Origin of the sequence: Achromobacter kerstersii (genome assembly GCF_902859595.1) — a bacterium.
Taxonomy (GTDB): Bacteria; Pseudomonadota; Gammaproteobacteria; order Burkholderiales; family Burkholderiaceae_B; genus Achromobacter; species Achromobacter kerstersii.
This window is the reverse complement of sequence record NZ_CADIJQ010000008.1, coordinates 115,344-339,720: the sequence shown is the minus strand read 5'-3', so window position 1 is coordinate 339,720 and position 224,377 is coordinate 115,344. Positions and strand designations below refer to the sequence as shown.

Genomic DNA, 224,377 nt, shown 5'->3' with positions numbered 1-224,377 from the left:
GCGGAGAGCGTACAGCCGTTCATGCGACGGGTGGCGGCGGTAGAAGGTGGGGCCGTGGCCAGGGCGATTGGGATGGGGAAGACGCTGATCAAGGCAGGGGGAGTGATAGCGGCGTTGGGAGGGGTGGCGGATGGGGTGGGGAGTTTTGCGGCGGCGAATCGAGCTAAAGGCGTGGGTGATGAACGTGCTGACGAGAAGCACAGTATTAGCGGTTCAATCTCCATTGTTGGAGCGATATTCAGTGTTCACGGTGCGATGACTGGGGGCGCATTGTTGGGGACGCTGGGGATTGGAATAGTGTTGGGACTAATCGCTTTTGCCATAGGGAAGATAGCCAGAGATCTGGAATCAGACAGCCTGGAACTGTGGGCGCGGCGTTCTTACTTCGGGCGGGGTGCCGGAGATGTCCGTTGGGGGAGCCCCGATCAAATGGACGCGGCGATGTCAGCGTTGAACGCCGCAGTGCTCGGCATGGACGCAAACGTCGGGTTTCGTACCGCTAAACGCGTCATGGATGCCGACCAACTATTAACGGCGGACATTTTGGACATTAAGGCAACAGGTGGCGTTGAGTCGGGCACTGAGCTAGGGTATCGAATTGTGCTTCCTGGTTTCGATCCCACGTTGTCGCGCTTTGAATTCAAGCTGCTTGTACAGCGATTTGGCGTCGAAAGAAGTGGACGGCGTACTCCATTATTGACTGACGACGTGCTTGCGGCGATGAATCACAACAGTCATGACAGGGCTCCCCCGTTGGGTGATTTCAGACATCTGACTGCGAACGGTCAGCGTTTACCAACCCAGGAGCTTCCCGTCCTGAGCTGCCGATATTGGCTCGGCCCCTTACACAGCATTAAAAGCGCGACCATCGAAATCACCTTCTGGCCAGATAGGGAAGACCTTTCCGGATATGCCCGCATCAGCATGACCGAGGAAGCCTAATGGCCCAAGCCAAACTCATGCCGCGTTGTCCTGGGTGGCAACGAGATTTGCCTGGGCCAGACGATCCTCCCGAGGCTCTGCCTAGCCTGCGGGAAGATGCGCCGAATCACATAGATGGTATTTACATGGAGCTGTCTCGACGCTCATCCAGCATACGTGGGGTTCTACTGTTCGGCATTGTCTTTACCGTTTATTGGGCGGTGATCGGCGGGCCTAGGATTATTGTTTCCGTTCTGAATCGGGACGTTGTCGCATTCAATTTTGATGACTTGACCACGGTCTTGCTTTCCCTATTTACCATTGCCCTTTGCGCATGGACCACCGTGCTCCTGTACCGGCTTGAGATTACCCAGCCCCGCGACCTCCCCATCCGCTTCAACCGCGCCCGTCGCCGCATCTACGTCTACGGCTTCCACATGGTCCGGTGGAATCCCTTCACCCGCTGGTATGTCACCACAGCCAGCTACCCCTGGGACGATGTCCGTGCAGAAGTCTGGGAGCAATGGGGCGTGACCTCGGGCGGCGGTTTGATTATCAAGTGGGGCGTTTCGATCGCCATCGTCAAACCCGGCACGAATGACGTCATCGAACGCTTCCACCTCAGCACCTACAACCACGATCTTGACAACCTCTGGGCCTACGTCTGCACCTACATGCAACAAGGCCCGCAGGCCTTGCCGCCTTGCGACATCGAACCACGGGATGCGAACGATGTGCCCGCGTACAACCTGGCGTTGCGCTGGGCGCCTCGGGTGGAGTGGCCGGAAGAGATGGATTGGGAGTCGCGATCCAGCGGAGATTCGGGAGCGTTGGAGGGCAGGGGGCAAGGATGGTGATGAGAGCAGCCACTATTGCGCCTGCCAAGGACGGTCTTACCGGCGAAGCCCGCATCAGCATGACCGAGGAAGCGTAATGGCCAGATCAAAACTCAATCCGCCCTGCGCAGGATGGCAACGCGATCTACCGGGACCTAATGATCCGACCGAAGTTGCGGCAACGCTGCGGGAGGACGCGCCCAATCATGTTGATGAAATATATATGGAACTATCGAGGCGTTCGTCCAATATTCGCGGTTTGCTGCTCTTGTTTGTGCCACTTTGCGCATATTTTCTAGCAAGGCGACCACTTATTCTCTTGAGTCGAGGAGGGGTTGAACTCAGCTTTGACTCCATAGTGACAGAGCTGCTGTTCTTCGGAATACTCTCCACGACGGCCTATCTTGCTTATCGCTTCGACGTCTCCCCACCCCGCGATCTCCCCATCCGCTTCAACCGAGCCCGCCGCCGCATCTACGTCTACGGCTTCCACATGGTCTGGTGGAACCCCTTCACTCGCTGGTACGTCACCACAGCCAGCTACCCCTGGGACGACGTCCGCGCGGAAGTCTGGGAACAATGGGGTGCCACCTCTGGCGGTGGTTTGATGATCAAGTGGGGCGTATCGATTGCCATCGTGAAACCCAACACCAATGACGTCATCGAACGCTTCCACCTCAGCACCTACAACCACGACCTCGACAACGTCTGGGCCTACGTCTGCACCTACATGCAGCAAGGCCCGCAAGCCTTGCCGCCTTGCAACATCGAACCGCGCAATGCGAACGATGTGCCGGCGTACAACTTGGCATTACGCTGGGCGCCTCGGGTGGAGTGGCCGAAAGCGATGGATTGGGAGTCGAGGTCTAGCGAAGGATCACGAGTGCTGGAGGGGCCGGGGCAATGACGCTGACGAGGGAATTGTTGTTTGTCACTGACAAGGGCGACCTTGTCCGCTGCGGCCACGTCTCGGCGTGACGGAGGACGCGTCATGATCAAGCCCCAGCTCAATCCGCCATGCGCCGGTTGGAAGCGTGATCTTCCGGGTCCGAACGCGCCGCCGGAAGTGGCTCCGGCACTGCATGAATGCGCCCCAAACTATCTGGACGACACGTATCTGGAACTTTCTCGACGATCCTCGGCGGTGCGAGGCCTGCTCGTGCTGACGCCGGTTTTCTTGTGCCCTCCGCTGTTTGGTCTCGTTTTCCGTATACCTGATGCAATAGGACACGCAATCACTTCGGGACCTAGTCAGTCTTGGATAGGTTTAATAATTTGGATGTGCGCGACTTTTTTGATCGGATGCTATTCGGTCTTTCTCTTTGTGAAGGCTGATGTCCTGCCTCCACGCGACCTCCCCATCCGCTTCAACCGCGCCCGCCGCCGCATCTACGTCTACGGCTTCCACATGGTCTGGTGGAACCCCTTCACTCGCTGGTACGTCACCACGGCCAGCTACCCCTGGGACGATGTCCGCGCAGAAGTCTGGGAACAATGGGGCGCTACCACTGGCGGCGGTTTGATGATCAAGTGGGGCGTATCGATTGCCATCGTCAAACCCGGCACGAATGACGTCATCGAACGCTTCCACCTCAGCACCTACAACCACGATCTTGACAACCTCTGGGCCTACGTCTGCACCTATATGCAGCAAGGCCCGCAAGCCTTGCCGCCTTGCGACATCGAACCACGGGACGCGAACGATGTGCCCGCGTACAACCTGGCGTTGCGCTGGGCGCCTCGGGTCATATGGCCCGAGGCAATGGACCTTGAATCCCGCAGCGCGCCCTGACTTCAACCCAGGGTTACACCCGTCACGTTGAAGCGATATCATGTCGCCCATCAGCAATCACCACGGGAAAGGCGATGAGCCAGGGGTTCGATGGGGTCAGGCCCGCGTCGGAATCGTCGATCGAGATCGGCTTCTTTTTTGAAGGCCGGCACTGCGTCGAGCGCATCCGCGTCAAACCCACGGCCGCCAACCTCAAGCGCGCTGCGGATCGGCGCGCAGCCATTCTGGAAGCCATTGCCCGCGGCGATTTCGACTACGACGCCGAATTTCCGAAACGCGGCGCTTCGCCCAAGCCATCACAGGGTTCCGCATGACAAGCAACAAGCAATTGGAAGTCAATGTTCTGACACCCGACGCCTTTACCGCGTACGGCTGGATGCTGGGCAAGCCGATGCCGGACGGCAACGGCGTACCGTTGTTCTCGAACCCTGCCACCGATTTTTGGCAGGAGCATGTGTTCAACACGGGCGCGGGCGGTGATGCCGAACTGTTGTGGGTGAACTATCGCAGCCCGTCCACGGAAATCACGAATCTGGAAAAGCACTTGCTGACGCAGCAGGCCATCGTGCCGCTGACCGGCGAGATCATTCAAGTGGTGGCGCAGAGCGCCGCGGATGGCAGCCCCGATCTGGCCACGCTTGCCGCGTTTCGCGTGCCGCAAGGGCAGGGCATCTGCATGCGGCCGGGGTGCTGGCATGCGACGCGCGTTATCGATGGCGAGGTCACCTGCCTGATGCTGACGCGCCGCTCGACCACGGTGGATCTGATCCAGCATCTGACGACCGACGCGAGCGCCTCGGAAAGCGCCATCGTCGCCATTCCGTTGCATCACCTGGAAAACCTGACGGAGCAAGCGCAGGAAGTCGACGCGTAAGCATGGGATGCGTTAGCGGCGGCCGATTGCCGCCGCCAGACGCGCCAGCAATCATTCCCCCTCGCTGCACGCCACGCCCAGCCGTTTGAACAACGGCCACTTATTCCGATAGCCGTCTGTCCAGATCATGCGGGCGTAGCCATCGAACGGCGCGTCAACGGTGTGCACGGTGATCTGCGCGGCGGCGGCATCGTCCTTCGGGCAAAAGGGCTGACCCGGGGTCGGGTACAGCCCGCCTTCCCACACCGCGCTGCCGCAATGCTCGCAGAAGTTGGTCCATTGTTCTTGTTGCGTGGCATCCTGACGCAATGCTGGCGCCAGACTTTGCAAGGTCAATGCGACATCCGCCGATAGCATGTAGACCTGGGAAAGCAAGGCCGGGCCGGGTATCGTCTGCCATGCCTCAGGGCGGAACAGCCAGTCGTGAAAATCCCCCGGCGCCAGGCCAAGGCTGTCTTCGTTTTCGTCCAGCTCGCTGTCGGCTTCGGTGCTTTCATAGCCGGGCGGCACGGCTAGCGCGAACACCGGCGTGGCCTGCCCACATTGCTTGCACACGTGCTGCGCCTGCAATACGTAGTAGGAAGACGCCCGCACATTGGTGTCCGGGACGGTGGGGCGGGCGGAGTCGTCGTCTTGCATGATGTACCTGAGGGATTGCAATGCGGGGCTGCAAAGCGGGATTGCAAAGCGGGGTCGCAACGTGGGGTTGTACCGCGCGCGGACGCCCTGCCGGACGTTTCAGTGCGCTGATGCGGCGCGCGCGCCACACCCTTTCTTCTTCATTGCCGGGAAATATGCCAGAATCGTCCCCGGAAATTCTGCCTTGCCTGCGACGCTGCCGCCACCTGGGCGTTGCCAACATCTTGACCGTGTTGGAGCAAACCATGCGCGACCGCCAGAGTATCACTGGATTTTCCTGCCTTGCACGACGCGCGCCTGCGCGTTGGCTCACCGCCACCGTGGTTGCCGCCGGCCTGACGGCAGGGCTGGCCGGGTGCAGCTTCACGTCGCCCGACGAGGCCACGGGGTCGCAGTCGGTCGGTATCCATGGCGTCACGGCGCAACAAGCGCGCAGCATCGCCAGCGAAGCCTATCTGTATGGCACGCCCATGGTCGCCAGCTACCAGACCATGTATGCGTTCAGCATCGACAAGAGCAACCCGCAGTACAAGGGGCCGTTCAACACGGTCAACAACATTGCGCGCGTGTTCACGCCGGAAGACACGGCCTTTGTCACGCCGAATTCCGACACGCCGTATTCATTCGCCGTGCTGGATCTGCGGGCGGAGCCCGTCGTCATCAGCGTGCCGCCGATGGAAAAGCGGCGCTACTTTGTTCTGCAATTGATGGATCTGTATACGTACAATTTTGCGTATATCGGCAGCCGCAGCACGGGTAACGGCGGTGGCAATTTCCTGATCGCGGGTCCGCGCTGGAACGGTAAGGTACCGGCAGGCATTACCAAGGTGATCAAGTCCGAAACGGAACTCGTCAACATGGTGGGCCGCACGCAGCTGTTCAACGCGGCCGACCTTGAAAACGTCAAACGCATCCAGTCGCGCTACAAGATTCAGCCGCTATCGACCTTTGCCCAGCGGCCCGCGCCGCCAGCGCCTGCGGCCGTTGAGTGGATACCTCCGGTGCCGCCTGGTGAGATGCGCACGTCGCTGGAGTTCTATAACCAGCTGGCCTTTCTGATGCAATTTGCGCCCACGCATCCTACCGAGAAATGGCTGCGCGAACGCTTTGCCAGCATCGGCATCCGGCCGGGCGAGCCTTACAAGGCGGAAAGCCTGGACCCCCGGCTGCGCCGCGCGCTGCGGGAAGGCATGCATACGGCGCAAAACGATATCGACAAGAACCGCACGGCGCTCGGCGGCAAAACCGACACGCTGTTTGGCGACCGCAGCACGTTGAAAAACAACTACCTGGCGCGCGCGACCGGTACGCAAGTGGGCATCGGCGCCAACTCGCGCGAAGAGGCGCTATACCCCGTGCTGGAGAAAGACAGCCGCGGTCAGGAGCTGGATGGCAAGTACGCGTACACATTGCGTTTTGCGCCACGCAGCCTGCCGCCCGTCAACGCGTTCTGGTCCATGACGATGTATCGCTTGCCCGAACAGTTGCTGGCGCCGAACGCCATCAATCGATATCTGATCAATTCGCCCATGCTGCCGTCGCTGAAGAAAGACCCGGACGGCGGGTTGACGCTTTACATCCAGGCGCAATCGCCGGGCAAGGGCAAGGAATCCAATTGGCTGCCCGCGCCCGATGGCCCATTCATGGTGACGATGCGGTATTACTGGCCGAAGCCGGATTTGCTGAGCGGAAAGTGGGTGTCGCCAGAAATTGAACGCGTGGCGAAGTAGGGGTATGAAGCGCAATTTCAATATCCACGATCTGCGCATCTTCTATACGGTCGTCATGACCGGTTCGACGCGTCAGGCCGCGCAGGTGATGAGCCTGACACAGCCCGCGATCAGCCATGCCGTGTCGCGGCTGGAAAGCGCCACGGGCGTGCAGTTGTTTGACCGCTCGCACAAGACCCTGCGGCCCACGGAAGCCGGGCAATATCTCTACACCGAAGCGAAGTTCGTGCTGGACGAGCTGGTGCGTATCGACGAAGCGCTGCACAGCATCGAGCAGTTTGGCGGGCGCGGTTTGCGTATTGCGTCCTCGCCTGCGCTGGCCCTGGTGTATGCGCCCGAGGCCGTGAAGCGCTATGTGGATGAACATGGCAAGCGGCCCTTCTCGGTGGACGTGGAATCGTCGGTGCAGGTGATCAGCGCAGTCGAAACCATGCGGGCTGACTTTGGCCTGGGCGCGGTCGGGCGCGACAGCCCGCGTCTGAACTTCACGCCTTTTCTGCGCACCGACGTCATGGCTATCGTGCACCGCGAGCATCCCCTGGCGCAGCGCGGGGCGATTGCGGTAGCGGATATTTCACCGGAGTCGTTCGTGAAGCCGCTGTGGTCCGATTACGTGGTCGCGCAGGGCGACATTGGTGATACCGCAGCGTTGGATTCCAGCATGCAAGCGCACATGACCTTGGTGCCGGGAACGGTGCGCGCCGTGAAAGGCATCAGCCTGGTCAATGCGTTGTCGGCGTCGGATATTGCGTCCGTCTATCCCGACATCGTCGCGCTGCCGCTCACCTCGCGGCAGTGGTTCGAGTTCGTGTTGATCACCCGCAGAGAGGCGCAAAACCAGGAACTGGCTGAGCGTTTGTTGGGCGCGCTGCACGCCACCGCGCAAGCGCGCCGGGCGGGCGTTTTTGCGGACACGATCCAGCTGATCGGGTAGCACGCCGCGCGTCAGTCCGCCGGCGGCTGCCACGGCAGCGATTGCAGATCGCCGTCGATGCTGATGGCTTGCCCGCTGATCATCGCGCCAAATGGGCTGGCCAGGAACAGGGCCATGTTCGCGATATCGGCGGCGCTTACGAATTGCCGAAGGCTGACGCCCGCCAATTCCAGCTTGGTTTCTTCTTCCACCGTGAGCCCCATGGTGCGCGCCCGGGCGGCGATGACGCGGTCGATGCGCGGGCCAGCCACCAAGCCCGGCAGCAGGGCGTTAACGCGGATGCCGTAGGTGCCCAGCTCCACGGCCAACGACCGCGTCAGCCCCACCACGCCCCATTTGGACGCGGCATAGGGCGTGCGCATGGGCAACCCCATGCGGCCCGCCACGGAACTGATGTTGATGATGGAGCCGCCACCGGCTTCGCGCAGCGCGGGCACGGCGTGGCGCACGGTGTGAAACTGCGACGCCAGGTTGATGTCGAGCGTGGCGCTCAGGTCGGCCGGTTCAATGTCGGTGACGCTGGCGGTGGGGCCGGCAATGCCGGCGTTGTTCACCAGCACGTCCAGCCCGCCCAGGTGCGCTAGCGCGGTCTGCATGTAGCGGTCGATGTCGTCGCGGCGGCTGACGTCGGCGCGGCTCCAGGCGTGGCGGCAGTGGGCCAAGGCGCCGTCGTCCACATCACACAGATGCACGCGCGCGCCGCGGTCGGCAAAGGCATCGGCTAGCGCCGCGCCGATGCCTGATGCGCCGGCGGTGATGATGACGCGGCGGCCGCTCAGGTCCACCGGCAGGGCGGTCAAGTCTTGCGAGGTCATGGGTGTTCCTAGAGGTGTGTCGGGCGCGGCAGGGGCAGCGTGCGAAGCGGGTGTGGAGGGCGCGGAGGGCGCACCCGGCTCAGGGCGTCATCAAGCGGCACTTGGATTCCTGTGGCGACGTGTAGATGTCGCCACCCGGAATCTTCGCGATCAGCTTGTAGTAGTCCCACGGCCCCTTGGATTCCGCGGGCTTCTTCACCTGCATCAGATACATGTCGTGCACCAGTAGGCCGTCTGCGCGGACCGTCGCGTTCTGAACGAAGAAGTCATTCACGGGGTTGCTCTTTACCCACTTCATGATCGTGTCGCCATCGGTCGTGCCGGTGGCTTTCACCGCATTCAGATAGGTAGTGGTGACCGAATAATCGCCCGCTTGCAGCATCGACGGCTTCTTCTTCATGCGCTCTTCAAAGCGCGCCGCCCACTTGCGCGACGCGTCGTCCTGGTCCCAGTACCAGGCCGTGGTCAGGTACATGTCTTGCGCGGCGGCCAGGCCCAGCGCGTGGATGTCGGTGATCAGCACCAGCAGGCCGGCGATCTTCATCTTGGGCGTCAACCCGAATTCTGCGGCGGCCTTCACGGCGTTGCTGGTGTCGTTGGCGGAGTTCGCCAAACCCAATACGGTTGCGCCCGACGCCTGCGCCTGCAAGATGTATGACGAGAAGTCTGCCGTGTTCAGTGGGTGCCGCACGCGGCCCTTCACCTGACCGCCATTGGCTTGCACCACGGCGGACGCGTCGCGCTCCAGCGCATGGCCGAAGGCGTGGTCCACCGTCAGGAAGTACCAGTCCTTATTGCCTTCCTTGAGCATGGCGCGGGCCGTGCCGCGCGACAGCGATACCGTGTCGTACACGTAGTGCACCGTGTAGGGCGTGCACTGCGCGTTCGTCAATTCCGACGCACCCGCGCTGACCACGAAGAACGGCGTCTTCTTTTCTTCGGCCACCTTCGCCATGGCCAGTGCGGCGGCCGAGTTCGCGCCCGCGATCAGCATGTCTACGCCTTTCTGGTCCAGCCATTCGCGCGCTCGCGACGACGCGATGTCGGCGCGGTTCTGGTGGTCGGCCACCAGCACTTCAATCTTTTTGCCGTCGATGGCGCCGCCCATGTCCGCCACCGCCATCTTGATGGCTTCGGCGCCACCGGGGCCATCGGCGTCTGCCGACAAGCCCGACATATCGGTGATGAAGCCGATGCGGATCACGCTGTCGTCGGCGTGGGCGGCCGCGCCCAGGCTCAGCAATGCGGCGGCCACGGCCGCGTTCAAGGTGTTCTTCATGATGTTGTCTCCCCGCTAGGGTATGAATCGTTGTCGGTGCGCGGTCAAAACGCCACGTTGTTCCGGCCTTTCAGTTGCAAGATCTCGCGCGCGTCGTCGGGCGTGGCGATGCGCAGCGACAGGTCTTCAAGAATGCGGCGGATGCGCCGTACCTGGTCCGCGTTCGAGCGCGCCAATTCGCCCGGCCCGTCCCACAGCGAATCCTCCAGCCCCACGCGCACATTGCCGCCCATCGTGGCCGACATCGTGGCAAGCGGCGTTTGCTTGCGGCCAGCGGCCAGCACTGACCACACGTAGTCGTCACCAAACAGCCGGTCGGCCGTGCGGCGCATCGTCATTACATCTTCGGGGTGGGTGCCGATACCGCCGCGGATTCCGAATACCGACTGGATCAGGAACGGCGGCTTCAGCAAGCCCTTGTCCACAAAGTGCGCGGCCGTATATAGATGGCCAACGTCGTAGCATTCGATCTCAAAACGCGTGCCGTTGTCGTTGCAGGACGCCAGGATGTGCTCGATGTCCTTGAACGTGTTCCGAAAGATCAAGTCGTTGCTGGACTCCAGATACGGGCGTTCCCAGTCGTGCTTGAATTCCTGGAAGCGTTCCAGCAATTCATACATGCCGAAGTTCATCGACCCCATGTTCAACGAGGCCACTTCGGGCTTGAATTGGGTGGCGGGCAGCATGCGTTCGCTGACCGGCAGCACGGGCGAACCGCCCGTCGTGATGTTGATGACGACATCGCTGGCAGCCTTGATGCGCGGCAAGAATTGCGCGTACAGCGCGGGGTCTTGCGTGGGCTTGCCGGTTTGCGGGTCGCGCGCGTGCAGATGCACGATGGCTGCGCCGGCCTCGGCGGCGTCCAGCGCCGACTGCGCGATGTCGTCCGGCGTCACCGGCAGATACGGGGACATCGACGGCGTATGAACCGACCCCGTAATGGCGCAGGTGATGATCACATTGCTCTTGGTTTTTTTCATGGGCCTTGGACGTGTGATGTTATTTTTGGGCCCCGGCTGTCTCCTCCGGGTGCGGCCCATTCTGTCGTACGGTCTTGCCCTTGTCACCTGAACAGAAATTATCAACTGATAGGGTTTCCGGTGCTGCGGCGCAACGACGGCCGCAGCAGCGATACCACGCCGGCCGTCAGCCCGGCATCGCCTCGGCATCGTCTCGACGCCACCCCGGCCGTCGGCTCGGCATCGCCCCAACATCGTCTCGATGCCACCCCAACGCCACCTCGACATCCACGCTGCCAGTCCGCCCTGAAATACAATTCCCGGCTATGTCCGCCCCATCGATCGTCTCCACGGCTTCTTCCGAATCGTCCTCTTCCGGCTCCGGCTCCGGCTCCGGCTCTGGCTATGTGCTGGCCGTGGACCTAGGCGGCACGCGCTTTCGGGCGGCGCTGGTCGATGAGGCAGGCGGCATCGCGCATTCCTGCTTCATCGACAGCCCGGCGGGCGCGGGCGGCCCGCCCGGCTGGGACGAGATCGACGCCGACGCGTGGTGGCGCGGCCTGCAAACCCTATCCAACACCTTGGCCGAGCAAGCGGGCGCGGCGTTCGATGCCGTTGCCGCCATCGCCATCTGCGGCGTCACGCGCACGCAGGTGTTCGTTGATGCGCAGGGCGCCGCCATCCGCCCGGCCATCACATGGCGCGACACGCGTACGGCGGCGGACGTGGGCGAATGGCTGGCGGCCATCCCTGCCGATCACCCCGAACGCAAACAGATCAACGCCTTTCACCCCTGGGCGCGCCTGGCGTGGTTGCTGCGCACCGAGCCGCAACACGCCGCCCGCGTGCGCGTCGTGCTGGAACCCAAGGACTATCTGAACTTCCGGCTGACGGGCCGTGCCGCCAGCGACACCGTGTCGATGGCGCGGCTGGCAGCGGCCGCGCAGCCGCACGCGGGCGGGCCTGACCTGTTGACCGCGCTAGGCGCCGACCCTGCCTGGGTGCCGCCGCTGCTGGACCCGTTGGCGGTCGTCGCCGCCGTCCAGCCCGGCTTGCCCGGGGCATTGGCGCGGCTGGCCGGTCGCAGCGTCGTCGCGTGTTCCAACGACACCTGGGCGGCCGTGGCCGGCTTGGGCGCACTGCGCGCGGGCTATGCCTACAACATCTCGGGTACCACCGAAGTGTTTGGCGCGGTGGGCGCTGAACCGGTGCAGGCGCAAGGGCTGATGACGGTTGACTGGGGCAACGGCAATCACCAGATTGGCGGACCGGGCCAGAACGGCGCGGACACCATCGCATGGCTGCTGCCCTTGCTTGGGCGCTTGGGTGAAGACGGCATGGCGGGCGTCGGCCACGCCATGAACGCGCTGTTGAATGCGGCGCGAGATCCGCAGCCCGCGCTGTTCCTGCCTTATCTGCAAGGCGAGCGCGTGCCGTACTGGGACCCACATCTGCGTGGCGCTTTCGTTGGCCTGAACCGGCGCCATGGTCCGGGCGACTTGGCGTGGGCAGTGCTTGAGGGCGTGGCCTTCCTGAATCGCACCGTGCTGGAACGCGCCGAAGCCGCGCTGGGCAGCGCGGTCGGGGAAATTCGTTTCGGTGGCGGCGCGGCGTCCAACCCGCAGTGGTGCCAGGTCAAGGCCGACATCTGCGAACGCGCCGTCGTCGTGGGCCAGGCCGAACAGCCGGGCGTGGTGGGTGCGGCGGTTGCCGCCTGGACCGCGCTGGGCCGCTACGGCAGCTTTGCCGCCGCGCAGGATGCACTCGTGCGGCCCGCCCATCGCTACGAACCGCAGGCCGCGCGCAGGGACGCCTATCGCGCGTTGTACGCCCAGTTCCGCGCTGCTGAGGCGGCGTTGACCCCGGTGTCGCACGCCTTGGCCGGGTTGCGATTGCCGTAAAAACCCTAAGTCCACGCAGTGGCAACGCGCCCCTGCCGGCCGCCGCCCGGGTATAAACTGCTACGCCATCAGGGCGCCAACGCCCGGCAGGTGGTGGATAACCCTTGCACGACAACGAAAATCAACGCAGCAAGGGTCAAGTCGATGCGCGGCATCCTGGAAAAGTACGGCACGGCAATCGCAGGATTGGTCCTGGTGGGCTTCTTCGCAATCGCCGCGCAAAATTTCGCGGCGCCGAACAATCTACTGAACATCGCCAAGGAAACCAGCTTCCTGGCCATCATCGCCATCGGCTTCACGCTGGCGCTGGTCACCGCTGAACTGGATTTATCCGTGGCCGACGTGGCGAGCCTTGCCGCCGTCGTCACCGGCGCGCTGGTGCATACCGGCCAGCCCGTGTTGATGGCGGTTGCAGCGGGCTTGGGCGTCGGGTTGCTCTGCGGCCTGGTCAACGGCATTGCCGTGACCCGACTGCGCGTCCCTTCACTGATTGCGACGCTAGGCATGGCGGCCATGGCGCGCGGCTTCGCCTTCATGTTGACCGACGGCGTGTCTTACGTGGGCCGCTGGCCCGCCACCTTCACCGATCTGGCGCGCGCCAAACCGTTCGGCATCCCCGCACTGGTGCTCTGGATGCTGGGCACCGTGCTGGCCGCCTACTTCCTGATCAAGTGGACGCGCACCGGCGCGCGCATGACGGCCACGGGCGAAGCGGGGGAATCCGCGCGCCTGGCCGGCATCAACATCCGCGCCATGAAAAGCATCGGCCTGGCGCTGTCCGGCGTGTGCGCCGGCCTGGCCGCGGTGCTGCTCACGTCCAGCCTGTCGTCCGCCGCGCCCAACATGGCGGGCGACTACTTCCTGTACGCCATCGCCGCCGTCCTGCTGGGCATGACCATGTTCAACCCCGGCCACGCCAACATCCCCGGCACGCTTGTTGCCGCGCTGATCTTGAAGGTGCTGGGCAACGGCCTCGTGCTGATGGGCGCGCCGTACTACGTGCAGGACATCGTGCTGGGCTTCATCATGATCGCGTCCGTCGCGGTGTCATCGGCCGTGCTGAAGAAAGCGGCTTTCAAATTCTGATCCGAAGGGGAAACCACCATGAAGACATTGCTTAAGCGCACGTTGCTTGTCAGCGCGTTTGCTGTCCAGGCCCTGGCCGCCAGCGCCGCTCACGCCTTTGACGTGGGCATCGTCGCGTTCCAGATGTCGTCCGAAACGCACGCCCGTGTCGCCAACGCCGCGGCCGAAGCCGCCCGCGCCAAAGGCTGGACCGTGACGCAACTGAACGCCGAAGGCTCACTGCCCAAGCTGGCCGAACAGCTGGATACGCTCGTCAACAAGAAGGTCGACGCCATCGTCATCGCCATGGGCAAGCCCGTGGAAACCGATGCCCAGCTGCAAGCCGCCAAAGAGAAAGGCATCCCCGTTGTCGGCGTGATGTCCGGCGCCAGCCCGCACATGCTGTTCGACGTGGAAGTCAACGAATACGCCACCGGCGCGCAGTCGGTGCTGTATCTGCTGGGCAAGATGGGCTACCAGGGCAACATCCTGTCCGCGCGCTTTGATGGCAACTCCGGCACCCGCATTCGCGGCAAGATGCTCGACGCCGTCCTCACGGAAAACACCGCCGTCAAAGACCTGGCCAAGTTCAGCATGGCCCGCACTCAAAGCTGGCGCGACGACGTGCGCAACGGCATGCAGGCGCTGTTTCTGCGCCATCAAGGCCAGTTCAAAGGCGTGTGGGCATCGTTTGACGGGCAAGCCTATGTCATCGACGACCTGCTGCAATCCCAAGGCATGAAGAAGGGCGACATCACCTTGGTATCGGTGGACGGCGGCCCTGAAACCTATCGCCGCATCGCCGACCCCAACAGCCTGATCACGGCCACGATGATGATCCCGTTCGAGCAGTTGGGCGCCAGCGCCATCGACTCAATCGACCGCATCGTGGTGAAGAAGGAACCCAAAGAGAAGGTGGCGTCAGGCCCGTACCTGTTCATGGATTCCGTGCTGGTCGATGCCAGCAACGTCCAGAAATTCCTGCAACCCGCCGCCAAGTAACCCTGACAAAACCGTGACCACCATGACCGCCGCGTTGTCGCTTCGCCAGATTCGGAAGTCCTATGGGGCTGTTGAGGCCCTGAAGGGCGTGGACCTGGACGTGCCCGAAGGCAAGGTGATGGCCATCTGCGGCGACAACGGCGCGGGCAAATCCACGCTGATCCGCATCATCTCCGGGGCGCAAGCGCCAACGGGCGGGAACTTGAGCCTGAACGGCAAGCCGGTCGCGTTCCGCTCGCCGCACGACGCGCTGGTGCAGGGCATTGCGACGATCTACCAGGATTTGGCGCTGGCGCCGCGCCTGTCCATCTGGGAAAACGTCTTCATGGGCGCGGAACGCGTGCGCCGCGTGGGACCGTTCCAAGTGCTGGACAAGCGCCGCATGGCCGAAGAAGCGCGCGGCTATTTGCAGCGCCTGTCGGTACCCATCGAAGACATGGACCGCCCCGTCGAACGCATGTCAGGCGGCCAACGCCAAGCCGTCGCCATCGCCCGCGCCCTACGCTGGGACGCGCGCGTCGTCATCATGGACGAACCCACCGCCGCCCTGGGCGTCAAGGAAACCGCGCTGGTGTTGAACCTGGTGCGCAAACTGCGCGAAGAAGGACGCACAGTGATCCTGATCAGCCACAACATGGCGGATGTGGTGGCGCTGGCGGATCGTGTGGCGATCCTGAAGGGCGGCGTCAAGGTCATCGAACGGGATATCGCCGGGCTGGACGCAGATGCCTTGGCGCATCGGGTGATGACGGGCAAGGACGGATAGCGCCGGAGACGTTGGCGCGAGGATTGCAAGCGCGGGCAGCAATCGCAAACAGCAATCGCAAACAGTGATCGCAAACAGTGATCGCAAACACAATAAAAAACCGCCGCCGGGTCACCCCAGGCGGCGGTTTTTTTGCGTGCAGCGGCGGGACTTAGTCCTGGCGGCTGGTCACTTCAACCAGGTGATAACCAAACTGGGTCTTCACCGGACCCTGGACCACGCCAACCGGGGCGCTGAACACGACGGTATCGAATTCCTTGACCATTTGGCCCGGGCCAAACGTACCCAGATTGCCACCGTCACGGCTCGACGGGCAGCTGGAGTTTTCCTTGGCGACTTGAGCGAAGTCAGCGCCGTTTTCAATGGAGGTCTTGAGTTCGTTGCACTTGGCTTCGGTGGAAACGAGGATGTGACGGGCGGAGGCTTGTGCCATGTGGGGCTCCTGGAGGGGGGAGTGATTGGGGAGGGGAGAGTAACGCATTTGAGCGTGCTCACTACCCCGTAATGATAAACGGGAGCGGGACGAGGCTCGGAGTCCGGGGGGCTACGACAGGCGCGAAGATCTTACAAAAGATAACAACACCTACTCCACCAACCACTCCCGAAACGCCTCCAGATCCATCCCGCTCGGCACGTACCAGACCTTTCTCGTCTTATCCCACTGCGCGCCCAGCGCCTTCACTACATCCCGATTCGCATACGCGACCCGCAAATCCCGATGGCCCACCGCCTGCACTGGTGCCGCCATGTTCCGGCGCACGGCGGTATCTGCCCGCCTTTGGATTCCCGCCAGCTGCATCTGCCCGATAAACACGCTGCGCTGTGCCGCATCTTCCGTGGACACCAGCGTCAACCGTGCTTTCGTACGCGTCGCGGCGACGTAGAACAGGTTTTCTTCCTCGCTCACTTTCCGCAGCGGGTTCGGGAACTCTCCGGCGTCCATGAACGGCAGGATGACGTGGTCGAATTCCTTGCCTTTGACGTTCGCGATGCAGTCCAGCTGCACCGTGTTCTTTCCGGGCCGGGCGCCCGCGAAGGCTTCGGCGGCGCCGATCCATTCTGAGAATTCGCGCAGCGTTTTGCCGGAGCTTTTTGCGGAAGCGATGAAGCCGGTGACGGACTTGGTGACGACGGAGGCTTCGTACGGATGCACGTACAGACGCGTTGCCAGCTTATCCATGTCCACCAGCTCGCGGACTTTTTCCAGCGCGGCAAAGGCGGGGGAGTCGGCGGAGACTTCACGCAAGTGCGCCACCGCGTCAGAAATCCGGCCGCGCGCCGCCGGGCTGCCGACGCGTTGGATCTGGCCGGTGAAAAAGTGCTTGAGCGCGGACGGCTCCTTGGCCAGCGTGGTTTGGGCCTCGCGCAATTCCTGCGGCGTTAGCGGCACTTCGGCAAAGGTGGTCAGCGCGTCGACGATGGCTTCGCGCGTGGCGGGCGTGGCGACGTGGTGGAAGTCGTCAAGCGCGATGGCGATCATGCCGCGCAGGAACAGGATTTCTTCGCGCAGCAGGTAACTCTTCATCGTCAGGGTGCGGTATTGCACACCGGCGTTCATCAGCGCGTTTTCGATTTCGATGGATTGGTGCGCATCGCGCAGCAGAATGCAGCAGCCGTCCAGCGGTTTACGGTCTTGCTTCCACTGAAGCACGGCGCGCACGACCTCGGCGCCGCACGCGCCCGGGGTCTGCGCGTAGGGGCGTTCGTGTATATCCGTGCGCAACGGCAGGTTTGAATCGACGGGTTTACGTTTGAAGGCTTCCATCGCGTAGGCCAGGTGCGGGCCGTGGCGGTAGGTCATCGTCAGCGGGAAGCTTACGCAGTCGGGGAAGCTGGACGCGATGCGGTGTTGCAGGAACGATTCGTCGGCGCCCAAGTGCGAATAGATCACCTGGTCTTTGTCGCCGACGCCGACGAAGTACGTGATGCCCACGCTTAGCAGCGCTTCGATAATGCAGAACGAGGCCTCGTTGATGTCGTGCAGCTCGTCGCACAAGACCAGCCGGTACGCGGGCAGCACGTCGCGCGCGTCGGCGCCGTTGCGTATCAGGCAGGCCAGGTCGTACGTGGCGTCGAAGAAGCCACGCGCGTCGATGAAGCCGAAGACGTCGATGCGCTGCTTTTCATATTCGATGGCCCACAGAAAATCCGTCAGCGGAATGCCCAGGCTGTTGGCGGTGTATTCGGGGTCGGCGATATTGTCGGGCGACAACATCATCGTGGCTTTCAGTTTCAGCAGATTATCCAGAAACTGGCTGACCGCGGTGTTGTGGGTGCGAATGTCGAGTTCGTCCGCATACTGCGCGTGATTGATGGCGACGTTTTCCAGCGCATACAAGGCATAGCTTTGTTGTTCGCGCGTGGTCGGCAGGCTCTCGGGTTTGCCGTCTTCGATTTTCGACAACACGCGCTGCGCAAATTCTTCAACGGTCAGCACATTGACGCGCCGCGCCGTGTTGTAGGCGATGCCGACTTCCACCAGACGCGTTTGCAGAACCTGCCGGGCTTCGTCCGTGAAGGTCAGCGCCAGAATGTCTTCGGGCGGCAAGCCGCGTGTCAGAGCCTCGCCGACGCGCAGCGCCAAGGTGGTGGTTTTGGCGGCGCCTGCGTTGGCGATGACAAGGCTGGTCCGGCTCCGCGAGGTTTGGATCTTGGTCTGTTCCTCGGTGGGCACGAATCCGGCGGGGAAGAACTGGGCGGAGGGGGAGGTTGTCGTCATCTAGGCGGGGCAGGCGCGAACAGAATGGTCGCAGGAGGTGAACCGCCAGTGTAACGACTCCCGGGCTCTGGTTTTTCCGGGCGATTCTGCTGCGCGGCTTCCGAATCGGTGCCTACGCAGACCCATCCGGCCCAACCCGGCTCGGCATATCCTGCCACCCGCTACCCCAAACGCAAAACGGCCGGCGAGCGCGTTGAGCGTTCGCCGGCCGTTCAGGAGCCGCGTTCTACGCGCGTTTAGCGCACCGGCCACCCATACATCAGCCCGCCATCGCGGTACGACGCGTTCAATCCGCGCGACAGCTTCAACGGGCTGCTGGGGCCCAGGTTCTTCTCAAAGCTCTCACCGTAATTGCCGATGTGCTTGATGATGTTGTAGGCCCACTTATCGTCCACGCCCAGGTTCTTGCCCATGCCCGGCGTCACGCCCAGCAGGCGCTGCACGTTGGGATTCGTGCTTTTGAGCATTTCATCCACGTTCTTCGACGTGATGCCGTATTCCTCGGCTTCCAGCATGGCGAACATCGTCCAGCGCACGACGTTGAACCATTGCTCGTCGCCCTGGCGCACCATCGGGCCCAGCGGTTCCTTCGAGAAGTTCTCGGGAAGAATGTCGTACTGGCCCGGGTTCTCCAAGTTGCTGCGCGCGGCGGCCAGTTGGGATTTGTCGCCAGTGAAGGCATCGCAGCGGCCCACTGCAAACGCGCGGATGATCTCGTCCAGACGCTCGACCACAACGGGCTTGAAGACGATGTTCTGCGAACGGAACCAGTCCGCCAGGTTCAGTTCCGTGGTGGTGCCGGGCTGCACGCAGACGGTTGCGCCGTCCAGTTCCTTGGCGCTTTTCACGTTCAAGGATTTGTTCACCATGATGCCCTGGCTGTCGTAGTAGTTCACGCCGACGCCGATCAGGCCCAAGGTGGTGTCACGCGTGAGCGACAGCGTGGTGTTGCGCGGCAGGACGTCCACTTCGCCGGATTGCAGGGCGGTGAAACGTTGCACGGCGCTGACCGCCATGATCTTGGATTTGGCGGGGTCGCCAAACATGGTGATGGCAAGCGCGCGGCACAGGTCGACGTCCAGGCCGATCCAGCCGCCCTTGCTGTCATTGACCGAGAAGCCAGCCACGCCCGTGGACACGCCGCATTGGACGAAGCCCTTATTCTTGACGCTATCGAAAGTCACGCCGGCGGTGGCCGCCCAGGACGAAAGGAATAATGCGGTGCCTGCCGCGACGTGTTTAAGTGCTTTCATGGTGTCTCCGCGCGTTGAGCGCATGGGTATTCTGTCGGCCGGTGGCCGAGTGCGCGGAATGGTAGCCAGCGGGCCGGGGCGGGAATATCAGGGAATTCCCGTTAAATCCACTGGACGGAATTTGCGGAGGATAATCTTCGCCATGCCGACGAGGGGCCAGGGATGAAACAAGACGACGACAACAGGGATGCACGCGAAAGCCACGGGTTATGGCGGCCGATTGGCTTCGTCAAGGAGCAGGTGCGGGATGCGTGGCGTGAACTGATCCGCGTCAACACCAGCGACCGCCGTTGGGAAATGCCGCTGGCGGCGGCGTTGTCGTCGGGCCTGCCGCTGATGGTGGGCGCGTATTTCGGGCGCATGGATTATGGCTTGATGTCCAGCCTGGGCGGCATGGTGTTCCTGAGCCTGCCCAATTCTTCCTTGCAGCACCGCATGATGATGTTGCTGGCCGCGTCGTTCGGCATGGTGGCCTGCTTTGCGGTGGGCGCGCTGACGCAGTTCTGGCCCACGGCGATGGTTGCCGCGCTGACGATCATCGCCATCCTGGTCAATATGGTGTGCCGCTGCTACCGGCTAGGCCCGCCGGGCAGCTTGTTTTTCATTATGGCGACAGCCATTGCGGCCTACACGCCGGGGCGTATTGACGATGTGCCGATGCGCGTAGGCATGGTGGCGCTGGGGTGTTTGGTTGCCTGCCTGGTGGCGTTTGCCTATTCCCTGCACATGACGCGCGTGGCGCCGCCTCCTGTTGAAACCCCGCTGCCCAAGCCGACTTTTGATTTTGTCGTGTATGACTCCATCATCATCGGGCTGTTCGTAGGAATTTCCTTGCTGGTGGCCGAACTGCTGCAATTGCCGCGGCCCTATTGGGTGCCCGTCAGCTGCCTGGCGATTATCCAGGGGGCCAGCTTGTGGGCGGCCTGGAACCGCCAGCTGCATCGGATTTTTGGTACGGCGCTGGGCTTATGCGTGGCGTGGGCATTATTGAGCCTGCCGCTGAATGTGTGGACGTTGAGCCTGGTGATGATGGCGCTGTCGTTCGGGATAGAAACCTTGGTGGTGCGGCACTACGCCAGCGCGGTGGCGCTGATCACGCCGCTGACGATCTTCCTTGCCGAGGCGCCGCATCTGGGCCAGGGCTATCCGTCGGCGGTGATACAGGCGCGGTTCGTGGATACGGTGATTGGCGCGTTCATTGGCGTGCTAGGCGCGGTGCTTCTGCACAATCAGCGCATCCGGCCGCTGCTGTCACGCTGGATGCGGGCTGTGCTGCCCAAGCGGATCAGCTGATTCACTGGCGTCGCAGTAAGGGCAGTCTGCCGCAGCCGGCCCTGACGCGCCATGCAAACACTCATGCGATAGCCACTGGCTCAGCCGGTCGTAGCTTTCCATATTGCTGCGCCAGTTGGGCGCGCAAAGATAATAGCCAAGCGGGCTTTCAAACGTGCGGTCGAATATGTCCACCAATTGCCCCGTGGCCAATTCCTTTTCGATCAGGCAGTGCGGCATCAGCGCCACGCCAAAGCCTGACGACGCGGCTTGGATAATCATCGAAAACAAATTGAATCCCGGCCCGAAACGCGCGCGGTCATAATCGCCGAGGTAAGTAGAAAACCAGTATTCCCACGACAGCGGAATCTCAATGTGCTGCAACAGCGTGCATTGCTTGATGTCTTCCAGGCTGCTGATGGGATGCTGGTCCAGGTACTCGCGCGAGCACACCAGCCGGGTTTCCCGGCCCGTCAGGTACTTGGCATCACCGTCGTGCCAATCCCCGTAGCCATATTGAATGGACGCATCGAAATCCAGTTCGGTGCTTTTGTAATCCGCCACGCTGTAGCGGACGAAGTTGATGGAGATGTCGGGATTGAATTCGCGAAAGGTCTTCAGGCGGGGGAACAGCCATTGTGCGGCAAACGTGGGCGCGGCCGATACGTTCAGCGATTTGGCCGATTGTTGGGTCGCCATGACCTGCGACGTGGCGCTTTCCAGCGTGTGCAGCGCGGGGCGGATCAGGCTCAGGTAGGTAGCGCCCATGCGGGTCAGCTGCAGGCCGTTGGTGGCGCGAATGAACAGCGCGTGGCCCAGGTAGCTTTCCAGCGTGGCGATGTGCCGGCTGATGGCGCTTTGCGTAACGAACAGCTCTTTGCCCGCCTTGGAGAACGACAGATGGCGCGCCGCTGCGGTGAACGCATTCAATTCAGAGAGGGTGGGGCAGCGGCGTCTCATGGGGCAGTTAAACCATGCGTGAGCGAATACATCGGTCGGCGAATACCGGGGCGGCAATCACCCAGCCGGAAAAGACAGGGTATGAGTATTACTCATAAGGCTGTTCAAATTTGTGTCGATTCCCTAAGGGGAGACCCGGTATCGGACGTTTGGATTGTACCGGTAGAGTTCGCCATGCTGAATTTCCTGCATGTTGAACAGATAGCGTGATTTATTTATGAAGCCGGTTGTTGTTAAGAATTGCAAGATCTTGAATACCCGATCACTGGTCCTCGAAGAGGCAACCAACGTGCTGATCGAGGACGGGATGATCACCCGCATCAGCGCCGACGAATTGACGGCGCCGGATGCGCAGGTGCTGGATGCCAAGGGCATGACCCTGATGCCGGGCATGATCGATTGCCACGTGCACGTGGTGGCGTCGTCGTTCAACCTGGGCCGCGTGGCGTCCTTGCCGAATGCGCTGGCCCTGCTGCGCGCGCTGCCCATCATGCAGGGCATGCTGGACCGCGGCTTCACGTCGGTGCGTGACGCGGGCGGCGCCGACTGGGCGCTGGCGCAAGCCGTGCTGGACGGAACGGTCGATGGGCCGCGCCTGTTCTGCTCGGGCAAGGCCCTGTCGCAGACGGGCGGCCATGGCGACTTCCGCCAGCGCAACGACGAACTCGACCCCTGCCCGTGCTCGGTCAAGATTGGCAACATCGGCCGCGTGGTGGATGGCGTGGACAACTGCCGCCTGGCGGTGCGCGAAGAAATCCTGAAGGGCGCCACCCAGATCAAGGTCATGGCCTCGGGCGGCGTGGCCTCGCCCAATGACCCGATTCAGAACCTGGGCTTCTCGGAAGCCGAGCTGATCGCCATTGTGGAAGAAGCCAGCAACGCCAACACCTATGTGATGGCCCATGCCTACACGCCGCGCGCGATTACGCGCGCCGTGCGCTGCGGCGTTCGCACCATCGAACACGGCAACCTGGTCGACCGCGAGGCCGCGCAGGTGATGAAAGAGCACGGCGCCTACATGGTGCCCACGCTGATCACCTATGAAGGCCTGGCCAATGACGGCGAGCGTTATGGCTTGCCGCTGGACTCGGTGAAGAAGATTGCCACCGTGCGCACGCAAGGGCTGACCGCGCTTGAAATCCTGGACGAAGTCGGCGTGAAGATGGGTTACGGCAGCGACCTGCTGGGCGAAACCCACTACATGCAAGCCGATGAACTGACGCTGCGCGCCCGCGTGCTGGGCAACGCCAAGGTGATTCAGCAGGCGACGCTGATCGGCGCCGAGATCCTGAATCAGGAAGGCCTGCTCGGTGAAGTGTGCGAGGGCGCCCATGCCGACCTGTTGCTGGTGGATGGCAATCCGCTGGATGACATCGCGCTGTTGACCAAGCCCGATTCGCTCAAGCTGATCATGAACCGCGGCTTGCAGCACAAGAACGCGCTGAACTAAGCACTGAACCCAGCCCTGTCGGGCCAGGCACGCGTGCGCTCAATGCCCGCGCGCCCCGCCCGCTTTCACATTTCTACCGGAACTATCGTCATCATGTATTCCGTATCGGACCGCCTAGAGCGGCTGCCGTTCTCCAGCTTTCATTTCCGGCTGCTGATGATCGGCGGCCTGGGCCTCGCTTTTGAAGCGCTGGACGCCGGCATCATTGCCTTCATCATTCCGTCGTTGCGCGTGCAATGGGGGCTTTCCACCGGCCAGATCGGCTGGATCGCCAGCAGCACCTACGTGGGCTTCCTGGTGGGCGCGCTGTTCTCCGGCATTCTGGGCGACCGCTACGGCCGCAAGAAAATCATGATGTGGGCCTTGCTGCTGTTCTGCGTGGCCACCTTTATCAATGCGTTTGCCCGCAACTATCACGAGTTCTACATCTTGCGCATGATCGCGGGCATTGGGATGGGCGCGGAAGGCGCCATCATCGCGCCGTACCTGGCGGAGTTCGTCAGCAGCAAGTATCGCGGCCGCTTCACCGGCGCGCTGGCCGGCTTCTTCTCGTTCGGCTTCGTGATGTCGGCGCTGCTGGGCTACTTCATTGTGCCGTTGAGCGACGATGGCTGGCGCTGGATCATGATCATTGCGTCCGTGCCGGTGGTGTTCCTGCTGTGGTGGCGCAAGTCGTTGTTTGAGTCGCCGCGTTGGCTGGAACACACGGGCCAAACCGCCGAAGCCAACCGCATTTGCTCGGCCATCGAAGCCGAGGTGGAGCAAAAGCTGGGCCGTCCGCTGCCCACGCCCGTGTCCACGCGCAAGGCCAACTCCAAGCCTGCTGCGCAACAGACCGCCATGGCCAAGCTGGCCTCGCTGTTCTCCAAACAGTATCTGGGCACGACCGCGCTGGTGTGGGTGTTCTGGATCACCGTGCTGTTCTGCTACTACGCCTTCCTGGTGTGGATTCCCAGCCTGCTGGTTGAACGCGGCTTCACGATCACCAAGAGCTTCTCGTACACGATCCTGATTTATCTATCGCAGATTCCGGGCTACTTCTCGGCCGCGTACTTCAACGACAAGATCGGCCGCAAGTACACGATTCTGATCTACATGCTGCTGTCGTGCCTGTCGGCATTGGGCTTGGCGCTGGCCAGTGGCGAGCAGCAAATCATCATGCTGAGCATGCTGCTGTCTTTCGGCATGAACGGCGTGATCGCGGGCCAGTACACCTACACCGCCGAAATCTACCCGACCTCTATCCGGGCAACCGGCATGGGCGCGGCGTCGGCCTTTGCGCGGATCGGCTCGATTGCGTCGCCCACCATCGTGGGCGTGGCGTACCCGGTGCTGGGCTTTGCGGGCGTGTTCGCCATGATGACGGCCATTTTGCTGGTGGGCGGCCTGGGCATTCTGTTCTTCGGCAAGAACACGCGTGGCGTGGTGCTTGAGGAGATCAACTGATGACATCCGCATCGGCATTCGAACCGTGGGCCAGGCATGCGCGGGCCTTGGGGCTGGCAAGCAGCCGCGAGGCGCAGTGGAACGTGATCTCTGGCCTGCTTGAGGAAGCCTTCGGGCACAAGCTCTTCACGGCGCTGCTGTATCTGGAGTCGCATCAGCTGATGAAGCGTCTGTACACGTCAGACGAAAGCATCAGCCCGCTGGGCGGTTTCAAGGCCACCGGCAGCGGCCCCTGGTCGCGCCATGTGCTGGAGCAAGGGCGGCTGTATGTGGCCAGCAATGAAGACGATGTGCGCACGGTGTTCTCTGAAGCGCCGATGCTGATTGATCGCGGGTTGCAATCGGCGTTCAACATTCCGGTGCGTCACGAGGGCCGGGTGATCGGGTCGTTGAACATGCTGAGCGGCCGCCATGCCTATGACAAGGCGGATCACGATCTGGCGGCGCTGATCGCTGGCGTGTGCGCGCCGGTCTTCATCGAGGAAATGCTCGCCGCGCAATCGGCCGCCGCCGAGGTGGACCGCTCCAGCCTGGACAGCGTCTAAGGACGTCTAAGGGCGTCTAAGGGTGTCGAAGGGCGTTCCAGGGCAAGCCGTTCCTTGCCCTGGGCCACGCGTTCCCACGTGTCTTGTGCCGCGCCATTCTTCGCGGCCACCACCTCCGCCATGATCGATAACGCGATCTCGGCGGGGGTTTTGCTGCCAATGAAAATGCCGGCCGGGCCGTGCAGCTTGTTCAGCGCGGCCTCATCCAGATCGAAGTACTCGCGCAGCCGCGACCGCCGCTGAAAACTGTTCTTGCGCGAGCCGATTGCGCCGACGTAGAACGCGTCCGATTGCAGCGCATCGATCAGCGCCAGGTCATCAAGCTTCGGATCATGGGTTAGCGCAATGACGGCCGTGCGCCTGTCGGGCCGCAGCCGCAAGATGACGTCGTCGGGCATTTCACGCGTGAACGTCATGCCCGCCTGCGTCCAGTCGTGCGGATGCGCGTCGCGCGGGTCGCAGACGATGATGTCAAAGCCCAGCGTCAGGGCGATCTGGCACAGATAGCGGCTGGTGTCCCCCGCGCCGATCACGATCAGCCGGGCGGTAGGGCCGAAGTGGCTGGTGAAGGTGGTGGCGGCCAAGCTCGGTGCGCGGTCGGGCGGGCCGGCTTGCAGCGTGGCCTGCCCCGACGCCAAATCCAGCGTGCGCGCCACGCAACGCCGCTGGATGCAGGCGTTCAATAGTTCGGGCAACAGGCTTTGCGGGCCGACGCGTTCCATCACCAATTCCACCGTACCGCCGCAGGGGATGCCGAAGCGCCGCGCGTCATCGGCCAGCACGCCATAGCGCAGCACGGCGGGCGGCTGTGGCGCCGCGTCCATTTCCTGCACGCGCGCCGCCAGATCATCTTCGATGCAACCGCCCGACACGGACCCAGCCACCGCGCCTTGCGCGTTCATCGCCATGATCGATCCGGGTGGCCGGGGGGATGAGCCCCACGTTCGCGCCACCGTGAACAGCCACACGGGAATGCCGGCGTGTGCCCATTCGACGGCGTGGCGCAATACCAATAGGTTGATGTCGGTCATGCGTGGGTTTCCCGTCAAACGCTCAGCCCGCCAGCGCGGCGCGCACCGCCTCGGGCGTGAACGGGGCTTCATAGAAGCGTCGCCCGGTCGCATCGAAAAGCGCGTTGGCAATCGCGGCGGGGCCAGGCACCGAAGCCGATTCGCCCGCGCCCATGGGCGGTTCGTCTTGGCGCGGCATCTGCAAGACGTCGATAGCGGGCAGATCCTTGAAGCCAATGATGGGGTAGCCGCCCCATTCGCGGCTGGATACGCCGGCCTGGTCGAAGTCCACTTTTTCAAGCAGGCAGCGGCTGAGCGTTTGCACGACGTTGCCGTGGATTTGATGGCGCACGCCGTCTGGGTTGATCACCATGCCGGTGTCTTGCCCGACGACGATGCGTTGCACGCGGAGGCGGCCGGTGGCGGCGTCGACGCTTAGGTCGATAACCCAGGCGGCCCAGGCCGCGCCAAAGCCGGGAAACTTGCTGTGCACGTAGCGGGCATAGGCCACGCCCCGGCCATGCAGCACGCCGTCGCCATCCGGCTTTCCCCGGCTGCCCGGCGTGCGTGGCTGCCATCCGGCGTGTTTTGCGGTGGCGTCGATCAGTGCAACGGCGCGCGCGTCATCCAGGTTGCGCAAGCGGTAGTCGACCGGGTCGGCGCCTGCCGCTTCGGCCAGTTCGTCGATCATGCAGTCATGCGCGAAGGAATTCGGCAGCGCCGACACGCCGCGCAGCCAGGACGAGCGCACGATGGGCGGCATGTCGTGGCAGACGACGCGGCGGTTCGCGTAACGGTAGGGCGGCGCGGCGGTGCGGTCGCCCATTTCCAACGTGCGCGGTTCGCCCGGTATGGCGCCCGTCAGCAGCAGCGCCAGCAGTGGCGCGTCGTTGGACGGGTAGCGCACGGCGAAGTCATAAGCCAGCAGCTCGCCTTGCGCATCAATGGCCGCGCCCACGTCCATCAATTGCCCGGTGCCTTTGGGCTCCCACTGATGCTCTTGTTCGCGCGTGAGTTGCACGCGCACGGGCGCGCCCACGGCCCGCGACAGCAAGGCCGCGTCGGCGCAGACGTCGTCGGCGCAATTGCGGCCATAACAACCGGCGGCCTCCAGGCGGATCAGCTCAATCTGGCCTTCGCCCAGTTTCAAGAGGCGGTCGAGATCGGTGCGCAGCATGTGCGGGTTCTGCGTGCCGGTCCAGACGGTAAGCCGGCCGTCGCAAAAATCCGCCACGGCGCAAGACGGGCCGATGGATGCATGCATCTGATATGGCCAGACGTAGGTGCGGCGCAGATGCGTGGCGGCTTGGGCACAGACGGCATCCACGTCGCCGTCTTCAATCAAGGGCCGTGCCTTCGACGGATTCGTGCGGATGGCGGCAGCCAGATCGTCCAGTTGCGGCGCGGGCGGAACCGGCTTCCAGCGCACCTTCAGCGTGCGCATCGCGGCAATAGCCTGCTCTTCGCGATCCGCCACCACGCCGATGAAATCGCCTTGCGCCACCACCTGCACGTTGCCGGGCAGATGCGCAACGGAATCCTGGTCTACATCGATCAGGCAATGGCCAATGAAGTCTCCGGCGTCGCGCCCGGGATGCGGCGGACGAATCACGCGGCCATGACGCATGCCCGGCACGCGCACGTCATGCACAAAGCTGAGTTCGCCCGTGGCCTTGGCGGGAATGTCCACGCGCGCCACACCTTGCCCGACGATGCGGTAGTCGCTGGCGGGCTTTAAGCGGACGGGTTGATCGGGCGGGGCCAGTGTCAGCCGAATGTGCTGGCCGGCTAGCAGTTCACCGTAGTCCAACTGGCGCGGGTCATCGTTGCTACGGGGGCGCACCACGCCGTCGCGTACGCGCAGCGCGTCACGCGGCAGGTTCCATCGTTCGGCGGCCAGCTGCATCAAGTGTTCGCGCGCCTGGGCGGCGGCGCGGCGCAGTGGAACGGCCGAGATCTGAATGCTGGCGCTGGCAATGGTTGGCCCTTGATTGGGCGCGGCGTTGGTGTGGCCCAGCACCATGTCCAGCCGCGCCATCGGCACGTCGATTTCTTCAGCGACAATTTGCGCAAGCGACGTGCGGATGCCGGTGCCCAGGTCTACGTGGCCATTGAAGGCCAGCACACGCCAGCCTGCGCCGCCTTCCGACACCCGGCTGCCATCGGCCACCACCGCGACGAAGATCTCGGGGGTGGCCTGAACATAATCCGTCGCGGTGCCGGGTTGCCCCGGCGCCGGCTTGGGCGGCGCGGTGGGCTCGCGCACAACGAGCAAGGCATCGGGGTGAGCGAGCAGCGCGGGGGACAAATGGTGAGGCTGGGGCAGGGGCATTGGGGCAGGTCCAGGCCGGACGATGATTATGCCGGGTTCAGCGAGCCGCCGGCATTAGGGAGTCCACCATGGCGTTAGTCTCTGACAGCGCTTGCTCCCACGGCATGACGGCGGCGTACTTCTGCGCCATGTCGAAGAGGTTGGCGTCATGCGGACCCAGGGCGCGGTCACCGCAGCAGTCGGCTACGACCAGCGGCCGGAAGCCCGCCTGCATGGCGTCCACCACGCTTGCGCGCACGCAGCCGCTGGTGACGCAGCCGGCCACCAGCAAGGTCTGCACGCCGCGCTGCGCAAGCCACGGTGCAAGCATCGTGCCGAAGAAGGCGGACGGCGTGCTTTTGCGCACCACGTATTCGCCGGGCGCGGGGGCCAGCTCAGGCACGATGGCGCTGTTGGGGCTGTGTTCTTTCAGGGCCAGCATGGCGGGCACTTTCAGGCAGAAGATGTTGCTGTCGGCATCGTCGTCAGAGAACACGATGCGGCTGTGCGCGACGGGCCAGCCGCGCGCGCGGGCATGGGCCAGCAGGTGGCGCGTCTGCGCGATGGCTTCGGGGATGTTGCCGCCGCCCAGCACGGCCGGGTCGGCAAAGCCATTGACGAAGTCGACGATCAACAAGCCGAAGGGCGCTTTAAGCGGCAGCGGCGTGCCGAAGCCCTGGCGGGAATAGGCAGAGATGTCGCCGGGCACGGCATCGGCGGGAATCGTTTGGGTGGATGCGTTCATGGGGTGTCCTTGCGGCGGGCGGCGCGCGCCAGTCCGGGTTCGTCTTGCACCACGCCACGAATCACGACGGGCTGGCCGTCGAGTGCGACGCTGCAATGGCGCATCGGGATGTCGATATGGCAGGCGGTATTGCGGCTGCCGCCTGCTTCGTTATTGGGGCCCATGGACCACAGGAAGTTGCCTTCGAAGGCGCGGGCGTCCATGCCGATATGCGCTTCCTTGTTGTAGTGCGCCAGCATTGACCACTGCGCGCGCGGCTGCAAGCCCCAGCCGATGTGCGACACGGCATAGGCTTCCGGGTCGTCGTAGGCCGCCATGTATTCCTTCAGGATGTCGGCCTGCAAGCCGCCGTTGATGCGCGTGACGTAGCCGCTTTCAATGACGAGTTCGATGGGGTCGGTCACGTAGTCTTTCATGGGCAACAGGATGTCGCCGCGGTCCAGCACCACGCGGCCGTTGCTCTGGCCTTCGTTGGGCCACGTCAGCACGAAGCCGCTGGGCCAGTGGTCCCAGCGGCCGGGCTGGTCGACAAAACCATATTCGGAAATGGCCGGGAAGTCGCCCAGCGCGCAGCGCAGGTCGGTGCCGGCGTCTGACGTGATGTGCATCTGCTTGGACGCTTCGATGCGGCGCGCGGCGGCTTGCACACGCGTGCGGTCGGCGTCGGTGGGCACCAGCCGGCACAGCACTTCGGGCGGTTCGATGGCCAGCAGGATCTTGGTGCCGGTCTTCAGGATCTCGTGCTGCTCGGGTGAGAACAGCAGCGTCATCAAGTCCAGAACCAGGTCGCTGGCCGTCAGCGCCGCGATGGCGGCCGGGTTGCCGGTGAGCGGCGTGGTGCCCAGATACGCCAGGGCATCGCGGCTGATGGATTTATCGGCGTTGACGGGCGGCAGGTCCAGGCGGTTGACGCGCGCGCCCATGTCGGTGGCGGCGGCAATCGCGCAGCGCAAGGTTTGCGGATGCGTGTCGGCGCCGGTCAACACGGTGACGATCTGGCCGGCTTCCAAGTGGGACAGCGTTAGCACCTGCTTCCAGGCGTGGATCAAATCGATATCGCTGACGGACATGGCGAATTCCTTAAGGCGGCAAAGTGATTGGTAGAGGGCGCGTCAGTCCACCCGAGCCCCAAGGAAATCGCCGAAGGCGGCGTAGAAGCCGGCTTCGTTGTCCCAGGGGATCATGTGGCCCGCACCGGGCACGCGCACATGCTGCGTCTGCGGCGCCAAGCCCTGCCATTCCGCCACGTCGTCGTCACCGACCACGCCGCCTTTTTCGGCCGTCATCAACAGCAGCGGCACGGTGATGCGGGGCAGGTCGGCGTGGATGTCGTCGCGGCCAAAGTCTTCAAAGCTCTGCACGATGGCGGGCTCATGGCAGGTGTGCAGCCACTGCGCGCGCAACTGGCGTTGGGCCTCGGTCCAGGTCGGGCAAAACGCCTTCATGTCTTCGGCGGTCATGCCGTGGGTGGCTTGCCGGATGGAGTCCACGTACCAGGCCAGATTGGCGGGGTAGGCGCGGCGGCCGGGGCCGGACACGGGCGGGTCAACGATGACCAGACTTGCCAGCCCCTGCGGTTGCTTGCTGGCTGCGCGCACGGCAATGCGGCCGCCCATCGAATGGCCGACGAGCGTGTAGCGTTCCAGCCCCAAGGCTTGCGCGAAAGCGGTGACGTCGGCGGCTTGCGCGTCCAGGCCGTAGTCCAGCCCGGGGCCGGAGGCCGACAGGCCGCGACCGCGCACGTCGAGCACATAGGTGTCGAATTGGCGGCCCAGGTGTTCGGCGACAAAGCCCCAGGTGACGGCGGGGCTGGTGATGCCGGGAATCAGGATGACGGCGGCGCGGCTGGCTCGGTTATCGGCCGTGCCGCCATAGCGCAGATAGTGTTGGCGGATGCCGTTGGCATGTACCTGGCCGCCGTAGAGATAGGTGCTGGGGGTCATTGTGCGCTCCGGGAATAGGGGTACGCGCCCGAGAGCAGGGCGCCGGCGCCCGGCACCACCGGGTCCAGCCCCAATTCCTTCAGGATGGCGTAGGTGGTGGCGATGGACGCGGTGAGCACGGGCTTGCCCGTTTCGGCTTCGACTTGCGACACGGCCGGCAGCGACGGCATTTGCACGCAGGCCGACAGCACGATCACATCGGCATCGGCCACGTTCATGCCCGCGACGATGCCCGGCAGCTTGGCGGGGTCATGGCGGCCCACCTCCAGGTTGTCGGGAATTTCCAGCGCGCGCCAATCCACAATTTCAAAACCCTCGGCGGCGATGTAGTCCATGACCAGTTCGGTCAGCGGCACCATATAGGGCGCGACCAGCGCAATCTTTTTTGCGCCCATGACGTGCAGCGCTTCCACCAGTGCACCGGCGCTGGTGATGACCGGGGCGGATGCGCCATTTTCGGCGGTGCGTTCGGTCAGGCGCTTTTGCGAGACGCGGTGATAGCCGCGCCCCATCGCCATGATGGCGACCAGGCAGGCGTAGCCCAGCACATCGACCCGCGCATCGCTGAGTTCCAGCGCGCAGCGGTCGCTCTCGGCGTCCATGGCGGCCAGCTCTTCCTTCTGCACTTTCTTCATGCGCATGCGGCTGGAGTGGAACGTAAAGCGGTCGGCGGGGCGCAGCGACGAATGCGCCTGCAGCATGGCGGGCACTTCAGTTTCCATCGTCGTGTTCGAGCTGGGGACGATCTGGCCAATTCGGAATGTCTTCGTCATGTAGGAAGCCTTGAAAAAGTGTCGGTCCTAGGGTTTTCGATAAATTCAAAAGAAGCGTATACGCTCTATTCTTGCAAAGAGCGAGACAGATGACCAGCCTGCATTCCGTAGTGGTTTTCACCTAATCATGTGAAATATAGGCACTATTTTGGTGCTCTGTCTTGGGGTTTACGCTTGATCTGAAAATTTTGGTACCAAAAATTAAAGCGTGTACTTCATAATTTTCAAGCGTTCGCTTTTCTGGATTTTCAAAAAACAGCAAGGAGAAGTTCCGTGTCTACATCCCCTCGTATCGCCATCGTCGGCGCGGGTCTCGGCGGCGCCGCCACCGCAGCGCTGTTGCTCAAGGAAGGGCTGAATGTCCGCGTCTACGAGCAGGCGCCGGGTTTTTCGCGGCTAGGGGCCGGCATCCACGTGGGGCCGAACGTCATGAAGATCCTGCGCCGCATCGGGGTCGAAGACGCGCTTAACGCTCAGGGGTCGCACCCGGATTACTGGTACAGCCGCCACTGGGAAACGGGCGACATCCTGGCGCAGATTCCGCTGGGTGATTACGCCGTGAAGGAATACGGCGCGTCGTACCTGACCGTGCACCGCGGCGACTTCCATGCCTTGCTGATCGACGCCCTGCCCAAGAGCGCTGTTGTCTACGACAAGAGCCTGACGCGCGTGGAAGACAAGGGCGATGTGGTGGTGATGCACTTTGCCGATGGCACGTCGGAAGAGGCCGACATCGTGATCGGCGCCGACGGCGTGAACTCCCGCATCCGCGAAGAACTGCTGGGGCCGGAACTGCCCAAGTACGCAGGCTATCTGGCGCACCGCGCGGTGTTTCCCACGCCGCAGGTCAAGGCCGGCATGCTGCCGTTCGACGCTTGCGTGAAATGGTGGAGCGACGACCGCCACATGATGGTGTACTTCGTGACCGGCAAGGCGGACGAGCTCTACTACGTGACGGGCGTACCCGTCGAACACTGGGACCTGAATGACCGTTGGCTGCCCAGCAGCAAGGACGAAATGCGCGAGGCGTTCAGCGGCTGGCACCCCACGGTGCAGGCGCTGATTGACGCCACGGTGGACGTGACCAAGTGGTCATTGCTGGAACGTGATCCGCTGCCGCTGTGGAGCCGGGGCCGCCTGGTGCTGTTGGGCGACGCCTGCCACCCGATGAAGCCGCACATGGCGCAAGGCGCCGCCATGGCCATTGAAGATGGCGCCATGCTGGCGCGTTGCTTCAAGGAAGTTGGCGTGAACAACCACGAGCTGGCGTTCGCGCTGTACGAAGCCAACCGCGCCGAACGCGCCAGCAAGGTGCAACGCATTTCGCACGACAACACCTGGCTGCGCACTAACGAGGACCCGTCCTGGTGCTTTGGTTACGACGTGTTCAGCGCGCCGCTTGTGGACCCCAAGTCCCGCGCCGCTGCCTGACGCCGTGTCCGCCGCGCGGGCAAAGGGGCTTGATCCCCAGCCCGCGTCGCGGCAACCTTCGTACCTTCCGAACTGCCGACATGCGTCACGCCCCATGGGATCTTCAGCCAATTCAAGCAGCGTCACCCCTCCGATCCGCTTGACCGTCAACGGACGCGAATGCGCCGTGCCGGCCGCGCCCGGGACGGCGCTGCTGCATGTGTTGCGTAACGATCTTGAGCTCAACAGCCCCAAGTACGGCTGCGGCCTGGGCGAATGCGGCGCGTGCACGGTGCTGATCGATGGGGTGGCGGCGCGGTCATGCGTCATCCCGGTCAAGGCGGCGCAGGGGCGGGCGGTGACCACGCTGGAAGGGCTGGGCACGCGCGAGCACCCCGGCCCCACGCAGCAAGCCTTCATCGACTGCCAGGCGGCGCAATGCGGCTACTGCTTGAACGGCATGATCATGACGGTGGAAGCGCTGCTGCGGCGCAATCCCAACCCCACTGAAGACGCGATACGCAGCGAGCTGCATCACAACCTGTGCCGCTGCGGCACGCATGTCGAGATCATGCAGGCGGCGATGCGGGCGGTGCAGCTGCGGGCGGTGAAGGGCGAGCCCACGCGATGAGCGCAATTCCTTTCGACGCACCCTCGCGTGCCGCCAGCCTGCCGGCCGCGCTGCCCGATGATCTGTTGCACGGCTTGGCGCTGCGTCCGCCCGAGGTGTTGTGGGACGGCGCGCGCTACCGGGGCAGCGTATTGCAACGGGTGCAGCTGGCAGAGGTTCGCGCGCAGGCGGGTGTGGTGGCGGCGGTGCAGCGCACGCATTTCGCGGGCGTGGTGGCGGTGACGCCGCTATACGCGCGGCAAGCGGCGGCGGCCTTGGCGCCGGTGTGGCAGCGCTTGACGCCTGATGCATCCTCGCCGGCGTCCGAGGACGATGCTGATGCACTTCAATACGCACTGCGGCCGTCACAATCCGAACCGCCTGTGGGCGCACGTGTGGTGGCATGGAGCTTGAACGGGCACACCCGCGTGTGGTTGCCGGCTTGCGCGGCGGCAACGCTGGCGTTGATCCGGCGCGAGCTTGCGGTGCTGCTACAGCAGCAAGACGCAGCGATCACGGTAACGGCGGAAGGCGATGGCGCGCGTGCCATCGCAACAGACGCCTTGCATCCCCTGGACCTGTTGGACGCGGCAGCCGATGCCGCGCTGCTGTCGCAGGCCGTGGGCCGGCCGGTGTGCGTGCCTTGCCAGTCGGGGGCGGCCGATGAACTCGTGCTGCGCGTGTCGAAGGCGAACGGTTCGCTGGCTGCCGATGTGGGCTCTCATTTGGGCTCTCATTTGGGCTCTGATATGGGCTCTGATATGAGCTCCGCTGTGGGCACTGATGTGGCCGCTGATTTGGCCCCTGATGTGGCCTCCGATTTGGCCTCCGATTTGGCCTCCGATCGCGCCGCGATATCGCCATCCGCGCATTCAGCTGATGCGTTGAACCACGTGTTTGCATCGGATGCGCCCTGGGCCGTGCGTCCCAGTCTGGCGCGCATGTTGAGCCAGCCTGGGCAGGCCGGTGCCTCGGCGCAGCCCACTGCGCGCAGCGATGCGCCCATCGCGTTCGGCAAGCGCGCTGCCGTGCCGCTGCACGCAAGTGTTGATGCCTTGAATGCCGCGCAGGTGTTTGCGCAGGAAAGCTTGTGGCATGAGCAGGCCTTGGCCTTGAACGAAGACCCCGTGCAATGGCGGCTGCGGCACTTGCCCGAGGGCAGGGCGCGCAACTTGGCGCGCCAAGTCGTTGAACAGGCGGGTCTGCCCGCGGCTGACGCCCCGCCCGCGCGGGCGGGCGTGCTGCGCGGAACCGGCTTCGCCACTGCGCAGGTGCAATGCACGGACGAATCCGGCGCGGCCCGCACGGTGTGGAGCGCCTGGGTCGCCGAGGTGACCGTGCAGCCGCAGACCGGCCACGTCGATGTAACCCGCGTGGTTGCCGGGCATGATAGCCAGCATCTGCACCCCGCGCACCCCGCGCACGCCGCGCACCGCGCGCCGGTGCGCGCTGAAATAGAAAGCCAATCTCCGTGGTTGTTGGAGAACGCCCGCCGCTTGCTGGCCGCGCCACCCGCCTTCGACGATTGGTCCAGCCCGGCATTGCAGGGCGCGGATGACTCGTCTGGCGCATTGTCCCGATACGAAACTGCGCATGAACTGAGCCGCCGCGAGCCGGCGGGCGATGTCGTCACGCAAGGCCAGTTGGACGTGGACGGCGTGGTGACCTTGCCCGCAGCGGCGGCCATCGCCAACGCCATCCACAACGCAACCGGCGTGCGCCTGCGGCAAGCGCCGTTCGAGGCCGAGTCATTGCGCGTGGCGCTGGCGGGACGCCGCCCCGCGCGCACTGCCTTGTCGCGCGCCAGGATGTGGCTGGCTGCGGGCGCGGCGGGGCTTGCAGGTCTGGCGGGTCTGGCCGTGACGCTCTGGCCGATGAAGCCGGCGCTGCCGCTTACGGCGGGGCCGGATGTGTCGCTGTATTCAATGCGTGCGATTGAACGCGGGCGATTGGTGGCGGCCGCGGGCGATTGCATGGTCTGCCACACGGCGCCTGGCGGCAAAACCAATGCGGGCGGCCTGGCGCTGGACACCCCCTTCGGCACGATCTACACCACCAACATCACGCCCGACAACGACACCGGTATCGGCCGCTGGTCGTACACGGCGTTCGAACGCGCCATGCGCCAAGGCGTGCATCAGGATGGCCGGCAACTGTATCCCGCATTCCCGTACACGGCCTACGCCAAGCTGAGCGATGCGGACATGCAGGCGCTGTACGGCTACTTGATGTCGCAGCCTGCCGTGAAGTCGGAACCGCCCAAGACACAGCTGGCGTTCCCGTTCAACATGCGTCCGCTGCTGGCGGGCTGGAACGCGTTGTTTCACGACGCCACGCCGTTCACGCCCGACCCGTCGCGCAGCGCGCAGTGGTTGCGGGGCGCGTATCTGGTGGAAGGCGCCGGCCATTGCGCCGCATGCCATTCCCCGCGCAACCAATTCGGTGCGGAGAAAACCGGCGTGCATTATCTGGCGGGCGGCGAGGCCGAAGGCTGGACCGCGCCCGCGCTGAACCAGTTGGCCAGCGGCCCGCGCGCCTGGGGCAGCGATGAGCTGTTTCAGTATCTGCGCACGGGCTATTCAACGCGGCATGGCGTGGCGGCGGGGCCGATGGCGCCGGTCATTCATGGCCTGGCCGAATTGCCCGATAGCGACGTGCGCGCCATCACGACGTATCTGTTGGACTTGCCGAAGGGGGCGGGCGCGGCGGCTCCGGCGGCGGTGGGCGATCTGACCGCTTCCGCCGATATGCCCGCTGCGCCGTCGCCTGACGCCGCCGCTACCGGGCCATCGCCTTACGCAGTGACCCCCGCGCCGTCGCCCATCACGGCCACCCCCGCGCCCGCCCCGACGATTCACGCCCTTCAGGGCCGTCGCGCCAATGGCGAACGCATCTATCAGAACGCCTGCGCAGCCTGTCATGACGCAGGCAGCGGCCCCACGCTGTTTGGCGCAAGGCCGTTGCTAAGCGCAAACACCAACGTGCATGCGGCCACGCCCGACAACCTGATCCAGGTGATCTTGAATGGCATCCAGGAACCCGCCGACGACGCGCTGGGATACATGCCGGGATTCAAGGACAGCCTTAACGACCAGCAGGTCGCGGACTTGGTCGGCTATTTGCGGGAACGCCATGCGCCACAAGCGCCGCCTTGGCCTGATCCCACGGCAACGATTAAGCGGCTACGCGAGCATGCGGCGCTGCATTAAGGAAACGCGGACATAACGCGTGCGGTTTTAGCGATGATCACATCAAGGGGTTTCATTTATGTCAGCTTCATTGGTTTCAGTGGACAAAGCCATTCAGGTGGCGGGCGTCGGCAAGTTCCAGTACCGGCTCTTCGTGATATTCGGATTGGTCTGGATGGCCGACGCCATGCAAGTGCTGTCCATCGGATTCTCCGCGCCGTCCATCGCGAAGACCTTCGGCATCACCGTGCCGCAAGCGCTTCAGAGCGGCACGTTCTTTTTTATCGGCATGCTGATTGGCGCCTTCGTGTTCGGCCGGATGGCCGACCGCATCGGGCGGCGTCCGGTCCTGATGATTGCCGTGGTCATCGACGCCTGCGCGGGCGTGGCGTCGGCCTTTGCGCCGGAATTCACGTGGCTGCTGTTCCTGCGTTTCCTGACAGGCATCGGCGTGGGCGGCACGCTGCCGGTGGACTACACGATGATGGCGGAATTCTTGCCCAGCGATCGCCGCGGCCGCTGGCTCGTGCTGCTGGAATCGTTCTGGGCCGTGGGCACCATCTTCCTGGCGCTGCTGGCGCTGGTCGCCGTGTCGTGGGGCGATGACGCCTGGCGCGTGATTTTCTTCGTGACCGGCCTGCCTGCCTTGATCGGTGTGGTGCTGCGCTTCTACATCCCTGAATCGCCGATGTACCTGAATCGGAACGGCAAGTCAGATCAGGCGCGCAAGGTGCTGGAGCGTGTCGCGCGCGTCAACCGCCGTGACGTCGAAGTGCCTGCGCTGCAACCGGAAGCGCCCGTGCACAAATCCATGTTCGCGCTGTTCTCGTCCAGTTATCGCCGCCGCAGTATTGGGCTGTTGCTGGCATGGGCGCTGATCTCCATCGCGTACTACGGCGTCTTCGTCTACCTGCCGGTCAAGCTCAGCACCGAAGGCTTCGCCTTCATGCGCGGGCAGGAATTCTTGGTGCTGCTGGCGCTGGTGCAGCTGCCCGGCTTCGCGCTGTCGGCCTATGGCGTTGAACGCTGGGGCCGCAAGCCCACGCTGATCGGCTTCCTGATCCTGAGCGCGGTGGGATGCATGCTGTACAGCCTGGGCACGTCGCCTGCCGTTGTGATCGGCTCGACCTTGTTGATGAGCTTCTCGCTGTTGGGCACGTGGGGTGCGCTGTACGCGTTCACGCCCGAGGTCTACCCGACAGACCTGCGCGCAAGCGGCATGGGCATGGCGGGAGCAGTGGCGCGTTTTGGCGGGTTGTTCGCACCGGCCATCATCGCACCCATCATGACCAGCCACTTCACGTTGTCGCTGGTGGTGCTGTCGAGCATGCTGGTGGCGGGCGCCGTCGCGATCTGGTCCGTGGATGTGGAGTCGAGGAACCGGGCGCTGGATTGATCTTGGCTTGATCAATCGTCATATGCCGCGATAGACCGCGGTGTGTGGCGCTGAATGGCTACGAGCCGTAGCCCGAAGCGATGAGCGTGCTTGCGGAACGCGATGAGCAGGCTTGCGGAACGGCGACGGACACAACTGAACAGCGGCGATGAACGGGTTATTCCTGTTCGTCGCCGTTCAGCATTTTGGTCAGCAGAAAATCCAGCGCCAGACGTTCGGCGGGGTTCAGTGTGCCGTAGGTGCTTTCGGTGATCTGCTTGGCGAACGGTTCCATTTCCTGAACCAGCGCCTGCCCGATGGGCGTCAGGTTGATGACGACTTTGCGGCGGTCGACCGGGTCGTGATCCACCTGCACCAATTCACGCTGCTTGAGCCGGTCCACCACGCCGCGCACCGTGGCCTGATCAATGACCGTGGCCTTGACCAGATCAGCCAACGAGCTCGCGCCATTGTCCCGCACCGAACACAGCACCACGAATTGCGCGGCGGTGAGTTGGGAATCGGGAATGTATTGCTGAAACAGCGCGGTGTGCCGTTGGTAAACACGCCGCAGCAGGTGACCTATCTGATCAGAAAACAAATAGCCATCCGTGGTGGACGAGGACTTGCCTTTTACGTTGCGCATAAGCCTATCCGAAGCGATGCAAGAGTCATGATGATTTTTGTCAACGGTACACGCTTTGAGGGGTGTGCGCCCGTAGCCAGAGAGTATGGTTTCTTAACGGTTCTTTGAAGTAAGCGATGCCACTTTCGTTCACTCTGCCGCGCACCACGATTTCCTTTTCTCCCATAGCGACATCCTCGCCGTCTGAAGAGTGGAATTTGACTTCGATGCAGTCGCCATGCCGATAGCCTGTCGTTCTGACGACCACGTTCAAATCCACGTAGTGATCGACTTCGTCAGTCGTCACGCGCGCGCCATCCGTACCGTTAGTCCAGTAGATTTCAATCGTCTTGGCGCCGGGCCGGACAGTTTTGGCGCGGCAGGGCGCGGATGGGGCGTAGATCTGGATGGGCGCTGGGGATGAAGCGGCGATGCCCGCTGGCGCCTTATGAGGGGCCTCTTGCGGCGATGCACGTTGTATGGCGTCCAGCTCACCAGGAGCGGAGGGTTCCGTGGCCATACTCGAAGACGCCATGACGCTGAGGGCCACTGCCCATAGGTGATGTGAGAACTTCATGATCTTCCGATGTGACTCCCGGCGCTCTTGACGGTATCTGACGATGAGTCGGGGTGTGACGCCTTCTGGGGCAATCATGCCTATGCGTTGCCGCTTGCATTCCCCGCGTCTAGCGATGCTGACGCGTCGACCTTCGCGGCGACAGCCTTGCATGCCCTGAGCGTTTCAGACCTTCAAATTCCCTGGGGTCGGGAGGCTCGGGCTTCAGTGGTTTTCCCGGGCCGCTGAGCGTTTCAAATGGGGAGGTCACCGTCTCCTCCTATGATCCAGATCTTGGGCTGCGCCAGCACTTGGGTCAGAAAAGACTCTTGCGCCTTCACCCGTTTGGTGAATTCCTTGTGCGTCAGTATGGTCGGATTCACCGGCCTGCCAAGCGTATTACCCGCAACCTCCAGTGCCGCGAATACATCGCCGTAGCTGATGTCGTCACTAAGCAGCATCAGATCAATGTCGCTGCGAGCGGTGTCGGTGTTTTTTGCAACCGAGCCGTAGACGAAAGCCGCCTGGATCTTCGGTGTCATCGGGGCAAGCGCCTCGCGTAGCGGTTCCGCCAAGCCGATCGTTTTTTGCACGATGGCGCAGAGTTCCGCGAAGATGGGCGAGTCGGGATTGGCTTGGTAGTGCTTCTGATTGCCGACCGCCTTCACCGTCACCAAGCCGGTCTGCGCGAGATTGGCCAACTCGCGCTGCACAGCTCCCGATCCACTGGCGACAAGCCCGATCACTTCGGTGGCATAGAAGCTGCGATCCGGCTGGCCGAACAACAACCCCAGCACGCGTTGTTTGGTGCCAGGAAAGAGCGCATCGGCAAGGCTGCTGTGCGGGAGGGGGGCTTTGGCTGCTATACCCATATTGGGTGTGATTGTACCCAAATTGGGAATGCTGGGACGCTGCCCATCGTTAGTGGCTCAACGTGCGGCTGGGTTTGCCCCCGTGCCAAACTCCGCAACGAAAAAAAAGCCTCTGCTTGTGCAGAGGCTTTTGAATCTTCTGTCGTGCATTCTTGGTTCGTGCAACGAACTCGTCGCGCCCGAGCACATCGTTCTACGCCGGCTAAAGGCGGAACGTATGGCGGAATCAATGCAGAGGAATTTGCGTTGCGCGGTTTCGATATAACCGGCGAATGCTTGAGAGCTTTCTGGTGCCCGGGGCCGGAATCGAACCGGCACGCCTTGCGGCGGGGGATTTTGAGTCCCCTGCGTCTACCAATTTCACCACCCGGGCAAGGGGGTCGCGAACACGTCCAGATGACGGCTGCGGGAGAACGAAGACAGCGATTATATGCGGACTTTTGAAAATTGTCAGGCGGCCTGATTTTTGGGCGGTCTGACAGGGGGGGATCAGGGCGTCATCAGCAGGAAAATCCACTGGCAACGCCCATCCACCCATCCCGCAATTACTTCTTTTCCGGCAGGAACCAATTCATCACCAGCGCGCAAATGCCGCCGGTAGCCACGCCCGATTCCAGCACGCTTTTCACGGCGTGCGGCAGGTGCGACAGGATTTCCGGCACTTGCGACACGCCCAGGCCCAAGGCCAGCGACACGGCGATGATCAGCAGCGCGCGGCGGTCCAGCTGAATGCCGGCCAGGATGTTGATGCCGGATGCGGCGACCGCGCCGAACATCACCATGGCGGCGCCGCCCAGTACGGGCTCGGGCACGGCTTGCAGCACGCCCGCCACGCCCGGGAACAGGCCCAGCAGGATCAGCATGCCGGCGATCCACACGCCGACGTGGCGGCTGGCGATGCCGGTCAGCTGGATCACGCCGTTGTTCTGCGCGAAGACCGAGCTCGGGAAGGTGTTGAAGACTCCGGCCAACAGCGAATTCGCGCCGTTGACGAGCACGCCGCCCTTGATGCGCTGCATCCACAGCGGGCCTTCAACGGGCTGCTTGGACACCTTGCTGGTGGCGGTGACGTCGCCGATGGCTTCGAGCGACGTGACCAGATAAATGATCAGCATCGGCACGAACAGCGCCCACGAGAAGCCCAGGCCGAAGTGCAGCGGCACGGGAATCTGGAACAGGGCGGCTTCGCGCGCGCCGGTGAAGTCCAGGCGGCCCATGGCGGCGGCGGCGATGTAGCCGATGGCCAGCGCCAGGACCAGCGCCGTGCTGCGAATCCACACGACCGGCACGCGGTTCAGCAGGATGATCGTGCCCAGCACCAGGCCGGACAGCGTCAGGTTTTCCGCGCTGGCGAAGGTGCCGTTGGCCATGGCGCCGAAGCCGCCGCCCATGCTGATCAGGCCGACCTTGATCAGGGTCAGGCCGATCAACAGCACCACGATGCCGGTGACAAGCGGGGTGATCAGGCGTTTGACGAACGGCAGGATGCGGCTGATGCCCATCTCGACGAACGAGCCGGCGATGACGACGCCAAAGATCGCGGCCATCACGGCTTCGACCGGCGTGCCTTGCTTGACCATGACCGAGCCGCCAGCGATCAGCGGTCCCACGAAGTTGAAGCTCGTGCCTTGCACGATGAGCAGCCCGGCGCCCAGGGGGCCGAAGCGCTTGCACTGCACGTAGGTGGCGATGCCGGAGATGACCAGCGACATCGACACGATCAGCGTCGTGTCGCGGCTGCTGACGCCGAGCGCCTGGCAGATCAAGAGGCCGGGGGTGACGATGGGAACCAGGATGGCCAGCAGGTGCTGCAACGCGGCGACGAAGGCGACGGGCGGCGCGGGGCGGTCGTCGGGGCCATAGACCAGATCATGGCTGGGCGCGTCGTCGGCGGCGCTGTGGGGGGCGGGTTGGGAAAGGGAGGCGGGTTGCATGGGCGGAGGGCCGGCCAGGTGGAGGGGGTAGGAGGGGAAAGTGCGGGATTTTAGCGGGGAAGGCCCGGGCTTGCCTGGGGAGTTAATCGCGGTCGGCAATGGCGGTATGGGCTTGTTAGAATTTTGGGCCGCCACTGTGAATGCAAAAAGGCCGAATGCTGAATCGCAAGAGATGGATCGGAATTATCCTGGCCTTGGTCATCGCCGGTTTGCCGATGACCCTGTTGTTGCTGGTGCTGGACAACGATGATTACGCCGCCGCTGATGACGGGGAATCGTATAAGGGCAGCATCTACAAGCGTTATGAAGGCGCGATTTACGCCGCCGTGCCCAGCAATGGCTATTACCGGATGGACGAGGCGGACCGGGCCAGTTTCAAGGCGTTTGACACGCCCACCTATGATGGCCGCCAGGCCGCCAGGGACAGCCGCCATGTGTATTGCGGCAATCTGATCCTGCCAGGCCTGAAACCCGCGTCGACGCAGTTTCTGGGCAATAGCTATTTCAGCGACGGCAACACCACGTATTACTGCGCGCTGTTCACCACCATCAATCGCCAGCTGGGCGCCGTGCGCGAGGTCTGGCAGACGATACGGTTCAGGACCGGGCATGGCCCCAAGCCGCAGACGTATCTGCATCCGTTTACCGCCTTGCCCGCCAGCTCGCAACCCTATCGGGCGCTGCTGGATCGGGATTTGGCAACGGATGGGTCGCGGGTTTTTTACGAAGGCCGCGAGATGCCGCAGGCACAGCCGGCCACGCTGCGCCGTTTACCGGCCACGCGGAATAGCCGCGAGCAGACCAGCGATGATTTCTTTGCGGATGGGCGCCGCGTGTATTTTCATGACACCTTGCTGCCGCTGTCGGATGACCCGGCGCTCAATACCTTCAAGGTGGGCGACCTGGACCGCGAAGCCTATTTGCACGACCCGCGCGACGGCATGATTTACGTGGGCGCGCAGCCCTTTGATGCGGCGCATGCGCCGTACCGGCTCTTGAGCGAGCGCGGCGAGCATATCTATCAAGTGCTGTTTGCGGGCAAGGACGGCATTTATTTCTTCAATAACCAAAAGCGGCGCATGGAGCGGGCGGGCGATGATCCGTTCGCGTCCGGGCGGTTTTCGGCGATGTCGCCGTTTGTGTTTACGGACGGCAAGCAGGTGCTGTATTTAAAGGGCGAAGAGTCCTGGGGTTCTTCGCGGGGCGGCCGGGGCGGGTTGATTTCCCGGTCTACGCTGATCATGCGGCTGAACGACGCGCCCGTGGGCGAGTGGAAAAAACGGGGTGACGTTTATCACCGCTTCGGTTCGGTCTGGCAGAACGGTGAGCGGCTTTATTATTTTGACGAGACGGGCAACAGCCAATTGGTGTCCAGCCCCATCTATCGGATTATGGACAGCGAGACGGCAGATTTTCTGTTGCGGTCGCAGCAGACGCTGGACATCAGGATGGACGATATCCGCAAGCTGATTCGCAGCGGAAAGCTCCAGGCGCCTGCCGGCGAGGAAGTGCTTCACGCCAAGACGCGATATCGCGGCTTTCTGTCACTGTTTTGAGGAACCCTTGAAAAGGGCGTGATAGCCCCCACTACAGTAGGGTTTCCCGGCTGCCGGGCAGCGCAACCGCAAGCGCCGTTGCGCCCGGGCATTCCGCCATTATTTGTCCCTAATTTTTTCGACCTTCTCGTAAAACTATGAGCCAAACCGCCACGTCTTCCACGTCCGAAACCCTGGGGTTCCAGGCCGAGGTGAAGCAACTGCTGCACCTGATGATTCATTCGCTGTACAGCAACAAGGAAATTTTCCTGCGCGAGCTGGTGTCGAACGCATCGGACGCTTGCGACAAGCTGCGCTTTGAAGCCATCGACCAGCCCGAGCTGCTGGAAGGCAATGGCGAACTGGCCATCACGGTCAGCTATGACAAGGCCGCCCGCACCATCACGATTTCCGACAACGGCATCGGCCTGTCGCGTGAAGAAGCCGTGGCTAACCTGGGCACGATCGCGCGTTCCGGCACGCGGGAATTCTTCTCGCAACTGACGGGCGACAAGCAAAAAGACGCGCAACTGATCGGCCAGTTTGGCGTGGGCTTTTATTCGTCGTTCATCGTGGCGGACAAGGTCACGGTGGTGAGCCGCCGCGCCGGCGCCACCGACGCCATCCAGTGGGAATCCGACGGCCAGGGCGAGTTCACGATTGCCGCCGCCGAGAAGGCCACGCGCGGTACCGACGTGACGCTGCATCTGCGCGCTGATGAAGACGAACTCTTGAACGGCTGGAAGTTGCGCGAGATTCTGCGCCGCTACTCCGACCACATTTCCTTGCCGATCCGCATGGCCAAGGAAGAGTGGGACCAAGAGAAGGGCGAGCAGGTCAAGACCGAAGAACTGGAAACGGTGAACCAGGCAAGCGCCCTGTGGGCCCGCAGCAAGTCTGACGTCACGGACGAGCAGTACCGCGAGTTCTACAAGACCGTCTCGCACGACTACGACGACCCGCTCGCCTGGACGCATAACCGCGTCGAAGGCCGCAGCGAATACACGCAACTGCTGTATGTGCCCAAGCACGCACCCATGGACATGTGGGACCGCGACGGCCGCCACGGCGTGAAGCTGTACGTCAAGCGCGTGTTCATCATGGACGACGCCGACCAGCTGCTGCCGTCGTACCTGCGCTTTGTGCGCGGCGTGATTGATTCGGCCGACCTGCCGTTGAACGTGTCGCGCGAAATCTTGCAGGAAAGCCGTGATGTGCGCGCGATTCGCGAAGGCTCGGCCAAGCGCATCCTGTCGCTCTTGGAAGACCTGGCTGAGAACAAGCCGGAAGACTACGCCACGTTCTGGTCGGAATTCGGCCAGGTGCTGAAGGAAGGCGCGGGCGAAGATTCGGCCAACCTGGAACGCATCGCCAAGCTGATGCGCTTTGCGTCCACGCAGTCGGGCGACCAGGCGCAGACGGTGTCGTTCGCCGACTACGTGTCGCGCATGAAGGAAGGCCAGGACAAGATCTACTACGTCACGGCAGACACGTTCGCCGCGGCCAGCAACAGCCCGCATCTGGAAATCTTCCGCAAGAAGGGCATCGAAGTGCTGCTGCTGTCGGATCGCGTGGACGAATGGATGCTGTCCTACCTGCGTGAGTTCGACGGCAAGTCGCTGGTGTCGGTGGCCAAGGGCGGTCTGGACTTGGCCGAACTGGCTGACGACGAAGAAAAGAAGCATCAGGCCGAAGTGGCTGAAGACTTCAAGCCGCTGGTCGAGCGCCTGCAAAAGACGCTGGAAGAGCAGGTCAAGGAAGTGCGCGTCACGCTGCGTCTGGTGGATTCGCCGGCGTGCGTGGTGGTGGGCCAGAACGAACTCAGCCCGCACCTGCTGCGCATGCTGAAGGCCGCCGGCCAGGAAGCGCCCAACGTGAAGCCGGTGCTTGAAATCAACCCGGAACACCCGCTGCTGGCCCGCATCCGCGCGGCAGATGACAGCGAGTTCGACCAGTGGGCACGTCTGCTGCTGGACCAAGCCCTGCTGGCCGAAGGCGCGCAAATCGCTGACCCGGCCGCGTTCGTGAAGCGCTTGAATGCGTTGTTGCTGAAGTAAGCGGCAGGGGTTGAAGGGAAGGGCGCCTGAGGGCGCCCTTTTTTTTGGGTGGGGGGATGCGGATTAATCAATATTCCCGATCGGTAATTTTCTGCCGATTTTCAACGACAAACGTTCGTAAACTTACCGATCGGTAATTTCGGAGAGTCTCGTGTTAACTAAGCCCGCAACCACTCCCTTGCAAGTGACGATACAGACCGCCGCAGAGCTTGGATTGGAAGTGCAAGTCGTCCCTAAGCGTCCGCGCTTCTCACGATGACGCCGAACGCCCGCAAGCACGCGCAGCGTTGGGAATAAGCACGGCGTCTAACGCCAGCGCGCCCTGGCCTTCGGGTAGCGCCAGCAGCGGGTTGATCTCGATTGAACTGAAATCGTCCCGATGCGCATGCGCGAATTGCGATAGCGCGGCCAAGGCATCGGCAAGCGCCCCGATGTCGCAGGGAGGCGTGCCGCGTGCGCCTTGCAGCAGCGCATAGCCTTTGATTTCACGGATCATCGCCATTGCTTGGGTGCGGTCAAAGGGGGCAAGGCGGAAGCTGACGTCTTTCAATACTTCGACGAACACGCCGCCCAAACCGAACATGACGACGGGGCCGAAGACCGGGTCGCCGTGCACGCCCACGATGCACTCCACGCCCTTGGGCGCCATGGGGGCGACCAGCACGCCGTCGATGCGGGCATCGGGGCAGTGGGATCGCACGCTGTCCAGGATGGCTGCGTGGCCGCGACGCACGGCGTCTTCACCGTGCAGGTTCAGCTTCACGCCGCCGACATCGCTTTTATGCAGGATGTCGGGCGAGACCACTTTCAAAACCACGGGGCCTGATGCGCGCGCTGCGGCAGCGACGGCGGTGTCGGCGTCGGTGGCAAGCGTGCAGTCTGGCACGGGAATGCCCGCTAGGCGCAGAACTTCCATCGCTTGCACTTCGTTGTAGGTGTCGAAGATTTTCGTGATGGATGTGGCGGCAGGGGCGGCGTCCGAAGGGTCTGCGGCCGTCTGCCCAGCGACGTTCTTGTCGGCCAGATTCGCCACTGCGCCGATGGTCCGGATTGCCGCGCTCGGGTCGACGAACACCAGCGTGCCCAGGCGTTCGAGTTCGCGGCGGCGGTCGGGCGGGAACAGAGCGCAGATGGCGAGCGGCACGTTGGGATGGTGGCTGCGCATTTCGCGGGCGAAGGTTTCGAACGTGGGCCACAAGGTGTCTGATGACCCCGCGGCCGCCAGGAACACGGCCAGTGCGTCGTAGCGGCCATCGGCCAGCATGTCGTCGGCAGTGGCTAGCAGCAGGCCGGGTTCGGATACCACCTGGCCGGTGACATCGATGGGGTTTCGCGGCCCGGCGAACGGCACGCGTTCCAGCAGCCGGGCTTGCGCCAAGGCGTCGGGTTCGGGCAGCGACAAGCCGGCGTCTTCGGCGTCGTCCGCCATCAGTGCGCCGACGCCGCCCGAGATCGTGAAGATGCCCAGGCGCTTGCCCTGTGGACGCTGCTTCCAGGTATCCAGCGCGTATCCCAGGTTGAAAAATTCTTCGATGGTTCGGGCGCGCAGCGCGCCGTATTGGCGAAAGAGTGCGTCGTAGACGGCGTCGTCGCCAGCAAGTGCCGCGGTGTGCGAGGCAGCGGCTTGCGCGCCAGCCTGCGTGCGGCCGATCTTCGTCACGACGACGGGCTTGCCGGCGTCGCGCGCGGCGGCTAGTGCGCGGCGCAGCTTGGCGCCGTCGCGGCAGCCTTCCATGTACGCCATGATGACGCGCGTATCGGCGTCGCGGGCCAGCCATTCGATGCAATCGGCCACGTCGATGTCGGCCTCGTTGCCGGTGCTGATCCAGTGCGACAGCCCCAAGCCACGGTCGCGCGCCATGCAATAGGCGTAGGCGCCGAACGCGCCGCTTTGCGACACCATGCCGATGCCGCCCGCTGCCACGGCACCGTTGGCGGGGGCGGGGGAAAACGTGGCGTAGACGTTGCGCCGCACATTCATGAAGCCCAGGCAGTTGGGGCCTAGCAAGCGGATGCCGCGTTCGCGCGCGATGGCGCACAACTGTTCCTGCATGTGCACGCCGGACGCGCCCGTTTCCGAGAAGCCTGACGTGAAGACGACGGCGCCGCCCACTTGTCCGGGCCGCGCGCGTTCCAGCGCCTGGGCCGCGTGCGCTGCCGGCACGGCCAGGATGACCAGATCAACGTCGCCGTCCAGCGCGGACAGGTCGGGCGCGGCGGGCAAGCCCTGAATGACATCGGCGCGTGGGTTGATGGGCAGGATGCGGCCGTCATAGCCGTGCTGGCGCAGCAGACTGACCGGCATCGCGCCGATCTTGCCCGCCGTGGCGGAAGCGCCCACGACGGCGATGCTGCCGGGATTGAACAGGCGGGACAGGGAAGCGTCGGAAGGCGTGGTCATGGTCTGGGCGGGAAAGAGTCCGCAGAAGCGGATCGATAGAAGCGGATCGATAGAAGCGAATCAAGACAAGCGAATCAGGAGAAACCAATCAAGACAAGCGAATCAAGACAAGCGAATCAGGAGAAACCAATCAAGAGAAGCGCACGACGCTGCGGCCGGTGCTGCTGCGTTCAAGCAGGGCGGCCAGCGCTTGCGGCAAATCCTGGGGTTCGATGACACGGGCGATAAGGTCCAGCCGCGACGGGCGGTATTCGCCCGCGAGTTTTTGCCATAGCGCGCGGCGCAGCGGCATCGGGCTGTTGGCATTGATGCCCAGCAGCTTCACACCACGCAGAATGAAGGGAATGACCGTGGTGGGCAGTTCCGCGCCGCCCGCATTGCCGAACGCGGCGGCCACGCCATCCGGGCGCAGGCTGGCCAGCGCATGGGCCAGCAGGCTGCCGCCTACGGAGTCGATGACACCGGCCCAGCGCGCACTCATCAACGGCTTGATCGGGGCGGACAGGTCGGGCGGGGCGATGACCTCGGCCGCGCCCAACGACCGCAGATAATCTTCGGCGCCGGGTTTGCCAGACATGGCGCATACGCGGTAGCCGCGTTGGCTCAGGATGTCGATGGCGATGCCCGCCACGCCGCCCGTTGCACCCGTGACCAGCACGTCGCCCTGATCGGGGGTCAGCCCGCAATGCTCCATCCAATGCAAGGACAGCGCGGCTGTGTAGCCCGCGGCGCCCAGCACGGCGGCGTCGCGCAGGCTGATGCCCGCAGGCAAGGGCAGCACCCATTCATGCGGCACGCGCGCAAGCTCCGCATAGCCGCCATCGCAATCCACGCCGATGCCAAAGCCGTGCACCACCACGGGCTGCCCCGGCGTAAGCGCGGGGTCGGCGGAGCGCACGACGGTGCCGCTCAAGTCGATGCCGCCGATGCGGGGGTACGCACGGACGATGTTGCCGCGCCCCGCTTGGGCCAGCGCGTCTTTGTAGTTCAGGCCGGCGTACGCAACCTTGATCACCGTGTCACCGGCGGATAATTCGTCGACGGACAAGGTGTCGAAGCGGCCTTGCGGGGGGGCGCCATTGGCGCCGCCATGCAAGCGATAGGCTTTGAATTGAAGATCAGACATCACAGTTCCAAAGAGGTCAGGCGTGCTTCAACAACCGCCGCGCCAGCGTGGCGCGATGCAGTTCGTTGGCGCCGTCGTAGATGCGGAACGGGCGCATTTCCTGCCAGATCATGGCGACGGGCGTGTCGTCCGATAGCCCCAACGCGCCCATCATCTGCACCGCGCGATCCGCCACGCGGTTCACGGCTTCGGACACGAACACTTTGGTCATGGCGCTGTGCTGCTTGACCGGCAACCCGGCATCCATGCGGCTTGCGCAATCCAGCGTCATCAGCCGGCTTGCGTGCAGATCGATATGCGAATCGGCCACCATCGCCTGAATCTGTTGCAGGTCGGCCAGCCGCGCGCCGAAGGATTCGCGCTGGGCCACATAGGCTTGTGCGGTTTCCAATGCGCGGCGGGCGCGTCCGATGTAGCGCATGCAGTGCGACAAGCGCGCGGGTTCCAACCGCAGTTGCGCGTATTCCAGGCCGCGCCCGGGTTCGCCCAGCACGGCGTCAGGGCCGACTTCGCAGCCATCCAGTTCAATCTCGGCGTGGCCGCCAATCTGATAACCGGTGACCATCCCGATGTCGCGCACGACGCGGTAGCCGGGTGTGTCAGCAGGCACCAAGAACAGCGTCGCACCGACGTCGGTCTGCGCCAGCACCAGCGCAAAGTTTGCGCCCACGCCGCCGCTGATGAATTGCTTGTGACCGTTCAGCACCCAACGCTGGCCGTGTTGCGTGGCGCGGGTGCGCAGCATGGACGGGTCGGAACCGGCGCCGGGTGCGGGTTCAGTCATGGCGAAGCAGGCGCGTTGTTCGGCACGCACCAGTGACCGCAGATAACTTTCTTGCTGGGCGGCCGTGCCTAAGCGCAACAAGGTCAGCATGTTGGGCTGATCGGGCGCGGCGCAGTTCAGTGCGGCCGGCCCCAGAAAGCCGCGCCCGGCGGCTTCCAGCACCTGAGCCAACGCGCGCCAGCCCAACCCCAGCCCGCCCCATTCCTTCGGCAACTGCGGCGCATACAGGCCGGCTTCGCGGGCTTGTATGCGCAAGCGCGCCACGCAGGCGTCCAGCGCGCTGACGTCGCGAGCGATGGCGGGGGACTCGGCGGGAATAGCAACGTCATCGACGAAGCGGCGCACGCGTTCGCACAGTTCCGCAATGGCGTCGTCGTCGGGGTGATGAGCGGTCATGTGAGCCTCGGCTGACGGTGTAGGCATTACTGAATGCGGGTGCCGGTGGACTGCACCAGCTTGCCCCACCACACGGTTTCATCCGCGATCTGCTTGGCGAACTCCGCAGGCGTGCTGCCCAACGGTTCAGCGCCCAGTTCCTGGAAACGAGCGCGCAGTTGCGGGTCTTGCAGCGCCTTGACCACGGCGGCATGCAGACGGTCAACCACCGCAGGCGGCGTGTTGGCGGGCGACATCAGCCCTTTCCAGGCCATGACTTCGAAGCCGGGCATACCCGCTTCGCTGAACGTGGGGATGTCGGGCGAGGCCGTTGCGCGCGCATCGCTGGGCACCGCCAGCGCGCGCAGGCTGCCTGCTTTGACTTGCGGCAGCAGCGCCGGCATGTTGTCGATCATGAAATCAATATGGCCGGCGACCAGGTCGGTGATGGCGGGGCCGGTGCCTTTGTACGGCACGTGCTCGGCTTGCAGGCCGGCCTTTTGCTTGAGCAGTTCGCCGGCCAGTTGCGCGGGCGAACCATTGCCGGGCGAACCGAACGACAGCTTGCCCGGGTGATTGCGTGCGTAGACCAGAAATTCCTGTAGCGTTTTCACGGGCATCGATTTCGTCACGACCATCAGGTTGTGTTCGCGTTCGATGCAGGTGATGGCGGTCAAGTCCTTGGCCGGATTGAACGGCATGTTGGCGTACAGGCTGGGGTTGATGACCGTTGGCCCGGCTGCCGCCAGCAGCAGCGTGTAGCCGTCGGGCGCGGCGCGCGCAACGAAGTCGCCGCCGATGTTGCCGCCTGCGCCCGGCTTGTTTTCCACGATGACGGGCTGCCCCAGGATGGGGTGCAAGGCCTCGGCCAGCAAGCGGCCCAGGATGTCGGTAGACCCGCCAGGGGCAAACGGAATGATCAGCCGGATCGGCTTGTCGGGGTAGGCGGCCGCGGCCTGGGGCGGCAGCGCGGCGCAGGCAAACGCGGCAGCCATGGCGCCGATCCACTTCGGCAAGTGCTTGTGCAGCATGTCAGTCTCCTTTGGTTTGAAGGGCCGCCGGCTTCTTGTGGCTGCGGTCCCCGGGGTGTCGTCCAGGCCTAACGGCTGGGCGTGTAGCCAGCTTGGGCCAGTGTGTGGCGGGCGATGGTCAATTGATGAATCTGGCTGGTGCCTTCATACAGGCGGAACAGGCGCACGTCGCGGTAGAAGCGTTCAATGCCTTGCTCGGCGATGTAGCCATAGCCGCCATGCATCTGCACGCAGCGGTCTGCCACGCGGCCGCACATTTCCGAGGCGAAGTATTTGCAGATCGACGCGTTTAACGTCACGTCCTGGCCGGTATCGCGTTCGCGCGCCGTTTGCAAGACCAGCGCCAACGCGGCTTGAATTTCTGTCTGGCAGTCGGCCAGCATCGCCTGGATCAGCTGGAAGTCCATCAACGGTTTGCCGAACTGTTCACGCTCGGCGACGAAGCGCATGGTGTCGTCCAGCATGCGAATGGCGGGGCCGATGCACAACGCCGCCAAGTGGATGCGCTGCTTGTTCAGCACTTTCATGGCCGTCTTGAAGCCCATGCCTTCCTGGCCGCCGATGAGGTTGGCGGCGGGCACGCGGCAGTTGTCAAAATGCACGGACGACACGGGTGAGCCGGCCTGGCCCATCTTGTCGTAGGGCTTGCCCGTGGACAGGCCCGGCATGCCCCGTTCAACGATGAAGGCCGAGATGCCCTTGGCGCCGGGCGCGTCGGGGTCCGTGCGGGCCATGACGGTGAACAGACCCGCAAGCGGGGCGTTAGTGATGAAGCACTTTTCGCCATTCAAGACATAGCTGTCGCCGTCGCGCACCGCCGTCGTGCGCAAGGCGGTGGCATCCGAACCCGCTTGCGGTTCGGTCAAGGCAAAGCAGCCGGTGAGTTCGCCCGAGGCAAGCCGGGGCAGATAGTGTTCCTTTTGCCGCTCGGTGCCGTCAGCGACCAGCGCTTCGGAGCCGATGCCGGTGTTGGTGCCCACCCGGGCGCGGAACGCCACCGAGCATTGCGATAGTTCGATAGCCGCCCGGATCAATTCTTCCGTGGTCATGCCCGCGCCACCGTAGGCCTCGGGGATGGAATAGCCGAACATGCCTTGCTCGGCCATGGCGCGCACCAAGTCATCCGGCACCGCATCCAGACGGGCCACTTCGGCTTCGCGCGGTACCAGCTGTTCGCGGACGAAGCGGCGCAGCGAATCGAGAAAGGCGGGGAAGCCGTCGGGGTCCCGGATCATGAGGTGTCTCCATTTTTTCTAGATGTCGTAGCCGCCTGGGAAGGCAAATCCGTACCGGGCCGACTGAGAATCCAGGCTAGCAAAGCGGCGCCGAATGCGAGACAAGTGTTTCGATATCTTGAACGAGTTGATGCTGTGGACGGGTGGCGTTGCTCTATGATCGTCGCCATGACCACGCCCCAAGGCAGCCGCCATCCTGATCCCGCTTTCGCCACGACGCTGGCGCATGGCCTATCGGTGCTGCAAACTTTTCGGCACGGCGAGCCCGCGCTCAGCAATCGCGAACTTGCTGACCGCACGGGCCTGTCCAAAGCCACGATCTCGCGGCTGACCGACACGCTGGTTCAGCGCGGCCTGCTGCGTTACGACGCCAGTCTGCGCCGGTACCGGCTGGGCACGGCGCTGCTGTCATTGAGTTACCCCTTGCTGGCCAGCATCAAGCTGCGGCAACTGGCGCGCCCGTTGATGACGCGGCTGGCGAATGCGGCGGGCGGGTCGGCGTCGCTGGGCATGCATCACGGCGCGCACATGGTGTACGTGGAAACGTGCCGGGGCCACGACGCGGTGGCGTTTCGGCCGGATATCGGCGCCATGTTGCCGCTGCTGGCCAGCGCCATGGGCCGGGCGTGGCTGGCGCAGGCCGATGCAGGCGAAGCCGAGGCGTTGATTGCGTCGTTGCGCCGGCAAGACCCCGAGGCCTGGCAGCGTCATGCGGCGGGTTGGGAAGCGGCGCGGCGCGACTATGCCGCGCATGGATTCTGCGTGGCCGAAGGCGAGTGGCACGCCGATGTGCATGCCGTGGCAGTGCCGATGCGCCGGCGTGTGGATGGGCAGGTGTTTGTGTTCAATTGCGGCGTGCCTGTGCGGCGGTTGCGAGCGGGCGAGCTGCGTCAGCGCATTGCGCCGCGGCTGCTCACCCTGGTTGCGCGCGTGGAGAAAATGCTGGAGCGCCAGGATGCCGATTGAATCTCCGCCACCCCGCGCACCGTCCGGCGAGCGCGATTTCGCCACCACGCTCGCGCATGGCATCGATATCCTGGCCTGCTTCCGGGCAGACCGGCCAGAGCTAGCCAATAAAGATTTTGCGCAGCAGACGGGCTTGTCGAAAAGCGCCGTGGCGCGCTTGACGCATACGCTTGTCGAGCTGGGCTTTCTGCTGCGTTCGGGGCCGCCGGCGCGTTACCGGCTGGGCGCCTCGGTGCTGGCGCTGAGCTACCCCTTGCTTGCCAGCATGCAGATTCGACAGCTGGCGCGGCCGCTGATGAAACAGCTGGCGGATCACGCGTGCGGCGCGGTGTCGCTGGTGGTGCGCGACCGCCTGCAAATGGTCTATGTGGAAACCGCCCGGTCCAACGACGCCTTGCAGACCCGCCCGGACATCGGCGCGGCGTTGCCGCTGTTGTCCAGCGCAGCCGGCAAGGCCTGGCTATGCCGGGCGCCAGAGGCCGAGCGGGCGGCCGTCTTGAACCAGCTGCGCGTGGCCGATCCGCGCCACTACGCGGAGCACTTCCCCAGCCTGGAGCCGGCCAGCCGCGATCTGGAGCAGAAGGGGTACTGCGGCAATAACGTGCAATGGCGTCCGGATGCGTACGGTTTCGCGGCGCCGTTGTGCCGGCCGTATCAGTCGCTGTTGTACGTTTTCAACTGCGGCGTGCCGTCGGGCGACGGCCCGTATCGTGCGCGGGCGGCAGATCTGGGGCCGCGGCTGGTGGGGTTGGCGCGCGAGACGGAGCGGTTGCTGGGGCTGTCGTAGGGGCCTGCGATAGGGGACGCCATATCGGCTGTCGTCGCGAATGTGCCGGCGGGGATGGTGCGGGGGACGGATGCGCCATCCCGCCGATTCGTGACTCCAAGTCAAAAGTGTTTGGCTGTCAGACGGCTTTTTCCGCAAAGGTGCTGCCGTCATACTGCAGGCCTGTCTCCCCGATGCGCCCGCCATTCTGGCCGGCAACGCCCCAGGAACATCCTGCCGGCGCCGTCGAACCCAAGGAACCTGCATGAACCCGCAAGATACTCAACCGGTGAAAGCCGGCCTGCCGTTGTTGGCGCTCGCCGTCGGTGCGTTTGGCATCGGCGTGACCGAGTTTTCTCCCATGGGCCTGTTGCCCGTCATTGCCGAGGGGGTTGGCGTGTCCATTCCCAGCGCCGGCATGCTGATCAGCGCGTACGCGATCGGCGTGATGGTGGGCGCGCCGCTGATGACGCTGGCGTTTTCGCGCTGGTCGCGGCGCAAGGCCTTGATTCTGCTGATGGCAATTTTCACCATCGGCAACGTGCTGTCCGCGCTGTCGCCCAACTACACGACGCTGCTGCTGGCCCGTCTGGTCACAAGCTTGAACCACGGCGCGTTCTTTGGCCTGGGTTCGCTGGTGGCGGCCAGCGTGGTGCCGCGCCACAAACAGGCCAGTGCGGTGGCCACCATGTTCATGGGCCTGACCATCGCCAACGTGGGCGGCGTGCCCGCGGCCACGTGGCTGGGGCAGGTTATCGGCTGGCGCATGTCGTTTGCCGCTACCGCCGTGCTGGGCTTGATTGCGATGCTGTCGCTGTGGTTCGCGTTGCCTGCTGGTGAAGCCGGCCGCCGTCCAAACGTGCGCCACGAACTGGCGGTGCTGAAGAGCCCCGTCGTGCTGTTGGCGTTGCTGACGACGGTGCTGGGCGCGGGCGCCATGTTCACGCTGTACACCTACATTGCGCCCACGTTGGCGGACATTACCGGCGCATCGCCCGCCTTCATTACCGGCATGCTGGTGCTGATCGGCCTGGGTTTCACGCTGGGTAACGGCATGGGTGGCCGCATGGCCGACCGCTCGCTGGACGGCACGCTGATCACGTTCCTGGTGATCGTCATCATCGACCTGCTGGCGTTCCCGTGGATCGCTTCCACGCAAGTCGGCGCGGCGATCTCGCTGCTGATCTTCGGCGTGGCGACCTTCGCGGTGGTGCCGCCCTTGCAGATGGGCGTGATGCGCGCCGCCACCGATGCGCCGGGGCTGGCGTCGTCGGTGAACGTGGGCGCATTCAACCTGGGCAACGCGGTTGGCGCCGCAGCGGGTGGCGCGGTGATCTCGGCGGGCATGGGCTACGCCGCGGTCCCCATCGCTGGCGCCGTGATCGCCGTCGCAGGCTTGGCGCTGGTGCTGGTGCAGCGGGCAAGCAATGTGCGCCGCCGGAAGCTGGCCGTGCAGGGCTGCTGATTTGGGGTAGTGGAAGAAAAAGGCCGCGCTGGGTAGCGCGGCCTTTTTTTGTGGCGGGTGTCTCTCCCGCCCCGGCATCAAGCCTCGATCCGCTCCACCTTGCCTACCAGCAGGATGTACGACAGCGCGCCCAGCAAGGCCAGGGACGATACGTACACGATGGCGGGGGCGAAGCTGTCTTTCGACACCAGCAGGCCGATCACGATCGGGGTGCAGATCGATGACAGGTTGCCGACGAAGTTGAACACGCCGCCCGTCAGGCCCAAGAGGCGCACGGGCGCAAGCGTTGACACCAGCGACCAGGTGATCGACGCCAGGCCGTTGCCGAAGAACGCGACGGCCAGGAAGAAGATGACCCACGGCGTGGAGTCGGTGAAGTTGGCGCCGATCATTGATGTCGAGATCAAGAGGCCCAGAATGATGGGCAGCTTGCGCGCCAGGCCGACGGTGGCGCCGCGGCGGATCAGGAAGTCAGACAGCACGCCTGAGCACAGCACGCCGACAAACGCGGCCAGGAACGGCACCGACGCCAGAAAGCCGGACTTGATGAAGTCCATGCCGCGGTACTTCACCAGGTAGGTCGGGAACCAGGTCAGGAAGAACCACAGCGTGGACGTCAGGCAGAACTGGCCCAGGTACACGCCCCAGAGCTTGCGCTTGGACATCACCAGCCCCAAGTCATTCCAGTTGAAGGGCGTTTTTTTAGCTTTGACGCTGCGGTCCAGATCGACCACGCCGCCGCCTTGCTGGATCAGTTCGATCTCGGCCGCGTTCGCGCCTTTGAACTGGCGCGGTTCACGGTAGATCAGGTACCACAGCACGCCCCACACGATGCCCAGCAGGCCCGTGCTGACAAACACCATGTGCCAGCCGTAGTGGTGTTGCAGCCAGGCCAGCACCGGCGTCAGGAACGCCAGGCCGACGAACTGGCCCGACGTGTAGAAGCCGATGGCGGTGGCGCGTTCCTTTTCCGGGAACCAGGTCGTGACGACGCGGTTGTTGATCGGGTAGGCGGGCGCTTCCAGCGCGCCGACGGCTAGGCGCAGCACGAACAGAATGATGAAGCTGCTGGCAAAGCCCATGAAGAACGTCGCCGCCGACCACAGGATCAGCGCGGCGGCGTACAGCACGCGGGGCGACACGCGGTCGACCAGCCAGCCGCCGGGGATCTGCATCGCGGCGTAGGTCCAGCCGAAGGCCGACAGGATCAACCCTTCATGCCAGGTGTCCAGGCCGAACTCGTCCTTCAGTGCGGGCGCGGCGATGGACAGGTTGCTGCGGTCCAGGTAGTTGATGACGACGGTGATGAACAGCATCACCATGATGATGTAGCGGCTGCGCGTGGGCCGCTGGGCGGCTTGCAGGCCCGCGTGGGTGGCGGTGGACAAGGGGGTCTCCTCTCTCTTTTATCGGCTTACCACTCGGCGAAGCTGCCGTCGGCGTGACGCCAGATCGGGTTGCGCCAGCGGTGGCCCACGGCGGCGCGTTCCTTGACGTATTCCTCGTTGACCTCGATGCCCAGGCCCGGGCCTTGGGGAATGGCGACCATGCCGTCTTCGTACTTGAAGACTTCGCGGTTGCTGACGTAGTCCAGCAGGTCGTTGGCCGCGTTGTAGTGGATGCCCAGGCTTTGTTCCTGGATGAAGGCGTTGTAGCAGCCGGCGTCGATCTGCAAGCAGGTGGCCAGCGCAATCGGGCCCAGCGGGCAATGCAGCGCCAGCGCCACGTCATACGCTTCGGCCATCGCTGCGATCTTGCGGGTTTCGGTGATGCCGCCCGCGTGTGACGGGTCGGGCTGGATGATGTCGACATAGCCTTCGGACAGCACGCGCTTGAAGTCCCAGCGCGAGAACAGCCGTTCGCCCAGAGCGATGGGGGTCGACGTCAGCGGCGCCAGTTCCTTCAACGCTTCGTAGTGTTCGCTTAGCACGGGCTCTTCGATGAACATCAGCTTGAACGGGTCCAGCTCTTTCATCAGCACCTTGGCCATGGGCTTGTGAACGCGGCCGTGGAAGTCCACGCCGATGCCCACGTTCGGGCCGACGGCGTCGCGAACCGCAGCCACGTTCTCCAGGCACTTCTCGACCTTGTCGAAGGAATCGATGTACTGAAGTTCTTCGGTGCCGTTCATCTTCACGGCGGTGAAGCCGCGGTCGACGGCGCTCTTGGCGGCGGCTGCGGTGTCGGCCGGGCGGTCGCCGCCAATCCACGAATACACACGGATGCGGTCGCGCACATTGCCGCCCAACAGCTGCGACACCGGCACGCCCAGATGCTTGCCCTTGATGTCCCACAGCGCCTGGTCGATGCCGGCCAGCGCGCTCATGTGGATGGCGCCGCCGCGATAGAAACCGCCGCGGTACAGCACCGTCCAGTGGTCTTCGATGTTGCGCGGGTCTTTGCCGATCAGGTAGTCAGACAGTTCTTCAACGGCGGCGGCGACCGAGTGCGCGCGGCCTTCAACGACGGGTTCACCCCAGCCGACGATGCCTTCGTCCGTTTCGATTTTCAGGAAGCACCACCGGGGCGGCACGATGTAGGTAGTGAGCTTGGTGATCTTCATGCTTGAGTCTCCTGGACGGAATAGGCGCGTTGCCAGGCCGCGACGAATGCGCGCGCGTTCTGGCCGACGTCTTTGGCCGACAGGCCGGGTTTGTACAAAGCGGAGCCCAGGCCGAAGCCGCTGGCGCCCGCCTGGGCGTAAACGGAAATGTTGTCGGGCGTGATGCCGCCCACGGGCACCAGCGCAATCGGCGGGCGCATCACCGCGCGCCAGGCTTTCAGCACGACGGGGCCGAGTTGTTCGGCGGGGAACATCTTCAGCACGTCGGCGCCGGCGGCCAGCGCGGCGAAGGCTTCGGTGGGCGTGGCGACGCCGGGGCAGGACGCCATGCCCAGCGCTTTGGCGGCGCGGATCACGGCGGGGTCGCTGTGCGGCATCACAATCAGTTCACCGCCCGCGTCCTGAATGCGGGCGCAGTCGTCGGGGTTCAGCACGGTGCCGGCGCCGATCAGGCAGTCGGTGGGCAGCGCGGCGCGCATGGCGCGGATGCTGTCCAAGGGGTCGGGCGAATTCAGCGGCACTTCAATCAGGCGAAAGCCTGCTTCGTAGAGCTCGTGGCCGATGGCTTCGGCTTCCGTGGGTTGGATGCCGCGCAGGATGGCGATCAGGCCGCAGTGGGCCATGGCGGTTTGCAGACCGGGATGGTTCATGTGGGGTTCCTAGACGGGGCCGAAGAAGAGGGTGAAGCCGAAGCGGAAGGTGATGTCGAAGCCGAGGCCGAAGCGGGAGACGATGTCGCAGCCGATGCGAGGGCCAATGCCGGCGCGGCGGCATCGGCCGTGATCAGCCCGGCGCAGAGGGCCAGGTGCCACAGGCCGCGCTCGGTGGCGTTCTGCGCTTGCTCAGGCGTGCCCAGGCCGTAGTGCTGTATTGCCAGGATGTAGCGCTGGCACAGCGCGGGTTCGCCGCAAAGCACGATGCGGGGCAGTTCGCCCTGTTGGCGCAGCATCTCGGCAAGCGCGGCGATTTCGTGGCCAATCAACAGGCCCGACAAATAATCCGCTTGGGATGCGCTGGCCAGTTCACCCGTCAGCCCAAGCGCGCGCGTGCTGAAGATGGTGGACAGCACACCGGCGCGGCCGGCCGGGGCGCCGGCCACTTTCACGCCGCGCTCAAAAGCCGCCATGTCGGCGGCGGGCGCGTCGCTCATCGTGCGGCCCAGGATGGTGTGGCCGCGCAAGGCGGCGTAGACCTCGCCGGTCATGAAGGTGTCGAAGTGCGTGACGCGGCCTCGGCGCGCGTTGACCCACTTGGAATGCGTGCCGGGCAGGCCGATCAGCACGCTGTCGGCGGGGTGGGTGTCGGATGCGCCGGGCTGGTCGAACATCACGCCGAACACTTGGGTCTCTTCCCCGCGCATCACGTTGGGCAGGCCGTGGCGCTGGATCAGGCCGGGCACGATGTGCAGCGGGGTGGCGTTGGGGCCGGCGCCCGTGCGTTCGACCACGGTCAGCAAGGTGCCGATGCGTTCCAGGTCGACCGGCACGTCCAGGTAGGCTGCTTCCTTCCAGCCCTGCGCGCTGCCGACCATGCCGCAGGCGATCACGGGCAAGGCGGGTTCGGCGCGCAGCCAGTCGCCGCAAGCTTGTTCGAAGGCCAAGTCAAAGCCAGACAATGCCGTGCTGGCGGCGCCGTCTTGCAAGGGCTGTGGCAGGCGCATGATGCCCCAGGGCAAGTGGCGGGTGTCCAGCGTGCGGCCGGTGGCGTCCAGCCGGTACGCGCGCAACGATGAGGTGCCCCAATCCAGCGCGATAAGCGCCGCGCGGGCAGGCGATCCGGTAGTCATCTGATCTGTCTCGTCTCTGGCTGCGATGCCCGTTTCCCTGAGCGCCTGAGCGCAGGCGTGGGTGGGCGGGCATGGCTGGCCTTGTTGTCTGAGGCGCGCCGGGCGCAAGAAATGCGTCGGGCGTGCGTTGCGAAAAATTCTAGATCAGCGCTTGAAAAATCTCAAAATATAGAATTTAATCCCACATATAGGGAATAAAAGCTGGGCTTATCCCACTCGGGAGCTGCCCTCTGGCACCCCGCATCACGGCGCCCGGCTATGCTTGCCGTCGTTGTTGTCCTTCGTTTTTGCTGTGTAGCCTTGTTTCATGACCGCCATCCTCACTTCCGCTAGCCCCCCGTCCCTGGACCCCGATGCCGCCGCGCCCGCTGGCACGCAAACGTTGATGCGCGGGCTGGCCGTGGTGCAAGCCGTGGCCGACGGGGCGCGCGACTTGAAGGAAATCTGCGCGCGCATTGGCGTGGCGCGCAGCACCACCCACCGGTTGGCCAGCTGCCTGGTGCAAGAGCGCTATCTGCGCGCCTTGCCGGGCGTGGGCTATGTGCTGGGGCCGAAGCTGATTGAACTGGGTTTTCAGGCGCGTGAAGCGTTTCCGATGGCGACCTTGGCGCGCCCGTATCTGGACAGCCTGTCTGAACTGACGGGCGACACCATTCACCTGGCCGTGCGCGACAACGACGAAGTGCTGTATCTGGAGAAGATCCCCGGCAAGAAGGGCCTGGAGATGCGTTCGCGCGTGGGCCACCGCATGCCGCTGGCCGCGACCGGCGTGGGCAAGGCGCTATTGCTGGATACCGAAGAGCCGCAATGGAAGGCGCTGCATCGCATCGGCGCGCCAGTGTCGTCGCGTGCGCCGGGCGGGCAGCAGACCTGGGAAGCGTTCCGCGACCGTATGCGCGAATACGCGGCGCAAGGCTATGCGTTTGATCTGGAAGACAACGAGCCGTCGATCCGCTGCGTGGCGGCGCCCGTGCGCGACGCGTCCAGCGGCATCGTGGCGGCGATCAGCGTGTCCAGCACCGTGCCCTATATGTCGCTGGAACGGATGCGCGAAATGGTCGCCGTCGTGCAGGGCGCGGCGGCGGGCATTTCGGCGGAGATGGGCTGGAAGGTCGACCGCGGCTGAGTTATTCCAGCGGCAAGGTCAGCACGCCCTGCGGCGCGGGGCGCATCATCACGCGGCGATACCAGGCGGACAGCGCCGGCGTGTCGGGGCGTTCCATCGGCAGGGCCAGCCAGCGGTGGGCGGAACAGACCAGCGCAATATCACCCATCGTCAGATGGCGGCCAGCAATGAATTCGCGGCCTTGCAGCGCCTGGTCCAGAATCAGGGCGCGGGCGTTCGAACGCTTCACCGAATGTTCAATTGCGGCGTGATCGCGCTTGTCTTCCGGCGTGCGGATCAGGCCCAGGAACGCGGGGCCCATGGCGCCTTGCCATTCGGTTGCCTGCCAATCCATCCAGCGGTCGGCGTCGGCGCGCATGCACGCGTCTTCCGGCCACAGCGTACCCGCGCCGTAGCGCGCGGCCAGATAACGCACGATGGCGTTGGATTCCCACAGCACAAAGCCGCCATCGTCGATGACGGGCACGGTGCGGTTGGGATTGAGCTTGGCGTATTCCGGCGTGTCCACCACGCCGAACGGCCCGCCGGCGGGCGTAAAGGTGTGCGGCAGGGCCAATTCGCGCACGGCCAGCATCACTTTCTGCACGTTGACGGAAGTCAGGCGTCCCCAGATCTTCAACATATCCAGTCCTTGAGTCGTGTCAGGCGGGCGGCAATTGCCGCCGCGCAAAGCCACTGTCGCGCGAAAAACGCGTCCAGTTGAAAGCAGGCCCGGGGTCCGTTTTGCGGCCCGGGGCAATGTGTTCGTGCCCCCAGGCCGCAGCCAGGGGATAGCGTGCGCGCAGCACCGGCGTCAGCTTGCGTAGCGCCGCGTATTGTTCGTCGGCATAGGCAAGGGTATCCGTGCCTTCGAGTTCGATGCCGATGGAAAAGTCATTGCAGCGTTCGCGGCCGCCAAAGCGCGACACGCCAGCATGCCAGGCGCGCTGGTCGGTGGATACGAACTGAATGATGCGCCCATCGCGGCGGATGAAGAAGTGCGCCGACACGCGCAAGCCGCGCAGCCGTTCCAGCCAGGGGTGCGAGGAATAGTCCAGCGTGTTCAGGAACAGCCCGGCCACTTCGGGGCCGCCAAACTGCCCGGGGGGCAGGCTGATGTTGTGCAGGACCAAGAGCGACACTTGCGCGCCAGCAGGACGCGCGTCGCGGTTGGGCGAGGGCAAACGGGTAACACCGGGGGCGGGCGCCAGCCAGCCATGTCGATCCAGAAGCAGAGCCATGGGAGAGAACTTGCGTGGTGAATCCAACAGGCATTATGCCGTGGTCCCCGCTGCCTCCCAAATCTGGAGTGGGGACTTACTTTTTGCCCAAGGCCGCGTGCTCGGTGCTGCACCAGGTCAGCCCGTTCTGCAGCACCGCTTCGGAGCGTGGCAGATGGATGCCGCAATGCGCACACCGCACCATCGACTCTGGCGCCGCCGGGGCAGGCGCGCTGCGGCGGGTCTTGGGTTGCTCGTCCGCCTGCCGTGCCGCCGCCATGCGGGCCGCGATGCGGGCAACGAACAGCACCGCGATGATCAGAACCACCCAGAACAACAACTTGCCCACGTCAGCCTCGATGCAGAATCATTTCCAGCACGAACCGGCTGCCGGTATAGGCCAGAATCAGAAAACCAAAACCCGTCAGCGTCCAGCGTAGCGCCACCCGGCCACGCCATCCCCGGATGTGGCGGCCCACCAGCAGCACGCCGAACGTCAGCCACGACAGCAGGGTGAAAACGGTTTTGTGGTCAAACGGCAGGATCTTGCCCGTCAGCTTCATCGACGCGATCGACCCCGAGCCCACCGCCAATGTCAGCACGATGAAACCGATCCAGATAATACGGAACAGCAGTTGCTCTTGCACCAGCAGCGGCGGCTGAGAGTCCAGCACGCGGCCGATGATGCTGCGTTGGGCGGGGGCGTCGAGTGGCCGGTGCAGGTGGCGGTCAAGCAGCGCCATCATCATGGCGTGCAGAGCGGCGATGGTGATGAGGCCATAGGCGGCAAGCGCGATCAGCAGGTGCACGCGCAGCCAGGCGTCATTGGCGTGGGGCACGAATTGCCCCTGCGGAAACACGGCGGCCAGGGCGCTGGCGATGGCGGCGGCAGGCAACAGCAGCAATTGCAGGCCGTCAATGCGTACCAGCAGGCTCTCCAGCCAGAACACCACCATGCCCAGCCAGATGGCCGCAGACAGGGCCAGTGCCCACCCAATGAACAGATGCTGGGCGCCCAGCATCGATTGTTGCAGCCCGATTCCATGGAGAACCAGGGCCCCCAGCAGGCACAGACGGGCGATTTTGCCCGTCTGCTCCACTTCCCCGGCGCCGGCCAGGCGGGCCCAAAGTGACCCCCCGAGCACTGCGTACGCCAAGGCAGCCGCTGTGTGAAATACAATGCCTAGTGACATAGAAACCGTTGTCTGGATGGGGCCTTGGGGTGCATGTCACCCGAAAGCGCAGAATCCGCGCCTGCGGCCACCGTTCAATCAACTAGTTTAAGCGGAAACGCCTCTCATGCTCGATAACCTAACTCAACGCCTTTCGCGCGTCGTCAAGACGCTGCGCGGTGAAGCCCGCCTGACCGAGGCCAACACCCAGGAGATGCTGCGCGAAGTGCGCATGGCTCTGCTGGAAGCCGACGTGGCCCTGCCCGTCGTGCGTGAATTCGTCGCCCGCGTAAAGGAAAAGGCGCTGGGCGAAGAAGTGGCCGCCAGCCTCAGCCCGGGCCAAGCCCTGGTCGGCGTCGTCCACAAGGAACTGACTGCCCTGATGGGCGGCGACCTGGGCGCCGATTCCAACGAATTGTCGCTGGCGGTGCAACCGCCCGCGGTCATCCTGATGGCCGGCCTGCAAGGCGCCGGTAAAACCACCACCACCGGTAAGCTCGCCCGCTGGCTGTCCGAAGGCCAGCACACCCAGCACGGCCGCAAGACCGGCAAGAAGAAAGTGCTGGTGGTGTCCGCCGACGTGTATCGTCCGGCCGCTATTGACCAGTTGAAGAGCGTGGCCGCACAGGTCGGCGTCGACTTCCTGCCGTCAGACCCCAGCCAGAAGCCCGAAGACATTGCGCGCGGCGCGGTGGACCATGCTCGCCGTCACCACTACGACGTGCTGATCCTGGATACGGCCGGCCGCTTGGGCATTGACGAGGCCATGATGCGCGAAATTCGCGCGCTGCATGATCTGGTCAAGCCGGTGGAAACGCTGTTCGTCGTGGACGCCATGCAGGGCCAGGATGCGGTCAACACCGCGCGCGCCTTCGCAGACGCGCTGCCGCTGACGGGCGTTGTGCTGACCAAGCTGGACGGCGACGCCCGCGGCGGCGCGGCCCTGTCCGTGCGCCACGTCACCGGCAAGCCGCTGAAGTTTGTCGGCGTGTCGGAAAAGCTGGACGGTCTTGAGCCCTTCTACCCTGACCGCATGGCCCAACGCGTGCTGGGCATGGGCGATATCGTTTCGCTTGTTGAACAGGCGCAAAAGAACATCGACATCGCCGAAGCGCAGAAGCTGGCGGCGAAGATCAAGTCGGGCAACAAGTTCGACCTGAACGATTTCCGCGACCAGCTCGGCCAGGTGAAGAAACTGGGCGACATGGGTTCGCTGCTTGAAAAGCTGCCGGCTCAGTTCCAGCAGGCCGCGGGCCAGCTGCAAGGCGGCCAGGCGGAAAAGCAGTTGCGCCGCACGGAAGGCATCCTGAACTCCATGACGGCCGCCGAACGCGCCAAGCCCGAACTCATCAAGGCCTCGCGCAAGCGCCGCATCGCAACGGGTTCCGGCGTGCCGGTGCAAGAGGTCAACCGCCTGCTGGCTCAGTTCGAGCAGATGCAAGGCATGATGAAGCAGATGAAGAAGGGCGGCATGGCAAAGATGATGCGCGCCATGGGCGGCATGAAAGGCTTGGGCCGCTTCGGCATGAAGTAAGGCCCCCACGGCGCGCGCACTGCGTGCGCTTCCTGCCCCCCAAGGGGGCGCTTTTCCCTTGGGGCGGCCCGGCGGGAAATAGAGCCCCCACGGCGCGCGCACTGCGTGCGCTTCCTGCCCCCCAGGGGGGCGCTTTTCCCTTGGGGCGGCCCGGCGGGAAAAGAGGCCTCGCAGCGCGTGTGCTTCCTGCCAAAAAAATGGCCAGACATTGCGTCTGGCCAAGCAATCGCGGCAGGCAGGGGGCGCCGCGCCGCGACACAATCCGGAAAACGCATGGGTGTTCTCCGGGTTGTTTGGGTTCAGTTGCCGCTTACGACAGCGGCGGAATGCGCAGCACCTGGCCCGGGTAGATCTTGTCGGGGCTGGTCAACATCGGCTTGTTGGCTTCAAAGATCAGCGTGTTCTTCGCGCCCTGGCCCTTGCCGTATTGCGCTTCGGCGATCTTCCACAGGTTGTCGCCCTTTTGCACCGTGTACATCTTGGCTTCGGGCGTGGCCTGCTTCACCTTCAACTGGTTATCCACCGCCGCAACGCCGACGGTGTTGCCCAGCGCCAGGGAAATCTTCTCGGCGGCTTCGGTGCTTAGCGCCTCGCCGGCCACCGTGACCTTGTCGCCGTCCACGGTAATTTGCAGGCCATCCGCGTTCAGGCCGTGCTTATCCAGCTCTTTCTTCAACTCGTCTGCGGTCGCGGCCTTGGCCTCGCTGGCGCCGAAGAGTTTTTCCCCTACGTCCTTGATGAAATTGAGCAGACCCATAGTGTTTCCTTTATCGATGTAGCGGTGAGAAAACGATTGTCTTCAGGGCGCGCGGCCCACGAACATCTTGCGTACGATTCCGGCGATCAAGGTCAGCACGGCGCCACCAATGCCGCCGCCCACCACGTCCCCCGCAATCGCTGAAAGATCCAATCCTGCATTGCCCGCCGTTGCCGCTGCCCCCGCGCCGGCCGTGATCATGGGCGCCAGCCATGAACCGCCCGCCAAGCCACCAATCGCGCCGGCGATGGTATTGCCCAACGGGCCAAGGTTGAACTGCTGGAGCATTTTTCCCAATCCGTTGCCGGCGGCGGCGCCTGCGACAAGCTGGATGAGAAGATTGATGATGACCGCGGTGTTCATGATGCCTCCTTGCCCCGTGGGGCGATGTGCAACGCTAGAACAACAACACGACAACGTACGACGCCAGCAGCAACGATTATTACTCGCGTAAACGCCGCGAGACGAGGGGTTAACGTGTAACAGGTTGCTAGTCGCTTGCCAGACTACGCAACATTGCTCGTCACTTTGCAGGTGGCGTCACGCGCGCGCCGCAATCCTCATCGTGCACATGGTGCCGTGCGTCATGAACCCTGCTGAAAATGCATAAGCAAAGGGCCGCTGAATCAGCGGCCCTTCGTGTTTGCGGCGCGTATTTGCGGCGCAATAAAACCGTGCGAAGTGCGGCTCCAAGAAGAGCCGCGCAACCGTCAGGGCAATCAGCCTCCGCCCACCGCCACGACGATCTCGATCTGGTCGCCATCCGTCAGCGTGGTCTGCTCGTGCTGGCTCTTCGGCACGATCTCGCCGTTGCGTTCCACGGCCACGCGTTTGCCCGCATAACCGAGCGTTTGCAGCAGTTCGATGACAGTGGTGTCCAACGGAAATTCGCGCGCGTCGCCGTTCAACGTAATGTGCATATCAGGTCTCCTCACTGTTTTGCGTAGGCGTCGGTGGCGGCAATCAGGCGCGCCAAGGTGCCGGGTTCATCAAAGGCATGGCCCGCGTCCGGCACCAGATGGAATTCGGCTTCGGGCCAGGCGCGGTGCAGATCCCACGCGGTGCGCGCGGGTGTGCAGACGTCGTAGCGTCCCTGGACGATGGTGCCGGGAATGCCGCGCAGCTTGTGCGCGTCGCGGATCAGCTGGCCTTCTTCCATGAAGCCGGCGTTCACAAAGTAGTGGTTCTCGATGCGCGCAAACGCCAGCGCAGCGCGATCTGCCGCATGGCTTTGCTGATGGCGCGGGCTGGGCAGCAGCGTGATGGTGCTGTCTTCCCACTTGCTCCAGGCCTTGGCGGCGCGCAATTGCTCGGCCGCGTCATTGCCCGTCAGGCGCTTGTGATACGCCGCCACCAGGTCGCCGCGTTCCGCTTCCGGAATGGGCGCCAGATATTCTTCCCAGCGGTCGGGGAACAGCCACGACGCGCCTTCCTGATAGAACCATTGGATCTCGGCGCGGCGCAGCCCGAAGATGCCCCGCACAACCATCTCGCTGACGTGCGAAGGGTGCGTTTCGGCATAGGCCAGCGCCAACGTCGATCCCCACGAACCACCGAACACCAGCCACTTGTCCGCACCCATGATCTCGGTGCGCAGGCGTTCAATGTCCGACACCAGATGCCAGGTCGTGTTGTTGTCCAGGCTGGCGTGCGGCGTCGACCGCCCGCAACCGCGCTGATCGAACAACAGCACGTTGTAGCGCTGCGGATCAAACAGCTGGCGATGCACCGGCGAACAACCGCTGCCCGGGCCGCCATGCAGGAACACGGCGGGCTTGCCATTCGGATTGCCCGACATTTCCCAATAGATCTGGTGACCGTCGCCGGTATCCAGCGTGCCGTGGCGGTAGGGTTCGATCGGCGGATAGAGCATCAGGCGACTCGCTTGAAGATCAGGTCCCAGACGCCGTGGCCCAGGCGCAGGCCGCGTGTCTCGAATTTGGTCAGGGGGCGGTAATCGGGGCGGGGCGCGTAGCCGTCCGCCGTATTGGCCAGCAACGGTTCGCCGCTAAGCACTTCCAGCATCTGCACCGCGTAGTCTTCCCAGTCGGTGGCGCAATGGATGTAGCCACCCGGCGCAATGCGGCTGGCCAAGAGCGACACGAACGCGGGCTGCAACAGGCGGCGCTTGTGATGGCGCTTCTTGGGCCACGGGTCCGGAAAGTACACGTGCACGCCCGCCAGCGAGTCCGGCGCGATCATGTCGCGCACGACTTCGACCGCATCGTGCTGGATGATGCGCAGGTTCTGAATCTTGGAATCTTCAATGCGGCGCAGCAGCGAGCCGACACCGGCGTTGAACACTTCCACACCCAGGAAGTTGTCGTCCGGACGGGCCAGCGCGATCTTCTCGGTGGTCTCGCCCATGCCGAAACCAATCTCCAGCACCGTGGGCGCCTGCCGGCCAAACGCGGCGGCGGGGTCCAGGCGGCGGGGGGCGTACGGAATGGACCATTCGCCCATCAGACGTTCCAGCGCGGCCAACTGGCCCTGGGTGATGTGGCCGCGGCGATGCACGAAGCTGCGGATATGCGTCGCGCCCGGGCTGTTCGGCGCATGGGCGGTGCTGGCCAGCGCGGCCTGCGTCTCGGGGGAAACGGGGGCGGCGGCAGGCGCCGCTGCCGAAGAGCCGGCGGTGGTGTCAGAGGTGTTCACGGAAGGCGTCGCGGGTGTGTCCGCGGAGGAGTTCGCGGGGTGGTTCGCGGAGTTAGGCGTATTCATAGCCCCGAATTGTAGTAGCAGCCGCGCCGGGGCGGAGTCGGCCGGATGGACTAAATTAGGGACGTATTTAATTCCGGGGATGGGGACCACAGGATCGGGACCACGGGAAGGGGAAGTAAAAGAGGAAGCAAAAATCATCCGAAGATTCGAAAAATCCCGCGCTATAATCCTCGGCTCTGCCCCGGCCCTGCGTCGTGGCACGACACCCGAGCGGGTGTAGTTCAATGGTAGAACGGCAGCTTCCCAAGCTTCATACGAGGGTTCGATTCCCTTCACCCGCTCCACAATCCTTTTCAGATTTCTCCGCCGCTTTTGGCTGGTTGCGCTGAGCCTGTCTGCACACTCCCCATACCGTACCTTCCTAGCCGCTTATGGTTTACCTGCCATGGAGCTGAACGATCTTCGTCAGAGTTGATCAAATATGACTTATATAACGATTTAAAAAGTCATATATGAATGGTTATTTCTGAATCGTTCTGTTGATCAAAGTTTGACCATATGCTCAAATATGAACGCCTAACGGCTATTTTTATTCATATCTGAGCAGGTGCGCGTATGCCAACTTCCACGCAGAAAACTCCCGGCCCACGCGTTGCAATGCCACGCCCTGTAGACCGCGCGTTGCACCGCCTGGGGCAAGACATCTCGGCCGCGCGCCGGGTGCGCCGCTTAAGTCAGGAAGATCTGGCGCAGCGCATTGGCACATCGCTGAGCACGGTAAGGCGCATGGAAGATGGCTATCCTGGCACTGCCTTCCATACTTTCCTCCGCGCCTTGCATGTGCTTGGCCGTCTTGAGGACTTGGTGAAGGTGATGGCTACCGAGAATGACTCCCTGGGGATGGAACTGGTGCGGGAGCAACTGCCCCAACGGGTGCGCAGCTCTCGACGTGGCAGCGCGCAGACAGCGCATTCCGCGACAGCCAAAAAGAGCGATGTGGATGACACCGATGAGTTGGAGGGCTTTTGATGGCTACCAAAACATCACGGCGTCAGGATCTCGAGGTACATCTAGGTTCCAAAGGCCAGGTGGTGGGGCGACTTCATCTGGGCAGCGGCAAGCGCAGCGCGTTCAGTTACGACGAGCGTTGGCTGCGGGATTCTCGATTTTTTGCGCTATCGCCCGACCTGTTGCCGGTTTTAAGTGTTCAACATCCACAAGAGGTTTTTTTTCGCGCGCTCGAGGACACGGGGCCGGACTCCTGGGGCGAACGCGTGATCAGGCGCGCCCATGCTCGGTTGAGGCAGCAAGACCGAGATACGCCTGCGCTTGAACCTGTCGATTTCTTGATGTGGGTCGATGACGAGGCCCGTGTCGGCGCGTTGCGTCTGTTTGATCCTCAAGCCAACGTCTATTTGCGATCGGGTGGAACGCATTGGCATATTCCCCCGTTGGTGGAGCTGGGCAGGGTCGTGAACGCGGCCCGCGCGTTAGAAGCCGGCACAGAAAGCGAGCAAGACCTGCAATATCTGCTGGGGCAAGGCACCTCGCTGGGCGGGGCCCGCCCCAAGTCGACCGTTCGAGATACGGATGGCCGCCTGGCTTTGGGAAAATTTCCCAGCCAGTCTGACCAGCGCGACGTGATTCGAGGCGAGGTGCTGGCCATGCATCTCGCCGCCAAGGCGGGCATCAACGCGGCCGCAGCGCGTGTAGAACTGATCAATGGAACAGCCGTCGCCATCATTCGGCGATTCGACCGCACCGTTGATGGCGGTCGTATTCCCTACGTGTCGGCCGCGACGATGCTTCAGTCTACTGGCCGAGATGCCGTGCACGCGTATACGGAACTGGTGGACGTCCTGTTGCAGGAGGGCGCCAATCCTATTGCCGACATCCATGAGTTGTGGCGCAGGCTGGTCTTCAATTTTTTGATCTGCAACACCGACGATCATTTGCGTAATAGTGGGTTTCTGTATGACGCGCGTCAACATGGATGGCGTCTGTCGCCCGCATTCGACCTCAATCCAATGCCCGGAGACCGACGCGAAAGCAAGACATGGCTGACTGAAGATTCCGGCCCCATTGACAGTCGGGACGTGCTGATGGAAGGGGCGCCTTACTTCAGATTGACTGCGGAGGAAGCCAATGCAATGTGGGCCGAGGTGGCGCGAGCCGTCGACAGCTGGCGCGTGATGGCCAAGGGTTTAGGCATGCAGCCTACCGACCTTGTGGATTTCGACCGCGCATTTGCCTGACCTGATCTCACCCCGCATGGCTTTGGAAGTTGAAGACTTTCCACTGATCGTCCTGGGTGCGCCGGATTTCGAACGACATCATGCATCCCGATGCCGAGTCATGGAATTCCACCCAGACCTGGTCTTGATCCAGCGGCACGCCGTTTATCCAGCGGCGCAGCCGGTTGCCGTGGGTTTGCAGCGGACTCCAATACTTCAGCACGGACACGCGTCCGCAGAATTGGCGAGCCGCAACGGCGCGAAATTCATCGATTGTGCGGCCGGTGTTGCCATTCTTGAAGGTCAGGTCATAAGCGCGTTGCCAGTCATCTGCGTAGATGTCACGGATAAACGCCGACGCCGCCGACGTGGCGCCCTTGGGTTCATAGGGCGACTTCAGAAACATCCAGCCCGCCGCCGGCAGCAAGAGACAGGCCAGTACAAGGAACAACCAGGCAAGGGGCAGCCAAGTCCGGCGCCCCTGAGTGATATTGCGGCTCACTGTCCAAAACCCTTCATCCATTGATCAACGCGCGCCTGTACAGCGCATCCTTATCCAGAATCGTCATTCCGCCGTAGTGCGTCTGTAGCACTCCCGCGCGCGCCAGCCGCGTCAGCGCCGCGTTGCAGCGTTGGCGGGACACGCCGCACAAGCTGGCGATCTCTTCCTGGGATATCTTCAATCGCCCCTGCGTATCCGCATGGCGTTCGGCATCGAATTGCGCCGCCACGGCGCGGGCCACGGTGGTGTCCACATCCAGCAGCACGTTGCCGGTGTAGCTGGCCATCAGCCAGTTGACCCGCTGCGCCAGATGCATCGTCAATGCCTTCGTGAATTCGATGTTGTGGTTCCACAGCCGTTCGCAGGTGTCGCGCGGCAGGATGACGATGCGGCTCGGGCGCAGCGCAATCACCTCGTATTCAAAGCGCTCGCGGCGCAGCATGGTGGCTTCGCCAAACCAGCTGCCGATGCTGAAGCCGGCCAGCGACAGGGACTTGCCATCCGCGCCCGGCGACGTCCATTTCACCAGGCCTTCCACCACGCCATACCAGCCCAGCGATTTCGAACCCGCGCGAAACAGGTATTCGCCCGTGGCGAGCGACACCGTGCGCAGTTCGGAGCGGACCAGGTTGCGCTCAAGCGCCGGCAAGCCGTTGTACCAGGGGACGACGCTCAACATTTTGTCTACCGGGCATAGGGCAGGCTTGCGCTTTGCGCCGGTAGTCTGGCTGCCTACGCTGTCAGGCGGTCCGCGCATGTTTTCTCCGTTCAGCAGGGGTGACGGCGCTCAGGTAAACCCTAGGGCGCTTTGTCACCATGGTGACTGTTCGCGCCAGGGGCCAGTCCCAGAATAGTTGAGGCCCAAAGCGTCAAGACCTATTCAAGACGCACAAGAGCCAAAAAACATAAGAGGAGACAGGTATGTTGTCAATGCCACGCATCAAGTCCGGCACCGCGCTCGCCTTCGGCGTCGCCGCTTCGCTATTGAACGCCACGGCCGCCCACGCGCAGATTTCGGACGATGTTATTCGAATCGGTTTCATCACGGACCTGTCTGGCGTGTACTCGGGCCCCGATGGCCCGGGCGGGGCGGAAGCCATCAAGATGGCCATCGAGGAAATGGGTGGCGAGATCAACGGCAAGAAGATCGAACTCTTGACGGCAGACCACCAGAACAAGGCCGACATCGCGTCAGCCAAGGCGCGCGAATGGTTCGACCAGCGCGGCCTGGACATGCTGATTGGCGGCACCAACTCCAGCACCGCGCTGGCCATGTCGAAGGTAGCGGCCGACAAGAAGAAGCCCATCATCGTGGTGGGCGCGGGCGCCCCGGCGCTGACCAACGAACAATGCACGCCCTACACCTTGAACTACGCGTACGACACGGTCGCGTTGGCGCGCGGCACGGGCGCGGCGGTGGTCAAGGCGGGCGGTAAAAGCTGGTACTTCCTGACGGCCGATTACGCATTCGGCCACGCGTTGCAAGCGGATACGACGAAGGTGGTTGAAGCGGGCGGCGGCAAGGTGGTGGGGTCCGTCAAGCATCCCTTGTCGGCGAACGATTTTTCATCGTTCCTGTTGCAGGCGCAAAGCAGCAAGGCGGACATTCTTGCCTTGGCCAATGCCGGCGCCGACGCCACGAACGCCATCAAGGCCGCCAACGAATTCGGCGTGACCAAGACCATGCGGCTGGCGGGCATGATCATGTTCATCAACGACATCCACGCCATGGGCCTGCCCGCCACGCAGGGCATGTACCTGACCGACAGCTGGTACTGGAACGCATCGGAACCCACGCGCGCCTGGAGCCAGAAGTTCTACGAGCGCCGCAAGGCCATGCCGTCGTCGCTGCAGGCGGCCGATTATTCCGCGGCGTTGCAATACCTGCGCGCGGTCAAGGCCACGGGCACCGATGATGCCGACCGCGTGCTGGCGTATCTGCGCGAAAACAAGCTGAATGACATGTACATCAAGGATGGCGTCGTGCGTCCGGATGGCCGTGTCGTGCATGACATGTACCTGTTGCAGGTGAAGACGCCGGACGAATCGAAAGAACCGTGGGACTACTTCAAGGTGCTGCAGACGATTGACGGCAACGAGGCCTTTACCAAGCAAGCCGAAACCCGCTGCGCGCTCTGGAAGTGAATGGGAGACCAACATGGCAAAACGCAAAGTCATTGTGACCATCGCCCCGACCGGGGGCATGGCATTCAAAACCCAGAACCCGCATCTGCCCACGCAACCGGCTGAAATCGCAGACGACGTTTACCGTTGCTATAACGCGGGCGCCAGCGTGGTGGCGCTGCATGCGCGCCGGCCCGACGACCAGGCGACCTGCAACGCGGCGATCTATCGCGACATGAACCAGCGCATCCGCGAGCGCTGCGACATCATTCTGAATAACTCCACCGGTGGCGGCGTGCATGGCGACATGGTGAAAGAAACCTCGCCCGGCACGTGGGAAATTCTGTGGGAAGAGCGGTTGAAAGGAATGGATGCCGGCGCCGAGATGTGCACGCTGGACGCGACAACGCTGAACCTGGCGTTTGGCGACCGCGAATACCTGATGAACACGCCGCTGACCAAAGCGCGCGAGCTTGCCGCCGGCATGAAGGCGCGCGGCATCAAGCCCGAGTGGGAAGTCTTCAGCCCTACGCATATCCTGCAAGACGCCACCACGCTGATCGAAGAAGGGCTGGATGAAGGGCCGCACTTCATCAATCTGGTCATGAATGTGCACCGTAATTTTCAGAACGCGATGCCGTTCTCGCCCCGGCATTTGCAGATGATGGTGGACCTGCTGCCGAAGAACAGCATTTTCTGCGTCAGCGGCATCGGGCCGTCGCAACTCGAGGCCAACATCAGCGCCTTGCTGTTGGGCGGCCATGCGCGCGTGGGCCTGGAAGACAACCTGTATTACCGGCACGGGGAACTGGCCACCAATGTTCAGCTGACTGAGCGCATCGTGCGCATCATCCGCGAAATGGACATGGAGCCGGCTACGCCTGCGGAAGCGCGCGAAATCATGGGCCTGCCGTTGAAAAGCGGTATCCGCCCCGAGTTCGCGCTGTGATCGCTACTTTCTTGACGAGACAACATGATTGAATCTTTGAATGGCAAGCGCGTCCTGATCACTGCGGGCGCGCAAGGCATCGGCTTGGCAATCGCGAAGAAATTCCTGGCCTCTGGCGCGCAAGTGCATGTGTGCGATGTCGACACCGCCGCCTGCGATGCCGCGCGCACGGCGAACCCGCGTTTGAGCGTCAGCGTGACCGATGTGTCCAGCGAAGCGCAGGTGGCGGAGTTGTTCAGCGGCTTGGCCGCCAGGTGGGGCAAGCTGGATGCGCTGATCAACAACGCGGGCGTGTCCGGCCCCACCAGCCGGCTGGAAGACACCACACTGGACGCCTGGCAGCACACGCTGGACGTCAACCTGACCGGCACGTTCCTGTGCGCGCGCAGCGCCGTGCCCTTGCTGCGGGCAGCGGGCGGCGGCGCCATCATCAATATTTCTTCGGTGGCGGGCCGGCTTGGCTTTTCGCTGCGCAGCCCTTACAGCGCCAGCAAGTTCGGCTTGGCGGGGCTGACGCAGACGTGGGCCATGGAACTGGGCCCGTCCAACATTCGCGTCAACTCGGTTCTGCCGGGCGTGGTGTCGGGCGACCGTGTCGAGCGCGTCATCGCGGCGCGCGCAGAAGCCGGCGGCGTCAGCAACGATGCGATGCGTGAACAGCTGGTGGAGAAGGTTTCGCTGCGCCGCATGACTCGCCCTGAAGATGTGGCGAATCAAGTGGCCTTTCTGTGCTCCGACGAAGGCGCGGTCATCAGCGGGCAAAGCATCTCGGTTTGCGGCAACGTGGAGTACCTGGGCTAAGCGTTTCGGTTTGCGGCAACGTGGACTACCTGGGCTAAGCGTTTCGGTGCGGATAGAATGGCCTGCTTTGATTGATTCAATCTTATCCATCAGGCAGACCGCATGGCCAAGGCTTTTGAACTGGACACGCTGAAGATCCGGCTGAACGACGCCGATCTTCAGCCGTTGGATCTGCATCAGCGCATCCAGCGGGCGCTGCGCGCGCTGATCCTGGATGGCGCGCTGGATGCGGGCATCAAATTGCCCGCCACCCGCACGCTGGCCACGTCGCTGGGTGTTGCACGCGACACCGTTGAAAACGCATACGTACAGCTGCATCGCGACGGCTATATCGTGCGGCGCGGGGGTTCAGGCAGCTATGTGTCTGACACGGTAGGCGCCCAGCTGCGCGGCGCTGCCGGCCGCCGCGCCAAGCTTCAGGATGACAAGCGCGGCGTGCCGGCGCCGGCAGCCGGGTTGAGCCGCCGGGGCCGGATGATTTTCGATAGCGGCGGGGTGGCGGACCAGCAAGCGGTCAAGGCGTTTGCCACCGGGCTGCCCGAGACACGCACGTTTCCCACCGATGTCTGGGAACGCTTGCAGCGGCAGGCGCTGAAGGACTATCGGGACCACGTGCTGCTGCATGGCGACCCGCAAGGGGCTGCGCCGCTGCGCAAGGCCATTGCCGCCTATCTGAATCTGGAGCGGGGCGCCAAGGTATCTGCGGATCAGATTCTGGTGTTGAGCAGCACGCGGCAGGCGTTGTTTCTGTGCGCGCAATTGCTGGTGGACACGGGCAAGCCCATCCTGCTTGAGAACCCGGGATACTTCGGCGCCAAGAAGGCGTTTGAAGCGGCCGAAGCGAAAATCGTGCCGATCGATGTGGACGAGGACGGCATCCGCATGGATCTGCTGCGGGCGGATCGCAGCGGTGCGAACTGCGTGTACGTGACGCCGTCGCATCAGTACCCCACCGGCGCCACCTTGTCGTTGGCGCGCCGCCTGGAGCTGACCCGTTGGGCGGCCGAGCAGGGAAAGTGGATCATCGAGGACGACTACGACAGCGAGTTCCATTACGACGGCCTGCCAAACGCGTGCGTGCAGGGCGTGGACAAACATCAGCGCACGCTCTACGTCGGCACCTTCAGCAAGACGCTCTACCCGGGCCTGCGTATGGGCTATATGGCGTTGCCGCACGAGCTGGTTGGCGCCTTCACGCGCGCGCGCAGCATCATGGACGGGCATACGCCGCAGATTCTGCAATTGACGCTGGCGCGCTTCATGGAAGACGGGCATTACGCGGCCCACGTGCGCGCCATGCGCAAGCTGTATGCGTCGCGCCGCGACGCCATGCTGCAAGCGCTGAACACGCATCTGCCAGACATCGCCACCGCCTTGCGTCCAGAAGGCGGATTGCAGATTCCTTGCCTGCTTGCGCGGGGGTGGTCAGAGGCCAAGACGATCCGGCTGGCAGCAGCCGCTGGCCTGCAACTGCCGGGCTTGAGCCGCCTGTATGCCGGCGCGGAAAAGCGGCAAGGGTGGATATTGGGCTATTCCTCGTTGACGGCGCATGAGATTGATACGTCCGTGAAGCGCTTGTCACAGGCGCTAAGAAAGAAGTAGCTGCCCCAAAATAGCCCAATAGCACCCCTCGCATGGTTAGGGCTTGGCCGGGCTGCCAAGCAGCGCGCGGCTGCCGCCGTGTATCAGCAGGTGCGCAGTCAGCCCGGCGGCTAGCCCCCAGAATGCGCCACCCACGCCCAACAACGTAACGTTGGCCGCCGTCGCCAGGAACGTGATGAGCGCCGTTTCGCGCGTGCGCGCATCAGCCATGGCATTGGCCAGGCTGCCGCCAATGGCGCCCAGCAATGCCAGCCCGGCAAGCGTGGTGATGAAGGTCTTGGGCAGCACCATGAAAAGCGTCGCCAGGGTGACGCCGAAGGTGCCCACCAGAACGTAGAAGACGCCGCAGGCCAGCCCCGCGATGTAGCGCTTGCGCGGGTCAGGGTGCGCGTCGGGGCCGGTGCAGATGGCTGCCGTGATGGCCGCAAGGTTGAACGCGTGCGCGCCAAAGGGCGCCATCAGCAACGAGCCCAGGCCGGTGACGGTCAAAATCGGGCTGGCGCTGGTTTTGTATCCGTCATTGCGCAGCACCAGCATGCCCGGCATGTATTGCCCGGTCAGCGTGATGATGAACAGCGGCAACGCGACGCCCAACAGCGCATGCAACGAGAAGCGCGGCGTTTCGAACACGGGCGTGGCAAGGCTGAGGTGGATGGCCGAGACGTCGATACGTTGTTGCGCCAGCAGCATCGTGACGCCAATCACCAAGATGCCAACCACGGCAAAGCGTGAGGTATACCGCTTGAGCAATGCATAGCAAATCACCAGCACGATCACCAGCAAGGGGTCGGCGCTGGCGCCGCCAAATGCGTTGACGCCGAATTGCAGCAGGATGCCCGCCAAGAGGCCGGCGGCGATACCCGCGGGGATCATGCGGACCAGCTTTTCGAACGCACCGGACAGCCCCAATATGATGAAGCCCAGTGCCGACAGCATGTACGCACCGATGACTTCGCCATAGGGTGTGAAGGGCATCACCGTGGCCAGGAACGCCACGCCCGGCGTGGACCAGGCGGTGATGATGGGAGCCTTGTACCGGAAGCTGAGGAACGCGCCCGTGACGCCGACGCCGATGGACACGGCCCATACCCAGGACGTGGTCTGGGCGGGCGTCAGTTGCGCCAGTTCGGCAGCCTGGAAGACCAGGACAAAGGTGCCGCCGTAGTTCACCAGAACAGAAATCAGGGCGGCGACGGTCGGGGCGAAGAAGTCGGCGGGTTGCAGGCGGGCCGGCGTTAAATGCATGAATCACTCCACAGTGCGTAACGGCTGCAATGCGCGCAGCCTTATTCAACGCAAAGTGTAGAATTCAAGTGGACTGTTTATTCATGCCACTTTATGAATATCAATCAGACCACTTATCCGGCCACTTTTTGCCCCCCAACGGCTTGTTTCCTTCCCTTCAGTTTTCCGGCTTGCCCGTCGCAGGCCAGTAGTGGCTGTCGGGCAGCGCGCGCGATCCGTAAATCGCCTGGCCTACGCGCACGACTGTTGCGCCTTCTTCAATGGCCAGTTCGAAGTCACCCGACATGCCCATCGACAACTCGGCCAGGTCGATGCCTGCCGGCGCGGTCTGGCGTAGTGTGTCGCGCAGCTCGCGCAGGCGCACGAAGCATGGCCGCACGCGCGCGGCATCGCTTGCGAAGAGCGCCAGCGTCATCAACCCCTTCACGCGCAGCGATTGAAATGCGGGCAAGGCCTGCACGAAGGCGGCGGCGTCTTCCGGCGCCAGCCCGTACTTGCTGGCTTCGCCCGACGTATTGATCTGCACGAACACATCCAGCGCACGCCCTTCGGCCTGCAACCGGCGGTCGAGCTCTTCAGCCACGCGCAGGCTGTCCAGCGCCTGGAATTCTGACGCGAAGCGCGCAACCAGTTTGGCCTTGTTGGTTTGCAGATGGCCGATGACGGACCAACGCAGGTCGGGCAGGTCGCTCAAGGCTTCCCATTTGGAATACGCTTCCTGCACCTTGTTTTCGCCCAGATAGCGGATGCCTGCTTCGTACGACAGCCGCACGCGCGCCGCGTCCACGGTCTTGCTGACGGGCAATAGCCGCACGCTGCCGGCATCGCGGCCGGCGCGTTCGCAGGCTTGGGCGATGCGGTGTTGCACGGCGGCAAGGTTCGCAGTGAAGTCTTCGACCGTTTGGGCGGGCGGGTAATCCGCGTGAGCCAAGGCGTTGGTCGGTTGGGTCAAGATGAGTCTCCCGGTGCTGCTGAATGAATCCCGCCCGCGCGCGGGCGCGCGCAGTGCGTGCTGGAATTCTAGAAGCAAAGCGGCCTGACGGACCCGGCCACTTTTTGGCATCCCGCCATACCGCTATGAGATGCACGACGAACTGGGGCGCATCAGGAATCGGGGCGCCTGGCTAACTCTCGTTCCCGCTCAGCGTCAGCGGCGTCGCCCCGCAATTTTTTTGCGCTGCGTCATCGCGTCAGGAACTATTCAGCCTGGAGGACTCTTGTTACGCATTCGCGGGATATCCGTGTAATACCCGGTTTTCGGGCCGGGGGCTTTTCCATAAACTAGCCAACCGCCCTGGAGTCGGCTTCCCTATCGATCCCCCTATCGGCTTCGATGTCGACCGCCACAAGCACCCCAAAAACAATTCCCATAACGAGAACGCCATGAGACAGTTTCTTCCCACCCTGGGCGCCGCCCTGGTCTTGTCGCTGAGCACGCATGCCGCGCTGGCCCAAGCGGCGCCCGCGACGGCACCCGCCAACGCGCCCGCCGCTGCCGCGCCTGCCGCCACCGCCGTGCCGCGCGACCCCTTCTTCTGGCTGGGAGAAATCAACAAGGCCACCGCCGTCATCAACACCGATGAAGGGCTGCTGGACAAGTCCATGGCGCCGCGCCTGGCCGCAGGCGTGGCCAAGGTCATCAACGACGGCAACCAGCCCGGCGCCAAGCGCCCGGCAAGCGTCATCACCTTTGAACCCTTGCTGATCAAGGCGGCCGGCGAAGACGTGACCCTGCTGCATGCGGGCCGCTCCAGCCAGGACATGCACGCCACCTACCGCAGCGCCATCTTGCGCGACAAGCTGCTGGAACTGGCCGACCAGTTGAACAAGACGTCCACTACGCTGGTGGAACTGGCCGCCAAGCACGCCGGCACCGTCGTGCCGAACTACACCAATGGCGTGGCCGCGCAGCCCAACAGCTACGGACACTATCTGCTGGGCCAGGCGGCAGGCTTGGCGCGCGACGCGCAGCGCATCCGCGAAGCCTATGTGCGCATCGACCGTTCGCCCATGGGCACCACCGTGTTGAACGGCACCAGCTGGCCGCTGGACCGCAAGCGTATGGCGCAATACCTGGGCTTTGAAGCCTTGGTGGATAACGCCTACGATGCCTCGCAGATTTCGTCGATGGACCAGCCGGTGGAAGTGGCGTCGATCGTCACCAGCATCGCGCTGCGTACCGGCAACTTTGTTGAAGACGTCATGACCCAGTACGCGCAGTCGCGCCCGTGGATTCTGCTGGAAGAGGGCGGCGGCAATACCTATGTGTCCAGCGCCATGCCGCAAAAGCGCAACCCCGGTCTACTGAATGACACCCGCAGCGACGCGTCCACCGCCATCACCTTGGCGATGGGCCCCGTCATTCAGACGCACAACATCACGCCGGGCATGAGCGACCCCAAAGACGTGAAGCAGAATTCCGCCATGGTCGACAGCGGTATCTCGGCGCTCAAGCGCTGGGACCGCGTGCTCAAAGCCATGGTCATCAGCCCGGACCGCGCGCTGGAAGAACTGAACAGCGACTGGACCGCATCGCAGGAACTGGCCGACGTGCTGATGCGCAAGTACAAGCTGCCGTTCCGCGATGGCCATCACTTCGCCTCCGAAGTGGTCACCTACGCCAAGACCAATAACATCAAGCCCTTGGACTTCCCGTATGAACAGGCCCGCCGCATCTACGCCGATGCGATGAAGGATTCCAAGTACGGCAATGAACTGCCGATGAGCGAAGCCGAGTTTCGTTCCACGCTGGACCCGGTCGCCATCGTGAAGAACCGCGCCACCAGCGGCGGCCCGCAGCCGGCCGAGATGGATCGCATGCTGAAAGAAGCGCGCGAGCAACTGGCCTCGCAAGGCAAGTGGATCAAAGACCGCCGCGATCACATCAACCAGTCGCTCGCCGAACTGGATAAGAAGTTTGATGCGCTGGCGGCCACCGCGGCCAGTGCAGCCAAGTAAGCAGGAAAATAAGCGGCCAAATAACCCGCGTCGCGTCAGCGCGCGGGCAACTGCTGGACCGCTTCCAGCACGCACCCGCGCAGCCAGCGATGCGCGGCGTCCCCGTCCATGCGGGGATGCCACAGCATCGACACCGTGAACGCGGGCATCGGGAAGGGCAGCGGGAAGCTGTGCATCCCGGTGCGCAGATTGCCCGTGTGCCGCTCGGGCACCGTGGCGATCAGGTCCGAGTGCCGGGCCAGCGCCAGCGCGGCGGAAAATCCGCCGACGTTGGTGGCGATATGACGCTTGCGTCCCGTGGCGGCCAAGGCGTCGTCGACCGGGCCGGTCTCACGATTGCGCCGTGACATCAGAATGTGGTGTGCGTTGGCGTAGCGGGCAAGCGTTACCTTGCCGCCGCTTAGTGGATGGCCGGCGCGCACGACGCCGATGAATCTATCTTGGAAGAGTGCGCGGGTGCGCAGTTCGGGGCTGGCGGCGTCACTGACCACGCCCGTATCCAAATCGACTTCGCCCTCGCGCAGCGGCGCGCTGTCTTTGTCCGCTTTCTGCATGAAGCGCAGCCGCACGCCCGGGGCTTCCCGGCCGATGCGGTTGAGCAGAATCGGCCCGACATTTTCCACAAACCCGTCGCTGGTTCGCAACGTGAAGGTGCGCTCCAGGCGCATCAGATCCAGCTGTTCGGCAGGGCGCAACACCGCTTCAACGTCTTGCACCAGCGTATGCACCCGGCCGCGCAGCTCAAGCGCCCGAGGGGTAGGAACGAGGCCACGTCCGGCGCGCACCAGCAGCGGGTCGCCCGTGGTCTCCCGTAAGCGAGCCAGTGCGCGGCTCATGGCTGATGGGCTCAAGCGCAGCCGGCGCGCCGCGCGCGCGACGCTGCCTTCGTCCAGCAGCACGTCCAGGGTGATCAGCAGATTAAGGTCGGGGGAAGCCATGCCGCAAACGTAGCATGGCGGCGCGCAGATGTGCACGTCATGACATGGCGTTCCGTGCAGGTATTTAATGCAAATGCTGCGTCTTCCGCCTAATGACGCACAAGTCTAGGATGGTTTCAGCGCGCCATGTTGGCAAGCCATTCTTCTAGGCCTGATCGTGCAATCTTCTCATCCCGCTATGCCTGCTTCCCGGCCATTGTTGGCCAGCCTGTCCTTGGCGATGCTGTTGCCCGCGCTTGGCACCAGCATTGCGAACGTGGCGTTGCCGACGCTCGCGCAAACCTTTGATGCGGGCTTCGCCTCGGTGCAATGGGTGGTGCTGGCGTATCTGCTGGCCATCACCACGGTGATCGTCAGCGCAGGGCGCTTGGGCGATGTGATGGGCCGCCGGCGGCTGATGCTGCTGGGCATCGGCCTATTCACGGCGGGGTCGCTGTTGTGCGGCGTGTCGCCGTGGCTGGGCGGATTGATCGCCGCGCGTGCCGTGCAAGGGGTGGGGGCCGCCATCATGATGGCGCTGACGATGGCGTTCGCCAGCGTGGCCGTACCCAAGGAGAAGACGGGCAGCGTGATGGGGCTGCTGGGCACGATGTCGGCCATCGGCACCGCGCTCGGTCCGACGCTGGGCGGCGCGCTCATCAGCGGATTCGGCTGGCCGTCGATTTTCCTGATCAATCTGCCCTTGGGCGCCGCGCTGTTTGGCTTGGCGTGGCGGCATTTGCCTCAGGACACTGCGCATGCCGCTCAACCCGGGGCGCGCTTTGACGCCACGGGTTCGGTGCTGCTGGCGGTGGGTGTCGCCGCCTACGCGTTGGCGATGACGGCGGGCGGCGGCCTCGGCGTAACCACCCTGGCGCTACTGGCGGTCGCGGCAATCGCCGCCGCAATGTTCGTGCGGGTGCAGGCAAGGTCGGCATCGCCGTTGATCCGGCTGGCGCTGTTTCGCGAACCGATCTTGAGCGCCGGTGTGGCGACGAACGCACTTGTTTCAACCGTGATGATGACGACGTTGGTGGTTGGCCCGTTCTATCTGGCGGGCGCGTTGGGCCTGGACACGGCGAGAGTGGGGCTGGTGATGTCTTGCGGACCCGCCGTGGCCGCGTTGGCCGGTGTGCCGGCGGGCCGCAGTGTGGACCGTTACGGCGCGCAACGCGTGATGCTGGCCGGGCTCGTCGCGATGACGATAGGCGCAACGCTGTTGCCGCTGGCGCCGTTGACGTTTGGCCCAGTGGGCTACGTGGCGCCGCTGGTGGTCATCACCAGCGGCTATGCGCTGTTTCAGGCGGCCAACAGCAGCGCCATCATGGCGAGCGCCGGGGCGGATCAGCGCGGTGCGGTCTCGGGCCTGTTGAACCTGTCGCGCAATCTGGGGTTTATTACCGGCGCATCGTTGATGGGCGCGGTATTCGCGTGGGCGTCCGGCGCGGGCGACGTGCGGATGGCGCCGCCCGCCGCGTTGGCGGCAGGCATGCGTGGCACCTATGCGTTGGCGGCGGCGTTGCTGGTGCTGGCCGTGGCCATTGCCGCCATGGGCCAGCGCCGGGCGCGCGTGCCGGCTTAGAACGACACCATGTCGGCGGGGTTGATCAAGCCCCTGACGCCCAGCGCGCCCTTGATCAGCGGAATCGCAACGGGCGACAGATGACGGCCCAGCGGAATGCCGGCGTGATCAAAGCGCGTCAGCATGGCGTAGTCATTGTTGCGGCCGGTCAGGTCGTCGCTGATGGCGCGGCCAATGCGCACCGTCTGCGCCACGCCGTGCCCGCTCCAGCCGTGCACCATGTACACCGGCACGTCGCCCGCGCTTTTGCGGCTGTCGGTTGCGCCGTTCAAGGTCAGGTCGCTGATGCCGCTCCAGGAATATTCCAGCTCGGGATTTTCCAGTTGCGGGAACACGGTCTTGATGCGGTCGAGCAGGTAGTTGTTGACGTCACGCGGTGACCACGAGTTGCCCGTGCCTTGCCCGCCAAACAGCAGGCGGTTGTCGCGCACGGGGCGGTAGTAATCGATTTGCAGTTGCGTGTCGTAGACCGGCAGGCCGGATGGGATGAGCGCGTCCAGCGTATTGCCCAGCGGCGGCGTGACGGCCACATAGGTGAAGAATGGCACGGTGGTGGCGCTGCCCGGCATGAACTGGAACGTGGCGCTGTGCACGGCCAAGACCACGGCCTTGGTGGCCTTGAGCGCGCCCTGCGCCGTCTTCACCAGCGTGCTGCCCGGTGATTCTTCGATGGCTTGCGCGGCCGTGCCGTCATACACCCTGCCGCCCAGTTTGACGAAGGCGTGAATCAGGCCGCGCAGCAAGGCCAGCGGCTGCACCTGGCCGCCGCCGCTGTCGATGGCGGCGCCGAAGTAGATGTCGGACTTCACGTGCTGCTCGTTCAACTGATGGCGGCCAATGATCTTGACGCTGTCATCGCCCAGGCGGCGGCGCGCATCGGCGTTGTCGACCAGCGCGCCCATGTGGCCTGCGTGCACCGCTGCCGTGATGTGGCCGTATTGGCGGTCGCAATCGAAGCCGTGGCGGTGGCGCAAACCGTCCACGGTTTCCATGGCTTCGGCCGAGGCAAAGCGCCACAGCCGCTGGGCTTCATCGGGCGACAGGTTTTCCAGCATGGTGCCGGCTTCCCAACGCGCCAGCCCCGGCGTCATCTGGCCACCGTTGCGGCCGGACGCGCCCGAGCCGATGTGGTCTTTTTCGATCAGCACGACATCCACCCCCGCTTCGGCCAGGTGCAACGCCGTGGATGCGCCAAGCAGGCCGCCACCGATGACGACAACTTCGCAATGCAGGTCGCCCGGCAAGCCGCCGAAGGCGGGCCAGTCCGACAACGATGCTTCGTAGTAGTTGGCGGGCATGGGATCGGACGCGCTGGCGTCGCTGCGCCAGTTCCAGATGCGGGGGTCGATGCCCAGCCGCGTGGGCACCTTGCGTGCGTCTTGCAGCAGTTCTGATGGCGGCAGCATCGAGGCCGAGGGCGAAACGCCCGCGGGCGCCAAGGTCAGTGCGGCGGAATGCTTGGGCCATAGGCCCAGCGCACCCACGGCGCTTGCCGCGGTGGTCGCAACCGCGGTTTTGAGGATGAAATCGCGTCGGTTCAGTGTCATGTCTAAGGTCCTGGATTCAAGGGCTTTCGGCTTACGCCATCACCGGCGCGGGGGCAGGGCCGTAGCGGTTTCGTCCGCGCGCGCTGGCGGGCAGCATGAATGCCTGCAAGAGCAGCGTGCCGGCGACAGGCACGGCGTGCAGCAAGCCCCACCAGCCGCTGCGGCCGGTGTCGTGCAAGCGGCGGATCGTGACGGCCAGCGCGGGCAGCAAGGTCAGCAGCAGAAAGCCCGCGGTGTACCAGCCGAACAGAATCTCGGGGTTGGCGACGGCGGCCGCGCGTTCGGCGGCGGAAATCGCCAGCACGGCCAGGATTTGAATCAGCACGAAGATCCAGTACTCCTTGCGCGACGCGCGGCCGTTGAAGACGGCGTAGTGTTTCAGGGCTTGCAGATACCACTTCATGGGGTTCTCCAGTTTGCAAAAGATGTGCGCCGGCCGCGCCAGCAAGGGCGCGGAGCGTACGAAGTCAAGGGGAGTGGGGCGTGGCCCCGGCGCGTCAGCCGGGGTGGCGCAGCGGATGCGCGCTGGCGGGATGGCCGCGCGGCGTGCGGGACGGCGGCGTTGGCAGTACGGCCAGGCGCAGCGCGTTGGGAGCGCCAATCAGGCGGTCGCCGTCTTTGGCTTGCCACAGGGTGCCGGGGCGGACACCGCGCGCGGTAGAGGTCACGACGCGTGAGTCTGCGTTCAGAACGAGCGCCGGCGTGCCGATGTTGCGCAAGGCGGGCAGCAGCATGCGGTCCAGGGTGGAGACCAGTACGTCTACGGCCGCCACACCGGCGAACGCATCGCCGACCAGCACCGGATGCGCAGCGGTGATGGTGTAGGCGCCGTTGCAGATGTAGTCCACATACGGGCCTTCAATGATGGGGCGGTGGCGGCGGGCGGGCTCATCGAACCAGGCGAAGGCACGGAAGTCCAGCCGGCGGCGCGTTTCCTGATTGCGTTCCAGCTGCGCTTGCTGCAAGGATCGCCCCTCTTGGTGCCACCACTCCAGCGTCCAATAGCCGTCTTCGGGGCCTTCGGGCGCGGCATAGCTGGCAAAGCCCGCGCCGTTGCACCAGGGGTTCAGGCGCAGCGCCACCTGGATGTGGGTCTGCAACGCGCGCCGCTGTTCGGCCGACAGCCGCAGGCCGCTGTCCGGGGCCGGCGTTTGGTCCGAAAAAATCTGGGCCGTGGCGTCCGCCAGTGCGCTTGCGGTGTTCTGCGCATCGTTCAAGACGCATTCCAGAATGCCGTTGGCGCGATCGATGTTTGCGTCTTCGTTCATCTGCCGTCTCCTCTGTGCCTGGGGGGGCTGCTGTTTTCAGCAGCCTGTTTCAGCAGCCTACCCAGCGGCTTTTTCCAGCCGTCTTGTTCAGCGGGCGTTGTCAGTCACTGTTGTCAGCGGGTTGGTGGCGGGCTTGCTGTCGGCTGGGGGGTCGGTTGACCCCCCAGCGCATCCAGCCGCAGTTTGTGTTCCAGCAGGCAATCCGTCATTGCGCCGATCATGTCTTGCGCCCGTTCACCGCTGGCGGCTTCGTCGCCTTGGGTCAACGCCTCTTGCAAGCGCCGGTACGCCGCCACAGCGTCGGCATGCAGCGAGTCGTCTTGATACAGCGATGCCGCAAGCGGCGCCCATTCCGCCTGCACTTCCAGTTCCTGGTTCGCCAGCCGGGCCGACTGCGCATGGCTGGCCAGCATCAGCAGGCAGCGCATGTCGGCCTGCGCGCGCGCTTGCGGGTCAGCCGCTGCTTCGAACAGGTCGATCTGCTGCGCCAGCCGCTGGTGCTCATCCGGTGTGGACCGCTGCGAGGCAAGCCTTGCGCTGTGGCTGATCAGGGCGCAATGCAATTCGCCCAGATCAGCCAGATCGCCCGAAGTGGCCAGGCGCAGCGGATGGCGGTCACGCAGCATGTCCGCCGGCACGGGGCAGACAAAGCTGCCGCCGTTGCGCCCGCGCCGGGTGTCGATCAGTTGCCGCGCACGCAGCGTGTTCAAGGCTTCGCGTACGGTCACGGGCGACACCCCCATCAGGCGCGACAGCTCGTTCTCGTTGGGCAGTTGCTCGTCGGCATGAAGCAGCCCCGCAACGATGGCGTTGCTGAGCCGTTCAACAACCTGATCCGAGCGCGTGCCTTGGCCGATGGGGGCATAGACGATGGCGTGGGCGGTCATGGGCGGACTCCGGGGCGGAAAAGAGAAACGTGCATCATGCCATGGGCGCCGTCAGAAGATGCCGTGAGCGTGCGCCGCCTGCCGGTCGTCCGGCACCGGCATGATGGCGTCCCAGAGTTCAGCGACCTTGCCGTCTTGGACGCGCCACAGTTCGAAGTACGCGTGGCGCGTGCCGGCGATGCTGCCTTCCGAATGCGTCAGCACGAAATCGCCTTCGGCCACGCTGCGGTGGGTGCGGCTGTACTTCAGTTCCTGGCCGTCTTTGCGCAGCTGGTTCAGAAAGTCGATGACGGCCGTTGTGCCGTCGGCGATATCCGGGCTGTGTTGATGGAAGCCTTCGCCGTTGCCGTAGTCGCTGAATGCGGTGTAGTCGCCTTCAATCAGCGCGCGCTTGAAGAAGGCCGTGACCAGGGCGCGGTTGGCGTCGGTGTCTTGGCCCGTACGGGGTTCCGTCGGGCCGTCCAGCTGCGTGCGGCCGCTGGCGTTGGGTGCGGCTTCGGGCACCAGCCCGTCCCAGTGTTCGACGATCAAGCCGTCGGCCACGCGGTAGATGTCGAAGCCCACCAAGGGCTCGGCGTCCAGACCGGTGTAGCGGCCGTGCAAGGCGACGAGATCGCCATCCACCAGGACGCGATGCGCGTCGTACTGAATGGCGGGGTGGTCGTGCAGCAGCTTGAACAAGCCGTCGATGCCGTCCTTGACCAGCGCGGAGTGTTCGATGAAGGCCGGCGAGAACAGGCGTTCCAGCGCACCCGTGTTGTGCAGGTTGAAAAGTTCATGGTGCGCGCGAGTGACGAGCTCGCGCGTGCGATCGGCTTGCGTGTGGATGGATGTCATGGCCGGTCCTTAGTCGTGAGCGCTCATCACGTGCTTCACGCGCGTGTATTCCTCGAAGCCATAGGCGGACAAGTCCTTGCCGTAGCCGCTGCGCTTGAACCCGCCATGCGGCGCTTCCGCGACCAGCGGGATGTGGGTGTTGATCCACACGGTGCCGAAGTCCAGCTCGCGCGACAGGCGTTGGGCGCGGCCGTGGTCGCGCGTCCAGACGCTGGAGGCCAGGCCGTATTCCACGTCGTTGGCTTTGCTGATGGCGTCTTGTTCGTCTTTGAACTTCTGCACGGTGATGACCGGGCCGAAGACTTCCGTCTGGATGGCTTCGTCTTGCTGTTGCAGGCCGGTGATGACGGTGGGTTCGAAGTAGTAGCCGGGGCGCGCAGCTTGGCGGCCCCCGGTTTCGACGCGGGCATGGGCGGGCAGGCGCTGGATGAAGCCTTGCACGCGTTCCAGTTGGGCGGCGTTGTTCAGCGGGCCGTAGAGCGCGTCTTGGTCGTCCGGCTCGCCAAAGCGGGTGTCGCGCGCGGCGGCGACGAGTTTCGAGACGAACGCGTCATGCACGGATTCGGCCACGATCACGCGGGTGGCGGCGGTGCAATCTTGGCCGGCGTTGAAGTAGCCGGTCATGGCGATGTGCTGCGCGGCGCGGTCCAGGTCGGCGTCTTCGAAGATGACGACGGGCGCCTTGCCGCCCAGCTCAAGGTGGGCGCGGGTCAGGTTGGCGGCGGCGGAGGCGGCCACTTGCAGCCCGGCGCGCACCGAGCCGGTGATGGACACCAGCGCGGGCGTCTTGTGCGACACCACCTTGGCGCCGGTGGCGGCGTTGCCCAGCACCACGTTAAAGGCGCCGGCGGGGAAGAAGGGGGCGGCAATCTCGGCCAGCAGCAGCGTGCTTTCGGGGGTGCTGTCGCTGGGCTTGAGCACGACGGTGTTGCCCGCCGCAAGTGCCGGCGCGATCTTCCACACGGCCATCATCAACGGGTAGTTCCACGGCGTGACTTGCCCGACCACGCCCAAGGGTTCGCGGCGGATGCTGGAGGTCAGGCCTTCCATGTATTCGCCCGTGGCCTTGCCTTCCAGGAAGCGGGCGGCGCCGGCGAAGAAGCGGATCTGGTCGACGCACACGGCGACTTCTTCAGAGGCGATCAGGTGTTTGAGCTGGCCGGTGTTGCGGCTTTGGGCGTCGACCAGGCGGCTGCTGTTTTCGGCGACTGCGTCGGCCAGTTTCAGCAGCGCCTGCTGGCGCGCGGAGGGCGTGCTGCGGCCCCAGGTTTTGAACGCGTGGCGGGCGGCGGCGTAGGCGGCGTCAACGTCGGCATCGTTGGCGTTGGGAGAGCGGGCGATCGGCTTGCCGGTGACGGGGCTGATCAAATCAAAATACTCGGAGCCCGAGGACTCCGCGTATTGGCCGTTGATGAAATGCTTGAGGGTGGGCATTGCCATGGTCTTCTCCCGGAATTAGGGATGGGTGGGGTGGTGTCTCCAATAAATATATTCTCTGATGTTATAGGTATTAATTCTGCTGGGGTTAACCCGGTAACTCGGTAACTCGGTAACTCGGTCACGCGGTAGGCAGTAGCCAGTAGCGAGGAGCCAGTAGCCAGGAGCGAGGAGCCAGTAGCGAGGAGCGAGGAGCCAGTAGCCAGGAGCCGGTAGCCCGGCGCCGCCCCATGAAAAAGCCCAGGCGCAAGGCCTGGGCTCGTTCTATGCCGGGTGAAGCGAAAGACGCTATTCCGCTTTCAGCCCCGCCTGAACAATCAGCGGCTGCCACTTCAGACGTTCGCTGCGGGCAAAGGCGGCCAGTTCGCCCGGCGTGCCGCCGCCCGGTTCATGGCCTAACTCCAACAGACGTTGCTGCACTTCGGGGCGCGCCAGAATCTTTGTCAGTTCGGCGTTCAACTTCTGCACGACGGCGGGCGGCGTGCCTTTGGGGGCGTACAAGCCATTCCACGCAATCACCTGAAAGTCTGGCAAGCCTTGGGCCGATACGGGCTTGACCCCGGGCAGCAGCGCCGATTCCTTCAATGACGTTACCGCCAGCGCGCGCAGCTTGCCGCCCGTGATGAACGAGCGCGCGGCGCTGACGGTGTCGATGCCGATCTGCACCTGGCCGCCCATCAGGTCGGTGGTGGCGGTGGCTGAGCCCTTGTAGGGAATGCCGCGCAGGCTGGACACGCCTTGCTGCTTGAGCAGTTCAAACACCAGCCGCGCGGTGGTGCTGGGCATGCCGACGTTGACGCTGTCGGTCTTGGCCTTGGCGGCGTCGCGCAAGTCGGCAAGGCTCGTGTAGGACGACGCGGGCGTGGTCAGCAGCACCATCGGAAACGAGCTGACCAGCATGATGGGTTCGAAATCTTTTTCAGGATCGAAGTTGGTGGACGCGTACATGTACTGGTTCAGCACATGCGTGCCGTTCGTGCCCATCAACAGCGTGTAGCCGTCGGGCGTGGCGCGCGCCGCTTCGGACGCGCCGATGTTGCCGCCCGCGCCGGGCCGGTTTTCGACAATGACGGCTTGCCCTAGCGCCTTGGCCAGGTACTCGCCCAGGTAGCGGCCGGCCACGTCGGTGCCTTGCCCGGCTTGATAGGGAACGATGATGCGTATGGGTTTCGAGGGGTAGCTGTCGGCTGCGGCCGCAGGCTGCGTGAACAGCAAGGACGCCGCTAGCGCGGCGATCAAGCGTAGTGTCTTCATGGTGGTCTCCTGGATTTTTTTATGGGCGGTCGGTTGTGTTGCTACGGCTTCGAAGGAGGCCTGCGTGGCAAGACGCCCAGTTCGCGCAGGGCCGCGATGTGGGTGTCGCCGAGGCCGGCCTCCCGGAGGACCTCGTCGGTGTGCTGCGCATAAGCAGGGGGCAGGCGGCGCAGGCGCACGGGCGCGTCCGACAGGCGAGTGGCCGCGCCGATGCCGTGATAGCCGTCGCGGTCGATGCGCATGCCGCGGTGGCGCGTGTGCGCGTGTTCGAACGCTTCCGGCACCGTATGGACGGGGCCGACGGGTACGCCCAGTTGCATCAGGTCGTGGCAGACGGTGTCGCGCGCGCGATGGGCAAGCGCTTCGTCGATGGCGGTGCGCAGCGCATCGCGGTGTTCCAGGCGCTGGCGGTTGGTGGCAAAGCGTTCGTCTTCCAGCAAGGGCGCCAGGCCGATGTAGTCGCAGAACTTGCGGAACTGGCGGTCGTTGACGATGCCCAGGAAGATGTCGCCATCGCGGCAGGTATAGCGGTCATACGGTGCGATGTTGGGGTGCGCGCTGCCCAGCAGGCCCGGCGTGCGCTGCGTGTGCATCCAGTTGGCGGCGTGCGGCACCAGCAGGCTGAGCGCGGTGTCGTACAGCGTGGCCTCAACGCGCTGGCCGCGTCCGGTGCGTGCGCGGTGGTACAGCGCCAGCAAGATGCCAGCCTGCGCGGTGTAGCCCGTCAGGTGGTCCACGATGGGGATGCCGATGCGCGTGGGGCCGCTGGCGGCGTCGCCGTTCACGCTCATCAAGCCGCACATCGCTTGCAAGATGGCGTCGTAGCCCGGCAGGCCGCCCAGCGGGCCGTCTTCGCCGAAGCCGGAAATGGCGCAATAGATCAGTTGGGGAAAGCGGGCCTTCAAATCCGTTTCGTAGTCCAGCCCCCACTTGGCCATCGTGCCGGGAATGAAGTTCTCGACCAGCACGTCGGCATCTTCCAACAGGCGCAACAACACGTCGCGCCCTTCTGCGCGTGACAGGTCCAGGCCGATCGCGCGCTTGCCGCGGTTGACGGCGGTGAAGTAGGCGGCGTCGCCGTCGGCATTGACGGGCGGGCCCAACATGCGTGTTTCGTCGCCGCCCGGCGGCTCGACCTTGATCACGCTTGCGCCCTGGTCCGCCAGCATCTGAGTGCACAGCGGCCCCGCCAGCACGCGGGAAAGATCAATGACCCGTAAGCCTGCCAACGCGCCCGGCGCGCGGGCGTTGGGGGCGTCGGGGGCGTGTGCAGCATGCTCCGATGAACCAGACATCATTGACCTCGTTATGGTCATGTCCGACGCGCGGGCGGCAAGCGCACGCGCGCGATCATGGCAAGCAGCGGCGGCTGGTCAGCCGTCGGGAAAACAAGCCGCGCCGCGCGCGATGTGCGCCGGGCGGCCCGATTACGTCACGCTTGAATCACGCTGACATCACGCGCGGGTGGGCAATTCAACCACGCCGGAACCCAGCACGGACAATTCGTCGTCCTGATTGCGGGCTTCCTGTTCGATTTCGACCAGATGGCGGCCGTCTTCAACGTACTTGCGCGTGACGCGGCCTTTGAAGAACAGCATGTCGCCTTCCGGGTTGTGGCGGCGGATCTTGCACGTGGACTTGCGCAGGAAGCCGGCGTCGCCCATCCAGTTGGTCAGGTGATGCGTCAGCCAGGAATTGCGTTCGGGGCCGTAGTCATAGGCGCCCGGCGCGCCGACTTCCAGCGCGAATTCTTCTTCCCAGTGCACGCGTTCCGGCACGTCAGGAATGCCGAAGCGGTTGGTGATGCCCACGCCCGGGTGCGCGTCGATCAGTTGCCACGCCAATTTGTTGGCGCGGATGTACAGGCCGCCCCAGCCCTGCGCATAGGCGATGAAGCCGGTCACCGTCATCGGGCCTTTGAACATCACGGGAAGCGCTTCGCCTTCCTTCACGTCTTCCCAGTAGCGGGGCGTGGCGCCGCGCACTTCTTCCTGCGCGTAGAGCTTGTAGGCTTCCTTGATTTCTTCGGGGCTGTAGCGGCGCGGTTCGCGGGCGCGCACTTCCTTGTACTTGCTGCCTTGCTCGCGGGCGTGGTCGCGTTCGGTGCGAAAGCACCAGCTGTCGGCCTCGGCCACCTTGTCGCCATCCTGGTTGAAGAAGTCCACGTGATAGATCTGTTGGATCGCGCGGCCGGCAAAGCGGGTCTGGTGTTCGATCAGGTTCTTCAGGTGCGCCTCAGTAGAGATGGTGTCGTTGCGCTTGACGGTCTTGTGCCACGTCCAATCTGCGCCCGACCACATCGCATGCACGCCCGGCAGCCCGCCGACGTAGCCCGACACGATACGGCTCGTGGAAAACAGGAAGCTGGGCAGCGCGATGATGCCGCCGTGCTGGGTCTTGGCCGCGTACTCCGGGTCAGACCACAAGGGGTTGTCGTCGCCAATGCCATGGGCGTAGTGGCGGATGTTGTCGCGCGTGGCTTCGTAGCACCACGGTTCGGCGGTGGCGCCGATCTTCACGCCGATGCGGGCGCGCAGTTCGTCCAGGCCTTGCTCGGTGATGGTCGGGAAGCTACGTTCGATTTTGGTCTTGGTCAGCATGATGTCTCCTGGGGGGATGGTCAGACGTGCGCGGCGGGCGCGGCGTTTACGGTTGATGCATCAGCGGTTGCAAGTTCTTGCTCCCGCAGTTTTCGGCGATGGATCTTTCCGGCCGGCGTCTTGGGCAGTTCAGGCACGAACACCACCTGACGCGGGTACTCGTGCTGCGCCAGCTGGCTGCGCACGGCGTTCTGAATTTCTTCCACGAAGGCGTCGTCGCCCGGGCGGGCGGACACCACGAAGGCTTTGACGACCTGGCCGCGCAGCGCGTCCGGCACGCCGATGGCGGCGGCTTCGGACACGTCGCGATGTTTGAGGATGGCGTCTTCGATTTCGACGGCGCTCATGGTCCAGCCGGCCGAGATGATGACGTCGTCGGCGCGGCCGCCATGCCAGAAATAGCCGTCTTCATCGACACGCCCAAGGTCTTTGGTGGCCACCCAATCGTCGCGCCGCCACAGCTTCAATTCGCCGGTGACGCCGGGCGGGCAGGGCGCGCCGTTGGCGTCCTGCACTTCAACGCGCAGGCCAGGCACGGGTTTGCCGAGTGATCCGGGCTTGACCGTGAAGTCCGTCGCGCCGGGGTAGTTCACCAGGCACACGCCGATTTCGGTGGTGCCGTACATGCTGCAAACGGGCCGGCCGAAGGTGGCTTCCACGAACGCGGACGTTTCGCTGTCGATGGGTTCGCCGGTGAAGGACACCTTGTCCAGCTGATAGCGGTAGCGGCCTGCCGCGCCGGAATTGCGCATCATCCGGTAGTGCGTGGCGGCGGCCGAGATGTTGTTGAACGCGTGATCCTGCAAGGCTTGCAGCAAGCGTTCGGCGTTGAACTTGCCGGCGTAGGCGCCAATGGTCACGCCAAGCGCCAACGGGGCCAGCGTGCCATGCCACAAGCCATGGCCCCAAGCGGGCGATGACGGGCACATGAAGCGGTCACCGGGGCGCACGCCGGTGCCGTACAACGCGGCCAGCATCAGCGTGACGAGTGCGCGGTGCGTGTGCTTGACGGCGTCCGGCAGTTCGCGGGTGGTGCCCGAGGTGTACTGAAAGATGGCCAGATCGTCGGCCCGCGTATTGCAGGTGTAGTGCGTGGGGTAGCTGGCCAGTTTGCCCAGAAACGTGTCGTCGGCAATGACGACGCGCATGTCGTCCCCTGCCGCCACCATGGGCGCTTTTTCAGCGTTGGTGACCAGCATGCGCGGCTTGCAGTCCTGCACACGCAGGCGGATGCCGTCGGGGCCGAACAAGGTGAACAGCGGTACGGCGATGGCGCCCATTTTCATCGCGCCAAACATCGCCACGTAGAACGCCAGCGACGGTTCCAGCATCACCGCCACGCGGTCGCCGGGGCGGATGCCTTGCTCAACCAGTCCGTGCGCAAATTGCGACGACAGCTCGGCGATCTGGCGAAACGAGTAGATCTCATCACCGCCTGCCGCGCGCACCAGGATGATCGCGGGATCGTCCTTGCCCGCATGCCGGTCGATGCACTCGTGGGCAATGTTCATCTGCTCGCGGTTGCCGTCGAACAGCTCCCAGAGCTTGTCCGAGGAGCAGAGCGCCTGGGCGTCCGCGTAAGAAGTGGTCTGGGTCAGCGTCGTCATGTCGTCGTACCTGTGTGGGTTTGGCAATCCGTTGGGCAGACTATGCGCGCCAGCTTTTAAATTGTCAATGACGTCTATTTATTGTATATAGACAATTACGGGCATCCTAAAACGGCGACGCCGCAGGCCCGGCAAGGTATGCTTGCCGCAGTAAAAATCGGAGATGCAGATGAGCGAAGCCAGTTCCCAGGAATCCCCCGCAGCCGCAGGGCCACGCGTGCGGCCCGTGCCGGCCGTGACGCGGTCAATCGCCATCCTGCGATTGCTGGGCCGGGGCGGCGCGCCGATGACCTTGAAGGCGATCTCGCAGGAACTGGACATGGTGACCAGCACCTGCCTGCACATTCTTCGTGTGCTGGTGGAAGAGGGCCTGGTGAAAGTGGATGCCGCCACCAAGCGCTACAGCCTGGGCGTGGGCATGCTGACGCTGGCGCGCAGCGTGATCGAAAGCAGTCCTTTTCCGGCGTTGGTGCAGCCGGTGTTGGACAAGCTTTCCAGTGCCGCGAACGTCACCGCGATCGGTGTGGAAGTGGCGGGCAGCGAACACATGGTGGTGTTGGCGCTATCGCGTTCGACCGCGCCGTTCCGTTTGCATGTGGACGTGGGTAGCCGTTTCCCCGCGTTGATCAGCGCAACGGGCCGCCTGGTGGCCGCGTTTTCCGAGCTATCGGATAAAGAAATGGAACGCCGCTTCAAGGCCTTGCGCTGGGATCAGGCGCCGCCATACGCCGAGTGGAAGGCGGACGTGGACGCCGTGCGCCGTGATGGCTATAGCCTGGATCGCAACCACTACATCAACGGCGTCGTTGTGATTGCGGTGCCGGTATTGGACAAGCACGAGCGCATGACGCATTCGTTGGTGGCCGCGGGCTTGGCCGAGCAATTGGACGACGCACGCGCCCATGCGCTGGCCAAGGAATTGCAGGCCGAAGCGCAGACCTTGTCGCAACTGTTGTCCGCCCGGAGCTGATGCCATGCATGCGCCGCCCACCGCCGAATCGCTGGCTGCCGATGGCTGGCATCAGAAGACCTTGCCGGGATTCGCGGGGCTGATCGGCCCCTTGTGGGTGCGCAAGGAAGCGCAAGCGTGGGCGTATGGATTGCTGGCGACAGCAGACCATTTGAATCCCGCAGGCGTGGTGCATGGCGGCCTGCTGACCGCCATGCTGGATCACGGCTTGAGCGCCATCGCCTGGCAAGCGCTGGACCGCCGCCCGTGTGTGACGGTGCAACTGGACACGCACTTTCTGACGGCGGCGCGCGCCGGCCAATTCCTGGAAGTGCGCGGCCACGTCATGCGCACCACCGCCAGCCTGGTATTCATGCGCGGCGAATTAAGCGTGGCCGGCCATGTCGTGGCAACGGGTGCGGCGGTGTTGAAGGTGCTGGCGGCCGCGTCAGATCATTGACTTGCCGCTTTGCTTCGCCGCGCGGATATCTTTCCACAGCGTCACGCACAAGATCGCCAGAATGGCCGCGGATATCGCCGGCCAGATCAGAAAATAGGCGGTCAACCACATATCAATCTCCTTGTTGTTGATGGCTGGGGTTTCATTGCGCGGCGTCGGCGGAAAGCTTGCCTGAAGGCGCTTTCATCATGACCTCTTGCTCGTGATGAAACGACGTCACGCGGTCTGCCAGCAGCGAGAAATCAAAGCGTTCGCGGTTGCGCAGGCTAAGCGCCACGCACACGATGGCGCTGGCGCCGTAAGCGGTCAGCGATGCCAGCAGCACGATGTAGTCGCGCAGGTTGCCGATGAAGGCGGGCAGCATGACGATGACGCCCAATGTGCCCACCGCAATCGCAGCGGTGCGGCCGAAGAAGCCGAACGTCATCAAGCCCAACACGACGCCGCCGCCCACGGCCGCGCAGATTTCAAAGAACACGGCGATCACGCCCGTCATGGGCAGCAGTTCAAAACGCACGATCGTGAACAGCGCCACGGCGGACAGCACCGAGCACACGAATGCGCGGTTGTTGACGCGGTCCCAGTAGAAGCTGGCGATCACCGGAAAGACGATCGCGCCCCACAACGCACCCACGAACACCAGCATGACCAGGATGTCCAGGCGCAGGCTGGCGAAGATCACGCCAATCATCGTGGCGATGATCATGGTGGCGCGGCCCCACCACAGCATGCGGCGCGGGTCCGGGCGGCCGCGCGCCAGGTTCTTGGCGTAAACGTCCGTCATGACGATGGCCGACAGCGCAGCCAGGTCGGAGTCCGCCGTGGACGACAGCGAGCCCACCACCAGCAGAAAGAACAGCGCGATGCCAAACGGCGGCAAGTAGGTCGACGCCATCTGCGGAATGATGTTGTTCATGTCGCCGTTGGCGGGCTCAAGCCCGACGAACAACGCCAGCAGGCCCAGCATGCCCAGCCCGATCACCACCGCGCCGTACCCGATGGTGGCCGTCAGGAACGTGGGCTTGATCAAGTCTTCACGCACGGCGAAGAGCCGTTGCGCGATGGTCTGGTTGCCGATGGCGTAGGCCAGCACCGCCACGAAGTAGGGCGCGCCTTGTTCCAGGATGGCTTTGGTCGAATAGAAGTCGGCCTGGTCGCTGTCCAAGCGCCACATGTTGGCTTGCAGCAAGTCTGGCCCGCCCGCGTTGAAGAAGATCAGCGGGATGATGATGACGGCGGCGATGATCATCGCCGCCAGTTGCGCGAAGTCGGTCATGACAGATGTGCGAAAGCCCGACCACAGCGTGTAAGACAGCACGCCAAGCCCGGCGATCAGCACGCCCTGGATGAACGTCAGCGGGCTCAGTATCGACACCAGCGCGCCTGCCGCTGTGAAGTTCACCATCAAGCTGATGCAGCTGCCCACAATGTTCGACACCGCCATGATCATCTGGCTGGACGTGCCGTGGCGCGCATGGATCACTTCGGCCAGCGTGTGCGCCTTGGGCGCCAGCTGTCTGAAGCGTTTGCCGAAGGGGTAGATGAACAGAATCATCAACGCGCCCCAGAAGCCGTAATGCAGCGGGCCGGACAAGCCGTATTTGAATCCGGACGTGGCGCTGGCGTAGAAGGACGCCGCCCAGATCCAGGTCGCGATCATGCTGGCGGCCGACAGGCCGAAACCGACCGCGTTGTTCGACACCATGAAGCCATCCACGTTCTCGTGCTTTTCGCCGATGAATAGCGACATGAGAAACGTGGCGCCGTAGAAGCCGGCCAGCAACAAAATGGCCGTGGTGGCCGATAACTGGAAGAAAACACTCTCTTGCATCGTGTAGGTCCTTGCTCGTAGACGGCCAGGCACGAAACACCATTGATCGCGGCGCAGGGGTTGCACGTTTCGCGCGCGCGATCACATGCCTGCCCGCCCGGGCAGGGGATGGCAGCCCGGGGTGGACAAGACACAAGACACACCGTGATGGTGTCTTGCTGCGGCATCGGGCCGGCGCATCATGGAAACGAAGACGTCGTTCGAGCGCGTAGTCAGAACGCGTAATTCGACGCCATAGCTCGAAGCCCTAGATGCAGGCGCAGCTCAATGCGGTGAGCAATGGTCCTGCTGGGTAAGCAGGTTTTTGTTCCGCAGCCGCCGGTATAAGCCTGGCGGCTGGGTGGTGGTGTTTCGGCGCTGGCGCCGGGCCGCTGTGCGCGGCCGTGTGACGGTTGCCCTGGGATGACGATGCATCGTCAGGGTCCGGTGATGAGTAACAACAGGCCAAGAGTATAGGGATAGACGACGGCGGCGTCTACCCTTCAGGCCTAAAAAACCCGGTAAAAATGGGGGTTGCGAGTGTTTGCTCGCAACCTGAGACGATCAATTCCGGCTCAGAATCCGACGTTTGGCACGTGAACCCGACCTTCCATCAACACCCGCGCGCTGCGGCTCATGATGGCTTTCGTGACCTTCCATTCGCCGTCCACCAACTGCGCCTGCGCGCCCACGCGCAGCGTGCCGGAGGGGTGGCCGAAGCACACCTGATCGCGTTCGCCGCCGCCTGCCGCCAGGTTTACCAGCGTGCCGGGCACGGCCGCGGCGGTGGCGATGGCGACCGACGCCGTGCCCATCATGGCGTGGTGCAGCTTGCCCATGGACAGCGCGCGCACCAGCACGTCGACGTCGCCTTCGCCAATGGCCTTGCCGGCGGAAGATTCATACGCCTTGGGCGGCGCCACGAACGCCACCTTGGGCGTGTGCTGGCGGGCGGCGGCTTCTGCGATGTTCTTGATCAAGCCCATGCGCAGCGCACCGTGCGCGCGGATGGTCTCGAAGCGGGCCAGCGCCGCGGCGTCGCCGTTGATGTCGTCCTGCAATTCCGTGCCGGTGTAACCCAGCGCGGACGCGTCCAGGAAGATGGTTGGAATGCCCGAGTTGATCATCGTGGCCTTGAACGTACCCACGCCCGGCACTTCCAGGTTGTCCACCAGATTGCCGGTGGGGAACATCGAGCCGCCGTCGCCGTCTTCGGCCGGGTCCATGAATTCCAGCTGCAATTCGGCGGCGGGGAAGGTCACGCCGTCCAGTTCGAAGTCGCCAGTTTCCTGCACCGCGCCGTCAGTCATCGGCACGTGGGCGATGATGGTCTTCTTGATGTTGGCCTGCCAGATGCGCACTACCGCGATGCCGTTGGCAGGCACGCGGGCGGGGTCGATCAGGCCGTTGGTGATGGCAAATGGGCCGACGGCGGCCGACAGGTTGCCGCAGTTGCCGCTCCAGTCCACGAACGGCTGGTCGATGGAGACCTGGCCGAACAGGTAGTCCACGTCATGATCGGGCTGCGTGCTTTTGCCGACGATAACGGTCTTGCTGGTGCTGGACGTTGCCGCGCCCATGCCGTCGATCTGCTTGCCGTAGGGGTCGGGGCTGCCGATCACGCGCATCAGCAGCGCGTCGCGCGCGGCGCCGGGTACGCGGGCGGATTCGGGAAGATCGTCCAGCTTGAAGAACACGCCTTTGCTGGTGCCGCCGCGCATGTAGGTGGCGGCAATCTTGGTCTGGGGAGCATGGGCCATGGGTTGTCCTGATATCTCGGTGCGAATGTGCGGATTCGGTGTGAAAGCCTGGCGGGCGTGCGGGCACCCGCCAGTGGGAGTCATACTCAGCCGGCCTGCTTGGCGCCGGTGGCGGATTCGGCTTCCAGGAAGTCTTGTGCAAAGCGTTGCAGCACGCCGCCCGCGTCGTAGATCGACACTTCTTCCGCCGTGTCCAGACGGCAGGTGACGGGCACTTGCACGGTCTCGCCGTTGCGGCGGTGGATCACCAGCGTCAGGTCTGCGCGCGGCTTGCGTTCGCCGATGACGTCATAGCTTTCGGTGCCATCCAGCGCCAGCGTCTTGCGGTTCACGCCCGGCTTGAATTCCAGCGGCAGCACGCCCATGCCGATCAGGTTGGTGCGGTGGATGCGCTCAAAGCCTTCGGCCACGATGGCTTCCACGCCCGCCAGCCGCACGCCCTTGGCGGCCCAGTCGCGCGACGAGCCCTGGCCGTAGTCGGCACCGGCCACGATGATCAGGGGCTGCTTGCGGTCCATATAGGTTTCGATGGCTTCCCACATGCGCATGACCTGGCCTTCGGGCTCCACGCGCGCCAGCGAGCCTTGCTTCACGCTGCCGTCGTCGTTGGTCACCATCTCGTTAAAGAGCTTGGGGTTGGCGAAGGTGGCGCGTTGCGCGGTCAGGTGGTCGCCGCGGTGGGTCGCGTACGAGTTGAAGTCTTCTTCGGGCAGGCCCATCTTGTCCAGGTATTCACCCGCCGCGCTATCCAGCAGGATGGCGTTGGACGGCGACAGGTGGTCGGTGGTGATGTTGTCGCCCAGCACGGCCAGCGGCAGCATGCCGCGCAACGTGCGCTCGCCGGCCAACGCGCCTTCCCAGTACGGCGGACGGCGAATGTAGGTGCTTTGCGGGCGCCAGGCGTACAGCGGGCTGACGCCGGCTTTACGGTCATCCTGAATGCCGAACATCGGCGCGTACACCTTGCGGAATTGTTCCGGCTTGACGGCGGACTTGACCACGGCGTCGATCTCTTCGTCGCTGGGCCAGATGTCTTTCAGGCGGATCTCCTGGCCATTCTGGTCCCGGCCCAGCACGTCGCGTTCGATGTCAAAGCGGATGGTGCCGGCGATGGCGTAGGCCACCACCAGCGGGGGCGACGCCAGGAAGGCCTGCTTGGCGTAGGGATGGATGCGGCCGTCGAAGTTGCGGTTGCCGGACAGCACGGCGGTGGAATAGAGGTCGCGGTCGATGATCTCTTGCTGGATCTTCGGGTCCAGCGCGCCCGACATGCCGTTGCACGTGGTACAGGCAAACGCGACCACGCCAAAGCCCAGCGCTTCCAGGTCGGGCAGCAGGCCGGCTTCTTCCAGATACAGCTGCACGGCCTTGGAGCCCGGCGCAAGCGAACTCTTCACCCAGGGCTTGCGCGTCAGACCGCGGGCCTTGGCGTTGCGCGCCAACAGGCCGGCGGCAATCACGTTGCGCGGGTTGCTGGTGTTGGTGCAGCTGGTGATGGCGGCGATGATGACCGCGCCATCCGGCATCAGGCCGGGTTCGTTTTCCACCACGCCGGAAATACCGCGCGCGGCCAGATCCGACACGGGCAGGCGGCGATGCGGGTTCGACGGGCCGGCCAGCGTGCGCACGACGGTCGACAAATCAAAACGCAGCACGCGTTCGTACTCGGCGGTCTTCAAGCTGTCGGACCACAGACCCGCCGTCTTGGCATAGGTTTCCACCAGCGCAATCTGGTCGTCTTCGCGGCCGGTCAGGCGCAGGTAGTCGATGGTCTGCTGGTCAATCGAGAACATCGCGGCGGTGGCGCCGTACTCGGGCGCCATGTTCGAAATGGTGGCGCGGTCGCCCAAGGTCAGGCTGGCGGCGCCTTCGCCGTAGAACTCCAGGTACGCGCCCACCACCTTTTCCTTACGCAGGAATTCGGTCAGCGTCAGCACCACGTCGGTGGCGGTGATGCCGGGTTGCGCGCGGCCGGTGAGTTCAACGCCGATGATGTCCGGCAGGCGCATCCACGACGCGCGGCCCAGCATCACGTTTTCTGCTTCCAGGCCGCCCACGCCGATGGCGATGACGCCCAGCGCGTCCACGTGCGGGGTGTGGCTGTCGGTGCCGACAAGCGTATCGGGGAACGCCACACCGTCTTGCGTGTAGATGACGGGCGACATCCGCTCCAGGTTGATCTGGTGCATGATGCCGTTGCCCGGCGGCACGACTTCGATGTTGCGAAACGCCTGCTTGGTCCAGTCGATGAAGTGGAAGCGGTCTTCGTTGCGGCGGTCTTCCACCGCGCGGTTGCGCGCGAAGGCGTCGGGGTCGGTGCCGTCAAATTCCACGGCCAGCGAATGGTCCACGATCAACTGCACCGGCACCACCGGATTCACCTTGGCGGGGTCGCCACCCTTTTCGGCGATGGCGTCACGCAGGCCTGCCAGGTCCACCAGCGCGGTCTGGCCCAGGATGTCATGACAGACCACGCGCGCCGGAAACCACGGAAAGTCCAGGTCGCGGCGGCGTTCGATCAGCTGCTTCAACGCATCGGTCAGCATGGCCGGGTCGCAGCGGCGCACCAGGTTCTCAGCCAGCACGCGCGACGTATAGGGCAGGCCGGCGTAAGCGCCCGGCGCAATGGCTTCGACGGCGGCGCGCGCATCGAAATAATCCAGGCGGGTGCCGGGCAGGGTCTTGCGGTACGAGTGATTCATCATGCCTCCGTGCGCTGCTGCTTGCTCTGCGCGATCTGTTGTTCGATGTTGATGCGCGATACACGGATGTGCCGCCGCATCAGGATTTCAGCCAGCTCGCCATCGCGGTCGGCAATGGCGTCAAGAATGCGGTGGTGTTCAGCGTAGGCCTGGCGCGGCCGGTTGGGCGTGGTCGAGTACTGGATGCGGTACATGCGCGCCAATTGATAGAGCTCGTCGCACAGCATGCGAAACAGCATCTGGTTGCCGCTGCCCTTGACGATGCGGTAGTGGAAATCGTAATCGCCTTCCTGCTGGTAATAGCCCAGCCCGGCTTGAAAGGCCGCGTCGCGCTCGTGCGCTTCCAGCACGCCGCGCAGTTCAGCGATTTCAGACGGCGGCATGCGTTCGGCAGCCAGCCGGCACGCCATGCCTTCCAGCGATTCGCGGATTTCGTAGAGTTCGGACAGCTCTTGCTGCGACAGCGACACGACACGCGCGCCCGCATGCGGCACGCGCACCAGCAGCTTCTGGCCTTCCAGCCGATGCAGCGCCTCGCGCAGCGGCCCGCGGCTCACGCCATGAATGCGCGCCAGCTCGGGCTCGGAAATCTTGCTGCCCGGGGCGATCTCGCCTTTGACGATAGCGGCCTGGATCTTCTTGAAGATGTGATCCGACAGCGTTTCACCATCGCCCGGCACGGTGCCCGGCAGGGTCAGCACTTTGCTCATTGTGTCAACAATCTATCCGGTTTCAGGGGTAAAAATCGGGATAAGGCGTGCTTGGACGCCAGATTGTCAACAATTTAGCTTGGGATGGGGCAAGGTGCAAGCGGCGGAGGGGCTTGCGGGGAGCGCGCGTCCCCTACTGGATTTTGAGGCTCTGTATGACTTGGTATTGCCAGCGCGTATTCGAAAATAGCTCGGCTGAGCGGGCATCCACTAAGGAGCAGAGCGAATACCGAACGCCAAAAGTGGTGCCGTAGGCCACGCCGTCCCAGCAATCGTATTGCTCTTTGACGGACTCTATTTCTGAAGAACCCGGTGTTTCCCTTAGGTAGTCGACCTCCAGGCGCGTAATTATTACGGTGTTCTGTTTGTTTTTATGCGGGAACGAATAGTGTCGTCTCTTAATAATGGTCTGTCTCGTGTCGCGCGCTCCATCGTAGTAGTCGTTTCTTAAGGAATGTAATCGGCCATTCACATACTTAAGATGCGTTAGGTCAACATAAAACTTCTCGCTTGACTTGAAAGAGTTAATGCTCCCGTAGAACGCAGGACTGTTAACTTTATCTTCATAAAACAGTCTGCAGCCAGTGGCTTGAATATCTAATGGTCGAGATGACTCGACCGAATATCCGCACACAGAAGATAAGTCAAAGGCAGTCACCCGGTCTGAAGCTCGGGAATCGAAAAATACAGTGCTGATGCAGATGAGTATTCCGCCTAACGTCATTTTCCTTTTCATGATCGAATGTTGCCGCCAGGAAGGGTAATCAAAATATCGTCTGATACCGCTTGATATGCGTGGGAAAAATACATCACTCTCTTGTTCAAGTGCAGCGCTGCGCGATTTACTTGAAGAGTCACATTTAATACGTCGGCGGTAATGTGTGAGCCGGCATTCAAGTCTTGAAAGTTCTGTATATCCGCTCTTGTGTTTATGTTGGTGAGGCCATCTAATCGCCACCGATATTTGTTGGCGCTGTCCGGGGGGTTTAGTGTCCTATCTCGAGTTCGTTCCGCGACCCAATAGAAGCCGGACGCGTCACAAGCTGAATATGCATCTTGCTCAAGCAAAAGTTGATGAGGTTCAAGGGTTACGTTGATTCGGCGATATTCTTCATATCTTCTATAGTTGGCTCGCCCCGTTAGCTGAATGACACCTCTCCCTCGAAAGCGAGGCCCGTCCCCTGGAAGCGTATTTCCGAGATCCGGACGTTCGTCGTAGGCTGCACCACTTGCATACTCTCTAACAGTTTGAAAGCCATCTGTCTCTTGCACGATCTGCCCCCAGAAATGGGCGGTGCGTAGCGGATTTTCCAGATAGTATTTTCTGCGGATGAGATTAAGAGCCTTGTGCATTCCGGCCGGGACGACATATTTGTCGTTTCGATGTTGACCCTCGGTAATAATGGACATGGCATTTTCGTATGTAAGTCCCAATCCGGTTGCTGGGAGCATTTGAACCATTTCCTTTGCGCTAAGCCACCCGCACTTCTTAAACTCTTCAATAAACTGCAACGGATGAAAGTGATAATGCACCTTATCCAGTTCCAGCCCCTTCCCCTGCGCCTCCTCCCAAAACGCCAGCGCCAGGTGGTGCCGCTTCAGCCTGCCATACGCCTCGTCGCTCAGACACTCACTTGTCCTCAACACATTCGCCGGACGTTGATCAAGGTCGTCGACCTTCAACCAACGCCATCGCTGATCAAAATCATCACGCGACCATTCCGTAGGTATCTTCACCACACAGCGGCGCAGCATCTTGGATACCTGCGCGGTGCGAATCTTGGCGGTCGCGCGTGCCAGACGGTCCTGGTACTGCATCATGGCGTGCACGCCCTCGGCCACCTTGTGGATCAAGTCGCCAAAATCGCCTAGTTGCGGCGCTGGATGCGCGGTGGGTTTCAACGGCTCAATCAGGTTCAGCAGCGTGCCTGAATCACACCGGCTATTCCCATCCAGGTCGTCATCAATAAATGTCCAGCCTTGCCAATGCGGAAAATCCGCATCGCTACAGACGCGTACGCCTGCCGCATTCAGATCAACATGGAAAATGCTGCCATCCGAGAGCCTGATTCTGCGGATATGTGGCAGCCGGCCGTTATACAAATCGCTTTGCGCCGGCGCATCCGGGCCCAGCACACGGCCAAAGCGCAGCATTTCAAACCCTGCGCTGGGGCAGCCCGGATACGTGTTGACGGCCGTTTTGTAAAGCTCGTAGGAACTCTCGCTTTTCTCGGCGGCGCCTTGCAGGATGCCGACGACCTTGCCGTGCATGTTGCGGGCCGTCACGGTAAAAGCACCCCGCTGTTCGCTGATGCTGATCACCAGTTCCGATTGTGTTGTGGCAGCGACCGGGACGTGCCAAGTGGCCCAGTGTTCCGGATTGGACCCGGCGGGCACGATATGGGTAAGTGCGCCGTACACGCCGGGCACGTAGATGGTGCGTTCCATCGCGGTAGGTTCTGGCTTGTTGTGCACTTTCTGATGAACGCCGATCACCCGGTCAAACCAGTCTTTTTCCCCGCCGAGCCGGTTGGCGCCGCTCAGAGATTTGCGGTTCATCTCCCACAGCCGTTTGGGTGTGGTGTCAAACAGCGACGCGATGAACTCGGGGCTGTCAGCGTTGCGGGGTTGTGTGGAGTCGAACAGGCGAGTGAGATAGGTGTTCCGATGTTCCCGCGGATTCACTTCATACAGCGGGGTATTGGCGGGGAGCACAAAATGAATATCGCCCCACACGCAGTTGCGGCGGCCTTCGTTAGTTTTCAGCTTGCCCGTGCTGCGGCCCAAGAGCCTATCGACGTTGGCCTGATCGGCCACGATCTCGAAGTGGATACGGTCTCGTTCGCCGTAGATATACCCGGCTTTCGCGATAGCCTCTTTGCGGTAGACGGCGTCGCCTGTTTTCAGCGGCAGGTTTGTGCCCGGTTTGTTTCCCAGCGCATGCAGGTGCTGATAGATCGAGTAGAACGTGACGCTGACGCCTTCACCGATTTCGGTGTCGTGCTTCAAGACCAAGACGCCGTTGCTGGTCCAGCCCTTGTAGTACATCAAGGGATCATTGGCGGGGGCTGTTGACGGGCTGCTTTGCGGCGGCGGGTTGCTTTCCCTGGCATAGACCACCACGCCATCGGCAATGGCGCGGACCGGCTCGGGATTCTGTGGAGACCCCGGCGCCACGAGATGCACGCCGCCATGCCATCCGAACTGGTGGCTGACGGGAAACGCGCCTTTTCCGGTTCTCTCGCCCAGGCTCCAATAGGCGTTGCTTTCGGCATCTTCGGCTTGCAGCACGGCGCGCAGGAAGGGTGCACTGATCAGCATGTCGGCCTCACTCCCAAATTTGGACGCCCACCGGGCGCCGTTACTCGGACAATGGAATATCTGCGGCGTCGGCTTCGCGCGATAGGGCCGGGATTCCAGGAATCTGGAACGCGCTGCCGCCTCCGCCTGCGCTGTGACTCAACGGGCCGTTGATCTTTATTTCGACCCCATCCAGCGTGATGCCCGAGCCGTCGATGGTGATCGTTCCTCCCGGGCCTTTGAACACCACCTTCTCGCCAGTCTGCAGTTCGTACACCGTGGTTTTGCGGTGGATCTTTTGACCCGCCTCAAGCAAGTCGTAGCCTTCAACCTTGGTTTCGGCGTAACCGCCGATTTCGGTCCAGTGGTTGGCGGTGGTTTTATCGCGGCGGCTATTGCCGACTTCTTCAGTACGGTCTTTGGCGGTATGGATGGTGTGGTTGCGGCCCACGTTCAGAAAGTCATCCTGACCGGTGCGGTGACGGCGGTCTTGGCCGATGTCGACCTGTTCATCATTGGAGACGGTTTCTTTGCGGTTGCGGCCGATGACGATCGTTTCGTCGTTCTCCACCTTTTCGCTACGGTCGTGCCCGACGAAGGTGGTCTCGTCGTGATTGACGTGGATGTTCTGGTCGCGCTGCGCATGGACGAAGATCTCTTCCTGGTCACGCTCGTCTTCGAAGCGCAGCTCGTTGTAGCCTTCGCCTTTATGGGTCTGGCTTTTGATGGTCATGCGCGTCTTGTGGCGCGGCAGTTCATACGGGGGCAGTTGCAGCGCCATGTGGGTGCGGCCGGTGATGACCGCCTGGTCGACGTCGCCATCCAGAAAATTCACGATCACTTCTTGCCCGATGCGGGGAATGGCCATGTGCCCCCACATTGCGCCGGCCCAGTTTTGCGACACCCTGATCCAGCACGAGCTGTGCTCGTCGTGTTGGCCCAGGCGGTCCCAGGGGAATTGCACTTTGACTCTGCCGTAGCTGTCGCAATAAATTTCTTCGCCTTTAGGCCCCGTCACCGTCGCAATTTGAGGGCCATCGATACGCGGCTTGGGCAAGGGTTCTGCGCGCCATTCCGTATGTTTGGAGACGAGTTCCGCGGTGTAGCCGTAGCGGGTGCCTTGCTGAGCATCGGCGCCGTCTTCTTGTTGACTTGCGTGCTGCACGCCGTGATGACGGATGCGGATCGGGCGCCAGCCTTGGTTGAGGTCGTCGCGGGGGTGGCCTTGTAGTTCAAACGACAATCCCGGAACCAGACGCGGGTCGTCGCCCTCGACGGTGGCAATGCGCGCATCACGCCGCAGGCCGCGCAAACGGTTTTCGGTAAAGGGTTTACCGGCTTCGTCACGTTTGTAGCGGCCTGGGTAGTCGTAACGTTCGTAATGACGATGCTGATGATCCAGGTCGACGCCATCGCGGCTGTGTTCCTGGCTGTAGCGAGGGTGGGTGTAGGTGTAATCGCGTTGGGTTTGGCGGGCGGTGCGGACTTGTTCAGCGTAGGAGAAGCGGCGCAGCGCGGGTTCGGGTTGGTCGCCACCGGGCGCGGGCTGGTAGCGCACCGGGTCGCCGTCGATGGTTCCATGGATGTGCAAGCGGTCGCTGTGGACCATCCGGTGGCCTTTGACGTGATGATGAAAGGCATAGAAGAAGCCTTCTTCACGGGCCAGGCGTTCCATAAAGTACAGATCGGTATCGCCCGCTTGCACGCAGTATTCGCGGGGCAGATGTGCGTGGGTGACGGTTTGCTCGTAGTCCAGGATGCCATGCTCTTTGAGCACGGCTTGCAGGATTTCGGGTACGGACAGTTGCTGAAAAATACGCCAGTCGGAACACAAGCCCGCGCGGGCCAGCAAGGGTTCGACGGTGGCACGGTAGCGGGTGCGGCGAAATCCGGTCGTGCCTTGCTCGAAGCGGGAAATCACGCCGTGCACATATCGTACGGGTGCGTCGTGATGCCAGATGGTCAGTAAAGCAGGTTGGTCCAGCACCCGCCCGAAGTCCACCGAGGCGTCGTGGCTGCCCAGTTCGAGTTCAAGGCGGAAAGGCTCGGACAAGCCCTCGTCCAGGGTGAACTCGACCACTTCGAAGTCCATGCCGCCAACGATGCCAAAGCTGAATCGAAAGCTATGTTTCTGACTCACGTTGCCCCCACTAAGTGCGTCAATTCGCACATAGTGGACAGCTATGCCGGTACTGCCTATAGGAGGGCTATGAAATTAGCAGCCTATCCAGCGGTGTCGCTGTCCATGGACCGCAGCGCCTTGGGAATCCGATAACGCTTGCCGTCAAAGCGCAGCGTGTGGCGCGTCTTGCCCTGGCTGACGGTTTTTTCAGAACAGCCGCCGTCTTGCTGCACCACCGCACGGCTGGCGGAGTGCGAGTCGGTGGCCACCATGTCGCGGTAGCCCTTGGTTTGCGCCGATCCCATGGCCAGGCTGACCGCGCTTTCCCTAAATTCGCCCGCGCAGGTGGTGTCCCATTCGCCGGAGGAACGCTGGACGCTCAGGCCGTCGAGCACCAGGCGCAATTCGTTGTCTTCCACGGTGAAGAGCCGCAAGCTGGTTTCGTCAAAAGGGTTGGCGCGCGAAGCGCCTTGGCGTTCGATGCGGATACCGAAGGCGCGGCGGTCAGCGGTGACGTCGTAGCGCGCCGTATCGAACGACAGGCCGTCGATGCGCACGGCGTCATCCGACATCAGATCCACCAGCGTGCGGCGCTGCCGCACTTGCAGCGTCTGGCGGTCCAGCACCAGCACTTCCAGGTTGCCTTCGTGGCCGTTTTCGGGGTCGGGCGTGTCCTGCATCAACGGCACCGCCACCAGCAGCAAGTCCGGATTGGCCGGCCAGGCCTTGCACGCCACCGCGAAGGGCGCGCCCACGTCCGCGTCAGAAATCGTCACGATGGCGTGGCCTTGCTTCAAACGGATGCGGCCTTCGTGGTCGGGCTTATCTTGGTTTTGATAGACGGTGCGCACGATGTCGGCCGCCTGGGGGCAGGGGCCGCCTGCGGCTTGCGCCATGCCGGTCAACAAGGCGGACAAGGTCAGGGCGCCGGTCAAGCAGGAAAGGGGGCGGGGCATCGTGGGCGGGCAGGGACGAAGAAGACCGAATTCTAATCACGCAGCCTGCCGGCGTAAGCCCCCTTTCGCTACGGGCCGCTACAGATCGCTACAAGTCCACCCGCACCTTGCCCGCCTGTACCAGCCCGGCCACGTCGCGGATTTCGGACAGCAACGCCTGTTGCAACTGCGCGGGCGTGCCGCCGGTGGGCTGGAACCCTTGTTCGGCCAGCTTGGCGTGGACGGCGTCGGTTTGCAGCGCGCGGTTGATGCCTTGGTTCAGTGCGGCAATCGTCGCGTCCGGCGTGCCCGCCGCGCAGTAAGTGCCGAATTGAATTTGCGCATCGAAACCGGCGTAACCGCTTTCGGCGACGGTGGGAATGTTGGGGTATTTCGTCAGGCGTTCGCGGCTGGTCACGGCCAGCACGCGCAGCCGGCCGCTTTTCAGATACGGTTCGACGGCGGCAACGGTGGCCACCACCAGTTGAATCTGGCCGCCCAGCAGGTCCGTCATCATGGGACCGGTGCCGCGATACGGCACATGCAGCATGTCGATGCCGCAGGCGGCTTGCAGCAGCTCGGTCGCCAGATGCTGCGGTGTGGCGTTGCCGGGCGAACCGAAGGTCAGCCCCTTGGGCTCGCGCTTGGCCTGGGCGACCAGTTCGGCCAGCGTCTTGGCGGGCAGCTCGCTGTTCACGGCCACCATATACGGCGAACGCGCAATCGGGCAGACGGGCGCCAGCTGTTTCAACACCTCTTCTGGCGGACGCGCGTAGTAGCGCACCGATGGCACCAGCCCCGCGAACAACAGCACGCTGCCGTCCTTGGCGCCGTTGGCGGTGTAGTCGGCGCCCAGCATGCCGCTGGCGCCGGGTTTGTTTTCCACGACCACGGAGCGGTCCAGCGCGCTTTCCAACGTCGCGGCGATGACGCGGCCCAGCACGTCGGTGCCGCCACCGGGCGGGAAGGGCACGATCACGCGCAACGGCGCGTCGCGTGCGGCGGCGTAGCGGCTTAGCGATAAGGCCAGGGGCGCCGTCGCGGCCAGGGCCAGGTGCTTCAAAACAGTTCTGCGATGCATGCGGTTGTCTCCATCTCCGCCCGTGGGGGCGCGTGCCGATCGTCTCTATCAGGCGGACGATTCAGCGGTGGCCGGCTGCCGGGCCGGCAATAAAAAAGCGTGCAGCGCTGCGGCGACGACGGTGGGGTCCTCTACCGGCAGCATATGCCGTTGGCCGTCGATGACGCGCGCGCGGCTGTCGGGCAGCGCCCGCGCCAGGCCGCGCGTCATGCGCGGGGTGGACCCGACGTCGTGCTCGCCCGTCATCGCGAGCGTGGGGCAGGCAATGTCGGGCGCGGCGTGCGCCAGGATCTGATCGCCTTCGGCGAACAAGCGGTAGGCGGCCAGGAAATTGGCGCGGTCGTTCTGCACCAGCCGTTGGCCGATGGCGGCCACCCGCTCGGGCCGCGCCGCCTGGAACGCGGGCGTGAACCAGCGTTGCAACGAGACCGCGGCAGCGGCTTGCACATCCTGCGTGGCGGCGGCGTCCAGGCGCGCCATCACCGCTTGCACCTCTTCCGGTGTGCGCTGGAATACCGTGCTCAGCAGCACCAGCCGCTTCACGCGCTGCGGCCGGGCGGCGGCATAGGCGCCTGCGATCAGGCCGCCCATGGAATAGCCCAGCACGTTGGCGTGCTTCCAGCCCGCCTGATCCAGCTCTGCATCCAGCTGCGAGATGAAGTCCTGGATGTCGGCCGTGCCAGTGATGCCGGGCGCAGCCCCGTGCCCAAGCAGGTCATAGCGCAGCACGTCGAAGTCGGCTTCGAGCCGCGGCGCAAGATCATCCCAGAGCGTGTGGTCCAGCCCCACGCCGTGCAGCAGCACTAATGGCGCGCCGCGGCCAGAGCGGCGACGGGGCGCGCTCATTTCGATTGCGCCTCTTGCGCCAGTTCCTGCAAGTCGGAATAGCGGTTGCCAATGCGGTGATGCGGCCGGCCCGAGGTGGCGGCGCCCAGCGCGATGACGATTTCGTCCGGAGCCGGCGCGTCGGCAATGTTGGTCTGCACGGTCAGGTAGTGCGAGCGCAGGCCTTCGTCCTGCTTGTGCATCAGTGGCACCGAAATCACGCAGCCAGGGCCGCCGCGCATGTTGGTGAAGCTGAGGTAGCTGGTGCCGCCCACGGCATTGCGATACGCATTGCCAAAGCGCAGCGTGTGGATCAGCGCGGACGCGTGTTCGACTTCGCCCGCCGTGCCCACCACCGCGGCCTTGCCATAGGCTTCGATCTGATCGGCGGACCCTGCCTGCCGCAAGATCTCTTCCACCAGCAGCTCGCCCAGCGGCGGCGCGTTTTCCAGAATCTGCGGGCGCAGGTCTTCCTGGAAGGGCAGGCCGGCCCACGGGTTACGAATCACGGCGGCGGCCACGATCATGATCAGCGGGCGTTCAGCCGCCTTGCCGCCTTCGATAAGGGTCTTCTCGACATAACTGACAATCTTGCGGACTTGCAAAGCCATTCCATAGCTCCCGTGCATGTGGATAACGATGGAGCCATTGTTGAAGCGGTGGCCAAATTTTGACAATCCAAATTAACGTAAGTTAATTTCAGAAAATCTGAATTCAACCTTGGCCGCGTCATGCCTGCTCCGCTGAAGATCCAACACCTGCGCCAGTTTCTGCTGGCGGCCGACCATGGCAGTTTCCGGCTGGCGGCCGAAGGCACGCACCGGTCGCAAGCGGCGGTGTCCGCCGCCATGCAAGACCTGGAACAACAACTGGGCGCGCCGCTCTTCGAAGCGGGCAAGCGCGCGCAGCTGACGCCGCTGGGGCAAGCCGTGGCGCCCTTGTTTCGTGAGCTGCTGTCCACGCACGACCGCGTGCTGGATGCGGCGCGCCAATTGGGCATGGGCAACACGGGCCCGGTGTCGCTGGCGGTGATGCCGTCGCTGGCGGATGAGTGGTTGCCGAAGCTGCTGGAGCGGTACGCCCGCAATCATCCAGACATCCGAATCCGGGCGGTGGATGAGTCGTCGCAGGATGTGCATCGCTTGGTGCTGAATGGCGAGGTGCAAGTCGGCGTGGCGGGCCAGGTGCCGCGCACGGCCGAGGTCGCGTTCACGCCGGTGGCGCGCGATGCGTTCGGGCTGGTCTGCCGCAAGGGGCATGCGCTGGCGCGCCGGCGCGGGCCGGTGCCGTGGTCGGCGCTGGAAGACGAACGGCTGATCGGCAACGCCACCTTCGACACGCTGAAGAACCGGCAACTGGGCTGCGGCATTGATGACCCCGCCATGATCGTGTCCAACCGCGCCTCGCTGCTGGCCAGCGTGGTGAGCGGCCTGGGCGTGACGGTGCTGCCGGTGCTGGCGCGCCCTTCAGTGGGGTCCGGCTTGGCGTTCGTGCCATTGGCCGAACCCACGGTGGAACGCATCGTCGGCGTGCTGACCCGCAAGGAAGAAACGCTGCTGCCGTCGGTGGCCGCCATGCACGCGCTGGCGTTGCGGTCACTGGCGCAGTTCACGCGGCGCAAGGGGGCAGACCTGGTGTGAATGCGCTTACCGCTAAGGGTTCCTACTGTTAACGGTTCCTACTGTTAAGGGTTCCGACTCCTAAGAGTTCCGACGACTAAGGGTTCCGGCTTCTAAGGGTTCCTACCCGTTCACGGGCCGCGAAGCCCAGCTTAATAAAACCTTAATTGGCAGCCCCTCGGCGCTGCGTCAGAGTGCGCTTCAGAGAAAACGGCCGTCAGATGCCGTCTCGGCCGGTGAGTCCACCGGCCGCGCAGTCAGCCCCGCACAGCAGACCCTATCGAAAGAAACCCGGGACACACCGGGTGGCTTGCTATCGGCCGTCGCCCTCGGGTGGCGGCTCCCCCGTTGGTCCGAGGAGACAACAATGAGCAAGAGCTGGAAGACGTTTGCAGGTGCGGTGGGCGTATCCGTGTTGATGGCGGCCGGGGCGCAAGCCGCTGACCCGCCGCCCGACATCAAGCTGATGCAGTTATCGGTTGGCAAGATCGAACTGGACAAGGGCTTCATGACCGCCATGGTGGACGTGGGCACGAAGATCAAGATTCCGGTGCCGGCGTATGTGATCCAGCACCCGCGCGGGCTGGTGCTGTTCGACACCGGCATGAACCAGGCCACGGCCGATGGCAACTGCGCCAATTATTGGGGCCAGGGCCTGTGCGGCGCGTTCAACTCCATTCAGGGCCGCGACGAAGTGGTCGACCGCCAGTTGAAGGCCGCGGGCTTTGACGTCAGCGACGTGAAGTACGTCGTGTACTCGCACTTCCATCTGGACCACGCCGGCAACATCAAGATGTTCCCCAAGGCCAAGCACGTTGTTCAAAAGGCTGAGCTACGCGCCGCCTGGTGGCCCGAAAAATTCCAGCGCGCCGCCTATGTCATGAAAGACTTCGACACCACGCGCGACTACGACTTCATCCAGGTCGAAGGCGACTTCGACCTCTTTGGCGACGGCACCATCGTGCTGCTGGACACCAAGGGCCACACGCAAGGGCACCAGTCTTTGCAGGTGAAGCTGAAGAACACCGGCACGGTGCTGCTGGCGGCCGACGCCATCTATACCGGCGAGAACGAAGCGGGCGTGATCCCGGGCATCACCTGGAATACGGCGGCGTCGATGCTGGCGATTGACCGGCTCAAGCAGATCCGCGATGCGCGCCAGGGCCAGCTTTGGTATAGCCATGATGCGGAGCAGCATGCGCAGAACGCCAAGACGAAAGTCTTCGACTGACGCCGGCCACCGCTGACCCACGCCACCCCCCCCCGCAACCCCGACCCAAGGCGCCCCATGCAGCCGGCTGTTGTTTTGCACGAGGTCTGCAAGTCGTTCGGACCGCGGCAGGTCCTGCATTCCCTGAGCCTGTCCGTCAGGCCCGGGGAAATTGTGGGCCTGCTTGGGCCGAACGGCAGCGGCAAGACGACGACCCTGCGCCTGATGGCCGGGTTCTACACGCCTGATAGCGGCCGCATCACGATCCGGGGGCGCGAGCCGGCTCCCGGCCGTGGCAATGCCGACATCGGCTATCTGCCGGAACGCGCGCCGCTGTATGACGCGCTGACGGTGACGCAGTACCTGGAGTTCGGCGCGGGCGTGAAGGTGGCGGGCGGGGCGCGTGCGCGCCGCCAGGCCATCGAGCGCGCGATCGACGGCTTCGATCTGCAAGGCGTGGCGGGCTCCGCCATCGGCCGCTTGTCCAAAGGCCAGCGCCAGCGCGTGGGGCTGGCGCAAGCCGTGTTGAATGATCCGCCCGTGCTGCTGCTGGACGAGGCCACCAACGGCCTGGACCCGGTGCAGATTGTGGAGGCGCGCGCGATGATCCGGCGTTGCGCCGAAGGGCGCGCCGTGGTGTTCAGCAGTCACCTGATGCAAGAGGTGGAAGCGCTGTGCACGCGCATCGCCATCCTGCGCCACGGCCGGCTGGTGGAAGACGCCGCGCTGGGCCAGGCGCAGGCCGCCCTGCAATTGCAGCTGGCGCTGCCGCTTGCGCGCCACGCGGCGTTGCAGGCGGCGTTGTCGGCCTGCCCGGGCGTGCGTGGCGTGGACGCCATCGAAGGTGACGGCGGTGTGAGCAAGTGGCGGATCAGTTGGGAGACGGCTGATGGCGCAACCGGCGCCGCTTCCACGACCGCTTCCGACACCGCAGCTAGCCAAGCCACCTGCGACGCCGTGCTGCGCATCGTGCTCGCGCATGCCGAAGTGCGCGCCGTGCTGTCGCTACACGACGCCGTCGAAACCCGGCTGCTGGCGGCCCTGGCGCCCAACGATCCCTTGATGCGGAGGCGGGCATGAAAGGCTTTGCCGCGTTGTACCGGAAAGAACTGCGCACCGACTTCGGCTCGCCCGTGGCGCTGGTGGTGGTGGCCGTGTTCTGGGCGTTGTCTGGGTACCTGTTCAGCTTCAACCTGTTCTTCGTCAGCACCGGCCAGATGGTGACGGCGTTTCACAACATGACGATCCTGCTGATTCTGGTGATGCCGCTGGTCAGCATGCGCGCGTTCGCGGAAGAGGCGCGACAAGGCACGCTGGAATTGCTGCTGACCTTGCCGTTGTCCGACGCCACGCTGGTGGCCGCCAAGTACGCGGCCGGCTTGACGATGCTGGCCCTGATGCTGGCGGGCACGACCGCCGCCGTGTTGCCGCTGGCCTGGTACGGCCAGCCCGATTACGGCCCCATCGTGGGCGGCTACATCGGCGTGTTCCTGTACGGCGCGTTGTTCCTGGCGATTGGCATTGCCGTGTCCAGCGCCTGCACCAATCAGATTGTCGCGGCCAGCGCTACCTGGGGCATTCTGGTGCTGCTGTGGTTCATCGACTATCCGGCGGCGCTGGATGCGTTTCCCGCGTTGTCGCCGTTCTTTCAAGCGCTGTCGTTGTCGGCGCAGCATGTGGACTTCATCCGTGGCGTGTTGCCCGGCCCGGCCACGGTCACGCTGGCTAGCGTGGCCGTGCTGGCGCTGATGATCGCCGCCGTCAACCTGAAGCGCTGGAGGCTGCGATGAGCGCGCATTCCTCTTCGCGCGTGCGCCGCGCGGGCAAGCGGCTGCTGCTGTGGCTGCCGGTGCTGGCGGTTGCCGCGTTGTTGCTGGCGCTGAACCTGTGGACATCCCGCCATCTGGGCCGCGTGGACCTGACGGCGCAGCGGCTCTACAGCCTGGCGCCGGAAAGTGTCGAGGTGGCGCGGCAGATCAAGCAGCCGGTGAACGTGACGTGGTTCTACGACCTGCGCAACAAAAGCATGGTCGACGCGCTGGAGCTGCTGCGCCAGTACGAACACGCCAACCCGCTGATCCGCGTGCGCGGCGTGGACCCGGCCTTGCGTCCGGCCGAGGCGCGCGAAGCCGGCATCCAGTTTGCGGGCAGCGCAGTGCTGGCCTCGGATGATCGCAAGATGACGATCAACGGCGGCACCGAAACCGACTTCACCAATGCGCTGATCCGCATCAGCCAGCGCGGCGCGCAAACGGTCTGCTTCACGCAAGGCCATCGCGAAGCCATGCTCAACAGCCTGACGTCGCTGGACGATCTGGAAGACCATGGCGACGACGAAAACCTGGTCGCACGCGTGGAGGTTCACGAGCAGCACGGCATGGCGATGGCGCGCAACGCCTTGCAGACCCTGGGCTTCGGCACGCGCAGCGTCAACGCGGGCAACTTGGCGCAGGCCTTGCCGAGTTGCTCGGTGGTCGTGGCGGCCGGGCCGCGCACGCCCTTTGGTGATGACGATGCCCAGGCGCTGCGCCGCTGGACCAATGCCGGCGGCAAGACCTTGCTGCTGCTGGAGCCGGACACGCGCCATGGGCTGGACGCGTTACTGGGCGACTTTGGCATCGCGCGCCCGGCGGGGGCGCTGGCAGATCCGGGCAGCCACTATCGCAACGACCCGGGCAGCCCGGCCGTCAGCGACTACACCCGTCACAAGATGACGCGTGGCTTGCCGCTAAGTTTCTTTCCCGGTGCGGCAGGGCTGGAACCCGCGGGCGATGGCTTGCCGCCGGGCGTCGTCGTGACGCCTTTGGCGCAGACGTCCAGCCAGGCGCATCTGCCGGGCCAGCCGCCGTCGCGCTACACCCTGATGGCGCTGGCGACGCGTAACGCGCAGGCGGCCAGCAGTGACGGATCGGCGCGGCCCACGCTCTTGGTGGCGGGCGATAGCGACTTCGCCACCAACCGCCATTTCGCCACGCTGGGCAATGGCGCGCTGTTCACCAGCGCGGTGACGCTGCTGGCGGGCGAAGATGCCCTGCTGACGATCCGGCCCCGTCATTACGAAAACCGCCGCGTCGAACTTACGAACAATCAGATGCGCACCGTGTTCTGGACCAGCACGGTTGCCTTGCCGCTGCTGGCGTTGTTCACGGGATTGCTGCTGTGGTGGAGGCGGCGGTGAACGCGACGAAGACGGCTGCCACGTCGACAGTGGCGACAGCGGCGACTACGGCGACCGCGGCGGCCGCGGCGACCGCGGCGACTGCCGCCACATCTACCGGGACGACGCCCGCCGCACGCCTTCCCGCACGCCTCGTCTGGCCGCTGTTGCTTGCGGCCGGCGTCGCGCTGTCGGCGTGGCAATGGCGCGAAGCCACGGAGTCGCCCGCTGCGCATGGCGGCCATTCCCATCTGCATGACGACACCGGCAAGCCCGCGCGCCTGTATGCGTGGAACGCGGATCAGGCCGCGCGCATCACCTTGTCCACACCCGCATCCACGCTGGCCCTGACGCGAGGGGCAAGCGGATGGGCCGCCACGCCCGCGCACATCGGCAAAGCCTTTGACGCCGCCGACTTCGTCTCGCTGTTTTCCCAAGCGCGCAGCGACCGCATCCTGAGCCCGCATCCCGGCGAATCCTACGGCCTGGACCCGGCCGCAATGCACATCGCCATCGACGACGCCCAGGGCGTTCCCCTGGCGCGAATGGCAGTCGGCGCGTTGGCGCCAGATGGACTAGGCCGTTATGTGCAATTGCCCGGCGAAGCGCAGATCCGCATCATCCCTGACTACCAGACGCGTGCGCCGCTGGCCGCAGTGATTCAGGTAAACCCGTAGTCTCAGGTTGTGATTCAAGACGACTCTATCGCTTGTGAAACCCGGCTTGCACAAAGATAAATAGGCGCTGAAAAGGGGCCTCCCTATACTTCGTTTCCACTATCGGACGAGTGCGAAAAGCGGCGGCAGCCAACCTTCGGACTCCTCCACATAAACGCCTTCCGGCCCGTTACGCAGCGCATCGCGAACAGGCACGGCAAGGTCCATAACGAGACAAGGGCGCGCCATGCGCGTCCTGGGCGACACGCCCGCACCGCCAAGCAGGACGCGATGTTGCCGCGGCAATGCGCGAGCCTGGTGGCAGGTGCTTAGCGTATTGGGAGAAGACGCTTGACCTTGGATCTATTGCCTCTCGCCTTGGTGGATGGCGTGGCATACGCCAGTCTGCTGTTCCTGGTGTCGATGGGGTTAACCCTGGTGTTCGGCGTGATGGGCATCTTGAATGTCGCCCATGGCGCGTTCTACGCCTTCGGGGGTTACGCCGCCGCCAGCCTCGTCATGTTTCTGGCGCCCAAGACAGACTCCCCCTTCCTGCTGTTCGCCGCTTTGTTCGTGGCAGCCATCGCTGTGGGTTTGGCGCTGGGCAGCATCATGGAATTCGTGCTGATTCGCCGGGCGCAAAACTACGACCCCATTCTTAAATTGCTGATCACGTTTGGTGGCTTTCTGATGCTGGAAGACATCCAGCGCCTGCTCTGGGGCGCGCAGCCCTACAGCGCCAGCGAAGTCGTGAACCGGCTGGGCAATATCGAAATTGGCGACATCACCTACACCACCTATCAGCTGGTCGTGGTGCCGGTGGTGGCGGTGCTGGCCTACGTGTGCCTGGAATTCTTCCTGCGCCACACCAAGCTGGGCAAGCAGACGGTGGCCACCACGCACAACCGCGAAGTCGCGACGTCGTTGGGCATCAACGCCAAGAAGATCGGCTACGTCACCTTTGTGATCGCCACCATCCTTGGCGCGCTGGGCGGCGCGTTGGCCGCGCCCACCACGTCGCTGGTGCCGGGCGCAGGCACCGACATGACGGTGCTGTCGTTCGCCGTCGTCGCCACCGCTGGTTTGGGGCAGATCACAGGCGCGCTGATTGCCGCGCTGTTGATCGGCATCATTCGCGCCATCGCCGTGTACGCCGCGCCCGAGCTCGAAGTGGCGGTGCCGTACATCATCATGGTGCTGGTGCTGATCATTCGGCCGCACGGCCTGTTCACCGTCGCCCAGGCCCGGAGGATCTGATGAAAGTTGCCGTACTCAGCCTTGTGGCCGCCGTTGCCACGCTTATTCTTGGCTACACCTTGTCTTGGACCATCACGCCGATCGTCATCGGCCTGACCTACGCGATTGCTGCGCTGGGCGTGTCGGTGATGGCGCGCGCGGGCCAGATTTCGTTTGGCCATGCGATGTATTCCTGCATCTCGGCCTACACCGTCGCCTTCCTGGCGCGCGCCATGCCGGGCGCCGATGCGCTGGTGCTGATCCTGGCAGGCGTCGTCGCCAGCTTCCTGGCTGCCATCGTCATTGGTCTTTTCGTCGTGCGGTATCGCGGCATCTTCTTCGGCATGCTGAACCTGGCGCTGAGCATGGTGCTGTTCGCACTGCTGGGCAAGCTCTACACCTTGACGGGCGGCTCCGACGGCCTGCGCATCGTGCGTCCGACCATGGCCGGCATCGTGATGGAGCGCGAGTCGTTTGAACGCGCGCTGCTGGTGGTGACGCTGGTGTTGTCGATGGTGCTGGCCTGGTGGGTGCAGCGCTACTTCCGGTCGGGCAGCGGGCAAGCCCTGTCGGCCATCAAGACGAACGAAACGCGCATCGAATACCTGGGCTTTTCCGCGTACTTCATCATGTGGAAGGGTTACTTGCTGTCGGCTGTGGTGGTGGGCTTTTCGGGCGCCATCCTGGCGCTGATGCAGGGCCTGGTCACGCCGGAAATCGGCTCGTGGCTGCGCTCGGGTGAATTCGTTTTCATCACCATTCTGGGCGGCGCCGGCCACGCGGCGGGCGCGTTCCTGGGCGCGGTGGGGTTTGAATCGGTGAAGCTGGTGTCGGCGGCGTACTTCCCCGGCCTGTGGCAGTTCCTGCTGGGCCTCACGCTGATCCTGGTGATCTTCATGTTCCCCACCGGCTTTGTGGGCCAGATCATGAAGCGCATCGCCACGCAGAAGCGTGACCGCGCACGCGCTCAGGCGCGCGCCAACGCCACGCTGCAATCCCGCGTGCCGGTAAGGAACTGAAGATGAAACCTCTGATTCAAACGACTGACCTGTATCTGGCGTTCGGCGGCGTGGTGGCGGCGGACAACATCAATTTCGAATTGCACGAAGGCGAACGGCTGGCCGTCATTGGCCAGAACGGCGCGGGCAAGACCACCTTCATCAACATCTGCACAGGCTACCTGGCGCCGTCCAAGGGCAAGGTGTACTTCGACGGGCGCGACGTCACGGCCATGGCGCCGCGCAAGATCGTGCGCCTGGGGCTGGGCCGTTCGTTCCAGTTGCCGCAGTTGTTCACCGAACACACCGTGCGCGAATGCGTGCAGATTGCCGCCGCGCGCCGCAACAAGGAACTGAGCTGGTTCCGCTCGCTGGAAAGCACCATCGACGAACGCGAAGTGGACGCCACGCTGGACCTGGTGGGCCTGTTGCCCGAAGCCGATGAAGCGTCCATCGAACTGCCCGAAGGCAAGCGCAAGCTGCTGGATGTGGCGATGGCGCTGGCCTTGCGGCCCAAGCTGCTGATCATGGACGAGCCCACCAGCGGCGTGGCGTCCGAAGACAAATTCGCGCTGATGGAAACCGTGATGCACGCGCTGGATGAACGCCGCGTGACGAGCTGGTTCGTTGAGCACGATGTGGACATTGTGTCGCGCTACGCCACGCGGGTAGCGGCCTGGATTGCGGGCAAGGTGGCCGCCGACGGCTCGCCCAGCGAAGTCTTGAATAACCCGCAGATCAAAAGCGAAGTGCTGGGGGCCTGAACCATGTTGAATCTATCGGCCATCAACGTCGACCTGGCGGGAAACCGCATCCTGCGCGACGTCAGCGCAAGTTTCGAATCCTCAAAAACCATCGGCATCGTCGGCCGCAACGGCGCGGGCAAGACCACGCTGTTGCGCACCATCATGGGCCTGACCAAGATCAAGTCGGGCAAGATCGCCTTTGACGGGGCCGACCTGACCGCCATGCCCGGCCACAAGCGCGCCGCGCTGAAAGTGGGCTACGCGCCCGAAGACCGCGTCATCTTCCCGACCATGACCGTGGAAGAAAACCTGAACCTGCCTTGCGAAGTGCAGGGCCAGTCCAAGGCCGACATCGCCGCCCGCATCGCCACGGTGCTGAAGGTGGTGCCGCAGCTGGAGCCCATGCTGGGCCGCTCGGGTTCGGCGCTGTCGGGCGGCCAGGGAAAGATGGTGGCGCTGGCGCGCGCCATCATGGTGGGCACCCGCCTGCTGATGCTGGACGAACCCTTCCAGGGCCTGGCCCCCAAGCTTGCGCGTGACTACACCGAAGCGCTTGGGCGGCTGAAAGAACTGCAACCCGAGCTGTGCGTCGTGATCACCGAATCCAACGTGAAGCTATTGGGCGACATCCCTGACCAGATCTGGACGATTGAGCGCGGCTCGATCACCTTGAATTGAATTCCCGGAGACATTCCATGACGCAGATGATTATCGATGGCCGCAAGGTCGACGCCCAAGACGGCCGCAGCATTGACGTGGTGTCGCCCGTCAACGGCGACGTGTTCACCACCATTCCGCGCGGCCAGGAGGCCGACGTGAACGCCGCCGTCAAAGCCGCGCGCGCCGCGCTGGAAGGCGACTGGGGCCGCATGACGGCGCTGGACCGCGGCCGCCTGCTGCTGCGTCTGGGTGAATCCGTGCTGGCGCACCACGAAGAGCTGGCGCAACTGGAATCGCGCGACACCGGCAAGCCCATGTCCACCGCACGCGCCGACATCACCGTGCTGGCGCGCTACTTCGAGTTCTACGGCGGCGCAGCCGACAAGGTGCATGGCCAGACCATTCCGTTCCAGAAAGACTATTCGGTTCAGCTGATCCGCGAACCGCTGGGCGTTACCGCCCACATCATTCCGTGGAACTACCCGGCGCAAATGTTTGGCCGCAGCGTGGCGCCGGCCTTGGCCATGGGCAACGCCAGCGTCGTCAAACCCGCCGAAGACGCGTGCCTGTCGATCATCCGCGTGGCGGAACTGGCGCTGGAAGTGGGCTTTCCTGCGGGCGCATTGAACATCGTGACGGGCCTGGGCGAAGAGGCGGGCGCCAGCCTGTCGCGCCATTCGGATATCAACTTCATCACCTTCACCGGGTCGAACGAAGTGGGCGTGCTGATCCAGCAAGCGGCCGCTGTCAACGCGGTCAAGTGCGTGCTGGAGCTGGGCGGCAAGTCGGCGCACATTGTGTTCGACGACGCCAAGTTCAAGCTGGCCATTCCCGCCATTGTGAAGGGCATCGTGCACAACGCCGGCCAGACCTGCACGGCGGGCAGCCGCCTGCTGGTGCAAAAGGGCATCTATGCCGAGTTCATGAACGCGCTGGCCGAGGAATTCTCGAAGGTGCGCGCCGGCACGCCGGACATGGACCTGACCTGCGGCCCCGTCGTCAACAAGGCGCAGTTTGACCGCGTCAACCGCTACATCGCCAAGGGTCTGGCTGACGGCTTGAAGGTCGCAGCCGAGGGCACGATTGCCGATGGCGTGCCCGCGGGCGGCTACTTCGTCAAACCGACGCTGTTTGCCGCGCCGTCGCATGACAGCACCTTGCTGACCGAAGAGATCTTCGGGCCGGTGCTGGTGGCGCTGCCGTTTGACACCGAAGCCGACGCCATCCGGCTGGCCAACGCCACCGACTACGGCCTGCTCGGCGCGGTCTGGACCGAGAACGGCGGACGCCAGCAGCGTGTTGCGCGCGGCATCAAATGCGGCCAGGTCTACATCAACGGCTTTGGCGCGGGCGGCGGCGTGGAACTGCCGTTTGGCGGCGTGAAGAAAAGCGGCCACGGGCGCGAGAAGGGCTTCATCGCCCTGGAAGAAATGAGCACGACCAAAACGTTGATCCAATTCTATGGTGAGTGATCGCCGCGCAATTTCCGGAGTCCAGTCATGAGTCAGTTGCAAGGTAAGGTCGCCATCGTCACGGGCGGCGGCAGCGGTTTCGGCGAAGGCATCGTCAAGCTGTACGCGAAGGAAGGCGCGAAGGTCGTCATCGCCGACATCAACAAGGAAGCCGCCGACCGCGTGGCGGCCGAAGTAGGCGCTGCGGCCGTGGCCGTGAAGGCCGACGTGTCCAGCCGCGCCGACATCGACAACGTCGTGCGCGTTTGCCAGGACACGTTCGGTTCGGTCGACATCGTCGTCAACAACGCCGCCATCACCCACAAGAACCAGCCGATGCTGGACGTGGACGAGGCCATGTTCGATCGCATGTTCGACATCAACGTGAAGTCGATCTATCACATGGCGCAAGCCGTGGTGCCCGTGATGCGCAAGCAGAAGCGCGGCGTGATTCTGAACATCGGGTCCACCGCCGGCATCCGTCCGCGCCCCGGCCTCAGCTGGTACAACGCGTCCAAAGGCGCTGTGAACGTGCTGTCGAAATCCATGGCGGTGGAACTGGGCCCGGACGGCATCCGCGTGAACGCCATCTGCCCCGTGATGGGCATTACCGGCATGTTCGAGCTGTTCATGGGTCTGCCGGATACGCCGGAGAACCGCGCCAAGTTCGTCTCCACGATTCCGCTGGGCCGCTTCTGCCAGCCGTCGGATGTGGCGGCGGCAGCGTTGTTCCTGGCGAGCGACGCGGCGGAATTCATCACCGGCGTTGAGTTCCCGGTGGACGGCGGGCGCACCGTCTGATTGATTCGGATCGGCCGGCGCGCGCCGGCCGTCTTTGACCTACCAGGATGTCAGGCGCATGAAAATCAAAGCGGCGTTGTTGCGCAACGTAGGGGTGGAAGGCCCGTACGCCCAGACCCGGCCATTGACCATCACCGAGATCGAACTCGACCCGCCCGGTACGGGCGAGGTGCTGGTGCGGATCAAGGCGGCAGGCCTGTGCCATTCGGACTTGTCAGTCATCAACGGCGACCGCCCGCGTGGCGTGCCGATCGTGCTGGGGCATGAGTCGTCCGGCGAGGTCGTGGAAACGGGCCCTGGCGTCACCGACCTGAAACCCGGTGACCATGTGGCGATGGTGTTCGTGCCAAGCTGCGGCTGCTGCAACCCCTGCATGGAAGGCCGGCCCGCGCTGTGCGAGCCAGGCGCCGCCGCCAACACCCAAGGCACGCTGCTGGGCGGCGACCGCCGTCTGCACATCGGCGACGAATATATCAACCACCACACGGGCGTGTCCTGCTTCGCGGAATACGCGGTGGTGTCGCGCCGCTCTTGCGTCAGGGTCAACGTTGAACTCAGCCATCGCGAAGCCGCGTTGTTCGGCTGCGCGGTGCTGACCGGCGCGGGCGCCGTGCTGAATCGTGCGCGCATCAAAGCGGGTGACACCGCCGCCATCGTGGGCCTGGGCGGCGTGGGCTTGTCCGCCTTGCTGGCCGCCGTGGCCGCCGGCGCGCGCCGCGTCGTCGCCGTTGATCTCAGCGACGAGAAGCTGGCGCTGGCCCGCGAACTGGGCGCCACGCACGTCGTGAACCCCAAGCAGATCAAATCCGACGACGATCTCTTCGACCTGGCAGGCGGCCGCGTGGACTACGGCTTTGACATGGCGGGCGCTGTGCCTGCGTTCGAGACCGCCTACAAACTCACCCGCCGCGGCGGCGCCACCGTCACGTCGGGTTTGCCCAACCCGAAGCTCAGCTTCCCGTTGTCGCTGTCGCAAATGGTGGGCGAAGAGCGCGACATACGCGGCAGCTACTTGGGCTCGGGCGTGCCGGCCATCGACATCACCCGCTACATCGACCTGTACAAAGCCGGCCAGTTGCCGGTGGATCGGATGATGGGCAAATCGTTTTCGCTGGACCAGATCAACGAGGGGTTCGATCACCTCGCCACCGGCGGCAGCCTGCGCGACGCCATCGTTTTCTAAGGGCATAGACCCGACTACAACACTGGAGACAAGACCATGAAAACTTCAAGACTGGCTGCCCTGTTAGGCGCCACCCTGCTGTCAGGCTTCACGGCGCTGGCCAGCGCCGCCGACAAGCCCAAAGAACTGAACATTGGCATCTCGACGTTCCTGTCGGGCTCGGCCTCGGTGTTCGGCGTACCCGCCCGCGACGCGGCCGAGATCCTGATTCAGGACATCAATGCCGCAGGCGGCATCGACGGCGTCAAGCTCGTGCCCAGCTACATCGACGAAGGCGGCGGCGGCGAAAAGCTGCTGTCCGAATATCGCCGCTTGGCCGAAGGCGGCACGCGCGTGATGCTGTCGGCCATCTCCAGCGGCCACTGCAACATCGTGGCCCCCGTCGCCGAAGACCTGAAGGTGCTGAACGTGCTGTGGGACTGCGGCACGGAAAAGGCCCTGGAAGGCAAGAAGTACAAATACGTCGTCCGCACACAGGCCAACGCCACCACTGAAATGGTCGCGCAGGTGCTGTACCTGATGAAGGTCAAACCCGACTTCAAGACGATTGCCATCGTCAACCAGGACTACGCCTGGGGCCGCGATTCGCGCGACATCTTCCTGGCCGCGCTGAAGAAGTTCAAGCCCGACGTCAAGGTCGTGGCCGAGATGTTCCCCAAGTTCGGCGCCGCCGACTTCTCCACCGAAATCAGCCGTCTGCAAGCGCTGCGCCCGGACGTCATCGTATCCACGTCGTGGGGCGGCGACCTGGACAACTTCGTGCGCCAGGCCTCGCAACGCAACCTGTTCAAGAACTCCACCTTCGTGCTGTCGCTGGCCGAAAGCTCGCTGGAACGCTTGGGCAATGCCTTGCCCGAAGGCGTCTACGTCGGCGCGCGCGGCGACCACTACTTCCTGCACCCGGAAACCAAGGACGATCCGCAGCACCAGGCTTTCGTGAAGAAATTCCACGACAAGACGGGCGCCTATCCGATCTACTCGGTCTACCACATGGTGCAAGCCATCCAGGGGTTGAAAGCCGGCTACGAGAAAGCCATCAAAGACAACAACGGCGCCTGGCCCACCCCGGAACAAGTGGCCGCCGCCATGCATGACGTGACCTTCAAAGGCTACGGCCGCGAAGTCAAAATGCACCGCGCCGACGGCCAAGGCCTGGAAGCGCAGTTGTTCGGCGTGACGAAAAAGAGCGACAAGTACCCGTTCAAGGTGCTGGCCGACATCACCATCGTGCCGGCGGAGCTGGTCACCCCGGGCGTGGCGGACACGTCGATGGAGTGGATCGACAAGAGCCTGACGCCGGATGTGCTGAAGAGCGATCAGATCAAGGTGTACGCGAACTGAGTAAACGGTGTTGTGTGTGCAGGGACTCCCCGACGAGAGATCGTCGGGGTTTTTTTTGGGTTTTTTTGGAGTCTGACACCTTAAAGCACGGCTCAGGCCCGCCCCACAGGAAGTTCCGCCAACGCAGCTTTGAAATCAGGATAGTCTTTCATGTACAGAGGGTGTTGTTCGACGCGCTTCGCCATCCGTTCATCCACCGTCAAATTCAACACCGTCGCCCCATCCCAAACCCTTGGCCGTTTCTTCACATGAATAAGCACCTTCTCCGTGAACTCCCTATACGAATCGTGCGGTTCGCATTGGTCGTAGTCGGTCGCTATCCTCTGCACAACCCCCGCCTCTAACCCCACCTGCCGCGCCTTTTCCTGCAACCAAGCCGCAGGCAAGGTCTGCAAGCTCCCGTCCCGATACCCGCCACCGATATCCGAGTGCGCGCCAATAAACCAGCGCTGCTCAACGGGCCTGTCCGCCGGGCGCGGTTCCGACGTGGCAAGCCTTGTCCACAACGTCGGAAAGTACGGTTCGCGATATTCGTTCGTAGCAATCGCGTGATAGGCGTGATGCACGTGATTACTCAGCTCGGTGTCGTGAAAGTTATAGAACTTCGAGAATCCGGGAAACGAAATCCCGCCGACGGGAATGCCTAAGCTGCCTACGGTGTCCCATACGCCGACAAAGTGCAGGTCGGTCTCGCGCGAGAATTGCGCGCGAAACGAGAGGGCGTCGATGGACGAGGGCAGGCAGTCGTCGCGGTATAGCGCGTAGGCTTCGGCGACGTTGTCTTCAGTGGGGTTTTTGAGCAGCCCGCATTTGCGGACCATGCCGGCCAGGCTGCGAGCGGAGTACGCGCCGCGGCTGAAACCGAATAGAAATATGTGGTCGCCGGGTTCCTGGCGTTGGCAAAGCCATTGATAGCCGTGGCGGATGTTGGCGGATAGCCCTGCGCCGAATGCGCCGCCCAAGAACTTGTCGACGGCGGTCCACAGGCCGTGGCCTTGTGTGCCGACGCCTTCGATGTATAGGGTTTCCTGCGTGCTGGTTTCGGGTGCGGCTTTGTAAAGCTCGTAGGCGTTCGTGCGGTCGTTGGGTTCGTTCCACGTGCCGTCAAAGAAGATGGCCAGATTCTTCACCATGTTCAGCTCCCCACAGATCGAGTCTTGCGATACATCTGCTGCTGGCTGGGATGATGCCCGCGTGAGGCACGCTATCACGGTGCTCGTGCGTTTGCCGTCCAAGTGGTTTCCCTGCTGATGGGATGTACACCGCTTTTTGTACTAGTCGGAGGACGGCGTTAAGGTCATCGCCGCCGCGCGATGGGCGTGAGGTTAACTAGTGGATGAGACAACAGAACTAGATAAAACGTCGCCATCCGATTCTGTATGGATGGTATCCACGCAGGATCGGATGGCGGCTGGTTAAAAAGCGGAACCTTGGAACTTCAAAGCTCCAACACCACCTTTCCACCCCCGCACGCACGAGAACAGCACGCCATCATCTTGTTGTTCGCATCCCGCTCTGCGCGTGTCAGCACCACGTCCCGATGATCAATCTGACCTTCCAGCACTCGCACTTCGCACGACCCGCAAAGCCCTTCTTCGCAATCGCTTTGCACGTCGATATTTGCGCCGCGCAGCGCCGTCAGTAATGTCTGATCCGCGGGCACGTTCAAAACGATGCCGGAATCCTTCAGCACCACTTCAAACGCTTGTTCCTTCGACGGGTCCAACGTGCCCAGGGTGGAATGGAAGTGCTCGACTCGCAACGCATCCTCTGGCCACGACGCGCAACATCCGGCCAGCGCATCCAGCAACCCCTGCGGCCCGCACGCGTAAATCTGCGTGCTGGCGTCGGGCTGGGACAGCAGCGCCGCATAGTCGGCGCGCGTGCCTTCGTCTTTTACGTGGGCATGCATGCGGTCCCTGTGCAGGGCCGTTAACTCGTCCAGCATCGCCATGCAGACGCGCGACCGGCCGCTGTAGTGCAGCTGGTAATCCAAGCCCAGCTCCTTCGCGCGCCGCGCCATGGCGCTGATGGGGGTGATGCCGATGCCACCGGCAATCAGGATCAGCTTGCCGGCGGCTTCGTTCATCCGGAAGTGATTGCGCGGACCTCGGATGCGCAGGCGCGCACCGGCAACCGCGTTGGCGTGCATCCATGCAGAGCCGCCTCGGCCTTCTGTTTCCTTCAGCACCGCAATTTCAAATGCGCCGGCGTCCGCCGGATCGCCGCACAGTGAGTACTGCCGTGACAAGCCCGTATCACCGCATTCCACATCGATATGCGAACCCGGCGTCCAGCGGGGCAGGGGCTTTCCATCGGGCGATACCAAGCGCAAGCGCACGATGCCGTCAGCGGCTTCGACCGCGCTTTGCACGATCACGGGCCGCGTGATGGCGTGCGATGAGGGCTCGCCGATACGTACCGGGTGTTGATCGTTCAGCAGTTCGGGCGACGCCAGTTCAGGGTTTTGCGTGGCATCCCATTCCACCCACAAATGCTCCGGCCCGCGAAACGACGTGTTCGGCACATACGTAAATGCCTGTTCCGACAGCTTCAGATGCGGCAGCCGGCGCGTGAGTTCTTCCAGGAAGATCTGCATTTCCATGCGGGCCAGGTTCTTGCCCATGCATTGGTGCGAACCATAGCCAAAGGTGAGCTGGTCGCTGGCGTTTTCACGGCGGATGTCGAAGAGGTCGGCGTCGGCAAATTGGCCCTCGTCGTGGTTGGCGGATGAGGTGACGATCAGCAGTTTTGACCCCGCCGGAATCGGCACGCCGGCGATCTCGACGTCGCGCGTGGCCAGGCGGCGCCAGGCGGCGACCGAGCCGTTGTGGCGCAGGCATTCTTCGACGGCGTTGGGGATCAGGTCAGGGTCTTCGCAGATTTCGCGCCAGGCGTAGGGGTGTTGCAGCAGCAGCTTGATGGCGTTGGCCGAGGCGTTGGCGGTGGTTTCGTGGGCGGCGACGATGCCGGCCATCATCATGGAATGCAGGTAGGAATCGGTGACGACATCCGGGTGCGTCTGTTGTTTGCGCAGGCCGTACTGCATCCAGCCGGGGCCGGACGGGTCCTGGCGCATCTTGTCCAGGATCTTGCCGGCCAGCTGCCAGAAGTTGCCGACGGCATGCGCCACCGCAACCTGTTCTTCGGGCTGCGGGCGGCCCCAGGTGTTGACCGTGTGCGCGATGGAATATTGGCGCAGCAGGTCCATGTCTTCTTCCGGCACGCCCAGGAAATGCAGCGCCACGGTCAGCGGCACTTCCCACAGCATCTGGTCGACAAGGTCGGCGCGGCCGTCGTTGATGAAGCGGTCGACGTACTCGCGGGTCAGGCGGCGCACCATGGGTTCGTGGTGCTTCAATTCTTCGGGAGTGAACGGGTCCATCAGCACGCGGCGGCGCGGCATGTGGGCGGGTTCGTCTTCGTTCACCAGCGTGCGGTTCATGGCGTAGCCATAAGACGCCAGCACGGCGTTGGCTTCGGGGCCGGTGGGCGTAATTTTTTCCAGCGCGATCGACGGGCTGAAGGTGATGTTGTCGCGAAAGATGGCCTTGATGTCTTCGTAACGCGTGACCACCCAATAGCCCAGTTTGGGGCTGTAGAACACGGGTTCCTGGTCGCGCGCCCAGCGCACGTACTCGGGCGGATCTTGCTGATAGCCGTCGCCAAAGGGGTCGAACTCGGCCGCGCGCGCGCTGACCGGACAGCCGGTGGGGCTTTGCATCGCGGCAAGCGCCGCGTGGTCGATGGGACAGCCCGACGGGCGCGAGGAGGAGGGCGATTGGCTCATGAAATCCTTCCGTGTATTCGTGTTGCAGCAGGCCTGCCCCGCGGGCGAGGCAGGCCGAAAGCGCTTAGTCCAGCGTGATGTGCAGATCGCTGATCAGCTTTTGCCAGCGGGCGCGTTCGCCCGTCAGCAGTTCCGCATATTGGGCGGGCGTGTTGCCGACGGGTTCGATGCCGAACTCGATCAGGCGTTGGCGCGTGGCGGGGTCATTGATGGTGGCGACGACCTGCTTGTTCAGCGTGTCGATCACCGCTTGCGGCGTGCCGGCCGGCACCACCACGCCCACTTGCGCGGCGGCTTCCACGTTCTTCAGGCCGATCTCGGCGAAGGTGGGCACGTCAGGCAATTGCGCCAGACGGGTCGGGTTGGCCACGGCCAGCGCGCGGACCTTGCCGCCGTTGATGAAGCCGGCGCCCGCGGCCAGGTCCACCATCATCGCGGGAATCTGCCCGCCGGCCACGTCGGCCAGCGCGGGCGATGCGCCGCGGTAGGGCACGTGCGTCATGGTCAGGCCGCTTTCCACTTTCAGCAGTTCCATCGCCAGGTGGTGCGGGCTGCCGGCGCCGGCCGAACCGTAGTCCAGTCCGTCTTTGCGCGACTTGGCTTCGGCCAGGAACTCTTGCACCGTGTTGACCTTCATGGCGGGCCCGACGACAAGAATCATCGGGAAGCGGCCCATCAGCGTGACGGGGGCCAGGTCTTTCGCCGGGTCGTATGACAGCTTCTTGTACAGCGCCGGGTTGAACACCAGGGTGCCGTTGTCGGCAGACAGCATGGTGTAGCCGTCGGCGGGCGCGCGGGCGGTTTCGGATGCGGCGATGGCGGTGTTGCCGCCCGGCTTGTTCTCGATCACGACCGGCTGGTTCAGGCGGCCCGTCAGGCCCTGGCCGATGCTGCGCGCCAGGAAATCCGAGCCGCCGCCGGCGGCGTAAGGCACGATCCAGCGCACGGGCTTGGACGGATACGCGGACGGGGCTTGCTGGGCGGACGCGCCGGCACAGGCCAGCAAGGGCAAGGCCAAGAGGGCGGTCAGGATGGGGTGCTTCAAGGTGCGCATAGGCTGTCTCCTCATTGGGATAGCCTGATGGCATCCCTTCTTTTGCGTAAATCATATACGCAATGCGTAATTTTTCAAGAAGGGTTAACCTTGCTCCGTCCCTGGCAGCGCGCCGCGCCAGCCAGTGACCCCATCTCTGCCTGGAGCCGCACCCCGATATGAGCAAAGCCGTCCCGCCGTCCGAAACGTCTGCCGCCGATTCCGATCTGGAATCTGCCGCCAGCCCGCGCGCCCGCCGTCAACGGGTCCAGGCGGCCGAGACCGGCATGGTGGTGTTGAAGGGCTTGGCCCGCATGGGCGGCCGCGCAAGCCTGACGGCGCTGGCGGCCCACGTCGGCGAAAGCCCCGCCAAAGTGCACCGCTATCTGATGAGTCTGATGGCTGAAGGGCTGGTGGATCAGGAGGTTGCGACGCAGCAATACCACCTGGGCCTGGAAGCGCTGTTCGTGGGCGTGGCCGCCATGCGTCAGGCCGATCCATTACGAATCAGCGAACCTGCGCTGATCCGGCTGCGCGAAAGCCTGGCCGTCACGTGCTTCATCGCGGTGATGGGCAATAAGGGGCCGACCATCGTTCGCTTCGAAGAACCGGGCCTGCCGATTACCGTGAACGTGCGCGTGGGGTCGGTGCTGTCGATGCTGTGGTCGGCGACGGGGCGCGCGTTTTTGGGTGCCTTGGATGAAGCGCCGGTGCAGCAGATGGCGTTGGCGGAACTGGCGGACGCACCGCAGGATTTGCGCGCTTTGCTGGACCGCGATGATCCCATCGGCGTATTGCGGCGCGACGTGCGCGCGGCGGGTTGCGCGACGGTGAAGGACACGAATCTGCGCGGGATCAGCGCGGTGTCCGCGCCCCTGTATGACCACACCGGCCGGCCCTGCGCGGTGTTGACGGCGCTGGGCGCGACAGGCGGCTTCGACGTGTCGCCGGGCGGCAAGGTGGTGGCGGCGGTGAAAAAAGAAGCGGCGGCGGCAAGCGCTGCGCTGGGGTACACGGGGTAGCGAAGCCGTCCGCGGTGCGCTGGGGTACACGGGGTAGCGAAGCCGTCCGCGGTGCGCTGGGGTACACGGGGTAGCGAAGCCGTCCGCGACGCGCTGGGGTAGACGAGTAGCGATGCTGCCGCGCGGCGCTCCTGCTTTTCGAGTATGTTGCGCGCTGGGCGCGACCGGCGGGTTCGACGTCGCACCGCTACGCCATTCAGCATCGAAGGACATCATGGAACGTCTCGCCATTCTGGGCGCCTTGCACGAAGAAATCGCCGACCTGCTCGCCGCGATGGACCCGGGCGCGGCCGTACACCGCATCGCCATGCGCGATTTTCATGTGGGCACGTTGTGGGGCACGCCGTGCGTGATCGCGCTAAGCCGCATCGGCAAGGTGGCGGCGGCTGCGACGGCAACGATCGTCATCCGGGAATTCCAGGTGTCGCGCGTGATCTTCACGGGGCTTGCGGGCGGCTTGCATGCGGACGTGGACGTGGGCGACGTGGTGGTCGCCAGCACCTTGATGCAGCACGACATGGACGCGCGGCCCTTGTTCGATCAGCACGAAATTCCCTTGCTGGGGCGCGTGCACTTTGAAGCCGATGCGGTCTTGAGCCAGCAGCTGTATGACAGCGCGGCACGCTTTACGAGCCGGCGCGACATGCCTGTCATACAGGCCGGCGCCACGTTCGCCAAACCCCGCGTCCACCACGGCCTGATCGCCACTGGCGATGTGTTCGTCAGCCACAACGACGACGCGCAGGCGCTGCGCAAGCGCTTGCCCGATGCGTTGTGCGTGGAAATGGAAGGCGCGGCGATGGCGCAGATCTGCTATGAATTCGGCATCCCGTTTGCGGTGATGCGTGTGATTTCCGACCGTGCCGACCATGCCGCAAAGACCGACTTCACCGCGTTCCTGCAAAACGTGGCGCGGGTGTACACCGCTGGCATCCTAGAACCGCTGCTGAAGTCGGGCGCGTGGTCGGACGGCTGATGCTGGACGAACTGCGTTGACCGTTGCGCGCGAGGATAGCGTTGCGGTAGATGCAGTCTGAATGCAAAAACAAAATTTCTGGCGCTACGCCGTCAAGGCGTGCCGGCCATCTGCGCCGCGCACCAGTCGCGGACTTTTTCCAGCGCGGGCGGTGGCGTCTTGCCATCCAGCGTGACGAACATGAATTGCGAACTCAGCGCCAGCGGCGGCGACAGATGCAGCGGTACGAGCTCACCGCGTTCCAACCACACACGCGCCACTTGCAGCACGCCAAAGAACACCGCGTCACTGCGGCGCACCACTTCCACCAGGGCGTTCACGTCGTTGGACTGATATTGGATGGCGTCATGAAAGTGCGTGCGGTTGCCGAAGTATTCGTTCAGACGATGCAGCACGTCGTGGCTCATCGCGCGGCCGCTGGCGGCCAGCGGATACTTGCGCAGCTCGGCGAAGCTGAGCTCGTGCACGTGCTGTAGCGGGTGGCCTGCGCGGCAGACAAAGCCCAGCGGCGTAGGTGGAAACAGGTCCAGCGTCAGGTCGTCATCTGGCGGCACTTGTGTGCGGTGCAAGATCAGCGCATCGACATCGCCGTCGCGCAATTCCTGCAACTGCATGTCGGCCGTGCCGCCACTTAACTGCACCTTGATGGCGGGATAGCGCTGCATCATGTGCTGCAACAGGTGCACGGATAGCATGGCGGTGGGCGCGGGCCCCAGGCCCAGCCGCAGCGTGCCGCCTTCCACATCGGCAAGTATCTTTGCGCTGCGCCGCAGCTCGGCCAGCTCGACCCGTACGCGGCGCGCGCGCGCCAACGCCAGTTCACCCAGCGATGTCAGCGTCTTGTTCTTGCCGCGTTCCAGCAGCGGGCCGCCCAGTTCTTCTTCCAGCGCCTGGATGCTGCGGCTAAGCGCGGGTTGGGTCAGATGCAGTTTGTCGGCGGCGCGGCTGAAAGACTGCGTTTCCACCACGGCCAGGAAGTGGTCCAGCTGCTGAAGGTTCATGCGGGCCTGCCCAAATTATTCATTTTGATTATGGAAGGTAAGCCGATTATGCATTGGACGGCAATTAGTGGCGCTCCTAAGATCGCTGCACCTCCGCCGCTAGCCGGCACCCGCTTTCCAGTGAGCCGCCATGGTCCCGTCGCTATTCCCCTCTGTTGCTGCATCGCCCCTCTTTCCCCGTGCTTCGCTGCGCCGCTGGCTGGCCGCTGCAAGCGTGGCGGGCGCTGCGCTCGCCCCGTTCGCCGCGCAGGCGGACTACCCGGTCAAGCCGGTGTCGGTGGTGGTGCCGGTATCGGCCGGCGGCGCGGCAGATGCGCTGGCGCGCGCCTGGGCCAGCTACGTCGGCAAGGCCATCGGCGGCACGGTGATTGTCGAGAACAAGCCCGGCGCCAACGGCAGCATCGCCGCGGCGTTTGTGGCCAAGCAGCCGGCGGATGGTTATTCGCTGCTGTTTGGCAGCACGTCGAACATGTCGTTGAACCCGTTCTCGTACAAGACCCTGGCGTACAACCCGGTGCGCGACTTTGATCCGGTGACGATGATCGCCGGCACCTCGCAGGTGCTGGTCACGAATTCGGCCACCGGCATCAAAAGCATCGACGACCTGGTCAAGGTGGCCAAGAGCAAGCCCGGCGTACTGAACTATGGCTCGGCTGGCATGGGCAATTCAACGCATCTGAACGTGGCATTCCTGGCGCAGCATTTTGGCCTGGATATGTCGCATGTGCCGTACAAGGGCGCGGCGCCGGCCATGATGGATTTGGTTGGCGGGCAAATCGACCTGACGGCGGACGCGTTGACGGGCGCCATCCCGCAGATCAAGACCGGCAAGGCGGTGCCATTGGTGGTCTTTGGCAGCCAGCGCGTGGCCGAGCTGCCTGATGTTCCGACGATCTACGAAGTGGGCGCCCGCGATTTTCCCAGCGATGGCTGGTATGGCTTGATGGCGCCCAAAGGCACGCCGCCTGCCGTGCTGGCCCGCCTGACCGAAGCCACGCAGAAGTTCTGGGCCGACCCCGAGGCGCGTGCGCAGATGGCGCAGATCTACATGCTGCCGCCCGCCAGCTTCGGCGGCCCGGCCGTGGCTGAAGCCATGCAGCGCGAGGCCGCCACGTGGGGGCCCATCATCAAGCGCCTGGGCATCCAGAACGATTGATCTGACCCTTCCTTTTCGCGCGCCGCCCCACTGGCGGCGCGGCATTGCATTGAGCCTGATTCATGACCGACCTTTCCCTACCGCCCGCCGCCATCGCCCAGCCCACCGTCCACCTGCCGCGCAGTGAAGACTTTCTGCTGTGGCCGCCTTGCTTGCAGTCCTACGGCTATCGCATCGTTGACCAGCTGTTCGCCACGCGCACCGTGACGCGCGGCCCGGTCACGCGTGAACTGGCGCGCGGCCCGGAAGCCCAAGTGCGATACGTCACCGACGGCGTGCAACGCGGCGTGCCTGAATTCATGGACCGCAACAACGTCGCCGGCCTGCTGGCGATTCGTGACGGGCGCGTGGTGCTGGAGCAATACGGCTTGGGCCTGCAACCGCATGACCGCTGGTCCACGATGTCCACCATCAAGTCCGTCACCGCGCTGCTGGTTGGCGCGGCCGTGCAGGACGGCGCCATCGGCAGCATCGACGACCCCGTCACGCGTTACCTGCCCGCCATGCAAGGGTGCGCCTACGAACACGTAACGGTGCGCCATCTGATGACGATGTGTTCGGGCATGGCCTGGACCGAGGACTACACCGACAAACAGTCGGACGTGAACCGCTACAGCAAATCGCTGGCCGATAAAGCGCCCGGCGGCGTGCTGGCCTTGCTGCGCGCCTGCCAAAGCCTGCATGTGCCGGGCGACGTCTGGCACTACAACACCGGCGACACGTATCTGATGGGCGCGCTGATTTCCGCGGCCACCGGCAGCACGCTGGCGGATTACTTGTCGCGCAAGATCTGGCAGCCCTACGGCATGGAGTTCGATGCCTTCTACACGCTGGAATCCGAGAATGGCCAGGAAATTGGCGGCAGCCGCGCAGGCATGACGCTGCGTGATCTGGGGCGGGTGGGGCAGTTCGTGCTGGACGACGGCGTTGTCAACGGCCAGCGCGTGCTGCCGGAAGGCTGGATCGACCAGGCGGCGACGGTGGCGCACACCGTGCCGGAAGCCTTCCATGCCGCCAGCCGCCAGGCGCTGGGGCTGACGGGCTACGGCTATAGCTGGTGGCTGCGCGAAGACGGCGCGATGATGGCGATGGGCCATTCCGGCCAGCGCATCTACATCGACCGCCGCCATGCGCTGGTGGTGGTGCAACTGGCCGCGTACCCCGAGCCGCGCTATGTCAGCGCGAACGAGCCGGATCGCGATGCGGAATTGAATGCGCTGATTGCGGCCATTCGCGGCGCGGATTGATCCCGGAACGTCGGGCGCGAACCGTGCCCGACAAAACAGATATGCGATTCGGCGCATAGCGCCGCCCAGGCGCCGCGCCTACCATGCTCCAAACACAAGAAATAAGGTTTGGAGACAGCATGAAGATCGCAAGTGCGCTGGTGTGGGTCAGCCTGGGTATGGGGCTGGGTATTGGGCTGGCCCCGTTGACGCCGGCCTTGGCCGGCCCCTATCCCGATCATCCGGTCAGGATGATCGTGCCCTTTCCCGCAGGGGGCGCCACCGACTTGATGGCCCGCGCGCTGGCGCAGGGCTTAGGAGAAAAGCTCGGGCAGGCTGTCGTGGTGGAAAACCGGGGCGGCGCGGGCGGGTCGATCGGGGCCGAGGCCGTGGCCAGCGCGGCGCCTGATGGCTACACCTTGCTGTATTCGACGATGGGCGTGTTGACGATCAACCCGTCGCTGTACGCCAAGCTGCGCTACGACCCGCAGAAGAGCTTTGCGCCGATTTCGATGACGAATCTGACGTCGAATCTGCTGGTCGTGAACCCGGAATTAAAGGTCAACTCGGTCGCAGAGTTGGCGGCGCTGGCCAAGCAGCGGCCGGGTGAACTCACGTTCAGTTCGTCGGGCAATGGCACCACCAGCCATCTGGCGGGCGAAATGTTCAAGTCGACGGCAGGCGTTGATATCCGCCATATCCCGTACAAGGGCACGTCGGGCGCCATCAATGATTTTCTGGCTGGGCGTATCTCGATGATGATCGATACGTCGTCCAACTTTATCGAACAGGTCAAGCAGGGCAAGGTGCATGCGCTGGGCGTGACCAGCCGGAAACGGTTGCCGGCGTTGCCGGACGTGCCGTCGATTTCAGAATCGCCCGGTTTTGAATCCTACGAGGTCAGCTTGTGGTCAGGCGTGCTGGCGCCCGCCGGCACATCTCGCGCCGTTATCGACAAGCTGAATCAGGACATCAAGGCGGTCATGACATCGCCGCAGATGGTCGAACGCATGGCCGCTTACGGCATCCAGACCACGCACAGCACGCCTGAAGCGTTCGCCGCGCAGATTCAGACCGACACGGCGAAATGGGCGCAGGTGATCGAGCAGTCTGGGGCACGCGCGGATTGAATGCGGTTTTGCGGGCGCGACGTTTGCCATTCTTCGCGCGATGACTTCGACGGGAACTCCAATGACTTCGATGATCCGATCCCTGCTTGCGGCGGCCCTTGCCGCGTGCGCGTTCACGCCCATGGCCCAGGCGGCCTCTTACCCTGACCATCCGCTGACGCTGATCAATCCCTATGCTGCGGGCGGCCCGGCCGATGTCGTGGCGCGCAGCCTTGGGCGTGCGCTGGAGAAGCGGCTGGGCCAACCTGTGGTGGTGGAAAACAATCCGGGCGGCGGCGCGTCCATCGGCACGGGTTTTGTGGCGCGCGCCAAGCCGGATGGCTACACGCTGTTGCTAGGCACCTCCGCTGGCCATGTCGTCACGCCATTGATGCAGAAGACGCCTTATGACGGCGTTGAGGGGTTCGCGTTTTGCTCGGTGGTGGCGGTGCAGCCGATCATGCTGGTGGTGAATCCGTCGCGCGGCATCGGCAGTGTTGCGGCGCTGGTCGAACGCGCCCGCGCCGAGCCGGGCAAGCTGAGCTACGGTTCGGCGGGGGTGGGTGGCGCTACCCATCTGGGCGCAGAACTGTTCCAGCAAAAGGCGCACATCCAGCTGAACCATATTCCCTACGCGGGCGCGTCGCCCGCGATCAATGATGCGGTAGGCGGCCAGATCGACCTGGCCATGCTGAACCTGTCGGCCAGCTTGCCGTTCATCCGCCAGGGCCGGTTGAAGGCGCTGGCTTATGCGGCCGACAAACGTTCGGCCTTGTTGCCGGACGTGCCCACGCTGGAAGAAGCCGGCATCTCTGGCGCGCAGGCGGCCACGTGGTACAGCCTGGCGGCCCCCGCAGGGACGCCGCCCGACGTCGTGCAGCGCTTAAGCGATGCGGTCAAAGCTGTGAACAGCGACCCCGACTATCGCCGCGTCATGCAGGAACAAGCGATCGAGCTGATGGCGCTGTCACCGGCGGATGCCTACGCCTATGTGCGCCGCGACCGCGCCGACATGCAGCAGTTGCTGGACTCCTTGGGGCTGCTGGCAAAATGACGCTGATCCTTTCAGCCACCACGCGCAAGGCGATGCCACGATGAACTTTGACTTCAGCCAGTTGGCCGCGGCCGATGCGTTCAAGCTGCTGTCCAGCGTGGTCGTGCCGCGCCCCATCGCGTGGGTGGTCAGCCAGTCGGCAACCGGCGATATCAACGCCGCACCCTTCTCGTTCTTCAATGTGGTCAGCAGCGATCCGCCGATTGTGGCGCTGGGCATCGGCCCCCGGGGCGGGCAGTTGAAGGACACGTCGCGCAACATTCTGGACACACGTGAATTCGTGATCAATCTGGTGTCCGCCGAGCTTGCCGAACAGATGAATCGCACCAGCCTGGACTATCACGCCGATGTCAACGAATTGGTGCGTGCCGGCCTCACGACCGAGCCGTCGAAAACAGTGGCGCCGCCGCGCATCGCGCAAAGTCCCGCCGCGCTGGAGTGCAAGGTCTGGCAAGTGATCGAGGCTGCGCCGCAGCGGGTGATCGTGCTGGCGCGCGTGGTGGGCATGTACCTGCGCGATGATGCGCTGTTGAACCGCGACCGCTTCTACGTGGACACGCCCGCCTTGCGCTTGCTGGGCCGCATGCATGGGGCGGGCTGGTATGCGCACACCAGCGATCTGTTCCAGATGCTTGTCCCGGACGCAGCGAACGACCCCGCCGTGCGGCCCGCGCAGGGGCATTGAACCCGTCAGGATTAGACTCAACGAATCAGGAGCTGAACGATGAAACTGCATTGGTCGCCACGGTCGCCCTTTGTGCGCAAGGTGATGATTGTGTTGTACGAAACGGGCATGGAAGACCGCGTGACGCTCGCGCGCACGCCGGTGGCTATGGACAAGCCCAATCTGGATCTGATTCCGGATAACCCCTTGATCAAATTGCCAACGCTGGTGCTGGACGATGGCACGCCGGTGTATGACTCGCGGGTGATCTGCGCCTATCTGGACGGCCTGACGGGCGGACGCCTGCTGCCTCGGGAGCCGCACGCGCGGCTGGTGGCGGAACGCCGCCAGGCGCTGGGCGACGGCTTCCTGGATGCCTTGCTGCTGTATCGGCAAGAGCGCAACAAGCCTGTGGAAAAGCAGACGGCGGCCTGGCTGGATGCTTTTGCGCTGAAGGTGCGGTCGGTGCTGGCGGCCTTGGACGCCGAGGCTTCTGCGTTGGCGTCTACGCCGTTTGATCTGGGCCTGATCGCTATCGGATGCGCGCTGTCGTACATGGACTATCGTTTTCCAGACATCGCCTGGCGCGATGGGCACGACGCGCTGGCGGCATGGCATCGGAATTTCTCCGAACGCCCGTCGGTCGTGCGCAGCCAACCCGACGAAACCCCTTGAACTGAGGATGATGATGAGCCGTATCCCGCTGCCTTCTCCCGACAGCATGACTGATGACCAGAAGCGTGTGTACGAGAAGATCGTCTCGGGGCCGCGTGGCCGCCTGGTCGGCCCCTTGCGTGCGGCGTTGCACAACCCTGAGCTGGCCGAGCGCTGGCAGGCGTTGGGCGCTTTGCTGCGCTTTGGCACGAGCCTGCCGCCGCGCGTCAGCGAACTGGCCATCGTGGTCACGGCGCGCCGCTGGAACAGCCAGATCGAATGGTATATCCATGCGCAGGCCGCGCGTGCCGCCGGTATTTCTGACGCCGTGCTGGATGCCATTCAGGCGCGCGCGCTGCCCGTGTTCGATACCCGTGATGACGAGGTGGTGTACGAGTTTGCACGCCAGCTGCAAGAAACGGGGCAGGTCGAGCCTGCCCTTTACGCGCAAGCCGTTGAGCGGTGGGCGGCGGTGGGCGTCGTTGAACTGACGGCCGTGATCGGCTACTACACGATGGTGTCCATGACCTTGAACGCGCACGAGATTCCCATGCCGGACGACGCGCCCGCGCCGCTGGATACGCCGCGCGAACAAGATCAGCCGGCATTGAGCGCCATGGCGCCGCTGGCGCGCAAGGAGCCGTCATGAACGCGGAAATGCCGCGCATGCCGGTGGCGCCGCAACACGCCTTGCCTGCCCTGGCCTGCGACACGCACTGCCATGTGTTCGGCCCGTATGACCGGTTTCCCTTGCAGCATCCATCGTCTTACGCCGCACCGGACGCGCCGGTGGATCGCTACCTGCGCATGCTGGACACGCTAGGGGCGGCACGCGGCGTGCTGGTGCAGCCCGCGCCCTACGGCGTGAACCCCGCAGCGCTGCTGGATGCGCTGGCGCAGGGCGGCGATCGGCTGCGCGGCATTGCGGTGGCCGATCCGTCGGTGACGGATGCGCAGTTGCAGGCGATGGTGGACGGCGGCGTGCGCGGCTTGCGGTTTCTGGAAGCGCGCGATCCGGCCGGCAATCTTTTCCCCGGCAGCGTGGGCTTTGGCCAGCTGGCGGCGCTGGCGCCGCGCATGAAGCAGTTTGGCCTGCACGCTCAGCTATGGGCGCCTTGCGATGCCTATGTGCAGCATCTGCCCGCGTTGGCGGCGCTGGACGTGCCCATCGTCATTGATCACCTGGGCAGCGTGGTGCCGGCGCGCGGTGAGCAAGACCCGGCTTTTCAACTGTTGCACCGTCTGCTGGCAGAGGGCCGCATCTGGATGAAACTGACGCTGTGCCGGGTGGGCGCCGCGCCAGACTACGAGAACGCGCGGTTCATCCACGACGCCTATACCACTGCGAATCCAGACCAGGTGCTGTGGGGATCAGATTGGCCGTTCGTTCGGATGGGCGCATCCGCGCCGTCGGCGGACGCCCTGGTGGACGTGGCATATGACTGGTTGGGCAATGAGGGGTTGCGCAAGAAAGTATGGGTGGACAACCCGGCGCGGCTATACGGTTTTGCGTAGTCTGCCGGCGGCAGGCTGCGCCTTGGATACGGTCAGGCTAAGCGCAGGCTGAACCCCCGGGTCCGTCATCACGGACTCGCGTGCCACACGCCTTCGCCGCCGATCTCGCGCACCAGCGTTTCAATCTGCGCCGCCACTTCCATGACGGTGCGCCCGGGCCCTTTCGAACGTGAAAACGCCATCGAGATGATGCGGCCCATGGTGGGATCGCGCAGCGCGGCGATGCTGAGCCGGCCTTCCTGCACCTCTTGCCAGACGGCATGCAGGGGCAGCACGGTGTACATCTTTTCGTGCTCGACGATGGACTTCATCAACGGCAGCGAGTCCGCCTCGATCAGCGGCGCAATGGTGATCTTGCGCGCCCGCGCCAAGCCATCCAGCGCATTGCGCAGGCCGTTGGGGGCGCCCGGCAGAATGAAGGGCAAGCCATTGAGCTGGTCGAACGTGACCTCGCCGGATTGCGTGCGCGTGTCGCCCGCCGCGCCCACCAGGTAGGAATCCACATAGGCCAATGCCTGTTCGCCGGGCGGGCATTTGTCGCCATACCGGTACAGGATGGCGATGTCGACGCGGCTGTCGGTCAGCCACTCTTCGATCTGGCCGCTGGAACCCTCCAGAATCTTCAGGTGCACCTTCGGGAACTGCTTGCGCAGCCGCGAAAACAGGCGGCGGATAAGCGGGTGCGCCGTCGACGGCAGCAGCCCCAGCGTCACTTCCCCCGCCGGTTCACGCGCCTGGCCGTTGAGTTCCAGCTCGAGCCGCTCGGCGTCATTGAGCAGCGTCTGCACCAGCGGAAACAGGCGTTCTCCGACTTCGGATAAATGCACGCCGCGCCCTGTCCGGTTGAACAGCCGCGCATTGCATTCACGCTCCAGTGCGTTGATGCGGCGGCTGAGCACCGATTGATCCTGGTCCAGGTAGAGCGCGGCGCGTGTGATGCTGCCCAGCTCCGCAATAGCCAGGAACGCCCTCCATTTGTGCAGATCGGCGGTCAGGTCCAGGCTCAGGCCAGTGGCTTTGGCAGAAGGCATGTTCGGCAGTTCACGGTTAGGGGCTCAAGCAACGGCATAAGCGTACGGCAAAGCGCACGGGAATGGATCATTCCAGCCCCAGCTTGCCGCGCCGGATGACCTCGCCCCATTTCTTTGATTCCGTTTCCATCAGTGTGCGGTACTGGTCAGGCGTGGTGGCCGCCGGGATGGCTCCTTGGTCGATCATCTTCTTGCGCAGCACCGGGTCCGCCAGGGATTGGGCGATGGCGTCCGCCATCTTGTCCACGATGTCGCGGGGCGTGCCGGTGGGCGCAATGATGCCGTAGTTCGATTCCACGATCACGCCGGGAAAGCCGGCTTCGCGGGTGGTCGGCACATCAGGCAGGCCTTCGAAGCGTTCGGGGCTGGCCACGGCCAAGGCGCGCAGCTTGCCCGCCTTGATGAAGCCCAGCGCGGCCGACGCATCGCCCGGGAACATCTGCACCTCGTTGGACAGCAGCGCCGTCACCGCGGGCGCTGCGCCCTTGTACGGCACATGCATGATGTCGATGCCGGTTTGCTGCTTGAGCAATTCGCCGCCCAGATGCGGCGTGGTGACGTTGCCGGCGGAACCATAGTTGATCTTGCCGGGATGCTGTTTGGCGTCATTGACGAACGCGGCCAGCGTCGTGTCGGGCAGCGCCGGGTTGACCATGATGACCTGCGGAATGCGGGCCACCAGCGACACATACTGGATGCTGCCCACGTCGTACGGCACCTTCATGACGTGAGGCAATCCGGTAATGGCGCCCGGCACGCCAAAGCCGAAGGTGCTGCCGTCGGGGGTGGCGCGCACGGTGGCGTCCACGCCGATGGTGCCGCTGGCGCCGGCCTTGTTTTCAATGACGATGGTCTGGCCCAGCCGTTGCCCCAGCGCGGGCGCCAGCAGCCGGGCCAGATTGTCCACCGAGCCGCCGGGCGGATAGGGCACGATCATGCGGATAGGCTGGCTGGGCCAGGGTTGGGCGGCCTGAGCTGCGGGCAGCAGCGCGGCGCCCATCAATATTGCCGCCACCGTCAGTGCGGGTGCTTTGTGCATGGTCTCTCTCCAGGTCGCGCCGGGTCTTGCCGGCGCCATGTTGTTATGCGCCGTCCAGGCCCAGAACCTGTTTGGCGTAGATGTTTCGTTGAATCTCGTTGGTGCCGCTGAAGATGGTGGCGGCCAGCGCGTTGATGTACGGCGCCAGCGGCTGGACACCGCTGTTGCCGTAGCCCAGCCGCATGTCGGCGCCGCCATATTCTTCGGCAATCTGGATCAGCAGCGCACCCAGCCGTTCGTGGGTTTCGGTGGCCCAGATTTTCAATAGCGATAGCTCAGGTGGCAGCGGCCGCCCCGCACGGGCCAGATCGGCGAACACGCGGTACATGGCGGTCAGGTCAGCGCTGTCCAGCCGAAGCTCGGCCAGCCGGTCCGTGAATGCAGGGTCAGCCAGCAGGCCGCGTTGCCGCGCGATGCTGAAGAGTTGCTGCAACGCATGGTTGGCGTGCTTGGGGCTGCCGGTAAACAGCCGTTCAAACCCCAGCAGCGCCTTGGCGATGCCCCATCCCGCATTAAGTTCACCCACGACGTTCGCACGCGGCACGCGGACCTGATCAAAGAACACTTCGCAGAATTCTTCATGCCCGGACAAGGTTCGAATCGGCCGGCGGCTGATGCCGGGACGGTTCAGATCCACCAGCAGGAAGCTGATGCCCGCCTGCTTCTTCACGCTCTTGTCGGTGCGGACGAGCATGAACATGTGGGTGGCGTCTTGCGCCAGCGTTGACCAGGTCTTTTGCCCGGTCACGATCAGCGCATCGCCGTCTGTCACCGCTTCGCAACGCAACGACGCCAGATCGGAACCGGCGTTGGGTTCGGAATACCCCTGCGCCCACACGGCCTCGCCCGACAGAATGCCCGGCAGAAAGCGGGCGCGCTGTTCGTCGGTGCCGTAGCGGATCAGAATCGGGCCCAGCATCACCAGGCCTTGATCGGGCGCGCGCGCCACGCCGTAGCGTTCGGCTTCTTCGATGAATGCAATCTGGCGGGCGGGCGACAGCGCCATCCCGCCGTGTTCGCGGGGCCAGGACGGGGCAATCCAGCCCTGGCGCGATAGCGTGAAGTACCACGCCTTGATCTCGTCCCAATGCAGCCGCCAGGGAACGTGACGCAGGTGCGCCGGATAGTGCGCGCGGAAGAAGCGGCGCAACAGCGCGCGGAAGTCCGCTTCGGGCATGCCATTCCAGTCGGCATCCCGGGGAAAGGGCTCGGCCGCGTTGTCCGGTTCGTCTGCGTCATCCGCCAGCGGGGCGGGGTCGTCCGCCAATGCGCCATAGCGCTGGCGGTGGGCGGTGGCGTTGCCCAACCAGGCGGACAAGTGCAGGGCGCTACGGAAGTGCAGGCTGACATCGCATTCTTCCGTGTAGCCGATGGCGCCGTGAAGCTGGACAGCCAGCCGCGATGCCTCCAGCCCGGCACGCGCCGCGCGCGCCTTGACGCGGCTGGCCGCGACCTTACGCACGGTGATGGCGTCGGGCGTGTCAGCCAACGCGTTCAGCGCGTCTTGCAGGCTGCTTGCCGCCAGTTCAATTTGCGTTGCGGCGTCGACCACGCGGTGCTGCAACGCTTGAAACGACGACAAGGGTTTGCCGAATTGCTGGCGCGTGTTCAGGTAGGCCACGGTGTCGGCCAGCACCTGCCGCGCCACCCCGATCAATTCTGCAGACTGCATCAACCGGCCGTAGTCCAACGCGTGGTCAACCGCGTCCAGCACGTCATGGCGCGCCACAAGCGCGTCGGCGGGCACCGTGGCGGACTCAATGCTCAGGTGGCAGGCCGGCGTGCCGTCGGCGCGCGTGTGTGCGTGCGCCGTGATGCCGGGGGTGCCGGCTTCGACATAGAACAGCGCGGTGCCGTGTTCGCCGTCGGCCGTCACCAGCCAACCGTCCACGCCCGCACCGGGAATGACGTGGCGCTTTTCTCCGTTCAGCACGTAAGCGCCTTCTCGCGCCGTGACGCTGACGCCAAACGCGCCCGCCGCCTCGCCGGCTTCCAACTGGCCTTCGGTTTCTTGCCAGGCCACGCCAATGATGCGTGTGCCGGCGCAAAGGTCTTGCAGCAGCTGATCGCGCAGCGTTGAGCCCGGCGCCGGATCAATGCGCGTCAGCAGGGCGGTGGCGAGCACTCCCGCGCCCACCAGCGGCTCGGGCAATTGCGCGCGTCCCGCTTCTTCCATTACGGCCGCCATCGCGTGCCAGCCCAAGCCCAGGCCGCCCAGGGCTTCCGGCACGCTCATGCCTACCCAGCCGGCCGTGGCGATCTCTTGCCAGTAGTCCCGGTCTGCGGCGCGCGCGGCCCGCTTTCTTTGGCGCTGATCGCGCCTGGAAAGCAAGTCGCGTGCGCTGTCGCGAATGGCTTCGATAAGGTCGTGGTCAACGGCGTTCATACGATGCCCTCCGCGTGCAAGCGGGCGATCTCGTCGTCGGACAAGCCCAATTCCGCGCGCAGCACCGCCGCCGTGTGTTCGCCCAGCAGCGGCGGGGGCAGGCCCGGCGTGATGGGCGTGTTGGAAAAATGAATGGGGTTGTTGATAACCGGCATGGCGCCAAGCTCGGGGTGGTCAACGCTGCCCAGCACCTTGCGATGCTGCACCTGCGGGTCTTCAAACACCTGGTCCATCGTGTAGATGGGGCCGCAAGGCACGTTGGCGGCGGCCAGCGCTTCGTTCCACGCTTGGGCGGTGCGCAGGCGCATCGCCGGTTCGATCAGGCGTGATAGCTCGGCTTGCGCCGCGGCGCGCAAGGGGTTGGTCAGGAAGCGCGCGTCCTCGGCCAGCTCGGGTAATCCGATGACTTTGCAGAAGCTGCGGAACTGTGAGTCGTTGCCCACCGCCACCATCAGATGGCCATCGCTGCATGCGAACGCGCGAAAAGGTGCGGTGATCTGTGACGCCGAGCCCATGCGCGCAGGCAGTTTTCCGCTGGCCAGATAGTTCATGCCGATATGCGAAATGGCGGCAATCTGTGCGTCCAGCAGCGCCAGATCGATATGCTGGCCTACCCCCGAAATCTGATTCCTGTGATGCAAGGCAGCAAGGATGGCGGCCACCGCATAGAAGCCCGCGGTCAAGTCCGACACGGAATAGCCGGCCTTCACCGGCCCCGCACCCGGCTCGCCATCGGGCACGCCGGTGACGCTCATCAGGCCGCTCATGGACTGAAAGATCGGGTCGTAGCCGGGCAGGTGGCTGTACGGCCCCGTTTGGCCAAAGCCGGTGATCGAGCAATACACCAGCCGGGGATTCAACGCCGACAGCGACGCGTAGTCCAGCCCATACCGGCGCAGGTCGCCCGCTTTGAAATTCTCGATCACGATGTCGGCGGTCTGCGCCAGCCGGCGTACCAGCGCCTGGCCTTCGGGCCGCGAGATATCGATCGTCAATGATTTTTTGCCGCGGTTCATCGCCACGAAAGACGACGTTTGCGGGCTGGGTTCGCCGTTGCGGCCGGGCATCGGATAGCCTTGATGCCGGACGTCGTCACCGCGCCCCGGGCGTTCCACCTTGATCACGTCAGCGCCAAAGTCAGCCAACATTTGCGCGGCCCACGGGCCGGAGAACACGCGGCTCAGGTCCAGGACTTTTACGCCTTCTAGCGCACGGGTCATGTTGTCTCCTTAGCGGCCCTGAAAGACCGGCGCGCGCTTTTCCAGGAACGCACGGCGCGCTTCCTGGGCGTCTTCGGTTTTGGCGATGGCGGCCGTCATGTCCTGCTCGTACCGGTAGCCGTCGCGCAGGCTCATGTCTTCGATGGCGTTCAACGTCTGCTTGGCCAGCGCGCTTGCCAGCGGACTCTTGGACGCCAGTTCGCGCGCCAGTTCCATGGCGCGGTCCATCAGTGCGTCGGCGGGAACGGAGGCTTCAACGATGCCCAGCCGGTAGAGTTCGTCGCCATCGATTCGCAAACCGGTCAGCATCATTCTGCGCAGACGCGAATGGCTGAACAGCCGCATGCCGTGGCGGCCCCCGCCCAGCAGGCCCACATTGATTTCCGGCAGGCCCACCACCGCCGTGTTGGCGGCCAGCAGGATGTCGCACGACGCCACGATGGCCAGGCCCGCGCCAAGCGCCGCGCCGTTGATGGCGCCGATGACGGGCTTGGCGCATTCGCGGATGGCGTGAAAGCACTCGCGGGTACGGCGCGAGTGCTGCGGAAGATCACCCGGCCCTTTGATGGTGGCGGCACGGGTCTTCAAGTCGGCGCCCGCGCAGAACGTTTTGCCTTGCCCCGACAGCACCACGGCGCGGACCTCAGGGGTTTCAGAGATGCGGTCCAGCACCCACGACAGTTCGTTCATCATCTCGGTGCTCAACGCGTTCACCGGCGGGTTGGCAAGCAGGATGATGGCGACGCCGCCGTCTATCGTGACGTCGAGCGCGGTGTAGGGGCCGGCGAGATTTTCCGGGTGGCTCATGAGGCAGTCTCCGTTTGATTTATATGATCTTGCGGTCGCGGAAATCCTGGATCTGCTCGGCGCTCATGCCCAGTTCCTCCAGCACTTGTTCTGTGTGTTCGCCCAACAGCGGCGGCGCGCGATCCACGCGCAAATCCGATGACGCGAAGCGCAAGGGGTTCATCACTTGCGGCACCGAACCGGCAGCGGGATGCGGCAGCCGGCGCAGCATGGCGCGGTGCACGACCTGCGGATCTTCAAACACTTCCGGCACCGTATTGATCGACCCTGCCGGCACGCCCGCTTGCTTCAGCGCCGCCAGCCAGTGCGCGCGCGGTTGCGCGGCAAAGATTGCGTCCAGGATGGGGTCCAGCGTGGCCTGGTTCTTCACGCGTTGGCTGTTGGTGATATAGCGCGGGTCTTGCGCCAGCGCATCCTGGCCAAGCAAACGGCACAGCGTGGCGAACTGCGCGTCATTACCCACGACGATCACAATGTCTCCATCGGCGCAGGCGAAGGTGCGTTGAGGCTGAATGTTGGGATGCGCGGTACCCGTGCGGCGCGGCACGCGATTGCCCAACAGAAAGTTCATCGCCTGGTTGGCCAGCAGGCCGACCTGCACGTCCAGCATGGCGACGTCGATGTGTTCGCCTTGGCCCGTTTGCGAACGGCGCAGCAGCGCGGCAACGATGCCTAGTGCAGCGTAGACACCCGTGGTCAGGTCCACAATCGGCACGCCCACCTTTTGCGGCCCGCCACCGGGCTTGTCGTCGCGTTCGCCCGTGACGCTCATCAGGCCGCCCATGGCCTGGATCAGAAAGTCGTAGGCGGGTTCTGCTGCACGCGGGCCCGTCTGGCCAAAACCCGTGACCGAGCAATACACCAGACGTGGGTTTATTTTGGACAGCGATTCGTAATCCAGGCCCATGCGGGCCAGGGTGCCGACCTTGTAGTTTTCGAGCACGACGTCCGCGTCACGGCACAGCTCCTTGACCAGCGCCTGGCCTTCGGGCGTCTGCAAGTCCAGCGTGATGGAGCGTTTGCCACGATTGGTGGCGATGAAATAGGCACCGTCGGTGGTGTCCTGGCCCTGTTCGTCTTTCAGGAACGGCGGGCCCCATGACCGGGTGTCGTCGCCCAGGCCAGGCCGCTCGACCTTGATGACGTCCGCGCCCAGATCGGCCAGGATCTGGCTGGCCCAGGGGCCGGCCAGAATCCGGCTCAGGTCCAGCACTTTCACGTTTGATAACAGCGGCTGCAAAGCCTTCTCCTTGACGCCTGTGATGTGCAGGTAGTCTAGGATTTCAATGGCTGGGCGGGATGCGCGTGGCGCGCAAAGCTGTTATGCGTTCCGCGCCCCGGCTGCACGTGGCAGGCGGGGCGCGGTGAGGTCAGCGGCCGGTATCCGGGTAGTTTGGCCCGGCGTCATTAAAGCCGCCACTGCTGTACGGATTGACCGCGCCCGGGTGGGGCGGGCCGCCGTTACCGGGCGCGCAGCCGCTGAGCAACACAGCGGTGGCAAGCAGGGCAAGCAAATGCTTCAACGTGAATGTCATGGAGGTCTCCTGCGGCTGCCCCTCAGCAGGCGCGTCGTGCGCAGCGTATGCAGGAGATTATAGGCGCGGCTCAGTTCTCAAGCGCTGGCGCCAGCAGCGCAAATGCTTTGGCCTGATTGTTCGCGTTTGACAGCAATTCCGCCATCGATACGCCATTGCGCGGGTTCAGCGTCAGCGTGATCGAACGCTTGTCGCCGCTGGCGAAATTGGCTGCGGCCTTGCAGGCGTCGTCGTTGTCTTTGAAACCGGCGAACGACTTTTGGTCATAGCAGCGCTTCTTGCTGTCGCTGACCAGTTTGTCGAATTGCTTGGCGCGCTGTTTGTCGGGGTTGCCGTCGCCGGGCGTGGCGGTCAGGTTGTAGCGCTTGAAGAGTTCAATGCTGCGTTTGACGTGGCCGTCGTCCTTCACCGACAGGCTGCCCGTCTTGATGCGCATTTCGGCCAGCGGGGCCAGCGTGCGGTCAAGGCGGCCCATGCCCATCAAACCCATCATGCCTGCGGCGGCCAGCGCCGAGCCGTCTTCGGCCATGGCCACCGCGGCGTTGACGCGGTCCAAGTTCAGCGACAATTCCGCGCTAAGCGCGTCGGGCTGTTCCAGGTTCAGATGAACTTCGGCGTCGTCGTCGTCGCGGTCGTAGTCCCAGCGCACGCGCAGGTTGGCGGGCGGCAGGTCCAGCTTGCCGCCTTGGCGGGCCAGATCCGTCTGGCTCAGCACGCTGTAGCCGTTGGGCAACGCGGCGCCTTCAATCGTGACGTCGCCGCTGCGGCGGTCGGCGGTGTTGCGCAGCCCGCTGATCTTGACGGTGTCGATCAGCGCGATGGGTGATCCCGCCGGGCCGATCGTCACCTGCTTCAACTTGGCGGACCCGAAGGGCGACGCCGAAATGCTTTCCCAACGCACCATGTCGCGCTGGCCGGTCTTGTCCAGCAGCGCCACGATTTCGTCTTCCGCCTTGCCGGACGCATACGCGCCCAGGCCCCACCAGGCAGCAACCAGCACCACCACGACACCGCCTGCGATCAGGCCATTCTTTTGTTTGATCATTGCGTTGCTCGTCTGGCGGTTAGGGTTGGGTCGCTTGGTCGATCACGGCCTGGGCCTTTTCAGGCGTCCAGTCCGGCAGGCCCAGCATCATGCGGGCGCCCACCAGCGGGTCGTTCAGGTCGGCGCAGCCTTCCTTTTGGCACGCGACGGGCGCGGCCTGGCCCAGCGTCAGCAAGGTCAGCGGCAGGCCCTTGTCGTCCTGGCGCTTGGCGTCCAGCGTGATTTCACCCGGCACCAGATACCAGCCTTCCTTCATGGCCTTCTGGCCGGGCAGGCGCATTTCGTAGGGCCAGTCGGCGATGGCGTCGTTGTCTTTGTGATCGTCCACGTGAACGACCATGCGCACCGCCGCCTTGCGGCCGGCCATCAGCGAACGGTAGTCGCCGCCGGTCAGCAAGTCGTAGTGCACGTCGCGTTGCATGCGTCCCAGGATGCCCTTGGGATCGCTCTTGGCCTGCTCCACCAGGTTCTGGTATTGGCGCAGGTGGTCGCGTTCCTTGTTGGCCAGGCGCATCAATTCTTCGCGCTTTTTGCGGGCCAGCATTTCGTCGCGTTTGAACAGGTAGTTCTGCGCGTATTGCAGGTTGTAGCGCCATTCGCCGCGCGGCTTGCCGGTGCGCCAGTCGGTCGGGCGGTCGGCGGTGATCACGTAGAGCAGGTGCTCCATCTGGTCGCCAATGGCGCCTTGCTGGAAGTCGTCCGAGAACACGATGCGGGCATTGCCGGCGTCGGGCAGTGCGGTGCGTTCCAGCACGCGCAGCGCGCCGTCCACGGCAACCTTGATGTCAGTGGCGTTGCGGAACACGTTCGCGCTTTCGGTGACGACATCGATGCGGCTCACGCGCCACACGTCCAGGCCGCTGCCGTACGACATGCGTTCGGCGCGCATCAGGTAGTGCGAGCGGCTGGCGGGGTCGCTGTCCAGGTGGAACCACAGCGTGCCTTCGTCGTTGACATAGGCCAGGCGCGCAGCGGCGACGGGTGATGTGAACGGAATGCCCGACACGACCCACACGTCATTGCTCTGCCCGATGCGCGCGCCGTCGGAACGTTCCAGCCGCAACCGGCCCTTGCCCGTGGCGTAGCCGTCGGGGCCGCAGGTCAAGCCGTCGGATTTCAACGTGATGTATTGCGCGCCTTCGCCCAGGCGGAAGGTCGAGACGACCTTGCAGCCGTTCTGATCCGCCATGGTCTTCAGCATCTGGGTGCTGGCCAACGCGGCGGCGGGCGACGGTGGCGTCCAGCCGCTGACCGCGAAGGCGGTTTGGACGGCGGGGGCGGGCGCAGGCGCTGGCGCCGGGGCCGGGGCCGGGGCCGTAGCGGAGGCAGTGGCAGTGGCAGTGGCCGGGGCAGGGGCAGGGGCAGGGGCAGCCGCCAGCGCCGGCGCGGCGGGTTCAGCGGCGGCAGGGGCCGGAGCTGGGGCTGGAGTCGGGGCCGCGGCAGGTTGCGCTTCAAAAACTGGGGCCGGTGCCACCGGCGCTTGCGCGATGGGCGCGACGCTGGCGGGAGCTTGAACGGATACCGTGGGCGCTGGCGCTTCCACTTGCGCAGGCGCTGCGGCTAGCGGCGCAGCGGCGACGGGCGCCGGCGCTTGCGGCGACACAGCCGTGGGAGCAATTGCGGGCGCCGCTTCAGGGGCGGTGACGGCCGGGGCGGCAATCGCGGGGGCGGTCGCCGCGGCAGCAGGAGCAGGTGCAACGGGAGCCGCAGCCACGGGCGCTACCGCAGCCGCCGCCACCTGCATCGCCCAACCGTTGGCTTTCGTGCTGGTGCCGTCCGCTACGCGTGCGCCGGCGTTGTTGACGCTGGTCCAGCGCAGGTCGACGGCTTGGGGGCATTGCTTGCTGAGCAGCACGCCGATCTTGGGCAGCAAACGGCCCAATGCGGCGGCGTCTGGGGCAGCGCCGTACACGGCGCGCAGATCAAGGTGAGGACCGCACCAGGGCGTACCCGTGGCGTGGTCGATGAATATTTCGATGTTTTCGGCTTTGGAATATGCCAGGCGATACGCCTCGGCGTGCGCTGGCAGGCTGCCAACACTGGCGGCGATTGCCGCGGCCACGCAGACCTTCTTCATGCTTCGAGCCTCGCCCTGTACGGATTGGTTTACAGTATAACATTGCGAATCATTTGGAAATAAATGATACGTCCGTCAGGAATGTTCCTATTCGGGTAAATATCGCGCTAAATCAAGGGGTTAGTGAATGGCTTCAGCATTCGTCGGATGGGTTTCAACGAAATTGGCAATCAGGTCCGATGTCAGCCGTTCATTTGGCGCAATAGTTTCCGTCACGGCCGTATTGGCGCTGACGGGGTGCGTCAGCACCGGCTCGGGCAAGATGGGCCTGGATTTCGGTGAAGTGCTGGCCAAAGAGCAGCAGGTGTTCACCGTGAATGGCGAGCGCGCGGCGCTGCGCAAGTACTACAACGATTCCTACGACATCAAGCTGTACGGCCAGAAAAAAGTGATGGAGCTTGAGGTCAAGGGCGCGGCCATGATGGTGGCCAATGTGTCCGAAGTGCCTGGCGCGACGCTGATCACGCTGGACGTTCCGGAGCTGGGCTGCAACCACGTTTATCACGTGTACCGCGTGTCGGGCACGCAATCGTCCAAGTGGCAAAACAGCTATCGCAGCTGCGAAGGCCCGCTGTCATTCAATGTGGCCAATGGCCAGTGGACCGCGCGTCAAACCGTGAAGCCCGCCGTCGGCAAGCCTTACATGCTGGTTTATCAAGACGGCAATCTGTACACGCGTCCGCTGGAAGTCGCCAAGCCGCGCGTGCCGGCCAAGCCGCGTCCCAAAGCGCCGCCCAAGGCCAAGCCCGCCGCACCCGTGGCGGATGCCGTGAACCTGGACGATGTGGCGGCGCCCGCGCCGGCCGCCGCCAACCTGGACGAGATCGACGCGCCGCCGCCGGGCAAGATCAACACCAGCGGCCTGAAGGCGGACACGGCCAGCGAAGTGAAGATGAAGGACGAGAAGTAATCACGGCGACGGCAAGGCGGTGACGGGCAAGCGCTCCGGGTACAGCAATCCCGGAGACGCGCCCAAGGACCAGCGATCCCGGAACGCGATCCCGGAACGCGAGCCCGAAACCGCGAGCCCGAAACCGCGATTACGCGGGGCCGCCCGCCACCGTCTTGCGTTTCGTTCTGGGCGGATCGCAGCGTTGCCGATACGCCTTCACCGCGTCGGACTCTGTCGATTGGAAGTAGGGGTGCGGGTACTGCACGTCGCGCATCGCGTCGTGCATGCGCCGGCCCCACACGCATTGCGCCTGGGCTTCGTCCCACAGCCGCACGGCCTGCTCCCGCTGGCCGCTACGCCAAAGCGCCAGGCCATAGTCGGCCACGAGTTCCTCGTTGCGCGACAAGTCGCGATACGACGTGTGCAGCAGACGCAGGCCTTCGTCGGCATCGCCGCGCAAGCTCAAGATCCAGCCCAGCGTGCCTTGGTTGTACGCGTTAGGCCCCCGCACCCGGATCGACTGCCGCGCCTGGGCCTCGGCTTGCGGCAGATAGTCAGGAAAGTCCGCCAGGTAGTACGCGACGTTGTTGGCCCAGTCGGTGTCGTCGGCGTGAGAGCCGCGCCCGCGCTTGTTCTGGCGTTGTTGCAGCGCTTCTGCATCGGCCAGCGCCAGGTCCGGCATGCCCAGCAACTGCTCAAGTTCCAGCCGGTCGCGCAACAAGGCGGTGTCGACAGGTTTGAGCGATTCCGGGAAGCGCCACGCCCGCGCACGCAGCAGCCATGCTTGCGCCGCGTCCTTGCGGCCGGTCATCAGCAGCAGATGCGCCACGTTTATTTGCTGCAGGGGTGTTTCCGCGCAATGCATGGTGTTGATCAACTGCTGCGCGCCTTCCGCATCGTTCTGACTGAACTTGCGGTTGATGGCGTCCAGCTCGTCGAAGCACTTCCGGTTGTCGGTGACATCGGATTCAATCGACAACGATATCGGCACGGCCGGCACGTCGTGGCTGAAGTACGCGGTCGCGCCTTGGCGCGTGGTGTAGCCCAGGTCTACCCATTGCTCGCCCCAGCGCTGATGCATGGTCAGAACGTAGGGCCAGGCGGGTACGGGTTCCCTTTCGCGGCTGGAGGAGTGCAGCTGGAAGAAATGGCCCCACGCCCCGTCGCCTACGCGGCGGATCAGCGTGAAGTCGTCGGGGTCGTGCGGCTTGTCTGTCCAGACCCAGGCGGTGCGCCCGTCGGCATCGGTCACGCCATGCAGGATGCCGTCCTGGCTGGGCGTGTTGTGGATAGATTCCTGCTTGCCCGTCAGGAACAAACGGTAGGGCGTGTTGGGGGCGGGGGCGGCATCGTGGTTGTTCAGCAGCGTCAGCGTCAGGGCCTGGCCGTGCGGCCCTGCGCCGTATTGCGCCATGCCGGCGGGTGGTTCGGCGGGGGCGTCGGCCTGCGCGCCGATTGGCGTCAGCAGGGCGGCGGCGGCCAGGAATAGCGGAGTCAAGCGGTGCTGCATCGAAGGTGTCATGGAAGCTGCGGAGGGCGGTGCCAGGGGGCCGGTTATGTCGGCGAGCCCGATTGTGTCACGAACGCACTACCGCGCCAGCCGCGCATCGATGAAGGCGCTGATCGCGCGGGTTTCGTCGTTGTCCGCGCCCACGTCCGCGTTGATCTGCGCGTGGTTGCGCGCCACGCCAACGAGCTCGGCCTGGCCGCCTTGCGCGGTCAGCAAATCCGCGTAGCGTTGCGCCCGCCGGCAAGGGTCGGGGCGCAAGGTCGAGCAGACGAATAGCGCGGGCGGTTGACCGCCGCGCAGTTGCGCGGCGGGCGAGGCCACGGCCCAGCGCGCGGGGTCGGTGCCGAAGGCCTCGTCGTAGAACGGGGCGTGTGGGCGGGGCATGACGTCCAGCAGATCAAACCCCGCGCCATCCAGGATGACGCTGGCCCGCCAGAGCGGCGCGCCGGTGCGTTGCCGCATGGCGTCGTCGGCGGCCAGCAGCGCCAGCAGATGCCCGCCCGATGAATGGCCCATGACGATCACGTTGCTGGCGTCCGCCTGCCAGCTTGGGGCCTGTTGGGTGATCCAGGCGATGGCGCGCCCCAGGTCTTCGGCTTGCGCTTCGGGGCGTGCCTGCGGCATGAGCCGCGTGTTGACCGACACGATGGCGTAGCCCTGGGGCAGCCAATGGGCGAGCTTGTTGTCGACGACTTCCGCCGCGGCCTTGTCGCCGTTCTTCCATGACCCGCCATGCACGATGACAAGGATGGGGGCGGCGCGCGCGTGCGGGGCGTCGGGCAGGTAGACGTCGGCGATCTGCGCGGCGTCGGGGCCATAGCGCTGGTCCGTCAGCGCGGCGGCAGAGGCCGGCGCGGATAGGGCGGTGGCCAAGGCCAAGGTCAGGGCAAGCAGCGAATGGCGTAAGCAGGGCGGGCGCATGGCGGGCAGGGAGGCAGGGGACGCCGAACACTGTAGCCCGAGGCGCGCGAAGCGGGGTGAACCTTCGTTGAACGCGTTGTCGAGTCCTTCGCTGGCTTCTTCGCTGACGCCTTCATTGACTCCTTCGCTGACGCCTTCATTGACTCCTTCGCTGGCTTCTTCGCTGTCTTCTTCGTTAGACGCTTCGTCGCCCTTGCCGTGGAATCCTTCTGCGCGTCGCCACAAGCTGTGGCATGCTCCGGCCCTTGTGGCCCGGCCCACCGCCTTCCCCGCCCGCACTCCATCGCCCTTATCCCATGCGTCTCATGCCGAAACTCCTGCTCCGCGTTTGCGACTTCCTGCTGCTGGCGGGCGCGGCCGCGCTCTTTGGCGCCTGCCTGACCTCGTTGCTGACAACAGGCAACTACGGCTGGGCGGTGCCCGATGCGCCCTACGTTTACTCGCCGCGCGACTTCTACGCCGACGCCGTGCTGGCGGGGCTGGCCGGCCTGCTGGTGCTGGTGGTGGCCGAGCGATTCTCCGCACCCCGCCTGCCCCCGGCCTGGCGGTTAGGTTTGACGTTCATCGCGGCGCTGCTCGCCCTGTACCTGGCCCCGCCCGCGCCGGTGGTGTTCGGCAATACCTGGGCGTCCGGCGAGGCCACCCGCGAATTGTTTCTGGCGCAATGGCGCCTGGTGCTGCCCATTGCCCTGGCCGTGGCGGCGGCGCGGTGGGTGCTGCGCCGCGTGTTTGTCCGCTGAGAACCGTTGAAACGCGCTAACGCCCGCTGAAACCGGCTGCCGCCCTGGGGCGCCGCCCGCCATTCACCCCGCCCGCCGACCCGGAATTTCATCGAGATGTGGGGCATTTGCGCTAGGATTGACGCCACAAATTCCCGCCTCCCCTGGAGAAACCCCGCATGACCTCCCTTGCCTCGTTCGACATCACCAAGAAGTGGCCCGCCCAGCATCCCGACCGCCTTCAGCTGTATTCGCTGCCCACGCCCAATGGCGTGAAGGTGTCGATCCTGCTGGAAGAAATGGGGCTGCCGTACGAGGTGCACCGGGTCAGTTTCGATACGCAAGACCAGTTTTCGCCCGAGTTCCTGTCGCTGAGCCCGAACAACAAGATTCCGGCCATCCTTGACCCCAATGGCCCCGACGGCAAGCCGTTGGCGCTGTTCGAGTCGGGCGCCATCCTGATCTATCTGGCCAGCAAGACGGGCCAGTTCATTCCCGCGGACACGGCCGGGCGCTACGAGACGCTGCAATGGGTGATGTTCCAGATGGGCGGCATCGGCCCCATGTTCGGCCAACTGGGCTTCTTCCATAAGTTTGCCGGCAAGGACTACGAAGACAAGCGTCCGCGCGACCGTTACGCCGCCGAATCCAAGCGCCTGCTGGGCGTGCTGGACAAGCGCCTGGAAGGCCGCGACTGGGTCATGGGCGACGAATACACCATCGCCGACATCGCCATCCTGCCGTGGGTGCGTAACCTGGTTGGCTTCTATGGCGCAGGAGACCTCGTCGAGTTCTCGCAGTTCAAGAACGTGGCCCGCGTGCTGGAAGCCTTTGTCGCCCGCCCGGCCGTCGTGCGCGGCCTGACGATTCCGCCCGCGCCGTAACGGCAACACCGAGCCCGCCATGGAACTGCGCCAACTGCGTTACTTCGTTCGCGTCGTTGAGGCGGGCAGCATCGGCCGGGCGGCCATGTCCATCGGCATGGTCACGTCCGCGCTCAGCCAGCAGATCAGCCGCCTGGAAGGCGAATTGTCGACGCGGCTGTTGCAGCGCAGCGCCAGCGGCGTGGTGCCCACCGATGCGGGCCTGGCGTTCTTTCGTCAGGCGCAACTGGCCCTGCGCCATGCCGATGACGCCGTGCAGGCCGCGCAGCAGGCGCGGCTGGCCGGCCACGTCAGCGTGGGCCTGCCATCCACCACCGCCGCTATTCTGGGGGCGCCGTTCCTGCAAGCCATGAACGAGCGTTATCCCGACATCCGGCTGCATCTGGTCGAGGCGCTGTCGGGCCATTTAAGCGACATGCTCAACGGCCGTCTGCTGGATCTGGCCATCGTGTTCCACACCGAATCCGCGCGCCGTTGGAGCGTGATGCCTTTGCTGGACGAACCCTTGTTTCTCTGCGCGCATCGCGACATGCCGGGGTTGCCATCGGGGGTTACATCGGGGGCGACATCGGGGGCGACATCGGGGGGCGCATCGGGCGGCGCGTCGGGCGGCACTACGCAGCTGGCTGCCATCGCTCACTTGCCGCTGGTCTTGCCCAGCGGCCGCCATGGCTTGCGGGCGTTGGTCAACAACGCGTTCCAGCAACTGGGCCAGACGCCGCGCGTGGTGGCTGAAGTGGATGGCTTGTCATTGCTGATGGACGTTGTACAGCTGGGCAACGCCGCCACCATCCAGCCCAGCTCGGCCACCGCGCGCATCGCGCCCGGCCAGCTGCACATGGCGCGCATTGAAGACGCGCACCTGTTCCGCCCCAATCTGCTGGCCAGTTTGTCGGACGACGAGCTCTCGCCCGCGGCGCTGGCCGCCCGCCTGGTGCTGGCCGATGTGTCGCGCACGCTGGCGCGCGAGGGCAAGTGGGCGGTCGTTACCCTTCACGAATCGTGAAGACCCGTTGACGCCTGCCTGATATCGCGCGCGCCACCCGCTGGGTACAGTCGGCCTCTTGAATTGGGGACGATGGCATGGTGGACGTCTTGGTGGTGGGAGGGGGCAATGCGGCGCTGTGCGCGGCCCTGATGGCGCGCGAAGCGGGCGCCAGCGTGATGCTGCTGGAAGCCGCGCCGCGCGAATGGCGTGGCGGCAATTCGCAGCACACGCGCAATTTGCGCTGCATGCACGATGCGCCGCAGGACGTGCTGATCGACGCGTATCCCGAAGAAGAATATTGGCAAGACCTGCTGAAGGTCACGGGCGGATTGACCAACGAGCATCTGGCGCGCCTGGTCATCCGCGAATCGTCGACGTGCCGCGACTGGATGCGCCGCCATGGCGTGAACTTCCAGCCGCCGTTGTCGGGCGCGTTGCATGTGGCGCGCACCAATGCGTTTTTCATGGGTGGCGGCAAAGCGCTGGTCAACGCGTACTACCGCAGCGCCGAGGCGCTGGGCGTGCAGATCCGCTACAACGCGCCGGTTGATGCGCTGGAACTGGAAGACGGCCGCTTCAAGGCCGCGCGCATCGGCGACGAACGCATCGAAGCGCGCGCCTGTGTGCTGGCCGCCGGGGGCTTTGAGTCCAACCGCGAATGGTTGCGCGAGGCCTGGGGCCAGAACGAACGCGGCGAATGGCCGGCCGACAATTTCCTGATCCGTGGCACGCGCTTCAACATGGGCGTGCTGCTGAAATTCATGCTGGATGCGGGCGCGGACAGTATTGGCGACCCGTCGCAATCCCACTGCGTGGCGATCGACGCGCGCGCGCCGCTGTATGACGGCGGCATCTGTACGCGCATTGACTGCGTGTCGCTGGGCGTCGTGGTCAACCGCGACGCCGTGCGCTTCTACGACGAAGGCGAAGACTTCTGGCCAAAGCGCTACGCCATCTGGGGCCGGCTGACCGCGATGCAGCCCGGCCAAATCGCGTATTCCATCATCGACGCCAAGGCCGTCGGCCGCTTCATGCCGCCGGTGTTTCCGGGCGTGAAGGCCGACACCTTGCCCGAGCTTGCTGAAAAGCTGGGCCTGGACGCCGCCACGTTCGAGAGGACTTTGCGCGACTACAACGCGTCTTGTCGTGTCGGCACGTTCGACCACACCGCGCTGGACGACTGTCACACCGAAGGCGTCACGCCCGCCAAGACGCACTGGGCGCGCCCCATCGACACGGCGCCGTTCTACGGCTACGCGCTGCGCCCCGGCATCACCTTTACCTATCTGGGCCTGAAGGTGGACGACACCGCGGCCGTGCGCTTTAACGATGTGCCTAGCGCCAACCTGTTCGTGGCCGGCGAAATGATGGCCGGCAACGTGCTGGGCAAGGGCTACACGGCAGGCGTGGGCATGTCCATCGGCACGGCGTTCGGCCGCATTGCCGGCACCCGCGCCGCCGCCGCTGCGCGCCAACAGACCCTTGCGAAGAGCACCACATGAAGCAGCTTGAAGCCCTGGCCCGCGAGGCGCAATCGTTTTCCCAAGCCGATGCGCAGGGGCACGCCCACCCTCAATCCGGCGGCCAACCCGCCATGACCGAACAACCCGTCCGATGGATGGGCAAAAACGCCAAGCCGCAAGCAGACGCGTTGACCGGCGATGAAACCGAAGTGGCGCGCGTCATGCAGATCTGCAATGCCTGCCGCTACTGCGAAGGCTTCTGTGCGGTGTTTCCCGCCATGACGCGCCGCCTGGAATTCGGCAAGGCCGACCTGAACTACCTGGCCAACCTGTGCCACAACTGCGGCGCCTGTCTGCACGCCTGCCAGTACGCGCCGCCGCACGAGTTTGCGGTGAACGTGCCGCAGGCCATGGCCAAGGTCCGCATGCAGACCTACACCGATTACGCCTGGCCCGCCGCGCTGGGCACGCTGTACAAGCGCAACGGCCTGGCCTTGTCGCTGGCGACCGCAGGCGGCCTGGCGCTGTTCCTGGTGCTGGCTGTGCTGATGGCGGGGGGGCTTTTTCACGAGCCCATGGCCGGCAATTTCTACGCGGTGTTCCCGCACAACACGCTGGCGCTGATGTTCGGCGTGGTGTTCGGCTTTTCGATGCTGGCGTTGGGCGTGGGCGTTACGCGCTTCTGGCGCAACGTCAGCCCGGGGGCGGCATCCGGCGCGGCGGTGGCCGAGGCGGCGCACGACGCGCTACGGCTGCGCTACCTGGACGGCGGCCACGGCAAGGGCTGCAACAACGCGGACGACGCCTTCACCTTGTGGCGCCGGCGCTTTCATCACTTCACCTTCTACGGCTTCATGCTGTGTTTTGCCGCCACCTGCGTGGCCACGGGGTATCACTATCTGCTGGGCCAGCAGGCGCCGTATCCGTTCTTCAGCGCGCCGGTATTGCTGGGCACGGCGGGCGGCATCGGGCTGTTGATTGGCCCGGCCGGCCTGCTGTGGCTGAACATCAAGCGTCACCCGCAGCAAGGCGACGCCGCGCAAAAGCCCATGGACCGCGGCTTCATCCTGCTGCTGTTCTTGACCAGCGCCACGGGGCTGGCCTTGCTGGCAGGCCGGGATGGCAGCGCCATGGCGCTGTTGCTGGCGATACACCTGGGCGTAGTGATGGCGCTGTTCCTGACGCTGCCTTACGGCAAGTTCGCGCACGGTATTTACCGCTCGGCGGCGCTGCTCAAGTGGTCGATTGAAAAGCGCCAACCGAACAAGCTGCAACTGGGGTCTGACTGAACGGCCCCACCCCTCGCGGGAATGACGGCGTCCTGTGAAGACGCCGCACTCATCACAACCCTGGAGACAACAATGTTCCTTACCCGACTGCCCGCGCGCGTTGCGCTGGCCGCCTGTCTGCTGCCGGCCCTGCCGGTGGCGCACGCGCAATCCTTTCCTTCCAAGCCCATCACGCTGGTGGTGCCGCACTCCGCCGGCGGCACGTCTGACATCCTGGCGCGCACGGTGGCGGCCGAAGCCGCCAAGACGCTGGGCCAGACCATAGTCATCGACAACAAGGGCGGCGCCAACGGCACCATTGCCGCCAAGCAAGTGGCCTCGTCCGCGCCGGACGGCTACACGCTGCTGCTGGCCACGGCCAGCACGCACGGCATCAACCCGTCGCTGTACTCGCGCATTTCGTATGACGCGGTGAAAGACTTCACGCCGGTCACGTTGCTGGCGACGGTGCCGAATGTGTTGGTGATCGGCCCCAACGTCAAGGCCGCGAACGTGCAGGAACTCATCACGTACATACGCGGTCAAGGCGACAAGACGAACATGGGTTCGGCGGGCGCCGGCACGCCGGGCCATCTGGCCGGCGAGATGTTCAAGAGCGCGGCCAAGCTGGAATTCACGCACGTGCCGTACAAGGGCGGCAGCCCCGCCATTACCGACTTGATCGGCGGCCAGATCGACTTCATGTTCACGACCATTCCTGGCGTGTTGCCGCACGTGAAGGCGGGCACCTTGCGCGCGCTGGCGGTGACGTCCCCCGAGCGTTCCCCCGCCATGCCCGATGTGCCGACGATGGCCGAATCCGGGCTGCCCGGCTTTCAGGCTGTGTCATGGCATGGCGTCGTGGCGCCGGCCGGCACGCCGCCTGAAGTGGTCAACAAATTGAACGCGGCATTGAGCGGCGCGCTGGCGGCGCCCGCGGTGAAACAGCGCCTGATGGAAGAGGGCGCAGCCGCCTCCAACCTGAACACGGCCGCGTTCGGCACGTTCATCCAGGCCGAGATCGCGGCCTGGGCGAAGGCCGTGAAGGACTCGGGCGCGACGGCGAACTGACGCGGGGTTCGACAGCCGTTTCCGTCAACATGGCGCGTAGCCCGGCTGTGTGCATGCGCATGCTAGGATGCCCGCCATGTTGACGACCCTGCTGTTTTCCCTGCTGACGGTGACGTCGGCGGATGCCGCCGCCGCCGCCGCCTTCGACCTGAACTGCATGATTGCGGAAAAAGACGAAGGCGGAATGTTGAATGCCGCCGAACACTGCGCGCGCGTGGATGGCGGCACGCTGGTATTCCGCCCCGGCCTGTTGGGCCAGATGGATTTCAACGCCGATGGCTTGTCGCCGGTCTTTACGAACCGGTCCTGGTATTGGGTGCGGCCCGACGGCAAGTCGGCCGCCGTCGTCACCTACGACAACATGGCCGACGACTTCGACGACGGCTTGACGCGCGGCCCCTGGTCGGGCGGCATGGCCTATTACGACACGCAGCTCAACCGCGTGCTGGCCACCCCTTACGAATGGGTCGACCGTTACAGCGCCGGTCTGGCCGTGGTGTGCGAAGGCTGCCGCAAGGCGTTCACGCCCGACGGCGAACACAGCTTCATGACGGGCGGCGAGTGGGGCGCCATCGACCGCGCAGGCAAGCTGGTGTTGCCGCTGCGGCCGGATGCGGCAAGCCTGATGCGCGAGGTCGAGGCGGCGCGGGCTGCGGCCCCCTCCGGTCCACGCTGACCTGGGTTTAGAACTTGTACCGCAGCTGTGCGAACACGTTACGCGGCGCGCCGTAGTAGACCGAGTTGTAGTTGCCCATGCCCGAGTAATAGTGTTTGTCGAACACGTTATTCAGGTTGACCGTCAGGCGCAAATCCTTGTTGAAGTCGTATCCCGCCATCAAGCCAAACACCGCGTAACTGTCCTGCGTGAATCGATAGTTGCGTGCATCGACTTCTTGCGTGAAGAAGATATTGCCTTGCCAGTGCAGGTTGCCGCCTACGGTCAGCCGGTTCCAGTCGCCCGGCAAGCGGTAGGTGGTGGCCAGCTTGAACAGCTGTTGCGGCTGCGTGCTGCTGACGCGGCGGCCTTCGCGATCGCGTGAACGGCTGTAGGTGTAGCCGGCATGCAATTGCCAGCCCGGGAGCACTTCGCCCGACATTTCCAGTTCGACGCCGCGCGTGGTCACGCCAGGAATCGCCACGTAAGCGGTGCTGCCGTCTGGCGTTGTCGCGCCGCTTGCGTCCAGCTCGGCGACGTTGTCCTGCTTGAGCTGGAACAGCGCAATGCTGGCGTTCAGGCGGCCATCCAGGTATTCGCCCTTGGCGCCGAATTCGAAGCTCTTGCCGGTCAGCGGGTCCAGTTGGCGGTTGTTGGCGTCGAAGTTATAGGCCTGTGGTTTGAACACGTCCGTGTAGCTTGCGTACACGGTGTGGTGCGTGTCGACGTCGTAGGTCACGCCGGCGTAGGGGATGAGCTTGTTGCGCACGTCCGTGGAATAGGCACGATGGCGGCCGTTGGCGTAGTTGATGTCCTGGCTCCACGAGTAGTTCGTCATCCGGCCGCCCAGGATGAATGACAGCCGATCCGTGGGATGCAGCACGGTCGCGGCGTACAGGATCTTCTGGTTGACCAGCATGTCTTGCGTCAGCCACCACTCGTAGGATGATGGCTCGGTGGCGTCGTTGTTCCAATGGAAAGCGTCATTGATCCACAAGTCGGTGTCGCCGTCTTTGCGGTTGGACTGCGCGTGCGTGCGCGCGGCGTTGTAACCGACCACCAAGTCGTGCTGGCGGCCGAACAGCGTGTACGGGCCAGAGGCCTGAATGTCGATGCTGTTCTCGCGCGAGTCGGTGTTGAACCGGCTGGCGCCGCCCGGATAGAACCCGTGGCTGATGCGGTGGTCCACCACATCCACGGTGCTGCTGCCCATGCCTGAGATCAGCTCGCGCGATTGGTAGTTGCGGTGCGCGGCGGCCAGTTTGAAGTTCCAGCCGTTGTCCAGCGTGTGCTGGATGTCGGCGAACAGGCGTGTCGTGTCCTGGTTGCGCCAGGCCCATTTGTCGGCGGGGTTGGTCGACCGCGAAAACGTGACCTGCGAGCCGTCCGAATACAGCGAAGGCAAATGCGTGTTGGTGGTGGCTTGGTTGCGGTTCTGCTGGGTGTCGACGCCAAAGGATGCGGTCGTGCGGGGTGACAGGTCGGCTTCGATGATGCCGTAAGCAATGTTCTCCTTGCCGCGTGCATAGTCCATGAAGCTGCCGTGAGTCTCGGTGGCGCCGACGACGCGGCCGCGAATCTTGCCGTCTTGCGTCAAGGGGCCGCCCAGATCCACTTCGCTGCGGTAGCGGTCCCAGGACCCGGCGCCCGCGCTCAGGCTGCCCTGAAATTCCTGGGTGGGCCGCTTGCGGATGAAGTTGACGACCCCCGATGGATAGCCGGCGCCATTGACCAGGCCAGTCGCGCCCTTGAGCACTTCGATGCGGTCATAGATCACAGAGTTGGTGATGCTGAAGTTGTCGCGGACATTGCCGCCATCGCTCGACAGGCTGGGCAGGCCGTCGAACTGGAAGTTCTCAAGCTGGAAGCCGCGTGAGAAGAAGCTGTAGCCCTCGGAGTTGTCCTGGTTGACGACGATGCCGGGGGTTTGTTCCAGCGCGCCCGCCACGCTCACGATGCCCTGGTCATCCATTTGCTGGCGCGTGATGACGCTGACAGACTGCGGCGTTTCCCGCATCGACAGCCGCATGCGCGTGGCCGATGAGGATTCCGGCACGGTGTAGGAACCCGTGCCTTCGCTGGGCGTGATTATGCTGGCGCCCGTCACGAGCACGGGTTCAAGCGACGTTACGCCGCTGGCCGCCGGTATGGGGCGCACGGTCATGACGCCGTTGCGCGTGATGAGCAATTCCAGCCCCGTTCCTGCCAGGGCCTGCCGCGCCGCCGCTTCGGGGCTCAGCGCGCCGCGTACCGGCGCGGCTTGCTTGCCTGAGACCAGCTCGGCGCTGGCTGAAATGGTGCGGCCGCTTTGCAGTGAGATCCGGCTCAGCGTGTCCGCCAGCGAGGCGGCGGGCAGGTCGTAGGACAGGACGCTTTGCGCTGCGGTGGGAGCGGCGGGGGCGTCCTGGGCGTAGGCGGTCTGCGATAGCAATGCGGCGGCGACAAGCGCGGCGCCGCGGGTCAGCGGGAAATTCATGGTGGCAAAGGTCCGGCGAAGGTGAGGATTTTTGGTTGCGTCATTAGTCATGACGGCCACGGCGCTCAAATCCCCTCATTGCCGGCGAATTGTTTTCTATGCCATGTCCACGATCGTCAGCCAGGGGCTGTAGCGGCGCACGCGGATTGGCAGCGTTTCGCTCAAGGCGATCAGCGTGCGGCCGGGGTCGTCCAAGGGAAAGACGCCAAACACGCGGAGCGCTGCCGCTTGGGGCGATACGCGAATCAGGCCGGGCTGATAGGCGCGCAGGCGTTCCACGACTTCGTCCAGCCGCGTGTCGCGCACGCTCAGGATGCCGGTACGCCAGCTGGCAAGCGCCGCGTCGCCGCGCGTCCACGCGTGTTCCCGGTCGAACGCCGCGGACCCGTTCTGGGGCAAGGCCAAGCCCTGGCCGTGTTCCGGCTGCAAGTTCAACGAATTTTCGATGGCGCACGCGACGGCATACGCGTTGAACTGATCAACGCTCAGACGCGATGCATCCGTGGTGACGTCGCCAAAACGTGTCCGCACCACGAAGGGCCGGCTGTCTGCGCGAGTCTCGGCATACAGGCCGCCTTGGCGCAACAGGATAGTGCGTTGCCTGTCGTCGAACCGGACGTCGGCGGCGGAGCGGGCATTCAGCGTCAGCAGCGTGCCGTCTTCCAGCGTGTAGGTGTGGCGTTCGCCTGTGTGCGTGGAATACGCAGACGACAGGCCAGCAAGCGGGACATAGCGATCGGTGACCAGCGCGCCGATTCCCACGCCGGAAAGCAACATGGCCAGCTTGAGGAGGCGGCGGCGGTCCAGTCCGCTGGGTTGCAACAAGGCCGCGCGGGCGGCACGCGCGGGGCCGGGAGCGTCGCTTGACGCGCCGCGTAAGCGGGACAGCGGCTGCTGCATCAGGCCGTCGACTTCCGCCCAGGCGCGGGCGTGGTCGGGATGGCTGCCGAGCCAGTGTTCAAAGCGCAGCCGGTCGCGCTCCGAGGCCTGGCCGGAAGTGAGCAGCACGATCCAGTCCACCGCGCGTTCCGTCAGCGGCTCGTTGAGCTGAGCGGTGTTGGTTTGAGCGGCATTAGTTTGAGCGGCGTTGGTGCGGGTGGCTTTCATGCCGCATCCGCTGCGCGGCGCGCGGCAAGGCAATGCAGAAAGGCGCGCTTCACGTGCCGCTCGACTGTGGCCAGTGACAGGCCCAGCGCCGCCGCAATCGCCGGGTGGGTCATGCCGTCCAGCCGGTTCAGTAGAAACGCGTGTTTGACTGGCACAGGCAGGCCATCGAGCACGGCGTCGATCTCCATGACCGCCTGCTTCAGCATGGCCAGAGTTTCAGGCGAGGCGGCCACGGGTTCCTGCTCGTGCGCGAGCGCTTCGAGGTAGCGCGCTTCGACATCTCGGGCGCGCCACAGATCAATCGTCAGGCGGCGGGCCAGCGTCAGCAGATAGGCGCGGGGTTCTGCGATGGGCGTTGGGCTGTGCGCGGTGAGGACACGGCAGAACGTATCCTGCGTCAGGTCGGCGGCATCGGCGTGGTTGTTGACGCGCCGGTTCAGCCAGCCGAACAGCCAGAGATGATGTTCCGCGTAGAGCCGGTGGACATTCTTGTACGCGGGGGAATCCATGGACGGGCGGCGTGAGTGTTAATGGGAATAACACTCATTTATAACGTGGATCGCCGCCCAAGACAATTGGCGCTACCCGTTCGCCATCAGCTTGCCCAGCGTCGCCATCCCTTGTTCCATGTCGTCGTTCCACGGATGCCCGTGGTTCAGGCGCAGGTAATTCGCGAATGCGCCTGACGACGAAAACAGCGGCCCCGGCGCAATGCTGATGCCGTGGTCGAGCGCGGCGCGGTGCAGCTTCAGGGTGTCGATGTGCGCCGGCAATTCCACCCACACGAAGTAGCCGCCCGCCGGCCGCGTGGCGCGTGTGCCTTTGGGAAAGTGGCGCGCCACGGCTTGCAGCAGCTCGCCTTGCTGTACCGCCAGCGCTTGCCGGAACTGGCGCAGGTGGCGGTCAAAGCCGCCTTTTTCCAGATACGCCGCGATGGCGGCTTGTGTGGGCGCGGCAGTCGCAAGGCTGGTGGTGAGCTTGTTGCGCATGATCTGCCGCGTGTAGCGCCCCGCCGCCACCCAGCCCACCCGGTAACCCGGCGCAAGCGTCTTCGAGAACGACGAGCAGTGCATCACGATGCCTTCCTTGTCGAACGCCTTGGCCGGGCGCGGGCGCGTGTCGCCGAAATAGAGCTCGCCGTATACGTCGTCTTCAATCAGCGCCACGCCGTGCCGCGTCAGCAGCTTGACCAACGCTTCTTTCTTGGCGTCGGGCATCAAACTGCCCAGCGGATTCTGAAACGTGGTCATCAGCCAGCAGGCGCGCGGGCGGTGTTGCAGGATGGCCTGTTCCAGCGCTTGCAGGTCGATGCCTTCGCGCGGATGGGTCGCCACTTCGATGGCGTGCAGCTGGTTGCGTTCCAACGATTGCAGCGCGGCGTAGAACGTGGGGGATTCCACGATCACGGCGTCGCCCGGTTGCGTGACGGCGGTCAGGCACAGGTTCAGCGCATCCAGCGCGCCGTTGGTGATGATGATGTCGTCCACCGGCACCGACAGGCCGTCGGCCAGATAGCGCAACGCGATGGCGCGGCGCAGGGCGGCGTCGCCGGGGCTCAAGTCGTCGATGGAGCCCCACGGGTCCAGCCGTTGCACGGTGGACGCCATGAACTTGGCCAGCCGCCCGTAGGGCAGCAGCGACGGGCTGGGAAAGGCGGAGCCAAACGGCGTCATGTCGCGCCGCAAGGTGGCGTTGAGCACTTGCAGCACGTTGTCGCTGACGTCCACCGGATGGCGGCCCGCGCTGGCGCTGGACACGGCATCCAGCTCGGGCAGCGCCGTGTGCGGCGCGCGCAGCACGTAGTAGCCGGAGCGGTCCCGCGCGCGGATCAGGCCGCGCGCTTCCAGCAGGTAATAGGCCTTGAACACCGTGGACGGGCTGACCCCGCGGCTGGTGCTGGTTTGCCGCACCGAGGGCAGGCGGTCGCCCACTTGCAGCAGGCCCGATCGGATCGATGCGGTGATGTCTTCGGTCAAGCGTTCATAGCGCTTCATGGCGGTTCCGTGTGGTGAAGACAAGGGCGCTCAGGCCGACATGCCGATGGCGCGCATGACCAGGCGCAGCGCATAGGCGGCTGCCCCCAACGCGGCGACGCTGGCCGCCCAGATCATGGCCAGCCACAGCAGGCGGCTGCGCCACGAGGGCAGCGCGGTGGGGTTGGGGGATGCGGAAGCAGACATGCGGGCCATCAGTGGAACTCCTCGCCAACGCGGACCTTGCCGCGGAACACGTAGTACGACCAGGCGGTGTACATCAGGATAATCGGAATGATCAGCAAGGCTCCCACCAATGCGAAGCCCAGGCTTTGCGTTGGCGCAGCTGCCGTCCAGATAGAGATGTCTGGCGGAATGATGGCGGGCCAGATGCTGATGCCCAGGCCGCTGTACGCCAGGAACACCAGCGCCAGCGACAACAGGAACGGGCCGGCGGACGGCATGCCGCGCACGCGGCGGATCAAATCGAAACCGGCCGCGGCCACCAGCACCGGCACCGGGATGAACCAGAACATGTTCGGCAAGCTGAACCAGCGCTGCGCGATGTGCGGCTGCGCAAGCGGCGTCCAGGCGCTAAGCACCGCGATGACGGCCAGCAGCGCCAGCGTCAACGGCTGCGCGATGCGGCACATGTGGCGATGCAGCCGGCCTTCGGTCTTCATGATCAGCCACGTGCAGCCCAGCAGCGCATAGCCCGCGACCAGCCCCAGGCCCGTGAACATCGAGAACGGGCTGATCCAATCCCAGGCCCCGCCCGCGTAGGCGCGGCCAACAACGGGAATGCCTTCGATGTACGCGCCCAAGGTCACGCCCTGGAAGAAGGTTGCGCAGACAGAGCCGAACACAAACGCGCGGTCCCACAGCGGGCGGTGGTGTTCGTCTGCCTTGAAGCGGAATTCGAACGCCACGCCGCGAAAGATCAGCCCCAGCAGCATGAAGACCAGCGGCAGGTGCAGCGCGCTCAGGATGACGGAGTACGCCAAGGGGAACGCCGCCATCAGGCCCGCGCCGCCCAGCACCAGCCAGGTCTCGTTGCCGTCCCACACAGGGGCGACGGTGTTGACCATGACGTCGCGTTCGTCGCGGTCGCGGATCAGCGGAAACAGGATGCCAATGCCCAGATCAAAGCCATCCATGATCACGTACATCATCACGCCGAACAGGATGATGACGGCCCATATCAATGCAAGGTCGATGCCCATGGCGTCAGACTCCGGTATGCGTGCGGGGCGCCGGCTCGATGCCGGCCAGGGTGGACGCCGCGGACAGCGGACGCGACGGCTGGCGCGGCTCGCCGGGGCCGCCGGACAAGGGCGCATGCCCCGGCGCGGGAGCCGGCCCCATGCGGATCAGGCGCAGCATGTACGACACGCCGGCGCCAAACACCAGCAGGTACACCACCACGAAGAGCGCGAGCGTCAGCGTCAGTTCACCCACGCCATGCGGCGTGGCGGCGTCGGCGGTGCGCATCACGCCGTAGACGATCCAGGGTTGGCGGCCAATCTCCGTCACGTACCAGCCGGCCAGCATCGCGATGACGCCCGACGGCCCCATCCACAGCGCAAAGCGTTGCAGCGCGCGCGAGTCATACAGCCGCCCGCGCCACCGCGCCCACAGCGCCCAACCCGCCAGCAGAATCATCAGCATGCCCAGCCCCGCCATGATGCGGAACGACCAGAACACGACGGCCGCGTTGGGGCGGTCTTCGGGCGGATACGACTTCAGCCCGGGGAACTGCCCATCCCAGCTGTGCGTCAGGATCAGGCTGCCCAAGCGCGGCACGTTCAGCGAAAAGCGCGTTGCTTCGCGTTCCATGTCGGGGATGCCAAAGAGCGTCAGCGGCACCCCCGCACCCGGCTCGTTTTCCCAATGGCCTTCGATGGCGGCAATCTTCGCGGGCTGGTGCTTCAGCGTGTTCAAACCGTGGAAATCGCCCACTACCGCTTGCAGCGGCGCCACCAGCAGCAGCATGCCCATGGCCATCGCAAACATCTTCTTCACGGCGGGGCTGCGGTCACCGCGCAGCAGATGCCACGCGCCGGACGCGCCCACCAGCAGCGCGGTGGCCAGAAAAGCAGCGATGCCCATGTGCGCCAGCCGGTACGGGAACGACGGGTTGAAGATCACGGCCAGCCAGTCGGTGGGCACGACGCGGCCGTCCAGGATTTCGTAGCCGGCTGGCGTCTGCATCCAGCTGTTGGACGCCAGAATCCAGGTGGCTGAAACCAGCGTGCCCAGCGCCACCATGATGGTGGAAAAGAAGTGCAGGCCCGGCCCCACGCGCGACCAGCCAAACAGCATCACGCCCAGAAAGCCGGCTTCCAGAAAGAAGGCGGTCAGCACTTCATAGGCCAATAACGGCCCGGTCACGCTGCCGGCGAAATCGGAAAAGAAGCTCCAGTTGGTGCCGAACTGGTACGCCATCACCAGGCCGGACACGACGCCCATGCCGAAGTTGACGGCGAAGATCTTCGTCCAGAAGTGATAGAGGTCGCGATATACGGTTTTGCGCGTGCGCAGCCACAGGCCTTCCAGCACGGCCAGATAGCTGGCCAGCCCAATGGTGATCGCGGGAAAAATGATGTGAAAAGAAATGGTGAAACCGAATTGAATTCGGGCAAGCAATAGCGCGTCGCCATGCATAACGGTCTTCCTGATGAACAAGTGTCCTACCCCTGCGACAGTAGTTCCGGCGCGCGATGTAGTACAGATTCAGAAAGCCGTTAAAAAAGCGGATCAGTTGATGGGGAACGACCCTGAATTCCTGGCAGTGACAGGGCAGGACGCTGTGCTATCTGATTTTGGCCCGCGCCGCATTTGATCTGAAAAAACAGCACAGATAGGCGCAGACAGAGGAAAAGGGGCCATAAGCGGGGATACGCCTGCGCCCGGTTCCCGAGGACGGGCCATTCGGCTACGATGGGAGCCCGCCGTTGGAACCTCCGACGTTTGCCGCAGGCCGCTGTCCTTCGCCGCAGAGATACCCCGATAGTCATGAGCATTACCAAAACGAAGGGCACGTCCAGTAAAGCCCAGGCCTTGCCGCACCGCATCCGCGACCAGTTGCGCTACGAAATCCTGACGGGCGCCTTGCCCGCTGGCACGCCGCTCAAGCAAGACGCCTTGGCCACGCGCTTTCAGGCCAGCCGCATTCCTGTGCGCGAAGCGCTGCGCCAGTTGGAAACGGAAGGCTTGGTGGCGTATCACCTGAACCGGGGCGCGGTGGTCATCCGCATGGACGTGGACCAGATCTGCGAGCTGCTCGACATCCGCATCGCGCTTGAAGGTTACGCGGTGCGCGCAGCCGTGCCGAACATGGCGCGGGCCGATCTCGACGCGCTGGAAGCCATTCTGAAAGCCTACGACGAGGCCGATTCGGTATCGCAATGGGCCGAGCTGAACCGCCGTTTTCACCTGGCCTTGTGCGCGCCCGCGAACAACACGCGCTTGCGCCGGCTGATCGAGGAATACGGCCTGAACACCGACCGCTACACGCACGAGATGATGTCGCAGGCGACCGGCAAGGAAGGCCCGCAATCGGACCACTACCGCATCCTGGAAGCCTGTAGACAACAGGACGGCGCGTTGGCTGCGCGCTTGGTGGAAGAACACATCCTTGAAACGAAGAAGAATCTGGTCGCCATGCACCGCATGCGCCAAGACGGCTGAAGGCCTGCCGGGCCGATACGCCCGGCAGGCAAGCACACATCGCCGGCAGGCAAGCACACATCGCCAGCAGGCAAGCGCCTACGCCGCGCGGGCGCCCAGATACAGCTCGCGCACCTGCTCGTCATGCATCAGCGCGTGCGCGTCACCCGTGATGGCGACCGTGCCCATCGACAGCACATACGCACGATCCGAAATCCGCAGCGCTTCCATGGCGTTTTGCTCCACCATCAGAATCGTCACGTTTTCCTTGGCGCGGATGCGTTGAATGGCTTCGAACACTTCGCCCAGCGTCTTGGGCGACAGCCCGGCCGAAGGTTCATCCAGCAGCAACAAGCCGGGCGATGGCATCAGCGCGTGCGCCAGCGCCAGAATCTGACGTTCACCGCCGGACAAGGACGCTGCCGGCGCATTCAGTTTGCGTTGCAGCACGGGGTAGTGCTGGCACAAGGTGCGCACGCGCGCGTCGCACTGCGCCTTGTCCATCGCATTGCCGCCGAGGCGGCACGCGTCACAACAATATGGGGTTAACCCGTTACTTGCTGTTTCAAACGTCGTTTTGATGGGGCGGGTTGCACCTTTCCTGCCGAGTTGCACCTTTTTGCCGCCGCTGAAACAGCCGCGCCTGCCGACGGGTTCGTGGGCAGGCGCGGTGGGCAAGATCTTGCAGGGGGCAAGGGCCCCGGGGAGTAGAGATCAGTACATATGCTGGCCGCCGTTCATGGCCACATTGCTGCCGGTCATGAAGCCGGCGGCGTCGCTGCAAATGAAAGCGACCAGCGCCGCAACTTCCTCGGGCTGGCCCAGCCGGCCCACGGGAATCTGCGGCAGAATCTTTTCCTTCAATACCTCCTCGGGTACCGCCTGCACCATGCGCGTGTCCAGATAACCGGGCGACACGGTGTTGACGGTGACGCCTCTGCTGGCCAGCTCCAGCGCCAGCGACTTCGTGAAGCCGTGTATGCCGGCTTTCGATGCGGCGTAGTTGGTTTGCCCGAACGCGCCCTTGCTGCCATTCACGGACGAGATGTTCACGATGCGGCCCCAGCCGCGGTCGGCCATGCCGCCGCACAACGGCTGCGTCATGTTGAACATCGAATCCAGATTGCTGTGCATGACTTCGGTCCAGTTTTCGAAGCTCATTTTGCGCAGCCGGACATCGCGCGTGATGCCCGCGTTGTTGATCAGGATATCGATCTGGCGGCCGTCGCGTTCCAGGCGGCCCATCAATGCCTGGCATGACGCGTAGTCGCCCACATCCACCTGATAGATGGCGAAGCGGCGCCCCTTGGCCGCTTCTTGTTCCACCCACGCGCGGGTATTGGCCTCGCTGGCGTGGTAGGTCACGATCACGTCGTGGCCGGCATCGTGCAGCGCCTGCGCAATGGCCCGCCCCAAGCCAACGCCGCCGGTCACGAGCGCCGTGCGCTTAGCCGTCATGATGGCCTCCCGGCTGGCTGGCGTCGCGCATGGCCGAGCATGCCGCGGCCATCTGGTTGGACATCGTCGACCACATCTGTGTCAGTGGCGACGCGCCAACGGCCATGCCGGCGCCCGTCGCAGTTTTGAACCAGCTGCTCATGGCTTCGCCGAAGCCGGCCGCCAATGCGGCTTGTTCCTCAAGCGCGGCGTGCGTGATCGCCTGGCTGGCTTCCAGCTGGCTTTGCCATCGCTTGCGCGTCACTTCGCCCAGCGCGGGCGCAATCTGTTGCCAGTCACCGCCATGAGCCAGCGGGCCCAGCGTTGACAGGTATTGCGTGGTGTGGTCGTCGGCCAGGCGTCGGCCCAGTTCCATCCAGCGTTGCTGGCTCTCTTGCGCAAGTTTGGCCAGCCGTTGGCAATAGGCGGCGTTGGCGCCGGCGATGCCTTGGGGGGCGGGGGCAGTAGTCTTATTCATCATCCGTCCTTTTAAGAAGTGGTAAGGGGAAACGAATCAGTCCCTCAAGCCATCTGGCTCAGGGTCTTGCGAAAACGCGCCAGAGAGAACGCGAATAGAACGGCGCCAATCAGCGTCAGCGCCAGGAAGGGTTGCCATACGACGCTGAATCCCGCGCCGCGATAGAGAATGGCCTGGCCCAGTTCCACGAAGTGGGTCGTGGGTGCGGCCAACATGATGTTCTGCACGAAGTCCGGCATGCTCTCGCGCGGGGTGGTGCCGCCCGACAGCATTTGCAGTGGCAGCAGCACCAGCACGAGCAGCATTCCAAACTGCGGCATGCTGCGTGCAAGCGTGGCCATGAAGATGCCCATGGACGTGGTCGCGAACAAGTGCAACGCGGCGCCCACCAGGAACAGCGCCACCGACCCTTCGATCGGCACCTGCAACAAGCCACGCACGACGAACGTCAACGATAGCCCAGCCGACACCAAAACCACCAGCCCCATGGACCACACCTTCGCCACCATGATTTCTGTGGGCGTCACTGGCATGACCAAAAGGTGTTCGATGGTGCCGTGTTCCCGCTCGCGGATCAGCGCGGCGCCGGTCAATATGATGGACAACATCGTGACGTTGTTGATGATCTCCATCATCGCGCCAAACCAGGCCTGCGTCAGGTTGGGGTTAAACCGCATACGCACGGCCAGCTCTACGGGCAGCGTCGTGGGCGCGCGGTAGCGATTGACGAATTCATTGATCTCGTCGGTGACGATCTGCTGGATATAGCTGCTGCCGGTGAACGCCTGGCTCATGCGGGTGGCGTCCACGTTCAGCTGGATTTCGGCGGGCCGGCCAGCCAACACGTCGCGTTGGAAGTTGGGTGGAATGTTGACCGAAAACGTATAGCGGCCCGCGTCCATGCCGGCGTCCGCCTGCGCCGACGTGATGGTTTCCGGCGGTGTGAAATGCGGCGGATAAAACGCCGACGTGATGCGCGCCGATAAAGGCGAAGCATCTTCGTCCACCACCGCGATGGGGGCGTTGTGCAGCGTTTCCGGTACGGCGGTGGCCGCGGTGTAGATCATCAGCGTGAACGACACGCCGATCAGGATCAGCATCATCGGGTCGCGCGCCAGGCTCCATAGTTCTTTGACGCCCAGGCGGTAGATGTTGGCTAGATGTCGCATTCAGGTCTCCTGCTTTTTCAGCAGCAGCACCGACGCGCCCAGAATGATCGGTATTGCGGCCAGCAGCGGCCAGAACGAGGCCTGCAGATCCGTAAACCCCAGCGCCTTGCTGAACACGCCACGGCTGATCGTCAGCATGTGTGTGGCGGGATAGATCTGCCCGATCAGCCGCCCCATGCCTTCCAGTGACGACACCGGGTTCAACAGCCCCGCGAATTGCACCGCGGGCACCAGCGTGCCGATCATCGTGAAGAACAGCGCCGCGATCTGGCTGCGTGTGAAGGTGGACGCCAGCAGGCCGATGGCGGTGGCCACCACGTTATAGATCAGCGCGGCCGCCAGCAGCGTCATAAAGCTTCCGGTGATGGGCACGCCGAATAGCGTCACGGCCAGCAAGGTCATCAACAGAAAATTCAACATGGCCAGCGCAACATACGGCGCCTGTTTGCCCAGCAGGAATTCCAGCCGCGTTACCGGCGTGACGTACAGGTTGATGATGGACCCGAGTTCCTTTTCGCGCACGACGGCAAGTGCGGTCAGCATGGCGGGCATCATCAGCAGCAACAGCGGAATCACGGCCGGCACCATGGCGGGCAGGCTGCGCACGTCGGGGTTATAGCGAAAGCGCGTTTCGATGCTGACGGCTTGTTGCGCGCTGGCGCCCAGCCGTTCGCGCGCCTGCTGCATCAGCCAGCCTTGATGCATGCCCTGCACATAGCCGCGTATGGTTTCCGCGCGCTGCGGCATGGCGCCGTCGATCCACACGCCGATCTGTACGGCTTTGCCGCGCTGCACGTCGCGCGCAAAGCCCTGCGGAATCTCGATCGCCAGCGATAGCTCGCCGCTGCGCATGCGCGCGTCCATCTCGTTGTAGTCCGAGATAGGCGGCTGTTCGATGAAGTACCGAGAGCCGGAAAGATTCAGGCTGTAGTTGTGGCTAAGGCTCGTCTGGTCGCGGTCCATGACGGCGTAGCGCAGGTCTTCCACATCCAGGCTGATGCCGTAACCCATCACGAACATCAGCAGCAGCGACCCCGCCAGCGCCAAGGTGGCGCGCACCGGGTCGCGGCGCAGTTCCAGCGTTTCGCGCCACATGTAGCTGAGTGCGCGTTGCAGGCTGAAACCGTGGCGGGGAGCGGGCGGCGGTTCTGGCTGCGGGGCGGGGGCGGCGTCTTCTGGTGCGGCGCTTGCCGCCGTGCCGGCCCCCGCATCGATCAGATACGCAATGAACGCTTCTTCCAGCGTCTTCGCGCCGCGCATGCGCGTGATCTCGGCAGGCGATGCGCTGACCAGCACCTTGCCCGCATGCATCAACGACATCCGGTCGCAGCGCTGCGCTTCGTTCATGAAGTGCGTCGAGATGAAAATCGTGACCTTGTCTTGTCGGGCCAGCGCAATCAGCAAGCGCCAGAACGCATCGCGCGCAACGGGGTCCACGCCAGAGGTCGGCTCGTCCAGGATCAGCAGCTCGGGTTTATGCACCATGGCCACCGCCAGCGATAAGCGCTGGCGCACGCCCATGGGCAGGCTTTCCGGCAAGGTGTCCAGCACGTCGCCCAATTCGAATCGCGCGACCATATCGTCCACGCGCGCCGGGATATCGGCTTCGGGCACGTGGAACAGCCGGGCATGCAGCACCAGGTTCTGGCGCACGGTCAGCTCGCCATACAGCGAAAACGCTTGCGACATATAACCCACACGGCGGCGGGTATCAATGTTGCGCGGATCGACCTCCTGGCCGAACAGCCAGGCCTGGCCTTCGCTGGCGGGCAGCAGGCCCGTCAGCATTTTCATGGTGGTGGATTTGCCGCAGCCGTTCGATCCCAGAAAGCCGAAGATCTCGCCACGGCGGATGCGGAAGTTCACGTGGTCTACCGCCACGAAGTCGCCAAAGCGCATGGTCAGATCGCGCGCCTCGATGGCGATTTCGGCGTTGTCGTCCAACGCCAGCGGCACGATTTCCACCGGCTTGTGGCCCCGGCGTTTCGCTTCGGGCAGCAGTGCGATGAAGGCCGCTTCCAGAGAATCCGCGCCGGTGCGCTGCGTAAGGTCAGCGGGCGTGCCGGTGGCCAGCACGCGGCCGTCGTCCATGGCGATGAGCCAATCAAAGCGCTGCGCTTCGTCCATATAGGCGGTGGCGACAATCACGCTCATGCCCGGACGTTCGTGGCGGATCTCGTTGATCAAGTCCCAGAATTGCGCGCGCGCCAGCGGGTCGACGCCGGTGGTCGGTTCATCCAGGATCAGCAGGTCAGGGTCGTGGATCAGCGCGCAGCACAGGCCCAGCTTCTGCTTCATGCCACCCGATAACTTGCCGGCGGGGCGCGACAGAAAGGCAGACATGCCGGTGCTGCGCGTCAGGCTGTCGATGCGGCGGCGGCGCTCGGCCTCGTCGTGGCCGAATAGGCGGCCGAAAAATTGCAGGTTCTCTTCCACCGACAGCGTGGGGTACAGATTCTTGCCCAGGCCTTGCGGCATGTAGGCGATGCGCGGGCAGACGTCGTCGCGGTGCCGGGGGTTGGCCATGTCACCGCCCAAGGCTTCGACGCGGCCTTCCTGCACCGCGCGTGCGCCCGCCACCAACGCCAGCAAGCTGGACTTGCCCACACCGTCGGGGCCGATCAGGCCCACCATGCGGCCGGGTGGAATATCCAGCGTGATGCCGTCCAGCGCCACGGTGCTGCCGTAGCGCAGGCGCACATCGGATAGCCGAACGACAGGGGCGGCGGCAGGGGCATCCATCAGGGCACCCGGACTTCAAGATTGGCGGGCCAGGCGGCGTCGGCATCCAGCTTCAGCCACGCGACGCCCGGCAGGCCCGTCTTCACCTGCGTCAAATGTTGTTGCAACAGCGCGGGGCTGATCTGCGCCTTGACGCGGAACATCAGCTTTTGCCGTTCGCTGGCGGTTTCCACGGTCTTGGGCGTGAACTGCGCCGTGCTGGCCACGAACGACACCTTGGCCGGAATCACATATTGCGGCGCGGCGTCCAGAATGATGCGCACGTCTTGGCCCAGCGCCACGCGGCCGGCGGCTTGCTCGGGCAGGAAGAACGTCATGTAGACATCGGACAGGTCGACCATGTTCAGCACTTTGCCGCCAGCCCCCAGGACTTCCCCGGGTTGAGCAACGCGGTACTGCACGCGGCCGTCGCGCGGGGCGCGCAGCTCGCTGTCGGTGATGTCGGCGTCGATGCGGGCGATGGTGGCTTGCGCAGCGGCGATGGCCGATTGCGCGCCCACCTGCGCGGCGCGCGCGGCGTCGATCGCGGCCGCAGCTGCCCGCACTTGGGCGCGGGCGGCTTGGGCGGCGGCCTGCGCGCTGCGCACGCGGGCGCGGTCATCGTCCAGCTCCTGGATAGACGACGCGCCTTCCTTGGACAGCGTTTCCGAGCGCGCCAGACGGCGGCGCGCGGCGTCGGCTTCGCTGTCGCGTTGCACAACGACGGCTTCGGCGGCCAGCTTGTCACTTTCACGCTGCGCGACTTGCGCTGCGGCGCTGGCCGCGCTGTTGATCGCTTGCTGATGCTGGGCGCGCGCTTCTTCGCGCTGTGCATTCAGCGTGTCGATCTGCATGCGCGCAAGCGGTTGGCCGGCTTTGACGAAGTCGCCTTCGATCACCAGCACATCGCTCACGCGGCCGGCCAATTTGGTGGCGACGTCGATTTCGGTGGCTTCGATGCGGCCGTTACCGCTGATGAAGCCTTCTCCCGGCCCGGTGTCGGCCAGCAGCCGCCAGCCGGCGTACCCCGCGGCCGCGACCGCCAGAACTATCAACACGGGAATCAGCTTTCGGGTGGGCAGAGGCATGACGGGTTCCTGGATTATTCGGTGGAAGGGGCGGCGGCGGTGAATCCCGCGGCGTGGGTGCCGCCGCCCAGCGCGGCGTATAGGCCGACCCGGCTGGACAACAGCGCGCGGCGCCGCTGCACCAGCGTCTGCTGCGCGGCGAGCAGGTCGCGCTGCGCGTCCAGCACTTCCAGATACGGTGACGCGCCGTGCTCATAGCGCAGCTGCGCCAGCCGCGCGCGTTCGCTTTGCGCGGCGACGGTGGCGCGCAGCACCTCCACTTGTTCGGCCAGCCAGTGGCGCGCCGTCAAGGCGTCGGACACGTCGCGAAACGCGCTCTGGATGCTCTTCTCGTAGGTGGCGATGGCTTGGTCGCGCCGCACCTCGGTCAGATCCAGTGTGGACTGGCGGCGGCCGGCGTCGAAGATCGGCAGGCTGATGCTGGGCGCGAAGTTCCAGGCGCGGCTACCACCCGAAAACAAGCCATCCAGCTCGGCGCTGGCGGTGCCGAATGCGCCGGTCAGCGTGATGCTGGGCAAGAAGGCGGCGCGCGCGGCGCCGATGTTGGCGTTGGCGGCTTGCAATTGATGCTCGGCCGCGACGATGTCGGGGCGGCTGACCAGCAGGTCCGACGGCAGCCCGGCGGGCAGGTCGCGCATGACGGCGTTGTCGTCCAGCTGCGTGATGTGCGCGGGTAGATTCAACGGTGCGCCCACCAGCAATTCCAGCGCGTGCGCCTGCGCGGCGCGGGTCTGTTCCAGGTCGGCGCCCAATACGCGCGCTTGCTGCCACAAGGTCTCGACTTGGGTCAGGTCAAGTTTTGATATCGCGCCCACTTCAAAACGGCGGCGGAAGATGCGCAGCGACTCCGCGCGCGAGGCGATGGTTTCGCGCGTGAGCGCGAGCCGTTCATCCAGTTCGCGCAGCGTCAGGTAGCTGTCGGCCACTTGCGTGATGAGGCTGAGCGTGGCGGCTTGCGCCGCGGCGTCGGACGCCAGGTAGTTCTGCAATGCGGCGTCTTTCAGGCTGCGCACGCGGCCCCAGAAATCCAGCTCCCAGGTGGCCATGCCCACGCCGGCTTGATACTGGCTGCTGATCTGCGGTTGGCCGGTCAGGTTCAGGTCCCCCGGCACGCGGCTGCGCGTGCCCTCGGCCTGCACGCCGATGGTGGGGAATTGATCTGCGCGTTGAATGCCGTACAGCGCGCGGGCTTCTTCAACACGCAGCAAGGCGGTGCGCAGGTCGCGGTTGTTCGCCAGTGCGCTGTCGATCAGGCCGTGCAGGACGGGGTCGGAAAAATAGGTCTGCCAGGCGATGTGGGCGGCGGCTTCGGCGTTGGCATCTGGTGTGGAATGCGGTACGGCGTGGGAAGCCGCATTAGGGGTGGCTTGGGACGCCGCATCCTGCGTGGCTTGCGGTGCAGCGTCGGGCGCCGTGGCCGGTGTGTAAGCGGCGGGCACGGGCAGAGCAGGGCGGGTGTAGGTTGGCGCCATGGACACGCAGCCCGCCAGCAGCACGCACAAGGCGGCGGGGGCGGCGCGCAGGGCGCTCAGGGTCTTGGCCGGATACGGACGGCGAGTCATGCAAGGGTCTCCAGCGCGAGGGCGCCGGGTGCGTCCGGGGCGGCGCGGCTTGTGGCCAGGCTTTCGGACGGACCCGATGCCAGGGTCATGCATTCATTGTGCCCAGGGTGCGCGCAGCGTTCCTTGATGCGGATCAAGTTAACGACTGACCGGTCGGTTTTTAATGTCCGGGACTTGCAGGGGAATTCGCTATGAGCGTGCAACGCCGTCGTCTGCCTCCTGCCGTGCGCGTCGGGCAGATCCTTGACGCGGCATTGCAGGAATTTTCACGAGCGGGCTATGCCGGCGCCAGGATGGAAGACATCGCCGTGCGCGCCGGCCTGTCCAAAGGGGGGCTGTACGCGCATTTCGCCAGTAAGGAAGACGTCTTCGAAGCGCTGCTCACGCGCCATCTGAATCCGGCCCGGCTGGACGTGGACGCGGTGGTGGATGGGGCGTCGTCCCCGCGCCATCTGGCCGAGCGCATCGTGAACCACCTGTACGCGTCTTTGGGCGACCCCGCCATGGCCGGCACGATGCGCCTGCTGCTGGCGGAAAGCGGGCGAGTGCCGCACCTGGCCTCTCGTTGGCGGCGTGAAACCGCTGATGCGTATCAGTCTGATATTGCGCAGGTGCTGGCGCGGGCGCGCAAGCGTGGCCTGTGCGGCAGGTGCCTGGCGCTGGAACATCCCTGGCTGCTGCTGTCGCCCATCGTGCATACGCTGGTCATGTCGGCGCTGATGGGTCCCGAAGAACAGATCAACCTGCCGGCCCGCAGACGGGCGCATATTGCGTTGATCCAGCGCTTGCTGGAATCCGCGGCTTGAATCTGCGGCATGAACCCGCGACGTGAACCCGCGACACGGCAGGCAGGGCGCTGTGTAATCGCTTCTTGACGCTGCGCCGCGCTTGGTGTCCTATCCCTTTCAGGATGATTTTGCACATAGACTGAATTTCCAGCGAGGCGGCTTTGACGACATCAGGAATGACGGTTCGTGTGCCGTCCTGGCGGTATTTGCCAGTGGCATTTGCCTTGCTGCTCCCGATTGTGTTGTGCGTGGCCTGGTCTTGGGTGCATGCCAAGAACGAACGGCGCAACGAAGCCGAAGCGGCCGCGCAAATCGTTCGTGTTCAAGTTGAGACCATTCTTTCGCAAGCGTGGTCTGTGCTGGACCGGGTGGCCGAGCTGACGCCGAAGCCTTGCGCGGAAGTGCTGCCTTTGCTGCAACGCTGGAGCGCGCTGAACCCGTATTTCCGCGCCCTGATTCTCGCCAACAGTGATCACATCTATTGTTCGTCGGTGCTCGGGACCGTGGATTTCTCCGTGGGTGATTTCCGCAATTGGCCCATCGACGCCACGCCCGACCGCTGGTTGTTCTCAGTGGCGGGAACGCCCCTGGCGCCTGAGCGCCCCGCGATTCTGCTGGGCAAGCCGGGTGCCCCGGGCTATAGCGGCGCCGTGGCGCTGGACGGCCGGTACATCCTGGACCTGCTCAATGCCGTTGCCTCGCTGGGCGACTACGGGCTGGAGCTGATCGTAGGCAAGGGGGCGCCCATCCGCAGTGAGTCCTGGAAGGCGTCAAGCAAGGGCGCCGAACTCATCTACGACGAAGTCACGCGGAACAACGGGCGTGTGGCGTTGACCATCAATGTCCGCGCCCCGGCCGAAGGCTTGGTGCATGCGTGGCAGCAGCTGTTGCTGAGCTATCTGCCCGTTGCGCTGCTGATCGGCGCCGGGCTGGCGTTTGCCGCTTACCGTTTGCAGGTCAATCGCCTGTCATTCAAAGAGCAGCTGCGCAGCGCCATGCGCGCCAACGAGTTCCAGGTCTACTACCAGCCGGTGTATGGGCAACTGACCGGGCAGTGCGAAGGGGCCGAAGCGCTGATGCGCTGGAATCGGCCCGGCGTGGGTTTCGTGCGGCCCGACATCTTCATCGCGTCGGCCGAGGCCGAGGGCATGATCATTCCGCTGACCCAGCATCTGTTGCGGCTGATCGAACGCGATATGCAAACGTGGGCTACGCCACCCGACTTTCACATTGGCGTGAACATCGCACCCGAGCATCTGTCTGGCACGACGCTCGTGTCCGACGTCCAGGCCTTTCGCGCGAATATCGCTGCGCGCCAACCGCTGGTCGTGCTGGAAATCACCGAACGCAGCCTGATTGCGGACAACGGCCAGGCGCGCCGCAATATCGATGCGCTGCGCGCCGACGGCGTGCGCGTGGCGATCGACGATTTCGGCACGGGCCATTGCTCGCTATCGTATTTGCAGAAGTTTCCGGTGGATTATCTGAAGATCGACAAGGGCTTCGTGCAGGCCATCTTGCCGTCGGGCGAAGAAGCGCCGGTGCTGGACGTGATCATCACGTTGTCGCATCGGTTGAATCTGGCGGTGGTGGCGGAAGGCGTCGAAACGCAAGTGCAGTTTGACTACCTGACGGCGCGCGGCGTGGCGTTCATTCAGGGGTATCTGTTTGCGCGGCCCATGCCGTCCGCGGATTTCGTGCGGTGGTATGTCGGGCATTCGCCGCCAGGGGCTGTCGCCGCCGCGGCGCAGCGCCCGGTCACGGACGCCCCTAACGCGGCGTGACGAGCCGCCCCGACGCGGCTCAAGACGGCGTCACGGGCGGCGTCGCCGACTTGGCGAAGAACAGATCCGTGATGGCCTGGCTGTCCATCGGTTCGCCATTGATGGCGCGCGTCAGCAGTTCAGCGCCCAGCAACTGCACCGAGAACACCATGTCCGGATGCACGCGCCGGATCTTCTCCAGATGCTTGCTGGTGTTGACCAGCGCCACCGTCTTCGCGCCGCCTTCGCCTGTGGCCTCTTTGGCCGCCAGCACGATGAACGCATTTTCGGCATCGTCATCGCGCAGCGCCAGCACATAGCGCGCGCGCGTCACTCCCGCATTGCGCAGGATTTCCACGCTGGAGGGGTCGCCTTCGATCAGGTCGGTGGCGGCGGGGTATTCGTGGGGCGTGCCGACAGGCACGATGACGGTCACTTCCTCGCTGCGTTGGCGCAGCCCGTTGTAGACGCTGAGCGCCAGCGGCGTGGCGCCTGCGATGATGATGTGGTTTTTTCTCATGGCGGTAGAGAGCCTGCCTTTGACCAGCCGTTTCAGATTGCCGCCGATCACCGGCCCGGCGATGGCGCTGATGGAGGTAGCGAACACCGTAATGCCAAGGATGATAATCGACGCGGTGAACAGCCTGGCGGTGGTGCTGTGCGGCGTGATGTCGCCATAGCCCACGGTGGACATCGATACGATGGAAAAGTAGAGCGCAGTGCCTGCGTCCAGCACGGGCGGATTGAATTCGTTGCCCAGGTAGAGCGTGCCGAAGATGGCGTAGATCAGCAGCGACAACACACTGACCAGCGCGAACAGCGAGCCTGCGGTAACGCTTGCGCGGTCAAAGCGGCGCCAATACGCGATCAGCGCAATCACCAGCACCAGCGTGTAGATGCCCAGCCCCGCGCGCCCGGCGTCACCCATAATCGCGAACGTGCCGATGCCGATCAGCAGCACCAGCGAGAACGCCCATGCGATGCGCGCCTTCAGGATCAGGCCGATGGCAATGACTTGCAGGCCGACGCCGAGCACCAGGCGCGGAATTTCCAGCAGGCCCACCACGCGCATCACTTCATGCCAGTTATCCAGCGCCAGCCAAAATGAGTATTCGCGCGCGCGCACTTCGCGCAGCACCGGGTGCATGAACGCATAGCCATCCAGCGCAACAAGAATCGCCAGGCACCAGTTCGGCGGAAACAGCGATAGCGCTTTGCGCAGGCGCTGTTTGAGGGTGTGGGTTGTGGTCGGCATCGGTGTGGGAGCGTGTCCTTTTGTCCGTATTTTAGGACGTTGCGCGACGGGCTCTGCTATGCCAAATAGGTATAGAAGGCTATCAACAAAGAATTACTGGAATCGCGCGGCAAGTCCTAAACTTCCTTCATCACGCGGCTATCCAAACGGAAAACCGCTGATACGGGCGGTAAGCCAACCAGTCTTCATTGGATGGTGTGACGCCCGGGCGTTGATCACGTTGCAGCTTGTATGGGGACTAGAGACCCTGCACAAGTTCACGGTTGGACCGTGCGTGAGCAGTATGAGGCACGAATGTTGGAATCGCGTGATCCAGGTAGAAGGCATCAGTGCCGGCTGATGACTCCGGGTTCACGTGTTGTTTTAGCGCGGCGTCTTACCTCTCGGGGGCAGCGCCGCGTTTTTTTCGCCTATACGATGCGCATGTCCGCATCGTGGCGCGGCCGCTTCAGTCCGCCGCGCCGGCATCCGCGGTTTCGCGGCGCCAATCTTCCAGCGCGTCCAGCCGGCTGTCTTCCCCCATCTCCCGATAGTCCAGATCCAGCGTGATGTCTGCGGCGAACATATAGCCCCAGCCATGCACCGCGCGGATCGGCAACGTCATCTGATTGGCGGCGGCCTTGCGGCGCAAGCGGCTGATCATCACATCCACGAAGCGGCGGCGCGTGATGCCGCTGTCGGCGTCGTCTGCGCCATCGGCATAGAAGGCGTCGCGGCTGACCTTGCGGTCTGGCGCCGTCACCAAGCGGGAAATGAAATCGCGTTCGCCTGTCGTCAGGCCCAGCGTGCGGCCCGTGGGGCTGATCAGCGTCCAGCCCTTGTTGGCCAACCGCCAGGTTTCCTGAGCGGGCTCTTCGGCGTGCGCGTCGGCGGCCGCGTCCATCCCATCCATGCCCACCGCGCGGCGCACCAGCGCTTGAAGCACCGCGGCCAACTCCAGGCCCGTGACGTCTGGCGGCAGGCAGGCATCCGCCCCGCACAGCAGCGTGCGGATTCGGCTTTCGGCGTCGGCGAATGCAGCGATTGCGACGATGCCCAGCCCGCGGTCCACGGCACGCAGGCGTACGGCGGCATTGTGTATGTCTGAAAGGGGAGCCTCCAGCACGACCAGCGGGCTGGGGCGGCGGGAGTAACGGTCGTACACGTCTACCAGATCCAGGCAGCGGCGGACGCAGAAGCCCAGGTGAGACAGGGCGTCCACGAGCCTGGCATGCCTGGCGTCGTCGGCTCCGAGGAAAATGACATCCAGCGTGTTATTCATTGATGCTTCCAATGAGGTGGCGCGGCATAGGGCGGCGCCTGAGAGGGAAGCGCGCGGCGTCAGCAGTCCCGGCATGCCCCTCTTTATCGCGCCGCGCCATGACGAGACCGTCTGGCGGTGTTGTTGGTATGGAGGCGAGAGGTCCGGACGATTGCCGTTCCGATGCATGGGCCGTTGGCCGCTGGTGACCCGATCCTGCCTGGAAGTCACGCCCGTGTTTCATTTAAACACGGGCGTGTTTTTTTGTGAAGATACGTTTCTGTAGTTTCTGATGGTAACTTCGCATCCAGCCAGCGCGCTGGGAAAGCGCATGAAACAGTGTTTGTTTTTGCCTTTGCGACGGAAAATTATTATGTATTACCGATACATTATTTTCTATTTTCTATCTCGAAATACCCATAAACTCCGTGCGGCTTTGCGCCGATGATGCGCAGGCATATGCATGCCCGCAGTGCCGGGGCTTTTGCAGGTGTGCTGAGGTAAGTCAATGTCAGGCTTGGATTTTTTCGGGATGCTGCCGATGGCGATGCACGTGCTCGCGGCGCGCAAGCCAGCGGACAAGCAGGCAAATATTGCGATGGATGGATTAGCCCGGAAATTGGGGTGTAATCCGTTTATTTGCCGCCAGTATTGAGATGTTTTAATCAAATAAATAAATTCATATTAATGTCTCAGGTTGATCGATTGGACACGTTTAGCCATCGTCTGCGCAACGCAAGAATGCTTCAGGGATGGACTCAAAAGGACTTGGCAGTCGCAAGCAATCTGTCGCAAAGCGCCATCGGCAACTACGAAAGCGGGCAACGCCTGCAACCCTCAAGCGATGCTCTCATCAAGCTGACCCGCGCGCTGCGCGTCAGCCCGATGTGGTTGAGCACCGGTGAGGGGCCGATGCTGAATTCCGGTTATGCCGAGCCGCCGCCCGCTCACGCCGGGGAATGTGCGCCCCAGCCCGCCTGGCCTTTCGAGTCCGTGTCGTACGCGACCTACGCGCGCTTGAGCTCGCAGGAAAAGCGGCAGATCGAGCTGGTGTTGGCGGCCTACATCAAGGCGCGCGGCGAATAGTCTCAGGGCGCGCGGCGAATAGTCCCGATAGGTTGGGCCGCGCTTGGCGGACGCCGCTGTGCGTCCGGCACCGGGGCCAGCACGTCGGCGGCCTGTTTTCCGCGATTGCGCAAACGGCTGCGCAAGCGTTCCACCGGGTCCGCAATCAAGCCATTCAGCAATGCCGAGAATCCGATACAGCCCGCAATCACCAGCGCCGAGAACAACATGGGCTGGTGCATTTCAACGTCGTTGAGCAGCCAGCTGAAGAACATGATCACCAGCGAATGGCAGATATAAATCGGATAGCTCAATTCACCGATCGCCTTGTCCAGCCGATGGCGCGACTGAAACAGGAACGCCAGCGGCAGCAGCGCCGCGAACAGCAGGACGGCGATGCCGTCGCGCACCGTCGGGTTCAGGCCAATCGAGAAATGAATCATGCAGTAAGCAACAAGCACGGCGGTGCCCACTTCCGGCAGCCGGTTGAAGCGGCGCATCCACGCTTTGCAGCGGGGCAGCAGCACCTGGTGGGACAGCGAGCCAATCAGGAACAGCGCCAGTTCTGTTGGGAAAAAGCGGTAGGTCCAGGGGTCGGAGAGGCCGATACCGGTCACGATCAGCACGGCGCGTAACGCCAGTGATGCGGCCAGCAACGCTAGCAGGCGGCGCGGCGAGCCCAGCACAAAGGGCGCGACCAGATAGAAGCTCATCTCAACGCCCAGCGTCCACGCCTGCGGCACCAGCAGCCCTTGATACAGCGGCACCTCGCTATGCGCGAAGCTGCCGGTAAAGGACAGGGCCGAATGCTCGATGCCGAAGAACATCAGCCAGTCCTGGCCGAAGATGAACAAGTTCGACAGCACCAGGAACAAGTCGGCGGAAAAGGGCAGGGCGTCGTAGAAGCGGAAGAACGCGCCGCCGGAGACGACATGGGCGACGAGCGTCATGGCGGCTACCGCCAGATAGATGGGGAACAGACGCAGGAAGCGATTGGCGTAGAACTTGCCGGTGGCGCCCTGATACGTGTCTGTTGCCGTCAGCACATAGGAAATCAAAAATCCGGAAATCACATAAAACAGTTGTACCGCCAGCCGGCCGCCGACCAGGTGGTCGGCATAGCCGCCGCCCAGGTGGTCCAGCACCACTGATAGCGCAAGTAAGGTTCTCAAAAAGCCCATCGCCGTGTCTCCCGGTAGTCTTATCGTTTTGGCCTCTTGGGCCGGACACCTGCGCCTGCAATGTTGCTGTGATCAGCTTCTATCCCTGTGCTGCCAGGGCCGGCCGGATGCGTGGTCTGCACTGATTCTGCGCGCGGGTGCCGGGGGCCGCTATGCGGCATTCGATTCAGCACCCTGCATCATCTGCGTTAGCGCCGGAATGGGAATTGCTGCTTTTGGATACGGCTGTAGGGGGGAGAACGCGGGACGTTCTGGCCCGGCCCCGGTTACAGTCGGGGGTGTGAAATTCAAAGGAGTCTCAACCATGCTTACCCATATGTCTTCGCGTTGCCGGCTGCTTTGCCTGAGCCTTCTGACCGTCGCGCTGGCGGGCTGCGCGGGGTCCACCGGGGGCGCGCGCCCGGAAGGCGCCGCGGCGGCCAATGCCGCAAGCAGCAAGGATTCCCTGGCGCAGACCAGCTGGGAGCTGGTGCGCTGGACGCAAAAAGGCGGTGCGCTGCGCGATATTCCGCATGGCGACAACGGTGAACCGGTGCGCCTGACCTTTCTGGCGCAAGGCAAGGAGTACCGCGCCAACGGCTTTTCGGGCTGCAACCGTTACATGGGCACGTACAAGCTGCAAAGCGGCAAGTTGTTCATCGATGCTCCAGCCACGACCCGCATGGCCTGCCCCTCGCCGGAACGCGCCAAGCTGGAAGCCGACTACCTGCGCGGCCTGACCACCATCGACACGTTCACGTTGGATAGTGGCGGCGCCCCGCGGCATCTGACCTTCAATCTGCGCGGTGGCGATGTGCTGGAGTTTGAGCGCCGTCAGGACCCTCCGACCCCTTAAAGCCGGTCGAACGCCGTAAGCCCTATAAGCCCTATAAGCCCAAATGCGCTAAGGCCTGTGAGCCCCATAAGGCCCAGGCCCATCAGCCCTAAGCCCTGTCAGCCCCGCCCCGTATGCCTCGTAAACACTCCCTATACGCCCCTGGAGATTCCAGGACGTCTCATTCTGCCTTGCTGCGCTGGCTGGCGCCTTGTGTGTTGTCGGTTGGCCTGGCCGCCTGCGCCTCGTCACCCCCGCGTGCGGCGGATGGGCAGGACCCCCGCTTCCAGCCGGCCTCGGCGTCCGACATCTTGGCGCAGACCAGCTGGGATCTGGCCCGCTGGACCCTGCCGGGCGGCGGCCTGCGCACCATCCCGCATCCGTCCACAGATTCCCGTCCACTGACGGCCAGCTTTGTCCATGACCAGGGCGCGCCCCGCATGTCCGGCTTTGCCGGCTGCAACCAGTACAACGCGCCGTACACGGTCGCCAATGGCCAGCTGATCGTGCGGGCGAACCCGGTTGCCACGATGATGGCCTGCGCCCCACAGAACATGCAGCTGGAGCAGGACTTCCTGGCCGGCCTGACCCGCATCACCGCCACGTCGGTGGACAACACCAACAACCCGCAGCGCATGACGTGGGTGCTGAGCTCGGGCGACACGCTGGACTTCGGCCGCCGCGCCGACCCCGTGGCAGGCGGCAGCGCCGGCCCGACGAAGCTGGTCTACGTGAACGCCGAGCGCGTGCCGTGCAACGCTGGCGCCGGCCGCGCCATGTGCTACCAGGTGCGCGACAGCGCCTCGCAACCATGGCAGCTCTGGTACGGCGACATCACCGGCTTCAATTTCCAGCCGGGCATCCGCTACCGGCTGCGCGTGGTCGAAGCCGCCGACCCGTCCCCGCCCGCCGGCGCCTCGACCGTGCGCTGGGTGCTGGACGCCGTGATCGAGCAGGAAATCGTCTCGCGTTGAGCAGGATCAAGGCGGGCGCTGGGCGGGGCGGCCCGCCCAGCGATTACTATTACGGGCTTCGCCGTCCGCATTTTCTTGCTTTGCCATGACTTCCGTCGTCAATATCGCCGCCTACAAATTCGTTTCGCTGGACTCCCTGCCCGAGCTGCGCGCCCACCTGCTGGCGCTTGCCGGCGACGGCGCGCTCAAGGGCACCATCCTGCTGGCCGAAGAAGGCATCAACCTGTTCCTGGCCGGCTCGGCCGCGAGCATCGACACCTTCTTGCAGGCGCTGCGCGCCGATCCGCGTTTCGCCGATCTGGAAGTCAAATTCAGCCAAAGCGAAGGCGTGCCGTTTCGCAAATTGCTCGTCAAGATCAAGCGCGAAATCATCCGCATGGACCACCCCACCATCCGCCCCGAAGCGGGCCGCGCGCCGGGCGTGGACGCCCGAACGGTCGCGCGCTGGCTGGAGCAGGGCGTGGACGACGCCGGACGCCCCGTCGTCATGCTGGACACCCGCAACGCGTTCGAAGTGGACGAAGGCACCTTCAAGAACGCCATCGATTGGCGTATTGACCGCTTCACGCAATTCCCCGCCGCCGTGCAGGCGCACCGCGCCGAACTCGAAGGCAAGACCATCGTCAGCTTCTGCACCGGCGGCATCCGCTGCGAGAAAGCCGCCATCTACATGAACGAAGCCGGCATCCCGAACGTGTACCAACTGGATGGCGGCATCCTCAAGTACTTCGAGGAAACGGGCGGCCCGGGCTACGAAGGCAAGTGCTTCGTCTTCGACGAACGCCACTCGCTGGACCCGGGGTTGGCGCCTAGCAAGTAATGCTTGCTGCGGTCGATACGGACGTGAGTTCGTCTGATTTGCCGTGCCGTCTCGCCCTTTAATGCAAGCTGGCGCAGTACCTTTCCCATCTGGTGATGACCAATCAGGAGGGAACCATGACCACGCCCCGAATTTCATGCCGCACCGCTGCGGTGAAAGCACGTCGCAGTAGGTGTGTGCGACGGATGGTGCTCGCCGCCGCGGCGCATCCCACGACTACACGGCGCAGATCAATCGTGGATCTGCTCGCTATGCCAAGCGCTGCCGGCATTGAAATCGAGCTTCCGTTTCGCCGCAGGCCTGCCAACGTTGCGGGTCGTGTGTGACCTTCATCTTGGATACGAACGTGGTGTCAGAACTGCGCAAGGTGCCCCTGGGTAAAGCCTATGCACCGGTCGCGCGGTGGGCTGACAGCGTGGATATTTCCGATCTCTATGTGTCGGTGATTACTGTCCACGAACTTGAAGTTGGCGTGCTCCGCCTGGAGCGCCGCGACCCGCTTCAAGGGGCCGTGCTTAGAAAATGGTTTGATCGCCATGTCCTGCCGGCCTTTGATGGCCGGGTGCTGCCGGTCGATGGTGCGGTTGCACTGCGCGGCGCGCAGCTTCACGTTCCAACAGTCCAGCCCTTGTCCGACGGTCTCATCGCCGCGACCGCCTTGGTTCACGGCATGACCGTTGTCACACGAGACGCCGCCGATTTTCTGCCTTGTGGCGTCAACGTCCTCAACCCATGGCAAGGCGATAGCCTTGCGTCCGTCAGCCCATAAAAAAAGGCCAGCTCGCTGATCCTGCGCGAGCTGGCCTTTTTGGCCGTGAATGGCGTACGCGATTAGCGCACGCGCATGCCGGGCTTGGCGCCGGGGAACGGTTCCAGCACGTAGATGCCGGCGTCGATGGCTTCATCCGCGTGGCTGGCGGCCAGCACCATGCCTTCGGACACGCCGAACTTCATCTTGCGCGGGGCCAGGTTGGCGACCATGACGGTCAGCTTGCCGATCAGGTCTTCCGGCTGGTAGGCCGACTTGATGCCCGAGAACACGTTGCGATGGCGGCCTTCGCCCACATCCAGCGTCAAGCGCAGCAGCTTGGTCGAGCCTTCGACGTGTTCGCAGTTGACGATCTGCGCAATGCGCAGGTCGACGCGGGCGAAGTCGTCGATAGAGATCGTCCCGGCCACCGGTTCGCCGCCAGGCACCACCACGGGGGCGGCGGGCGGTTCGAACAGGTCTTCCAGCATTTGCGGTTCGACGCGTTGCATCAGGTGCTTGAACGGCGCCACGCGCTGCGGCAGCACGGCGGCGTCGGCCCAGGTGAACGGGGCTTGCGCGCCGAAGAGTTCCAGCGCGACGCGCTCGGCCAGCGACGGCAGCACGGGGGCCAGCATCACGGACAGCGCCTTGAAGCCCGCCAGCGAACGCGAGCAGATGTCTTGCAGCGCGGCCTTTTGCGCGTCGTCTGCCGTGGCGATGCCCTTGGCCAGCACCCACGGTTGGGCCGTGTCGAACGCCTGGTTGATGCGGTCGGCGTAGGCCATGATTTCGCGGATGGCGCGGTTGTATTCGCGGGCCTCGAAGGCGGCGCGGATGGATTCGGCCTGCTCGGCATATTCCGCCGACAGCGCGGCGGTGTCGCCCGAATAGCCCAGCACGCCGTCGAAGTGCTTCGTGATGAAGCTGGCGGCGCGGCTGGCGATGTTGACGTACTTGCCGACCAGGTCGCTGTTGACGCGGGCGATGAAGTCTTCGGGGTTGAAGTCCATGTCTTCAACCCGGGCGTTCAGCTTGGCGGCGATGTAATAGCGCATCCATTCGGCGTTCATGCCGATTTCCAGGTAGCGCAGCGGTGAAATGCCGGTGCCGCGGCTCTTGGACATCTTTTCACCGCTGACGGTGATGAAACCGTGCACGTTTACGGCGTCCGGCGTCTTGCGGCCGGCGAACTTCAGCATGGCGGGCCAGAACAGCGCGTGGAAGTACACGATGTCCTTGCCGATGAAGTGCACCTGTTCGGTGGTGCCGTTGGGGTCAAGCAGGGCGTCGAAATCCAGGCCCTTGACCTCGCAGTACGACTTCAGCGACGCCAGGTAGCCCACCGGCGCGTCCAGCCACACGTAGAAGTACTTGCCCGGCGCATCGGGAATTTCGATGCCGAAGTAGGGCGCGTCGCGCGAGATGTCCCAGTCGCCGAGTTTGGCTTCGCCGTCTTCGGCGCCCAGCCATTCGCGGGTCTTGGCCAGCATTTCGGGCTGCAAGTGCTTGCCGCCGTTGGCGTTGGAACCCGTCGTCCATTGCTGCAGGAATTCCACGCAGCGCGGGTCGGACAGCTTGAAGAAAAAGTGGTCGGACGACTTCAGCACCGGGGTGGCGCCGGTCAGCGCCGAGTACGGGTTGATGAGCTCGGTGGGCGCGTAGACCGCGCCGCAGACTTCGCAGGAATCGCCGTATTGATCTTTCGCGTGGCACTTCGGGCATTCGCCCTTGATGTAGCGGTCGGCCAGGAACATGCCCTTGACCGGATCGTAGAACTGCTCGATGGAGCGGGTTTCGATCAGGTTCTGGGCCTTCAGCGCGCGGTAGATGTCGTGCGACAGCGCCACGTTCTCGGCGGAATCCGTGGAATGCCAGTGATCAAAACGGATATGGAAGCCGTTCAGGTACTGCGGCCGTTCGGCCGCGTAGCGGGCGACCAGCGCCTGCGGCGTGATGCCTTCCTTTTCGGCCTTCAACATGATCGGCGCGCCGTGCGCGTCGTCCGCGCCCACAAAGTGCACCGTGTGGCCCGCCATTCGCATCGAACGAACCCAGATATCAGCCTGGATGTACTCCATGATGTGGCCGATGTGGAAAGATCCGTTGGCGTAGGGCAGCGCTGTGGTGACAAAAAGGGTGCGAGACATGGTTGTCGACAGAGGTTGAGGGGAAAAGGGATTAGCCGGCCATTTTAGGACAACGGCGAAGACGTGCCCGGGCGGGTGTCCGGGAAGGCTTTGCGCTAACGACACAACCCGCCGATCGCAGGGCTGCGAATCAGGCGGGTTGAAGGGGACACGGCCAAGGCGAAGACGGCGGGCGGCTGGGGCAATGAGCCCTGGCGGCTTACCAGGCAATGGCCGGCTTGCGCCGCAGGCGGCGCAAGCGCTACGGAAATGCCGCGCTTAGCGGATTTCGCGGGCTTCGACGTCGATCACATCGCCACGCGGTTGCGTGGCGAAGGGGGCGGTGGCGGTCTGGAACGGACCCGGGCGGGCGCCTTGGCGCTGGCTCCAATAGGCGCGAACGCCGAAAGGTTTGCCGCGCACCTTGGCGACCACGTACAGGATCGCCACGGCGAGAGCCGTGGACAGCATAAAGACCAGCGCCATCGCCATACCGATCAAGGCCAGGGCGGCGAATAGGACGGCACGGAAGAAGCGGATAAGTGTGTTGGTCATGAAGGTCGGATGCAAAACGCAGCGAAAGGTTCCCGCGTATCCGCTATCCTTTAGGGGATGGCGGCCCGCAGAAGCCGCGCTGCCTACGGAACCATAGTGACATGAGTATAACGATAGAACACATCCGCGCTGCGCTGCGCGCCGCGCAAGACCCGAACACGGGATTGGACCTGGGCGTTTCTGTAAAAGATCGTGACATTCAGCTGGCGGGCGCTCGCGTGGCCCTGACGCTGGAACTCGGTTATCCCGCGGACAGCGTCCGCGAGCAGATTCAAGGCATTGCCGCCGCCGCGCTGGCCCAAGCTGGCGTGGCCGATGCGCAAGTCACCGTTACCTGGAAAGTGGCCTCGCACGCCGTGCAGAAGGGGCTGAAGCCGCTGCCCAACGTGCGCAACATTATTGCGGTGGCATCCGGCAAGGGCGGCGTGGGCAAGAGCACCACCGCCGTCAACCTGGCGCTGGCCCTGGCGGCCGAAGGCGCCAAGGTCGGGGTGCTGGACGCCGATATCTATGGCCCCAGCGTGCCGACGATGCTGGGCATTTCCGGCCGTCCGGAAAGCCTGGACAACAAAAGCATGGAGCCGCTGACGGGCCATGGCCTGCAGGCGAATTCCATCGGCTTCCTGATTGATGCCGACTCTCCCGCAATCTGGCGTGGCCCGATGGTCACGCAGGCGCTGGAACAATTGCTGCGCCAGACCAATTGGCGCGATCTGGATTACCTGATCGTCGACATGCCGCCTGGCACGGGCGACGTGGCGCTGACGCTGGCGCAGAAAGTGCCGGTGGTGGGTGCGGTCATCGTCACCACGCCGCAAGACGTGGCGTTGCTGGACGCCCGCAAGGGCTTGCGCATGTTCCAGAAGGTGGAAGTGCCGATCCTGGGCGTGGTCGAAAACATGGCCATCCATATCTGCTCGCAGTGCGGGCACGCCGAACACATCTTTGGCGAGGGCGGCGGCCAGCGCATGGCCGAGCAATATCAGACGCCGTGGCTGGGCAGCCTGCCTCTGACGCTGGCGATTCGCGAGCAGACGGACGCCGGCACGCCGACGGTGGTGTCGGATGCGGGCAGCGAAGCCGCCGCGCTTTACCGCGGCATTGCAAGAAAGCTGGCAGCGGGCGTCGCGGCGCTACCGCGCGATATGGCCGGGAAATTCCCGTCCATCGTCGTGCAGCAGCCGACCTGACGCATGCGGTGGGCAGCCCGCGCCTTTTTGGCAGGACTTTGCGTAGTGTCGGGCGAGGCGTTGGCCAAGCGCCCGGAAATCATCGTGGACCCCGGTGGCGTGCCGCCGGCCGCGTTGCAGGCGATCACCGAGGCGGTGAATGCCATTGCGCGCCTTGCCGAAGACCAAGACGGCGGTGAAATCAGCCGGCTGCGCCGGCGCGCGCGCGATGCGACGCTGGCTGCGCTGGCCACGCAGGGCTATTTTGCGCCCAAGGTAACGCTGGAAGCCGGCACCGATATCGGCGGGGAAACCTGGGATATCGGCATTGTGGCCGGCAAGCGCACGACCGTCTCGTCCGTTGACCTGACTTTCACGGGACGCATCACGCGGCCCGAATACGCGCAGCGCGTACAGAAACTGCGCGACGATTGGCAGCTCAAGGCGGGCCAGCCGTTCATCAATAGTGATTGGAACAAGGCCAAGGCGAACCTGCTGGACGAGGTGTCCACGCGGGATTTCATGCTGGCGCGCATGACGTCCTCGCAAGCCGAGGTGATGGCCGACACGGCGACAGCCGCCTTGCGCGTCACCATCGACAGCGGCCCGCAGGTCCGTATGGGCGAGCTGAATACGGAAGGCTTGAAGCGCGTGCCCGACAAACTGGTGCAGCGCTATGTGCGCTACTCGGTGGGCGCGGCCTACGATCAGAACCGGCTCGACACCTGGCAGCAGGATCTGCAATCCACGGCCTTTTTCCGTGGCGCCTTTGTGTCGCTGGAGCAACCCGGCGCCACGCCTCAGAAGCCCGCTGAGCCGAACTCCGACCGCGCCCGCGCGCCGGGTTCGAAAGACCTTGCAGCGGCTACACCGGCCGGCGACCCGTCGGTATCCGGCGCGGTGCCGCCGCCGCCCGCCGCCTATGATTCCGATGGCGAAGTGACCTTGCCCGTGCAGGTGCGAGTGGTCGAAGCGCCGCCCAAGCGCTTTACGGCGTCGCTGGGCGTGGACGACGAAGCGGGCGTGCGCGTGGAATCGCTATACCGCCAGAACGTCGTGTTCGGCCAGCCCGTCACCATGGAAACCGGCTTCAGCGTCGACCGGCTGCGCCAGCGCGCCTATGCCGACTTCCTGCTGCCGCCCACCGAGCGCGGCTACAAGGATTCCTTCGGCGTCTTGGCCGACCATTCCGATATCCAAGGGTTGGAAGTCACGCGTTACGCCTTGGGGGCGACGCGCCTGCAAGAGCGCAAGGGCGCGGGCGACAGCCGGGTCGAATACGAAACCCGCTGGGGCCTGCTGCTGGCGCAGGATCACGTGAAGATTGATGGCGGCGACGAATACACGTTGCCCACGTTGACGGCAACGGCCGAATGGCTGCGCCGCGATGTGGATAACAAGTACGACCCGCGCGAAGGCAACCTGATTGCGGTGGGCGGCGGCGTAGGCGTGACGCTGGACACCGGCGAACCCTACACCCGCGCCCGGGTGCGTGCGCAGAAGTGGTGGCCGATTGGCAAGCTCGATGTCCTGACCGTGCGCGGCGAAGTCGGCCGCGTGTGGTCAAACAGCAAGGTGCAGGTGCCTGACGATTTCGGCTTCCGCACCGGGGGCGCGCGGTCGATTCGCGGCTACAAGTATCAAAGCATCGGCGTGCAACGCGACAACGCGGTGGTGGGCGCGCCCACGCTTGTCGTCGGCAGTATTGAGTACGACCACTATTTCAATGAGCGCTGGGGCATGGGCGTCTTCGTGGACGCGGGCGATGCCGCCGAATCGTTCGGCGATATGTCGATGGCCGTGGGCTACGGCATGGGCGCGCGCGTGCGCACGCCGGCCGGCCCGCTGTTCCTGGACCTGGCCTATGGCCAGCGCGAACGTGACCTGCGGCTGCACTTTTCGTTGGGGATCGCGTTTTGACCGTGTTGCGCAAAATCCTGCGCCAGATACTGGTGTGGTGGTTGCCCGGTTTGGCGATGCTGGCGCTGCTGGCCAGCGGATTCGTCTTCTGGCTGGTGGGCTCGCAGAACGGCACGCGGCTGCTGTTGACCACCGCCGCCCAGCAACTGAACGGGCAGGCGCTGGACGTGAAGGGGTCGTTGCTGCGCGGCGTGACCGTCGGCAAGCTGAACCTGGATGTCAGCGGCACGTATATCGACATCACCGACCTGCATCTGGACGTGCATTGGCGCGCCTTGGGCGACCGCCTGTTGCACGTGCGCGACGTGTCGGCAGGGTCGGTTCATGTGGCGTTGACCTCATCGCCCGAAACCGCTCCCGCCCAGGATGATGGCGAGCCGTTCTCGCTGCCGTCGCTGCCGGTGGACATCGCAGTTGACCGCATCGCGCTGGGAGACTTCCAGCTGGATCAGGACGGGCAGCCTTTGCCCGTCACCCTGGGCGCCCTGAGCGCCACGTTCGCGGCGGGCAAGCAGGGCGCGCAATTGCGCATCGCCAACCTGCGCGTGGGACACGAAGTAGGGCAGGCGGACGTGTCGGGCCAGGCCGAGCTGCAAGGGCTGGCCGACCCCTGGCCGTTTGCGGCGCGCCTGGATGTGACGGCGCGCGGGTCGGGTCCGGATTCCCCGCTGTGCCAGGCCGACAAGCTCAGCGGCGTGTTCGATGCGCGCCCGACGGCGGGCAAGAGCGCTGACGCCAAGGCTGATCCCAAGGCCAAGGCCGATCCCAAAGTCGACCCCAAAGCCAAGTCTGAGCCCAAGGCCAAAGCCGATCCCAGGGCCGACGCCAAGGGCAAAAGCGATCCCAAGAACAAAGCCGACCCCAAGGCCGACGCCAAATCCGACCCGAAGGCCGACCCCAAGGCCGACCCCAAGGCCAAGCCGTCTTCTCAAGCCAAGCCCGCCTCGCCGTCCGAGCTGGCGGGTCCCCCCGCGCCTGCTTGCCAGGTTGTGTTGCGTGCCGACGCGGCGGGGTCGATGGATGGCATTCAGGCCAAGCTGGATGGCGCGGGCTCCGGCCTGCTGCTCGACGTGGTGGCGGATCTGGCGCCCCGCACGGCGCTGGTCCTGCGCAGCGCCAGGGCGAACGCGCAACTGCCCGACAAGTCGACCCTGACCGCGCAATTCGATCTGCAATCCGACGCCGCGCAAGGCGCTGGACGTGATCGCATCGCCGGCACCATCAGCGCCCAGCGTCTGGATCTGGCGCCCTGGCTCGGGGATGCCATCCCGCCCGCGGTCCTGACCGTGCGTGGTGATGTGCAGGCCGATATCGAAAACCTGAGCCAGCTGCGGCACGCCGCTATCGACCTGCGTTTCGAGGAAGGCACTCGCTGGAACAAGCAACCGCTGACGGGCGGACTTAAAGCCCAGGTGGATATCGCCGCGGCTGTGGCGGCCGCAACCGGGACTGCGGCCCCAACTAGCACCGCAACCGCCACAGCAACCGGCACAGCATCCGGCACAGCAACCGGCACCTCACCCAGCCCCGCCACCGCCACCGCCACCGCACCCACCACCGACGCCGCACCCACCACCGACGCCGCCATCGACCCGCTCGCCGGATTGCGCATTCATGGTCTGGATGTGGACCTGAAGCTAGGCCGCAACCGGGTTCAGGTGCAGGGCGAAATTGACGCCCGCGATGGCGCGTTGAGCGTGGACGCCCAGGCGCCGCAGTTGGATGCCTTCTGGCCCGGTATTCCCGGCGGCGCCGAATTGAAGGGCAAATTCACCGGTACCGTGGCCGCGCATCGGGGCGAACTGGCCGCCGGTTACACCCCTGCCAACCCGCGCGCTGGCGTGCTGGGGCAAGCGCCCGCCAAGGCCAATATCGCGTTCACCGGCGCGTGGGGCAAAGGCCCGGCGGGCCAGCCCGACGCCGCCTTGCTGGGCTGGCGCGGCACCTTTTCCAAGCTGACGGCAGATACCGCCGGGTTCGCCGTGTCGGTTGACCGGCCGGTGACGTTGGCCTTTCTGCCATCGGCCGTCGCACCCCAATGGCAATGGCAGGTCGGCCAGACCACATTGAGCCTGACGCTGCCCGGCAAGGAACGCCTGACGCTCGCGCATCAGGGGTCGCGTGGCGGCGGCAAGCGCTGGGAAACCGCAGGGCAGGCCGACAACCTCGTCATCACCGCGGCCATGGCGCGGCAAGTGATCGGCGCCGTAGACCCCGAGGCCGCCGCCAAGTTGGGCAAGGGCCCGAGCCGCGTGAACGCCGTCATCCCTGACGGCCAGCGCCGGATCGCGCTGGATCTGCTGTGGGACCTGAAGTTCGACGGCCGGCTGGGCGGCAAGGCCCGCATCTCGCGCCGGGAAGGCGATCTGCGGATTCCTGGCGACCCGCCGATTCCGCTGGGCTTAAAGGCGCTGGTGCTGGACGTGACCGCCACGCCCACGTCCGCCAACGCCAGCCGTCTGGACGCCAAGCTCAACGTGGCGACCGACAAGATGGGCACCATCAACGGCACGGGCACCGCCGTGCTGCGGGTGGACGCCAACGGCGCCATGGCGCTGGACGAACGCCAGCCGCTGCGCGCGAATCTGGATGCCGACATCGCCGACCTGGCCTGGGTCAGCCTGTTCGTAGGCGATTCGATGGAAGTGGGCGGCGCCGTCAAGGCCAACCTGCAAGCCCAAGGCACGCTGGCCGGCAAATGGTCGGCCACCGGCACCATCCGCGGCGACAAGCTGCGCGTGGTGCGCATTGACGACGGCGTGCGCCTGATTGACGGCACCTTGTCCGCGCGTCTGGATGGCGACCGCCTGGTGCTGGACAGCCTGCGCTTTCCGGCGTCGTTGCGGGTGATGCCGGCCGAATGGCGCACCAAGGAATGGATCACCACCAACCCCGAGGCCAAGGGCGGGTACGCCGAAGCCAAGGGCCAGTGGAACTTCATCGATGGCGGCGGCGATATCAAGCTGACGCTGTACCGCTTCCCGGCGTTGCAGCGCTCGGACCGCTACGCCATGGTGTCCGGCACGATCGACCTGAAGGCCGCCATGCCGCGCATCGAAATCGTGGGGGACCTGAAGGCCGACGCAGGCTGGTTCAGCCTGGAAATCCTGCAAGGCGTGCCGTCGCTGGACGACGACGTGAAGGTCGTGCATGCCGGCCAGGACCCCACCGCCGTCTCCACGCCCCTGCAAACCAGCATGAACCTGAAGTTCGACATGGGGCCGCGCTTCTACATCACCGGCATGGGCCTGGATGCGGGTTTGCTTGGCTCCATCCAGATCCTGCTGAACGATGGCCGCTTGACGGGCGTGGGCCAGTTGCGGACCCGTGGTGGCGGCATCGAGGCCTATGGCCAGAAGCTGCGCCTAAGCCGCGGCACGCTGACTTTCCAGGGCCGGCTGGACAATCCGATTCTGGATATCGAGGCCCTGCGCACCGGTGAGCAGGTTGAAGCCGGCGTCAAGGTGGTTGGCACGGCGCAGCGCCCGCGCATTGATCTGGTGTCCTATCCGGATGTCAGCGACGTGGAAAAGCTGTCGTGGCTGCTGCTGGGACGGGGGCCGGATGAAAGCGGCAGCGATGCCGCCCTGCTGGTGTCCGTGGGCACCGCGCTGCTGGGCGGCGGCCAGCCGTTCTACAAGCAGTTCGGGCTGGACGACGTCAGCGTGCGCACGGGCGCCTTGGGCAGTTCGGGCAGCATCCTGCCTGACCGCACCGTGGCGGGCGACGTAAACCGGGACAGTGACAGCCAGCTGGCGACGCAATTCCTGGTGGCCAGCAAGTCGTTCGCCAACGGCATCACGCTAAGCGTCGAGCAGGCGCTGGCGGGCAGCGACACCGTGGGCCGCGCCAGTTACCGGCTGGCGCGCGGGCTGTCGATCGACCTGAAGGGCGGTTCGGTCAACGGGATTGCGCTGGTCTACCGGACCTTCTGGGGGAACTGAGTAAAATGGGCCCCATTCCATCCCCTTTAGCACCATTCCCACCATGAGCATCAAAAGCGACCGCTGGATCCGCCGCCAGTCCGAAGCCGGCATGATCGAACCCTTTGAACCAGGGCAGGTCCGCACGGCCAATGGCGGGCGGATCGTCAGCTACGGCACCAGCAGCTACGGCTACGACGTGCGTTGCGCCGACGAATTCAAGATTTTCACGAACATCAATTCCACCATCGTCGACCCCAAGAATTTCGACGAAGGCTCGTTCGTGGACTTCAAGGGTGATGTTTGCATCATCCCGCCGAACTCGTTTGCGCTGGCCCGCACGGTTGAATACTTCCGCATTCCGCGCAGCGTCCTGACGATCTGCCTGGGCAAAAGCACCTACGCGCGCTGCGGCATCATCGTCAACGTGACACCGCTGGAACCCGAATGGGAAGGCCACGTCACGCTGGAATTCTCGAACACCACGCCGCTGCCCGCCAAGATTTACGCTGGCGAAGGCTGCGCGCAGATGCTGTTCCTGGAAAGCGATGAAGTGTGCGAGACGTCTTACGCCGATCGTGGCGGCAAGTATCAGGGCCAGCGCGGCGTCACGCTGCCGCGTACCTGATTCCTTAGCGTTGTGGCGCGGGGGCGGGGCGCAGGTAGTCGATGTCCCATTCGCTTTCGCCGGTCTGGATGAATCCGTGCCGGCGGTAGAAGCGGTTCGAATCGCTGTCCCGCAACGCGCCGACGGACACCGGCAGCCCCTGGCTGTCGGCGTCTTGCAGAATCCTTTGCATGACCTGGCTGCCCAGGCCTGCGCTCTGCGCTGCGGGCGTGATGTAAAGATGGTCCAGCCGCAAGCCCTCGCCGTCTGGCCGCAGGGCATAAAACCCCACCCGTTGTCCGCCGCGTTCGATCCACCAGGTGTGTTCGGGCCGGAAGGTGCTGCGTAGCCGCGAGCGGGCGCGTTCAGGATCAAAGCGGCCCAGCCGTTGCAGGCTGTCGCGCATGGCCTCGATGCGCAAGTCCGCCAGCGCATCGAAATCGGCATCGGATACCGCTTGGAACTGCACGCCGTTATCCGCCAGCTCGTCATAGCCCCGGCCCAGGAATTGCAGGATGCAGATGCCGTGGCCGTAGGGGTCGCTCAGGTGCGCGATGCGGCCCCAGGCGTGTGTGGACGCCGGGTCTTCCAAGCGGGCGCCAGCCGCCACGGCCTGGCTGACCGCAAGGTCCACGTCTTCCACCACCACGTCCAGATGCACGGGCGTCCAGTGGCGCGCGTAGTCGCGCGTCTGGCCCGTTGCGCTGGCGGCTGGCGTGCCTGCGGCTTTTTCCAGCAGGTAGATGGGAGCGCTTGCCCCAAGCATTTCCGCAGCCTTCGGACCCAGCCGCCGATGCAGCGTCAAGCCGAATGCGCGGGCGTAAAAGTCGACGGCGTGTTCAAGATCGGGCACATCGATATTGATCAGGAGCTGCATGGGGTCTTTCCTTCGGAATCATTCCTTTGGGCGGGACAAAAACATATCACGGGCGCCACGCCAGGGGGTGTGCGGCTTGCGGCCAAAGAAGTGGGCTAAACAAAGCGGCTAAACAAAGCGGCTAAACAAGGCGGATAAACAAGGCGGCTAAAGAAACCGCTACGCGCAACCGTAAAAAGAATATATGTGTTTGCCGATTTGGCGACGTCATCTCTGCAAGCTGAGCAAGGCCCCGACCCGTGCGTTACCCCCATATCCCCTGGCTGCCCCTGTTGTTTTATCCCGCGCTGCCAGTGGCCGCCGCGGTCGGCCTCATGCTGTGGCGTGAATGGCCGCCCGCGTTGACGCTGATCGTGCCGTTCGTGCCGTGGGTGATGGCGCTGATCGGCGCGGCGATCTGCCTGATGTACCAACGCTCGCAGACGATGGCGCTGATGCTATGCGTGCTGGCCGCCACCGCCATCTGGCCAACGCTCGCACGGGAAGCGCCGTGGGCCTTGGGGCCCGCGCTGGCGTGGTGGTCGTTGGCGTACACAATCAATGCGCTCTGGTCCGAGCGGTCCAGCATGTGGCTCGACATGGTGCTGCGCATCGCGCTGATGGCAGTGGGCGTGGCGGCGATTGCGCTTATTGGCAAGGATGGCCTGACCGATGTGTTTGGCACCATGGCGTTGCAGGGCAAGCTTGCGCGTCTGGGCGTGCCCGTCGAAGCGCTTGCGGCGCTGCTGGTGACGGGCCTCACATTGACCTTGTTGCTGTTGCGCTATGGGCGCCCGCAGCAGGCGGGCCAATGGCTGGGCTTTGTCTGCATGGCCTGGGCCTTGCCGCGTGGGGCGGAACATCCCATTGAACTGGCGTTGATGTCGGCCGCGGCGCTGACGGCGCTGTGCATCTCGCTGGCGCACGAAGGTTTCCACATGGCGTTCCGCGATGAGCTTACCGGCCTGCCGGGCCGGCGCGCGCTGAACGAACGCCTGCAACGCATGGGCCGCGTCTACACGTTGGCGATGGCCGACGTGGATCACTTCAAAGCGTTCAACGACACGCACGGACACGACGTGGGCGATCAGGTGCTGCGCATGGTGGCGTCGCAACTGCGCCGTGTGCCGGGCGGAGGGCAGGCGTACCGATATGGCGGCGAAGAGTTCACGCTGGTGTTCCCGGGCAAGACCGCCGCCGAAAGCATGCCGCATCTGGAAACGGTGCGGCGCGCCATCGAGGCCTATCAGATGCGCTTGCGCGACAAACCCGCGCGGCCCAAGGCGGACCAGGTCGGCCTGCGCCGCCGGGGCGGACGCGGCGGACGCAATTCGCGGCCGTTGCGGGTCACGGTCAGCATTGGCGTGGCCGAACGCGGTGACGCCTTGCGCGCGCCGGACGCGGTAATCAAGGCGGCCGACCAGGCGCTTTACAAAGCCAAGGACGGCGGCCGCAACCAGGTGTGCGCGTATGGCGCGCGCCGCAGCCGGGCGGCAACGGCGTGAGTCTTCGCAGCCGGGCGGCAGCGGCCTGAGTCTTCGCAGCCGGTCTTCAGCGGCCTGAGTTTCCCCAGCCGCCATCAACGCGGCGCCGCCTACTTGCCGGCCAGCGCCAGCGCCATCAACGTGACGCCGCCTACTTGCCGGCCAGCGCCAGCGCCATCAGTGTTTCGTCGTAGAGCGCGTCATTCACGCACAGCGCTTCGCGTTCGCGGCCATATTCGACAAAGCCCAGGCTGGCGTACAGCGCCGCTGCCGCGGTGTTGTTGGCGGTGACGCTTAGCTGCACCTGGCGGATGCCGCGCATGGTTTGGGCATGGGCGATGGCCGCATGCATCAGCAGCCGGCCCAGCCCGCGTCCGCGATGGGTGGGCGCCACATACATGCTCCAGACGTGCGCCTTGTGGCGCATCTTCAGCTTGCGCTGACGGCCCACGCCGACCATGCCAGCCAGGGCGTCATCGACGAACACGCCAAACATCGCGCCATCATCCAGCGGCGTGATCCACCCCCGGATGTCCTCCAGTGTCAGCGTGTGTTCCTCTTCGTAACTTGATCCGAACGATTCGGGTGTTTCCACCAGCGCGTCCAGGCGCAATTGACGCAGGGGCGCGGCATCCGGGGCGGTCAGACGTCTGACAAGCGGTATGGGCATGGTCTGAGAGTGTTGGGAATACGGAACGGTTGGGCGGTTTGGGCAGTATAGGCGGGGGGCGCTTGCCTATAATGGGCCTATTGCCGCTTGCGGTTTTCACAAAGGAGCCAACGATGTTCGGTTTCCTCAAGATAAACCAGGACGCCAATCTCGACGAAGTGCAGGAAGCCTTCGTCGCCAGAGTGGCAGACGCTGCGCAAGACTTTGTCGATGCCGCCGGGACAACCGGCGCCGTGCTGGACTACTCCCTGTCCAGTGTCCATGCGCTGGACGACGCGCTAGAGGCCGCCCACCTTGGGACCTTGCCTCTGACCCCCATGCAAACCGTTGGCGCCGCCGCCTACCTGTACGAGGTCGGACGCCGCGCGCATGGCGGCTTGTACGAGGTGTGCGACGACGAAGACCCGGTTGTGCTGGTATGTGGCGACCCCGGCTCCGAAGTTTGTTTTGGCGCCATCGCCAAGATCGAGCGGCGCATCCGGGACGGGGCCACCGAGTCCATCCCCGCCTACTTCGAGCAGTTCACCACCGCCTTGCAGACTGGCGAAGCCCGCACCATCCGCTAGGTTTGCTCCCCCCGGCGCCGTTGTCTCTGTGCTGAAAGCGCCCGCTTTTGGCGCGATGACAACGGCTGTGCATGCCTTCTGGGGATTTCCCGTAGGACTGTAAGAAAAACAGCCCTACAATTCCGCCATTCCCGCTTCCCGGCGGGTGCTCGCGCCGTCTGTCATCAGGCGGATTTTTACTAGAAGTACATTCGGGCTGCGAACCGCGTCCGATCCCGCCTTGCCCCCAGGAGCGCCTGCATGAAATTCCGCTTCCCCATTTTCATCATCGACGAGGACTACCGTTCGGAGAACGCGTCCGGTTTGGGTATTCGTGCCTTGTCAGCTGCAATCGAGGCCGAGGGCGTCGAGGTGATCGGGGTGACCAGCTATGGCGACCTGAGTTCGTTCGCGCAACAGCAAAGCCGCGCCAGCGCCTTCATCCTGTCGATCGACGATGAAGAGTTCGACGTGGATTCGCCCGAGGACGTGGCCAGCGCAATCAAGAACCTGCGCATGTTCATCGGCGAGCTGCGCTTTCGCAACGCCGATATCCCCATCTATCTGTACGGTGAGACGCGCACGTCGGAACACATTCCGAACGACATCCTGCGCGAACTGCACGGCTTCATCCACATGTTCGAGGACACCCCCGAATTCGTGGCGCGCCACATCATCCGCGAAGCCCGCAGCTACGTGGATTCGCTGCCGCCGCCGTTCTTCCGCGAGCTGGTCAAGTACGCGCAAGACGGTTCGTATTCCTGGCACTGCCCCGGGCACTCGGGCGGCGTGGCGTTCCTGAAGAGCCCGGTGGGCCGCATGTTCCACCAATTCTTCGGCGAGAACATGTTGCGCGCCGACGTCTGCAACGCCGTGGACGAACTGGGCCAGTTGCTGGACCACACCGGCCCCATCGCCGAGTCCGAACTGAACGCCGCGCGCATCTTCCATGCCGACCACTGCTTCTTCGTGACCAACGGCACGTCGACGTCGAACAAGGTGGTGTGGCACGCCAACGTTGCGGCCGGCGACGTCGTGGTGGTGGACCGCAACTGCCACAAGTCGATCCTGCACGCCATTACGATGACGGGCGCGATCCCGGTGTTCCTGCGCCCCACGCGCAACCACCTGGGCATCATCGGCCCGATCCCGCTGGAAGAATTCCACCCGGACAACATCCGCAAGAAGATCGAAGCCAACCCCTTCGCACGCGAAGCGGTGAACAAGAATCCGCGCATCCTGACGCTGACGCAAAGCACGTACGACGGCGTCATCTACAACGTGGAAATGATCAAGGAACAGCTCGGCAGCTACATCGACACGCTGCACTTTGACGAAGCGTGGCTGCCGCACGCGTCGTTCCACGAGTTCTACACGGACATGCACGCGATTGGCCAGGACCGCCCGCGCAGCCAGGACGCGATGGTGTTCGCCACACACTCCACGCACAAACTGCTGGCCGGTATTTCGCAGGCCTCGCAGATCATCGTGCAGGAATCCGAGACCCGCAAACTGGACCGCAACGTCTTCAACGAGGCGTACCTGATGCACACGTCGACCTCGCCGCAGTACGCGATCATCGCGTCGTGCGACGTGGCCGCCGCCATGATGGAGCCGCCCGGAGGCACCGCGCTGGTCGAGGAAAGCATCCGCGAAGCGCTGGACTTCCGCCGCGCCATGCGCAAGGTGGAATCGGAATTCGGCAAGAACGACTGGTGGTTCAAGGTCTGGGGCCCGAACCGTCTGGTGTCCGAAGGCATCGGCAACCGCGACGAGTGGATTCTGGAAGCCAACGACCACTGGCACGGCTTCGGCGAAATGGCCGAAGGCTTCAACATGCTGGACCCGATCAAGGCCACGGTCATCACCCCGGGGCTGGACATGTCGGGCAGCTTCGGCGAAACCGGCATTCCGGCAGCGCTGGTGTCCAAGTACCTGACCGAGCACGGCGTGGTGGTGGAAAAGACCGGCCTGTATTCGTTCTTCATCCTGTTCACCATCGGCATCACCAAGGGCCGCTGGAACACGCTGTTGACCGCCTTGCAGCAGTTCAAGGACGACTACGACCGCAACCAGCCGCTGTGGCGCATCCTGCCGGACTTCTGCCGCGTGCATCGCCGCTACGAGCGCATGGGCCTGCGCGATCTGTGCCAGGAAATCCACGAAGCCTACCGTGCGCGCGACGTCGCCCGCCTGACCACCGAGATGTACCTGAGCGACATGGTGCCGGCGCTGAAGCCGTCGGACGCCTTTGCCCGCATGGCGCACCGCGAAGTCGAACGCGTGGACATCGACAAGCTGGAAGGCCGCGTGACGGGCGTGCTGTTGACGCCGTATCCCCCGGGCATTCCGCTCTTGATTCCGGGCGAACGCTTTAACCGCACCATCGTGCAGTACCTGCAATTCGCGCGCGAATTCAACGAGCGCTTCCCGGGCTTCGAAACCTACATTCACGGCCTGGCCGACGAACCGGGTCCCGATGGCGAGAAGCGCTACTACGTTGATTGCCTGATTGAAGAATAAGGCCCGGCGGGTCTGGAGTTTCGATGTTTGATGTAGCCGTACTCGGCGCCGGCGCCGCTGGCATGATGTGTGCAGCGGTCGCCGGTCAGCGCGGCTTGCGCGTGGTGCTGGTCGACCACGCCGAGCGCCTGGCGGAGAAGATCCGCATTTCCGGTGGTGGCCGCTGCAACTTCACCAACATCGGGGCCGGACCCGCCAACTTCCTGTCCGACAATCCGCATTTCTGCCGCTCGGCCCTGTCGGCCTACACGCCGCAGGACTTTCTGGCGCTGATGAAGCGCCACCATATCGCCTGGCACGAGAAGCATCGCGGCCAGCTGTTCTGCAACGATTCCAGCGAATCCATCATCGACATGCTGCGCGCCGAGTGCGACGCGGGCAATGTGCAATGGCGCATGGGCTGCTCAGTGGCCGAGATCGGCCGCGGCGAGCAGGGCTTTGAACTGCGCACCGGCCAGGGCGTGATCCGCGCGGCCAAGCTGGTGGTGGCTACCGGCGGCATGGCGATTCCGCAGTTGGGCGCCACCGACTTCGGCCTGAAGATTGCGCGCCAGTTCGGCCTGAAGGTGGTCGAACCCCGGCCGGCGCTGGTGCCGCTGACGTTTGACCCCGTGCAATGGCAGCCCATGTCCGAACTATCGGGCGTGGCGCTGGAAGTGGGCCTGCACACGGGGCAGGGCAAGACGCGCGGAGAATTCCTGGAAGACCTGCTGTTCACGCATCGGGGCTTGTCAGGCCCGGCGATCTTGCAGATTTCCAGCTACTGGAAGCCCGGCGAACCCATCGTGATCGACCTGGCGCCCGGCCGCGATCTGGCCGAAGAGCTGCTAGCGTCAAAATCCGGTAACCGCCAGCAGGTGCATACCGTGCTGGCGGGCCTGTGGCCCAAACGGCTGGCTGACCGCTGGCTGCATCTGGCAGAGCAGGGCGGCAAGCCCGGCCTGGCGGCATTACGTCTGGCGGATGCGCCCGACAAAACGCTGCGCGCACTGGCGCAAGACATCCATCAATGGTCGCTCGTGCCCAGCGGCACCGCTGGCTACAAGAAGGCCGAAGTGATGCGCGGCGGTGTGGATACGCGCGGGCTGGACCAGAAATCCATGCAGGCCAAGACCACCCCCGGCCTGTATTTCATCGGCGAAGCGGTCGACGTGACCGGCTGGCTGGGCGGCTACAACTTCCAGTGGGCCTGGGCCTCGGGCGTGGCCTGCGGGAAAGCGGTGTAAGCAGGGGGCGAGGGGCGGGCGGGATGGACCCGGCGCCCGGGCGCATCGCGCATTCCGTTGGCTCGAATTGAAACAATCCCATTGTGATATCAAATAAAAATACATATCATTTATGTTTTCGATATCGACTGGTGCCTCTCCATCGGGAGGGCGAGTCCCACGGAGACATGCATGGCCTATACCCTTCCGACCCTGCCGTACGCTTATGACGCCCTGGAACCTCACATCGACGCGATGACGATGGAGATCCACTACAGCAAGCATCATCAAACCTATGTGACCAGCCTGAACGCCGCGCTGGATGGCGCCGGAATCAGCACTGACGAACCCGTCGAAGCCCTGGTGGCCCGCCTGGACCAATTGCCCGAAGCCATACGCGGCGCGGTCCGCAACCACGGCGGCGGCCATGCCAACCACAGCCTGTTCTGGTCGGTGATGTCGCCCGAAGGCGGCGGCGAGCCCGACGGCGCGCTGGCCGCGGCGATTGAATTGGAACTGGGCGGCCTGGCTGCCTTTCGCGACGCCTTCACCAAGGCGGCGCTGACCCGCTTTGGCAGCGGCTGGGCCTGGCTCTCGGTGACGCCCGCCGGCAAGCTGGTGGTGGAAAGCAGCGCCAACCAGGACAGCCCGCTGATGCACGGCAATACGCCGATTTTGGGCCTGGATGTCTGGGAACACGCCTACTATCTGAAATACCAGAACCGCCGTCCGGAATACATCGGCGCTTTCTACAATGTCGTGAACTGGCCCGAAGTGGCTCGCCGCTACGCGGCCGCGAAGGGCTAAGCCTATCTCTCTGAAGGAGGGTAGCGGCCCTATGAACACTTTCAGCCGTCATCGCGTGCGGCCTGCGGCCATGAGCATCAGCGTGTGGACGCTTGCCGTCATGGTGTCCTGCCTGGCGCTGCATCAGCTCTGGGTGTATCTGGACGAGCATGCGCCGCACGTGGCTGACGCGCTGTTAGGGGGGCTGGTCGCCGCTGGCGCGACCGCGCTGGGCACCTTGCCCATTCTTTTCGCCCGCACCATTCCGCAGAAAGTCCAGGACAGCATGTTCGGCTTCGGGGCGGGCGTGATGCTGGCGGCCAGCGCGTTTTCGCTGGTGGCCCCCGGTATTGCCGCTGCCGAAACGCAAGGCATGGGGCCGTGGGGCGCGGGGCTGACGGTGGGCGCCGCCATCTTGCTGGGCGCGGGCGTGCTGCTGATCATGGACCGTACCCTGCCGCACGAACACTTCATCAAGGGCCGGGAAGGCATCGAGGCGCACCGGCTGCGCCGCACCTGGCTGTTCGTGTTTGCGATCACGTTGCATAACCTGCCCGAAGGCCTGGCGATTGGGGTCGGGTATGCGGGCAGCGACCCCGTGCGCGGCACCGCATTGGCCACGGGTATCGCCATTCAGGACATTCCCGAAGGGCTGGTGGTGGCGGTGGCGCTGCTGGCGGCCGGCTACAAACGCGCGTTCGCCGTGGCGCTGGGCATGTTGTCGGGGCTGGTTGAACCGCTGGGCGCCGTGCTGGGGGCGGCCATCGTGGGGTTTTCGGCGACCATGCTGCCATGGGGCCTGGGCTTTGCCGCGGGGGCCATGTTGTTTGTCATCAGCCATGAAATCATTCCCGAATCCCATCGCAAGGGGCACGAGGTCTACGCCACCTGCGGGCTGATGTTGGGCTTTGTTTTGATGATGCTGCTGGATACCGCGCTGGGGTAGCGCGCTTGATTTTTCGGTTTTCGGCGCAAGGCTTTCGTTGTATGCTTTCGCCGCTGTCATGCATGTTTGCGGGAGAGAGCGGCTGTTTCCACGAATCAGCCGCCGCCGAAGGCGCAATTCGCCCAGAATCGCTCAGGTAACCGATACCGCACATGCTTGCCCCGTCCCGGTTTTTCACCGTGTGGATGCGGCAAAACAGTACTCTGGAGAGACCTGGCGCCGACCCTCGAACAAGGGACATATCGCGCAGCCCAGGCGCCGAAGGTGCAAACCCGCCACGCGGGGCAACTCTCAGGCAAAAGGACAGAGGGGCGGAAGATTCAGCCGTAGCCGTGCGGGCGCAGTCCGCTTGTCACGACCGGCATTCCGTAACCCTGGCAAAGATTGCCGTCCCGGAGTTTCCGCGCATGTCCGCAACCCTCAAACGCACCCCGCTGGCCGAAGAACATATCGCCTCCGGCGCCCGAATGGTCGATTTCGGCGGCTGGGATATGCCCTTGGCCTACGGCTCGCAGCTCGAGGAGCACCACGCGGTGCGCCAGGACGCCGGCATGTTCGATGTGTCGCACATGCTGAACGTTGACGTCACCGGCCCCGACGCCTTCGCCTTCCTGCAACGCCTGGTCGCCAATGACGTGTCCAAGCTGACCGTGCCCGGCAAGGCCTTGTACAGCTGCATGCTGAACCCGCAAGGCGGCGTCATCGACGACCTGATCATCTATTTCTTCGCTGCCGACGAATGGCGCGTGGTGGTCAACGCCGGCACGGCCGACAAAGACATCGCCTGGATGCAGCGTGTGAAGCAGGCCGGCCAGTTCGACGTCACCATCGCCGCGCGCCGCGATCTGGCCATGGTGGCCGTGCAAGGCCCCAACGCGCGCGCCAAGGTCTGGGCCGCGCGCCCGGCGTGGCAAGCCGCCACCGAAGCGCTGACCCCGTTTGTCGCAGCCCGCGTTGACGGCGACACGCTCGTGGCCCGCACCGGCTACACCGGCGAAGACGGCTTTGAAATCGTTTTGCCCGCGACCGAAGTCGTGCAGTTGTGGCGCGACCTGGTTGCGCAAGGCGTGCGACCGGCGGGCCTGGGCGCGCGCGATACGCTGCGCCTGGAAGCCGGCATGAACCTGTACGGCCAAGACATGGACGAGCTGACCCAGCCCGATCAAGCCGGCCTGACCTGGACCGTGTCGCTGAAGAACGCCGAGCGCCGTTTCATCGGCCGCGACGCCCTTGAACAGTTCGCCACCCCAGCCACCTTCATCGGCCTGAAGCTGCAAGAGCGCGGCGTGATGCGCGCCCACATGGCCGTGCGCACGCCGGCCGGCACGGGCGAACTCACCAGCGGCACCATGTCGCCCACCCTGGGCGTGTCGATCGGCTTTGCCCGCCTGCCGCAAGGCGTGCGTCCGGGCGATACCGTCGAGGTCGACATCCGCGGCAAATGGGTGCCCGCCCTGGTCTGCAAGCTGCCTTTCGTCCGTAACGGCAAAGCCGTCGAACACTCGTAAACTCGAAGCTTCGCGCGAGCCGCCTGCCCGGTCCGGGCACGCGCCGCCCGCGCGAGGCGCGCAACACCATTCATCTACCCGCATTCCCTCAGGAGTTCCCATGAGTCTGCCCACCGATCGCAAGTACACCTCGTCCCACGAATGGGTCAAAGCTGAAGGCGACGTGTTCGTCGTCGGCATCACCGACACCGCCCAGGATCAATTGGGCGATCTGGTCTTCGTTGGCGACGTGAAGGTTGGCGCCAAGTTGAACGCGGGCGAAACCGCCGGCGTCGTTGAATCGGTCAAGGCCGCATCCGACATCTACGCACCCGTCGCTGGCGAAATCGTCGCCTTCAACGAAGAGCTGGAAAACAACCCCAACCTGATCAACGAATCGGCCTTCACCGCCTGGATCTTCAAGATCAAGCCGGTCAACGCCGCGGATGCCGACAAGCTGCTGGACGCTGCCGGCTACGAAGCTGTCGCCAACGGCTAAGCCGTTTCGAGGCTGGCCCGCCGCCCGTATGGCGCGCCAGCCTCGCAACCTGCATCACCACCCCGAGATTCCCCCATGTCGCGCGCCCTAGACACCCATACCGACTTCATTCCCCGCCACATCGGCCCTTCTGACGCCGACCAGGCCGCCATGCTCAAGGTCATTGGCAGCTCCAGCCTGGACGCCCTGATCGAAGAAGTCGTGCCCCCGAAGATCCGCAGCCAGGCCCCGCTGGCGCTGCCGCCCTCGCGCAGCGAAACCGACGTGCTGGCCGAGCTGAAGCAGATCGCGGGCCGCAACAAGGTCTTCCGCAATTACATCGGCCAGGGTTACTACGGCACGCAGACGCCCAACGTCGTGCTGCGCAACATTCTTGAGAATCCCGCCTGGTACACGGCCTACACGCCGTATCAGCCGGAAATCTCGCAGGGCCGTCTTGAAGCCCTGCTGAACTACCAGACCATGGTCGCCGACCTGACCGGGCTGGACATCTCCAACGCCTCGCTGCTGGACGAAAGCACCGCCGCCGCCGAAGCCATGACGCTGGCCCGCCGTGGCGCCAAGTCGCAAAGCCCGGTGTTCTTCATCTCGCGCCATGTGCATCCGCAGACCATCGAAGTCGTGCGTACGCGCGCCGAAGGCCTGGACATCGAGATCACCGTCGGCGACGAAGCCGAAGGCCTGCCCGAGTGCTTTGGCGTGCTGCTGCAATACCCGCACAGCACCGGTTCCGTGTCCGACTACCGCAAGCTGGCGGAAGCCGCCCACGCGCAAGGCGCGGTCGTCGCGTGCGCCACCGACCTGCTGGCGCTGGCCCTGTTGGCCGCCCCGGGCGAGTGGGGCGCCGACATCGCCATCGGTTCGGCCCAGCGCTTTGGCGTGCCGTTCGGTTTTGGCGGCCCGCACGCGGGCTTCATGGCCTGCAAGGACGCCTTCAAGCGCAACATGGCCGGCCGTCTGGTCGGCGTGTCGAAAGACGCGCAAGGCAACCCGGCGATGCGTCTGGCGCTGCAAACGCGCGAGCAGCACATCCGCCGCGAGAAGGCCACGTCCAACATCTGCACGGCGCAAGTGCTGCTGGCCGTGATGGCGGGCATGTACGCCGTGTGGCACGGCCCGGCCGGCATCCGCCGCATTGCCGAGCGCGTGCAGCGCAGCACCGCCATCCTGCGCGCCGAACTGGTGAAGCTGGGCGTGAAGGTCGTGAACAACACGTTCTTCGACACGCTGCTGCTGGAAACCGGCCCCGCCACCCCGGCCATCCTGACCGCCGCCGAGTGCGAACACATCAACCTGCGCCGTGTTGACGGCGCGCGCCTGGCCGTGTCGCTGGACGAAACCGTGACCGTCGCCGACCTGCAAGCGCTGGTCAACGTGTTCGCCGCCGGCCTGGAGCGTGATGATGTCGAACTCGACATCGACGCCCTGGACGCCGCCGCCGCCAGCGGCATTCCCGCATCGGTTGCCCGCGAAAGCGCCATCCTGAAGCACCCGGTGTTCTCCAGCGTGCAATCCGAAACCGACATGCTGCGCTACCTGCGCAAGCTGGCCGACAAGGACCTGGCGCTGGACCGCACGATGATCCCGCTGGGTTCGTGCACGATGAAGCTGAACGCCACGGCCGAGATGATCCCGATCACGTGGCCCGAGTTCGCGTTGATCCACCCGTTTGCGCCCGCGTCGCAAAGCCAGGGCTACAACGAGCTGATCGACCGCCTGTCCGCCGCGCTGTGCGAAATCACTGGCTACGACAACATCAGCCTGCAACCCAACTCGGGCGCGCAAGGCGAATACGCCGGCCTGCTGGCAATTCGCGGCTATCACCAAGCCAACGGCCAGCATCAGCGCAACGTCTGCCTGATCCCGTCGTCGGCGCACGGCACCAACCCCGCGTCGGCGCAACTGGCCGGCATGGACGTCGTGGTGGTGGCGTCGGATTCCAACGGCAACGTGGATCTGGCTGACCTGCGCGCCAAGATCGAACAGGTTGGCGACAAGCTGGCCGCGCTGATGATCACGTACCCGTCCACGCACGGCGTGTTCGAAGAAGCCGTCACCGAGATCTGCGATCTGGTTCACCAGGCGGGCGGCCAGGTCTACCTGGACGGCGCCAACATGAACGCGATGGTCGGCGTGGCCCAGCCCGGCAAGTTCGGCTCGGACGTGTCGCACCTGAACCTGCACAAGACCTTCTGCATCCCGCACGGCGGCGGCGGCCCCGGCGTGGGTCCCGTGGCGGTGCGCGCCCACCTGGCGCCGTACCTGCCGGGCGTGGTGAACGAGCAGGGCAAGCTGCCCGGCGACGCGAAGGTTGGCCCGGTCTCGGCCGCGCCGTTCGGTTCGGCCGGCATCCTGCCGATTCCGTACGTGTACATCGCGCTGATGGGCGCCGACGGCCTGCGCCGCGCCACCGAAGTCGCCATCCTGAACGCCAACTACATCGCGACCCGCCTGCGTGACCACTACCCGGTGCTGTACGCGGGCCGTAACGGCCGTGTGGCGCACGAATGCATCCTGGACGTGCGTCCGCTGAAGGAAACCAGCGGCATCAGCGCCGAAGACATCGCCAAGCGCCTGATGGACTACGGTTTCCACGCGCCGACGATGAGCTTCCCGGTGGCGGGCACCTTGATGGTCGAGCCGACGGAATCCGAAGGCGTCGCCGAACTGGACCGCTTCATCGACGCGATGATTTCGATCCGCGAGGAAATCGCCCAGGTCGAACGTGGCGAACGCGATCGCGAAGACAACGTCCTGAAGAACGCGCCGCACACCGCCCAGATGCTGCTGGCCGAAGAATGGCTGCACGACTACCCGCGCCAGCAGGCCGCCTACCCGGTGGCGTCGCTGCGCGAGGCCAAGTACTGGCCGCCGGTGGGCCGTGTGGACAACGCCTACGGCGACCGCAACCTGGTCTGCGCCTGCCTGCCGATCGAAGCCTACGCATAAGCGCACGCGCTTCAGCTTCAGCTTTAGCTTTAGCTTTCAGGCAATAAAAAACCCCCATCAGCAATTGATGGGGGTTTTTCTTTGGGGCCGAGCGATGCGCCAGGTGGTGACCCTGGCGCGGCAGGCTTACTTGGCCGATGCGCCCTTGGCGACGTCGTTGAAGTCTTCAGCGATGCTGATGAACGTGTTCAACAGGATTTGCAGGTTGTCCTTGCCGATCCCGCCTTCTGCGTTCATGTCCATCTGCAGCACGGCCTGGTTCTTGTCGTCCAGGTAGGCGCGCGTCCAGCGGTATTCCTGATTCCAGCTGTTGATGGCCTTCAGCGTCACCGGCTTCTTGGTCTTGTACGTGGCGGTCATCACCAGGTCCAGGCACTTCTCGGTGAAGTCGTTGCACAGGAATTCCAGGCGCAGATCGCTGGCGCCGGTGGTGCCCGCGTCCAGCACCAGCACGGGGCCTTGGTCGCCGTCGGTCTTGTTGACCGTGTAGCCCATGTCGTCCAGCAGGCTGCTGACGGTGTCCAGGTTGAAGTCCTGCATCACGCCGGGCAGGGCAGGCGTGGCGCCGTCGGCCGGCTCGTCCTGGCCCATGCCGGGCATGGATTCGTCTTCGTCGTCGTGGTCCATCGAGCCCATGCCGGCTGCGCCCAGCAGGCCGCTGAACAACTCGTCCGCCGGGATTTCCTTGCCGTTCAGGTTGCCCATGCCGTCCGCGAACGTGAACTTGCCGACGATGTTGTCGCCGTCGTTCTTGCCCACGTTGAACATTTCGGCCATGCCCGACATCTGGCGCACGGTTTCGTCGGCGTCCTTGGCGGCCTGATCGGCGGCAATGCCTTCCTTCTTGATGGCGTACTGCGTGACCAGGTCCTGCACCATCGGCTTGGAAATGATCAGCGTGGCGTCGATGCGCTTGATGGCCTTGACCGCAATTTCCTGCGGCGTCAGGTTCTTGACGTCAGGCGGGTTGGCCAGGTCCAGCGTGAAGTTCAGCTTGCTTTCGCCCTTGGCGGTCTTCCAGCTCAAGGGATCAATGCTGAACGACGGGTTGCCCGCCAGCAGCTTGCCGGCGCTGTCCAGCATCGCTTCAACCTGCTCGTCCTTCAGACCTTCGTCTTCCGTGTGCGCCATGTACTGGCGCATCAGCTGGTTGTACGTGTCGGACAGGGTCTTGACGGCCTGGCCGTCCAGCTTGGCCAGCTTGATCACGGCCTGGCCGTTACCCAGCGGCACGTCGTTTACCGTGATGTCGCCCGTTTGGTAGGCGGCTTGCACGTTGATCGACTTGTCGTCTTCGGACAGCTTCACACCGTAGCCGAAGTTATCCAGCGACACCTTCATGTCATCCGACTTCTTCGTGACGTCGATGCGCTTGATCTTGATGTCGGAATCGCCCATCGACACGCCGAACTTGCCCATGCGGCTGTTGACGTCCATCGTCATGCCGGTGATGGCCATGACGACCGGGTCGTTGCTCTTCGTGCCGTCGATCGCCAGCTTGTCCATCACGCCGTGCGCGGTGACGGCTTCCAGCGAGCGGTCAAACGTGCCCGTGATCACCATGCCGCTGAAGTCGATCGTGTTGTTTTGCACCGTCGTCGACACCGGCGCAATCTTGGAGGTGGACGACGTGGTGCCGCTGTAGCTGACCATCGCGTCGCTGATCAGCGGCGAGATGTCTTTGGTCAGTGCGAACACTTCCTTCAGGTTGTCGGTCTTGGCGATTTCGGCGTGCACGTACGCCAGCTTGGGCGCAACAGCGCCGCGCGACAAGGCGGTCTTGGGGAACGGGCCGTGTTCAATGACGGCGTCGAACTCAATCATCCCGGCCGGCATGGCGTCCAGGCTCTTGTCGTTCTTTACCAGCGACAGGCCGTAGCGAGCCTGGGTCGAGAAGAGGCTGCGCTCGTACTTCAACTGGTCAATGCGCAAACCGAACAACGGCGTCAGCTTCGCCAGTTTTTCGTTCGCTTCGGCCAGATGGCGCTGCGAGCTTTCCTCGATCCGTTTGCCGGTGTACCACGTGGCGCCTATCCAGCTTCCCGCTCCCACAATGACCACGCCGAGGGTGATCGCTACGCTCTTTTTCATCGTTGTGCTTTTTTCGTTGATTATCGAGTCATATCCGGCAGACTGGCGCATTGCGCCGTCGCGTCCTGATCGCCAGGGGCGGCTGCCGGTATACACGTTATTCATCGGGCTGTAAGGGCCCGCGCCGGAGTATACCGAGGCACGCCTGCCGGGAAGCGTGCGCGCAGTTACCGAAGATTTCAAAATGAAAGGCCGGCGTAGGACGCCGGCCTTTTTGTCGACAATCCGGCTTTTCAGCCGAAGATCAGAGCGGGTCCAGCGGGTAGATGGGCCGGCGCACGTGCTTGAAATCCAGCTGGCTGTAGTCGGAGGTGGTGACGCCCACGCCCGTGCATTCGATGACTTCGGTGGCCATCGCCGAGAAGCCCGCGCGCCAATGCACCCGGCTCTTCAACACCACGTAGCGCTTTTGCAGCGGGTCGATGCCGGCCGACAGCAGGCAATTGATATCGAACGGTTCCTGGTGGCGCGACACCACCACGATTTCCACGCGGCCCGTGTCGATGACAACGGTAAGCCCCGTGTCGTTACGCACGCCCCGGTACATCGGGCCGCGGTTGAGATACACGCCGTCAAACACCAGCTTGACGCGGCCGGTCACTTCCAGCGGTTCGCTGGGTTCCTTGATGGCGGGCATGGGCAGCTTGCCGCCCAGCTTCAAGGTAATGGTCTTGCCCACGCCCGCAGCCGCGGCTTGCAATGCGGCTTCCGGGTCGCAGATGGCGTAGAACACCACGTTGTCCAGTTCCTGGCGCAGCACTTCGGCAAGCACCGCAGTGGTGTCCATGGTGCCGCCGGAACCGGTGTTGTCGAAGTGGTCCAGCAACACAACCGGGCCTTGCTCGATCTGCTTGGCGCGCGCGATGGTGGGCGCGAGCGGCTCCGGGTGAAACACCCAATCGGCGCGGCCGGCCCAGGCGCGTTCCAGCAGTTCGTCGCGGTACTTCTGCGCGTCTTCCAGCTTGCCGTCCGTACAGACGACGGCGCTCAAGCCCGCTTCGCGAATGTCCGCATGCGGAAAACCCACGAAGACGGACGCCGCCAGCACGCCATTCGCTTCCAGTTCCTTGCAGCGTTCCTGCAAAGGCTTATTGGGCGCGGCATGCGTGCCTTGGCACATGATGTGCGGCAGCATCGGCTTGTTGGCCCAGCTCATCACGGGCTTGATCTCGCCCTTGAGCGTGCGGACGATAACGTTCGCCGCACGCACGCCCGCTTCGCGGATGTCCACGTGCGGATACGTGTGAAAGCCGCTGATGACGGTGGCGTTGTTGACGATGTCGTCGTAGATGTTGGCGTGCATGTCCAGCGTGACGGCGACAGGCGTTTTCGGATCGATTTCGCGCAGACGGCGCAAGAGGTCGCCTTCTGCATCTTCCACGCCTTCGGCGACCATGGCGCCGTGCAGGTCCAGCAGGATGGCGTCAAAGCCGCCCAGCTTCACCTGGTCCAGCACCAGCTTGCACAGCTGCTCGTGCGTGTCGGCGCTGGTGGGGCCGCTGGGCCAGGACTCGGCCGCCACGGGCACGACCATTTCTGCGCCCTCGCGGCGGGCCACTTCGATATAGCCGCCCAGTCCGCTGTCGGTGTTCTCGTAGGCCTTGATGGCGCGTTCGCCAGCCAGGATGTCGGGGCTGCCGCGGAAGAAGCGTTCAAGCGGGGTCGGCACGGGCGAATAGGTATTCGTCTCGTGCTTGATCATTGCCAATAGCCAACGCATGGGAATTCCTGTGGGTTGCTGTGGAAAGTCAGTTCTTGGGCGGCTGCGGCCACGGTTGCTGCGCGGGACGCATCTCTTCCCAGGCGCGCGCCACGCGCAGGACGCCCAGGTCGTCGAAGCGGGCGCCAGCGATTTGCAGGCCGATGGGCAGGCCGGCTTTCGTGTAGCCGCAGTTGACGGACGCCGCAGGCTGCTCGCTCATGTTGAACGGCAGCGTGAAGCCGATATGGTGCATGGTGGTGGCGACTTCATTGGTGGGCGACGGCCATTCGGCGTTGTACGCCACCACGGGGGCCACGGGCGACAGCACGTAATCGAAGGGCGCGCAGGCGGCAACCGTCTTGGCTCGCACGTTCAGCGTTTCGTAGTAGCTGCGGAACACGGCCTCGCCGCTTTGACCTCCACCGCTTTCCGCCCAGGTGCGGATGAACGGCAGGATCTTGGCGCGGCGCGCTTCGGGCAGCGCGGCCAGGTCGATGGCCGAGCGCGTGCGCCAGAAGCGGTCGACGCCTTCGAGCATGTCAGGGGTCATCCACGGCAGCATCGGCGTCACGATGGCGCCGGCGGCTTCGAAGGCGCGGGCGGCCGCCTGCACGGCGTCACGCACTTCCGGGTCCAGTGGCAGGCCGCAGCCCGCGTCCATCAACAGGCCGATGCGCAAACCGCGCAGGTCCTGGTTCAGGTTCAGCCAATCGAAGTCCTGGAAGGGCAGGCTCATGTGGTCGCGCGCGTCGGGCTGCGACAGCACGCCCATCATCAATGCGGCGTCGGTGATGGTGCGGGTCATGGGGCCGGCGCAGCGGCCCATGAAGGGCGGGTCGATGGGGATGCGGCCCAGGCTGGGCTTGAGCGTGGCGATGCCGCACCAGGCGGCCGGCAGGCGGACCGAGCCGCCGATGTCGGTGCCGATGTGCAGCGGGCCGTAACCTGCGGCGGCCGCGGCGCCTGCGCCCGCGCTGGAGCCGCCCGGGTTCTTCGTCAGGTCCCAGGGGTTGCGCGTCAGCGCATGAAAGCTGGACAGGCCGGATGACAGCATGCCGAAGTCGGGCATGGTGGTCTTGCCCAGCAATACCGCGCCCGCTTCGCGCATGCGGGCAGCCGGCGGCGCATCGGCGGCGGCCGGCGTCAGGTCGGTGGCGGCCGTGCCCAGCGGCACGGGCGTGCCACGGGTAGCGATGTTTTCCTTGATGGTGGCGGGCACGCCATCCAGCGAATAGCCGCCGGCCGACTGTGGCTCGCCCTTCATCCAGCGCGCTTCCGATGCGCGCGCCATTGCCAGCGCGCCTTCAGGGTCCAGCGCGTACGTGGCCTTCAGGTGCGGTTCCCAGCGCTCGATGTGTTCCAGCACGGAGCGCGTGGCTTCAACGGGCGAGAGGGTCTTGTCGCGATACGCTTGCAGCAGTTCCTGGGCAGACAATTCATGCGGTTGTGGCATCTCGGTTCCAGTGTTGCGAATGAGGGCAGATCGGGGAAAGCCAACGCGCGTCAGGGCGCTACGGTGCTGGCGCGGCAGCCTGCGCCAACGTCGCCGCAACGGGCTGGAAGTTGCGGAAGTCCCAGTCGCGGCCGGGGGCGGCGTCGATCAGGGCGCGGGTGTATTCGTGGCGCGGTTCGGTCAGCACCGTTTCGGCGGAGCCGGTTTCCACCACCTTGCCGCGCTGCATGACCATGATGGTGTCGCAAATCTGCGCGGCCACGCGCAAGTCGTGCGTGATGAACAGCACGCCCACGCCAGTACGCTGGCGCACTTGCTCCAGCAGTTCCAGCACCTGCGCCTGCACAGACACGTCCAGCGCGGACACGGCTTCGTCGGCCACCAGAATTTCCGGGTCCATGACAAGCGCGCGCGCAATGCAGATGCGCTGGCGCTGGCCGCCCGAAAATTGGTGGGGATACCGCCGCATGGCGTCGGGGCTCAGGCCCACGACGGTCAGCGTTTCGCCTGCGCGTTTCAACGCCTGCTCGCGCGGCATGCCGAAGTTGAGCAAACCTTCGATGATGGATTCACCCACCGTGCGGCGCGGGTTCAGTGAACGGTACGGGTCCTGGAACACAATCTGGATGCGGCGGCGCACGGGGCGCAGCGCCGAGCCGGACAGCGTGCTCAAGTCTTCGCCGCCCATCATCATGTGGCCGGCAGTGGGCTCGATCAGGCGCACGATGCAGCGCGCCACCGTGGATTTGCCCGAGCCGGACTCGCCCACGATGCCCAGGATTTCGCCTTTGCGCAGTGTCAGGTTGACGTCGGTAGCCGCAATGACGTTCTGCGCGGCCTTGCGTGAAAACAGCGAGCTCTTGCCGCCATACGTGCGGCCCAGCCCCTTCACGTGCAGCACCGGCTGGCCGTCCGGCGCGTCGCGCCGCATCGGCACCAGGCTCGGTACGGACGACACCAGGCGTCGCGTGTACGACTGCTTGGGTTCGGCCAGAATTTCGTTGCGGGTGCCGCTTTCGATCAGGTCGCCCCGATTCATCACGACGATGCGATCCGAAATTTCCGCCACCACGCCGAAGTCGTGTGTGATGAACAGCACGGCTGTTTTGTGCTTGATTTGCAGTTCCTTGATCAGCGCCAGAATCTGCTTTTGCGTGGTGACGTCCAGCGCGGTGGTGGGCTCGTCGGCGATGAGCAGCTTGGGCTCAAGAATCAGCGCCATCGCGATCACGATGCGCTGGCGCTGCCCGCCCGACAACTGATGCGGATACGCATCGAAGATGCGTTCGACATCCGGCAGGTGTACCGAGCGGAACATGTCCAGCACCTTGGCGCGGCGTTCGGCGCCGCTCATGCGCTTGCGATGCAGGCGCAGCACTTCGTCAACCTGCTTGCCCACGGTATGCACGGGGTTCAGCGCGGTCATGGGTTCCTGGAACACCATGGCCATGCGGGTCGCGCGCATCTCGCGCAGGCGGCGCTGCGAGGCGGTGGCCACATCTTCGCCTTCGACGCGGATGGAACCCGCGCTGATGGAAAGAATGCCCGGGGGCAGCAAGCCCATCACGGCCAGCGACGTGACCGATTTGCCGGAGCCGGATTCGCCAACCACGCACACCGTTTCGCCGGCGTGCACGTCCAGGCTCAGGTTGCGCACCACGCGGTTGCCCGCGCCAGCGACTTCCACCGACAGGTTGCGAATGGCCAGGATGGCGGACGAGGTATCGCCCGCAGGGGGAGTAGGGGAGTAGGTCATCGGCATCAGATCCTGCGCACCATTTTCGGGTCCAGCGCATCGCGCAGGGCGTCGCCCAGGATGTTCACGCTGAGCACCGTCAGCGACAGGAACAGGCCGGGAAAGAGAATCAGGCCGGGCAGCATGCGGAAGTACATGCGGCCTTCGGACATGATGTTGCCCCAGGACGCGATCTCGGGCGGGATGCCCGCGCCCAGGAAGCTCAAGATGGCCTCGGTCAGCATGGCCGACGCGAACACGTACGTGCCTTGCACCGTCAGCGGCGCGATGGTGCTGGGCACCATGTGGCGCCACAGCAGCAGCGGCAGCGGCGTGCCCAGCGCCAGCGCGGCTTCCACATAAGGCTCTCCGCGCACCGTCAGGATCTGCCCGCGCACCAGCCGCACCACCCGCGGAATTTCGGGGATGGTGATGGCGACAAGCACGGTCGTGATGCTGGCGCCGGTAACGGACACCAGGGCAATCGCCAGCAGGATGCCGGGAATGGCCATGATGGCGTCCATCGTGCGCATGATCAGCCCGTCCAGCGAACGGAACCAGCCGGCGATGACGCCGATGACCAGGCCAATGACCACGCTGACGACGGCGGCGCCCAGGCCCGCAATCAGCGAGATGCGCGCGCCATAGGCCACGCGCGACCAGACGTCGCGGCCAAAGGCGTCGGTGCCGAACAGGTAGTCGGTGAAGGGTTGCTTCAGGCGTGCGCCCGGGTTGATGAAGGTGGGGTCCACCGTGCCGAGCAGCGGCGCGAACACGGCGATGGCGACGATGGTGACCAGTACCACCAGCGCCAGCATGACCGGCCAGCTTTTCAGGCCCTGGCGGATTTGCCGCCAGGCGGTAGTGTGAGGATTACCGCCTCCGGGGAGGTCGGCAGCCGCTTGCACGGCGGCATCGGTTGGCGTGTGCATGGCTCTTCCCTAGTATCGGATGCGCGGGTCGAACACCGTGTAGGCGCAATCGACAACCAG

At 64.3% G+C, this 224,377-nt stretch carries 194 protein-coding genes, 2 tRNA genes and 2 riboswitches (1 of these 198 running past the window's edge); of the genes, 91 read left to right on the top strand and 105 right to left on the bottom strand.

Features of this window, described 5'->3' with window-relative positions; genetic code table 11:
* From HV765_RS22820 to HV765_RS22795, 6 genes are all read left to right on the top strand, one after another.
* A partial coding sequence (locus HV765_RS22820) for a hypothetical protein (protein WP_217483383.1) occupies window positions 1-942 on the top strand: 942 nt, incomplete at its 5' end.
* Window positions 942-1,778, top strand: coding sequence for a DUF6708 domain-containing protein (locus HV765_RS31925; protein ID WP_254600687.1), 837 nt, complete (start codon window positions 942-944; stop codon window positions 1,776-1,778). The genes HV765_RS22820 and HV765_RS31925, both read left to right, overlap by 1 nt.
* A 76-nt stretch (window positions 1,779-1,854) precedes the next feature.
* Entirely contained in the window at window positions 1,855-2,664 is an 810-nt protein-coding gene (locus tag HV765_RS31920) for a DUF6708 domain-containing protein (protein WP_254600686.1), read from the top strand.
* Between the two features lie 372 nt (window positions 2,665-3,036).
* Window positions 3,037-3,549 (top strand): DUF6708 domain-containing protein, encoded by a 513-nt coding sequence (locus HV765_RS32250; protein ID WP_175171032.1) that lies wholly within the window; start codon window positions 3,037-3,039, stop codon window positions 3,547-3,549.
* A gap of 74 nt (window positions 3,550-3,623) precedes the next feature.
* Window positions 3,624-3,863 (top strand): Arm DNA-binding domain-containing protein, encoded by a 240-nt coding sequence (locus tag HV765_RS22800; protein ID WP_054427495.1) that lies wholly within the window; start codon window positions 3,624-3,626, stop codon window positions 3,861-3,863.
* On the top strand, window positions 3,860-4,423 hold the full coding sequence (locus HV765_RS22795; RefSeq protein ID WP_054427496.1) for an ureidoglycolate lyase: 564 nt from the start codon (window positions 3,860-3,862) through the stop codon (window positions 4,421-4,423). The genes HV765_RS22800 and HV765_RS22795 overlap by 4 nt, the downstream gene beginning before the upstream one ends.
* 51 nt (window positions 4,424-4,474) lie before the next feature.
* Here HV765_RS22795 and HV765_RS22790 read toward each other — a convergent pair whose 3' ends face one another.
* Window positions 4,475-5,062: a hypothetical protein gene (locus HV765_RS22790; RefSeq protein WP_175171031.1), complete on the bottom strand. Its 588-nt coding sequence runs from the start codon at window positions 5,060-5,062 to the stop codon at window positions 4,475-4,477.
* 245 nt (window positions 5,063-5,307) lie between these two features.
* Here HV765_RS22790 and HV765_RS22785 point away from each other — a divergent pair, with 245 nt between their 5' ends.
* Together HV765_RS22785 and HV765_RS22780 are read left to right on the top strand one after the other, a co-directional pair.
* The gene (locus tag HV765_RS22785) at window positions 5,308-6,792 is read left to right on the top strand and encodes a DUF1254 domain-containing protein (protein ID WP_175171030.1); all 1,485 of its coding nucleotides are present in this window, start codon (window positions 5,308-5,310) and stop codon (window positions 6,790-6,792) included.
* 4 nt (window positions 6,793-6,796) lie between these two features.
* Window positions 6,797-7,726, top strand: a complete 930-nt coding sequence (locus tag HV765_RS22780; RefSeq protein WP_054427498.1) for a LysR family transcriptional regulator — start codon at window positions 6,797-6,799, stop codon at window positions 7,724-7,726.
* An 11-nt stretch (window positions 7,727-7,737) separates the two neighbouring features.
* Here the strand turns inward: HV765_RS22780 and HV765_RS22775 are convergent, their stop codons facing one another.
* The 3 genes from HV765_RS22775 to kce form a co-directional block, all read right to left on the bottom strand.
* Window positions 7,738-8,541, bottom strand: a complete 804-nt coding sequence (locus HV765_RS22775) for an SDR family oxidoreductase (RefSeq protein ID WP_054427499.1) — start codon at window positions 8,539-8,541, stop codon at window positions 7,738-7,740.
* 79 nt (window positions 8,542-8,620) lie between these two features.
* A complete protein-coding gene (locus HV765_RS22770) occupies window positions 8,621-9,820 on the bottom strand; it encodes an ABC transporter substrate-binding protein (RefSeq protein WP_175171029.1) in 1,200 nt (399 codons plus the stop codon).
* 44 nt (window positions 9,821-9,864) lie between these two features.
* Window positions 9,865-10,800, bottom strand: coding sequence for a 3,5-dioxohexanoate:acetyl-CoA acetone transferase (gene kce, locus HV765_RS22765; protein ID WP_054427501.1), 936 nt, complete (start codon window positions 10,798-10,800; stop codon window positions 9,865-9,867).
* Between the two features lie 305 nt (window positions 10,801-11,105).
* On the opposite strand from kce, the gene HV765_RS22760 reads away from it, so the two are divergent.
* The 4 genes from HV765_RS22760 to HV765_RS22745 all read left to right on the top strand — a co-directional run bounded on the left by HV765_RS22760 (window position 11,106) and on the right by HV765_RS22745 (window position 15,513).
* Entirely contained in the window at window positions 11,106-12,680 is a 1,575-nt protein-coding gene (locus HV765_RS22760) for a xylulokinase (RefSeq protein ID WP_175171028.1), read from the top strand.
* A gap of 144 nt (window positions 12,681-12,824) precedes the next feature.
* Window positions 12,825-13,766 (top strand): ABC transporter permease, encoded by a 942-nt coding sequence (locus HV765_RS22755; protein ID WP_054427502.1) that lies wholly within the window; start codon window positions 12,825-12,827, stop codon window positions 13,764-13,766.
* Window positions 13,767-13,784: 18 nt separating this feature from the next.
* Window positions 13,785-14,747 (top strand): sugar ABC transporter substrate-binding protein, encoded by a 963-nt coding sequence (locus HV765_RS22750; RefSeq protein ID WP_175171027.1) that lies wholly within the window; start codon window positions 13,785-13,787, stop codon window positions 14,745-14,747.
* A gap of 22 nt (window positions 14,748-14,769) precedes the next feature.
* A complete protein-coding gene (locus HV765_RS22745; RefSeq protein ID WP_054427599.1) occupies window positions 14,770-15,513 on the top strand; it encodes an ATP-binding cassette domain-containing protein in 744 nt (247 codons plus the stop codon).
* 151 nt (window positions 15,514-15,664) lie between these two features.
* On the opposite strand, the gene HV765_RS22740 is transcribed toward HV765_RS22745, so the two are convergent.
* From HV765_RS22740 to HV765_RS22730, 3 genes are all read right to left on the bottom strand, one after another.
* Window positions 15,665-15,946, bottom strand: a complete 282-nt coding sequence (locus HV765_RS22740) for a peptidylprolyl isomerase (RefSeq protein ID WP_054427504.1) — start codon at window positions 15,944-15,946, stop codon at window positions 15,665-15,667.
* A gap of 150 nt (window positions 15,947-16,096) precedes the next feature.
* Window positions 16,097-18,232 carry an ATP-dependent helicase gene (locus HV765_RS22735; RefSeq protein ID WP_175171026.1) on the bottom strand — a complete coding sequence of 712 codons (2,136 nt, stop codon included), beginning with the start codon at window positions 18,230-18,232 and terminating at the stop codon, window positions 16,097-16,099.
* A 236-nt stretch (window positions 18,233-18,468) separates the two neighbouring features.
* Entirely contained in the window at window positions 18,469-19,485 is a 1,017-nt protein-coding gene (locus HV765_RS22730) for an amino acid ABC transporter substrate-binding protein (RefSeq protein ID WP_054427506.1), read from the bottom strand.
* A 162-nt stretch (window positions 19,486-19,647) separates the two neighbouring features.
* Between HV765_RS22730 and HV765_RS22725 the strand changes: the two genes are divergently transcribed.
* On the top strand, window positions 19,648-20,778 hold the full coding sequence (locus tag HV765_RS22725) for an FUSC family protein (RefSeq protein WP_175171025.1): 1,131 nt from the start codon (window positions 19,648-19,650) through the stop codon (window positions 20,776-20,778).
* Here HV765_RS22725 and HV765_RS22720 read toward each other — a convergent pair.
* Window positions 20,737-21,687, bottom strand: a complete 951-nt coding sequence (locus HV765_RS22720; RefSeq protein WP_175171051.1) for a LysR substrate-binding domain-containing protein — start codon at window positions 21,685-21,687, stop codon at window positions 20,737-20,739. The genes HV765_RS22725 and HV765_RS22720 overlap by 42 nt on opposite strands.
* Window positions 21,688-21,934: 247 nt before the next feature.
* Between HV765_RS22720 and HV765_RS22715 the strand changes: the two genes are divergently transcribed.
* From HV765_RS22715 to HV765_RS22705, 3 genes are all read left to right on the top strand, one after another.
* Window positions 21,935-23,167, top strand: coding sequence for a metal-dependent hydrolase family protein (locus HV765_RS22715; protein ID WP_175171024.1), 1,233 nt, complete (start codon window positions 21,935-21,937; stop codon window positions 23,165-23,167).
* Between the two features lie 93 nt (window positions 23,168-23,260).
* A complete protein-coding gene (locus tag HV765_RS22710) occupies window positions 23,261-24,613 on the top strand; it encodes an MFS transporter (RefSeq protein ID WP_175171023.1) in 1,353 nt (450 codons plus the stop codon).
* On the top strand, window positions 24,613-25,158 hold the full coding sequence (locus HV765_RS22705) for a GAF domain-containing protein (RefSeq protein WP_175171022.1): 546 nt from the start codon (window positions 24,613-24,615) through the stop codon (window positions 25,156-25,158). The genes HV765_RS22710 and HV765_RS22705 overlap by 1 nt, the downstream gene beginning before the upstream one ends.
* On the opposite strand, the gene HV765_RS22700 is transcribed toward HV765_RS22705, so the two are convergent.
* The 6 genes from HV765_RS22700 to HV765_RS22675 are packed head-to-tail and all read right to left on the bottom strand — an operon-like array spanning window position 25,155 to window position 31,940.
* Window positions 25,155-26,189, bottom strand: coding sequence for an XdhC family protein (locus tag HV765_RS22700; protein ID WP_175171021.1), 1,035 nt, complete (start codon window positions 26,187-26,189; stop codon window positions 25,155-25,157). The genes HV765_RS22705 and HV765_RS22700 overlap by 4 nt on opposite strands.
* A gap of 22 nt (window positions 26,190-26,211) precedes the next feature.
* Window positions 26,212-28,500 (bottom strand): xanthine dehydrogenase family protein molybdopterin-binding subunit, encoded by a 2,289-nt coding sequence (locus HV765_RS22695; RefSeq protein WP_175171020.1) that lies wholly within the window; start codon window positions 28,498-28,500, stop codon window positions 26,212-26,214.
* Between the two features lie 37 nt (window positions 28,501-28,537).
* The gene (locus HV765_RS22690) at window positions 28,538-29,224 is read right to left on the bottom strand and encodes an isochorismatase family protein (protein ID WP_054427514.1); all 687 of its coding nucleotides are present in this window, start codon (window positions 29,222-29,224) and stop codon (window positions 28,538-28,540) included.
* Window positions 29,221-30,294: a 2,5-dihydroxypyridine 5,6-dioxygenase NicX family protein gene (locus tag HV765_RS22685; RefSeq protein WP_175171019.1), complete on the bottom strand. Its 1,074-nt coding sequence runs from the start codon at window positions 30,292-30,294 to the stop codon at window positions 29,221-29,223. Before HV765_RS22685 ends, HV765_RS22690 begins: the two co-directional genes overlap by 4 nt.
* 42 nt (window positions 30,295-30,336) lie before the next feature.
* A complete protein-coding gene (locus HV765_RS22680; RefSeq protein WP_175171018.1) occupies window positions 30,337-31,167 on the bottom strand; it encodes an alpha/beta fold hydrolase in 831 nt (276 codons plus the stop codon).
* Window positions 31,164-31,940 carry a maleate cis-trans isomerase family protein gene (locus HV765_RS22675; protein ID WP_054427517.1) on the bottom strand — a complete coding sequence of 259 codons (777 nt, stop codon included), beginning with the start codon at window positions 31,938-31,940 and terminating at the stop codon, window positions 31,164-31,166. The genes HV765_RS22680 and HV765_RS22675 overlap by 4 nt, the downstream gene beginning before the upstream one ends.
* Before the next feature lie 273 nt (window positions 31,941-32,213).
* On the opposite strand from HV765_RS22675, the gene HV765_RS22670 reads away from it, so the two are divergent.
* The 4 genes from HV765_RS22670 (at window position 32,214) to HV765_RS22655 (ending at window position 38,544) form a co-directional block, all read left to right on the top strand.
* On the top strand, window positions 32,214-33,371 hold the full coding sequence (locus HV765_RS22670; protein ID WP_054427518.1) for an FAD-dependent monooxygenase: 1,158 nt from the start codon (window positions 32,214-32,216) through the stop codon (window positions 33,369-33,371).
* Window positions 33,372-33,465: 94 nt separating this feature from the next.
* Entirely contained in the window at window positions 33,466-33,981 is a 516-nt protein-coding gene (locus tag HV765_RS22665) for a (2Fe-2S)-binding protein (protein WP_175171017.1), read from the top strand.
* Window positions 33,978-37,169: a cytochrome c gene (locus HV765_RS22660; RefSeq protein ID WP_175171016.1), complete on the top strand. Its 3,192-nt coding sequence runs from the start codon at window positions 33,978-33,980 to the stop codon at window positions 37,167-37,169. The genes HV765_RS22665 and HV765_RS22660 overlap by 4 nt, the downstream gene beginning before the upstream one ends.
* A 58-nt stretch (window positions 37,170-37,227) precedes the next feature.
* Window positions 37,228-38,544 carry an MFS transporter gene (locus tag HV765_RS22655; RefSeq protein WP_175171015.1) on the top strand — a complete coding sequence of 439 codons (1,317 nt, stop codon included), beginning with the start codon at window positions 37,228-37,230 and terminating at the stop codon, window positions 38,542-38,544.
* 157 nt (window positions 38,545-38,701) lie between these two features.
* Here the strand turns inward: HV765_RS22655 and HV765_RS22650 are convergent, their stop codons facing one another.
* From HV765_RS22650 to HV765_RS22630, 5 genes are all read right to left on the bottom strand, one after another.
* Window positions 38,702-39,169 carry a MarR family winged helix-turn-helix transcriptional regulator gene (locus HV765_RS22650; RefSeq protein WP_054427522.1) on the bottom strand — a complete coding sequence of 156 codons (468 nt, stop codon included), beginning with the start codon at window positions 39,167-39,169 and terminating at the stop codon, window positions 38,702-38,704.
* Window positions 39,170-39,209: 40 nt separating this feature from the next.
* Window positions 39,210-39,725 carry a hypothetical protein gene (locus HV765_RS22645; RefSeq protein WP_175171014.1) on the bottom strand — a complete coding sequence of 172 codons (516 nt, stop codon included), beginning with the start codon at window positions 39,723-39,725 and terminating at the stop codon, window positions 39,210-39,212.
* Between the two features lie 233 nt (window positions 39,726-39,958).
* Window positions 39,959-40,576 (bottom strand): nucleotidyltransferase domain-containing protein, encoded by a 618-nt coding sequence (locus HV765_RS22640; protein ID WP_175171013.1) that lies wholly within the window; start codon window positions 40,574-40,576, stop codon window positions 39,959-39,961.
* A gap of 288 nt (window positions 40,577-40,864) precedes the next feature.
* Window positions 40,865-40,949 (bottom strand) — tRNA-Leu (locus HV765_RS22635).
* Between the two features lie 172 nt (window positions 40,950-41,121).
* Window positions 41,122-42,510, bottom strand: a complete 1,389-nt coding sequence (locus HV765_RS22630) for a uracil-xanthine permease family protein (protein ID WP_175171012.1) — start codon at window positions 42,508-42,510, stop codon at window positions 41,122-41,124.
* 155 nt (window positions 42,511-42,665) lie between these two features.
* Here HV765_RS22630 and HV765_RS22625 point away from each other — a divergent pair, with 155 nt between their 5' ends.
* Complete coding sequence (locus tag HV765_RS22625) at window positions 42,666-44,066, top strand: DKNYY domain-containing protein (protein WP_175171011.1); 1,401 nt, start codon at window positions 42,666-42,668, stop codon at window positions 44,064-44,066.
* A 137-nt stretch (window positions 44,067-44,203) separates the two neighbouring features.
* Window positions 44,204-46,102: a molecular chaperone HtpG gene (htpG, locus tag HV765_RS22620; protein ID WP_054427526.1), complete on the top strand. Its 1,899-nt coding sequence runs from the start codon at window positions 44,204-44,206 to the stop codon at window positions 46,100-46,102.
* Between the two features lie 250 nt (window positions 46,103-46,352).
* On the opposite strand, the gene HV765_RS22615 is transcribed toward htpG, so the two are convergent.
* From HV765_RS22615 to HV765_RS22595, 5 genes are all read right to left on the bottom strand, one after another.
* On the bottom strand, window positions 46,353-48,503 hold the full coding sequence (locus tag HV765_RS22615) for an acetate--CoA ligase family protein (protein ID WP_175171010.1): 2,151 nt from the start codon (window positions 48,501-48,503) through the stop codon (window positions 46,353-46,355).
* Between the two features lie 130 nt (window positions 48,504-48,633).
* Entirely contained in the window at window positions 48,634-49,629 is a 996-nt protein-coding gene (locus HV765_RS22610; protein ID WP_175171009.1) for an acrylyl-CoA reductase family protein, read from the bottom strand.
* Window positions 49,630-49,645: 16 nt separating this feature from the next.
* The gene (locus HV765_RS22605; RefSeq protein WP_175171008.1) at window positions 49,646-50,809 is read right to left on the bottom strand and encodes an acyl-CoA dehydrogenase family protein; all 1,164 of its coding nucleotides are present in this window, start codon (window positions 50,807-50,809) and stop codon (window positions 49,646-49,648) included.
* A gap of 26 nt (window positions 50,810-50,835) precedes the next feature.
* Window positions 50,836-51,819: a Bug family tripartite tricarboxylate transporter substrate binding protein gene (locus HV765_RS22600; RefSeq protein ID WP_054427532.1), complete on the bottom strand. Its 984-nt coding sequence runs from the start codon at window positions 51,817-51,819 to the stop codon at window positions 50,836-50,838.
* 68 nt (window positions 51,820-51,887) lie between these two features.
* Window positions 51,888-53,054, bottom strand: coding sequence for an acyl-CoA dehydrogenase family protein (locus tag HV765_RS22595; protein ID WP_175171007.1), 1,167 nt, complete (start codon window positions 53,052-53,054; stop codon window positions 51,888-51,890).
* A 168-nt stretch (window positions 53,055-53,222) separates the two neighbouring features.
* Here HV765_RS22595 and HV765_RS22590 point away from each other — a divergent pair, with 168 nt between their 5' ends.
* From HV765_RS22590 to HV765_RS22580, 3 genes are all read left to right on the top strand, one after another.
* Window positions 53,223-54,020 (top strand): IclR family transcriptional regulator, encoded by a 798-nt coding sequence (locus HV765_RS22590; protein ID WP_175171006.1) that lies wholly within the window; start codon window positions 53,223-53,225, stop codon window positions 54,018-54,020.
* Window positions 54,010-54,807: an IclR family transcriptional regulator gene (locus tag HV765_RS22585; protein ID WP_054427534.1), complete on the top strand. Its 798-nt coding sequence runs from the start codon at window positions 54,010-54,012 to the stop codon at window positions 54,805-54,807. The genes HV765_RS22590 and HV765_RS22585 overlap by 11 nt, the downstream gene beginning before the upstream one ends.
* A 244-nt stretch (window positions 54,808-55,051) precedes the next feature.
* Window positions 55,052-56,251, top strand: coding sequence for an MFS transporter (locus HV765_RS22580; protein WP_054427535.1), 1,200 nt, complete (start codon window positions 55,052-55,054; stop codon window positions 56,249-56,251).
* Between the two features lie 77 nt (window positions 56,252-56,328).
* On the opposite strand, the gene HV765_RS22575 is transcribed toward HV765_RS22580, so the two are convergent.
* The 4 genes from HV765_RS22575 to HV765_RS22560 are packed head-to-tail and all read right to left on the bottom strand — an operon-like array spanning window position 56,329 to window position 60,600.
* Window positions 56,329-57,639 carry an MFS transporter gene (locus HV765_RS22575; protein ID WP_175171005.1) on the bottom strand — a complete coding sequence of 437 codons (1,311 nt, stop codon included), beginning with the start codon at window positions 57,637-57,639 and terminating at the stop codon, window positions 56,329-56,331.
* Window positions 57,640-57,665: 26 nt separating this feature from the next.
* Window positions 57,666-58,814 carry a galactonate dehydratase gene (gene dgoD / locus HV765_RS22570; RefSeq protein WP_054427537.1) on the bottom strand — a complete coding sequence of 383 codons (1,149 nt, stop codon included), beginning with the start codon at window positions 58,812-58,814 and terminating at the stop codon, window positions 57,666-57,668.
* The gene (locus tag HV765_RS22565; RefSeq protein ID WP_054427538.1) at window positions 58,811-59,464 is read right to left on the bottom strand and encodes a 2-dehydro-3-deoxy-6-phosphogalactonate aldolase; all 654 of its coding nucleotides are present in this window, start codon (window positions 59,462-59,464) and stop codon (window positions 58,811-58,813) included. Before HV765_RS22565 ends, dgoD begins: the two co-directional genes overlap by 4 nt.
* Entirely contained in the window at window positions 59,461-60,600 is a 1,140-nt protein-coding gene (locus tag HV765_RS22560) for a 2-dehydro-3-deoxygalactonokinase (RefSeq protein WP_254600684.1), read from the bottom strand. The genes HV765_RS22565 and HV765_RS22560 overlap by 4 nt, the downstream gene beginning before the upstream one ends.
* Before the next feature lie 307 nt (window positions 60,601-60,907).
* Between HV765_RS22560 and HV765_RS22555 the strand changes: the two genes are divergently transcribed.
* Window positions 60,908-61,726 (top strand): IclR family transcriptional regulator, encoded by an 819-nt coding sequence (locus tag HV765_RS22555; protein WP_175171004.1) that lies wholly within the window; start codon window positions 60,908-60,910, stop codon window positions 61,724-61,726.
* Between the two features lies 1 nt (window position 61,727).
* Here the strand turns inward: HV765_RS22555 and HV765_RS22550 are convergent, their stop codons facing one another.
* The 4 genes from HV765_RS22550 to HV765_RS22535 all read right to left on the bottom strand — a co-directional run bounded on the left by HV765_RS22550 (window position 61,728) and on the right by HV765_RS22535 (window position 64,118).
* Window positions 61,728-62,348, bottom strand: coding sequence for a glutathione S-transferase family protein (locus HV765_RS22550; protein WP_054427540.1), 621 nt, complete (start codon window positions 62,346-62,348; stop codon window positions 61,728-61,730).
* A gap of 19 nt (window positions 62,349-62,367) precedes the next feature.
* Window positions 62,368-62,946, bottom strand: coding sequence for a 1,6-anhydro-N-acetylmuramyl-L-alanine amidase AmpD (gene ampD, locus HV765_RS22545; RefSeq protein WP_175171003.1), 579 nt, complete (start codon window positions 62,944-62,946; stop codon window positions 62,368-62,370).
* Window positions 62,947-63,022: 76 nt separating this feature from the next.
* Window positions 63,023-63,274 carry a PP0621 family protein gene (locus HV765_RS22540; RefSeq protein WP_054427542.1) on the bottom strand — a complete coding sequence of 84 codons (252 nt, stop codon included), beginning with the start codon at window positions 63,272-63,274 and terminating at the stop codon, window positions 63,023-63,025.
* Between the two features lies 1 nt (window position 63,275).
* Complete coding sequence (locus HV765_RS22535; protein ID WP_054427543.1) at window positions 63,276-64,118, bottom strand: cytochrome C assembly family protein; 843 nt, start codon at window positions 64,116-64,118, stop codon at window positions 63,276-63,278.
* A gap of 106 nt (window positions 64,119-64,224) precedes the next feature.
* On the opposite strand from HV765_RS22535, the gene ffh reads away from it, so the two are divergent.
* Window positions 64,225-65,631, top strand: a complete 1,407-nt coding sequence (gene ffh, locus HV765_RS22530) for a signal recognition particle protein (protein ID WP_054427544.1) — start codon at window positions 64,225-64,227, stop codon at window positions 65,629-65,631.
* Window positions 65,632-65,941: 310 nt separating this feature from the next.
* Here the strand turns inward: ffh and lysM are convergent, their stop codons facing one another.
* The 5 genes from lysM to trmB form a co-directional block, all read right to left on the bottom strand.
* The gene (lysM, locus tag HV765_RS22525) at window positions 65,942-66,388 is read right to left on the bottom strand and encodes a peptidoglycan-binding protein LysM (RefSeq protein ID WP_054427545.1); all 447 of its coding nucleotides are present in this window, start codon (window positions 66,386-66,388) and stop codon (window positions 65,942-65,944) included.
* 42 nt (window positions 66,389-66,430) lie between these two features.
* Complete coding sequence (locus tag HV765_RS22520) at window positions 66,431-66,751, bottom strand: hypothetical protein (protein ID WP_054427546.1); 321 nt, start codon at window positions 66,749-66,751, stop codon at window positions 66,431-66,433.
* A 356-nt stretch (window positions 66,752-67,107) separates the two neighbouring features.
* Window positions 67,108-67,308: a sulfur carrier protein ThiS gene (thiS, locus tag HV765_RS22515; RefSeq protein ID WP_006222389.1), complete on the bottom strand. Its 201-nt coding sequence runs from the start codon at window positions 67,306-67,308 to the stop codon at window positions 67,108-67,110.
* An 11-nt stretch (window positions 67,309-67,319) separates the two neighbouring features.
* A complete protein-coding gene (gene pip, locus HV765_RS22510) occupies window positions 67,320-68,261 on the bottom strand; it encodes a prolyl aminopeptidase (RefSeq protein WP_054427547.1) in 942 nt (313 codons plus the stop codon).
* Window positions 68,261-69,109 (bottom strand): tRNA (guanosine(46)-N7)-methyltransferase TrmB, encoded by an 849-nt coding sequence (trmB, locus tag HV765_RS22505; RefSeq protein ID WP_245636484.1) that lies wholly within the window; start codon window positions 69,107-69,109, stop codon window positions 68,261-68,263. The genes pip and trmB overlap by 1 nt, the downstream gene beginning before the upstream one ends.
* A 210-nt stretch (window positions 69,110-69,319) precedes the next feature.
* On the opposite strand from trmB, the gene HV765_RS22500 reads away from it, so the two are divergent.
* The 3 genes from HV765_RS22500 (at window position 69,320) to HV765_RS22490 (ending at window position 71,304) form a co-directional block, all read left to right on the top strand.
* Window positions 69,320-69,393, top strand: a tRNA-Gly gene (locus tag HV765_RS22500).
* 271 nt (window positions 69,394-69,664) lie between these two features.
* A complete protein-coding gene (locus HV765_RS22495; protein WP_175171002.1) occupies window positions 69,665-70,078 on the top strand; it encodes a helix-turn-helix domain-containing protein in 414 nt (137 codons plus the stop codon).
* The gene (locus tag HV765_RS22490; RefSeq protein WP_175171001.1) at window positions 70,078-71,304 is read left to right on the top strand and encodes a type II toxin-antitoxin system HipA family toxin; all 1,227 of its coding nucleotides are present in this window, start codon (window positions 70,078-70,080) and stop codon (window positions 71,302-71,304) included. The genes HV765_RS22495 and HV765_RS22490 overlap by 1 nt, the downstream gene beginning before the upstream one ends.
* 7 nt (window positions 71,305-71,311) lie before the next feature.
* On the opposite strand, the gene HV765_RS22485 is transcribed toward HV765_RS22490, so the two are convergent.
* Together HV765_RS22485 and HV765_RS22480 are read right to left on the bottom strand one after the other, a co-directional pair.
* Window positions 71,312-71,689, bottom strand: a complete 378-nt coding sequence (locus tag HV765_RS22485; protein ID WP_175171000.1) for a hypothetical protein — start codon at window positions 71,687-71,689, stop codon at window positions 71,312-71,314.
* A gap of 109 nt (window positions 71,690-71,798) precedes the next feature.
* A complete protein-coding gene (locus HV765_RS22480; protein WP_254600682.1) occupies window positions 71,799-72,542 on the bottom strand; it encodes a Crp/Fnr family transcriptional regulator in 744 nt (247 codons plus the stop codon).
* 173 nt (window positions 72,543-72,715) lie between these two features.
* On the opposite strand from HV765_RS22480, the gene HV765_RS22475 reads away from it, so the two are divergent.
* From HV765_RS22475 to pdxR, 4 genes are all read left to right on the top strand, one after another.
* Window positions 72,716-73,930, top strand: a complete 1,215-nt coding sequence (locus tag HV765_RS22475) for an ABC transporter substrate-binding protein (protein ID WP_082387291.1) — start codon at window positions 72,716-72,718, stop codon at window positions 73,928-73,930.
* A 13-nt stretch (window positions 73,931-73,943) separates the two neighbouring features.
* A complete protein-coding gene (locus HV765_RS22470) occupies window positions 73,944-74,858 on the top strand; it encodes a beta-keto acid cleavage family enzyme (RefSeq protein ID WP_175170999.1) in 915 nt (304 codons plus the stop codon).
* A gap of 24 nt (window positions 74,859-74,882) precedes the next feature.
* Window positions 74,883-75,659: an SDR family oxidoreductase gene (locus HV765_RS22465; protein WP_054427554.1), complete on the top strand. Its 777-nt coding sequence runs from the start codon at window positions 74,883-74,885 to the stop codon at window positions 75,657-75,659.
* Window positions 75,660-75,761: 102 nt separating this feature from the next.
* On the top strand, window positions 75,762-77,261 hold the full coding sequence (gene pdxR / locus HV765_RS22460) for a MocR-like pyridoxine biosynthesis transcription factor PdxR (RefSeq protein ID WP_175170998.1): 1,500 nt from the start codon (window positions 75,762-75,764) through the stop codon (window positions 77,259-77,261).
* Window positions 77,262-77,297: 36 nt separating this feature from the next.
* Here pdxR and HV765_RS22455 read toward each other — a convergent pair whose 3' ends face one another.
* Window positions 77,298-78,506, bottom strand: a complete 1,209-nt coding sequence (locus HV765_RS22455) for a benzoate/H(+) symporter BenE family transporter (protein WP_175170997.1) — start codon at window positions 78,504-78,506, stop codon at window positions 77,298-77,300.
* A gap of 157 nt (window positions 78,507-78,663) precedes the next feature.
* On the bottom strand, window positions 78,664-79,458 hold the full coding sequence (locus HV765_RS22450; protein WP_054427557.1) for a YggS family pyridoxal phosphate-dependent enzyme: 795 nt from the start codon (window positions 79,456-79,458) through the stop codon (window positions 78,664-78,666).
* 431 nt (window positions 79,459-79,889) lie between these two features.
* On the opposite strand from HV765_RS22450, the gene HV765_RS22445 reads away from it, so the two are divergent.
* Entirely contained in the window at window positions 79,890-81,464 is a 1,575-nt protein-coding gene (locus HV765_RS22445) for an argininosuccinate lyase (protein ID WP_175170996.1), read from the top strand.
* Window positions 81,465-81,499: 35 nt separating this feature from the next.
* Here HV765_RS22445 and HV765_RS22440 read toward each other — a convergent pair whose 3' ends face one another.
* Window positions 81,500-82,402: a LysR family transcriptional regulator gene (locus tag HV765_RS22440; protein ID WP_175170995.1), complete on the bottom strand. Its 903-nt coding sequence runs from the start codon at window positions 82,400-82,402 to the stop codon at window positions 81,500-81,502.
* 178 nt (window positions 82,403-82,580) lie between these two features.
* Here HV765_RS22440 and HV765_RS22435 point away from each other — a divergent pair, with 178 nt between their 5' ends.
* Window positions 82,581-83,963, top strand: coding sequence for an MFS transporter (locus tag HV765_RS22435; RefSeq protein ID WP_254600681.1), 1,383 nt, complete (start codon window positions 82,581-82,583; stop codon window positions 83,961-83,963).
* On the opposite strand, the gene HV765_RS22430 is transcribed toward HV765_RS22435, so the two are convergent.
* From HV765_RS22430 to HV765_RS22385, 10 genes are all read right to left on the bottom strand, one after another.
* On the bottom strand, window positions 83,960-85,369 hold the full coding sequence (locus tag HV765_RS22430) for an NAD(P)/FAD-dependent oxidoreductase (protein ID WP_175171047.1): 1,410 nt from the start codon (window positions 85,367-85,369) through the stop codon (window positions 83,960-83,962). The two genes, HV765_RS22435 and HV765_RS22430, sit on opposite strands and share 4 nt — an antisense overlap.
* A gap of 172 nt (window positions 85,370-85,541) precedes the next feature.
* Entirely contained in the window at window positions 85,542-85,913 is a 372-nt protein-coding gene (locus tag HV765_RS22425) for a DUF805 domain-containing protein (RefSeq protein WP_175170994.1), read from the bottom strand.
* Window positions 85,914-86,007: 94 nt separating this feature from the next.
* Window positions 86,008-86,778 (bottom strand): cache domain-containing protein, encoded by a 771-nt coding sequence (locus HV765_RS22420; RefSeq protein WP_217483382.1) that lies wholly within the window; start codon window positions 86,776-86,778, stop codon window positions 86,008-86,010.
* A 113-nt stretch (window positions 86,779-86,891) separates the two neighbouring features.
* A complete protein-coding gene (locus tag HV765_RS22415; protein WP_175170993.1) occupies window positions 86,892-87,665 on the bottom strand; it encodes a FadR/GntR family transcriptional regulator in 774 nt (257 codons plus the stop codon).
* A 51-nt stretch (window positions 87,666-87,716) separates the two neighbouring features.
* A complete protein-coding gene (locus tag HV765_RS22410) occupies window positions 87,717-88,502 on the bottom strand; it encodes a nuclear transport factor 2 family protein (protein WP_175170992.1) in 786 nt (261 codons plus the stop codon).
* Between the two features lie 9 nt (window positions 88,503-88,511).
* Window positions 88,512-89,942 (bottom strand): gamma-aminobutyraldehyde dehydrogenase, encoded by a 1,431-nt coding sequence (locus HV765_RS22405; RefSeq protein ID WP_175170991.1) that lies wholly within the window; start codon window positions 89,940-89,942, stop codon window positions 88,512-88,514.
* 285 nt (window positions 89,943-90,227) lie between these two features.
* Window positions 90,228-91,193, bottom strand: coding sequence for a Bug family tripartite tricarboxylate transporter substrate binding protein (locus HV765_RS22400; protein WP_175170990.1), 966 nt, complete (start codon window positions 91,191-91,193; stop codon window positions 90,228-90,230).
* A gap of 41 nt (window positions 91,194-91,234) precedes the next feature.
* Window positions 91,235-92,491, bottom strand: coding sequence for a CaiB/BaiF CoA transferase family protein (locus HV765_RS22395; RefSeq protein WP_175170989.1), 1,257 nt, complete (start codon window positions 92,489-92,491; stop codon window positions 91,235-91,237).
* Window positions 92,492-92,647: 156 nt separating this feature from the next.
* On the bottom strand, window positions 92,648-93,793 hold the full coding sequence (locus HV765_RS22390; RefSeq protein ID WP_054427569.1) for an FAS1-like dehydratase domain-containing protein: 1,146 nt from the start codon (window positions 93,791-93,793) through the stop codon (window positions 92,648-92,650).
* Between the two features lie 20 nt (window positions 93,794-93,813).
* Entirely contained in the window at window positions 93,814-95,400 is a 1,587-nt protein-coding gene (locus HV765_RS22385; protein WP_175170988.1) for an acetate--CoA ligase, read from the bottom strand.
* 169 nt (window positions 95,401-95,569) lie between these two features.
* Between HV765_RS22385 and HV765_RS22380 the strand changes: the two genes are divergently transcribed.
* Together HV765_RS22380 and HV765_RS22375 are read left to right on the top strand one after the other, a co-directional pair.
* On the top strand, window positions 95,570-96,370 hold the full coding sequence (locus HV765_RS22380) for an IclR family transcriptional regulator (RefSeq protein WP_175170987.1): 801 nt from the start codon (window positions 95,570-95,572) through the stop codon (window positions 96,368-96,370).
* 4 nt (window positions 96,371-96,374) lie between these two features.
* The gene (locus HV765_RS22375) at window positions 96,375-96,809 is read left to right on the top strand and encodes a PaaI family thioesterase (RefSeq protein WP_054427572.1); all 435 of its coding nucleotides are present in this window, start codon (window positions 96,375-96,377) and stop codon (window positions 96,807-96,809) included.
* Here HV765_RS22375 and HV765_RS31730 read toward each other — a convergent pair.
* The 11 genes from HV765_RS31730 to HV765_RS22325 form a co-directional block, all read right to left on the bottom strand.
* The gene (locus HV765_RS31730) at window positions 96,798-96,920 is read right to left on the bottom strand and encodes a putative transporter small subunit (RefSeq protein ID WP_217483381.1); all 123 of its coding nucleotides are present in this window, start codon (window positions 96,918-96,920) and stop codon (window positions 96,798-96,800) included. The two genes, HV765_RS22375 and HV765_RS31730, sit on opposite strands and share 12 nt — an antisense overlap.
* Before the next feature lie 31 nt (window positions 96,921-96,951).
* Entirely contained in the window at window positions 96,952-98,640 is a 1,689-nt protein-coding gene (locus HV765_RS22370) for a sodium:solute symporter family protein (protein WP_175170986.1), read from the bottom strand.
* Window positions 98,641-99,194: 554 nt separating this feature from the next.
* On the bottom strand, window positions 99,195-100,379 hold the full coding sequence (prpF, locus tag HV765_RS22365) for a 2-methylaconitate cis-trans isomerase PrpF (RefSeq protein WP_175170985.1): 1,185 nt from the start codon (window positions 100,377-100,379) through the stop codon (window positions 99,195-99,197).
* Window positions 100,380-100,465: 86 nt separating this feature from the next.
* Entirely contained in the window at window positions 100,466-103,081 is a 2,616-nt protein-coding gene (gene acnD, locus HV765_RS22360) for a Fe/S-dependent 2-methylisocitrate dehydratase AcnD (RefSeq protein WP_175171046.1), read from the bottom strand.
* Complete coding sequence (locus HV765_RS22355) at window positions 103,081-103,791, bottom strand: GntR family transcriptional regulator (protein WP_054427576.1); 711 nt, start codon at window positions 103,789-103,791, stop codon at window positions 103,081-103,083. The genes acnD and HV765_RS22355 overlap by 1 nt, the downstream gene beginning before the upstream one ends.
* A gap of 732 nt (window positions 103,792-104,523) precedes the next feature.
* The gene (locus tag HV765_RS22350) at window positions 104,524-107,112 is read right to left on the bottom strand and encodes a M23 family metallopeptidase (RefSeq protein WP_175170984.1); all 2,589 of its coding nucleotides are present in this window, start codon (window positions 107,110-107,112) and stop codon (window positions 104,524-104,526) included.
* 40 nt (window positions 107,113-107,152) lie between these two features.
* The gene (locus tag HV765_RS22345; protein WP_254600679.1) at window positions 107,153-109,231 is read right to left on the bottom strand and encodes a type VI secretion system Vgr family protein; all 2,079 of its coding nucleotides are present in this window, start codon (window positions 109,229-109,231) and stop codon (window positions 107,153-107,155) included.
* A gap of 83 nt (window positions 109,232-109,314) precedes the next feature.
* The gene (locus HV765_RS22340; RefSeq protein ID WP_254600678.1) at window positions 109,315-110,130 is read right to left on the bottom strand and encodes a PA3715 family protein; all 816 of its coding nucleotides are present in this window, start codon (window positions 110,128-110,130) and stop codon (window positions 109,315-109,317) included.
* A gap of 127 nt (window positions 110,131-110,257) precedes the next feature.
* A complete protein-coding gene (locus HV765_RS22335) occupies window positions 110,258-111,229 on the bottom strand; it encodes a Bug family tripartite tricarboxylate transporter substrate binding protein (RefSeq protein ID WP_175170982.1) in 972 nt (323 codons plus the stop codon).
* 48 nt (window positions 111,230-111,277) lie between these two features.
* A complete protein-coding gene (locus tag HV765_RS22330) occupies window positions 111,278-112,075 on the bottom strand; it encodes an alpha/beta fold hydrolase (RefSeq protein ID WP_175170981.1) in 798 nt (265 codons plus the stop codon).
* Window positions 112,072-112,665 (bottom strand): amino acid synthesis family protein, encoded by a 594-nt coding sequence (locus tag HV765_RS22325; protein ID WP_175170980.1) that lies wholly within the window; start codon window positions 112,663-112,665, stop codon window positions 112,072-112,074. Before HV765_RS22325 ends, HV765_RS22330 begins: the two co-directional genes overlap by 4 nt.
* A 120-nt stretch (window positions 112,666-112,785) precedes the next feature.
* Between HV765_RS22325 and HV765_RS22320 the strand changes: the two genes are divergently transcribed.
* The 14 genes from HV765_RS22320 (at window position 112,786) to HV765_RS22255 (ending at window position 127,112) form a co-directional block, all read left to right on the top strand.
* Window positions 112,786-113,694 (top strand): LysR family transcriptional regulator, encoded by a 909-nt coding sequence (locus HV765_RS22320; RefSeq protein WP_175170979.1) that lies wholly within the window; start codon window positions 112,786-112,788, stop codon window positions 113,692-113,694.
* Between the two features lie 346 nt (window positions 113,695-114,040).
* Complete coding sequence (locus HV765_RS22315) at window positions 114,041-114,904, top strand: N-acyl homoserine lactonase family protein (protein ID WP_054427584.1); 864 nt, start codon at window positions 114,041-114,043, stop codon at window positions 114,902-114,904.
* 57 nt (window positions 114,905-114,961) lie between these two features.
* A complete protein-coding gene (locus tag HV765_RS22310; RefSeq protein ID WP_175170978.1) occupies window positions 114,962-115,963 on the top strand; it encodes an ABC transporter ATP-binding protein in 1,002 nt (333 codons plus the stop codon).
* A complete protein-coding gene (locus HV765_RS22305; protein ID WP_054427586.1) occupies window positions 115,960-116,673 on the top strand; it encodes an ABC transporter permease in 714 nt (237 codons plus the stop codon). Before HV765_RS22310 ends, HV765_RS22305 begins: the two co-directional genes overlap by 4 nt.
* Window positions 116,670-118,061: a GldG family protein gene (locus HV765_RS22300; protein ID WP_175170977.1), complete on the top strand. Its 1,392-nt coding sequence runs from the start codon at window positions 116,670-116,672 to the stop codon at window positions 118,059-118,061. Before HV765_RS22305 ends, HV765_RS22300 begins: the two co-directional genes overlap by 4 nt.
* A complete protein-coding gene (locus HV765_RS22295) occupies window positions 118,058-118,717 on the top strand; it encodes a DUF4340 domain-containing protein (RefSeq protein ID WP_254600677.1) in 660 nt (219 codons plus the stop codon). Before HV765_RS22300 ends, HV765_RS22295 begins: the two co-directional genes overlap by 4 nt.
* A 330-nt stretch (window positions 118,718-119,047) precedes the next feature.
* Window positions 119,048-119,953 (top strand): branched-chain amino acid ABC transporter permease, encoded by a 906-nt coding sequence (locus HV765_RS22290; protein ID WP_054427588.1) that lies wholly within the window; start codon window positions 119,048-119,050, stop codon window positions 119,951-119,953.
* On the top strand, window positions 119,953-120,951 hold the full coding sequence (locus HV765_RS22285) for a branched-chain amino acid ABC transporter permease (protein WP_175170976.1): 999 nt from the start codon (window positions 119,953-119,955) through the stop codon (window positions 120,949-120,951). The genes HV765_RS22290 and HV765_RS22285 overlap by 1 nt, the downstream gene beginning before the upstream one ends.
* A 2-nt stretch (window positions 120,952-120,953) precedes the next feature.
* Window positions 120,954-121,694 carry an ABC transporter ATP-binding protein gene (locus HV765_RS22280; RefSeq protein ID WP_054427590.1) on the top strand — a complete coding sequence of 247 codons (741 nt, stop codon included), beginning with the start codon at window positions 120,954-120,956 and terminating at the stop codon, window positions 121,692-121,694.
* Window positions 121,695-121,697: 3 nt separating this feature from the next.
* Window positions 121,698-122,354, top strand: coding sequence for an ABC transporter ATP-binding protein (locus HV765_RS22275; protein ID WP_054427591.1), 657 nt, complete (start codon window positions 121,698-121,700; stop codon window positions 122,352-122,354).
* A 17-nt stretch (window positions 122,355-122,371) separates the two neighbouring features.
* Window positions 122,372-123,808 carry an aldehyde dehydrogenase family protein gene (locus HV765_RS22270; RefSeq protein ID WP_175170975.1) on the top strand — a complete coding sequence of 479 codons (1,437 nt, stop codon included), beginning with the start codon at window positions 122,372-122,374 and terminating at the stop codon, window positions 123,806-123,808.
* Window positions 123,809-123,835: 27 nt separating this feature from the next.
* Window positions 123,836-124,588 (top strand): glucose 1-dehydrogenase, encoded by a 753-nt coding sequence (locus HV765_RS22265; protein ID WP_054427593.1) that lies wholly within the window; start codon window positions 123,836-123,838, stop codon window positions 124,586-124,588.
* A gap of 58 nt (window positions 124,589-124,646) precedes the next feature.
* Window positions 124,647-125,771, top strand: a complete 1,125-nt coding sequence (locus HV765_RS22260) for a zinc-dependent alcohol dehydrogenase family protein (protein ID WP_175170974.1) — start codon at window positions 124,647-124,649, stop codon at window positions 125,769-125,771.
* A 36-nt stretch (window positions 125,772-125,807) separates the two neighbouring features.
* Window positions 125,808-127,112, top strand: a complete 1,305-nt coding sequence (locus tag HV765_RS22255) for an ABC transporter substrate-binding protein (protein ID WP_175170973.1) — start codon at window positions 125,808-125,810, stop codon at window positions 127,110-127,112.
* 92 nt (window positions 127,113-127,204) lie between these two features.
* Here HV765_RS22255 and HV765_RS22250 read toward each other — a convergent pair whose 3' ends face one another.
* The 3 genes from HV765_RS22250 to HV765_RS22240 form a co-directional block, all read right to left on the bottom strand.
* Window positions 127,205-128,347, bottom strand: coding sequence for a DUF2235 domain-containing protein (locus HV765_RS22250; protein WP_254600676.1), 1,143 nt, complete (start codon window positions 128,345-128,347; stop codon window positions 127,205-127,207).
* 203 nt (window positions 128,348-128,550) lie between these two features.
* Window positions 128,551-130,902 (bottom strand): cytochrome P450/oxidoreductase, encoded by a 2,352-nt coding sequence (locus HV765_RS22245; RefSeq protein ID WP_175170972.1) that lies wholly within the window; start codon window positions 130,900-130,902, stop codon window positions 128,551-128,553.
* Between the two features lie 64 nt (window positions 130,903-130,966).
* Window positions 130,967-131,956 (bottom strand): Bug family tripartite tricarboxylate transporter substrate binding protein, encoded by a 990-nt coding sequence (locus tag HV765_RS22240; RefSeq protein ID WP_054423249.1) that lies wholly within the window; start codon window positions 131,954-131,956, stop codon window positions 130,967-130,969.
* A gap of 158 nt (window positions 131,957-132,114) precedes the next feature.
* On the opposite strand from HV765_RS22240, the gene HV765_RS22235 reads away from it, so the two are divergent.
* Both HV765_RS22235 and HV765_RS22230 read left to right on the top strand, forming a co-directional pair.
* Window positions 132,115-132,957, top strand: a complete 843-nt coding sequence (locus HV765_RS22235) for an IclR family transcriptional regulator (RefSeq protein ID WP_254600675.1) — start codon at window positions 132,115-132,117, stop codon at window positions 132,955-132,957.
* Between the two features lie 214 nt (window positions 132,958-133,171).
* The gene (locus HV765_RS22230; protein WP_175170971.1) at window positions 133,172-133,933 is read left to right on the top strand and encodes a 5'-methylthioadenosine/adenosylhomocysteine nucleosidase; all 762 of its coding nucleotides are present in this window, start codon (window positions 133,172-133,174) and stop codon (window positions 133,931-133,933) included.
* A 92-nt stretch (window positions 133,934-134,025) separates the two neighbouring features.
* Here the strand turns inward: HV765_RS22230 and HV765_RS22225 are convergent, their stop codons facing one another.
* A complete protein-coding gene (locus HV765_RS22225; protein WP_054423247.1) occupies window positions 134,026-134,934 on the bottom strand; it encodes a LysR family transcriptional regulator in 909 nt (302 codons plus the stop codon).
* A 130-nt stretch (window positions 134,935-135,064) separates the two neighbouring features.
* Here HV765_RS22225 and HV765_RS22220 point away from each other — a divergent pair, with 130 nt between their 5' ends.
* The 8 genes from HV765_RS22220 to HV765_RS22185 all read left to right on the top strand — a co-directional run bounded on the left by HV765_RS22220 (window position 135,065) and on the right by HV765_RS22185 (window position 142,312).
* A complete protein-coding gene (locus HV765_RS22220; RefSeq protein WP_254600674.1) occupies window positions 135,065-136,090 on the top strand; it encodes a Bug family tripartite tricarboxylate transporter substrate binding protein in 1,026 nt (341 codons plus the stop codon).
* Window positions 136,091-136,152: 62 nt separating this feature from the next.
* A complete protein-coding gene (locus HV765_RS22215) occupies window positions 136,153-137,337 on the top strand; it encodes a serine hydrolase domain-containing protein (protein WP_175170970.1) in 1,185 nt (394 codons plus the stop codon).
* A 119-nt stretch (window positions 137,338-137,456) separates the two neighbouring features.
* Entirely contained in the window at window positions 137,457-138,446 is a 990-nt protein-coding gene (locus HV765_RS22210; RefSeq protein ID WP_175170969.1) for a Bug family tripartite tricarboxylate transporter substrate binding protein, read from the top strand.
* Between the two features lie 61 nt (window positions 138,447-138,507).
* The gene (locus HV765_RS22205) at window positions 138,508-139,479 is read left to right on the top strand and encodes a Bug family tripartite tricarboxylate transporter substrate binding protein (RefSeq protein WP_175170968.1); all 972 of its coding nucleotides are present in this window, start codon (window positions 138,508-138,510) and stop codon (window positions 139,477-139,479) included.
* A gap of 40 nt (window positions 139,480-139,519) precedes the next feature.
* A complete protein-coding gene (locus tag HV765_RS22200; RefSeq protein ID WP_054423243.1) occupies window positions 139,520-140,164 on the top strand; it encodes a flavin reductase family protein in 645 nt (214 codons plus the stop codon).
* Between the two features lie 39 nt (window positions 140,165-140,203).
* Window positions 140,204-140,818, top strand: a complete 615-nt coding sequence (locus HV765_RS22195) for a glutathione S-transferase family protein (protein WP_054423242.1) — start codon at window positions 140,204-140,206, stop codon at window positions 140,816-140,818.
* Window positions 140,819-140,831: 13 nt separating this feature from the next.
* Window positions 140,832-141,446: a carboxymuconolactone decarboxylase family protein gene (locus HV765_RS22190; RefSeq protein ID WP_175171041.1), complete on the top strand. Its 615-nt coding sequence runs from the start codon at window positions 140,832-140,834 to the stop codon at window positions 141,444-141,446.
* Window positions 141,443-142,312 (top strand): amidohydrolase family protein, encoded by an 870-nt coding sequence (locus HV765_RS22185; RefSeq protein WP_175170967.1) that lies wholly within the window; start codon window positions 141,443-141,445, stop codon window positions 142,310-142,312. The genes HV765_RS22190 and HV765_RS22185 overlap by 4 nt, the downstream gene beginning before the upstream one ends.
* 68 nt (window positions 142,313-142,380) lie before the next feature.
* On the opposite strand, the gene HV765_RS22180 is transcribed toward HV765_RS22185, so the two are convergent.
* From HV765_RS22180 to HV765_RS22140, 9 genes are all read right to left on the bottom strand, one after another.
* A complete protein-coding gene (locus tag HV765_RS22180) occupies window positions 142,381-143,343 on the bottom strand; it encodes a LysR family transcriptional regulator (RefSeq protein WP_054423240.1) in 963 nt (320 codons plus the stop codon).
* A gap of 67 nt (window positions 143,344-143,410) precedes the next feature.
* Complete coding sequence (locus tag HV765_RS22175; RefSeq protein WP_175170966.1) at window positions 143,411-144,382, bottom strand: tripartite tricarboxylate transporter substrate binding protein; 972 nt, start codon at window positions 144,380-144,382, stop codon at window positions 143,411-143,413.
* Window positions 144,383-144,425: 43 nt separating this feature from the next.
* Entirely contained in the window at window positions 144,426-146,768 is a 2,343-nt protein-coding gene (locus tag HV765_RS22170; RefSeq protein ID WP_175170965.1) for an acyl-CoA dehydrogenase family protein, read from the bottom strand.
* Window positions 146,765-147,988 (bottom strand): CaiB/BaiF CoA transferase family protein, encoded by a 1,224-nt coding sequence (locus HV765_RS22165; RefSeq protein ID WP_175170964.1) that lies wholly within the window; start codon window positions 147,986-147,988, stop codon window positions 146,765-146,767. Before HV765_RS22165 ends, HV765_RS22170 begins: the two co-directional genes overlap by 4 nt.
* Before the next feature lie 9 nt (window positions 147,989-147,997).
* Entirely contained in the window at window positions 147,998-148,795 is a 798-nt protein-coding gene (locus HV765_RS22160) for an enoyl-CoA hydratase/isomerase family protein (protein ID WP_054423236.1), read from the bottom strand.
* A 19-nt stretch (window positions 148,796-148,814) separates the two neighbouring features.
* Window positions 148,815-150,035 (bottom strand): CaiB/BaiF CoA transferase family protein, encoded by a 1,221-nt coding sequence (locus HV765_RS22155; protein WP_175170963.1) that lies wholly within the window; start codon window positions 150,033-150,035, stop codon window positions 148,815-148,817.
* Window positions 150,036-150,165: 130 nt separating this feature from the next.
* Window positions 150,166-150,330 (bottom strand): hypothetical protein, encoded by a 165-nt coding sequence (locus tag HV765_RS22150; RefSeq protein ID WP_175170962.1) that lies wholly within the window; start codon window positions 150,328-150,330, stop codon window positions 150,166-150,168.
* Between the two features lie 70 nt (window positions 150,331-150,400).
* Window positions 150,401-151,375 carry a hypothetical protein gene (locus tag HV765_RS22145; protein WP_175170961.1) on the bottom strand — a complete coding sequence of 325 codons (975 nt, stop codon included), beginning with the start codon at window positions 151,373-151,375 and terminating at the stop codon, window positions 150,401-150,403.
* 19 nt (window positions 151,376-151,394) lie between these two features.
* Window positions 151,395-153,452, bottom strand: coding sequence for a hypothetical protein (locus HV765_RS22140; RefSeq protein WP_175170960.1), 2,058 nt, complete (start codon window positions 153,450-153,452; stop codon window positions 151,395-151,397).
* Between the two features lie 163 nt (window positions 153,453-153,615).
* On the opposite strand from HV765_RS22140, the gene HV765_RS22135 reads away from it, so the two are divergent.
* A complete protein-coding gene (locus HV765_RS22135) occupies window positions 153,616-154,362 on the top strand; it encodes a hypothetical protein (protein WP_156336548.1) in 747 nt (248 codons plus the stop codon).
* Window positions 154,363-154,492: 130 nt separating this feature from the next.
* Here HV765_RS22135 and HV765_RS22130 read toward each other — a convergent pair whose 3' ends face one another.
* Window positions 154,493-155,866: a tetratricopeptide repeat protein gene (locus tag HV765_RS22130; RefSeq protein ID WP_175170959.1), complete on the bottom strand. Its 1,374-nt coding sequence runs from the start codon at window positions 155,864-155,866 to the stop codon at window positions 154,493-154,495.
* Window positions 155,867-155,932: 66 nt separating this feature from the next.
* Entirely contained in the window at window positions 155,933-157,000 is a 1,068-nt protein-coding gene (locus tag HV765_RS22125; protein WP_254600673.1) for an alpha/beta hydrolase, read from the bottom strand.
* An 80-nt stretch (window positions 157,001-157,080) separates the two neighbouring features.
* On the opposite strand from HV765_RS22125, the gene HV765_RS22120 reads away from it, so the two are divergent.
* The 7 genes from HV765_RS22120 (at window position 157,081) to HV765_RS22090 (ending at window position 163,844) form a co-directional block, all read left to right on the top strand.
* Entirely contained in the window at window positions 157,081-157,515 is a 435-nt protein-coding gene (locus tag HV765_RS22120; RefSeq protein WP_175170958.1) for a hypothetical protein, read from the top strand.
* Window positions 157,516-157,673: 158 nt separating this feature from the next.
* On the top strand, window positions 157,674-158,378 hold the full coding sequence (locus HV765_RS22115; RefSeq protein WP_175170957.1) for a glutathione S-transferase N-terminal domain-containing protein: 705 nt from the start codon (window positions 157,674-157,676) through the stop codon (window positions 158,376-158,378).
* Between the two features lie 19 nt (window positions 158,379-158,397).
* Window positions 158,398-159,384, top strand: coding sequence for a LysR family transcriptional regulator (locus HV765_RS22110; RefSeq protein WP_175170956.1), 987 nt, complete (start codon window positions 158,398-158,400; stop codon window positions 159,382-159,384).
* Between the two features lie 77 nt (window positions 159,385-159,461).
* Complete coding sequence (tcuA, locus tag HV765_RS22105) at window positions 159,462-160,868, top strand: FAD-dependent tricarballylate dehydrogenase TcuA (RefSeq protein WP_054423227.1); 1,407 nt, start codon at window positions 159,462-159,464, stop codon at window positions 160,866-160,868.
* On the top strand, window positions 160,865-162,118 hold the full coding sequence (gene tcuB / locus HV765_RS22100) for a tricarballylate utilization 4Fe-4S protein TcuB (protein WP_276529733.1): 1,254 nt from the start codon (window positions 160,865-160,867) through the stop codon (window positions 162,116-162,118). Before tcuA ends, tcuB begins: the two co-directional genes overlap by 4 nt.
* A 72-nt stretch (window positions 162,119-162,190) precedes the next feature.
* Window positions 162,191-163,168 (top strand): Bug family tripartite tricarboxylate transporter substrate binding protein, encoded by a 978-nt coding sequence (locus tag HV765_RS22095; RefSeq protein ID WP_054423225.1) that lies wholly within the window; start codon window positions 162,191-162,193, stop codon window positions 163,166-163,168.
* Window positions 163,169-163,244: 76 nt separating this feature from the next.
* Window positions 163,245-163,844, top strand: coding sequence for a hypothetical protein (locus HV765_RS22090; protein WP_175170955.1), 600 nt, complete (start codon window positions 163,245-163,247; stop codon window positions 163,842-163,844).
* Between the two features lie 7 nt (window positions 163,845-163,851).
* On the opposite strand, the gene HV765_RS22085 is transcribed toward HV765_RS22090, so the two are convergent.
* The 7 genes from HV765_RS22085 to HV765_RS22055 form a co-directional block, all read right to left on the bottom strand.
* Window positions 163,852-166,299, bottom strand: a complete 2,448-nt coding sequence (locus HV765_RS22085) for a TonB-dependent siderophore receptor (protein WP_175170954.1) — start codon at window positions 166,297-166,299, stop codon at window positions 163,852-163,854.
* 96 nt (window positions 166,300-166,395) lie between these two features.
* Window positions 166,396-167,406, bottom strand: coding sequence for a DUF4880 domain-containing protein (locus tag HV765_RS22080; RefSeq protein WP_175170953.1), 1,011 nt, complete (start codon window positions 167,404-167,406; stop codon window positions 166,396-166,398).
* Window positions 167,403-167,915 (bottom strand): sigma-70 family RNA polymerase sigma factor, encoded by a 513-nt coding sequence (locus HV765_RS22075; RefSeq protein WP_175170952.1) that lies wholly within the window; start codon window positions 167,913-167,915, stop codon window positions 167,403-167,405. Before HV765_RS22075 ends, HV765_RS22080 begins: the two co-directional genes overlap by 4 nt.
* A gap of 72 nt (window positions 167,916-167,987) precedes the next feature.
* Window positions 167,988-169,400 (bottom strand): aminotransferase-like domain-containing protein, encoded by a 1,413-nt coding sequence (locus tag HV765_RS22070; RefSeq protein ID WP_054423224.1) that lies wholly within the window; start codon window positions 169,398-169,400, stop codon window positions 167,988-167,990.
* A gap of 30 nt (window positions 169,401-169,430) precedes the next feature.
* Window positions 169,431-169,586, bottom strand: coding sequence for a DUF2474 family protein (locus tag HV765_RS22065; RefSeq protein ID WP_082387086.1), 156 nt, complete (start codon window positions 169,584-169,586; stop codon window positions 169,431-169,433).
* Window positions 169,587-169,594: 8 nt separating this feature from the next.
* Window positions 169,595-170,602 carry a cytochrome d ubiquinol oxidase subunit II gene (cydB, locus tag HV765_RS22060; RefSeq protein WP_175170951.1) on the bottom strand — a complete coding sequence of 336 codons (1,008 nt, stop codon included), beginning with the start codon at window positions 170,600-170,602 and terminating at the stop codon, window positions 169,595-169,597.
* A gap of 4 nt (window positions 170,603-170,606) precedes the next feature.
* Window positions 170,607-172,043 carry a cytochrome ubiquinol oxidase subunit I gene (locus tag HV765_RS22055; RefSeq protein WP_175171038.1) on the bottom strand — a complete coding sequence of 479 codons (1,437 nt, stop codon included), beginning with the start codon at window positions 172,041-172,043 and terminating at the stop codon, window positions 170,607-170,609.
* Between the two features lie 351 nt (window positions 172,044-172,394).
* On the opposite strand from HV765_RS22055, the gene HV765_RS22050 reads away from it, so the two are divergent.
* Window positions 172,395-173,069 (top strand): GntR family transcriptional regulator, encoded by a 675-nt coding sequence (locus HV765_RS22050; protein ID WP_054423221.1) that lies wholly within the window; start codon window positions 172,395-172,397, stop codon window positions 173,067-173,069.
* 78 nt (window positions 173,070-173,147) lie between these two features.
* Here HV765_RS22050 and HV765_RS22045 read toward each other — a convergent pair whose 3' ends face one another.
* The 7 genes from HV765_RS22045 to HV765_RS22015 all read right to left on the bottom strand — a co-directional run bounded on the left by HV765_RS22045 (window position 173,148) and on the right by HV765_RS22015 (window position 181,503).
* Window positions 173,148-173,552, bottom strand: coding sequence for an ATP-binding cassette domain-containing protein (locus HV765_RS22045; protein WP_175170950.1), 405 nt, complete (start codon window positions 173,550-173,552; stop codon window positions 173,148-173,150).
* Window positions 173,553-173,762: 210 nt separating this feature from the next.
* Window positions 173,763-174,506, bottom strand: a complete 744-nt coding sequence (gene phbB, locus HV765_RS22040; RefSeq protein ID WP_054423220.1) for an acetoacetyl-CoA reductase — start codon at window positions 174,504-174,506, stop codon at window positions 173,763-173,765.
* Entirely contained in the window at window positions 174,496-174,963 is a 468-nt protein-coding gene (locus tag HV765_RS22035; protein ID WP_338060059.1) for a hypothetical protein, read from the bottom strand. The genes phbB and HV765_RS22035 overlap by 11 nt, the downstream gene beginning before the upstream one ends.
* Before the next feature lie 44 nt (window positions 174,964-175,007).
* A complete protein-coding gene (locus HV765_RS22030; protein ID WP_054423218.1) occupies window positions 175,008-176,132 on the bottom strand; it encodes an ABC transporter permease in 1,125 nt (374 codons plus the stop codon).
* Window positions 176,133-178,874, bottom strand: coding sequence for a ribosome-associated ATPase/putative transporter RbbA (rbbA, locus tag HV765_RS22025; RefSeq protein ID WP_175170949.1), 2,742 nt, complete (start codon window positions 178,872-178,874; stop codon window positions 176,133-176,135). It abuts the gene before it with no gap.
* Window positions 178,874-179,941, bottom strand: coding sequence for an HlyD family secretion protein (locus HV765_RS22020; protein ID WP_175170948.1), 1,068 nt, complete (start codon window positions 179,939-179,941; stop codon window positions 178,874-178,876). The genes rbbA and HV765_RS22020 overlap by 1 nt, the downstream gene beginning before the upstream one ends.
* A 14-nt stretch (window positions 179,942-179,955) precedes the next feature.
* Window positions 179,956-181,503 (bottom strand): efflux transporter outer membrane subunit, encoded by a 1,548-nt coding sequence (locus tag HV765_RS22015; RefSeq protein WP_175170947.1) that lies wholly within the window; start codon window positions 181,501-181,503, stop codon window positions 179,956-179,958.
* Window positions 181,504-181,694: 191 nt separating this feature from the next.
* Here HV765_RS22015 and HV765_RS22010 point away from each other — a divergent pair, with 191 nt between their 5' ends.
* Complete coding sequence (locus tag HV765_RS22010) at window positions 181,695-182,309, top strand: TetR/AcrR family transcriptional regulator (RefSeq protein WP_175170946.1); 615 nt, start codon at window positions 181,695-181,697, stop codon at window positions 182,307-182,309.
* Between the two features lie 206 nt (window positions 182,310-182,515).
* Entirely contained in the window at window positions 182,516-184,075 is a 1,560-nt protein-coding gene (locus tag HV765_RS22005) for an EAL domain-containing protein (RefSeq protein ID WP_338077807.1), read from the top strand.
* A gap of 19 nt (window positions 184,076-184,094) precedes the next feature.
* On the opposite strand, the gene kch is transcribed toward HV765_RS22005, so the two are convergent.
* On the bottom strand, window positions 184,095-185,309 hold the full coding sequence (kch, locus tag HV765_RS22000; RefSeq protein ID WP_054423212.1) for a voltage-gated potassium channel protein: 1,215 nt from the start codon (window positions 185,307-185,309) through the stop codon (window positions 184,095-184,097).
* A gap of 448 nt (window positions 185,310-185,757) precedes the next feature.
* Window positions 185,758-186,570: a response regulator transcription factor gene (locus tag HV765_RS21995; RefSeq protein WP_175170944.1), complete on the bottom strand. Its 813-nt coding sequence runs from the start codon at window positions 186,568-186,570 to the stop codon at window positions 185,758-185,760.
* A gap of 666 nt (window positions 186,571-187,236) precedes the next feature.
* On the opposite strand from HV765_RS21995, the gene HV765_RS21985 reads away from it, so the two are divergent.
* Window positions 187,237-187,635 carry a helix-turn-helix domain-containing protein gene (locus HV765_RS21985; protein ID WP_175170942.1) on the top strand — a complete coding sequence of 133 codons (399 nt, stop codon included), beginning with the start codon at window positions 187,237-187,239 and terminating at the stop codon, window positions 187,633-187,635.
* Window positions 187,636-187,637: 2 nt separating this feature from the next.
* Here HV765_RS21985 and HV765_RS21980 read toward each other — a convergent pair whose 3' ends face one another.
* Window positions 187,638-188,795, bottom strand: coding sequence for an acyltransferase family protein (locus HV765_RS21980; RefSeq protein ID WP_054423210.1), 1,158 nt, complete (start codon window positions 188,793-188,795; stop codon window positions 187,638-187,640).
* A gap of 304 nt (window positions 188,796-189,099) precedes the next feature.
* On the opposite strand from HV765_RS21980, the gene HV765_RS21975 reads away from it, so the two are divergent.
* From HV765_RS21975 to HV765_RS21960, 4 genes are all read left to right on the top strand, one after another.
* Entirely contained in the window at window positions 189,100-189,630 is a 531-nt protein-coding gene (locus HV765_RS21975) for an META domain-containing protein (protein WP_156336546.1), read from the top strand.
* A gap of 113 nt (window positions 189,631-189,743) precedes the next feature.
* Complete coding sequence (locus HV765_RS21970) at window positions 189,744-190,583, top strand: META and DUF4377 domain-containing protein (RefSeq protein WP_175170941.1); 840 nt, start codon at window positions 189,744-189,746, stop codon at window positions 190,581-190,583.
* Window positions 190,584-190,668: 85 nt separating this feature from the next.
* Window positions 190,669-191,403 (top strand): sulfurtransferase, encoded by a 735-nt coding sequence (locus tag HV765_RS21965; RefSeq protein WP_175170940.1) that lies wholly within the window; start codon window positions 190,669-190,671, stop codon window positions 191,401-191,403.
* A 322-nt stretch (window positions 191,404-191,725) separates the two neighbouring features.
* Window positions 191,726-192,172, top strand: coding sequence for a type II toxin-antitoxin system VapC family toxin (locus HV765_RS21960; protein WP_082387061.1), 447 nt, complete (start codon window positions 191,726-191,728; stop codon window positions 192,170-192,172).
* 62 nt (window positions 192,173-192,234) lie between these two features.
* Here HV765_RS21960 and metG read toward each other — a convergent pair whose 3' ends face one another.
* Both metG and HV765_RS21950 read right to left on the bottom strand, forming a co-directional pair.
* Window positions 192,235-194,301, bottom strand: a complete 2,067-nt coding sequence (gene metG, locus HV765_RS21955) for a methionine--tRNA ligase (protein ID WP_175170939.1) — start codon at window positions 194,299-194,301, stop codon at window positions 192,235-192,237.
* A gap of 258 nt (window positions 194,302-194,559) precedes the next feature.
* Window positions 194,560-194,835, bottom strand: a complete 276-nt coding sequence (locus HV765_RS21950; protein ID WP_054423363.1) for a hypothetical protein — start codon at window positions 194,833-194,835, stop codon at window positions 194,560-194,562.
* Between the two features lie 101 nt (window positions 194,836-194,936).
* Between HV765_RS21950 and apbC the strand changes: the two genes are divergently transcribed.
* The 4 genes from apbC to dcd are packed head-to-tail and all read left to right on the top strand — an operon-like array spanning window position 194,937 to window position 202,475.
* Complete coding sequence (gene apbC / locus HV765_RS21945) at window positions 194,937-196,025, top strand: iron-sulfur cluster carrier protein ApbC (RefSeq protein ID WP_054423205.1); 1,089 nt, start codon at window positions 194,937-194,939, stop codon at window positions 196,023-196,025.
* A 3-nt stretch (window positions 196,026-196,028) separates the two neighbouring features.
* Entirely contained in the window at window positions 196,029-197,924 is a 1,896-nt protein-coding gene (locus HV765_RS21940) for an autotransporter assembly complex protein TamA (RefSeq protein ID WP_175170938.1), read from the top strand.
* Complete coding sequence (locus HV765_RS21935; protein WP_175170937.1) at window positions 197,921-201,868, top strand: translocation/assembly module TamB domain-containing protein; 3,948 nt, start codon at window positions 197,921-197,923, stop codon at window positions 201,866-201,868. The genes HV765_RS21940 and HV765_RS21935 overlap by 4 nt, the downstream gene beginning before the upstream one ends.
* A gap of 43 nt (window positions 201,869-201,911) precedes the next feature.
* On the top strand, window positions 201,912-202,475 hold the full coding sequence (gene dcd / locus HV765_RS21930) for a dCTP deaminase (protein WP_054423202.1): 564 nt from the start codon (window positions 201,912-201,914) through the stop codon (window positions 202,473-202,475).
* 4 nt (window positions 202,476-202,479) lie between these two features.
* Here dcd and HV765_RS21925 read toward each other — a convergent pair whose 3' ends face one another.
* Complete coding sequence (locus HV765_RS21925; protein ID WP_175170936.1) at window positions 202,480-203,331, bottom strand: GNAT family N-acetyltransferase; 852 nt, start codon at window positions 203,329-203,331, stop codon at window positions 202,480-202,482.
* Window positions 203,332-203,570: 239 nt separating this feature from the next.
* On the opposite strand from HV765_RS21925, the gene HV765_RS21920 reads away from it, so the two are divergent.
* Complete coding sequence (locus HV765_RS21920; RefSeq protein WP_175170935.1) at window positions 203,571-204,815, top strand: GGDEF domain-containing protein; 1,245 nt, start codon at window positions 203,571-203,573, stop codon at window positions 204,813-204,815.
* Between the two features lie 130 nt (window positions 204,816-204,945).
* On the opposite strand, the gene HV765_RS21915 is transcribed toward HV765_RS21920, so the two are convergent.
* On the bottom strand, window positions 204,946-205,464 hold the full coding sequence (locus tag HV765_RS21915) for a GNAT family N-acetyltransferase (RefSeq protein ID WP_054423199.1): 519 nt from the start codon (window positions 205,462-205,464) through the stop codon (window positions 204,946-204,948).
* 113 nt (window positions 205,465-205,577) lie between these two features.
* On the opposite strand from HV765_RS21915, the gene HV765_RS21910 reads away from it, so the two are divergent.
* From HV765_RS21910 to gcvP, 8 genes are all read left to right on the top strand, one after another.
* A complete protein-coding gene (locus tag HV765_RS21910; protein ID WP_054423198.1) occupies window positions 205,578-206,030 on the top strand; it encodes a hypothetical protein in 453 nt (150 codons plus the stop codon).
* 240 nt (window positions 206,031-206,270) lie between these two features.
* Complete coding sequence (locus HV765_RS21905; RefSeq protein ID WP_054423197.1) at window positions 206,271-208,532, top strand: arginine/lysine/ornithine decarboxylase; 2,262 nt, start codon at window positions 206,271-206,273, stop codon at window positions 208,530-208,532.
* A gap of 23 nt (window positions 208,533-208,555) precedes the next feature.
* Window positions 208,556-209,758, top strand: coding sequence for a BaiN/RdsA family NAD(P)/FAD-dependent oxidoreductase (locus HV765_RS21900; RefSeq protein WP_175170934.1), 1,203 nt, complete (start codon window positions 208,556-208,558; stop codon window positions 209,756-209,758).
* 171 nt (window positions 209,759-209,929) lie between these two features.
* Complete coding sequence (locus tag HV765_RS21895; RefSeq protein ID WP_175170933.1) at window positions 209,930-210,544, top strand: superoxide dismutase; 615 nt, start codon at window positions 209,930-209,932, stop codon at window positions 210,542-210,544.
* Between the two features lie 31 nt (window positions 210,545-210,575).
* Window positions 210,576-211,469, top strand: a complete 894-nt coding sequence (locus HV765_RS21890; protein WP_054423194.1) for a ZIP family metal transporter — start codon at window positions 210,576-210,578, stop codon at window positions 211,467-211,469.
* Window positions 211,470-211,528: 59 nt separating this feature from the next.
* Window positions 211,529-211,628, top strand: a riboswitch (glycine riboswitch).
* A gap of 34 nt (window positions 211,629-211,662) precedes the next feature.
* Window positions 211,663-211,786: riboswitch (glycine riboswitch) on the top strand.
* A 90-nt stretch (window positions 211,787-211,876) separates the two neighbouring features.
* On the top strand, window positions 211,877-212,977 hold the full coding sequence (gcvT, locus tag HV765_RS21885; RefSeq protein WP_175170932.1) for a glycine cleavage system aminomethyltransferase GcvT: 1,101 nt from the start codon (window positions 211,877-211,879) through the stop codon (window positions 212,975-212,977).
* Window positions 212,978-213,077: 100 nt separating this feature from the next.
* On the top strand, window positions 213,078-213,455 hold the full coding sequence (gcvH, locus tag HV765_RS21880; protein ID WP_054423192.1) for a glycine cleavage system protein GcvH: 378 nt from the start codon (window positions 213,078-213,080) through the stop codon (window positions 213,453-213,455).
* 75 nt (window positions 213,456-213,530) lie between these two features.
* On the top strand, window positions 213,531-216,404 hold the full coding sequence (gene gcvP / locus HV765_RS21875; protein ID WP_175170931.1) for an aminomethyl-transferring glycine dehydrogenase: 2,874 nt from the start codon (window positions 213,531-213,533) through the stop codon (window positions 216,402-216,404).
* A 126-nt stretch (window positions 216,405-216,530) separates the two neighbouring features.
* On the opposite strand, the gene HV765_RS21870 is transcribed toward gcvP, so the two are convergent.
* The 6 genes from HV765_RS21870 to HV765_RS21845 all read right to left on the bottom strand — a co-directional run.
* Window positions 216,531-218,495 carry a DUF945 family protein gene (locus HV765_RS21870; protein WP_054423190.1) on the bottom strand — a complete coding sequence of 655 codons (1,965 nt, stop codon included), beginning with the start codon at window positions 218,493-218,495 and terminating at the stop codon, window positions 216,531-216,533.
* Between the two features lie 244 nt (window positions 218,496-218,739).
* A complete protein-coding gene (locus HV765_RS21865; RefSeq protein ID WP_175170930.1) occupies window positions 218,740-220,215 on the bottom strand; it encodes a M81 family metallopeptidase in 1,476 nt (491 codons plus the stop codon).
* Window positions 220,216-220,243: 28 nt separating this feature from the next.
* Entirely contained in the window at window positions 220,244-221,650 is a 1,407-nt protein-coding gene (locus tag HV765_RS21860) for an amidase (RefSeq protein ID WP_175170929.1), read from the bottom strand.
* Window positions 221,651-221,708: 58 nt separating this feature from the next.
* Complete coding sequence (locus HV765_RS21855; protein ID WP_054423187.1) at window positions 221,709-223,406, bottom strand: ABC transporter ATP-binding protein; 1,698 nt, start codon at window positions 223,404-223,406, stop codon at window positions 221,709-221,711.
* A 5-nt stretch (window positions 223,407-223,411) separates the two neighbouring features.
* Window positions 223,412-224,317, bottom strand: a complete 906-nt coding sequence (locus HV765_RS21850) for an ABC transporter permease (RefSeq protein WP_175170928.1) — start codon at window positions 224,315-224,317, stop codon at window positions 223,412-223,414.
* A gap of 9 nt (window positions 224,318-224,326) precedes the next feature.
* Window positions 224,327-224,377, bottom strand: the 3' portion of a protein-coding gene (locus HV765_RS21845) for an ABC transporter permease (protein ID WP_175170927.1). It continues 891 nt past the right edge of the window; 51 of the gene's 942 nt are visible here — the last part of the coding sequence; the start codon falls outside the window, past its right edge — the gene reads right to left on this strand; its stop codon occupies window positions 224,327-224,329.

Coding starts and splice junctions, on each gene's coding strand:
- HV765_RS31925 (WP_254600687.1), top strand. CDS start 942: ATGGCCCAAGCCAAACTCATGCCGCGTTGTCCTGGGTGGCAACGAGAT.
- HV765_RS31920 (WP_254600686.1), top strand. CDS start 1,855: ATGGCCAGATCAAAACTCAATCCGCCCTGCGCAGGATGGCAACGCGAT.
- HV765_RS32250 (WP_175171032.1), top strand. CDS start 3,037: ATGTGCGCGACTTTTTTGATCGGATGCTATTCGGTCTTTCTCTTTGTG.
- HV765_RS22800 (WP_054427495.1), top strand. CDS start 3,624: ATGAGCCAGGGGTTCGATGGGGTCAGGCCCGCGTCGGAATCGTCGATC.
- HV765_RS22795 (WP_054427496.1), top strand. CDS start 3,860: ATGACAAGCAACAAGCAATTGGAAGTCAATGTTCTGACACCCGACGCC.
- HV765_RS22790 (WP_175171031.1), bottom strand. CDS start 5,062: ATGCAAGACGACGACTCCGCCCGCCCCACCGTCCCGGACACCAATGTG.
- HV765_RS22785 (WP_175171030.1), top strand. CDS start 5,308: ATGCGCGACCGCCAGAGTATCACTGGATTTTCCTGCCTTGCACGACGC.
- HV765_RS22780 (WP_054427498.1), top strand. CDS start 6,797: ATGAAGCGCAATTTCAATATCCACGATCTGCGCATCTTCTATACGGTC.
- HV765_RS22775 (WP_054427499.1), bottom strand. CDS start 8,541: ATGACCTCGCAAGACTTGACCGCCCTGCCGGTGGACCTGAGCGGCCGC.
- HV765_RS22770 (WP_175171029.1), bottom strand. CDS start 9,820: ATGAAGAACACCTTGAACGCGGCCGTGGCCGCCGCATTGCTGAGCCTG.
- kce (WP_054427501.1), bottom strand. CDS start 10,800: ATGAAAAAAACCAAGAGCAATGTGATCATCACCTGCGCCATTACGGGG.
- HV765_RS22760 (WP_175171028.1), top strand. CDS start 11,106: ATGTCCGCCCCATCGATCGTCTCCACGGCTTCTTCCGAATCGTCCTCT.
- HV765_RS22755 (WP_054427502.1), top strand. CDS start 12,825: ATGCGCGGCATCCTGGAAAAGTACGGCACGGCAATCGCAGGATTGGTC.
- HV765_RS22750 (WP_175171027.1), top strand. CDS start 13,785: ATGAAGACATTGCTTAAGCGCACGTTGCTTGTCAGCGCGTTTGCTGTC.
- HV765_RS22745 (WP_054427599.1), top strand. CDS start 14,770: ATGACCGCCGCGTTGTCGCTTCGCCAGATTCGGAAGTCCTATGGGGCT.
- HV765_RS22740 (WP_054427504.1), bottom strand. CDS start 15,946: ATGGCACAAGCCTCCGCCCGTCACATCCTCGTTTCCACCGAAGCCAAG.
- HV765_RS22735 (WP_175171026.1), bottom strand. CDS start 18,232: ATGACGACAACCTCCCCCTCCGCCCAGTTCTTCCCCGCCGGATTCGTG.
- HV765_RS22730 (WP_054427506.1), bottom strand. CDS start 19,485: ATGAAAGCACTTAAACACGTCGCGGCAGGCACCGCATTATTCCTTTCG.
- HV765_RS22725 (WP_175171025.1), top strand. CDS start 19,648: ATGAAACAAGACGACGACAACAGGGATGCACGCGAAAGCCACGGGTTA.
- HV765_RS22715 (WP_175171024.1), top strand. CDS start 21,935: ATGAAGCCGGTTGTTGTTAAGAATTGCAAGATCTTGAATACCCGATCA.
- HV765_RS22710 (WP_175171023.1), top strand. CDS start 23,261: ATGTATTCCGTATCGGACCGCCTAGAGCGGCTGCCGTTCTCCAGCTTT.
- HV765_RS22705 (WP_175171022.1), top strand. CDS start 24,613: ATGACATCCGCATCGGCATTCGAACCGTGGGCCAGGCATGCGCGGGCC.
- HV765_RS22700 (WP_175171021.1), bottom strand. CDS start 26,189: ATGACCGACATCAACCTATTGGTATTGCGCCACGCCGTCGAATGGGCA.
- HV765_RS22695 (WP_175171020.1), bottom strand. CDS start 28,500: ATGCCCCTGCCCCAGCCTCACCATTTGTCCCCCGCGCTGCTCGCTCAC.
- HV765_RS22690 (WP_054427514.1), bottom strand. CDS start 29,224: ATGAACGCATCCACCCAAACGATTCCCGCCGATGCCGTGCCCGGCGAC.
- HV765_RS22685 (WP_175171019.1), bottom strand. CDS start 30,294: ATGTCCGTCAGCGATATCGATTTGATCCACGCCTGGAAGCAGGTGCTA.
- HV765_RS22680 (WP_175171018.1), bottom strand. CDS start 31,167: ATGACCCCCAGCACCTATCTCTACGGCGGCCAGGTACATGCCAACGGC.
- HV765_RS22675 (WP_054427517.1), bottom strand. CDS start 31,940: ATGACGAAGACATTCCGAATTGGCCAGATCGTCCCCAGCTCGAACACG.
- HV765_RS22665 (WP_175171017.1), top strand. CDS start 33,466: ATGGGATCTTCAGCCAATTCAAGCAGCGTCACCCCTCCGATCCGCTTG.
- HV765_RS22660 (WP_175171016.1), top strand. CDS start 33,978: ATGAGCGCAATTCCTTTCGACGCACCCTCGCGTGCCGCCAGCCTGCCG.
- HV765_RS22655 (WP_175171015.1), top strand. CDS start 37,228: ATGTCAGCTTCATTGGTTTCAGTGGACAAAGCCATTCAGGTGGCGGGC.
- HV765_RS22650 (WP_054427522.1), bottom strand. CDS start 39,169: ATGCGCAACGTAAAAGGCAAGTCCTCGTCCACCACGGATGGCTATTTG.
- HV765_RS22645 (WP_175171014.1), bottom strand. CDS start 39,725: ATGAAGTTCTCACATCACCTATGGGCAGTGGCCCTCAGCGTCATGGCG.
- HV765_RS22640 (WP_175171013.1), bottom strand. CDS start 40,576: ATGGGTATAGCAGCCAAAGCCCCCCTCCCGCACAGCAGCCTTGCCGAT.
- HV765_RS22630 (WP_175171012.1), bottom strand. CDS start 42,510: ATGCAACCCGCCTCCCTTTCCCAACCCGCCCCCCACAGCGCCGCCGAC.
- HV765_RS22625 (WP_175171011.1), top strand. CDS start 42,666: ATGCTGAATCGCAAGAGATGGATCGGAATTATCCTGGCCTTGGTCATC.
- htpG (WP_054427526.1), top strand. CDS start 44,204: ATGAGCCAAACCGCCACGTCTTCCACGTCCGAAACCCTGGGGTTCCAG.
- HV765_RS22615 (WP_175171010.1), bottom strand. CDS start 48,503: ATGACCACGCCTTCCGACGCTTCCCTGTCCCGCCTGTTCAATCCCGGC.
- HV765_RS22610 (WP_175171009.1), bottom strand. CDS start 49,629: ATGTCTGATCTTCAATTCAAAGCCTATCGCTTGCATGGCGGCGCCAAT.
- HV765_RS22605 (WP_175171008.1), bottom strand. CDS start 50,809: ATGACCGCTCATCACCCCGACGACGACGCCATTGCGGAACTGTGCGAA.
- HV765_RS22600 (WP_054427532.1), bottom strand. CDS start 51,819: ATGCTGCACAAGCACTTGCCGAAGTGGATCGGCGCCATGGCTGCCGCG.
- HV765_RS22595 (WP_175171007.1), bottom strand. CDS start 53,054: ATGATCCGGGACCCCGACGGCTTCCCCGCCTTTCTCGATTCGCTGCGC.
- HV765_RS22590 (WP_175171006.1), top strand. CDS start 53,223: ATGACCACGCCCCAAGGCAGCCGCCATCCTGATCCCGCTTTCGCCACG.
- HV765_RS22585 (WP_054427534.1), top strand. CDS start 54,010: ATGCCGATTGAATCTCCGCCACCCCGCGCACCGTCCGGCGAGCGCGAT.
- HV765_RS22580 (WP_054427535.1), top strand. CDS start 55,052: ATGAACCCGCAAGATACTCAACCGGTGAAAGCCGGCCTGCCGTTGTTG.
- dgoD (WP_054427537.1), bottom strand. CDS start 58,814: ATGAAGATCACCAAGCTCACTACCTACATCGTGCCGCCCCGGTGGTGC.
- HV765_RS22565 (WP_054427538.1), bottom strand. CDS start 59,464: ATGAACCATCCCGGTCTGCAAACCGCCATGGCCCACTGCGGCCTGATC.
- HV765_RS22560 (WP_254600684.1), bottom strand. CDS start 60,600: ATGACTACCGGATCGCCTGCCCGCGCGGCGCTTATCGCGCTGGATTGG.
- HV765_RS22555 (WP_175171004.1), top strand. CDS start 60,908: ATGACCGCCATCCTCACTTCCGCTAGCCCCCCGTCCCTGGACCCCGAT.
- HV765_RS22550 (WP_054427540.1), bottom strand. CDS start 62,348: ATGTTGAAGATCTGGGGACGCCTGACTTCCGTCAACGTGCAGAAAGTG.
- ampD (WP_175171003.1), bottom strand. CDS start 62,946: ATGGCTCTGCTTCTGGATCGACATGGCTGGCTGGCGCCCGCCCCCGGT.
- HV765_RS22535 (WP_054427543.1), bottom strand. CDS start 64,118: ATGTCACTAGGCATTGTATTTCACACAGCGGCTGCCTTGGCGTACGCA.
- ffh (WP_054427544.1), top strand. CDS start 64,225: ATGCTCGATAACCTAACTCAACGCCTTTCGCGCGTCGTCAAGACGCTG.
- lysM (WP_054427545.1), bottom strand. CDS start 66,388: ATGGGTCTGCTCAATTTCATCAAGGACGTAGGGGAAAAACTCTTCGGC.
- HV765_RS22520 (WP_054427546.1), bottom strand. CDS start 66,751: ATGAACACCGCGGTCATCATCAATCTTCTCATCCAGCTTGTCGCAGGC.
- thiS (WP_006222389.1), bottom strand. CDS start 67,308: ATGCACATTACGTTGAACGGCGACGCGCGCGAATTTCCGTTGGACACC.
- pip (WP_054427547.1), bottom strand. CDS start 68,261: ATGCTCTATCCGCCGATCGAACCCTACCGCCACGGCACGCTGGATACC.
- trmB (WP_245636484.1), bottom strand. CDS start 69,109: ATGAATACGCCTAACTCCGCGAACCACCCCGCGAACTCCTCCGCGGAC.
- HV765_RS22495 (WP_175171002.1), top strand. CDS start 69,665: ATGCCAACTTCCACGCAGAAAACTCCCGGCCCACGCGTTGCAATGCCA.
- HV765_RS22490 (WP_175171001.1), top strand. CDS start 70,078: ATGGCTACCAAAACATCACGGCGTCAGGATCTCGAGGTACATCTAGGT.
- HV765_RS22485 (WP_175171000.1), bottom strand. CDS start 71,689: ATGTTTCTGAAGTCGCCCTATGAACCCAAGGGCGCCACGTCGGCGGCG.
- HV765_RS22480 (WP_254600682.1), bottom strand. CDS start 72,542: ATGCGCGGACCGCCTGACAGCGTAGGCAGCCAGACTACCGGCGCAAAG.
- HV765_RS22475 (WP_082387291.1), top strand. CDS start 72,716: ATGCCACGCATCAAGTCCGGCACCGCGCTCGCCTTCGGCGTCGCCGCT.
- HV765_RS22470 (WP_175170999.1), top strand. CDS start 73,944: ATGGCAAAACGCAAAGTCATTGTGACCATCGCCCCGACCGGGGGCATG.
- HV765_RS22465 (WP_054427554.1), top strand. CDS start 74,883: ATGATTGAATCTTTGAATGGCAAGCGCGTCCTGATCACTGCGGGCGCG.
- pdxR (WP_175170998.1), top strand. CDS start 75,762: ATGGCCAAGGCTTTTGAACTGGACACGCTGAAGATCCGGCTGAACGAC.
- HV765_RS22455 (WP_175170997.1), bottom strand. CDS start 78,506: ATGCATTTAACGCCGGCCCGCCTGCAACCCGCCGACTTCTTCGCCCCG.
- HV765_RS22445 (WP_175170996.1), top strand. CDS start 79,890: ATGAGACAGTTTCTTCCCACCCTGGGCGCCGCCCTGGTCTTGTCGCTG.
- HV765_RS22440 (WP_175170995.1), bottom strand. CDS start 82,402: ATGGCTTCCCCCGACCTTAATCTGCTGATCACCCTGGACGTGCTGCTG.
- HV765_RS22435 (WP_254600681.1), top strand. CDS start 82,581: ATGCCTGCTTCCCGGCCATTGTTGGCCAGCCTGTCCTTGGCGATGCTG.
- HV765_RS22430 (WP_175171047.1), bottom strand. CDS start 85,369: ATGCTGCCGCCATCAGAACTGCTGCAAGACGCACGCAAGGTGCCCACG.
- HV765_RS22425 (WP_175170994.1), bottom strand. CDS start 85,913: ATGAAGTGGTATCTGCAAGCCCTGAAACACTACGCCGTCTTCAACGGC.
- HV765_RS22420 (WP_217483382.1), bottom strand. CDS start 86,778: ATGAACGAAGACGCAAACATCGATCGCGCCAACGGCATTCTGGAATGC.
- HV765_RS22415 (WP_175170993.1), bottom strand. CDS start 87,665: ATGACCGCCCACGCCATCGTCTATGCCCCCATCGGCCAAGGCACGCGC.
- HV765_RS22410 (WP_175170992.1), bottom strand. CDS start 88,502: ATGACATCCATCCACACGCAAGCCGATCGCACGCGCGAGCTCGTCACT.
- HV765_RS22405 (WP_175170991.1), bottom strand. CDS start 89,942: ATGGCAATGCCCACCCTCAAGCATTTCATCAACGGCCAATACGCGGAG.
- HV765_RS22400 (WP_175170990.1), bottom strand. CDS start 91,193: ATGAAGACACTACGCTTGATCGCCGCGCTAGCGGCGTCCTTGCTGTTC.
- HV765_RS22395 (WP_175170989.1), bottom strand. CDS start 92,491: ATGATGTCTGGTTCATCGGAGCATGCTGCACACGCCCCCGACGCCCCC.
- HV765_RS22390 (WP_054427569.1), bottom strand. CDS start 93,793: ATGCTGACCAAGACCAAAATCGAACGTAGCTTCCCGACCATCACCGAG.
- HV765_RS22385 (WP_175170988.1), bottom strand. CDS start 95,400: ATGACGACGCTGACCCAGACCACTTCTTACGCGGACGCCCAGGCGCTC.
- HV765_RS22380 (WP_175170987.1), top strand. CDS start 95,570: ATGAGCGAAGCCAGTTCCCAGGAATCCCCCGCAGCCGCAGGGCCACGC.
- HV765_RS22375 (WP_054427572.1), top strand. CDS start 96,375: ATGCATGCGCCGCCCACCGCCGAATCGCTGGCTGCCGATGGCTGGCAT.
- HV765_RS31730 (WP_217483381.1), bottom strand. CDS start 96,920: ATGTGGTTGACCGCCTATTTTCTGATCTGGCCGGCGATATCCGCGGCC.
- HV765_RS22370 (WP_175170986.1), bottom strand. CDS start 98,640: ATGCAAGAGAGTGTTTTCTTCCAGTTATCGGCCACCACGGCCATTTTG.
- prpF (WP_175170985.1), bottom strand. CDS start 100,379: ATGGCCCATGCTCCCCAGACCAAGATTGCCGCCACCTACATGCGCGGC.
- acnD (WP_175171046.1), bottom strand. CDS start 103,081: ATGAATCACTCGTACCGCAAGACCCTGCCCGGCACCCGCCTGGATTAT.
- HV765_RS22355 (WP_054427576.1), bottom strand. CDS start 103,791: ATGAGCAAAGTGCTGACCCTGCCGGGCACCGTGCCGGGCGATGGTGAA.
- HV765_RS22350 (WP_175170984.1), bottom strand. CDS start 107,112: ATGCTGATCAGTGCACCCTTCCTGCGCGCCGTGCTGCAAGCCGAAGAT.
- HV765_RS22335 (WP_175170982.1), bottom strand. CDS start 111,229: ATGCATCGCAGAACTGTTTTGAAGCACCTGGCCCTGGCCGCGACGGCG.
- HV765_RS22330 (WP_175170981.1), bottom strand. CDS start 112,075: ATGAGCGCGCCCCGTCGCCGCTCTGGCCGCGGCGCGCCATTAGTGCTG.
- HV765_RS22325 (WP_175170980.1), bottom strand. CDS start 112,665: ATGGCTTTGCAAGTCCGCAAGATTGTCAGTTATGTCGAGAAGACCCTT.
- HV765_RS22320 (WP_175170979.1), top strand. CDS start 112,786: ATGCCTGCTCCGCTGAAGATCCAACACCTGCGCCAGTTTCTGCTGGCG.
- HV765_RS22315 (WP_054427584.1), top strand. CDS start 114,041: ATGAGCAAGAGCTGGAAGACGTTTGCAGGTGCGGTGGGCGTATCCGTG.
- HV765_RS22310 (WP_175170978.1), top strand. CDS start 114,962: ATGCAGCCGGCTGTTGTTTTGCACGAGGTCTGCAAGTCGTTCGGACCG.
- HV765_RS22305 (WP_054427586.1), top strand. CDS start 115,960: ATGAAAGGCTTTGCCGCGTTGTACCGGAAAGAACTGCGCACCGACTTC.
- HV765_RS22300 (WP_175170977.1), top strand. CDS start 116,670: ATGAGCGCGCATTCCTCTTCGCGCGTGCGCCGCGCGGGCAAGCGGCTG.
- HV765_RS22285 (WP_175170976.1), top strand. CDS start 119,953: ATGAAAGTTGCCGTACTCAGCCTTGTGGCCGCCGTTGCCACGCTTATT.
- HV765_RS22280 (WP_054427590.1), top strand. CDS start 120,954: ATGAAACCTCTGATTCAAACGACTGACCTGTATCTGGCGTTCGGCGGC.
- HV765_RS22275 (WP_054427591.1), top strand. CDS start 121,698: ATGTTGAATCTATCGGCCATCAACGTCGACCTGGCGGGAAACCGCATC.
- HV765_RS22270 (WP_175170975.1), top strand. CDS start 122,372: ATGACGCAGATGATTATCGATGGCCGCAAGGTCGACGCCCAAGACGGC.
- HV765_RS22265 (WP_054427593.1), top strand. CDS start 123,836: ATGAGTCAGTTGCAAGGTAAGGTCGCCATCGTCACGGGCGGCGGCAGC.
- HV765_RS22260 (WP_175170974.1), top strand. CDS start 124,647: ATGAAAATCAAAGCGGCGTTGTTGCGCAACGTAGGGGTGGAAGGCCCG.
- HV765_RS22255 (WP_175170973.1), top strand. CDS start 125,808: ATGAAAACTTCAAGACTGGCTGCCCTGTTAGGCGCCACCCTGCTGTCA.
- HV765_RS22245 (WP_175170972.1), bottom strand. CDS start 130,902: ATGAGCCAATCGCCCTCCTCCTCGCGCCCGTCGGGCTGTCCCATCGAC.
- HV765_RS22240 (WP_054423249.1), bottom strand. CDS start 131,956: ATGCGCACCTTGAAGCACCCCATCCTGACCGCCCTCTTGGCCTTGCCC.
- HV765_RS22235 (WP_254600675.1), top strand. CDS start 132,115: ATGAGCAAAGCCGTCCCGCCGTCCGAAACGTCTGCCGCCGATTCCGAT.
- HV765_RS22230 (WP_175170971.1), top strand. CDS start 133,172: ATGGAACGTCTCGCCATTCTGGGCGCCTTGCACGAAGAAATCGCCGAC.
- HV765_RS22225 (WP_054423247.1), bottom strand. CDS start 134,934: ATGAACCTTCAGCAGCTGGACCACTTCCTGGCCGTGGTGGAAACGCAG.
- HV765_RS22220 (WP_254600674.1), top strand. CDS start 135,065: ATGGTCCCGTCGCTATTCCCCTCTGTTGCTGCATCGCCCCTCTTTCCC.
- HV765_RS22215 (WP_175170970.1), top strand. CDS start 136,153: ATGACCGACCTTTCCCTACCGCCCGCCGCCATCGCCCAGCCCACCGTC.
- HV765_RS22210 (WP_175170969.1), top strand. CDS start 137,457: ATGAAGATCGCAAGTGCGCTGGTGTGGGTCAGCCTGGGTATGGGGCTG.
- HV765_RS22205 (WP_175170968.1), top strand. CDS start 138,508: ATGACTTCGATGATCCGATCCCTGCTTGCGGCGGCCCTTGCCGCGTGC.
- HV765_RS22200 (WP_054423243.1), top strand. CDS start 139,520: ATGAACTTTGACTTCAGCCAGTTGGCCGCGGCCGATGCGTTCAAGCTG.
- HV765_RS22195 (WP_054423242.1), top strand. CDS start 140,204: ATGAAACTGCATTGGTCGCCACGGTCGCCCTTTGTGCGCAAGGTGATG.
- HV765_RS22190 (WP_175171041.1), top strand. CDS start 140,832: ATGAGCCGTATCCCGCTGCCTTCTCCCGACAGCATGACTGATGACCAG.
- HV765_RS22185 (WP_175170967.1), top strand. CDS start 141,443: ATGAACGCGGAAATGCCGCGCATGCCGGTGGCGCCGCAACACGCCTTG.
- HV765_RS22180 (WP_054423240.1), bottom strand. CDS start 143,343: ATGCCTTCTGCCAAAGCCACTGGCCTGAGCCTGGACCTGACCGCCGAT.
- HV765_RS22175 (WP_175170966.1), bottom strand. CDS start 144,382: ATGCACAAAGCACCCGCACTGACGGTGGCGGCAATATTGATGGGCGCC.
- HV765_RS22170 (WP_175170965.1), bottom strand. CDS start 146,768: ATGAACGCCGTTGACCACGACCTTATCGAAGCCATTCGCGACAGCGCA.
- HV765_RS22165 (WP_175170964.1), bottom strand. CDS start 147,988: ATGACCCGTGCGCTAGAAGGCGTAAAAGTCCTGGACCTGAGCCGCGTG.
- HV765_RS22160 (WP_054423236.1), bottom strand. CDS start 148,795: ATGAGCCACCCGGAAAATCTCGCCGGCCCCTACACCGCGCTCGACGTC.
- HV765_RS22150 (WP_175170962.1), bottom strand. CDS start 150,330: ATGACATTCACGTTGAAGCATTTGCTTGCCCTGCTTGCCACCGCTGTG.
- HV765_RS22145 (WP_175170961.1), bottom strand. CDS start 151,375: ATGATCAAACAAAAGAATGGCCTGATCGCAGGCGGTGTCGTGGTGGTG.
- HV765_RS22140 (WP_175170960.1), bottom strand. CDS start 153,452: ATGAAGAAGGTCTGCGTGGCCGCGGCAATCGCCGCCAGTGTTGGCAGC.
- HV765_RS22130 (WP_175170959.1), bottom strand. CDS start 155,866: ATGACACCTTCGATGCAGCACCGCTTGACTCCGCTATTCCTGGCCGCC.
- HV765_RS22120 (WP_175170958.1), top strand. CDS start 157,081: ATGCCGAAACTCCTGCTCCGCGTTTGCGACTTCCTGCTGCTGGCGGGC.
- HV765_RS22115 (WP_175170957.1), top strand. CDS start 157,674: ATGACCTCCCTTGCCTCGTTCGACATCACCAAGAAGTGGCCCGCCCAG.
- HV765_RS22110 (WP_175170956.1), top strand. CDS start 158,398: ATGGAACTGCGCCAACTGCGTTACTTCGTTCGCGTCGTTGAGGCGGGC.
- tcuA (WP_054423227.1), top strand. CDS start 159,462: ATGGTGGACGTCTTGGTGGTGGGAGGGGGCAATGCGGCGCTGTGCGCG.
- tcuB (WP_276529733.1), top strand. CDS start 160,865: ATGAAGCAGCTTGAAGCCCTGGCCCGCGAGGCGCAATCGTTTTCCCAA.
- HV765_RS22095 (WP_054423225.1), top strand. CDS start 162,191: ATGTTCCTTACCCGACTGCCCGCGCGCGTTGCGCTGGCCGCCTGTCTG.
- HV765_RS22090 (WP_175170955.1), top strand. CDS start 163,245: ATGTTGACGACCCTGCTGTTTTCCCTGCTGACGGTGACGTCGGCGGAT.
- HV765_RS22085 (WP_175170954.1), bottom strand. CDS start 166,299: ATGAATTTCCCGCTGACCCGCGGCGCCGCGCTTGTCGCCGCCGCATTG.
- HV765_RS22080 (WP_175170953.1), bottom strand. CDS start 167,406: ATGAAAGCCACCCGCACCAACGCCGCTCAAACTAATGCCGCTCAAACC.
- HV765_RS22075 (WP_175170952.1), bottom strand. CDS start 167,915: ATGGATTCCCCCGCGTACAAGAATGTCCACCGGCTCTACGCGGAACAT.
- HV765_RS22070 (WP_054423224.1), bottom strand. CDS start 169,400: ATGAAGCGCTATGAACGCTTGACCGAAGACATCACCGCATCGATCCGA.
- HV765_RS22065 (WP_082387086.1), bottom strand. CDS start 169,586: ATGTCTGCTTCCGCATCCCCCAACCCCACCGCGCTGCCCTCGTGGCGC.
- cydB (WP_175170951.1), bottom strand. CDS start 170,602: ATGGGCATCGACCTTGCATTGATATGGGCCGTCATCATCCTGTTCGGC.
- HV765_RS22055 (WP_175171038.1), bottom strand. CDS start 172,043: ATGCATGGCGACGCGCTATTGCTTGCCCGAATTCAATTCGGTTTCACC.
- HV765_RS22050 (WP_054423221.1), top strand. CDS start 172,395: ATGAGCATTACCAAAACGAAGGGCACGTCCAGTAAAGCCCAGGCCTTG.
- HV765_RS22045 (WP_175170950.1), bottom strand. CDS start 173,552: ATGGACAAGGCGCAGTGCGACGCGCGCGTGCGCACCTTGTGCCAGCAC.
- phbB (WP_054423220.1), bottom strand. CDS start 174,506: ATGACGGCTAAGCGCACGGCGCTCGTGACCGGCGGCGTTGGCTTGGGG.
- HV765_RS22035 (WP_338060059.1), bottom strand. CDS start 174,963: ATGAATAAGACTACTGCCCCCGCCCCCCAAGGCATCGCCGGCGCCAAC.
- HV765_RS22030 (WP_054423218.1), bottom strand. CDS start 176,132: ATGCGACATCTAGCCAACATCTACCGCCTGGGCGTCAAAGAACTATGG.
- rbbA (WP_175170949.1), bottom strand. CDS start 178,874: ATGGATGCCCCTGCCGCCGCCCCTGTCGTTCGGCTATCCGATGTGCGC.
- HV765_RS22020 (WP_175170948.1), bottom strand. CDS start 179,941: ATGCCTCTGCCCACCCGAAAGCTGATTCCCGTGTTGATAGTTCTGGCG.
- HV765_RS22015 (WP_175170947.1), bottom strand. CDS start 181,503: ATGACTCGCCGTCCGTATCCGGCCAAGACCCTGAGCGCCCTGCGCGCC.
- HV765_RS22010 (WP_175170946.1), top strand. CDS start 181,695: ATGAGCGTGCAACGCCGTCGTCTGCCTCCTGCCGTGCGCGTCGGGCAG.
- kch (WP_054423212.1), bottom strand. CDS start 185,309: ATGCCGACCACAACCCACACCCTCAAACAGCGCCTGCGCAAAGCGCTA.
- HV765_RS21995 (WP_175170944.1), bottom strand. CDS start 186,570: ATGAATAACACGCTGGATGTCATTTTCCTCGGAGCCGACGACGCCAGG.
- HV765_RS21985 (WP_175170942.1), top strand. CDS start 187,237: ATGTCTCAGGTTGATCGATTGGACACGTTTAGCCATCGTCTGCGCAAC.
- HV765_RS21980 (WP_054423210.1), bottom strand. CDS start 188,795: ATGGGCTTTTTGAGAACCTTACTTGCGCTATCAGTGGTGCTGGACCAC.
- HV765_RS21975 (WP_156336546.1), top strand. CDS start 189,100: ATGCTTACCCATATGTCTTCGCGTTGCCGGCTGCTTTGCCTGAGCCTT.
- HV765_RS21970 (WP_175170941.1), top strand. CDS start 189,744: ATGCCTCGTAAACACTCCCTATACGCCCCTGGAGATTCCAGGACGTCT.
- HV765_RS21965 (WP_175170940.1), top strand. CDS start 190,669: ATGACTTCCGTCGTCAATATCGCCGCCTACAAATTCGTTTCGCTGGAC.
- metG (WP_175170939.1), bottom strand. CDS start 194,301: ATGTCTCGCACCCTTTTTGTCACCACAGCGCTGCCCTACGCCAACGGA.
- HV765_RS21950 (WP_054423363.1), bottom strand. CDS start 194,835: ATGACCAACACACTTATCCGCTTCTTCCGTGCCGTCCTATTCGCCGCC.
- apbC (WP_054423205.1), top strand. CDS start 194,937: ATGAGTATAACGATAGAACACATCCGCGCTGCGCTGCGCGCCGCGCAA.
- HV765_RS21940 (WP_175170938.1), top strand. CDS start 196,029: ATGCGGTGGGCAGCCCGCGCCTTTTTGGCAGGACTTTGCGTAGTGTCG.
- dcd (WP_054423202.1), top strand. CDS start 201,912: ATGAGCATCAAAAGCGACCGCTGGATCCGCCGCCAGTCCGAAGCCGGC.
- HV765_RS21925 (WP_175170936.1), bottom strand. CDS start 203,331: ATGCAGCTCCTGATCAATATCGATGTGCCCGATCTTGAACACGCCGTC.
- HV765_RS21915 (WP_054423199.1), bottom strand. CDS start 205,464: ATGCCCATACCGCTTGTCAGACGTCTGACCGCCCCGGATGCCGCGCCC.
- HV765_RS21910 (WP_054423198.1), top strand. CDS start 205,578: ATGTTCGGTTTCCTCAAGATAAACCAGGACGCCAATCTCGACGAAGTG.
- HV765_RS21905 (WP_054423197.1), top strand. CDS start 206,271: ATGAAATTCCGCTTCCCCATTTTCATCATCGACGAGGACTACCGTTCG.
- HV765_RS21900 (WP_175170934.1), top strand. CDS start 208,556: ATGTTTGATGTAGCCGTACTCGGCGCCGGCGCCGCTGGCATGATGTGT.
- HV765_RS21895 (WP_175170933.1), top strand. CDS start 209,930: ATGGCCTATACCCTTCCGACCCTGCCGTACGCTTATGACGCCCTGGAA.
- HV765_RS21890 (WP_054423194.1), top strand. CDS start 210,576: ATGAACACTTTCAGCCGTCATCGCGTGCGGCCTGCGGCCATGAGCATC.
- gcvT (WP_175170932.1), top strand. CDS start 211,877: ATGTCCGCAACCCTCAAACGCACCCCGCTGGCCGAAGAACATATCGCC.
- gcvH (WP_054423192.1), top strand. CDS start 213,078: ATGAGTCTGCCCACCGATCGCAAGTACACCTCGTCCCACGAATGGGTC.
- gcvP (WP_175170931.1), top strand. CDS start 213,531: ATGTCGCGCGCCCTAGACACCCATACCGACTTCATTCCCCGCCACATC.
- HV765_RS21870 (WP_054423190.1), bottom strand. CDS start 218,495: ATGAAAAAGAGCGTAGCGATCACCCTCGGCGTGGTCATTGTGGGAGCG.
- HV765_RS21865 (WP_175170930.1), bottom strand. CDS start 220,215: ATGCGTTGGCTATTGGCAATGATCAAGCACGAGACGAATACCTATTCG.
- HV765_RS21860 (WP_175170929.1), bottom strand. CDS start 221,650: ATGCCACAACCGCATGAATTGTCTGCCCAGGAACTGCTGCAAGCGTAT.
- HV765_RS21855 (WP_054423187.1), bottom strand. CDS start 223,406: ATGACCTACTCCCCTACTCCCCCTGCGGGCGATACCTCGTCCGCCATC.
- HV765_RS21850 (WP_175170928.1), bottom strand. CDS start 224,317: ATGCACACGCCAACCGATGCCGCCGTGCAAGCGGCTGCCGACCTCCCC.